The sequence below is a fragment of the Rheinheimera sp. B2H12 genome (assembly GCF_059620065.1).
Genome location: NZ_CM184363.1, coordinates 1,094,113 through 1,324,798 on the forward strand (window position 1 = coordinate 1,094,113; position 230,686 = coordinate 1,324,798).

Here is a 230,686-nt window from a genome sequence, read left to right on the forward strand (position 1 = left end):
AAACCGGCAGGATGCAGTGCGTGAGCTGTCGGCTAAAGTGAATTTATTGCTGGTGGTTGGTGCGAAAAACAGCAGTAATTCCAATCGGCTGCGCGAGCTGGCAGAGAAAATGGGCTGTACTGCTTATTTAATTGATACTGCTGCTGACATTCAGCAAAGCTGGTTGCAGGATATCAAAGCCGTTGGTGTGACCGCTGGTGCCTCAGCACCGGAAGTATTGGTGCAACAGGTGGTACAGCAACTGACCGCCTGGGGTGGCAAACAAGTGATTGAACACCCGGGCCGGGAAGAAAACGTGGTGTTTGCGGTTCCGGCCGAGTTGCGCTGAGTCCATCGATGACTGCTCAGACGATGCCAGAGATGCAGTTTGAGCAGTTATTGCCGGCGTTTTGCCGGACGCATATTGTCCTTCGAGTGATGGTGCTGACCCAGGCGCTGGCAATTCTATTGGCGCTGGCAGCTGATCTGAGTCAGGATTTCTGGCCCAGATTAGGCGCAACTTCTTTGTTTATGCATTGGGTGGCGTTACTGACGATCGCGGTATTATGCCGCTTACAACGCTCTCTGGCACGCTGGTCGCCCTGGCAACTGGCGTGGTTGACCCTGCTGTTATTACTGCATTTCAGTGCTTTGTTAACCTTGTTGACCTTCGCCGTTTTTGCTCAGCAGTTAGCAGCCTTATCGCAGCAGTTTTATCCGTTTTTATGTCGGGTATTACTGATCGCGCTGCTGGTGGGGGTGATCGGTATTCAGTTATCGGCGTTATATCTGCAACACAGTCGTCGGCTGGCGGCGCAATCCCGTTCTGAACTGGATGCATTGCAAGCGAGGATCCAGCCGCATTTTTTATTTAATAGCCTCAATACAGTGGCAGAGCTGACCCAACAAGATCCGGCGGCGGCAGAGACGGCGTTACTGGATTTAGCCAGTTTATTCCGGGCCGCCTTGCACGCCGGTCAGCAAGTGGATTTGGCGCAGGAACTGCAATTAGTTCGCCAGTATCTGGCGCTGGAACAATGGCGGCTCGGTGCTAAACTGCAGCTCGACTGGCAGGTACCTGCGCAGCTACCCAGCTTGAGTTTGCCGGCCCTGACGTTGCAACCCTTGGTTGAAAATGCCGTCCGCTATGGCATTGAACCCAGTGCCGGTGTTGGCGTGATCCGCTTTGAATTATGTTGTAGCCGCAGTCATGTCACTTTGCTGCTGACCAATCCGCTGCCTGCCATAGTGCCTGAGGGGGGCGCCAGCTTTGTGGTGCCAAAAGGTAATGGCATGGCCCTGCAGAATATTCGGCGTCGCTTAGCGCTGCAGTTCGCGGATGCGGCCAGACTGACGCTAAGCCAGACGCCGACAGAATTCAGACTGAAACTGGTGTTGCCACTGCACCGCGAGCAGGAGGGCGGATGAAAATTTTGCTGGTTGATGATGAACCCTTCGCACGTGCCAGATTACGCCGGTTGTTAGCGGCTTTCCCGCAGCACCAGGTGGTAGCAGAGGCGGCTGATGGCCCGTCAGCGTTGGCGCAAGCCCAACTGTTGTCGCCGGATCTGGTATTGCTGGATATTGCCATGCCGGGGCAAAACGGTTTGCAGTTAGCCGCGCAATTATTACAATTCCAGCCGCCGCCTGCGGTGGTGTTTGTGACTGCACATTCACAACATGCGCTGGCGGCCTATCAGGTCGCAGCAGCGGATTATTTGTTAAAACCGGTGTCGGCTGTCGAGCTGGCGGCCATGTTGCAACGGGTCGGTCTGACCACCAAAGCCCATCTGGAAAAACAGCAAAGTCGCGCTTATCTCACCTACCGGCAGGGTACGGCCTTGCAGCGGATTGAACTGCAGCAATTGTGGTATTTACAGGCGGAAGATAAATATGTCCGGCTGGTGTTCGCCGGCGGCGAAGCCTGGTCAGAGTTAGCGCTGAAACATTACGAAGAATTATTCCCGCAGGAGTTGGTCAGGATCCATCGGCAGACGCTGGTCTTGCGAGCACGCCTAAAGGCGATCCATAGCGCTGCGGATGGCCGGCATTTGTTGCAACTGGACTGCGCCGCGCCCTGGCTCGAAATCAGCCGGCGCGAGCTGGCAAAGTTACGACAGTTGTTGGCCAAGGGCTAGCCAAACTTCTTGTTAACAAGCAAATCCCACATTGCGAACCAGGCTTGATTGGCGCTTACACCTGTTTAAAGCACCGTTTATCAGAAAATTTTACCTTTGGTCTGGCTCTGCTGGCAGTTGCTATTTTAACCGCATATATTCATTATCGTTAAATTAGTATCAGTGGTTTATCAGCGTTAACCGGCCATCTGAGTGGAGTCATATGAGTTGTTTCCGACAGTTGCATCGCAGCGTCGCGCTAAAAAATCTGTCTTTGCGCAGTACTGGTTTTAGTTTGTTGGAATTGATGGTGGCTGTAGCCGTGCTGATGGTTGGTTTGACCATAGTCGTCCCAGGCATTGGCCAAATCATCCAATCCAATAAATTGGCTGGTACCAGCAGCGAGTTGCAGTTAGCGCTGACCTATGCCCGGATGGAAGCGATCCGGCAAAACCGTGGCATCTTATTTTGTCATAGCAGCAACGGTAGCAATTGCAGTGTGGTGCCAGCTGAAGGCTGGCAAGGTTTTTTGATCCGCGCCGCCGGAACTTCATTTGGTTCTGAGGTCGGTACCATCTTGCGCAGCAATATCTTGCCGGCCGGGCCTTTGACGATCAGATCCGGCAGTCAGTTAACCAACAGTAAAGATGCCATTTTATTCACCAGTACCGGCCAGTTACAAAATTTCACCACAGCTCAGCCACTCGGCGACTGGTTAGAGTTATGCATGGCTCAGTCCGGCATGAAAAACAATATCCGGCAGATCCAGTTTAAATCCAGTGGCCGGATCTCGGTGGTCACTTTGGATGGAGGTGGCGAATGCGAATAAACCACAATCGTCGCGTTATCGCTTTGTGCCGTCGGCAGCAGGGCTTATCGTTATTGGAAGTCCTGATCGCAGTGCTGGTGTTGTCGATTGGGATGCTTGGCGTGGCGGCAATGCAGACCACTAATATTAAAAACAGTCAGAGTGCCCATTTGCGCAGTGTGGCTGTGGTGCTGGCCGCTGGCATGGCCGAGCGGATCCGGGCGCAACCGCAGCTGGCCAGAGCCGGCAGTTTTAGTCTGACAAAACAATGTGCCAGTCTGAGTGCTGGTAATTCGCTGGCACAGCGGGAGCTGGCCAGTTGGATCAATGATATCCGGCTGAAACTAGGAGAGCTGGATACCACTTGTGGGGCCATTGTACATGATGGCAACAGCCGGACTTATACAGTTCAGGTGATTTGGGATGATTCCAGAGCCCTGGGTGGACTAAGCGCGATGACCATCAGCAACACGGTCAGGTACTAAAGATGATGCTGCTGCCGCGCCGCCTTCGACAACAGGCTTTTAGTCTGATTGAATTGATGGTGGCTATGTTACTGGGCAGTTTTGTCATTGCCGGAGTCGTCACTGTGTATCAGGTCAACCTTAATACCGCGGCGTTAAATCAACAAGTGTCACAATTACAACAAAGTGAACAATTTAGCTTTCAGTTGTTTAGTAAAGATGTACAGCATGCCGGGCTGATTGGTTGTGCCAATATCGACAGTAGCCGGGTGGTCAGTGTGGTGACCCATGCCAATGCCAGTGACCAGCGCTGGACCGACTGGCGTAACGTGCCCGGCATCCGCGGTTATGAGCAAGGTGCTGTGCCACAATTTGCCGGTTCGACGCTGAAAATGGCCAGTGGTTCCGATGCGGTGCAGCTCGCTTTTGCTGGCGGTCCAAGCAGTGCTGTGGTCAGCCATGTCGGCACTGAGATCCGCCTGAACCACAATAAGGCCGCTCTGGCAGCCAAAGATGTGGTGATTGGTTGTGACTCCAGAATGGCAGCTATTTTCCGGCTCAGTAAAGTGGTGGCAGCGACTCAGACCATCAGTCATGAGGCCACCAGCAACAGCAGTGCTCATCTGGGTTTTGGTGCCAATGGCGTGAATGTTGCGCAGCAATTATCAACGGATGCAGGGACTGTGATGCCATTGGAGTCAGTGGCCTGGTTTGTGGCTGAAACCGGCGGTGTGACTTCATTGTATCGCGCCCGCTACCGGGCCGATCAACTGCAAACGGAAGAAATTGTGCCGGATGTCGTGAGTCTGCAACTCAGTTATCTGGTGGCTGGCGCGGAGAATTATGTCAATGGTCAGAGCAGCGATTTTAATACAGTGGCCACGGTAGATTGGGGCCGGGTGGTGGCCGTAAGGGCTACCCTGGTGCTCAAAGCCGATGCAAAACAGCCGTTGGCTCAGAGTAGCCGGACTATCAGCCATGTGATTCACTTGCGTAATCACTGAGCTATGCGCCCAACAGGAGCCAAGATGCAAAGCCGCAGTCAGACCCAGCGTGGTATCGCCTTGATCGTCAGCTTATTATTACTGGTTGCTATTACTTTGTTGGTGGTCAGTGCCATGCGAGGGACCAGCATGCAGGAGCGGATGGCGGTGAATATGAATCAGCGTGAAATTGCCCGTCAGGTGGCTGAAGCAACGGTGTTTTATGTCAGTACCCAGTTACCACCGGCCGGAAATCCTGTCTGGTACAAAGCGACCTTACCGGCACCTGTCGCCGGTGAAACTGAGCTCTGGTTGCAAGCCAACAACTGGGGCAGCACGCAAATCAGTTTGAATAAACAAAATTATCCGGCGGAATTTAAAGTGGAAAACATGGGATCCTGGACCAGTCGGGAAGATCCGACCTGCAAAGTCAAAGAGAATCCATTATGTGAGCGGCAGACTTATCGGATCACGGCCAGGGTCAAACCGCAGGACGGCGAGGCGCAACTAATGTTACAAGCAATCTGGCGGCTATAAAGCCGCCACAGGAGTCAGACATGGGGCAAAGATCCGGGATCTGCAGCGCGCTGGGCAGTTTTTTGCTGGCGCTTGGCTGGACTTCAGCCTCGGCTGTGGCGGCAATTGATATTGCCCAGCAACCGCTGGAAACCGGCAGCACTGTAGAGCCGAATATCATGTTTTTATTGGATGATTCCGGCTCCATGCGCTATGGCTTTATGCCAGATGAGCTAGACAGTGATTTTAATGTCACTTATGTCTATCGCAGAGTCACTTATCTCAGCGATGATTGTGGCGCTCTGATGAATTATGCCGGAGCCGAGGTGCATCCTTGTACTGCCAAAAATCGGCGCTACCTTGCCTCTAATCAGTTGAATAAACTGTATTTTAATCCAACCACCAATTACCCGGTCCCAATGAAGCCAGATGGGATCACTCCATACCCGACACCTGCGTTTAATTCGGCGCCACATAATGGTTATGATGCGGCATCGTCAAAAGTTGATTTAACTAAAAACTATCTGGCCTTGATTGTTGATATTAACTACGGGGTGGATAACGATAACGGTTTTGCCATCAGCCGGTCGGATACCAATCAGAAATTGTCCGGTGCCTTTTATTTTAACTACAACAGCGCCATTGGCTGCAGCATTACTTCGCGCAGCGACAGCTGTTTTAGCCTGGTTGATGTGAATAACGCCAGTGCCGAAATTAAACAAAAATTTGCCAATTGGTTTGCGTTTTACCGCACCCGGCTGATGGTGGCAAAAGCCGGTGTGACCGCCGCTTTTTTGCAGCAGGAAAGCGGCATCCGGGTTGGTTATGGCGCCATTAACCTCAATCCGGTGATTGCGGCCGATGTCGGCAGATTTAGCAAAACCGATCAAAATGGCCAGAAAAAAGCTTTTTTTAGCTGGTTGCATAAAAAAGGCGCCAGCGGCGGCACGCCATTACATGGTGCCTTGCAGGCAGCCGGTGAATATTACAAAACCAGCGACAAGCCCTGGCAAAGTGATACTGGTGATTCCTTACTGGAATGCCGGCAAAGTTATACCATCCTGATGACCGATGGTTATTACACTTCGACGCTGGATGTCGGTAATCAGGACAACAGTGTCGGTAAAACCGTGGTCGGACCTTTGCTGGCTGGCCGCGAGCAAAAAAGTTATACCTATCAGCCTTCCAGCCCATTTAAAGATGAAGCCAGTGCCACATTGGCCGATGTGGCGATGAAATACTGGAAAGAGGATTTAAAACCGGATTTGCCCAATACAGTGCCCACTTCGGATCCAAGCTTTAATCCGGCATTCTGGCAACATATGGTCACTTTTGGCGTCGGCCTTGGGGTGGCTGGTTCGGTGAAACCGGAAACTGCTTTTGCCGCTATTCCAGCAAAAAGCAATATTAGCTGGCCATCGACCAGTAGCAACAGCGGCAAGATTGATGATTTATTGCATGCAGCGGTGAACAGCCGGGGTGGATTTTTCAGTGCTGGGGATACCACAGCTTTTGCCAACGGTCTGGCCAGTACTTTACGCTCGATCACTGGCCGGGTGGCCTCAGCTTCCAACATTGCCGCGACGGCTCTGAATTCGCTGCAAACCGAATCTTATTTATACCAGGCGCGTTTTACTGCGGGCAACTGGACTGGCGATCTTTATGCTTATGATGTCAATAACCTGGCGTTACCGCAGTGGAAGGCCAGTGAAAAATTACCTGCGCCGGCCGCCCGCAATATCTGGGTCGGCAATCCGGATAGCGATACGCTGTCGGTGCGCAGTTTTAGCTGGACTAATTTGAGCAGCAATGAACAACAAGCGCTGGGGAATGACGCCAATATTATTGATTATCTGCGTGGTGTGAAAACATTAGAAAAACCAGCCGGGCCTTATCGCACCCGCCAGACGGTACTGGGGGATTTGGTCAATTCATCGCCGGTGCTGGTCGGTGAGCCGCTGGATTTAAGTTATCACCGCTATAGCTGGGACGGGGCCAGCAGTTACCGCACTTTTATCAGTGGCGCTGTTGCCAGCCGGCGTAAAACTTTATATGTCGGCGGCAATGACGGTATGTTGCATGGGTTCTCGGCTGAGGATGGGGTTGAGACTTTTGCTTATATTCCGCGGGCCGTGATGGCACCGCTGGCAGGGGGTACAGTCAATGTGCTGAAAAAATATGCCGATCCCTTTTATCAACATCAGTTTTCCGTCGATGGCACCCCAGTGGTAGCTGATGTTTATATCAGTCGGGCCGGTGACAGTTCAGCGCAATGGCGTTCGGTGCTGGTCAGTGGCATGGGGAGAGGTGGCGCCGGCATGTTTGCCATCGATGTGACAGATCCAACCTCGCTCAATGCCAGCAGCATTTTGTGGGATAAGAAAAATCAGGCTGATCATGCGCTGATGGCCACTTTTATTGGTAAACCTGTGATTGCCAGGCTTAATAACGGCAAGTGGGGCATCATTGTCGGCTACGGTTATAACAACAGTCGTCATACTTCAGGTTTGCTGGTATTTGATATTGCCAGTGGCGAAACCTTGCTGAATCTGCCAACCTCGGCCGGCACTGCCAGTAATCCAAATGCAATGAGTGAACTCAACGCCATCGATTTGAATGCGGATGGCAATGTTGATTACGTTTACGGCGGGGATTTGCTGGGGAATGTCTGGAAATTTGATTTGTCTGCCAGTCAAAGCAGTAGTTGGGCTATTGCTTATAGTGGCAAAGCTTTGTTTAGCGCCAAAGATAAAAACGGTGCAGCACAGATGATTACCGGTGGGGTGCTGGCGACGCAAGAGCCCAAGACTGGTCAAGTCTGGTTATTTTTTGGCACCGGCCGTTATCTGAATCTGGATGATCCAAGCAGCAATCAACCGCAGAGTTGGTATGGTCTGGTGGATCAGAGCCTGATTAAAGATCGCACCGAGCTGAGTCAGCGGCAATTAACCAATGTGGAAGCTGGGCGGGTGATCAGTAAAGTGACTGCGCTGGAAGATAATAAAAAAGGCTGGTACATCGATTTAATTGATACCAGAGAGCGTATTGTCGATATTCCTGTGATGGTTGGCCATGAGCTGGTGATGAATACCACGATCCCGGATACCAATGTCTGTAATCCAAGTGGCAGTGGTTATGTGATGGCGGTGGAACCTTATACCGGCAGTGGCCTGAAATATAACTATTTTGATATCAATAATGACGGTGTGTTTGATGCCAAAGATCAACTGACCAGCGGCACCACCAAGCTGACCGCTGACGGGGTTAAAGTACAGAGTCTGAACAGTGTGGTGACCTTTGTGCAAAAACCAAAAACCGCCACGCCTGACAATCCGGCTGGCAATATTAAGGCAGTCACCAATTGCGGGGCTGCCGAACTTTGCGCGACTAATGTGCAGCCCAAATTAAATCTGGGTATGCAATCCTGGCGTGAAATTAACTGATGGTGCTGGCAAATGAAACAAGGACAACGGGGTTTTAATCTGATGGAACTGATGGTCGCTGTGGCGATTATTGGCATTATTGTGTCGGTCGCTTTGCCGTCTTATCAGGGGCATATGCAATCGACCCGGCGGGTGACAGTGACATCTTGCCTGACTGAACTGGCACAATTGATGGAGCGCAGCTACCTGACATCGATGGCTTACGCCCAGACACTGCCTGCGACGGCCTGTCAAAATGAACTGGCAGAATTTTATACCCTGACCCTGGAAGACAAAAGTGCCACTACTTATACCCTCAAAGCGACCCCCAAAGGCATTCAGCAAAAAGACAGCAGTTGTGGCACCCTGACGCTGAACCAGGCGGGCAGCAGGACAGCCAAAGGTTCGACTGATCTGGCATTGATCCGGCAGTGCTGGTAAAGGGGGGGATTGGTAAAGAGCTCAGCAGATTCGCCGTTACTGCAGTTATCGTTCTGAGTCCTGCTAGGTAGATCCCCCAATGAAACTAACACCGGTAGTCAAATGCCGGTTTTTTTATTTAAAACCCCTTTAAAAAGTTGATAAAATAAATTTTTAAAGTAAATTTAAAGTTAAATTAAATTTGCGGATACCACAATGGAAAAGGGATTTAGTTTCCTTGAACTGCTATTGTGTTGTTTGTTGTTCAGTATCAGTATGTTAGGAGCCATCAGCTGTCAGCTTTATGCCAGACAGCAAGTGTTGCAGGCGAACCAGCGCTTGCAAGCCACCGCCTTATTGACCGATGTGCTGTCCGCGATGCAGGGCAGTCCGCTGGCTGTTGAACGTTTTCAGGGACAATTTCAGCAGATGTTGCCGCCCCAATCAGCTTGTCTGCAAGCTGGCGACTGTGATGCGTCGGCGGTGGCTGTACACCAGTTAAACCAGCAGTTGGCGTTGTTATTCAATGCGAAAATGTTACCGGATGCGCAGTTATGTGTGGCCGGCAACAGCTTACAACCGGCATTGCACCTCAGTTGGCGCAGCCTGGCATTGCATCAGGTGCCACCATCTGAGACGCTGTGCGACGTCGGTGCCGGCCGGCAATATGTGGAAATCAACAGCGCGGCCGGAGGCTGATATGTGGCAGCGTCAAAGCGGCTGGACTTTACTGGAAGCGATGATCAGCATGTTGGTGGGGTTGCTGTTGATGTTGCTGCTGGTCAGCGGCTGGCAGTTAAGCTATCAGGCATTTCGTCAGACCAGCCAGCTAAGCGAGCTGCAGTATAACGCCCAATTCGTGCATAGCTTTTTACAGCAGGAGTTGGTGAATCAAAACTTCTGGGCTGGGTTTCACAGTCAGGATATTTCGGCTCCAGACTTAATGCCACCTGTCGGTGATTGTCAATCAGCGCTGGACTCCGGTAGCTTACCGGCGCCTGCTCAGCCCTTTTTGCAATTGTACAGCGGTACAGTAGGCAGCGCCGACACCCCGCTTTGTCTGAACCATGCCAAAGCAGATTCTGACTTTTTACAGCTAAAACGTTTAGCCGGCGATCCAGTCACTGTTGCACAGCTCAGGCCCAGCCGGTTGTATTTGCAACAACTTCCCCAGCATGGTCGTTTGATTAACCCGGCAGCTGCCGGCTTAGACGCCAGCGCGACCTATTGGCCTTATCTGCATCAGTTGTTGTATGTCAGTGAACAAAGTTACCAAGGCCAGCAAATTCCGGTGCTGATGCGCAAACGCTTGGTACGGCAGGCCTCAGGTCAGTTAGCGATAGATACCGCTGCTGTGGTGGATGGTATTGAAATGCTGGTTTTTGAATTTGGTATCGATAGTAATTTTGATGGTCAGACCGATTTTTTTGTCCCGGCATCTGCGGTGGCGGCAACGGTTTGGCAGCAAAGCAGTGGAAGGGTGGCCCAGCTCCGATATTTTGTGCTGTTACGCAGTCTGACGCCTGATCCTTCCTACACCAACCTGCAGCGGTACAGTTTGGGCCAACGTGAGTTTTCGGCACCCGGCGATCAGTTCCGCCGTTTATTGTTGTCCAGTGCTGTCACATTTCATCACCCTTAAATAGCTGGAGCTTATGATGGAACAGCGTGGTTATATCCTTATTTTATGTTTGTGTTTTATTGCTTTGGTCAGCGTGATGACGCTGAGTAGTTTAACTATCAGCCAGTTAAGTATCCGTATCAGTCAAAGCAGTCAGCAGCAACTGCAAGCTGCCTTGACAGCCAGAATGCGTCATTGGCAACAACTGGCAGGCCGGCAACTGGCGCTACAACACCGAGTGGCGCTACCGGATTGCCCGCCGCAATATGCCGTCTGGCTCACTGCACAAACGCGTTGTGAACAAGCCAGAGTGACAACTGCAGCAGCGCCTGAATTGGCGACCTTAGCCTGGTCCAGCTTAATTGTGCGGCAACATCTGCAGTTATCACTGCATCGGGGCCAATAATGGCCGCGCATCGGCTGTGGTGGCGGCAGAACCAAATCTGCTTTTTTCTGTTATTCAGTCAAACGCTGCTGCCGTTGTGGTCGCAGGCGGCAGCATTGCCAGCGGCAACTCAAGCACCGGGCTTATGTCTGCCTGTTGCCGCCGATACCCCACCGCTGAGTGTGCAGGTTGGTGACGGCACCAGGCAGTTGCAGCAGTTTGCCAATGACAAGGGGGTATTGCGCTGGTGGCCGCTCAGTGATCGCACTGCTGTGGGTCAACTTGATTTGCTGTCAGGCAGCCCTGTCGTCGCTGCGACAACTGCAGAACCCGCGGCGGCTGCTTTGTCCTGGCTGACGTTAGGCAGTGCTAAGCCGCCGCTGCCAGGCCCGGACGAAGCCAGCATTTCGTCAGGCAATCGGCCAAGGGTTTCGCCACCAGTCCAAGCTGGCAGCGCGGAGAATGTGACCAAGGCAGTGGCCACCACTGTAAGCAAAGCACCTGAGGCCGGACTGTTATTGGCCTGGTTTGATCCCCGCAGCCAGCGTCAGCAAGTGGCGCTGATGCAGGCTGCGACCGGACCGGAATTATTATGGCAAAGCCAGGCTTATCCGCCCTTAGCTGCTGGTGAAGCCCTGCCTGCGGCGCCGGCGTTGTATCATTATCGCCGGCAACAGCAATTGATCCCGGTTGCGCTGCACCATGCCGATCCGGCCAGTCGCAGCCAATTGCAAATGCATGATGCCAGAACTGGTGAGGTGCTGGCCAATTGGCCGCTAGCCACCACCTCAGGCACAGCTCAGATGCTCAATTTACAGCGATTAGTCGCAGCACCGGCAGCACTGGATAAAAATCTGGATGGCGGCATTGACCGTATTTACCTGCTGGATCAGAGTGGCCAACTGGTTCGGGTCGAGCCAGCGATCGGATCGGCGCCAGCCCAAGTCGAGTTGGTGGCTGATTTATCCGGCAGTGGCTGGCAGTTTAGTTTTAATATGCAAGTCAGCCGGGCTCTGTTAACCACAGCTTGGTTAGAGCCAGCCAGCGCAGCTTCGATGACTGCAATGAGCAGTCAGGTTGCAGCGAGAGCAGACAGCGGCCCGGTGAATGTTAGCAATACGCAAGTCAATCACAGCTTACAACAAGCAGGGGATGTGCTGGTGTTGCTCGCCAAACACCAGCAGCAGTATAAATTACTGGTCTTGCTGTTGCCTGATCAAAGGCCGGCCGGCTTGATCCGCTGGCAGGATCTGGCCAATGTCGCCAGCCAGCAGCCGGATAGCGGAACCCTTGCTGCTGCCAGCTCAGCAGCAGGATCTGGTTGGTGGACGGCATTACCCGCAGCCCCGGTCAGCTTACCGGCAATACTGGCGGGTGTGCTCTATCAGCCGCTGTCGCCACCAACGACGGACTGTCAGGCACCCAAACTGGCCACCCAACTGCTGGCGCTGCATTTATATCAGGGCAGCGCTGTGTATCCGCAAGCCCTGATCCCGCTGCCAGCCGCCGCGCCAGCCTGGTTAGAGCTCGTGCTGTTACCGGATGAACGCTTAGCTCTGGCCGGGGCTGCCAACGGACCTTTGCTGCTTGAGGGCTTGCGGGGGATCACTGCTGAGTGTCCGCGTTGTACTGAGTTACTGTCGGCACAACAGTTCCCGGCCTGGCAACGGCTCAGTAGTTTCCAGCATGAACAAGGAGCCTACTAATGGCCAGCCTTCGGTATGCAGCGGCTTTTGTGCTGATTGAAATCGTGCTGGTGCTTGGATTGATTGGTGTGTTGTTGTCGGTGCTACTACCGGGTTATCAGCATTATGTCTGGCAAAGTCACAGGCGTGAAGCCAGTCAGGAACTGTTAAAACTGGCCAATTTACAGCAACTGTTGTTTGCCGAACAGAACCGCTACAGTGACGATCTGACAGAATTTGGTTTTGCCGGCAGTCAGTATCTGCTGCCGTCCGGCCAGTTTCGCATCAGCGCCAGGCTCACAGCCAATGGTTATCTGCTGACGGCCGAGGCGCAGGCTAGTCAGCGGCGCGACGAAGATTGTCTGGAGTTGCGGTTGGATCAGTATGGCCAACAAAGCAGTCAGCCAACGGCTGCATGCTGGGATTAGCCATTGTCGGGGTCCCTCCATTGACAGTGGCGGGCCCCGCAGGTCGATACCTTATGACTAAGGCTTTGAAGGCCAGCGGACGTTGTCAGCAATCGATTCAGCGTGGGCAGGGCTGTGCGACAAAACTCAGCTGGCTGCGGCCAGCTTGACTCAGACTTAGCTTGTAATGCCAGCGGTAATTTTTGGCACAATAAATAAAAGTGCCATTTTGTAGTGCATTCAGGCTGCCATCGGCACGAAACTGCAACTGCTCCCGGTTGTAATACAACCAATGTGAAGTGGTCGGTTGTGGCAACACTCTTAACACCTCAGGCGCTAGCTGCGGCTGTTGCAGCCGGATCTGGATAGGTAACTGCCACCATTGATCCAGACACTGGACGCCGGCCAGTGGACAAACCTGCACTGTCTGACCAGCACTGACGGCACTGACTCTGGCAAAATTCAGCTGTTGCCGCAATTGCCGCACGTAGCTTTCGGCTTGTTGCCGATCCAGCCATTGTTGCATCGCCGGCAGTGCTAACAATAACAATAACGCCAGAATATTCAGCGCCAATAGCAGCTCCAGCAAGCTAAAAGCCCGGCACTGGTCTGGTTTCAATATCACAGCAGCAGAAGACACAGGTGTTGGCATGACAAATCCTTTTGTCGGCAACCTAAGGGGTGGTTATTAAATATTTAGTTAACCATAGTTGTTAAAATTGTTTATTTCAAGCGCGAAGCAGCAAAAGGCGATTGCGACAGCGGCGCAGGCAAATTTGAGAAAACAGTGAAAAATCGCTACCATAGCGCGGAAATTTTTTAACTGAGCAGAGCTTCATGTCGCAGTCCGTATCGATCAGTCTGGTGCAACAGCAATTTCCTATTGGTGCCGTGCGGCAAAACAGTCAGCAAGTGATTGAACTTGCCAAGCAAGCAGGGACAGATCTGGTTATTTTTCCTGAACTTACCCTCACCGGCTATCCGCCGGAAGATTTGTTATACCGCGCTGATTTACTGGCACTGGTGGAGCAGGGACTGGCAGATATTATGGCGGCGGCTTATCCGGGGGTGATTGTGGTCGGTCATCCGTGGCGCGAAGGCGGGCAGCTGTTTAATGCTGCTTCTGTGATCCGGCAAGGCCAGTTACTGGGCCGTTATTACAAACAAGCTTTACCGAATTTTGGCGTATTTGATGAACAACGTTATTTCACGCCGGGCCAACAGAGCTTCACCTTTGAATTAAAACAGCAGACTTTTGCCGTATTGATTTGTGAAGATGTCTGGCAAGGCTATCCGGCGGCGGATGCCAAAGCAGCAGGTGCGGATTGGGCGCTGGTGCTGAATGCATCACCTTATGAAATGGGCAAAATTGCCCAGCGTCAGCAATTACTGAGTACCTTAGCCAGCCGGTTGCAACTTGGCTTTATTTATGTCAACCAGACCCAAGGTCAGGATGAGCTGGTGTTTGATGGCAGCTCAATGCTGGTGCAGCCAACTGGTGATATCGCCTGGCAGGCGCCGGCTTTTAGCCGGGATATTTACCGCGCCAGCCTGAGCCGCCAGCAGCAGCAATTACAGATCAGCCATCAGTTAGCCGCGACGCCTGAGATGTCGCTGGAAGCTGAAGTGTATCAGGCGCTGGTGCTGGCAACCCGTGATTACATCAATCAGAATGGTTTTCCAGGGGCTGTGCTGGGATTATCCGGTGGAATTGATTCGGCGTTAACTTTGGCGATTGCGGTGGATGCCATAGGTGCTGATAAAGTACAGGCCTTGATGTTGCCGTTCCGCTACACCTCGTCGATGAGTGTGGAAGATGCCACAGCCCAGGCCAATACCATGGGCATTGCCTTTGATATAGTGTCGATTGAGCCGATGTATGACAGTTTTATCCAGCAGTTGGCACCCATTTTTGCCGGCAAGGCAGTGGATACCACTGAAGAAAACCTGCAAGCCAGGCTACGTGGGGTGTTATTGATGGCCTTGTCGAACAAAACCGGCAAGATGCTGTTAACCACGGGCAATAAAAGCGAAGTAGCGGTGGGGTACTGCACTTTGTATGGGGATATGTGTGGTGGTTTTGCCGTGATCAAGGATATTCCAAAAACGCTGGTATTCCGGCTGGCGGAATATCGCAACCAGGTATCGCCGGTGATCCCGCAACGGGTCATCGACCGGCCACCTTCAGCCGAGCTGGCGCCAGGTCAGACCGATCAGGACAATTTACCGCCTTATCCGGAGCTGGATGCCATTATTGAAGCTTATGTCGGCCAGGATAAATCACTGTCTGAGATCACCGCCATGGGCTATGCTGAAGCCACTGTGCGGCGCGTATTGAATCTGATTGATTTAAATGAATATAAAAGACGACAGTCGGCGGTTGGGCCTAAAATCACCAGCCGGAACTTTGGTAAAGACAGACGCTACCCGATTACTTCGGCGATGCGCAAACAGCGGTAACAAGGCTTATGAAAAAGATCGAAGCGATTATCAAACCTTTTAAACTGGATGACGTGCGCGAAGCATTGGCTGATATCAATGTGACGGGCATGACGGTCACCGAAGTCAAAGGTTTTGGCCGGCAAAAGGGTCATACCGAGTTGTATCGTGGTGCTGAGTACATGGTCGATTTTTTACCGAAAGTGAAGCTGGACATCGTCGTTGCCGATGATCAGGTTGATCGTTGTGTCGAAGCCATTATGAAAACGGCCCAGACTGGCCGGATTGGCGATGGCAAAATCTTTGTGTTTGATGTCGAGCGGGTGATCCGGATCCGCACCGGCGAAGAAGACGAAGAAGCGATCTGAGCCTGATGCAGCCTGCGCCGACGCTGACTCAGGGCGGCGTTCCAGAGCAAACAGAATCATCCCAGGCACCAGCCGAGCTGGTGCTTTGTCGTTTCTGCGATTTATTACAAACTCTGCCACCCTTGCAAGACGGCGAAGCGGCGGATTGTCAGCGTTGTGGCCATGAACTGGACGCCCGACAGCGTGAATCGGCCTTAAGGCCGATATTGTATGCGCTCAGTGCGCTTTTTATGTTGCTGCTGACCAATTTATTCCCTTTTGTCGGCATGGATGCAGCTGGCAGTCACCGAGACATGAATTTTGTCGATGCTTCGGCGGTGTTGCTGGAAGAAAACTATCCCTGGCTGGCGGTGTTGGTCTGGTTATTTATTCAGGCAATTCCGGCGTTTTGTATGCTGGCGATTATTTATCTGAAACTGGGCATGTTTATTCGTTTGCCGGCGCTGGTGCTGACGGCACGCTTGTTATACATGCTCAAGCCCTGGAGTATGGTCGACATTTTTCTGATGGGGTTAATCGTCAGTTTTGTCAAACTGCTCAGTCACTTTGATATTTCGCTTGGCATGAGTTTCTGGGCTTTTTGTCTGTTTTGCCTGCTGCATCTGCGGACATTTCAGGTGGTTGACCGGCACGAACTCTGGTCGCGCATCGCACCGGCACCACAGCCGGTCAGCGGTAAAGTGGCTGGCGAGACCGGGCTGTCGCAACAGTTGAAAGTCTGCAGTTGCTGCACCGCGCTGGTGCCGCTGGCCCAACCTTTTTGCTCGCGGTGTGGCACCAGGGTAAGGCAACGGATCCCGCATAGTGTGCAGCGCACGCTGGCGCTGTTGATCACTGCCAGTATTTTGTATATCCCGGCTAACTTGTTGCCGATGATGGAAACTGTCTCTCTTGGCGACAGCCTGCATTCGACTATCATCGCCGGTATTATCCTGATGTGGCAGGAGGGGGCTTACCCGGTGGCCATTGTGGTGTTGCTGGCAAGTGTGGTGATCCCGGTGCTGAAGATCGCTGTGATGTTCTGGTTATGTTATTTAACGACATTACCCAAAGCAGCGCGCAGTCAGCATGGCACCTGGGTTTATCCGGTGGTGGACTGGATTGGCCGCTGGTCGATGGTGGATGTGCTGGTGGTGGCTATTCTGGCGGCCCTGGTCAGGTTTGATGCTTTGGTGGGGGTTTATCCCGGCCTTGGTACTTTTATTTTCGCTTGTGTGGTGATCATCACCATGCTGGCAGCAATGAGTTTTGACCCGCGTTTATTATGGGATCCCAACCCGGCGGAACAACTGGAGAAGCAGCGTGACTGAACAAAAGCCCGGCACTCAAGCGGCCACCCCAAACGCGGCGTCGAGCGGTAGCACTCAGGCCAAAGTGCATCGGATCACCCAATGGTCACCGATCTGGATAGTGCCGCTGGTTGCGGTGCTGATTGGGCTTTGGATGCTGGTCTATACCTACCAGAATCAGGGGCCGCAACTGACGTTGCTGGCGTCTAATGCCGAAGGCATTATTTCCGGCAAAACCACCATCAAAAGCCGTAGTGTCGATGTCGGTAAAGTGATGTCGGTCGAGCTGTCGCAGGATTTAAAACAAGTGGTGATCAAAGCACGGATGAATCCGGGCACGGAACCGATGCTGAATGATGAGTCACAGCTCTGGGTGGTGAAGCCGAGTGTCGGACGTGGTGGTGTTACTGGTTTAAATACATTGTTATCAGGCGCTTATATCGAGTTGCAGCCGGGCAAAGCCAGTACAGCCAAGTATTATTACGAACTGCTGGAAAGTCCGCCCATTGCGCCGCCTGATGCCCCTGGCGTGCGGGTATTTTTGACCAGCGCTGATGCCACTTCATTGTCCGTCGGCGATCCGGTGTTATACCGGGGTTATGATGTTGGCACAGTGGAACTGGGCGAATTTGACCCGCAAGCCCGTTCTATGCGTTATCAATTGTTTATCCGTGCACCTTACGACGCTCTGGTGACAGACAATGTCCGGTTCTGGCAAGCCAGCGGTATGGCGCTGGATATGTCCGCCGAAGGGGTGCGGATTGAGATGGCCTCTGTCACCACCTTGTTAAGTGGTGGGGTGACCTTTGATGTGCTGGAAGGCTGGCCACGCGGTCAGCAAGCGAAAAATAACAGTCAGTTTCAGCTATTTCAGAACAAACAAAGTATTCAGGATGGGCTTTATAACGAATATCTGGAATACCTGCTGTTTTTTGATGAATCGGTGCGTGGTTTAACTTCCGGAGCGCCGGTGGAATATCGGGGTGTGCGGATTGGCACCGTGATGACAGTGCCGCATTTTTTTAATATGAAAAAGCCGCTGCAAATTGCCTTTAACCGTGGCATTCCGGTGTTGATCCGGGTCGAAGCTGGCCGTTTGTATGACAGTCTGACGCTGCAGGAGCTGCAACTGGAGTTGGAACAAGCGGTACAACAAGGACTGAGGGCCGTGCTAAAAACCGGTAATTTACTGACCGGGGGTTTGTATGTCGACTTAAATATTGTCAGCCCGGAAACACCGACCACGCCAGTCACAGCGGCCTTAGCGCCCGAGCCCGCGGTGCTGGCTGACCCGGCAGTATCTGCAGCTGTGACGACAGCGACAGTACCCCAGAACCCGGCTGTTGAAGTGTTAGCTTTACCGCCGCTGGAACAGTTTGCTGGCTATAACCTGTTACCGACCGCCCGTTCTGGTTTAGGCCATATCGAACAAAAAGTGCTGCAGGCGCTGGATAAAGTCAATAACCTGCCGGTTGAGCAAGTGTTGGCTGATAGTTCGGCCACGCTGAATCAAACCCGCTTGCTGATGGAACAAAGTCAGCAACTGATCCAAAGCCTGGATGCGCTGGTGGCCAAAGACAGCACCCAGACGATGCCGGCTGAGCTGAATAAGAGTCTGGCTGAAATGCGGCAGACCTTGCAGGGCTTCAGCCCTGGCTCGCCAGTGTACGAGCGGATTAATAGCAATTTACAGGCGATGGATAAAGTGCTGCGCGACTTGCAACCTGTGGTGCAGACACTCAATCAGCAAAGTAATGCACTGGTGATCAGTGCTGATCCAAAAGCCGATCCGGAACCAGAACAAGGAACTCAGCCATGAAGTCGATTTGTCGCAAGTTGTGCTCCGCCAGTGCAGCTTCCCTGCTCGGGTTGAGCTTACTGTTGACTGCCTGCAGCTCGCCAGTTGAGATGTTTTATTATCAATTACCGCAGCTGTCGCAAAATCAGCAGCAATTGGCCGTTAATGCGCCGGTGTTGGTGGTGGAGCCGGTGATGGTGGCGAATTATCTCAATACCAATGCGCTGATTTTGCAAACCTCAGAAGTAGAATTGCATAAAACCGTGCAGCACCAGTGGGCAGAAGCGCTGGATCAACAGCTGACCCGCTTGTTGCTGCAACAACTGGCGCTAGCTTTGCCGGGCTACCGGGTGACAGACAGAGCTCCACAGGGTCCGCACTCACGGGTGTTGGTGCAGGTTGAGCAGTTCCATGGTTCCAGTCAGGGCATGGCGATGGTCGCGGGACGTTTTAGTTTGTCGACGCCTGCTGGCATGTTGCAACAACAATTTTCCTGGCAACTGCCGCAGCCTGCCGCTGGCTATCCGGCACTGGTCAATACATTGGCACAAGGGTGGCAGAAAGTCAGTCAGGATATCAGTCAGCTACTGCGCGCCGATCTGAGTGCAAAGCAGTCGTTGTCAGGCCAATAAGCGTTAATAAGGCAGAAACTCCAGCCCCAGCACCAGGGGTTGGCGGGCGCCGGTCACGGCCGGCACATTGCCCGGAATTCGCAAGTCAAAGGCATAAGCCAGCCAGCCAAAAGCCATGGCTTCGACCCAATCCGGCGCCACCCCAAGCTCGGCTGTGGTGCTGATACGGCACTGCGGTAACAGCCCTTGTAAATCGGCCAACAGCTGTGGATTAAAAGCACCACCGCCACAGACAAAAACCTCTTGCACCGGATAACGGCTGATCGCTAATGCCATAGTGCCGGCGCTAAATTGACTGAGCGTGCGCTGTACATCGGCAGCGCTGTAATGGCTGCCGGTTAAATGCTGTTGCAGCCATTGCAATTGAAAATATTCACGACCAGTGCTTTTCGGGCCGGTTTGCTGGAAATAGCTATCCGACAGCAGTTTTAGCAACAGCTCAGGCTGCAGCTGACCCGAAGCCGCAAAGGCGCCATTGGCGTCATAAGGCAAGCCTTGCTGCTGTTCAATCCAGTTATCCAGCAGACAATTACCTGGCCCGGTATCAAAACCCTGTACCGCCTGATGCGGCACTAACAGGGTAATATTGGCAATACCACCAATATTTAAAATACAGCGACCGCGCTGGCTGTCAGCAAAAATAGCCTGATGAAAAGCCGGCACTAAGGGCGCGCCCTGGCCGCCAAAGGCAATGTCTTTGCGGCGAAAATCCGCAATGACCCGAATACCGGTGCTGGCTGCCAGCCGGTGCATATCGCCAATCTGATAACTAAAGGGCTGCCGGCCATTTGGCCTGTGGCGGATGGTTTGACCATGACAGCCAATCGCCTGAATTTGCGCTGCAGCGTAGCCACTTTGCTGCAGCAGTAGCGTCACCGCGCTGGCATAACAATCGGCCAGATCCGCTTCCAGTAAACCTAATCGTTCAATTTCATTGTCACCAGGCTGACTGATAGCCGCTAAAGCGCTGCGGATGTGCTGAGGGTAGGGGACTAACAGGCTGGACAGCAGGGCCGGGAACGGCTGGCTAAAATCAGTCAGCACTACATCGATACCATCCAGGCTGGTGCCTGACATGATACCGATATAAAGTGCTGAACTCGTCATTCAAGAATTACTGGTTGGCAGCCAGAACCACACGCTCATGTGATTTTAACTGGGCAATCAGCTGTTTGGCATTGTTGGCAAATTTGACCTTCGCCACGCCTTGCAGCGGTTCAGCTTGCGGTAACTTGACGGTTCTTGGGTTACGGTGCACGCCACCAACCACAAATTCATAATGCAAGTGCGCACCAGTGACGCGGCCTGTCGCACCTAACCGACCCACGACGTCACCTTGCTTCACTTTGTCGCCGCGTTTGACATCCCGTTTCGATAAGTGCAGGTATTTGGTCTGAATGTTATTGGCGTGTTGGATCACCACGTAGTTACCGTTGGCGCCTTTCATGTCAGAAATAATCACTTTACCATCACCAGCCGCCATAATTGGCGTGCCAACCGGGGCAACATAATCTACGCCGTTGTGGGCTTTAATTTTACCCAGCACCGGGTGCAGGCGACGTGGATTAAAATTAGAACTGACATAACGGAAGTTCACCGGCGCGCGCAGGAAAGCCTGACGCATGCCGCCGCCATCCGGCTTATAGAAATTACCGTCGCTGTGACGCACCGCTTGATACACCTGGCCCTGGTTCTGGAATTGTGCTGCTAAAATAGCACCGTTACCGATGTATTGACCTTCAGCATAATTACGTTCAAACATCACGCTAAAGGTATCACCGGAATGGATATCTAACGCGAAGTCGATGTCGTAACCAAACACGTTCGCCAAGTCGAGGATTTGGCCTTCACTCAGACCTGCGCGGATGGCTGAACCCCAAAAACTGCCGCTGATCACACCAGCAACCACTTCGGTACGGACTTCAATTTCTTTTTGCAGCTGTTTGCTTTCAAAGCTGCCGTCCGCTTGACGTTGTACCCGCAGTGTTTTTAAGTTGCTGATGGTATAGCGTAATTCTTGTAAGGAGCCATCGTTTGCCAGACCAAACTCAAGTTGTTCGCCCGGGAATAACCGAGTCAGGGTTTTAGCGTCTTTCCCACTGTCGAGGATGGCTTGCATGGTGACAGCATCCACTTTAGCTTTACGGAATACCGCACCTAACACGTCGCCTTTTTTCACTTCCACCGACACCCACTCCAGTGAGTTGTCTTCTTGTGGCAAAGTTACATCAGCGCTTTGCGTTAAGGATTCGGTGACAACAGGTACAGCCAGACTGTAGCGTTTGCCAATTTCCAGACTGTTTTTTTCTGCATCTTTAGAAGCTTCTGCCTTTTCTGACGGCAGTAATAACAGTGCGGACAAAAATGTCGCTAAACCGGCGATTATAAACCGGTGTTTAGTGGGCAAAGATGAAAGCATAGAAGGCGCATCTCTTATTATTATCAGGGAAACCACGTAAAAAATGAGCATATAACGATTTTTTGCAAGATCCAAGAGTTTTGTGCGTTTAATCACAGAGAATGTTGCAGTAGAATGCCCAGTTACAAATTCAGGCGAAAAATTATCCGAAGGAGAAGCGCATGACGCAGTGGCAACAGGCTTTAGCCGAGATCAAGCGTGGTTGTGAAGAAGTGTTATTAGAAGAAGAATTGGTTGCTAAATTAAAGGAAGGCAAACCGTTAAAAGTGAAGGCTGGTTTTGATCCAACCGCACCGGATTTGCACCTGGGGCACACTGTTCTGATCAATAAATTACGAACCTTCCAGCAGCTTGGCCACGAGGTCATTTTCCTGATTGGCGACTTTACCGGCATGATAGGTGACCCGACCGGCAAAAACGTCACCCGCAAACCGCTGACGCGGGAAGATGTGCTGGCTAATGCAAAAACCTATCAGGAACAGGTATTTAAAATTCTGGACCCGGCGAAAACCCGCATTGCTTTTAACTCCGAGTGGATGGAGCAATTAGGCGCTGCCGGTATGATCAAACTGGCAGCGCGCCAGACGGTGGCGCGGATGCTGGAGCGGGATGATTTTAAAAAGCGTTATGCCAATAATCAGTCGATTGCTATCCATGAATTTTTATATCCGCTGGTGCAGGGCTGGGATTCAGTGGCATTGCAGGCTGATATCGAAATGGGCGGTACCGATCAGCGTTTTAACTTGCTGATGGGACGTGAGCTGCAAAAAGACGAAGGTCAGCGGCCACAAACCGTCATGATGGTGCCGTTGCTGGAAGGTCTGGATGGTGTGCAAAAAATGTCCAAATCCCTCGGCAACTACATCGGTATTACTGACAGCCCGACTGAGATGTTTGGCAAAATGATGTCGATCACCGACGATTTGATGTGGCGTTATTATGATTTACTCAGTTTCAGACCGCTGGCTGAGCTTGCCGAGCTGAAGCAACAAGCCGCCGCCGGCCGTAATCCGCGCGATATTAAAATTGAGCTGGCGAAAGAAATTATTGCCCGTTTCCATGACGAAGCGGCAGCTGAAGCGGCGCATGCTGATTTTACCCAACGCTTTAGCAAAAATGCTTTACCGGATGATATTCCGGAGCTGACACTGACGTTAACAACAGACAGCATTGCCATTTCGCAACTGCTCAAAGAAGCCGGTTTAGTGGAAAGTACCTCAGAAGCCATGCGGATGATTAAACAAGGTGCGGTAAAACTGAATGGCGCAGACAAAGTAGAAGACAGCAAGCTGGAATTTGCCAAAGGCTCCAGCACTATTTTCCAGGTCGGTAAACGTAAGTTTGCTAAGGTCACGCTGAATTAATGTTGCGGTATCTTCAAATAAGACACTGAGATCAAAAGCCCGCCAGGCATAACGCCGGCGGGCTTTTTGTTGCTGAGCCCATTCGGCTGGGCAAGCGTCTCGTGAGCGGGGGCGTTCTGTGGTTACATTTCGTTACTGCAATTTGATTGCCGTTGCTTGCTTTTTCGCCAGCCTCGATCTAAGTTGATATCAATTTGATATCACATTGAGGTGGCGTATGAGTAGTCCTGTGGTGGTTCGTGAAATGCCGGTGCGCAGTAAGTCTGGTTTTACCATGTTAGCGGTATTGTTGCTGTCGCAATTGGCGTCTTTGTTTGCTGTGGTGACTTTGCCCGGTGTGTTAAAAATCCTGGCGTTGTTGTGGTTACTCACCACAGTGGTCTGCTGGTTTGGTTTTTATATGGTGCATCCCAATCAGTCGGCAGTACTACAACTGTTCGGCCGTTATGTTGGTACCGATTTTACCAATGGTCTGCGCTGGGCCAATCCGTTTTTTAGTAAGCAGAAAGTCAGTCTGCGGGTGCGCAACTTTGAAAGCAGCAAGCTTAAAGTGAACGATCATGCCGGTAATCCGGTGGATATCGCTGCGGTGGTGGTGTGGAAAGTGGTGGACAGTGCCGAAGCTGTGTTTGAAGTGGAAGATTACGAGAACTTTGTCAGCATTCAAAGTGAAGCGGCGATCCGGCTACTGGCGTCCAGTTATCCTTATGAAGCTGAAATGGATCATCAGGTCAGCTTACGCAGCAGCGGTAATGAAATCACCGACTTACTGCGCGCTGAGATTCAGAATCGGGTGCAAAAAGCTGGTGTGGAAGTGATTGAAGCCCGCATCAGTCATCTGGCTTATGCGCAGGAAATTGCCAGCGCCATGCTGCAACGCCAGCAAGCCAGGGCTGTGGTGATGGCGCGGCAGCAAATTGTCGAAGGTGCGGTTGGCATGGTGGAAATGGCCCTGCAGCGGCTCTCAGAAAAAGGCGTGGTTGAGCTGGATGAAGAGCGTAAAGCCGCCATGGTCAGTAATTTGCTGGTGGTACTCTGTGGCGATCACAATGTGCAACCCGTGATCAATACCGGCACTTTATACTAACTGGCAGCAGCTTCGGAGTGAATCATGGCAAAAAAAGCCTTTGCCCTGCGGCTGGATGAACAAATGTTACTGGCCCTGCAACGCTGGGCCGATGATGAGTTTCGCAGCGTCAATGGCCAGATTGAATTTCTGCTGCGGGAAGCCTTAGTGCAATCTGGCCGGCTGAAAAAAGCCGCGCCGGAGGTGGTGACAGAACAAAGCCCGCCCACTGAGTAGAGTGCTGGGCATTGATTGATGCTGTCGCCATCCAAAGCCAGTTCAGCACTGGCTAAAATCTGCTGGCTGACAATGCCGGCTTGCCAGCTAACACCGCTCAAATTGCATTAAATTAACTGCTCCTTGGCCAAAGCTGGTATTTTCTGGCTTTTCTGGCTGATAAAGCCCGATCTGCCCGCTAGTTGATTAATTTTCTCTGTGGTAATCTTGAGAGGTTATGGTCAGTTGTTTTGTCGACATGCTTAAACAATATAAAAAATAAATGAATCATTCTCAGAGCAATGCCATGCCTTACCCGCAAACAGGGAGGGCGGAGCGGGCTGAAACTTACCGTGAACAAGCAGAGAGCAGTGCCATGCATGAGCCATTAATCATTGAATTTGACTGGACCGAAGCGGGTGAACCGCATTCAGTCCGGTTGCAGCTTGATGGTCAACCGCTGAGTATTGGCCGTTCACCTGATAATTTATTGGTGCTGAGTGATGCCAGTGTGTCGCGCCATCATGCCGAAATTATGGTCACAGCGCAGGGCATTTTCCTGCGCGATATGAATTCGCGCTTTGGCACTCAGGTTAATCAAAAGCAACTGGCACCGGTCAAGCTGGAAGCATTATTGCAAAATGCCGAATTGCAGTTTGGCCGCCAGACGGTGCAGATGCGCCGGGTCACCGATTTACAGCAAGAGCAGGAATTTGCTATCTGGGCCTTGCATGAGCTGCAGCACAGATTCAGCCAGGTGCGGCAACTGACGCTGGATGCGCTACAGCAGGCCAGTCAGCAACCGGCGCTGGTCACAGCGCTCAGCCAGCAACTGGAACAACAATTTCACCAAATTCAGCAGGAAACCGATATCTGGTCGGCGCAAAATACCCTGTTGCAACAACTGAATACCTTACTGAACCAAACCCAGGGCCATCAGGCGCTGCTACAAAATGCCATGCCGCTGCTGGCCGATGTGCTCGGCGCAGCCCGTGGTTTTATGCTGTTGTGGGACAGTCGTGAGCAGTGTTTTGACATCTGCGCCGATCATGCTTATCCGGCCGCCTGCGATATCGAAAGTTTGGATCCGCAGGTGCAGTTCAGTCAGTTGCTGGCACGGCACAGCTTTGAACAGCGTCAGTTATTGTCGCTGGAACACCCATTGCACATTCGGGCTGTCGCAGCGCAGCTGTTGGGGGATGCCACTGCTGAAGCTGCCTGTGCCGAGCAGGGCGATAGCAGCAAAGCCATAGTGCAGAGTTTACTGGCGCTGCCGATTTTTTATGCCGATGATGTGATGGCAGTGTTGTACCTGGACAGCCCTGGGCTTTATTGTTTCAGTCATCTGCAACAAGCCTTTTTGCGTACTTTGCAGTTACAGCTTGGGCTGGCGCTGAAAAGCGCCATTTGTTTAAGCCGGGCGCTGACCGATGATCTGACCGGGGTGTTCAGCCGCAATATGCTGGAAGAACATATCACCCAGGCGATGGATCAGGCCAAGCGCTATGGTCATCCTTGTAGTCTGATTTTCCTCGACATTGATAATTTCAAACAGATTAATGACGTGCACGGCCATTTGGTCGGTGATGAAGTGCTGAAAAAAGTCGCCCGGCTGATGTTAAACGCCGCGCGTAAAACCGATGTGGTTGGCCGGCTTGGCGGCGAAGAATTTGTGTTGTTATTGGCAGGCACAGCGCTACAGGGCGCGGTGCAGCATGCCGAACGGCTGCGACAGGATATCGCAGCATTGCTATTGCCAGTGCGCGGCCAGCCGCAGCCGCTGCAAATTACCGCCAGTCTGGGTGTGGCCGAATACCACACTGCGTTACATAATCTGGCCTATCGTTTTATTGAATGCGCTGATCAGGCGATGTATCAGGCCAAGCGCAGCGGCAAAAACCGCGTTTGTCAGCATAAACCCAGTCAGCAGCAACTGACCGCCACTGAACTGGATTTATTACGCCATCATGCGCCCAGGGCTTAACTGATGTTATGCCCGGTTTGTCAGGCCAGTCATTCGCCACTGGCGGTTCGTTGTCAGCAATGTGGTGCCAGCCTTGCCACTGTATTGCGCGGCCCGGCAGCTGCGCAGCCTTCCACCTTGACCTCAGCCTTGACGCCATCCTTGACGCCAGCCTTGACGCCGCCGCTGCTAAGCGCGCAGACGTCCACAGTGTCAGCCAGTCAAAGTTCGCAGCTTGATCCAAGCCAAAGTTTTGCGCCTTATCAACTGGTGGAAAAAGCCGGTGAAGGTGGCATGGGCGTGGTGTATCGTGCTTATGATCCCAGGTTATGCCGTTTTGTCGCGCTTAAAGTGCTGCGCCAGCAACAGGCGGCCTTTTATCATCTGCAGGCGCAGCTGGAAGAAGCGCGGTTATTATCGTCGTTACAGCATCCGAATATTGTCACTGTATTTGATATCAGCCATAGCGGCAGCCAGCCTTATATTGTCACCGAATGGCTGGAAGGGCAGACCTTACAGCAGTGGTTAAGCCAGACTGCAGAGCCTGCGGCTGATGCAGATGCTGGTACTGATACTGGGACCTCGCCCCAGGCGCTGCTGGTGCAACAACTGCAATTGGCGGTGCAAATGGCGGCTGGCATCAGTGCTGCGCATCAGGCCGGGGTGATCCACCGTGATTTAAAGCCATCTAACGTGATGATTTTGCATGAACAGCAGCAAGTGAAGCTGCTGGATTTTGGCATGGCCAGCCGGCAGCCGGCCACGACTGACAGCAAAACAGCCAGCAGCCAGGCGCTTGCAGCCGGGGTGTCTGCTGAGTTGTCCGCCGTGGCATCAACTGCAGCAGACAGCAGTGCTCAATCGCAGCCGTTGTTATCCTTAGCCAGCGCCAATGACTGGTCACAACATACCACCCAAAGTGTGGTCAAAGGCACCTTGCCTTATCTGGCACCGGAATTACTCAGTGCGGGTGCTCAGGCCAGCGCCGCCAGTGATATTTTTAGTTTTGGCATTTTACTGGCCGAAATTTTTTATCGGCAACACCCGTTTTTACGCGCGGATGCCGCAGCAACTTTGCAGGCCATTGCCGGGCATCAGTTGCGGTTAGCGCCGGTCAGCAGCCAGCAGGTACCCACAGCGCTGCAACAGCTGATCCGGCAATGTCTGGCACCTGACGCCAGCGCCCGGCCGGCCAGTATGGCGCTGGTGTGGCAACAACTGCACAGCCTGTTGCAGCAACAACAGCGCAAACTCAGCCTGGGCCGCTGGTATCAGTTCAGCCGCTGGCAATTCTGGTTACCGCTGGTCTGTCTGGCCCTGCTGCTAATGTTATGGCTCGGCAAAGCCAGTGTCGGCCGTGAGGATATTTTGGGTGGGGGTCAGACGCTGGCCTTATTGCCGTTTGAAAATATTGGCGCCGATCCGGCGCTGGATGGCTTTATTAAAGGGCTGGGCCTGAGTCTGAGCCACGATTTAGCCCTGCTGGGTGAACAAAATCAGGACTACTGGGTGATCCCGGCAGCTGAAATCAGTCAGTTAAAACAACCCAGCGTTGGTGCATTACATCGCCAGTTTGCCGTCGATTTAGTAGTGCAGGGCAGTGTGCAACATCTGGGCGCCACCCGCCGCCTTAGCCTGGCGCTGGTGAATGCCAGCAATAACAGGGTGATCCGCAGCACAGAACTGGATCTGCCACTGAATGGCTGGGACCAGGCGCAACAGCAGATCCGCACAGCGGTGCTGGACTTATTACAATGGCAATTACCGGCACAACTAAACCACCGGCTATCCCGCGGCAGCGCGACTGATGATCGGGCCTATCAGCATTATTTAACCGGGCTGAGTTTGTTGTATCGCTCAGATTACAAAGATAATTTAAAAAAATCAGCTGAAGAATTTAATAAAGCAATAGAAATATCACCAAATTTTACTGATGCTAAGATTGAATTGGCTAATGCTTTTTTAAAAATGGCAACTATTAAAGATTTTTCATCGAACTTAATTTTGGTATCAATGTTGATTGACGATTTAGTTGAAAATATTCCAAATAACTTGAAAGTTAGTATGCTGAATGCAGAGCTTTTAAGGTTGAAATCAAAAGATCCTGAGGCTCTTAAAATTTATAAAAACTTGATAAATGAAAACCCCAAATATTCGCCCGCTTGGTTTGGTTTAGCAAAGGTATATCAACTCCAAGGCAAAAATAATTTAGCTGAACAAAGTTATTTACATAGTGTTAGTATTCAGAGAACTTGGTTTAGTCTTAATGAACTGGCAATTTTTTATTACCAAACGGGTCAGCTAGAAAAGGCAGAAAAAATATACTTGGAGCTTTCTGAAATTGCACCTGAGAATAATGTTGTTTTGCAAACTTTGGGAGCAATTCAATTTTCAAAAAATGATTTTAATAAAGCATTTCAAACATTTAGCCATGCTTTAGAAATATCTCCTACAGCAGTTAATTACTCAAATGTAGCTACAGTTTTATTTTATCGCAAAGACTACATGGGGGCAGTTAAAAATTTTGAAGCTGCAGTTAATTTAAATCCAGGACACGCTGTCTTACTCGGTAACTTGGCTGATAGCTATAGGTGGGCAGGGTTAGAAAAAAAGTCAATAGAATATTATAAAATGGCGATCATAAGAGTTAACCTTCTTTTAAAAAACAAACCTGAAAGCGATAAATTAGTTCTTAGAAAAGCTCTATATCTAGCAAAATTAGGAAACAAAAAGGAAGCGCGAATAAACTTAGATAAAGTAAATAACTTAGCTGACAATAATATGCTTATTATGGCAGCGCAGGTTTCTGAGTTGTGTGGAGAACGTACTTTAGCAGTTAAATATATTAATGCTGCGTTGAATTCTGGCTATGAATTTTCTTCAATTCTAAATGAGCCTGAATTTTCAAAATTACTCCAAGAAAAAAGGGAGAATTTTCTCCCTTAGTATTTGTAGATTAGTTGTTTACATCACCATCAGCTACAATGATCTCTGGATCTCTTTGATAAATATGTTGTTGACCTTCTGGCGTTTCTACTAATACATATATGGCATAAGCATTATACATAGGGACTTTTTCAGTTTCTGTATCTTCATTGACGGTCTGATTAGCACTATATAAGTTACCTTGGTGGGCAGTAGAGCCAAAAGAATAACGTAAACTTTGGTTATAGCTAAATGGGTTATTAAAATATAAACCCCAGTCAAGTACCGGATAACCGCTATTATTTTCCAGTTCAAAGGTCACCACTTCACCTTTTTTCACTGTCACTGAACTTTCGACTGAATCAATATCGCCTGCGGCATCCAGCGTAAATCTTTGTGTAGCCATTTTTTTATTTCCTTATTAAGTAAATACCAGAACAATAACTCCGGCAGCAAGCCAGACTGCCAGCTCGCTGCCGCAAAATCGCAGCGACTATCGTCGCAATGCTCGCCAGTAACGTAGCGCACCAGCGCCGCGCCACCCTACCAAATCCCGCACCACCTCACCAGCAATCTAAGCCTGTTTAGCCTTTGATTGCGCTAAAAACCAGCGTGAAAGCGTTTAGTGCTTATCAACAAGCTTGTAAAATTACTTAACTATTTTGCTATTTAAATGATTTGGTCCCAAGTAATCAGTTTTCTATTTCCCCACCATTTACAATAATCTCCGGCATAATATAAGCCACTGGCCGATCTGCATCTGTTAGTTTTGGTGAATTGTTTTGCGGCTGCGCTGCTAACTGGCGGGCGGTCTCACTGATGGTGACACTGCTTTCGGTCACAGCTGGTGTGCTGCTGGCAACTGCCGGTGTCGCCGGGCTGGTTTTCGCTGGTTGCGCTTGTTGCTGATACAATGCTGCTGCAGTAGAAAGAGCCGAAATGGTCATGTTAAAACTCCTGTTGTAAAAATATCTCTGAAAAGAACCTGATTACAGCACAAAACACCACATAAGTTAATATTTGTTCCTAAAACCTCCTGAAAAACCAACCAAAGTACAGGCTGGACTGGCCAAAACCAGCTGCGGCTGTGATAGGCACTGGCCCGTTAGCCTGACACCCTGCTTATGCTCAGTCAGCATGGCGGCAATCGTCATCGCGCTGTCATATTCACAGTGCTGCTATGCGCATCAAGAAGCAAAACCAGGCTGTCAGCTAAGGCCAGTTGATAAGGACATGATAGCCAGCCGACAAAGCTGTGCCTTGCTGACAAAAGTTGGATATAGCCTTGATTTCTGTCTGGTCTGAGTCATGACTGCCAAAGGTTCAGTTATATTTTTTGCGGCTGTGACGCTGCTGCCAGGCGGCAGCACAGCGGATTATTATCTGGTATCGGGTATCGGGTATCGGGCGGGCAGGGGCCAGCTTGATGCCTGCTACCGCACTCGCACCGCAACAGTTCAACAAGGAGCGTAAAGCAATGAGAGTAAAGAGGCTATGCAAGTGGGTCGGTATGGTCGTTATGTTATGGTTATGCAGTGGCGTGGCTGCTGCGCTGGCGGCAACGTCAGCGACAGATGTGACTGAAAACAACCTTGTTGTCAGCTCTGGGCCTATCAGTCTAGAACAATATCAACTGTTGGCAGAAAGCAGTGCTTTTACTCGTTGCCGCTTTTATGTGTCGTTGCAGGCTTTTAAAAACAGGCTCAGCTATACGGTTGAGCACAATTTCATAACAGCACGTGCTGCCACTTGGGGACTGGAACATCGTTTTGTGCCGGTGCTTGACTTTTATGATAACTATATAGTCGCTGTTTGTCCGGTTATTATCAGCGAATAGCCTGAGGCGGCCGTTTGTTGGGCATCATCCTGCATCAGCAACCAAAGCTGGCTTTGGTTGCTAAACAGCTCAGTGATACGACTGCAACAGTGGTGCTTGCTGCCTTTACACTTCCAGATTATCAATCAGCCGGGTATTGCCCAGCCAGGCGGCAAGCAGGATCACCAGCGGGCTGCTGTTGCTGCTTGTTGTTCCAGCGCACTGTTCCGCAAGGGACTGGCTTAACGCAGCGCGCAGTAAATTGCTGCAATGCTGAGTCCCGCTTAACTGCAGCAACCACAGCTCAGGCTGCCTGTAATTTAGTCTTCACTAAAAAACAATGTCTTAGTCTAGAGTAAAACCCTTAACCCCTTATCGACAGGTTCAAATGTAAGGTATTGACGGCAAAAAATACATTTTGGAAACAACTGATGACTGTATTTGCGACCTCTGGGTGGGCTGTTTTACTGCCGTATGCAGTTTTCTATTGATAAATTACATGTTGTATTTTATGTTATTTTTAAGTGATTTATTTATGATATTTTTTAATCTGGTCTGGTCTGGTCTGGTCTGGTCTGGTCTGTGTTTTTATGTTGTCATCGATACGCCAAATTATGGCAAGTATCATTTGAAGGATCATTTGACAATGCAACTGAAGTTAAAAAAATCACAGCTGGTAAATTTATCACTGGATGAACATGTTTTACCCATGGCACAAACTGCAGATGTGGCAGGAGGCATCTGGCAACGCTGGACTGTCACAGTTGTTACTGTTTTTATGGAAGGTGATCGGGGTGGTGGTAGTGATCGTGGAGGTGGGGGATCACCTTTTATTCCACCTTACCCTGGCGAGGGTCTGCCACCCCCTTAATCCGTTATGTTAATAACTTTGACCTGAGGGCAAACACTGTTGTTTGCCTTTTAAAACTTAACTGGGAAAAAGCAGTGAAATTTCTATGGTCATTAGCGCTGGTGCATTTGTTGTACTGGGGTGTTTTTATTGGCTTTAAAATGGTTGAGCAACCGCAATTGTCGAATCTGTGGTCGTGGGGCGGTATGGCTTTAGCCCTTGGCACTACAGTGCTGGTCTGGCGCCGCTTTAGGGTTTGGCTGGCGATTGTGGCGCTGTTGCCCGGTTTGCTGCTGCAGTACTGTGTGATTTTGTTCCTGCCGGGTTATGTTTTTTCTGGTGCCGAGAGCTTGTCCAATTATCCATCGATTCAACCACAGGATGTGGTGCTTGCCCGAACAGAAGCACTGAAATTTGGCAGGGGTGATATGGTTAGTTTTGTTGATCAGCAAAATAACGAAAAATTACTGCGCAAACGTATTCATGGGGTGCCGGGTGATCGGGTTCATGTGTGTCATGGCGTTGTTTATATCAACAACTACCTTTTTAGCCTGAAAAATAACTGGCAGCCAGTACGATACCAGCCTACTCATGCTTGCGAAGTCAATCAGCAACTGTTCCGGCTGGCTGCCGGAGAGTATTTTGTGTTAGGTGATAACCCAAATGATAGTAGCGATTCCAGAAACTTCGGCCCCATCCGCATCGAACAAATTAGACATGTCGGGCTTTATGCGATCCATGCCGATTCACCCGTGTTTGGTCCACTCAATGTGACTGACTTACGGCAGCAGTTTTTAATCCCGTCAGCAGCTACATCAGCTGGCGATCAATAGCAGAATGCCAGCCAATGTGCTGGCATCCATGCAAAACCTCAAGGCTGCTACACTTCCAGATTATCAATCAGCCGGGTATTGCCCAGCCAGGCGGCAAGCAGGATCACCAGCGGTGTGCTGTTGCTGTCGGCTAGCTTCAGCTGTTGCCGCTCACAAATATGGATATAATCCGGCCGGAAGCCGGCTTGTTGCAAGCTGGCGGCCGCTTGTTGTTCCAGCAGGCGGAAATCGCTGAAACCCTGCGCAATTTGCTGTTGCAGCCAGCCCAGTTGCTGGTAAATCATCGGCGCCAGTTGCCGTTCGGCGGCGGTTAAATAGCCATTGCGGGAACTGAGCGCCAGACCGTCGGCCGCCCGTTCGGTGTCGACGCCGATAATCTCGACTGCAAAGGATAAATCGGCAGTAAAACGTCGGATCACCGCCAGTTGCTGGTAGTCTTTTTTGCCAAACAGCGCCACATCCGGTTGCACCAGATTAAACAGTTTGCTCACCACTGTCGCCACACCACGGAAATGGCCGGGCCGGCTGGCACCACAATGCTGATCGCCAATGGCGGGTACTTCCACCGCGGTTTGTTGTGCCAGTCCATGCGGATACATCAGTTCGGCGCTTGGGGTAAACACCGCATCGGCCTGATGGGCGGTTAAGCCAGCGCAATCATCGGCCAGGGTGCGCGGATATTTGGCTAAATCTTCGGTCGGGCCAAATTGCATTGGATTGACAAAAATACTGACAATGACTTTATCGGCATGTTCGCGCGCTTTAGTCACCAGTTTAAAATGACCGGCATGAAGGTTGCCCATAGTCGGTACAAAGGCCACTTTCAGACCGGCCAGCCGCCAGGCTGCCACTGTGGCACGCAGTTCAGATAATTCAGTGATGATTTGCATACAAAACCTCTGGCAAGCCGGTGCTGGCATCAGCTTGCCAGTCACCGCAGCTTATAAATAGCGGCAGCGGACACTCTGCTGGCTTAGTTAAAACTATGTTCTGGCCCCGGAAAAGAACCTTGTTTCACATCGGTGATATATTTGCTAATCGCTCTTTTGATATCGCCGGTTTCCTGTAAAAAGTTTTTCGAAAACTTTGGAATATAACCGGTGCTGATGCCGAGTAAATCATGCATCACCAGAATTTGACCATCAGTATCGGCGCCAGCGCCAATGCCAATCACCGGAATGGTTAAGGTGTCGCTGATGCGTTTGGCCAGGCTTGACGGAATACATTCGACCACCAGCAACTGCGCCCCGGCCTGTTCCAGGGCCACTGCCTGCGCCAGAATATGCTCAGCAGCGGCGCTGTCGCGGCCCTGTACTTTAAAACCACCAAACAGATGCACCGATTGCGGCGTTAAGCCGAGGTGTCCGCACACTGGCACGCCACGTTCGGTCAGCGCTTTGATGGTGGGCAATAAAAACTCACCGCCTTCGAGTTTCACCATATTGGCTCCGGCCTGCATCAGCGGGGTGGCATTGCTAAAGGCTTGCTCTGTAGTGGCGTAACTCATAAAGGGCATATCGGCAATGACAAAAGCCTGCGGCGCGCCTGCGCGAACACAACGGGTGTGATAAGCAATTTCGGCAGTGGTGACAGGCAGGGTATCACTATGACCCTGTAACACCATACCCAGCGAGTCGCCAATTAAAAATACTTCCACACCGGCATCGGCGAACAGCTTGGCAAAGCTGGCATCATAAGCAGTCAGCGCGGTAATTTTCTCGCCTTGTTGCTTTAATTTCAGCAATTGCGAGGTGGTAATTTTTGCCATAAAGTCCTCATCCGACCATTGGTTTTAAGCGCGCAAGATTACATATCTGACGCCTGAGAGCAACTATTTTGCCAGGGGTACGCGGCCAGCCGTTAATATCCGACCGGCAACTGACTGGCAGCCAGCACTGTCAGGCCATTGCGCGGCACCTGAGTGAGCAGCTCCGCCAGGCTGCTGCCATCCGGCAGTTGCAGCGCTGGCGCAATTTCGGCCAGCGGGTACAACACAAACTCCCGTACTTTCATGCCATAGTGCGGCACTGTCAGCCGAGGGCTGTTGATGACCTGATCACCAAACAACAAGATATCCAGATCCAGACTGCGGGCGCCCCAGCGTTCAGCTTTGCGCTGGCGGCCTTGACTGAGCTCAATCTGCTGTAACAGATCCAGCAACTGCCCGGCACTGCAGCTGGTTTCCAGCGCGGCCACGGCATTGACATAATCCGGCTGATCCTGCGGGCCCATTGGCTTAGAACCATAAAAAGACGAAACCGCCACTAAACGACAGCCCGGCAGTTGCGACAACGCCAGCACCGCCTGCTGTAATTGCTGCAATGGCTCGGCCAGATTGGCACCGAGCCCGAGATAACATAAGGTCATGGCTGGTTATTCCGCTGCGGCTGGTGGCCGGCGTCTGGCTGGCGGTTTACGCCGCCGTTTTGGTTTACTGTCGACGCCTTCACGGCCCAGCGCGGCCACTAAGGCTTCACGACCCGCTTCATCAGCCAACTGGAAGCGTTGCCACCAGAGTGCCAGTTCAGTCAAAGCGCCACCTTCAGCGGCAGCCCGTTGTTGCAGAAAATCAAAAGCGCCGCGGAATTTTGGTAATTCCAGCAATTTAAAGGCTCGGCGACCGGCCCGTTTTGGCAGCCGGGTCTGCAAGGCCCAGATATCGCGGATACTCATGGTAAAACGCTTCGGAATGGCAATGACCCGTTGCACATCGTCCAGTACTTCAGTCATGGCAATATTCAGCGCATCAATATCGTTCAGGCCACTTTCCACCAATAGCGTCTGCATCCGCAGTTCGACCGGATACCACAGCAGCGCGGCGTAAATAAAGGCTGGCGTGACAGGTTTATCCTGCGCCACCCGTTCATCGGTATTTTGCAGCGCGCTGGCAATCATCGAAAAGGCTTTGCCTTCACTGTCTTGCTTTAACACTTTATGCAGTTGCGGCAGCAATTGTTTGATAATGCCAAAGTCGCGCAGCATCACAAAGTTATCAAAGGCTTTGCCCGCCATCAGTAACTTCAGACTTTCGTCAAACAGCCGCGGTGCCGGAATATTTTTCAACAGCACTGCCAGCTCCGGGATTGGGGCGGCGGTGGCTGGGGCTATATCCATATTCAGCTTAGTGGCAAAACGGATGGCTCTGAGCATCCGCACCGGATCTTCCCGGTAACGGGTTTCTGGGTCGCCAATCAGTTCAATACAATGGTTTTCGATGGCGGCGACGCCATTGGCAAAATCGTAAATAGCAAAATCGTTGACGGAATAATACAGCGCATTGATAGTGAAATCGCGCCGCTCAGCGTCTTCTTCAATAGTACCGTAGACGTTATCCCGTAAAATTTGGCCATCATCACTGCGCACGCCGGTCGGAATATTTTCATCCTCTTCGCCGCCACTGTGGTGACCGCGAAAGGTCGCAACTTCAATAATTTCGCGGCCAAACACCACATGGGCCAAGCGGAAACGGCGGCCGATCAGGCGGCAGTTTTTAAATACTTGCCGCACTTGATCCGGATGGGCATTAGTGACCACATCAAAGTCTTTTGGCTGCTGGCCGAGCAATAAATCGCGGATACAACCGCCCACCAGATAAGCTTCATAACCGGCATCATTGAGCCGGTACAATACTTTCAGCGCACTGGGACTGATATCTTTACGCGATACCCCATGTTGATCACGGGTCAGCACCCGCAGTGGGGGTAACACTGTCGATTGATGATCCGGGTTTAACTTCGGGCCTTTACGACTGGTGGGGGAGCGCTCAGTGCGGGGCCGGCGCCTGGTGGCATCATCATGAAACTGTTTGCTGTGCTGGCGCGGTGCCTGCTCAAAGCCGGCCTGTGGCTGATGCGCAGCGCCCGTTGCAGCGCTATTGACGGTGCCGGAGTCCAGCTCGGATCCGGTCTGCGGCGCAAGGTCTTGCTTGGTAATTTTGCGACCAAATTTGCGACGACAAAAATCTAACACTCGGGAAATAATGATGGCTCTCCTGTACACAAGGTCGGCAGCAATAACGGATGGGCTGCCCGGCGAAAAAAAACGTCGCTATCTTACCGCAGACTGGTGAAAAAATGAATGAAATCACCAGAGATTCTCCGGCTTATTCCGTTTTGTCGGCAAGGTTGCCTGGTGTAAGAGGGCATCTACCCAGCGGCAAGCCGCTTTGTGTGATTAATTCATTTGGTCGGCTGGCTCCTCTTGTTGCGCTGCCGCCTTTCATTGAGCGTTACGCATCGAGTCCAACGTATACTTGCCGTAGGGCAACGATGACCTGATTCTATGCCTTGACTGTTCGTTATAGTCGCCAGTTTTAGCGAGCGCTCTGCTGACTTTTTGTAACTTAGCTGGCAAATCTGTATACAATAAGCGCCAAGCTATTACCAGCTACCGCGTTGTCGCTGTATCCAGAGCCATTGCCGAGATTAATATGACAAGATTCAAGCAAAATATTTCTTACCTGACGTTTACCGGAGCGCTGCTTGCCCTGATGTACTGGATTATTCTGCTTGGAACCAGGCATCTGGAATCGGCAGGCGGCAGCAACATAGTGGCGGACAATTCAGCCTGGCTTGGCTTTATCAATGCGCTGGGGCATAACTTTCAGCATCCACTGGCATTACTACTGGCCCAAATCGCCACGATCATCATTGCCGCCAGGGTTTTCGGTTGGCTTTGCAGCAAAATAAAACAACCGGTAGTGATCGGTGAAATGCTCGCCGGAGTGCTACTCGGTCCCTCTTTTTTTGGCATGCACTTTCCTGAATTTTCTGCGGCGTTGTTCCCGCAGCAATCTTTAACAAATCTTCAGTTCTTAAGTCAGATAGGACTGATTTTGTTCATGTTTATTGTTGGGATGGAAGTCAACATCAAAACACTGAAGGATAAAGCCTATGATGCTATGGTCATCAGTCATGCCAGCATTTTTATTCCTTTTACTTTGGGCGTCGGCTTGGCATATTTCCTGTATCAGGAGTTTGCGCCAGAAAATGTTTCTTTTGCTGTTTTTGCGCTGTTCTGTGGAATAGCGATGAGTATCACGGCGTTTCCGGTGCTGGCCAGAATAGTCCAGGAGCGGGGGATCAACAACACTAAACTCGGTACTATTGTCCTTACCTGCGCTGCTGCCGATGATGTCACGGCCTGGTGTATTCTGGCGGCGCTGATCGCTTTTGTAAAAGCAGGCACTTTTATGAATGGCCTTTATACCATCGCTTTTGCGATTGCTTATGTCGCTTTTATGTTTAAGTTGGTGCGGCCTTTATTGCAAAGCATTAGTACACGTTATTCAAGCAATGAAAAAGTTGGTAAACCAGTGGTGGCGGTGTTTTTTCTGGTGCTGATCCTGTCGGCCTATACTGCAGAAATTATCGGTATCCACGCCCTGTTTGGCGCCTTTCTGGTGGGCACTATCATGCCGGATGCACCTCAGTTCAGACGCATTTTTATCGACAAAGTGGAAGATGTTGCCCTGGTCTTACTATTACCGCTGTTTTTTGTTTTTACCGGGCTCAGAACTCAAATCGGCCTGCTGGATGAACCGCATTTATGGTTGATCACGGGTGTTATTATTTTTGTGGCTGTACTTGGCAAATTCGCTGGCAGTGCCATAGCTGCCAAATGTGTCGGGCAGTCCTGGCAAGATAGCCTGTCGATTGGGGCTTTAATGAATACCCGGGGTTTGATGGAATTAGTGGTGTTGAATATTGGTTATGATCTGGGCATTTTGTCGGCGGAGATCTTCACGATGATGGTCATTATGGCTCTTGCTACCACTTGCATGACCGGACCTGCGCTGGATTTGATCAATCGGATATTTAATGCACGTTCTGATAAAAAAGCTGCAATATTAGCAGACCATAGTCCTCGTTAGTTTAGTACTTCACGCAGCCTAAACACTGTGATTAAACAACGGCGGACCCAGCCACAGGCCAGTGTCCGCCGGAGTACGGTCGTAGTGACTGTTATTGCTCGTTTTGCCTCAGTGTCAGCGCATTTTGCACCGAGGCCACTTCGTCGGTTTCCCGCGTCAGACTCAATGCCAGTTCAATTTGCTGCTGATTATCCAGCACCCCGCTCAGAGTGACATTGCCCAACTGGCTTTGCACCTGAATATTAAAGGGACTGAGCGTCATATTTTGCTGCAGCACGGTCTGAACTTTGGCACTAAGTTCTGCATCACTCAGGCCGGTTGGCAATTGTTGTACCGGAATGGCTGCGGTTTTGGCTGGCTGTTCGGCAACTGGGGCCGCTTCTGCGGACTGCATCACTGGAGCCGGGTCCTGACAACCCGCCACAGCGCTCAGCAATAACAACAGGGCCAATGTTCGGTTAGCCAGTGCAGGGCCAGTTCGACTTTGAGCACGGCAATCTGAGGAAACTTGTGCTTGCATATTCATGTGAAAATCCTTCTGCTTGGAATAAAAATGTGCCGCCATGGCCGCTGCCGCTCTGACAAGTCACAACGGCAGCTTGGCTGATTAATCAGCGGGCGGCTATGGCTGGTTCCGTAATAATGACTTCGACCCGGCGGTTTTGCTGGCGACCACTGGCTGAATCATTGCCGGCAATCGGCTGCACTTCACCTTTACCGGAACTACTGAGACGGCTTGAGGCTATTCCTTGATTTTGCAGGAAATTACGCACGCTGTCGGCCCGTCGTTGTGACAATCCCTGGTTGTAATCTTCAGCACCGACATTATCGGTATGACCTTCAATCAAGGCGCCCCGGCCCGGATACTTGCTGAGAAATTGTGCCAGGTTGGTTAAATGCTGGCTGGTGCTGCTTTTCAGGTTGGCTTTGCCGGTATCAAACAACACATCGCCCAGTGTCACCACCCAACCCCGTTCTGTGGCTTTGGCATTAAGTAAATTGATTTGCGCCTGTAGTTCTGCCGCTTGCTGTTCGGCGCTTTGTGTTTCGGCCCGCGCCATATTGGCATCACTGCGCGCCAGTTCGGCCTGTTGCCTGGCCTGACTGGCATCCTGATGTGCCATGTCGGCTTCACGGGTGCGGGAGCTGAGTCTGGCTTCATCTCTGGCTTTGAGCAGCAGTTGCTGTTGATCCTGGGCTTGCCGGCTTTGGGCCAGTGCCCAGGCGATATTCACCTGCCGATCGGCCACGAGAACCAGATGCTGGGATAAAGCGGCATCACGCTGCGGTTGTTCAGCTAACAATACCGCCTGTTCTGCTTGTTTAATCGCCACGGGCGCCAAAACCGCCAGTTCGCCGCTGGCCTGTAATTTGTTCAGTTGATCACGCACGCCAGCCAGGCCAGGGGGTGATTGCGGTGCCGAACTGCAGGCACTGAGAGTCGCCATGACCAGTAGGCTTAGTATGGCCGGACGCAGAGAAAGTAGGCCGCTGTTCATGGTTGAACCCCTTGTTGATTGCGCAGCATTTCCTGCTGCAGGATGCTGATGTTTTCTTTCATCTCATCGTTGGCGGTGTTGGCCTGGACTAAATCCGCCCGGGCTATCGCCAGTTCGGCATCCAGACTGGCCTGATAGGCCAGCCGTTCGGCCTGCACCATCTCTTTTTGCCGGACCGCACTACGCGCCTGTTGTAATTTCAGCCGGGCTTGCGTCAGTTCTGCCGGCGCAAACTGGATCACGCGGCCTTGTTCGGCTCTGGCAATAGTGCGTTCGGCCCGTTCCAGACTGGCCGTTGGCACTGGCGGCGCTGAGCTGCAGGCGCCAAGCGGCAGCAGCACAAAGACGGCAACAGCGGATAACAGGCGATTCAGCCCGGATCCTGGTGAAGTTTTCATGGGTTATTCCTTAGCCGGTTTTCAGGCCGGTGCTTGCTGCGAAACCGCAGTTGGCTGAGCAAAAACACTCAGGTTGATGCAGTGCGGTAGGGGGAGCGCGGCCAGGCCGCGTTCCTGCGAGTTAAAATACCAGTGCTTTGGAAACCACACTTTTGACGCCACGAATATTCTGTGCCGTTTCAATCGCCAACGATTGTTCAGTGCCACTACCAACTTTACCGGTCAGTGTGACAATGCCGTTATTGGTGCTGACATCAATATCGGCACCGGTGATATTGCTCGAATACATAAAACTCGATTTCACTTTGGTGGTGATCCAGCTGTCGGAAATGTTATGGCCTGCCATTGCTTTTTGCTGACTGGCTTTTTCTGCGTCGCTCAGTGGGTTGCTGCGTATTTTCAGTTGATTATTCACTGAAATCACGCCTCTGGTGTTCAGTGCTAACCGGTTGGCAATATCCTTAGCCGCTTGTGTGTCGGCATTGCCGGTCAGTGTCACCCGACCAGATTTGGTGCTGACCGTGGTGCCGACTGAGTCTACATCTTTATTCCACTGTAATTTTGAGCGAATGGCGGCAGAAATACTGGCGTCATCAATTTTAGCGCCGAAACCATCGCCGCCGGCTTTAGGTAAATAATTGGCTTCGACCACAATCTGATTATCGACGTCGGTAATGCCCGCCACACCAAGCGCAATTTCACTGGCCAGTTCTTTGCTGATTTTTTCATCGACTTTGCCTTTAAGGATGGCTTTGCCGTTTTGCACTGAGACTTTTAAATCATTGGCGCGCAGATAAGGATTCAGCGCATAGCTGGTCCAGATCTGGCTTTCCTGCCGCGCATCATCCAGCGCGTTGGTGGCCTGATCTGCCGCCAGAGCAGCCTGGCCCGGGGTCATCGACAATAAAATTGCCGAGGCGAAAAAAAACTTGCGATAGCTGGTTTGCATGATGTGACTCCAGAAAGGACAGAGAAAAGCCGGCAACAATCGACAACCGGCCCTGGGTGCAGTGTGCAGCGCAGCTGTTACCTGCACTGCACTACTTCAGCTGCGGGTTCAGCAATGACACTGATTAATAAAGGTTTTTACCTGTTTGCTGGCAGCATCGTGGCTCAGCGAATACCGCTGCTGCACCAGTTCCGTCAAATTCACTTCATTGCCAGCTGAGGTAATCAGTTCTTTTTCACTGAGTTTCTCCCAGGTGGCTTTGGCCGCCTGGATCTGGCTTGGCCATTTACCGTTAAAAGCATCTTTTTTGGCACCGACTGGCTGGGTACTGTGCAGGTTTTTATCTGCTGCTGCGGTGTTTTTGCTGGCCGCAGTATTTTTATCCGCTGTCGCATTTTTAGCTGGTGCATTGGTTTTGTTGGCCGCTGTGTTTTTATCCGCTGTATTGGATGCGGCTGCCACGGCTTTATTTTGTTCAGAGAACTTATTCATAGAAACCTCGGGCTGAATGGAACAGAGCATAGGTGCCTGAACCTTAAAACCAGTATGGCGTTGCTGTGGCCGTTGGTCGGTGCGCTGGCGCGCATGGCGGCAAATTGCTGCTGTGGTCAGTGGCTGCATCACAACTGGAGCCAGTTTGGCCGGATGGCGACTGAAGCTGTTGCATAACCAGGCCCACCAACTGCGCAGCCTGATGCTGGCTGCAGCTTGACGCTGTTGCAATTGGCCGATCCGCGACAATCGTCGAGGTCTGGCGGGCAGTTGAGGTGATGCAGTGAAGGTGGTTTGATCTTGCAATGGCACCAGACTGTTATAACCGGCTCTGAGCAGTGGGGGGGCAGATGGCGATGAATTCATCACAGTTACCTGAGTAAACCAGCGAAAAAAATCAGACACAAAGTGAGCAAGCTACTTTGTTCCCTTAAAGTTGCCAGGCCCAGGAGCTAGTTGACTCATTGGCCGCACAGTTCAGAGCAATACCCACATTCAACTGCCTTGTCCGTGCGTTGCCGCACAGAGTGCGGGTCTTGTGATGGCCGCTGCACATGGCCGTGCTGGCAGCGTGTGCCAGCGCACAGAAACAACTGACACAGACGGCTAGTTTCAACTGGCAAGCTCAACGTTGCGTTTTCACGTGGCGTTGAGCAGGAGACCGCGACCTGGTGTCGCGACCCCAAAATCTGCCAGCACAGGAGATTCAGATGGCACATTCAGCCTGGTTAAAATCGGTTCGGTCAAAGCATCATCCAGATCCTGTGGCAGCTGCGGCTTCACCCCAGCCCCATGCCGCTGTGGTCAGGTCATTCCTGCAGCCGCTGCCAACTGATTGCTTGTTACTGAAATGTCGTACTTTATTAGGTCAGACTTTGTTGAATCATCATGGTGAAACGATCGGCATGCTGAGCAATATAGTGCTGGATTTACATACTGGCCGCATCAGTTATGCCGTCTTAGCCTTCCCAATCAGTTTAGGTTGCCCGGCCAGATTATTTGCCGTGCCATGGCACGCGCTGGTGCGTTCGGGTGATCAACAACATTTTGTGGTGGAAGTCGAGCGCAGCGAATTGCAGCGTTTATCCGGCTTTGATCCTTTATTGTGGCCAGCCTGTGCCGATCCGGCCTGGCAACGTAAGGTTGATGGTTTTTACAGCAGTAACTGAGTCGGGCTTCGGGCTTGTACAAAAGGAAAATCTCCATGTTAAGAACTCTGGCAATAGTACTGTTGGTGTTGTGGCTGCTGGGACTGTTGTCGCCGTTGGCCATTGGCAATCTGGTGCATACCTTATTGGTGTTTGCGCTGATTTTATTTCTGATTGATTTACTGCAAAACCGGCGCTGACCAGATGGCGCGGCAGGCGTGACTGTCCACCAGTGTGCTGGTGTGACAGGACAAAGAGGGTCGACCCCGTAAGGCGTCAGGGTGAGCGGAACATTGCTGCCCGCCAGATTAGATCACAGAAGGAGTATGTCATGGTCGTTGTAAAGTTTTTAAAACCTGCGGGTTGGTATCTTTCGCTCAGTTGTTTGTGCTGCTGGCAGGGTCAAGTACTGGCGGCAGGCCCAGCGGACTGGCTGGACCGGCCCTGGTATCTTGGGGTCAGTGTCGGAGATAGTCATTTACAACCTGAGCTGATCCCGTTGCAAAATGCCTTGACTCTGCAGGGCGCTACTTTCAGTGACGTCAATTTTAACAGCCATGACACCGGCTATAAAGTGTATCTGGGCACTGTGCTGGGTCAGTATCTGGCGCTGGAAGGCGGTTATTTTAATCTGGGCGAGGTCGATTTTAGCGCCCGCACTCAGTTACCTGCGGCCGGCAGCCCGGATCTGCTGGCCGGCCGATTGAAAAGCCAGGGCCCACTGCTGGATTTACTGGCGATGCTGCCTTTAACCGAGTCCTGGTCACTGTCAGCCCGGCTCGGACTGGCGTATCACAATGTCCGGGCACCGTTATTTTATCCGGCAGCGCTCAATCTGAATGATTTTTCCAGCCAAAAAGATTTTCTGGAATATAAATTTGGCGGTGGTGTGCATTACCAACTGACACCGAGCTGGAGCATGCGGCTGGAACTGGAACATTATCGCCTGGATGACCTGTGGGGCCAGCAAGGGGATTTTAAATTGTTCAGTCTGGGGCTGGCCTATCATTATGGCAACCAGCAAAGTGATTATCAGGTCAGCGCTGCGCCTGAACCTGTGGCGCGCACTGTCAGGACTGAGCCGCCAGCGCCGGTCACAAAAGAGCCTGTGGCGGTGAAAGCCCTGCAACTGGAATTGGCGGATGTGCATTTTAAATTTGACCAGTCCAGTTTAACCGAAAGTGCTAAAAGCATTTTGCAGCAGCATATTGCAGTGCTGAAAAGTCAGCCGGAATTACAGCTGCAAATTGCTGGTTATACCTCCGCCAGCGGTTCGGAGCAGTATAACCAGCAACTCAGTGAGCGCCGGGCTAATGCGGTGCAGCAGTATCTGTTATCCGCCGGTATCAGCGCCAGCCGCCTGACGACTATTGGTTATGGTGAGCAGTCACCGGTCAGTTTTGAAGTCAGCCCGGCGGATCTGCGTTCGGAAGCAGCCAAAGCCAATATGCGGGTGTTGTTCCAGTTTTTATTACAATAAGCAGTTACTCCAGGACAGGGCCGAACAGAGGCTCATTCTGTCTGGTCATTCAGCACCGATGGCGGCAAAGGAAGCAAGCAGATGGTTGAGTCAAAAAAAACGCAGTCTGCAGCGCCTTTGCTGCAGCGTAGCCAGCAACAATTACAGCAGGAAAATGATTCGTTGCAACTGGCGCTGAAGGCGGCGCTGCAGCAAATTGCCACTGAACATCAGCAACTGCTGAAACTGCAGCAAAGCAGTCAGTTTGATCAGCTCACCAATACACCGAACCGGCTGTTATTGCAGGATAGGTTTACCCAGGGATTAAAACAGGCACACCGGCTGGGTCATCAGCTTGGGGTGTTATTTATTGATTTAGACCATTTTAAAGCCATTAACGATACCCTGGGTCATGCTGCTGGCGATGAAGTGCTTAAACAGGTCAGTTTGCGGATGCAACAAAGTATCCGCAGCAGTGATACCGTCTGTCGTTATGGTGGCGATGAATTTGTGTTGTTGTTGCCAGTGCTGGCATCGACGGCGGATGCAGCGGCTATTGCCGCTAAAATTATTCAGGCCGTGGCCCAGCCGATGCAAATTGACGGTCAGTTGTTAACACTAAGCCTGAGCCTGGGAATTGCCTTGTATCCGGCCGATGGTGACAGTATGGCGGCACTGACGGCGGCGGCCGATCAAGCCATGTATCAGGCTAAGGCATTGGGTGGCAGCTGTTTTATTTTTAGTTTCAGCCCGCACAGCGCGCCACCGTTATTGGCGGATGCCCGCACTGCGAAGCAGCGCAATGTGCTGCCTGACTGACGTCGCGACAGGACAACGCCACTGTGGGCGCGTCATTTTGCCAATGGCAGCTCAGTTTAAACCTTACTGGCCGTTCTGCTGCCGGCTGAATTCTGCGTTAAAGTTTTGTGTGGCGGGCTTGGGTGGGCTGTTTTGTCGCGGGCCTGAATGTGCTGATCTGGCATCAATCGTTCTGATTCTTGTTTCACCACGGCGTAACATTCACAACAATGGCTTTCCAGTAAACTGCGATTAGTGACTTCAATATGCCCGCGGCTGTAATTAATCATCCCCATCTTTTGCAGCTTGCCAGCGGCATCAGTGACGCCTTCGCGCCTGACGCCCAGCATATTGGCAATCAGCTCCTGGGTCATGTCCAGATGATCCAGTGGCAGTCGATCGATGGATAATAACAACCAGCGACACAACTGCTGTTCAATGCTGTGATGCCGGTTGCAGACTGCGGTTTGCGCCATCTGGGTCAGCAGCACCTGACTGTAACGTAACAACAGAAACAGCAGGGCGCCATGGCGGTTAAATTCATCTTTTAACCGCTGACCGAATAAGCGGTAGGCAGAGCCTGCGCTTTGCACCACAGCCCGACTGGTGGTGCTTTCGCCGCCCATAAAGAGGGCGACTCCGACCATGCCATCGTTGCCAACTACAGCAATTTCCGCTGAAGCGCCATTTTCCATCACATATAACAATGAAATAATCGAATCGGTCGGAAAATAGACATAACGCAGTTTAGAGCCGGCTTCGCTAATCACCTGGCCCAGTTCCAGTGGCACCAGTTCCAGGTGCGGGAAAATCCGCTGTTTAACTTCATCGGGAAGTTTTCTTAATAAATAATTAGCTTCAGGTTGGTGCGCAGTTGTCATCAGAAAGTCCATGTTCAGTGAAGTAAACCCAGCGTTACAACATCCAGTATAAGGACAAAAATTCCTGACAGTGTGCGCTGGCGCACAAAGGCCCGGATTTGTTGACCATAGCATTATTTTGGCGGCTTAGTTCAGTAATAACGGCAAATAACAGCCACAACTGCGTTGTAATAAACCTGGACGATCGAGGATTTGCAACTGGCCACGCTGATAGCTGATCAGGCCATGCAGTTGCAGATCTCCGGCCGCCACCGTAATACTGCTGCGCCGCACGCCCAGCATATCGGCCAGAAATTGCTGGGTCAGATAGAGTTGCTGCTGTTGATAACGATCCTGACTCATCAGCAACCAGCGCGCCAGTCGTTCCTCGACCTGATGGAAGTGGGCGCAAATGGCATTCTGGCTTTGCTGTGTCAGCAATTGCAGCAGATAACGCTGGATGGCCGGCTGTAGCGGCCCGCCAGATGTGATGCTGCCAGGCTGCAACTCAGGCTGCTGCAGGTGTTGTTCCAGTACAGTCACCGGCATCTGCCAGGCAAGACCGGCGCCTTGCACTATCGCTTGCAGCGGCACCTGCCGGCTTTGCAGTAACAAGGTTGCACCTAACATGCCTTCAAAGCCAATCAGTGCCATTTCCAGCGGCGGATGGCCGGGTAATTTGGCCAGCAATGAAATAAAGCTGGTCAGCGGGAAATAGACAAACTGATAGGCTTGCTCTGGCAGGCACAACTGTTCAGCAAACTGCAAGCTGACCAGCTGGCATTGCGCCAGTAGCTGCTGTTGCACTTCAGGCGTTAAGGTGGCCAACAGTCTGTTGGTCTGAGGTGGCAGGTAGCTGAGTGGAATCGGGGCTGGCATGGCGGATCCTTATCTGGCAAAGCACGGCGAATACCACAAGCGGTTTATTTCACCCGCATATCATTTTTGACGGTACTGACGCCGCTGATAGCGCGGGTCAACCGCATCGCGGTGTCGATATCCTGTTGTGAATTGACAAAACCACTGAGCTGCACTTCACCTTTAAAAGTCTCTACATTTATTTCGGCGACACTGAGGGATTTCTCGCCAAGAATGGCGGCTTTAACGCGGGCTGTCAGCACCGAGTCATCCATATACTCACCTGTACCTTCCCGGTGTGCACCTGAACTGCAACCCAGTTGTGGCAATAAACTAAACGCAAGCAGACAGGCAGTAACGAGTTTGAGGCTAGACATGATCATTTCCTTTTCGGTTAAGTCGTCAGGCCCAGTGTAGTGATCAGAAACTGCAGCAACAGTGCGCTGCCGCACTCAGGGTTGTCAGCGTGCGGGCAGTGACAGCTTTGTGTTATGCCGAACAGATCTGTGCAGATGGATACTGCAGACTGGGTTGTGTCACTCCGACATCAGGCTTGTCGCCATGCTGTGGCCAGAGCCGTTCAACCATTGAGGAACTGTGATGAATTATCATGATCGCGATATTTACGGCATGTACAAAAATCCACAATTTGCCCAGCCTTTGCTGACGCAAGGACCAGGACCGCACCTGATGGGAGCGGAAACCCTGATTGGTAATGCGGTTGTCAATCAGCAAGGCGATGCGCTGGGTGATATCAAGGAAATTATGCTGGAAGTGGAAAACGGCAAAGTTGGTTATGCCGTGTTGTCCTTTAGCACTTATCTTGGCCTGAGTGAGAAATTATTTGCTGTGCCATGGCATGTGTTAAAACTCGATACCATCAATCGCTGCTTTGTGCTGGATGTGGCGCTGGAAAAACTGAAAATGGCACCAGGTTTTGATAAAGGCCATTGGCCAGATATGAAAGATCTGGATTGGGAACGGACAGTGCATAATTACTATGGCAGCAAACTGAACTAACAGGGCTGCTTGCAGCATGAAAGTGGCAGTATAAAAAAGACCCGCGCTGTCCTGATCAGGTGAGCGCGGGTTTTTATTTGACCAGTGGATAATGAGGGCTGGACTCTGGAGTGGCTAGTCAGCCTTTCGTTGCTCAGCCTTTGTGATTGCTGTGACCGGCTGAGGGCTAAAGAGTAATAGTAACTGACTGAATTTAAATAACATCAACAGAGCCGGCCACCAGGGTTTAGTCGCTATCCTGCTGTGCTCTGTGGCTGTGACCTGCGGTTGCACCTTCGGCGGAGATAACGCGCCAGCCGATAGTGGCGGCCGCAGCATCAACCACAGCAAAGTGGTGCCGGCCAGCAGAAAAAATGCCGGCGTCTGCCATTCGGCCCGCAGTTGCTGGCTGCGTTGCCGGCGTTGCCAGCGGATCTGCGTCAGTTGTTGCTGTTGCTGCCGGATCTGGGCCGGCAGTTGGGACTGCATGTTAAACATCAGGTGGACTCCCGTTGGGTGGGGCAGCAGCCAGTTGCTGTAAGCTGGCGACAGTCGCAGGAAAACGTAAATACTGACTTTGCCGGCGGATTGCCCTGAGGCAAAACAGTAACAATGCCAGCTGTAACACCAGTAACAATGCCAGACTTTGCCAGTCAGACCAGCCAAAAAAGTTCAGCAGTTGCCAGCACAGCAGTTGTAATAATAACCAACTGCCAAGCACGGCCGTACTGGCCAGCAGGGTCAGTAGCCAAATGGCCGTCAGACTTTGCGCGGCGAGTTGGGTTTCCAGCGCCAGCAACTGACATTGCTGTTGGCATTGTTGTCGCACTAAGTGTAACCAGTCGCTGGCATCTGCCAATAAGCCCTTGCCAGCGACAGGGGCTGAGCTGGTGGTTGTCGGCTCAGTGGTGCTGTTCATGTTATTCCACTGATTTGTGATGGCGGGATTTCAGCAGCCAGCTCAGCACAAAGCCGGATGCAACCGCAATCCCAAGCACTGTGGCAGGTCGTTGCTGCAATTGCTCACGCAGTGCCGCAGTCATTTTTTGTCCGCTGGCGCTGAGTTGACTCGCTCTGAGATCAAAGTTTTCCACGCCATGGCCAGCGGCGGTCGCTAACCTGTCGACTGTGCTGTGTGCTTTGGCACTGAACTGGTCGATCGCCGGATGGATTGCGTCCGATGCTTTATTAATCGCTTCATTAATACCGGCATGCTCGGCCGGATGCGTAGTATTGCTTTTTGCGCTTTCACTGAATGTAGACATAAAAACCTCAGCTCTGTGGTGACGTCGCTTGATTGCGGTGACAGAACAGCGTCAGTCTGGCAGCTTGCTTTGCTTGCTTCAGTGCGCTGGCGCACGCGATGCCCGGAGCTATGTAGGTTGATGTCGTACCAGCTTTACCAATTTTGCAACTTCGTTGGCAAATATGCCCGGGTTTTGTGGTTGGCCAGCGGATCTATCTGGATAAAGACCGCGCTGTGTACGATGTCGTACAGATGCTGTTCTCCGGGGCCCTGAAGATAAAGCTTCGCTAGATACCGCAGCATTTATCGCTGCTGCGTGCTGTAAAACAGGCCTGACCCGACCGTCGGGAACCATTGCACTATGCATCGCCCTTGTGTTCCTGGAGGTAAATAATAATGACAAAACCTATCGATAGCGCTGCAGGTTTGAGCCAGTTGGAAGCGCAACAACGTCTGAACACGGAGGGGCGTAATTTACTGCCGTCGACCAAAGCGCGTTCCTGGCTGGCTATTGGCTGGACCATCCTGCAAGAGCCGATGTTTATCCTGTTGTTGAGTTGCGGTGGTATCTACCTGCTGCTTGGCAGCCCGCAGGATGCTTATATTTTGCTGGGATCTGTGGTGATCATCATGGGAATGAGTTTGGTTCAGGCGCATAAAAGTGAAACTGCGCTTGAAGCGCTGCGCGATCTGTCCAGTCCACGGGCTTTAGTACTGCGGGATGGTCAACCACAGCAAATTCCGAGCTCTGATGTGGTACACGGTGACGTGATTATGCTGGCTGAAGGCGAGCGGGTTCCGGCGGATGCGGTGCTGGTAACAAGCCAGCATATCACCATGGATGAATCGTTACTCAGTGGTGAATCTGTCCCGGTCAGGAAGGTGGCAAGCCAGCAAATAGCTACGGTCATGCGACCGCCAGGTGGTGAGGATAGCGCTTTTTTATATGCCGGCTCTTTGGTTGTGCAAGGTTCAGGCAAAGCTGTGGTGCTGGCCACAGGTGAAAACACCACCCTGGGTCGGATTGGTCATGCGTTATTGACGCTGGAGGATGAACCCAGCCATTTGCAACTGGAAACCTCCCGCGCAGTCAGAATAGTGGCGATCTGGAGCACAGCGCTGGTGGTGGTGCTGACCCTCTGGTACGGCATGTCACGCGGCGACTGGCTGAACGGCATTCTGGCTGGGCTGACGATGGCGATGTCACTGTTACCGGTCGAGTTACCGCTGATCCTGACGATTTTTCTAGGGCTTGGAGCCTGGCGGATGGCCAAACAACAGGTGCTGACACGGCGTATTGCTGCTATTGAAATGTTGGGCGCTGCAACTGTGCTTTGCGTTGATAAAACAGGGACTTTAACCCAAAACCGTATGGCGGTAGCACAGCTGATTGTTCATGACGAAGTCTATATCTGGCCGGATGCTGCGGCGCAGCCTGCGGATATGCAGACGACGTTGCCGGAAGCTTTTCACCAAACCCTTGAATTTGCCATGTTATCCAGCCACCGCGAGCCCTTTGATCCGATGGAAAAAGCCATTCTGCAAGCTGGGAACACCGCCCTTGCCGGCAGCGAGCATCTGCATCAGAACTGGACATTGCTGGAAGATTATCCACTGTCGCCAGCGTTATTGGCCATGTCCCGTGTCTGGCAGTCGCCCGACCTGACCGATTATGTGATAGCAGCAAAAGGCGCGCCAGAAGCCATTTTCGATTTATGCCATCTGTCGACGGCGCAGATCGCACAGCTGACTGCACAGGTGGATCAGGTGGCTGCGCAGGGATTTCGGCTGCTGGCGGTGGCACAAGCGTCATTCCGGCCGCAAGAGTTACCAAAGATCCAGCATGATTTTGCGTTTAGTCTGCTTGGACTGGTGGCACTGGTTGATCCATTGCGGCCAACAGCAGGCGCAGCTATTGCACAATGCCTGACGGCAGGTGTTCGGGTGATGATGATGACCGGCGATTATCCGGCCACCGCACTCAACATTGCCACTCAAGCCGGGCTTGATACCCAGGGCGGTGTGGTGACAGGCACAGAGATTGAAGCGCTGAATGACCATCAGTTGCAACAACGATTAAGCAGTGCCAATGTGTTTTGCCGGCTACAGCCTGAGCAGAAGTTGCGATTGGTCACTGCACTGAAGCAGAACGGCAATATTGTGGCGATGACCGGCGATGGCGTTAACGATGCTCCAGCCCTGAAAGCTGCCCATATTGGCATCGCGATGGGCGGACGCGGCACCGATGTCGCGCGCGAATCTGCCGCCCTGGTCTTACTCGATGACGACTTCGGCTCCATTGTGACTGCGGTGAAATCAGGCCGGCGTATTGTCGATAACATCCGTAAAGCGGTGGTGTTTGTGGTAGCGGCGCATATCCCCATTGCTGGCATGTCAATGTTGCCGGTGATGCTGGGCTGGCCATTGATTTTGCTGCCGGTGCATATTGTGTTCTTTGAATTGATGATCGACCCAACCTGTTCCATTGTGTTTGAGGCTGAGCCTGCTGAAGCCAATCTGATGCAAAGACCGCCCCGCGGCAGTGATGAAAAAATTTTCAACAAAGCGTTGCTGCTGTTGGGGTTCACGCAGGGGGGAGCGCTGTTGTTGGTGCTATTGGTGGTTTATCTGACCGCGCAATGGGCTGCCTTGCCAGAACCCCAGGTCAGAGCATTAACTTTTAGCGCGATGATTGTGGGTGATATCTGGCTGATTTTTTTGAATAGAGCAGGGGCGTTATCCTTGTCCCGCGCCTTCACCTTGCCCAATCCAGCCTTGTGGTGGGTGCTGCTCAGTGGTCTGTTAATGCTTGGACTGGCGCTATTTTTGCCATTGATGAACAGATTATTCCGCTTTGAGACGCCGGAGCTGGCTCATTTAGCGCTGACGGTGATGGTCGTAAGCGCCAGTTTATGGCTTTTTGCATGGCTGATCAGAAGCAATGCAGCCATCCACTAAGGTAATAATCCGATCGCAACGTTTTGCCAGCCTTGGATCATGGGTGACGATTAAAAAGCTGGTGCCGCTCGATTCATTCACTTGTCTTAATAAATCAAAAATGGTGTCGGCCGATTGGGTATCCAGATTGCCGGTCGGTTCATCGGCAAGCACCAGTGCCGGTTGCATGATTAAAGCTCGGGCAATGGCAACACGTTGTTGTTGGCCGCCTGATAAATCGTTGCTCAGCTGATCCGCCACCTCGGTTAAACCAACCTGGGCAATTAATAATTCGGCCCGTTTGCGCATATCCGGGTTGGGGTAACCTTGTGCCGCTAATAGCTGCAGCATCACGTTTTCGGTAGCAGTAAATTCGGCCAGTAAATGGTGAAATTGAAACACAAAGCCGATGGCACTGGCGCGTAATTGGGTCAGCGCAGTGTCGTCCAGTTGGGTGGTCGCAATGCCGGTGATCTGAAGCTCGCCGGAGCTAGGTTTGTCTAATAAGCCAATCAGGTTGAGCAAGGTACTTTTACCAGAGCCTGACGGACCTATCAGTGCAACAAACTCACCACGAGCCAGGGTTAAATCCACTCCGTGTAACACTTCGGTGTCAGCCGATGCTGCAACATGATAAGACTTGTGAATGTCTTTCAGTTGCAGGGTGATGGCTGCAGTGTGATTCACTTTGTTAGCCACGGATAGCCACCGCCGGATCCAGCCGCGCTGCTTGCAGCGCCGGAAACAGTGCCGCCAGTATCCCGACCAACGTCGCGCCTACTGCTGCATACAGCAATAACATCGGGTCAAAATCAATCACAAACATTGCTGTGCCGTCGGCATTCACCGCGCTGCGACGCCAGGCTTGCAGAAACAACCAGCCGACACCGGCACCCGCGACTGAACCTGCCAATCCCATCAGTGCACCTTGCAGTAAAAACAATCGCAGAATTTGCCGGCGGGAAGTGCCGGTGGCGCGCAAAATCCCGATGACTTTGGTTTTTTGTACCACCGATACCAGCAAGACACTGGCAATTCCTAACGCCGCCGTTAAGCCGACAAAAAAACGAATAATGGTATTGGACATCGACTGCGCCGCCAGCGCACTGAAAAACTGGGCGTTACTGCTGATCCAACTTTGCGCCTCTAAACCGGTTTGAGTTTGCAACTGCTGTGCTATCAGTTCGGCCTGAAAAGGCTCATGTAGATTCAGCTCTAAACTGGTGACGCCACCTGCTAAATTCAGCAAGCTTTGTGCGGTGCGCAGCGCGATAAAGACTACACGCGAATTTTGGCCGCGACTGCCAAAATCGAAAATACCGCGAATGGTTAACATCGCTGCCGCCCCTGAGGCTGTCTGTAAGTGCAGCTTATCGCCGGTCCAGACTGCGAGATCTGTTGCCAACTGTGCGCCGATAACGATCTCGGTACCGGTCAGCTCAACGGAACCCGAAATAAGTTTGCTGCCAAGTGCAATCAGCCGTAAATAATTTTCGGGTTCTATCCCGGTGATGTTGACAGCATTACTGGCATCACCACGAACAACAAAGGCTGAGCCGGCCACTACGGGCGCAACCACAGTGACAGATGACATCTGTGCAAGTTGCCGCCGCACTTTCTGCCATTGATCAATCGATTGTAACCGTTGCGCCCGCGGCTGGATCCGCCTGGCTACGAACCTGCTGCCGTTGTAGCTCTGTGTGCCAGGCAAAACCCTTTGGTCTGGATAGTGCAACACATGTGCCACGGCTTTGGGTGGCAACATCACAATTTGCGCCTGAAAGTCCAGCGTGCGGCGAAACAGATTTGCTTGCAAACCACTGATCAAGGACGAAATAAACACAATCACTGAGACACCAAGTGCAACCCCTGACACAATCAACAGCGTTTGCAGCCGGGCCTGGCGCATAAAACGGATTGCCACAATCCACTCAAACGGCAACAGCGGATTCATCGCTGTGCCACCAGCGTCACCCGCACATGCTGGCCGGCTTGAATGAATGTTTCGGATGGCAGAATCACGGCTTCACCTGGGCTGAGGCCACTGAGGACTTGCAGCATATTATCGCCCCGTAAACCCAGGCTCACCATTTGACGTTGGGTGTGCTGATCACGCACGACTAACACCCAGGGGGTCGGCCCACTGGGATCACGCAGCGCGGCTGTTGGGATCAGCAAGGCGCGGTCGCTGCTGGCGGTGGCGATATCCACGGACACCGTCATATCCTGGCGTAAATAGGGCGGTGGTTGCAGAACCCGCAGCTTGATTTCAACTGAACCGCGTGATGGGTTGATCCCAGGATTGATATAAATCACTTCCGCGCTAAAACGCTCCTCAGCATAAGCATCTGCCGAAGCCAGGGCCAATTGACCAATCGCCAGTTTTGCCAGATTTTTTTCGTCGATTTGCACCACCAGTTGAGTTTCTCCCAGCGCGGCCAGCACCATTAATATTTTGCCTGGTTGCACAATATCGCCCGGCTCCACACTTCGGCTGATCAGAGTACCGGCAGCGACGGCGCGGATGGCTCCCTGTTGCAGTCTGACTTGAGCCAGTTTTAAACTGGCTTGTGCCTGGGCAAGGGTGGTTCGCGCCAGCGTTGCGGCACTGCCATCGGTTTGATTGGTTGCTACCTGGCGTTTGGCGGAGTTTAATTTGCTGTCGGCAATGGCCAGATTGCGAACTGCGGTTTCCAAATCGGCTTGAGTGAGATAATTCTGCCCGGTTAATTGGCGAATTCGCAGCAGTTGTTGGCGAATTTGGCTGGCATCTGCAGCCGCCTGAATCAAGCCCTCCTGCGCCGCAGGTAATGAAACTTCATGTTGCTGGCGAATACTGGCTTGTGCTTGCGCCACCGATGCCTGCGCCAATACCACATTGGCACGTTCGGCTTTATCCTCCAACTGGATTAAAAGTTGGTTTTGCGCCACTTGCTGGCCTTCCCGCACCGGAATACTGCTGACTCGGCCTGTTGTTTCTGCGGCAACATCGACCCGTTGCGGCCAAACCACCCGGCCACTGGCCACCACAGTCTGCTGCAGCGGGCCCGAGATCACGGCATAACCTAGGACAGGCGTTCCCAAAATAACATTTCGCAGCAGATATAAAGTGGCTGCCACCACAGCGATCAGCGCGAACAGCCACTTGAGCGGTCGAGTTGCTGGTTTTATTGGCATGATGATTCCTTGCGGTGAGTCGGTAAGCCTGTCAGCGACTCCGTTATTTTTTACTCCTTTTTAAGCGGGTGAAATCCTTTCAAGCTGTTGTTTTAATCTGTTATTTTCATTTTTCAATTGATCTATCTCCTCCAGCAGATTGAGCACCAGATAAAGATCGGCCCAATCGATGTCTAAATCGCGATAAAGCCTCGCTGCTTTTTGCACTTTTTGTACGCAGCTCTGCTCAAATAGCCACTGTTGTGGTTCGGCACCAGTGATGGGGATGGCAATCTCATGTTGCACCATCGCCAGCATAGTGGGTTGGCTGACATCGGCACAGCGGCAAAACTCGGCAAAATTCAGTTGAACATGGGCCGAATGAATTTCGATAAAAAGTGTCATGACAGATGACTCCATTGGTGCCGTGGGTCGAAGCCTGAGCTGTCAGCAAGTTGGCGCCACAGCGTTAAACTGCTGTCATTCACGGTGGCTGGCATAACAATTTTTAACATTGCTATTAAATCTCCGGCGGTATTGTTCCGTACCAGACCTTTGCCTTTAACCCGCAATCGCTGACCCGCTTGGCTATTGGCTGGGATCTGCAGCTGAATTTTGCCGCCAAGGGTCGGCAGCATTATTTTGCTCCCTAATGCCGCTTCCCAGGGCGCGATCGGCACGGTTAGCAGCAGGTTGTCGGCGTCAAGATCAAACCATGGGTGAGGCAGTAGCCTGATCGTCAAATACAGATCGCCAGCTGCGATATTGCCTTGTGCAGGTACCCCCTGAGCTTTGAGCCGAAGCCGCTCTCCATCACGCATCCCGGCCGGAATTTTTACTTTCAGGGCTTTTTTAAGCACTGGTTGTGCCCGCAGCGAATCCGCGACGGGTAACGCAAATTCAATGTGCTGGGTGCTGTCGGCTAAGGTGTCTTCCAGCATGAGGGGCCATTCGAGTTCAACATCAGCCGCTCTGTGATGATTGATATTGTCATCAGTGGCTTGCTGCTGATGTTGTTGCCGATGCTGCGAGCCTGAGTCACCAAAAATGGCATGAAAAAAGTCGGTGAATGCCTGATTGGATGCAGTCTGTTGGTTGGCAGCAAAACCTTTAGCATGCCTGTTATGACCGGTCTGGCCTTGGCTGTGAAAACCCTGACTGCGCGCTGCGCATAAGGCATCGTATTCAGCCCGTTTTTCTGCGCTGTGTAACACTGCATAAGCTTGGGCAACACGTTTAAATTTTTCGGCGCTATCCGCCAGTTTACTGACATCGGGATGATACTTGCGCCCGAGCTTGCGATAAGCGGTTTTAATCGTTTTGTCATCCGCAGTTGAGTCCACCCCAAGCTCGCGGTAATAATCAATAAACTCCATCGCCGGACCCTAGCTGCAAAAATACCCTGCATGAGCCTAGCAGTGCGACAACCTGGATAGCTGTGCGCTGCCGCACTCAGCCGAACCATGCTTTCGCTAAGCGAATACCAGTGGACAGCTGATGAGTGCTGTCAGCAGAAAGGTTGTTAATGCGCGGAAAATGTATGCCGTCATGCTATCAAGCTGCTGTCGGGCTGATGGGCACTTCACGCTGTTTTGGCACCTGCGCCAGTTGCCAGTGCTGTAAAGCCCAACTGAGTAATTCCTGGCAACCGGCACCGCGTAAGGATTGCGGTGGCGGATGGCCCAGTAAGGTGAGTGCCGCGCAGATGCTGTCGGCACTTGGCTGCTGGCTGATATCGGCGGCGTGATTTTGTTTGCTGAGCTTATGACCAGGCGCAGTCACCGCCAGCGGTAAATGACCGTATTGCGGTGGTTGCCGGCCCAGTAACTGACATAAAGCCTGTTGCCGGGTGGTCATCTCAATTAAATCGGCACCGCGGATCACCTGACCTATCTGCTGATCCAGATCATCCACCACCACCACCAACTGATACGCAAATAAGCCATCACGGCGTTTGATACTGTAATCCTCACGGCAAATGGCCGTCGGGATCTGAATGTCACCAAACACCAGATCGATGAAGTGAGTGGCCACTGCGCCGGTGTGGTTTATTTTTGCAGGATCAGGCCCAAGGCTGCCTGCCGCAATTAAGCGCCAGGCCAGCGGCTCTTGCTGTAACTGGCGGTGACGGCAACAGCCGTCATAACCTGTTGCCAGCTGTTGAATGCGGGCGCGGCTACAATCACAACCATAAATCAGTTGTTGTTGTCTAAGATCGTCAAAAATCTGCTGATAGCGTGCCAGCCGCTGTGTTTGATAAGTTTCGGTTTGATCCCAATACAAGCCAAATTGCTCTAGTGTCCGCAGAATACTATCGGCGGCACCGGGCTGCACTCGAGTGGTATCAATGTCTTCAATGCGCAGCAGCCATTCGCCGCCATGGGATTTCGCCTGCAGATAACTGCCAAGCGCGGCCACTAAGGAGCCGAAATGCAAAGGGCCGGATGGCGATGGCGCAAACCGGCCCCTGTAGCGGGCAACGTCGATGGTCATATTAACCGCCGAGTTGTTTTTCCTTGATCTCCGCCAGGGTTTTACAGTCGATACACATATCGGCTGTCGGGCGTGCTTCTAAGCGTTTGATACCAATTTCGATACCACAAGTGTCGCAGTAGCCAAAATCGTCATCTTCGATTTTCTGCAAGGTTTTCTCGATTTTTTTCAGAAGCTTGCGCTCACGGTCACGGGCGCGTAATTCCAGGCTGAATTCTTCTTCCTGGGCCGCGCGGTCGACTGGATCGGGAAAGTTGGCTGCTTCATCAGCCATATGGTTTTTAGTACGATCCACTTCTTCCCGCAGTTGCTGACGCCAGGCGTCCAGAATTTTGCGGAAATGTTCGCGTTGCTTCGGGTTCATGTATTCTTCGCCCGGAGCTTCCTGATAAGGGGTGACGCCGGCTAAAGCTAACAGACCCAGTGCTTTATTAGTTTTGCCTTCTGGCATGGTAATCTCCTGTAAAACAGTGCCAAGCAAAAAGATGGCGGCTATTGATAGCAGAATATCAGCACCATCGCAATCACTATGAAAAAAGCCGCCGAAGTATACAGACAGCGCTGTACTTCGTCACCTTAATTTATTGCCTGGTGATACGACAAAAAGAAACGATACAATCTAGACCAGTTTGACTGCCTTGTGAATTGAAATATCCGTGAAGTTATGCAGACAATTCGGTGACAACAGTGGGGACGGTCCGTGGTGAGTTCAACAGCCGTCTGACAAATAAACTCTGAGGGTCGGTATTGGCCTGCTTTTTTACTGCAATCAATGTTGGAGAAAATATGGAATTATGGTGGGCGTTTTTAGTCTTAGGTGCCGTGGTTGGTTTTGTCGCTGGTCTGCTTGGCGTGGGGGGCGGCGGTATTATGGTCCCGGTGTTGACGACTTTATTTATGGCGTTGAATTTTTCTGAAGCTGTACATATGGCGCTGGCGACTTCGCTGGCAGCTATTGTCACCACCTCTTTTGCCAGTGCGCGCAGTCATCAGCGGCATCAGGCGGTGTTGTGGCCGGTGGTGTGGCAACTGACGCCGGGTATTTTGCTCGGAACTTTGCTGACTGCCATGGTTGCGGCGCTATTACCGGCGCTGGCGCTGGCGATTTTCTTTAGCTTGTTTATGGCCTATGTCGCGTTGCAAATGCTGCTGAATATCAAACCTGTGGCCAGCCGCACTTTACCTGGCAAAGTGATGATGGCTGGCGTTGGTTTTGGCATCGGTGCAGTGTCGGCACTGGTCGCTATTGGTGGCGGCTCGCTGACAGTGCCATTTTTAACCTGGTGTAATGTGCGCATCCAGCAGGCAATTGGCACCTCAGCGGCGGTTGGTTTACCGATAGCGCTCAGCGGTACCCTTGGTTATGCCATCAGTGGTTATCAATTGACTGACTTGCCGGCCTGGTCGGTTGGTTACATTTATTTACCTGCGGTGCTGCTGATATCCTTAGTCAGTATGCTGACAGCCCCGCTTGGGGTGGCGCTGGCACACAAATTACCTGTTGCTGTGCTGAAGAAAATTTTTGCGCTGTTGTTGGTGAGCTTAAGCGCGAAGATGCTGCATAGTGTGGCGTTTTAACCGGACGGATCTAAGTTTTGCCGCTAGCAGGTCGCTGTGGCTACTATCTGCGCTGTGCTGGTGTTTGCAGGCCGGACGCTGGGGCAGTTTTCGAGACAGCCGCCGGTGCCGTTCCGGCCTTGCTGTGATACACTCCAGCCATCGAGTGAGCAGGGCGGCTCTGTGAAGGTGGCCCTGACGTTGTTGTGCCACAGCACAGTAAACAAAATGTGCCACAGCACAGTAAACAAAATGTGCCACAGCACTTTTAACCATAAAGGTATGTTATGACATTATTGCTGCAAATCAGTCTGACCTCAGCTGCGGCTGATGGCCGTTTTGGCAAAAATCCACTGTTGACACCAAGTGCGGACGGTTATCAAATCCATCTGCCAGTTGCAGATCCGCTGCGGGCCGTGCAAAAGGCCGGTCGCAGTCTGGATGGTTTGGGTTTGCAGCAAGTGCAACTGGCTGGCGAAGGCTGGAGTCTGGACCTGCAGTGGGCGTTTTATCAGGGATTTTGTAACGCCAAAAAACTCGGCGGGGTCAGCTGGGCTGGTTCAGACGCTGAAGTAACACAACTAGTCCAGTTACAACAATGTTTTGCCTGGGCCAAAACTCAGACCAATCAAACGCCGGAAGACTTGTCTCCTGCTACTTTATGCGCCGAAGCCATTAGTTTGATTGAAGCCGTCTCCCCACGTGGCAGTGTCACAGCCCGCACTATTGTCGGTGAGGACTTACTGACCGAAGGCTGGATTGGTTTGCATGCTGTCGGTCGCGGCAGTGACAGACCGCCGGTGATGCTGGTGCTGGATTACAATCCAACCGGGCAGGATGATGCCAAAGTGGCGGCGGCGCTGGTTGGCAAAGGCATTACCTTTGACAGCGGTGGTTATTCGATTAAAGCCTCGGAAGGCATGCTGACGATGAAATGTGATATGGGCGGTGCAGCGACTGTGACTGCAGCGCTGGCTTTAGCTATTTTACAGGGGCTGGCGGTGCGGGTGCAGTTGATCCTGTGCTGCGCGGAGAACTTAATCAACGGCCGGGCTTATAAGCTCGGTGATATCCTCAGATATAAAAATGGCGTCAGCGTTGAAGTGGTCAATACAGACGCTGAAGGCCGGCTGGTGCTGGCTGACGGCTTACAATATGCTGCCAGTACCGGCGCGCCGTTGGTGATTGATGCTGCTACTTTAACAGGAGCCGCCATGATGGCGGTCGGCAGTGAATATAACGCCTTGTTTGCACTTGATAAAGAATTACAAAACCGCGTGCTGGCTTATGCCGGACAAGTGCAGGAGCCGGCCTGGCCACTGCCGTTGGAGCGCTGGCATCAACAACAATGTCCGTCGCCTTATGCCGATACGGCCAACAGCAGACCGGTGAAAGGCGGTGGGGCTGGTGGTGCCAGTAATGCCGCTGGTTTCTTAAGCCGTTTTGTTGGTCATGATGGTAAAGGCTGGTTACATATAGATTTAGCGGCCGCCTTTCATAATACTGCCAATGGCCTTTGGGGCGCTGGTGCCACTGGCACTGGCATCCGACTGGTCGCCCAGACCTTATTACAGGAAACTGCATAACAGCAACGCGGATCTGCCGACCAGATCCGCAGCTTGAATGGACTGAATTTTGACTCTACCCGTCGCTGATATTTGTGCTGATCTGGTCAGCCAACTGCAACAACAGCCGGTGGTGCTGCTGACTGCACCACCAGGTGCTGGTAAATCAACTTATTTACCGCTTTATTTATTGCGTCATCCGGCTTTTGCCAATCAGCGCATCATCATGTTGGAACCCAGGCGGCTGGCGGCGAAAAGTATTGCGGCTTATCTGGCAGCACAACTGGATGAAGCTGTTGGTCAGACCGTGGGTTATCAAATCCGGCTGGAGCAACAACAGTCGGCCAAAACCCGACTGCTGATTGTGACCGAAGGGGTGCTGATCCGTAAAATTCAGCAAGATCCCGCGTTAAGCTCAGTTGATTTACTTATTTTCGATGAGTTTCATCAACGATCTCTGCAGGCCGATCTGGCGCTGGCGCTGGCATTGGAAGTGCGGCAACTGAACGAGCAACTGCGGCTGCTGATTATGTCAGCCACCTTGGCTGGGGCTGAATTATCAGAAAAACTGCAGGCGCCCTTGTTGGTCAGCCAAGGCCGGCAATATCCGGTTGAAGTGCGTTATCTGGCACCCAGTCAGGAAGATGTCTGGCAGCAAAGTGCCAGACTGGCGGCACAGTTGCTGACCGAACATGACGGCAGTTTGTTAGTCTTTTTGCCCGGCCAGCGCGAAATTGAGCGGGCTTATCAGTGGTTGTTACCACAGTTGCCGCCACAAGTGTTGTTGTATCCGTTGCTGGGGACTTTAACTTTGGCAGAGCAACAGCAAGCGATAGCGCCGGCACCTGCGGGCAAACGCAAAATTGTGTTATCAACCAATGTGGCGGAAACCAGTTTAACCATCGATGGAATCACTGTGGTGATTGACTCTGGTTTAGCCCGGCAGGCTAGTTATCAGCCAAGACTGGGTTTTAGCAAGCTGGACACAGTGGCCATCAGTCAGGCGGCGGCTGTGCAGCGCGCCGGCCGGGCCGGTCGGCTGCAGGCTGGTTTTTGTTACCGCATTGACACCGCCGAAAAATGGGCCCGTCGACCCGCCTTTGATAGTGCAGAAATTCAGCGCACTGATTTACTCGGTTTGCGGCTGGAAATCGCCGGTTGGGGTTGTCAGGTGGCGGATTTGTTCTGGTTGGACCCACCACCGGCAGCACAGCTGGCGGCGGCGGAACAATGTCTGACCTGGCTTGGGGCATTGAGCCCAGTTGAAGGCAGTACAAAATTACAACTGACGGCACGGGGCAAAGCCATGTTGCAGCTTGGTACTGATCCAAGGCTTGCTTCAATGTTGCTTGCTGGCAAAGACTTTGAACAACAAGGTTTTGCTGGCGCCCAGGCGCTGGCTGCGTTATTGGTTTGTCATCTGGAGCAAAATAAACGCAGTTTGAGCTGCGATATTTTGCGCCAACTGGCGCAACATCGTACTGCAGCTTTATTACCACAAGCCCGCCAATTGTTGCGGCAGTTGCAGGCCGATCCGCACACATTGCAGGGGCCCTTACCGGAGCAACTGACAGCTGCCTTGTTAGCGCAGGCATTTCCGGATCGCATTGCGCAACAACGTGGCCAGGGTTATCTGCTGGCCAATGGCACCGGCGCTGTGTTACCAGCCAATGACGAGCTGGCGCACAGTCCTTATTTAGTGGTGGCAGACTTGCGGCTACTTGGCAAAGATGCCTGCATCAGTACTGCCATTGCCTATAGCGCGAATGAATTGCAAAATCAATGGCAAGCACAACTCAGTCAGCTGCGTCATTTTGCTTTTGATGAAGACAACGGCCGTTTTATTGCCGAACAGCGTCTGCAACTGGGCGCCTTGGTGCTGAAACGACAAAATATCTCGCAAGCACTGACAGCGGCAGATCGGCAGCAAGCCTGGTTGGAGTGGTTGGCTAAACGTGGTGTCGCTGCTTTACCCTGGTCAGAGGCGGCGCGTAATTTACAGCAACGGTTATTGCTGGCGGCAAAGCTGCAACCGGATGCCGGCTGGCCAGATTATGGTGATGTAGCGCTGCAAGCGACCGCGGCAGACTGGCTGGGGCCAGCACTTGGCGAGATGAGCCAGTTGGCGCAATTACAGAAACTTGATATCAAAACTTTATTATGGCAACGGCTGAACTATCAGCAGCAACAAAAGCTCAATCAATGGCTGCCAGCCAGTTGGCGTTCAGTATTGGGTACTGAAACTGCGCTGCATTACAGCGGTTTTGAACAAGCCAACAGTGGCCAGATCAACCTTGCGATCCGGTTACAGGAAATGTTTGGTCAGTCGGTGACGCCAACAGTGGCTGATGGCCGGATGGCGGTCACTGTCAGTCTGCTGTCGCCGTCGCGGCAACCTTTGCAACTGACACGGGATTTAGCCAGTTTTTGGCAAAATGCTTATCAGGATGTCAAAAAAGAAATGAAAGGCCGTTACCCTAAACATTATTGGCCCGATGATCCGTTGCAGGCGATGCCAACCAATAAAACCAAAAAAGCGATGTTAAAATGACGACTAGAAAACCCAGAGCCAAGAAAGTAAATAAAATCAATCCTTTGTACTATAGCGTTGGTTGGTTTTTGCTTAAAGTGATGCTGGTGCTGGCGTTAACACTGTTTATTTATCTGATTTATCTGGACAGTAAAATCACCACATTATTTTCCGGTCAGAAATGGCAGGTACCAGCTCAGCTCTACGCCAGAGCGCTGGAACTGGCGCCGGGTAAGCATTTATCCCAACCGCAATTGCTGGACGAGTTGCAACGGCTGCAATACAGAGCCGATCCCCGTTTAAACGGCCCTGGTCAATATCAGGTGGAAGGGCAAAAAGTCTGGATCTATCAAAGAGCTTTTGATTTTCCTACTGGTCATCGCAGTGCCGCATTAATCAGTGTCAGTTTTGCCGGTGAATTTATTCAGACAGTGGCCAGTGGTCGTGAACAAAAAGCCATTCGCCAAACCCGGCTGGAACCGCAATTATTGCAACATTTGGTGGCTGCTGAGCAGGAAGACCGTGAATTGTTGGCTCTGCAGCAGTTGCCCCGCAGCATCAAAGACACCTTATTACTGGTCGAAGACCGTGATTTTTATCAGCATCATGGGGTGTCGGCCTGGTCGGTGTTACGCGCGATGTGGGCCAATATGCTGGCCGGTAAAACTGTGCAGGGCGGCTCGACTCTGACCCAGCAACTGGCGAAAAATATGTATACCAATCAGCAACGCTCTTACTTACGCAAAGTGAATGAGGCACTGATTGCGTTGGTGCTGGATTATCGTTATAGCAAGGATCAGATTTTAGAAGCTTATTTAAACGAAATTTTTATCGGCCAGTTTAAAGATAATCCGGTGCATGGGCTTGGTCTTGGCAGTAAATTGTATTTTGGTAAGCCTTTAGCTGAACTCAGGCCGCATGAGTACGCCTTGCTGATTGCGGTGATTAAGGGCCCTTCCTTTTATGATCCGAGACGTTTTCCAGGCCGGGCGCAAGAACGACGTGATTTAGTGCTTGGCATGATGCGTGATGGTGGTGTGCTGGATCGCAGTCAGTGGCAGGCTGCAGTGAGTCAGTCACTGGACGTGATCCCGCTGGGACATCACCTGAAAGGTCGGTTCCCCGCTTATATTGATAAAGTCAGGCAGGAGTTACGCAGCCTGATCGAGGATAAAAGCCAGTTGCAAAACGGTATCCGGGTCTTCACCTATTTTGATCCGATAGCGCAACAAGCGGCAGAAACAGCGCTGCTGAAAAGACTGGAAAAGCTGGACCCTGCCATCGAAGGCGCTGTGGTAGCGACTGATTATCAGCAAGGGGCGTTAATTGCCATTGTAGGTGGCCGCCAGACACAATTTGCCGGTTACAACAGGGCGATTTCGGCCAGGCGCCAGATCGGCAGCATTATTAAACCGGTGATTTATCTGACTGCACTGGCCCAACCGAATCGTTTTCATTTGGGCAGCGTATTACAGGATTCGCCGCTGAGCTTAAAAAGTGGTGGCAAAAATTGGCAGCCACAGAATTATGACAAAAGATTTCGCGGACCTGTCAGTTTGTTACAATCGCTCAGTGAATCATTAAATATTCCAACTGTGCGGTTAGGTTTACAGTTAGGGCTACCTGCGTTGCAACAAAGCCTGCAACAACTGGGTTTAGCGCGGGAAGTGAAATTACGTCCTTCGTCACTGCTCGGAGCAGTAGAAATGAGTCCACTGGAAGTGGCGCAAATGTATCAGACTGTTGCCAATAAGGGCCAATACCGGCAGTTAGCGGCAATCTCTGCCATCACCGGACAGCTTGGCGAAGCTGTGTATCAGCGTAAAAACAAGGCTGAACAGCGGGTCAGCAGTTCTGCCAGCTATTTATTACAGTTTGCCATGCAACAAGCCACTCAATCCGGCACGGCGCAAAGTTTAGCGCAGCAATTCCCAAGGCAGCGTTTTGCTGGTAAAACTGGTACTTCCAGCGATTATCGTGACAGTTGGTTCACTGGTTTTGATCATGAAACTGGTCTGACGATCTGGTTAGGACGTGATGACAACAAAGCGATTGGCTTGACCGGTGGCAGCGGCGCTTTGCCGGTTTTTTCAGCATATTTTCAGCAATCTGGCGCTAATTCGTTGTTCAGAGCGGTGCCGGAGAATGTTTATAAACAATTTATCAGCAAAAGCAGCGGGCGCTTTGTCAAAGATTCGTGCGTTAATGTATTGTTATTGCCGGTAATTTCAGTTGAAATGCCTTTGCATGAAAATTGTGATTGAGATGTGATAAGGTAAACACGTTATCAGGGAAAGTCGGGCGTATTATGTCAACCAAACCAGAACAGCATTTAAAAGTCGGTGATTGGTGGTATCTGCCACAGCAAGACAAATTAGTCAAAATGAATGAAAACGGCGAGGTCACTGAAACCGCCGAATTGGATAACTTATGCCAGAAAGCGATTAATTATTTTATTCTCAATGCCGGCAGGCTAATTACGCGTGACGAAATTCTGCAGGATGTCTGGGGCGTCAGAGATGTATCGGATGGTCGTATCTCCAGAGTGATCCGGGTACTGAGGGTCGCTTTAGGCGATGACAGCCGCGAGCCGACCTATATTGAAACCATTCCTAAACGTGGTTTCAGATTTATTGCACCTATTGCCGAAGTGGTGCTGCCGGAACCCATTGAACTGGAATTACCGGCTGAACCTCAGACCGTCACTGAGCCGAGCAACAGTCGCAACCCCCTCTATCGCCAGCTCGGTATCGCTGCTGCATTAGTGCTGCTGGCAGCTTTCGCCTATCTGCTGCTTACCCCAAGCCAAAAGCCAGACCAGGCCGACACAGTACCATTTGTCAGATATGAAGCCATCACCAGCCTGGTCGGGTTGGAGTTTGAGCCTTCAGTGTCATCAGATGGAAACTATTTAGCTTTCACTTACAAACCTGAAGAGTCACATTTAAGTAAATTAATGCTACAGAATTTAAGATCTAATGAAATCAAGACTTTATTAGAGTTTGATGGCGGCATTTCTGGTCCGGCATGGAGGCCTGATGGTAAGGCTATTGCTTATCAAAAAGTGAAAAAAAGTGAATATTGCCAGATAAGGCTTTTAACTTTTACCCCTGATAAAACGAGTGTAGTTAGTGATGAATTAGTCACTAATTGCGGTCTACAAACATTATCGGGGAGAATGTCTTGGTCGCCTGATGGCAAATTTTTAGTTTATCCCACCTGGCCGGAGGGAGAGAAAAATATGGTGCTCATGCTTCATCCAATTACTGGGGGTCAGCAAGAAAGATTAACCGCACCACCACAAACCAGCCTTGGTGATTATGTTGCTAAGTTTTCAAAAGATGGAAAATATATTGCTTTTTTGAGATATGTCGGGGATTCGGCAGGGCAAATTTGGATTATTGATTTAGAAACTCGTTCTTCTAGAAAACTTGCTCAGTTATCTGGTATCCCACCATTAAACATAGATTTTATAAATGATGATAAAGAAGTTATTTACCCCTCGAGTAATGCGTCTATTATCTCCGTTAATATAAAAACATCTGAGCAGAAGGTGCTAATTAACACAGAAAGTTTAGCACATGAAGTTTATATTACAGATCAAGGGCGATTATTTGTAAGTGTAGGTAGTGTAAGAAAAACAAATATCTCTAAGCAAGATAATCCACTCTTAAGTGATAATCGAAGTTCTCAATTAATTTTTCACTCTAGTCGAAATGATTCATCAGCAATTGCAAATCCCTTACTCAGTGGACCGTTAGCTGTGTATTCAAATCGCTCAGGTTTACCACAGATTTGGTTTTATTTTGATGATGGAAAACAAATTCAAATAAGTAAGTTTACAGAAGCTTATGATATGAAAAATATGGAATTTTCAGCTGACGGAAAAAACTTGCTTGCTAATGTAGGTAATTCAATTTGGGTTTTTTCTTTAGATAAACCGCCTATACAGTTATCGAGTCCGGAGCAGATTGTACTTGAACCTAGCTGGAGTTCTGATGGTAAATTTGTATACTTTATTGTTAGTAAAGAGGGGCGTTGGCAAGTCGTTAGAACTAAGGCTGATTCGAAAAATCAAGAAGTTGTAAGTAATGAATTTGATTTTTATCGTGAAAGTCCAGATGGAAAGTATCTAGTTTTTAGGATGCTTACTGACAAAAATTACAAATTAAGGGTTATAGAAACAAATGAGATTATTGATTTACCTATAACAATTCCTAGTTATTTGCATCCAAATTTTGTATTGCGGGATAACTACATATATTTTACTGAGCAAGTAAGTGATGATAAATTTTCAGTTAGAGGATTTAATCTGATAAATAGAAATGTAAAGGATACTGGTGTAGTTATGGAGAATTCCCTTCGTAATTTTACTGTTAGTCGTGACGAAAAATTTATCTATCTACCAGTAGGAAGCTATGGCGATATAGATATTGCTGAATTAAAGTTCAAATGAATATTTATAACCTAATTATTCCCACTTCGTAAGGTTTTAAAGAATAAATTAATCTATTGTCATGACTTCAATTTAAGCAGGGGATAATCATGAAATTCAAAAATTTAATCACTATCTTGGCTATGTCAATTGTAAGTTTCTCAGTTGCTGCTCACGTTTCAGATGAGAAAGATAATGACCCAGTGCCAAGTCAATATGAAAATGCTGATGCAGCTGAAAGTGTTGTTGAAGGTAATGAAATTAATTCCAATTCTGAGGAATACTTGGAAGAGAAATTTAAGCAATTAGACGAGAGTATTTACAAAACCGAAGCTGCCGACCAGTATATTTGCCAGCCATGGCCTAGATGTTAAGTACGTATTTATATCTATATTTTGAAATGAAACACTTCCCCACTAAATTATCTTAGTTTAGTGGGGGGTGGTAAAAGATATAATTAATATGGACAGTCTAGACAAAAATGCTACGTTATATACCCAAATTGGAAATTGGTGGTTTTTGCCTGAGTTTGGAACTCTTGTAACACAAGAAAAATCTGGTCAAATTGTCAGCACTGCGGCGCTAGACCCGTTTTGTCAGAAAACCATCAACTTTTTTATTTCTCATCCTGGTCGTTTTATCAGCCGGCAAGAGCTGATATTACAGGTTTGGGGACATTCTGACGTTTCTGAGCAACAGTTAATTGCGGTGATTAACACCTTACAACGGTGTTTTTTTAATGAAGGTAGTCCTGAGGTTTATTTACAGACTATCGCTAAAACTGGTTATCGTTTTATTGCTGCTTTGTCACAAAGTCAATTGCCGGATGAAATTGCAACTTGGTTACAGCATTCAGTGACGAATCAATTAAGCAGTGATAAACCAGCTATCTTGCCAAAACGCTGGTTAGCGGCAACTTTAGGTCTGGCCTTCGTCATCTGCAGCCTTGTTAGCTTAAGGTTTTCCTCCTCAGTGGCAAAAAATTCTGCGCGGCCTGACGTCGCAAAATTTCAGCAAGTGACTAATCAATCTGGATTAGAAGTTTATCCGGCCATATCACCTGATGGTCAGTGGTTAACTTATTTGCATATGGATAAAAACGGCCAAAAAGAAAATCTGCAATTGCGAAATTTACAAAATGGTGACACCAGCATTTTATTTGAAAAAGATGGATTTTATGCTGATGCGACCTGGCGCCCGGATAGCAAGGCTATTATCTATATGGTTGGTGCCTATCATCAGGATTACGAATTACGTCTGCTTGAACTGACGCCTGAACGAAAAGACCAATTACTGTTCACCATCCCGGCCGGTACCAAAATGGGCAGAATGAACTGGTCGCCTGATGGAACATCGCTGATTTATCCGCAACAAACGCCAGATAAACTGCAGACCAGTTTATGGTTGTATGACTTAAAAACAGCAAAGCGTGAACAACTGACAGTGTTACCCTCGTCCGGTTGGCTTGATTATGCACCGGTTTTTTCAAAGAATAGCCAGACAGTGGCTTTTTTAAGAAACTACAACGATAACAAAACTGAACTCTGGTTACTTGATTTGCCAAGTCGCGAGACCCGTTTACTTTATACATTAACTGGAGATGCGCCAGGATCAGTAGACTGGATCAATCAGGATACAGAGCTGTTGCTGCCGCATAGTGATCGCAGTTTACTGGTGATTGATGCGGCTACCGGTCAGGAAAACTTGAAGATTTTTACCGAGCAGCAAGCTCTCGGTATTCGTGTGAATGGTCAGCGCGTTTTTGCCGAGGCTGGAGCGTTTCGGCATAGCTGGATTGAGAAGCAGCGCAATCCGCTTGCAAAGCAACAGCCGCTCGATCAGAGCTTAACGACAGAAAAAGAGCTGGCGACCAGCCGAACTATTTTTAATATCGAACTCAATCCAGATCCGGCTGGCCCCATTGCGGTGAATACCAATAGATCCGGCAGTCGCCAGGTGTGGTTGTATTATCCTGATGGCCGGCAAATCCAGCTTAGTCACTTTAAGCTGGATAAAAGAATAACTTCGATGGCGTTTTCGCCGGCAGGTACTGAGTTATTGGTGGCGTTCGATAATCAGTTATGGCTATTGTCAGAACACCAGGCAGCGCGTCAATTGTTAAAACCGGGGCAAAGCGGACAAGTACCAAGTTGGAGCGCTGATGGCCGTTTTATTTATTTTATCGATACAGTGCAAGGACGAAATCAGGTCGCTCAAATCGACATCCACTCTTTGTCTCAACGAACGTTAGCGCTGGATTATTTTCGGCAGAGTCCGGATGGCCAATACCAGATCTTTCGCCAGCACAATGCCCAGCCTTACCAGTTAAAGTTTGCTCATACTGGAGAAGTGCTGGAGCTACCGCTGCCTGTGGATTCCAGTCTTTCTCCCTATATGGTACTAGCCAGGCAACATCTGTATTTCCTGGATTGGCAGGATGATCAGCATATTTTTATCCAGGCTTTTAATTTAACAACAAAAAAACTGATTAAAACCGGCATTAGAATGACCCATTCCAACTATAAGTTTACCCTGAGTGCGGATGAGCAGTACTTTTATCTACCGACCGGCACTTATGGTGAAATGGATATTGTGCAGTTACAGTTCTCTGAGGTGCTGCAGCAACAGTTATTTGATCCTGCCAGCCGATCTGAATCGACGCACTGATAACCCCACTGCATAAAGGCTGCAGGCCTGTCATTTTGTCCTGTCCATTTTCAGGATCAATCATCCACTTTTTCCTGTGTTGAAGGCGGGTTCGGCTGGTTACTCTAGCGACATCTATTTTACTTTGCTCAGCACTCGCTGTTGGTAGTTGAAGTGACCACCTAATTTCTATGGTACTCATGAACCCGAGTTCAGGTTCAATAAGCTTTAAAGTGAAAATAAAGTTAAAAATTGTTCTGAATTTAACCTTTTTATGCTAATTTTTCACCATTCCGGTGAAGGAGCACTTTTGTATGCATAACAGGGATGGCAGGCTTTCGCTCAAGGTTGGTGACTGGTGGTATATTGCCGAACTCGATAAGCTGGCCAGGCTGGATGACAGTGGTAATATTCTGGCCACTGCTGATTTTGACTTTCTTTGTCAGAAAACAATTAACTATTTTATCCGTAATCCTGGCCGTTTAGTGCCGCGGGAAGAGTTATTGCAGCATGTCTGGGGTCGGGCTGATGTGACCGACAGCTGTATTACCAGGGTGATCCGGGTGCTACGCCAGACATTAGGCGATAACCGGACCTCGCCCATTTATTTGCAAACCATTTCAAAAGTGGGTTACCGGCTGATTGCCTCAGTATCAGAACAGATGTTGCCAAGTCCGATAAAACCTGTGGTACAACAGCTGTCTCAGGCAAAAACGCCGGCGGTCAGTCTGCCGCAGAAAAGGCTGCGTTTGCAAGATGGCTGGCTTACGCCTTTGTTACTGCTGTGCAGTATGGTATTGCTGGTGTTGTCGCTGCATTTTTATGGCGCTGGCTGGCAATCACAAAAGGTTGCCACCCCCTTTGCTCGCTACATGCAACTGACTGAATTAGTCGGGGCTGAGTTTGATCCAGCCTTGTCGCCAGATGGCTTATGGCTGGCTTATATTCACTTCGATAAACAGCAACAAAACGCCAGCCTGATGCTCAAACATCTGGCATCTGGAGAAAACAGGCTGTTGTTTCGCCAACAAGCTGCCCTGGCCAGTCCGGTCTGGAGTCCGGATGGACGCACATTGCTGTATCTGGCAGCAACTGAAACCGCCGCCGAACTGCTGCAAATACAATTTGATGCAGCCTTGCAGCCACGCCATACCAAGCGACTCTTTAGTCTGGCTGCCGACTCAACTTTAGGTCATTTGAGCTGGTCCGCAGATGGTCAGTGGCTGGCGTATCCGGAGCGCAGCCGTGATCAGTATGGCAATAGTTTATGGCTGTATAATTTCAACAGCGGCAGTCGTGAACAAATTACCTTGCTGCCACCGACAGCGCTGCGTGACAGTTCGGCAGTATTTTCTGCCAATGGCCGTCAGCTGGCTTTTCTGCGCCATTACCATCATCACAGCGCGGAAATCTGGTTGCTGGATATGGCCACCCGTTCCAGTCAGTATCTGCAAACAATAGAGGGTGAAACACCGCTGAATATCAGTTGGTTACCACAGGATCAACTGTTGCTAATTAACCGCAGTGATCGTAGTTTAATGGCGATTGATGCCAGCAGCGGGCTGGTTCACTCTCAGTTAACCACGGACCAACAAACCCAGGCCGTCAGGATCAGTCCACAAGGGCATGTCATGGCCGTGATTGGCGAACTTTGGCATAGCTGGATTGAGCAGCGACAAAATCCGCTTTTTGCGTCAGCGCAGCCCGCAGTGGCGGCTCCGGTTGAAGCTGTGTTTCATTCCAGCCGCAGCGTTTTGGCAGTCCAACCTAATCCGCAGTCAACCGGGCCTGTTGCCGTCTTTACCGAACGTTCTGGTCGCCGCCAGATCTGGTTTTACTACCCGGATGGCCGCCAGTTACCGGTCAGTGATTTTATGCTGGATCGTCAGGTACAAGTAATGACGTTTTCGCCGGATGGCAAGCAGTTGGTTGCTGCGCTTGGTGATCAAATTTGGTTATTCAGCGCCTCTGCAGCCCCCCAACGGATCTCGCGAGTCAATCAGAGCGGCTGGCAACCGAGCTGGAGCCGGGACGGACAATATATTTATTTTATGACGGTCGAGCGTGGCCGCCACCATGTGATCAAAGCCAATGCCCGTAGTTTGAATCAGACACAGCTCGATGCTTACAATTATTATCAGCACAGTCCGGATGGTGAATATCTGTTGTATCGGCTGCAAGCGACCGAAGCTTTCCGGCTGAAATTTTTAAGCACCGGCCAGGAGCAAAAACTCCCTGTCAGTGTTAAAGCCGGCACTGTGCCCGATTTTGTGCTGGCCAGCGAGCATCTGTATTTCACCGAAATAAAAGATAAACATCATTTATTTATCAAAGCATTGCATCTGAAAAATAATCAGGTGACAGCCACCGGACTGACGATAAAAGCAACACATAAGCGTTTTAGTCTCAGTGCCGATGAACGCCATTTTTATTTATCCGCCGCCACTTTGGGCGAGTTGGATATTGCACAGCTGCTGTTATCAGAATTGAAGCGCGGTCAATTGTTCACCGCAGGCAGTACCGGTATTGGCAATCTGTAATGACGAATTGCATTCTTTTACAGATTTAATCTGATGAAGGTCGGTACAACTCATTAAATAATAAAAGCTTTCATGTATACTCCCCGTTGATATAGTCACGGGGAGGGCATGCATGCATTATGTCGAACCTTTAATTGGTATCGTAAACTGGCGTTATGACAGGGCTACAGGCAGATTGTCGCTGATAGATGACAGCACAGTGATCCATAAGCTCGAACCCAGATTACACCATTTATTAAATTATTTTCTGCAACACCCGAATCAGATCATCTCCAAAGATCAACTGATGGATGATGTCTGGCCAGAGGGGGAAGGAACAGATGCTGCAGTGATGCGGGCAGTTGCCAGCTTGCGTAAAATTCTGCAACCCGGACTGGCTGATCAAGCCTGTATCGAAACTTTATCAAAACGTGGTTATCGCTGGTTATTGCCGTTAACGGAATTGCCACTGCAAAAAATTGAAAAAGTAGCACTGCAATTCACCGCTGAAGAACACTGCGTCACTTTCCCACAGCCAGCCGAGCAAAAAAACTGCAAAGCTATTGCTTTACCCGCGCAACCTGTGGAGCAACAAAGTGCCAGTCAAGCTATACAACACAAATCAGGTTTCTCCCGTTACTGGCTTGCTGGCTTGTCGACACTACTGCTGCTAGGGCTGCTGTTGAGTATCTGGCTGTCGCCGGACACAGAAAAACCGACGGACATTTACAGTCAGCAACTGACCATCAGTGCGTTGGCAGGTAATGAAGTATCGCCATTACTGACTGCTGACCAGCAACATTTATTTTACCATTATCAGTTGCCGCCACAGCAGAAATGGCGCTGGCTGAAACATGATTTGACCAATAATAAGCAGCAAAGCGCCAGCCAGACGTTTGATAAGCTCGGGCAGGCGGTTTGGTTGGACCCGGAGCATTTTGTGTTTCAGGCGCAGGTGCAGCAACAATGTCATTTTTACTTGCAGGTTGCGGCTGAACTCACCATCGCAGCGCGCCAGGTTTTCCCTTGTCAACAGCTGGTCCGGCATGGATTGGTCAAATGGCAGGATAACTTGTTCTGGCTGGCACAGGCTGAGGACCAAAGTATTCAGCTATGGCAGCGTCCGGCCAGCGAATTTAACCAGACAAGTGGCACTGAGGCGAAATTAAGCTATCAGTTTGCGCCAGGTTACCGCCGGGCCTTGCAGTTAGTTGCGCACCAGCAATATTTATATCTGTTGCTGGAAAAAGATTTTGCCCAAACTAGTTTGTTTCGGTTAGATCCTGCCGATGCCGAATTGATCTGGCTGCAAGATTTTAATCTGCACATTACCCACCTCGCCGGTTGGCAACGGCATGCATTGTTACTGGCTACAGCGCAAGGACCTATGCTCTATGATCTGCGGCAGTCTGAGTTAACACGCTTAAATACCGCACAAGGGCTCTATACTGAACTCTATCCGCAACCACAAAATATTCTGGCGATTTCGTTGTTGGATGGCACTGCCGATATCTTACCGGTGAAGACAGCGGCGGCTGAAGTGCCCTCGAGCCTGTCACAATGGTTAAACAGCAATAAAAATGAATACCAGTTGGCGACGATGCCAGCTTCAATTGCAGCGCAACTGCCGGCCAGGCTGGCGTTTGTGTCAGAGCGCAGCGGTATGCCACAAATCTGGTTACAGCAGCAGGACAAATTACAACAATTAACCAGCTTGACCAGGCCAGTGCGGATCAGCCAGTTATTGTGGCATCAGCAAAAATTGTATGCCTTGCTGGACGCCGTGTTGTCCGAAATCAGTCTGACGGACGGCTCTGTGACAGCTTTAGACGTCGGTCAGCCAAGCAGATTAGTGTCATGTCAGCAACAATTGTACTGGACCGCCTGGTCTGCCGATGGCTGGAATTTATTTCGGCTGGATAAGGCGCAGCAAGCAGAGAAAATACGGCCAAACGTGGTGGATGCGCGTTGCGGGCCAGATGGCCAGTTAGTGTTGTTGCCATTTGGGGCTGCTGCTTTAGAGTTGTGGCAACCAGATTCGGACCAGAAGACAACCTTGGCTGTGCAACTGAATTGGCGACAGCAAGCTGCCGATAGCTGGTTAACCACTGAAACTGGCTTATACTGGCTGCAACGGCAGCAGTTATGGTTTTTGGCCTGGGGCCAACAACAACCAGAGCCTGTGCAGACTGAGCCGTCTTTTGATGCCGATGAAATTTATCGCGGCATCGCAGCTGAGCAGATTTATTTTCAGAAAATCAATGAGTTACAAGCAGATGTGATTTGGTTAAACCCACCGGCCTGAGCAAGTGCTGCAGGCCGGTGCGACCCGCAGATTAACGCTGTTTCATCGTGGCAAAAGCCTGATCGGCGGCTGCAATAGTCGCCGCCAGATCGTCCTCACTATGGGCCAGGCTTAAGAAACCCGCTTCATAAGCAGAAGGTGCCAGATAAACGCCTTGTTGTAACATCAGATGGAAGAATTGTTTAAAGGCTTCGATATCGCAGCGGGTAGCTTCGGCATAGCTGCTGACCTTAGGCTGATCGGTAAAGAACAAACCAAACATCGCCCCCACCTGATTGACACAGAAAGGGATCTGATGCTTAGCTGCAACTGCGCTCAGTCCAGCCAGCAATTGACTGGTTTTGGCTGTTAAAGCTTCATACACACCCGGCTGACGGATGGCGGTTAAAGCTGCCAGACCAGCCGCCATGGCAATTGGATTACCAGATAAGGTGCCTGCCTGATACACCGGACCCAGCGGTGCAATATGCTGCATAATGGCTTTTTTACCGCCAAAGGCGCCGACCGGCATGCCGCCACCAATGATCTTGCCCAGGGTGGTTAAATCCGGCGTCACGCCGTAATAAGCCTGAGCACCACCTAAGGCCACCCGGAAACCCGTCATTACTTCGTCAAAAATCAGCACAGCACCATATTGATCACACAGATCACGTAAACCCTGCAGATAACCAGGATTTGGCGGGATACAGTTCATATTGCCAGCGACAGGCTCGACGATCACACAAGCGATATCCTGGCCTTTTTCGGCAAATAATGCTGCCAGTTGTGGCAGATTATTAAATTCACAAGTCAGGGTATATTTGGCAAAGTCAGCCGGCACTCCTGGCGAATTTGGTACGCCCATGGTTAAAGCGCCTGAACCGGCTTTGACCAGTAAAGAATCCGCATGGCCGTGGTAACAACCTTCAAATTTAACAATGGTATCACGGCCAGTGTAACCCCGGGCCAGCCGAATCGCGCTCATGGTTGCTTCAGTGCCTGAACTGACCATCCGCACCATTTCCATCGACGGCACTATCGAGGTCACTAATTCCGCCATGTCAATTTCAGCCGGGCAGGGCGCGCCAAAGCTTAAGCCTTTTTCGGCTGCTTTGATCACCGCTTCGCGAATGGCTGGATGGTTATGCCCCAATAACATCGGCCCCCAGGAACCGATGTAATCAATATAACGGTTGCCATCGACATCATAAATATAAGCGCCATCAGCCCGTTCAATAAATACCGGCGTGCCGCCGACATGTTTAAAAGCCCGTACCGGTGAATTGACACCGCCAGGAATAGTTTGCTGGGCCCGGTTGAAAAGTTGTTCAGATAAAGTGGTCATCATTTAGATTCCTGCAAACTCAGGCGCAGTAAAAAGCACCTGAGGGATAAAAACAAATTCGGCCTGTTAGCCTTTATTCGAATACCAAGGCACTTCACGTTCATATTGACTGAGCTGCTTTTCGACGCCAAGGGTCAGCGCAAACAGTGCCATCCTGACCAGAACGCCATTATCCGCCTGGCGGAAAATGGCCAGATTCGGATTTAAGTTCAGATCATTGTCCAGTTCATTCGCCTCCAGCCGGGAGTCGCGTGGCAGCGGATGCATAATCACCGTATTTGATTTGCAGTGCTGGGTATAAATCTGCTGATTTAACCGAAACTTACCGCGATACTTATTGGCTTCATCCTGCGATGGAAAACGTTCTTCCTGAATACGGGTCTGATACACGATGTCGGCATTAATGTTACCTGCCAGTTGATCAGTGATGGTCACCTGATGACCGGCATTTTCAATGGCTGCGATAATTTCATCTGGCATTGCCAGCTCATTTGGCGCAATCAGGGTAAATTTGATATTTTTGTATAAGGCCAGTAATTTTGACAACGAGTGCACAGTACGGCCAAATTTTAAATCGCCGATCATCGCAATGTGCATGCCATCAATACTCTGCGCCGACGCCGCCAGTTCACGTTCGATGGTAAATAAATCCAGTAACGCCTGAGTAGGATGTTCATTGGCACCGTCACCGCCATTCAGCACCGGTACCCGGCTGCCTTCAGCAAATTCGGCTACTGCACCTGCTTGCGGGTGGCGCATGGCAATCACATCGCTGTAGCTGCTGATCACGCGGGCAGTATCAAACAAAGATTCGCCTTTGGATAAAGCGGAAGACTGCATGCCGGTGGTTTCCCGAACTTCACCACCGAGCAGGTTAAAAGCACAGCCAAAGCTGACACGAGTCCTGGTGCTGGGCTCAAAAAACAAATTACCCAGAATTGCCCCTTCCAGCACAGTGGTGCGTTTTTTGCGGTAAGCATAAGGTTCCATGCTTTGGGCAATCTGGAAAATATGCTGGATACTGTCGCGATCGAATTGTTTCACCGAAAGGATATGTTCGCCTTTGAAGCTCATCATGCGTGCCTATTGCTTGGAGTGACAGAAAGCGGCCGCCGGCCGCTGAACTGGCGCGCAGTATAGCAAAGTCAGCGGCTGAATACGAACTGCATCAGACAGGTTTGAGTACCGCCAGCAGAATGATGGCAAACATAACCAGCACAGGTAACTCGTTAAAAATACGGAAAAACTTCGGGCTTTTCTGGTTTCTGTTGTGTTTAAAATCGGCCAGCAATTTAAAGCAATAGCCGTGGTAGATGTACAACAAAGCGACCAGCAACAACTTATAGTGCAGCCAACTGCTGGCTTTGAACCAGGCTGCGCCGTAACTGTGGATCAACAACAGTCCAAACAACAAGGTTAACAAAGCAAAAGGCGTGACAAAAAACAGCAATCGCCGTTCCATGATTTTAAACTGGGCATCCACCTCGGCCGACTGGTTGGCAGCGTGGTAGACAAAGAGTCTGGGTAAATAAAAAATACCGGCAAACCAGGCCACCATAAAACCGATATGGAAGGCTTTATATAGCAAAATCGAAGTCATCGTGATTCCTGTTTAAAGTAAGTTATTTTGCCGCATCAGCAAGGCCCGCACTTGTTCCCAACTCACCAGTCCCAGAGGCTGATCGGCATGTTCATCGTCATAAATCAGCACAGCGCCTTCGCGTTGGTCACCGAGCTCGGCAAAAACTTCCGCCATAGTGACCTGATGACTAAGCGCTGCCACCGCAGAAAATTTCAGCATGCTTTGTTCCGTCATCGACATTGCCAAATCATAACTGGCCAACTGATAATGCTGATCAACGGCATAACTGCGTTTGATCAGCAGCAGTTGCTGCGGTTTTAAACCATCCAGCGCCTGGATCACCTGCGCGTCAGTCGGGTTTTCCAGCACCTGATAATCCTGTTGTAGCATGGCCAGTACGCCAACTTTTTGCAGCACATCATCAGCCGGCGCCAATTTATAGGGTAATTGCATAAAATCAAGCTGTTGCAGGAAAATTGACTTGGTCTGAAAAAACTGTACCGCTGTGACATAAGACACAGTGATCACCAGCATCGCCGGGACTATTAAATCCGGATTGGCGGCCAGTTCGGTGACAGCCACTAAGGCTGCCAGCGGTGCATGTAATGTTGCCGCCATCATGCCAGCCATGCCTAATACGGCATAAGTACCAGCTGCACTGCTATCGCCCAGCAATAACGACGGAATAAAAGCCAGTAGAGTGCCCATCACAATTCCAATCCCAAACACCGGACCGACAATACCGCCAGGCACGCCGAGCCCAAGCGCGGCGACCGTCAGCAGAATTTTGGCAATAAAAATGGCAAACAGTAGCAGCAATTCATTCGGTACTGTCACCGCATAATGGATCGCGCCTGTTTCAGCGCCAAGCGCTTGTGGCACCAGATAGCCAATACCAGCAGTCAGCACTGCAGCCAGCGTCAGCCGCAACGATAAATGCCAGTTGCGGAAGGTTTTCATTGTTTTCATCAGGCTTTGATTAAAAAAAGTCGCCACCACGCCCATGGCGATGCCACAGAGCACCAGATAAGGTAAATGCCAATTCGACAGCGAGATCATTTGAATGCTGGTCAGTTCGTTCCCGACACCAAACACAGTTCTGGTGGCGACGGCACCGGCCATGGAGGCCAGCATCACCGGCACAAATACATGGATACGGTATTCACGCAGCACCACTTCCATCACAAAAATCACTGCCGCGAGTGGCGTGTTAAAAGAAGCAGAAATACCGGCGGCAATACCACAGCCGGCCAGAATGCGGATACTGTTATAAGGTAAGCGCAAATAACTGCCCAGGGTACTGGCACCAAAGGCGCCTAAATGGACTGAAGGCCCCTCACGTCCTACTGAAAAACCAGCCGCCAGTGCGGCAATACCGCCCAAAAATTGGTGCAATGTATTGCGCCAGGGCATCATGCCGTACTTCACTTTGATGCGATGGATCACAAAAGGGATGCCAAGCCGGTAATGTTTTAAACCTATCACCAATCCGAGCAGCATAATAAAAGCCGCGGCAAAAAGCGGTAGTAACGCACGTTCCGGCGCCGTTAATGTGGTAAAGTCGTCATAGTGTTGCAGGTAAAATGCCTGTAATCCCATGATACTCAGTCGGAACAGAATGATCAGCGCCGCGGCGATCAGGCCACCCGCCAGCCCCAGCAGACATAGTTGTAATGATGTGACAGGCAGTGCCAGTCGACGTCGTAGCGGTGGCAGCCATAAGCGCCAGGATTTCATACTCAGTTACCGGCTTTTCAGATGATGTAACTAACATAACATTTTGAGTCTTTTGATGAAACTTGCACAGATAAAACTTCTGCTTTGGCCGTGGCGCATGCAACTTGGGGTGGTATTGTTGTTGTTGGTACTGGCTGTGCTGGCTGGTTATCGCTTTGGCAACTGGTCTTTGTTCCAGCAACAGCAGCAACTCAGAACCCAATTGCAGCAATTGCAGACTGCGCTGGAACAGTCAGAGCGCTTGTTGGCTGAGCAGCGTAAACAAACAGATTATCTGACTGCGGAGCTGGCGGTGGAAAAAAGTACTGTGACGCTGCAACAACAGGATTTAAAAGCTGAGCAGCAAAAGTTGTTTGATACCCGCAAAGAATTGGCGTTTTATCAGAAAATTATTTCACCGGATCTGCAGGCCAACAGCCTGATTATTGATAGTTTTGTTATAGCGCCAGCGGCTGACGCCGGTCGTTTTCGTTTTAGTCTGGTGTTGATTGAGCAAGATAAACAAAAGAATTTTGCCAAAGGTCAAATCAGTATGACTATCAGTGGCACTCAACAGGGCAAAGCCAAAAGCCATGACTTGTTGCAACTGGCGGGCTACAGTAAAGCGGACCGGCGTTTTAGCTTTAAGCATTTCCAGATTTTTGAGCAGGAATTTGCCTTGCCAGCAGATTTTGTGCCCAAACAAGTCGATGTCACTATTCTGGTACCAGCCAGCCGCGGTAGCAAAGCGGCCAAAGTCAGTAAAACGTTGCTATGGCAGGATGTGGTTGCTGGGGAAATACTTGAATAAATTAGTCAGGTATTAGATAATTCGCGCCAGTTTTTTAGTTGAGGTCACACTATGTCTGAAGTTCAGGTTCCGATTCAGTTTACGGATGCGGCCGCCAATAAAGTGCTTTCGCTGATCCAGGAAGAAGAAAATCCGGCTTTAAAATTACGGGTTTATGTCACAGGCGGTGGCTGCTCAGGTTTTCAATACGGTTTTACCTTTGATGAAAAGGTCAATGACGGCGATCTGACCATTGATAAAAACGGCGTCACTATGGTGGTCGATCCGATGAGTCTGCAGTATCTGTTGGGTGGTATCGTGGATTATACCGAAGGATTGCAGGGTAGTCGTTTTCTGGTACAGAACCCGAATGCCACCACGACTTGTGGCTGTGGTTCGAGCTTTTCTGTCTGATTTTTAGGTCCAGCCCTGGTCAATCTATGATTGCAACTGGTCTGGACTGTGTTTTTTTCTGCAATGTTCCTATTTTCCGTATAGTCAAATCTTCTCATTCGCGTTAAAGTGATTTTTTATAACATAAAAGTAACATAATGTAGCGGTTGCTGGCAATTGTTCCCGTCTTCATGCCTGCGGTTTTGCACTACTTTGAATGTTTAAAATTTTTTATCCAATAAAATCAGTCGGATGCTGCTAAAGTTGTAGATTGAATACAATTTTTAACGGTTGTAACTATACGCTCGTCGCATCCTATGGTTTAATTAACTGATATTTATTGCTTATTGGGACACCAATAAGGTTTGGATTTTGATTTGGCAGGAAGTGTTTGACATAAAAAAAGGCGTTCAACGCTGGGAGAAGAAAACGTTATGAAAGGTACGAAAAGCGTCATCTCTGACGAAAATAAAAGACTGTGTTTATGGTTAAAGCGGCAAAGGCAGGATAAAGGCCACACCATGCGCAGTTTGTCTGAAGTATTGGGAACTCCACATTCATTCATTGGAAAAGTAGAAAACCAGGAACGCAGATTGGATGTTGTTGAGTTTGTTCGGTATTGTCAGGCATTGGAAGTTGACCCAGCGGACGGATTAAAGCAGGTACTGAGCCAATAATGATTTGGTCTTGGTGAATGACAACAAAGCCGCTTGATTGCGGCTTTGTTGTTTTTAGCTCAGTTTATAGCGGCCTGTGCCGGCTTATTGCGGCTGCTGAGTTGCGCTTTGCTGTTTAACTGCCGGACGATAAACCATAACAACAATAATCCAGGGAGCACCATCAAGGAAGTCAGCACAAAAAATAGCGCCCAGTTGCCGTCCAGTGCATCGACCAGACTACCGGCAAAAGAAGCCATCGAGGTTCTGGCAAAATTACCAATAGAGGCCAGTAAGGCATATTGGGTGGCAGAAAACGCCACGCCGGTAAAGCTGGTCAGGAAAGCCACAAAAGCCACAATCGAAAAAGCAGTGGTAAAATTATCTAACAGGATAGTCCAGAGCAGTAATTGTTCATCCGGTCCCGCCAATGCAATCCAGGCGAACATCAGATTACTCGCAGCCATGGTTACGCCCCCTAACACCAGACCTTTGATCACACCAAAACGCACATTCAACAAACTGCCCAATAAAGTGAACACCATAGTGGCGCCCCAGCCAATCAATTTGGAATATTCGGCGATTTGTTCATTGGAAAAACCGACTTCACGGTAAAACTGAATCGACATCCTGCCGAGCAAAGCCTCACCTAATTTAAAGATCAGAATAAAGGCAATCAGTGAGCATGACAGCAGCATACCATTACGCCGGAAAAACTCGGCAAATGGCTCAATGACGGTCACACTGAACCAGAGCAGTGCAGGATGCTGGATTTTTTGCTGATAACGTGCCGCAGCCTTTTGTTGCAGCAGATCGCGATGACTGACAGGTTCAGTGATGAATAAACTGGCCACAGCCAGTGCCAGTAAAATCAGGGCCATGCCAAGATAAACCTGCGGCCAGCCATGGCTGTCGGCGTAGTGAAAAGCGTAAAAACCAGGCAGCGAATAACCAGTCCACCAGCCAGCAACGCTCATCGCGGCGGCAGCTGGCAATCTGGCAGGTTCATCCCCAATGATATCAATGCGGTAGCCATCGATGGCGATATCCATAGTGGCGGCGGCTGCGGCGATTAATAACGCCAGTAATGAAGTCCAAAGCAAACTGTAAGCCGGATTGGTGAAGGCGATGGCGATAGTGGCCAGCACGATAAACAGCTGCATCAGCAAGATCCAACTGCGTCTTTGCCCTAATAATTGATAAAACCAGCCTAACTTGACTCTGTCCACCAAGGGCGCCCATAAAAAATTAATGGCGTAGACCGCGGTGACAGATCCAAAAAAGCCGATGGTGGCTCTGGATAAGTTCGCATCTTTTAGCCAGCCGCTCATGGCAGAACCAATCAGCACCCAGGGAAACCCAGATGAACAACCGAGCAGGAAGATAAATAACAATCTGCGGTCACGGTATTGCGTTAAAGCGGCGAAAAAACCCGGCTGGGCATTAACAGATCCGGACATGCAGTCATCACTCCAGCAGGAAGGCTTATAAAGCTGGCACCTTAACAAAGTGCTGTTGCTGAAGAAAGGGGGCAGCACTGAAATGTCGCATCCGAAGGCAAAAATGCAGTGCTGCAAGTTGGTTGGCTGCCGCTTGGCTAAGGGCGGATGCCAATACATTCAAATGGAATTTCGGCTTTACCCTGCAGAAAACCAACGCAGTATTGCAATCTTTTGCGCAGCAGCCGGTCTTGCTTTAATTCGGTTTCAGACCAGTATTCAAGCTGATGTAATAAATGCCAGAACACCTGCTCCTGCCGGTTGGCCGGGGTGTGATTGAGGATCTGAAACTGTGCCCATTCTTCCAGCGTGTCCCAGATAAACAGATGAATTTCACGGTGCGGTAATTGCCCGCGCAAATAACGCGACACATAAAAAACCAGCTGTTGCGATTTTTCGATAAAAAACAGCTCTAACATAACCGGCCCCAACCAAGGCAAAATGCTTGAGTGATGTCTCATTCTGCCTGGGCAGAATCTGTGGCAGTTGCAGGGTTCACTCACTGAACCCTGCAGGCGTTAAGGAGAAGTATAGCGGGGATTATTTATCCTGAATTCGTCTGCGGCAGTTTCAGGCAAAAATTGCTGCCAAAATGGCTGTCAATCAAAGGGCAGTGCCCATTTATTTAGCGGGTAACAGAATGGCGCGGATCAGCACCAATGGCTGCTTTGGCACATTTTCCCAGCCTAGTTTTTCTTGATAACCCGTTTCTAAAGCTTTGATTTTATCAAAAACTTCCATGCCCTCGACCACAGTGCCAAACACGGCATAACCCCAGTCTTTGCCTGGATCCAAGCTTGGATTGTCATTCAGATTAATAAAAAACTGACTGGTTGCGCTATGTGGATCAGTTTGTCTTGCCATTGAAATGGTATAAAGCCGGTTTTTCAGCCCATTGCCGGATTCATTATGGATCATGGCAAAGCTTTTCAGTGGCTTATAATCGCGATCATAACCACCCCCCTGTAACACAAACTCAGGTTCCAGCCGGTGAAACAGACTGCCGTCATATACTTTTTTATCGACATAGGTCAAAAAATTATTCACTGTCAGCGCAGCTCTGGTTCTGTCCAGCTCGACCACAATATGACCGGCTGTTGTTTCCAGCCGGACCCTTGGGAAAAAGTTATCTTTTTGCAAATACTGACCATTGGCCAAACTGCTGGTCGAGACCAGCAGTAACAACAGGGCATAGATAAATTTCATCAGTTAATTCCTCAGGAAATCTTGCCAGCTCTGATCACGCAATAAGTTGGCGATCACTTGCTCCGTTAATACCCGTAACTCTCGCTCTGCGACGGCAGTATCCAGTTTAAATGGGCCGGAAAAACTGCTTTTACCGCTGTAGCTTTTGTTAAAAGAACCTGAATCCCGCTCAATCTGAATGCTTAATTCAACATTGTTTTTCACAATATGCTCAACAGTACGTAGTTCAGCATTGGCTTCCAGTTGATTAATCTGCACTGTAACCACCACAGGCTCAGCTTCAGCCACACGGGCGCCCTGGCTGGTAAATGCCGAGGCCAGCGCCTGTTGTAATTGCTGTGGTAAGTCATTGCTGGTTGGGTAAGCATTCACTTTATCACCATCGCGCATCACCAGCGTGCCGTTGGTCGGTCTGTTATCCTGTACATTTAACCTAAAAGCGACATTACTCAGCTGATTGGTCTGATTCCAGAATACTTGAGGGGCCACAATAAAAGATGGCACCGGATTGCTGCAAGCTGCCAGAGTCAGCATGGAGGCTAGGAGTAAACGACGCATATTCAGTTCCTTTTTATAGCTTCTAAGATGGTAAATTTTGCATTACTGGCCACATGAATACAACCGCCAAACAACCGTGCCAGTTTTTCACTGTAACCTAAATGCCGGTTGGCGACGATACGCAATCTGCCGTGTTTTTTCAGCACCCGCCTCGCATCGCTGAACATTTGCCAGGCGATATGATCAGTGATGGCATGTTGCTGGTGAAAGGGTGGATTACAAATCACCACATCAGCACTGTTATCGGCCTGGCTGGCCAGGCAGTCATCAATGATAAATTCGGCTTGTTGCACCAGTGCCGGAAAGTTAGCAGCTAATGTCAGTCTGGCTGACTCAATAGCCATATAGGATTCATCGGTGCCGACCAGTTGCAGTTCAGGTTGTTGCTGCAGCATCCGGATGCCCAACACGCCATTACCACAACCCAAATCAATCACGCGCTGACCGGGCGCACATCGCGGCAGGTGTTGTAATAAAAAGCGGGCACCAATATCTAAGCCATCGCGGGAAAATACATTGGCATGGTTGATCATCAACAGTTGTTCTGTGCTGTCTTGCCAGCGCAATGGAAACTCAGGGCTGGTGGCTAGCGCTTGTTGCGGATCGATGTGACAACGAATAATCCGACATTTTCGAACGGTCAGGGATGCTTCAACCGGCCCCAGTTCCTGACGGAATATATTCAGCAGATTCTGGCTGATATCCTTGGCTTTAGCCGCGGCGATGATCTGGCAGTCTGCTGGCAGCTGTTGTTTCAGTTGCCGCAGTTGATAGCGTAAATAACTATGGTTATTGGGTAGTTTCAGCAGCACCAGGGATGCTGCAGGCAAAGGATCCAGGCTGCTCAGTTGGGTTAACTGTGGCAGATCCAACTGGTTCTGCTGGAAATTATACCGGGTTGCCAGTTGGCTGATGTAGGAGTCTGACACCTGAACCGGCTGATAACTGGCCAGAGCAGCTGCAAGGGCACCAAACTGGTCATTGAGCAGTAACAGAGTTGCAGGCCCAGATTGTAGCAGTGGCAATGCGGTTTCTACTAACAACTCGTCAGCAGCATCCCAGGCCTGTAAACTACGATTTTTTTGTTCTGGCGGAAATCGATCGAGTGTCAGTGACTGACCTGCGATCACACATGAAAGGCTCATAGTTTGATGATCATCTGCAAAGAAGGGGGCTATTTTGCCAGATCTGCAGCTTAGCGACAACCAAAGGCAGCAGGCCCGTCACTGCCAACACTTTTTATTGCCGGATGCAGAGTTATGGTTGTGGCGGCAGTGGTTGCCGCCTGCCCAGAGTCAACCGATATTTCAGCAGCTCATGACGACGATGCCATGGCAGCAGCCGCAGATCCGGATGTTTGGTAATGCAGTGCAGATCCCGCGCAAGCAAGTCTGGATGGGGGATCCGCATTGCAGTTATCGTTATTCGGGAGTGTTGTTTCAGCCCGAACCCTGGCAGCCATTGCTGCAGAAGATCACGGCCTGGGTCAATCGGCAACTGAATCGCCAGTTTAATGCTGTGCTGCTGAACTTATACCGGCAGGGTGATGAACATATGGGCTGGCACAGTGATGATGAACCTGAACTTGGCGCCATGCCAGAAATTGCTTCCTTGAGTCTGGGGCAGAGCAGACGCTTTGATTTGCGGCATCGTTCAGAGGGGCATCAGCTAAATTTAACCTTAGCTGACGGCGACTTATTGTTGATGGCTGGGGACTGCCAGCAGCACTGGCAACATCGGCTGCCAAAACAAGCCAAAGCAGATTCAGCCAGAATTAATCTGACTTTTCGTTCTATAGCTAGACCAGTCTAAGCTGCTTTGGCAAGGTTTTTTGGATATCTTTTTTTGCGATAAAACAGTTGCTGACAAGCCAGAGCCACGGCACTACAGTAGAGAATGAATACGAACAGAAGGAACAGGCATTATGTTAATCCATACCTCGATCGAGCAAAAACTGTTAACAGCCTTCGACCCCGTGTTCCTGGATGTGATTGATGAAAGTCACATGCACAGTGTGGCACCAGGGGTTGAATCACATTTTAAAGTGGTTATTGTGACACCAGCTTTTGATGGTATGCGCTTGCTGCAGCGGCACCGTGCTGTGAACGCAATAGTTGCCACTGAGCTGGCGGAGAAAATTCATGCGCTGGCACTCCACACTTACACGCCGGGTGAGTGGTATGAATATTACGCGGAGAAACCACCAGCTTCACCAAAATGTTTTGGCGGTTCTAAACGGGATAAAACGCCAACCGAATAAACGCACTATCTGGCCTGTTGCAGTGTCAGCAACAGGCCATTCTTGTGGCTCAGTGCAATGCTTTTGTTGCTGTCCACTGTTTTCCTATGCTGATCAGACCTGTTTGCTGTGTTAAAGTTTTACACTAACGGCAATTTTAACCAACAACAGGTTCTTATTTATGGTTATTCAACCGAAAATCCGTGGTTTCATCTGTACCAATGCGCATCCGGTCGGCTGCGCTGAACATGTGCAAGAACAAATCCAATACGTGAAAACGCACGGTCAAGTCAACAATGGACCAAAAAATGTACTGGTTATCGGCGCATCCACTGGCTATGGCCTGGCGTCGCGGATCACTGCTGCTTTTGGTTCAGGTGCCAATACCTTAGGTATTTTCTTCGAAAAAGAAGCGACCGAAGGTAAAACCGGCTCGGCTGGCTGGTACAACACTGCAGCTTTTGAACAGGCAGCCAATGCAGCAGGTTTGTGGAATAAGCACCTCAATGGTGATGCCTTTACCGATGAATTAAAAGCGCAGGCGATTGAGCTGATCCAGCAGGAAATGGGCAAAATTGATCTGGTGGTCTACAGCCTGGCAGCGCCACGGCGCAAAGATCCGGTCAGTGGTGAGATTTACAGCTCAGTGTTAAAGCCAATTGGTCAGGCGTACACCGCCAAAACGCTGAACACCAGTAAACGTGAAATTGAAAACGTCTCAGTTGAACCTGCCAATGATGACGAAATTTTTAATACCGTCAAAGTGATGGGTGGGGAAGACTGGGAGCGCTGGCTGGATCAACTGCATGCTGCCGGTGTGCTGGCTGAAAACGTCCAAACAGTTGCCTATACCTATATCGGTAAAGAACTGACCTGGCCAATTTATGGTAAAGCCACTATTGGTCGCGCCAAAGAAGATTTAGACCGCGCTGCGACGGCTATTACCAATAAGCTGCAAAGCCAACAAGGTCATGCTTATGTCGCTTCGTTAAAAGCGTTGGTGACCCAAGCCAGTTCAGCGATTCCTATTATGCCGCTCTATATTTCATTGCTGTACCGGGTGATGAAAGAAGAGGGCAGCCACGAAGGTTGCATCGAACAAATTTATGGTTTGTTTCAACAGTGTCTGTACAACCCGGCGCGTCAGTTAGATGAAGCGGGTCGGCTGCGGATGGATGGCAAAGAGCTTGCCGAGCATATTCAGAGCAAAGTGACCGCCTTATGGCAACAGGTTGAAACGACTAATATTGATGAGCTGACTGATTACAAAGGTTATCATCAGGAGTTTTTGCGGTTATTTGGCTTTGGTTATAGCCATGTTGACTACAATGCAGATGTATCTCCGATGGTCAGTCTGGCAAATTTAGCTTAAGATACTGCGCCGCCGAACAGGCGGCTTTTGTTTGCGCAAGTGGGTAATAACTTAATCAAATAACACTGAATCTGGCGCTGTGACTGGTAGTAAAGAAGAAATCAGACTGATTTTCGGCTTTCTCAGGCAAAAAAATCAATCTTGACTACACTTGGCACAGTCCGTTCGTCAGCGACAGAATTTTGTTATTTATCATAGCTGGCCTGTGGGTTTAATGCTAAAATCCGCCGCTATGTACGTGTATCTGGTGAAATTAGGTTGCGATTCAGCCCGATTTCGCCAGGTGCGCTGCCAGGTGAGCAGCTGAAAAACCAGGCCCTGTTTCTTCCCGTTAAAGTAGTGCAAGTACGTATGATTAAAATCAAAAAAGGATTGGACATTCCCCTGTCGGGCAGTCCTAAACAAGTGATTCATGACGGTCCTGCTGTCAAATCGGTCGCTGTACTGGGTGAAGAGTATGTCGGTATGCGTCCAACCATGTTGGTTGAGGTTGGCGATAAAGTAAAAAAAGGTCAGGGTCTTTTTGAAGACAAAAAAAATCCTGGCGTGAAATTTACGGCGTCGGTCGCGGGTACTGTCAAACTGATTAACCGTGGTGCCAAGCGGGTTCTGCAATCTGTGGTCATCGAAGCTGATGGCAGCAACGACTCTGTAGCTTTTACAGCTGTTGCGGCTGACAAATTAGCTTCGCTGGAAAGCGCAGTGGTGAAACAGCAATTACTGGATTCAGGTTTATGGACTGCGTTCCGCACTCGTCCATTTAGCCAAATTCCAGCCATTGACAGCACGCCAAAAGCGATTTTTGTCACCGCGATTGATACTAATCCGTTAGCAGCTGATCCTGCAGTAGTGATTGCTGCGGCTGGTGATGCATTGCAACATGGTTTGACCGTACTGACTCGTCTGACAGAGGCCAAAGTTTTTCTGTGTAAAGCTCCGGCTACCCAGATTAACGCGCCTGCTAAGGTTCAGGTGGAAGAGTTTGCCGGCCCGCACCCTGCAGGTTTGCCAGGCACTCATATCCATTTCCTGGCTCCGGTGTCGCTGAACAGCGTCGCCTGGCACATCAACTATCAGGACGTGATCGCCATTGGTAAGCTGTTCGTTACAGGCGAACTGGATACCAGCCGAGTGATTTCACTGGCCGGTCCTGTGGTGAAAAATCCACGTTTGATTAAAACCGTACTGGGCGCTGCAGTGGAAGATATAACTGCAGGTGAGCTGAGCGAAGGCCAGAACCGTATCATTTCAGGATCGGTGTTGGCAGGCAAAGCTGCGACTGGTGTGCACGCTTATCTTGGTCGTTTCCATTCCCAGCTTTCTGTGCTGGCTGAAGGTTACGAAAAAGAGTTCCTCGGCTGGATTGTGCCAGGTGCGCAGAAGTTTTCTGTCACTCGCGCTTACCTGTCGCATTTAAGCCCGAAACGCCTGTTCAACATGACCACCACGACCAACGGTTCAGACCGTGCCATGGTGCCAATTGGCAACTATGAGCGTGTGATGCCTCTGGATATTTTACCAACGTTACTGTTGCGTGATTTACTGGTCGGCGATACCGATGGTGCCATTTCGTTAGGTTGTTTGGAACTGGATGAAGAAGATCTGGCATTATGTACCTTTGTCTGCCCTGGCAAATACGACTACGGCGTGGCACTGCGTAATGCTCTGACAACCATCCAGAAGGAAGGCTGAAGATGAGCTTAAAGCATTATTTAGAAAGCATTGAACCGCAATTTGAAAAAGGCGGTAAACATGAAAAGTGGTACGCTTTATATGAAGCCGTTGCCACTATTCTGTATACACCGGGTAAAGTCACTAAGTCTGCCACCCATGTACGTGACAGCATCGACTTAAAACGGATCATGATTTTTGTCTGGTTAATGTTATTCCCTGCCATGTTCTTTGGTATGTTTAACATTGGTCACCAGGCGGCGTCAGTTTTATCTGCAACAGTGACTGTTCCTGATACCTGGCAAGTGGCTTTATTCCACATGTTGGGCGGCGAATTGACAGCTGAATCAGGCTGGGGTAGCAAAATGCTGTACGGCGCTTGCTGGTTCCTGCCTATTTATGCAGTGGTATTTGCCGTCGGTGGTTTCTGGGAAGTGTTATTTGCCTCTGTCCGTAAACACGAGATCAATGAAGGTTTCTTCGTTTCTTCTATTCTGTTTGCGTTGATTCTGCCGGCAACCATCCCACTGTGGCAGGCTGCCTTGGGTATTACTTTTGGTATCGTGATTGCGAAAGAAGTGTTTGGTGGTACTGGCCGTAACTTCTTAAACCCGGCACTGGCTGGCCGTGCTTTCCTGTTCTTTGCTTACCCGGCACAAATTTCTGGTGACAAAGTCTGGACTGTCGCTGACGGTTATGCCGGTGCAACCTGGTTATCAAAAGCGGCCAACGGTGAAGTCACTGACTGGTCAATCAATCAACAGTGGTGGGATGCATTCTATGGTTTCATTCCTGGTTCTATCGGTGAGACTTCAACCTTAGCCCTGATGATTGGTGGTTTGGCACTGATTTACTTCCGCATTGCTTCTTGGCGTATTGTCGCTGGTGTGATGGTCGGTACTGTGGTGTTCTCTACCATGTTTAACCTGATTGGTTCAGACACTAATGCAATGTTTGCTATGCCTTGGTACTGGCACGTTGTACTGGGTGGTTTTGCCATTGGTATGTTCTTTATGGCAACAGATCCGGTCTCTGCGTCTTTCACTGATGCAGGCAAATGGTCCTACGGTATTCTGATTGGTTTTATGGTCGTGATGATTCGTGTGGTGAACCCGGCATATCCGGAAGGCATGATGCTGGCGATTCTGTTCGCTAACCTGTTCGCACCATTGTTTGATTTTATGGTTGCACAAGGCAACATCAAGCGGAGGCTGGCACGTAATGTCTAATAATAACGAAAGCATCGGCAAAACGTTTTTTGTCGTTATTGGCCTGTGCTTGATCTGTGCGATTTTTGTCGCCAGTTCTGCCGTCATGTTGCGTCCGAAACAAGCGGAAAACAAGCTACTGGATGCACAGAAGAACATTCTGGTTGCTACAGGTTTATTATCTGGTGGTAATGTCAAAGAACTGTTTGAAAAACATATTCAGCAGCGTCTGGTTGACTTGGAAACTGGTGAGTTTGTACAGCAGGATCCATTAACTTATGACTACCGTAAAATGATGAAAGATCCTGCTGGCAGCATCAAGCTGACGGATCAGGAAGATTTAGCATCAATCAAAACCCGCGCCAAAATCGCGCCGGTTTATATCGCCTACAATGATGGTATTGCCTCAGGTCAGATTTCTGCCATCGTGCTGCCAGTACATGGCTATGGTCTGTGGTCGACCATGCATGGTTTTCTGGCATTGGACAAAGACGGCGTGACCATTAAGGGGCTGAACTACTACGAGCATGGCGAAACGCCTGGTTTGGGTGGTGAAATTCAGAATCCGAAATGGGTTGCTCAGTTTGTCGGTAAAAAGCTGACGGATGATGCCGGTAATCCAGCGATTAAAATCCTGAAACCTGGTAACGCCCAGGCAGGTTCTGCCACTGAAGTCGACGGTTTATCCGGTGCAACTTTAACCAGTAATGGTGTGCAGAACACGTTCGAGTTCTGGGCAGGTGCCAAAGGCTTTGCCCCATTCCTGGCTAAAGTTCGTCAAGGAGCATTAAATAATGGCTAGTGCAAAAGAAATGAAGGCGCTTGTTTTTGGGCCGGTTTTTGCCAATAACCCTATTGCATTACAGGTGCTCGGTATCTGTTCTGCGCTGGCAGTAACAACAAAACTGGATAAAGCACTGGTGATGGGTGTTGCCCTGACACTGGTCACAGCATTCTCCAGTATGTTTATCTCAATGATCCGTAATCATATTCCGTCAAGTGTGCGGATTATCGTGCAAATGACCATTATCGCTTCCTTGGTTATTGTGGTAGACCAGGTACTGAAAGCTTATGCCTACAACGTAGCGAAAGAGCTGTCAGTCTTTGTTGGTCTGATCATTACCAACTGTATCGTGATGGGGCGTGCTGAAGCTTACGCGATGAAAAGCCCGCCATTGATGTCATTCCTGGATGGCATCGGTAATGGTCTGGGTTATACCGTGCTGTTAGTCATTGTCGCTGTGATCCGTGAACTGTTCGGCTCAGGTACATTGCTAGGTGTGGAAATTCTGCCACTGATCAGTGCTGGCGGCTGGTACCAGCCGATGGGTCTGTTGTTAATGCCACCAAGTGCATTCTTCATTATCGGTATTTTGATTTGGATGCTGCGGACCTGGCGTCCTGAGCAACAAGAGAAGCACTAAGGAGTCATGACATGGAACATTATTTAAGTTTGTTTGTTCGTGCCGTGTTTATCGATAACTTAGCGTTATCCTTTTTCCTCGGTATGTGTACTTTTATCGCGATTTCCAAGCAAATCAAAACTGCTTTCAGTTTAGGTATTGCCGTGACTGTGGTGCTGGGTTTATCAGTACCGCTAAATAACATCGTGTTTAAGCAATTTCTGGCACCTGGTGCATTGGACTGGTTAGGTTTTCCTGATACAGATTTAAGTTTCCTTGGTTTTATTGCTTATATCGGTGTGATTGCCGGCCTGGTACAAGTGCTGGAAATGTTCCTCGATAAATATGTGCCGTCACTGTACAACGCGCTGGGTATCTTCCTGCCTTTGATTACAGTGAACTGCGCTATTTTCGGTGGTGTTGCTTTCATGGTCGAGCGCGACTATACCCTGGCCGAGAGCGCTGTGTTTGGTTTAGGCGGTGGTATCGGCTGGACTCTGGCAATTACGTTAATGGCTGCTGTCAGTGAAAAGCTGAAATATGCTGACGTACCAGTGGCATTACGTGGTTTAGGTTCACGCTTTATTATGGTTGGTCTGATGAGTCTGGGCTTTTTGTCCTTCTCAGGCGTATCCCTGTAAGCATCAGAAGTAAAAGGAAAAGACAATGCAAGAGATTTATCTTGGCGTTGGTATGTTCACCTTACTGGTGGTTGCCCTCGTTGTCATGATTTTGGCAGCTAAAGCAAAACTGGTGTCTTCCGGTGAAATTACCATTGGCATCAACGGTGATCCGTCAAAAGCAATCAAAACAGGTGCCGGCGGTAAACTGTTAAGTGTACTGGCTGACAAGGGTATTTTCCTGTCTTCAGCCTGTGGTGGTGGTGGTTCTTGTGGTCAGTGCCGTGTGCACGTTCATGCCGGTGGCGGTGATGTACTGCCGGTTGAATTTGGTCACTTAACCAAAGGTGAGCGTCGGGAAGGTTGCCGTTTAGCTTGTCAGGTCAGTGTCAAAACTGATATGGAAATTGAAGTCGAGCCAGAAATTTTTGGTATCAAAAAGTGGGCTTGTTCTGTTATTTCAAATGACAACAAAGCCACCTTTATTAAAGAACTGAAACTTCAGATCCCGGATGGCGAATCTGTACCTTTCCGTGCTGGTGGTTATATTCAGATCGAAGCACCTGCGCATCACATCAAATATGCTGATTTTGATATTCCGGCCGAGTACCGTGGTGACTGGGAACGCTTTAAGTTCTTCACCTTAGAATCGAAAGTGGACGAAGAAACCATCCGTGCTTACTCGATGGCGAACTATCCGGAAGAAGAAGGCATCATCATGTTAAACGTGCGGATTGCAACCCCGCCACCAAACAACCTGACACTGCCATGCGGTAAAATGTCTTCATTCATCTGGAGCCTGAAAGCCGGTGATAAAGTGACTATTTCTGGTCCATTTGGTGAGTTCTTCGCCAAAGATACTGAAGCAGAAATGGTCTTTATCGGTGGTGGGGCTGGTATGGCACCAATGCGTTCACACATTTTTGACCAGCTGCGTCGGTTAAAATCTAAACGCAAAATTACCTTCTGGTATGGTGCCCGTTCTAAACGTGAAATGTTCTACGTTGAAGATTTCGATATGTTGCAAGCAGAAAACGAAAACTTTAAGTGGCATGTTGCCTTGTCTGATCCGCAACCGGAAGATAACTGGACTGGCTACACTGGTTTTATCCACAACGTCATTTATGAGAACTACCTGAAAAACCACAAGGCTCCGGAAGATTGTGAATTCTACATGTGTGGTCCGCCAATGATGAACAAAGCTGTCATCAATATGCTGAAAGATTTAGGCGTAGAAGATGAAAACATCCTGTTGGATGACTTTGGTGGTTAACCACTGAAACTTGAAAAAGCCAACCTTCGGGTTGGCTTTTTGTTTTTACAGTCCGGCCTCAGCCAGAGGCTGAGGCGCGTTTTCGGCAAGACCAGCCATGCAAGCTAGTCCCCGTTAAAAAGCGACGGCTAAAAACCATTGCAACACTGGGGTTGTGGCTGATTTATTGTTACAATAGTGTCCTTTGCTGCTGCATATACCGCCTGAATAAAGATCGAGGTAATGATGGAAATCTTTCTGCTGACTTTTGTACTTATGTTAATCGTGTTTGCGGCTATGGCTATCGGTTATATAGTTCAGCGTAAAACCATTGCCGGCAGTTGTGGTGGTTTAAGTGCCGTTGGTATCGAAAAAGCCTGTGATTGTGATAATCCTTGTGAAAAACGCAAAGAGCGGTTACGCAAAGAACAGCAATGGCAACAGAATAAAATTATCTGAAACACTTTGTTGCTTGATGAAGGCCCGATCTGGGCCTTTATTTTATGCCGCAGCCCCGGCGGCAGTTAAAGCTTGTTTTAAAGCGATGAATAACAACCTAATAAACTGTACAGTCCTTTATCGTTCTATTCGCTGTTGTAGCTATTTCCTGACAATAACAACAGGCTGACACAGTGATGACTTGTCTGCAACATTGCTCTGGCTGATAATAGATGACCTCATCACAAGGATATAAAAACTATGGCCTTACCTCTGCCGTTGCCGGTTCCGGCACTTAGTGCCGCGTTGGCGGACGACCGTTTTGATGCGTTGATCCTGATTGCTCAGCAGCTACAGGATGTAACAGAGCCACAACTTGCTCATTTCATTCGGCAAGCTGCGGCTTATGATCAACGGATCGGTAAAGAAACCCTGTTGTTGCTGTCAGATTTGGCACCCGGGCATAGATTAATTCTGGCTCCTACCGGCTTGCTGCAGCGCGATGTGGACGATGTCCGCAGTTTTGCCGATGTGGCAAAACAAGCTATTGTGCAAGCTAAAAATGCTGGTGCCGTTGCCCCACTGGTTTGGGTACTTCCTGCACCGGGCGATGCCTATATGCAGGCGCTGTCCGTGGTTTATCTGGCGATGGCACAAGCGTTGTGGCAACCATTGGAAGGGCGCGAGGCCCGTGGCGAACAGCAACTGGAACCTGTGATGCAGATTGGTCTGGTTGGAGCAACCGCAGCGCAAACTGATTATCTGTGCGCGGTAGAATCAGGTCGGCGACTGGCACGTGATCTCTGTGGTACCGAACCTGAGCGGATGGCTCCACGTCGTTTCGCTGATTATTGTGTTGAGACCTTTGCCGGTAGTCCGGTCAGTGTTGAGGTAGAAACCGATGTCGATACCTTACTGGCTGATTACCCTTTGATGATGGCGGTCGCCCGCAGTTCATTACATGTCGAACGGCATCACCCGGCGTTAATCCGTTTGGAATATCAACCAGAAGGTGAAGTCACCCAGACGTTGTTCTTCGCTGGTAAAGGACTGGTTTATGATACGGGTGGCGCTGATGTAAAAATTAACGGTGGTATGGCGGGAATGAGCCGCGATAAAGGCGGTGCGGCCGCAGTAGCTGGTTTTCTAAAAACAGTCGCACTACTCAAACCAACTGGTTTAAGAGTGGTCGCAGAAATTGGTGCTGTGCGAAATAGCATTGGTTCTGATGCTTTTGTACCGGATGAAATTATTACCAGTCATGCCGGTGTCCGGGTCCGGATTGGTAATACCGATGCCGAAGGTCGCTTGGTGTTAGCTGATTTAATGTCGCATCTGCGGATAGAAGCTGAGACTGCGGTGAACCCTACACTATTCTCGGTCGCGACATTAACCGGCCACGCGGCAAGGGCCGTCGGACCTTACACCGCCCTGGTCGAAAATGGTGCAGCATTCAGCCAGCAGTTATCGGCAACTTTGGCTCAGATCGGCGATATCTGGGGGGACCCGAGTGAAGTTTCCCGCAGTAGGCGGGAAGATTTCAGTTTTATCAAAGCGCGTAGTGCAGCGGATGATGTCCTGAGTTGTAATAATGCCCCTTCATCAGTGACAGCACGTGGTCACCAGTTCCCGATGGCTTTTTTGGTGGTCGCCGCCGGATTGGATCCCTGTTCAGCTAAAGCTGCCAAGCCTTTACCCTATGTACATATTGATATTGCTGGGAGCGGGGTAGACGGTGGCGACTGGCAGCATGGTAAACCATCGGCAGCTCCGGTGGCCGCATTGGCCGCCCGATATTTAGCGAGCTAAGCAACAGCAAAAGTTCCAGGCACTGTTCCAGGCACTGTTCCAGGCACTGTTCCTGGAACTGCTGTCGGCTGACTGAGCATTACCAACCGCAGTCAACGCGGATCCCTGCAACAAGCAAAGGGCCTCGTCAGTGTTACTGCCTTATCACATACTGACAAAGATGTTGTGAGGTACCCGTTTGCTCGGTATGCTAGTGCATAGATAAATAGTTGTTCGGGCACGGAATTAAGCGCTAATGAGACTTCGCGAAACCCTCGTCATCTACATGTTTCCGTTGTTAGTGCTGCCGACAGTATTATTTGGCTTTTTAGCTTACCATTTCAGCGGTTCGGCATTTTCTCAACAAGCATTTTTTAAAGTGTCACGCCATCAGGTGCAGCAGCAACAAGTGCTAGAACAATTTTTCTCCAGCCATCAGCAAGCACTTAAAGTGCTGGCGACCAGTGATATTTTTCAACACTTTTTGCAAGATAACGCTCAGCAACGCGAACTGTTGCAAGGTTTACAGCATTTTTTACAGCAAAACCCTGAACTGCAACAACTCAAGTTATTGAAACTCAATGGTGAACTGGCATTGGCGATGCCGGATGCTGTATTGCACAACCCGGTGCAAAGATTTCGCAGTGATTATTTTTCCTCGTTGCAAGGTATGGTGGAAGACAGCGGAATTTTCATTTCTCGTGAAGCTGAGCAACAAGATCTAAAAGTAATTTTTGCCCGTAAAATTTATCTCAGCTCGGCCGAAAGTGGTCAGATGAATAGATTATGGGGCTATTTGGTGGCGACAGTCGGGGTCGATCCGCTGCATAAAATCACCGAAGATATTTTTGTCGGTTCTCAGGTGAACCTGATTGTCAGTGGCAGTGGCGTGATTGCTTATGCGCAGAAGCCACAACTGATTGGCAGCACCTTTGCACCGACCAACTTTAAACAAATTCAGCAAGCAGTCGCAGCCGCTCAGTTACAATCGATTGTGTTGCTTGGCAAACCCATGCAAGTGCTTGCCACCCCTTTACCTGGTGAGTTTTTACTCGTCACAGCTATTGAAGAAGATGCCTTACTTGGCGATGACAAGCACTTGCCCTTGTTGCTGTTTTGTTCGAGTTTACTCTTTGCGTTAGGGTTGCCACTCCTCTGTTACTGGTTGCTGGTCAGGTATATTTTTGAGCCGATTAAAGTACTGACTGAAGCCAAAACGGCGGTGGGGCGTGGTGATCTCAGCACCTTGTTGACCGTCACCAAGCAAGACGAACTGGGTGAAATGTTTGCCGCATTTAATGTCATGGTACGCCAACTCAGGGTCTACCGGGAACGGGAGCTGGCCAACAAACAATCGCTGGAAGATAAGGTTTCGCAGCGGACTCAAGACTTGGCTCGTGCCAACGATGATCTGGCCAGGGCGAATCAGGAACTGATCCAGGCAAGGGAAACTGCTGAACAAGCCAATAGGCTCAAAAGTGTGTTTCTGGCCAATATGAGTCATGAAATCCGCACGCCATTAACCGCCATTATTGGTTTTAGTGAGCAAGCACTGATCGAACAGCAACCTGAGGTGCTGGCAGATTATCTGCAACGGGTGCTGCGCAGCGGCGATCATTTATTAAAACTCATTAATGATATTCTCGATTTGTCGAAAATCGAAGCTGAAAAACTGGAACTGTCGAAGCAAAAATTTAACCTGCTACATATGCTGGATGATATTTATCAGCAAACAAAAAATCAGGCGCAATCTAAACAATTAAATTGTCTACTGGAGCTACAGTTTCCATTGCCGGAGTTTTTGTTTGCTGACGAGCTGCGCTTTCGGCAGGTTTTACTCAATCTGACCAGTAACGCCTTAAAATTCACCCAGCGCGGTAAAGTGATTATTCATGTCAGTTATCTGGTTGGGGCTGAGCAATTGCTGATCAAAATTAAAGATACTGGTATTGGCATGTCCAGTGACGAGTTAAGTAAATTATTTCAGCCTTTTGTTCAAGCGGATGCCACCGTCACCCGTAATTTTGGCGGCACTGGTTTAGGGCTGGTGATTTCAAAAAAATTGATGCAGCAAATGCAAGGCGATATCCGGGTCGAAAGTGTGAAGGGGATTGGCAGTTGCTTTGAAATAGTGGTCAATTGCGAAACTCAGCATCTGAGCCTAGTCAACAGCTATCAGCAACAAGCATTACCAGTTCAGGCCGACCCGCAATTCAAACCGCAGCAACTGCGGATTTTGTTAGCAGAAGATAATGTCGATAATCAGTTATTAGTGTCGGTGTTGTTGCAAAAAATTCAGGCTGAATTTGTCATAGTCGCCAATGGTCGTGATGCGGTGCAACAACTGCTGGATCGTGAGTTTGATCTGGTATTTATGGACATGCAAATGCCGGAAATGGGCGGGGAAGAAGCGACGCGGTTGCTCCGCCATGCCGGTATTGAGGTACCTGTGATCGCGTTGACGGCCAATGTGATGCGGGAAGATAAACAACGTTATCTGCAGGCCGGTTGTCAGGCTTTGCTGGCTAAACCGATAGTGCAAAAAGATTTTTATGACATGATCCAGCAATACACCCAAAAAGAACGCTCACTGGAGGCGGCACTCGCACTGCGCCTGGAGCAAGATCCGGCAATTATTGCATTAAAACAAGAGTTTGCTCAGCGATTACCGGATTTACTGGCAGAGTTTGCAGGCTATTGGCAACAACAGGATTTGGCCAAGTTACAGTATGAAGCCCATAGCCTGAAAGGTTGTGCTGGCAGTATGGGGTTTCCCGGCATCACGCAGTTGGCGGCAGAATTAGAGCTGGCAGCCCGTAGTCAGGATAGCAAAGTATGTCAGTTGGTCCTGCTGAGGATGCAGCAGGAACTGGTCAGCCGGCCATCAGGTGTCACCACAGAGTCATGATGATGAATACAGAGTTTCAGTTACACCCACAACTAGTCCAGGATTCCATCTGGCTGGCAGATTGGCCATTATGCCAGTTACGTTTAAGCCTGGACGCCAATTATCCTTGGTTCTTGCTGATCCCAAGAAGGAATAATATTCTTGAAATCATTGATTTAACGACTGAAGATCAACAACAACTTTGGCAGGAAAGCGCTTGTCTCAGTCGCTGGCTGCAGCAGCAATTTCAAGGCGACAAACTCAATATCGCCGCACTTGGCAACATGGTGCCGCAACTTCATCTGCATCATATTGTCAGGTTCAGCACCGATCCAGCCTGGCCGGCGCCAGTTTGGGGCAAAGTTGCAGCTATTCGTTATACCGAGGCTCAGTTACAACAGTTGGTGCAGGCGGCCCCTGCATTTGCATAAGGATATCAAATGTCAGCAGAACAAGCGTTATTAACGTTATTGATGGAAAAGCTCAGTAATAACTTACTGGTGTTGCCAACCCTGCCTGAAATTGCCGTACGGGTCAGGCAGGCGGCCGATGATCCGGATATTAACCTTGGCCGCATGTCTGAGGTGATAGCGCTGGATACCGCCCTGGCAGCCCGCATTATTAAAATTGCCAATAGTGCCTTCATCGGCCGGAGCGTTAAAGTCACCACCCTGAATCAGGCGGTGACCCGTATTGGCTTAAGCCAGGTAAAAAATATCGCGACGGCGATGGCGCTGGAGCAGCTTTTTGTTAGTCACAGCCCGGACATAGCCAGCCGGATGAGCCAACTGTGGCGTGAAACTGTCCAGGTCACTGCGGTAGCGATGGCTTGTCTGAAGTTTTATCTGCAAAAACATAAACATGATGGTCTCAATCTGGACACTCTGACCTTGGCTGGACTGGTCCATCAAATTGGCATTTTACCTATTCTGGCCGAAGCGGAAAAATATCCGGATACCTTTGGGGATACTGCATTTTTGCAAAAAGCGCTGCAAGATTACAGCGCGCCAATCGGCACCGCCATCATGAGCTACTGGGATTTTGCGGATACCTTTGCCGATGTAGTCAAACATTGTCGCTCGGGACTACAGCGCGATAGCGTCAGTTACACCGATTTTATCCGGATTGGTCGCATCAGTTGTGGTTTATGGTCCGATCCGCAGTCGGCCGAACTGCTGATGAATGAATGGTTACAACTTGGCTTGATGCCAAAGAAAAATCCATTGCAGGATGCCGCCATTGCCAGTTGGACCGAAGAGGCCAAGGCTTTATTCAGTTAACGGCTGGTTGATTGAGCCGCCTGTCAGAACTGACAGACGGCTTGAACGGTTACTGGTTCTTAGTTAGCCGTTTAGGGTTGGCCAATCGCCTGACGCAGTGACTGCAACAAAATGGCGACTTCATTGGCCATCACCAGTAAATCAGCGTCCAGGCGTAATACCATATCATCCCAGCCTAATTCATCATTCTGATTCGCCAGCATCTCATGGAAACGGAGTTTTTTCAGACTGCCATCATCGCAGACCATAAAATTCACCTGACCTTCCAGTGCAAATTCCAGCTTAGTGACCAGTTTATCTTCCAGATGGCTTTGTACTTCGTCAGCCGTCAGCAGGTGATTGCTGAATTTCACTTTGGCGCCTTCTTCATCAGGGGCTTTTAGCTCGGCTTCATGACCTAAGCTAAATCCGGCAGGCAAGTTTTGATTGGTCAGCCATTGTTGCATCGCCATATTGAGCTGATTGTTATCAATCCATGGCATGGCAGGTAATGAACCCAGGGCTTTACGGACTAAACTCAACACTTCTTCTGCGCGACTGGCTGAACTGGTGTTGACAATAAACCACTGATTTTGCTCATCATAAAGTGCGGTCGTCACAGTTGAACGGCTAAAAGCCCGTGGCAATAACGTCTGGATCAGTTCTTCTTTTAATGCCTGTTTTTCTTTGCGACCCAGTGGCCGGCCTTTTTCGATTTCCAGTGCATCAATTTTCGGTTGCAGCTCTTCATTTATCACGGCTGCTGGCAACACTTTTTCCTGCCGTTTGACGGCAAACAAATGTAAGTGCTGTTGTTGATGATGATATTCTTTAATGCTGTGATGCAGCGGATAAGTAAACCCCATTTTCACAGCGTCCTGACCGGTACATGGACTGAATTTATGTTCCGCTAAGGCACGGCTAAGTGCTTCAGGTGCCAGATCAAGCGGTTCGGTAATTTGGTAAATACGCAGGTTTTTAAACCACATAAAGGCTCACTTTTTCTTGCCGCGGCATGGCTACGGCGGAGTTTCAGAATGACGCCAAGTATACCGGTAAAGCTGGCGGGCACAACCTGCCTGACACTCAGGGTCAGGCAGTTGCAGGTTTTTTCTTCAACGTTTCAGCACTTTCGGAAAACGGATATGGTAGGACAAGCCATGGCCAGGTTCACTTTTCACCTGAATACTGCCGCCCAGCGTTTGCCGCACCAGGTTGTAGGTGATGTGGGTGCCAAGACCACTGCCGCCCTGATCACGTTTAGTGGTGAAAAATGGATGGAACAGTTTTTCCAGTTGTTCTGCAGTTAAACCTTTGCCGTCATCACTGTAATTAATATCCACCACATTGCCTTCATCCACCACTGTGATATGAATATGGCCTTCTTCGATATCTTCAAAACCATGGATCAATGAATTCATCAGTAAGTTGGTAAAAATCTGCGAAATAGCACCAGCCGGACAACTCAGGGTCATATTTTCCGGGCAATTGACTTCAATATGGTGACGGGTCTTTTTAAAGTGCGGCTGCAGGCTACGGATGATCTCATTCAGATATTCATGGAGCTGAATAGTGCGGATCGCTTCGCTGGTCTGATCGACCGCAATTTGTTTAAAGCTGGCAATCAGTTCCGATGCCCGGATCAGATTGGTATTGAGCAGTTCAGTGCCTTGTTTGGCTTCTTCGATGAAATGTTCCAGCGCCTTGGGCGACAGTGTTTTTTCCTGATATGAATGTTCCAGCACCGCCAGTTTTTCGGCCAGAAAACTGGTGGCGGTCACCCCAATCCCGACCGGGGTATTTACTTCATGGGTGATACCGGCCACCAGACCGCCCAGAGCGGCCATTTTCTCCGACTGTACCAGACGATCCTGCGCCTGACGTAAATCACTGACCAGCTTTTCCAGTTCGGTTTGTTTACTGCGCAGTGCATCTTCGGTATGACGCCGGCGTTCAATTTCTTCCCGCAAGGCTTGTTGTTTAACTTCAAGCTCTTGTTTTTGTTGCTGTAAATCCATCATTGCCTGGCTGAGGCCCGAAGTCTTGCGTGCGACTTCCTGCTCCAGAATTAAATTATGCTGATCAAGTTTTTCATTCGATTGCAGCAGCTGGCGCTGGGTATTTTCCAACTGACCTTTGTAATCCTGCACTCTGGCAATTAAGCGGTTAAAGGCATCTGCCATCACGCTGAGCTCGTTAGTATCCCCATGCTGAATTTCGACTTTGGTGTTATCCAGGTTATCCAGTTCTAATTCTTCTATTTGTTGCGTCAGTTCGGCCAGTGGCAAGGTCAGTTGTTTGCGAAAGGCGATTAAAAACAGGATGATCAGAAATGTTGTCTTTAGTAAGGCATTGCCGATCAGAAAATAAATCCCGACTTTAATCCGATCCAGCACTATATTCCGGCTGGAAAACAAGGTGACATCGCCGACCTGAGTGGCGCGACCGGAAAATTCGAAAATCAGTGGAAAGGTATAACCAAATAAACCAGATTGTTGTTCGGTCAGCCGGACGCCTTCTTTGACCAGTTGATTGCTGTAACGCTCATTGATATCAATATATTGGCCAAGCTGAGTGATCACGGCGCCGCTGTCATCCCGCACTATGATGCCTTCAATCGATGGGATCGCCAGCAAGCCATCGGCAATAATCAGCGCCTGCGCTGTGTTCAGCTCCCAGATGGCCCGGGTCAGACTGCCAGAAATTGTTTGTTGTAAAGTTGAAAGCTCGCCATTGATATGGTTCTTGGTATTAAAGTATTCGGCGACTATCTGTCCTAAGGTTACGACAAAGGTCAAAATAAAATAGACTGACAATACTTTGGTCAGCAGTTTTCGGGATAAACTTTTTTGCTGCATCTGACTACCTGTGTTCAGTCTTTTACTGACGGCGAATGGAATAAAATTAGCTAAAAAAAACAATAATTAAAATAGCAAAGCGCGATTAAATTCCAGTAATTACCGCTCGCTGTCAATCCAGACTGATATTTTATTTTTCAACCGTCATCTTGGTGTTGCAACTATAGCTGACAATTGTGTCAGCTGAAAATCTCGGCATCGATGTAAATGTATCTTCAACCATTCTGTGAATTTAAGGTAAGCTGTTGCATTCATTGGGTCAACTGGTTATATTTTGCCCGTAACTTCGCAGAATTATTAGAATTATTGAGGCTGTACCGAATGGCTTTGCCAGTGCTTATTTGTGACGATTCATTGTTGGCGCGAAAACAGGTCAGAAAAAGTTTACCTGACAGTTTTGACGCTGAATTTCAAACGGCCGGAAACGGCTTGGAAGCCCTGTCCATTCTACGACAGCAGGAAATAGGTCTGGTGTTTTTAGATCTGACCATGCCAGAACTGGATGGTATCGGCGTGTTGGAAGCTATTAAGGCCGAACGGATAGATTGTTTTGTTATTGTGATCTCTGCCGATATTCAGCCTGAAATGCAAAAACGGGTGATGGAGCTTGGTGCGCTGGCATTTGTGCAAAAACCCGTTAGTGAGGACAAGCTCAGCGGCATTCTCAAACAATACGGACTGATATGACCAGCATAGGTTTTAATGACGAACAACGCGATTGTTTGCAGGAAATCATCAATGTCGCGATGGGACTGGCCAGTGATAAGCTGGCAAGGTTTCTCAATACTTTTGTTCATTTGCAGGTGCCTTCGATTGCGTTAGTCGGAGCCAGCCATCTGCCGGCAGAATTTGAGCATCGTTATCAGGATGCTGAAGTAGCGCTGGTCAGTCAGGGTTTTTTTGGTGATGAAGGCCTGCGTGGTGAGGCCATAGTGCTGTACCAAATGGAAAATGCCCATAAGATTGCCGCCTTGTTAGGCTATGACATTGGTGATGTTTCAGAAATTGAAATGCTAACCGATATCAGTTCTATTCTGACCACCACCTTTTTAAACGGCCTGGCCAGTCAGATTGAAAACAGTCTGTCTTACAGTGCGCCGCGTATTTTGTCATCGCGCCAGGGTGAAGTGACCAGTATGCTGGAAAACACTTCGTTTCATTGGGAGCATGCGCTGAAAGTAGATATCAGCTACCAGTTGATCGACCATTCTTTTAACTGCGATATGATTTTGCTGATCCCGGGCGAAGCTGTGATGAACATCAAACATATTCTCGATCGGATCCTGGAGGCATACTGATGCCACACGCCTGGTTAAGCAGTCCTATCCTGGCGCAGCTGAATTGCGGGGTCATAGTGGTTGATGACGCCTATCAAATCCATTATTTGAACGCTTTTATTGAACGCCATGCTAACGTGCAACTGTCGGCGGTGCTGGGGCAGTCGTTGTTCCGGGTATTTCAGGATTTGCCTGAAGCCTGGCTAAAACGCAAACTGATGAGTGTGCTGGATCTGAAAACGCCGGCGTTCAGTAGTTGGGAGCAACGGCAATATATTTTTAAATTACCGCATTTAAGACCCGTCACCAGCAGCAGTCAGTACATGGCACAAAATTGCACTATGGTGCCGCTCAGTACCCCGCAATATGAGCAACCCTTGGTGTGTATTCTGATTGAAGATGCCACTGATGCTTTTGTCTATCAGCAACATTTAAGTAAAACCTTGATTGAACTGGAAAGGGCAAACCGGCAGGATGGCCTGACCAAAGTGCTGAACCGGCGCTATTGGGAAGAGCAACTGAAGCAGGAAATTCACCGGGCGCAACGCTATCGCCATCCGTTGTCGCTGATGCTGTTCGATTTGGACAAATTCAAAGATTTAAACGATAAATATGGTCATCTTGGTGGCGATTTTGTGTTGATCGAGTTGGCTTCTTTTATTGGCAGTTTGCTGCGCGATTCAGATTTACTTGGCCGTTATGGTGGCGAAGAATTTGGCATTATTTTACCGGATACTGAACTTGAAGGGGCGGTTGAAGTGGCTGAGCGGATTTGTGCCGCAGTGGCGGAACATCCGATGTTATTTAACCAGCAGACCATCAGAGCCAGTATCAGTATCGGTGTCGCGGCTTTTCACCCGACACAGCATTTGCTGCACGATGATTTAATTCGTTGTGCCGATATGGCGCTTTACAACGCCAAACGCAATGGTCGCAACCGGGTCTGTAGTTTTTTGTCCGGTGAAACCAGTTATCAGAAAAAAACCAACTAATTCCCCTTTAAAGGAAATTGGTAATTTAATTACACATTTAGATTGACAGACGTCTAAAACTTTGAGCATATAGACTGCATGAAAACTATCCATATCAATACCACCACCACGATTATTACCACCAGCCCTGCGGGGTAGGAGGTCGGCGGCGTATTGTCCTGAAAAAGGCCCGTGACCTCACCAGTCACGGGCCTTTTGCGTTTAAAAAGGAGTAAACCTATGAAGGTGCTGAAGTTTGGTGGTTCGTCGTTAGCGTCAGTTGAGCGGTTTTTGGAAGTAGCTGGCATTGTAAAACAACAAGTTAGCGCTGAACCTCTAGGTTTAGTGTTATCGGCGCCGCAAGGCGTGACTAATTTGCTGGTGGAACTGACTGATCTGGCTTATCTCGGTGCAGATTATAGTCTGCTGTTGCAGCAATGGGTCGATCGGCTGGCACAGTTACAGTTGCAAGCCGACAATTGCTTAGCTGGGGCTGATCAGCAGCGACTGACTGAGGTCAGACAGCAGCAGTATCAGCAACTGAGTAATCAACTGTCAGGTGTAGCTTTATTACGATATTGCCCGGATCATATCAAAGCGCAAATTCTGGGCTTGGGCGAACAATTCAGTGTCGTGCTGATGCGTGCTTTACTCAGCAGCCTGCAACTGCAGGTGGTGGCGCTGGATTCAGTGCAATGTGTGAAAAGTCAGGGCGATTATTTAAATGCGGTGGCCGATATTCCAGCCTCGGAACTAGCCTTAGCGGCGGCGTTAGCTGGCCAGAATGCGCAGGTGTATGTGATGGCTGGTTTTGTTTCCAGCAACGCGCAGGGCGAACTCTGTTTACTGGGCCGCAATGGTTCTGATTATTCGGCGGCTATTGTAGCGGCCAGCGTGCGGGCCAGTGTCTGTGAAATCTGGACTGATGTCGATGGCGTCTACAGTGCCGATCCGCGTCAGGTGAAACAGGCACAGCTGATTGATCATTTGTCCTACGACGAAGCCATGGAGCTGTCCTATTTTGGTGCCAAGGTGCTGCATCCAAAAACGATTGGGCCGCTGGCGCGTTATCAAATCCCTTGTTATATCAAAAATACCCTCAATCCGGCAGCGCCAGGCACTTGTATTGATGCCAATAACAACGGTGATAGCCTGGTGAAAGGTATTTCCAGTCTGGAACATCTGGCCTTGATCACGGTGTCGGGCCCTGGCTTAAAAGGGGTGGTTGGCATGGCATCGCGGGTGTTTGCCACTATGGCGCGCGAACAAGTGTCGGTCAGTTTAATCACGCAGTCATCCAGTGAGTTCAGCATCAGTTTTTGTGTTGGCCAACTGGATTTAGCGGTGGCGAAAAAAGCGCTGGAAACCGAGTTTGAACTGGAGTTACACGGCAAGTTGTTGCGGCCGCTGGTGATCCAGCCCGACATGGCGATTGTCAGTTTAGTCGGGGATGGCATGCGCCAGCATCGTGGTGTGGCGGCGAAGTTCTTTGCTTCTTTATCGCAGGCCCGGGTCAATGTGGTCGCGATTGCGCAAGACTCGTCCGAGCGGTCGATTTCAGCGGTGGTTGAACAAAAAGCCTGCCGTAATGCGGTCAAAGTCTGCCATGAGAACTTTTTTAGTCATGTGCCGAGCATTGATGTATTCCTGGTTGGCTGCGGTGTGGTCGGTAGTGAACTGCTGGCGCAATTTCAGCGTCAGCAACAATTTTTACAGCAGCGCAATGTCCGATTAACCGTCTATGGCATTGCCAATTCACGGCAACTGCTGCTGGACGCGCAGGGCGTCGATTTAAGTCAGTGGTCAGCACAGGTCAGCTCAGCCACAGCACAATTTAGCTTAGCGGCGCTCAGCCAGTTTGTGCAGGATAACCATCTGACCAATCCAGTGTTGATTGACTGCACCAGTGCCGAAGCAGTGGCGATGCAATATGCTGACTTTTTAGCGGCTGGCTTTCATATTGTGACACCGAATAAAAAAGCCAATACCGCCAGTCTGGCCTATTACCGCCAGTTGCGGCAGGTTGCGCAGCAACATCGGCGGCGTTTTTTATATGAAACGACGGTCGGTGCCGGTTTACCTGTGATTGATACTTTACAGGGCCTGCTGAATGCCGGTGATGAGCTGATGGCGTTTGAAGGGATTTTATCCGGTTCGTTATCTTACTTGTTTGGTGAGTTAGAGCAGGGCGGTCTGTTGTCAGCGGTCACCGCCAAAGCCAAGGCGCTTGGTTTTACTGAACCGGATCCACGCGATGATTTATCTGGGATGGATGTGGCGCGTAAGCTGTTGATCCTGGCCCGTGAGTCTGGCTTGCAACTGGATTTGTCTGATGTTGTGGTCGAATCGGTATTACCGGCTGATTTTGCGCCTGGCAGCTCGGTGCCTGACTTTATGCAGCAATTGCCTGCGTTGGATGCATGGTTTGCCGACAAAGTCGCTGCCGCCCGCGCTGAGGGTAAAGTGCTGCGTTATATCGGTGAAATTGTCGATGGTCAATGCAAAGTCGCGGTCAAAGCTTTAGCGGCCGATCATCCACTGGCGAAAGTGAAAGATGGTGAAAATGCGCTGGCGATCCATACCCGTTATTATCAGCCGATCCCCTTTGTATTACGGGGTTATGGCGCAGGTGCGGCGGTCACTGCTGCCGGTGTGTTTGGCGATGTGATGCGTACCCTTGGCTGGCAGCAGGAGATGTCATGATGCAGTCGTATTTTGCACCGGCTTCTACCGGTAATTTCTCGGTAGGTTTTGATTTACTGGGTGCCGCTTTTAGTCCGCTCAATGGCACATTGCTCGGGGATGAATTGGTGATCCTGGGTGAAGCGCAAGCATTGTCCTTAGTAGTATCCGGCCGTTATGTGCATCAGTTGCCCGCCGATGCCAATGACAATCTGGTGTTGCAGTGTTTTTATGCCTTTGAAAAAAAGCTTGGGCGACCACTGCCGCGCTTGCAGCTTGAGCTGAAAAAGCATCTGCCGGTTGGCAGTGGGCTTGGCTCCAGTGCTTGCTCTATTGTAGTGGCCTGTTATGCCTTTAACGATTATTTTGGCCGGCCTTTGTCGGACTTTCAGCTGTTGCAACTGACTGCTGAATGTGAAGGCGGTGTCAGTGGCGCTGTGCATTACGACAATGTGGCGCCTTCATTGGTGGGTGGGCTACTGCTGATGTTGCCGCAAAGCCCGTTGCTGTATCGCCCTTTGCCATGGTTTGCGCACTGGCAGGTGGTGTTGAGTTATCCGGGCACAGTGCTATCGACCCGGGCGGCACGAGAGGTGCTACCGCCAACGCTCAGTCTGAAACACAGCATTGCCTTTGCCGGCGCTTTATCGCGTTTTGTCAGTGCGATGTATAGCCAGGACGAAACGGATGCGATTGTGGCATTGCAGGATCTGGTGGCTGAACCGGCACGCTTAGCGCTGATCCCCGAGCTGACCCAGATCCGCGCCGATCTGATGGCACAGGGCATTGCCCATGTCGGTATTTCCGGCGCCGGTCCGACCTTGTTTGCGCTCTGTCAAAGCCCTGAACTGGCTGAGCTAGCCGCCGCTTATTTGCGCACTCATTATGAAAAAAATCAGGATGCGATGACCCAGATCTGTCAGTTGGCGACCACGGGTGCCCGTCGTATTGGTTAATAACAACATTTGCTCAACTCGTTTTTGCAATACAGGATGAATCAACATGCAGTTACGTAATATCAAAGTTCCGACGCAACAGGTGAGTTTTCTGGATGCGGTGCGGATTGGCTTAGGCGAGCAACAGGGATTATTTTTTCCAGCGCAATGGCCAAAACTGGACGTCGACGCCTTACTGGCGTTACCTTTTGTTGAGCGCAGTGCCGCCATTTTACAGGCGCTGATTGGCGATGAAATACCGGCCGCCGAATTGCAGGCGCTGGTGGCGGAAGCTTTTGCTTTTGCAGCTCCCTTGGTCACAGTGACTGAACAGATCGCTTGTCTGGAATTATTCCATGGCCCGACGCTGGCATTTAAAGACTTTGGCGGCCGTTTTATGGCGCGAGCGTTAATGGCATCACAGCAAAGATCCGGGGTGAGTAACACCACTATTGTCACCGCAACTTCCGGCGATACTGGTGCGGCCGTGGCGCATGCCTTTTATCAGCGACCCGGCGTGCAGGTGGTGATTTTATTTCCCCAGGGAAAAATCAGTGTGCTGCAGGAGAAACTTTTTACCACTTTGGGCGGCAATATTCACACGCTGGCGGTTGATGGCGATTTTGATCAGTGTCAGGCGCTGGTGAAAGAGGTGTTTAATGACCGCGACTTAGTGGCTGCGCTGAATATCAACTCAGCGAACTCGATTAATATCAGCCGGTTGTTTGCCCAGATTTGTTATTACTTTGAGGCGGTGGCGCAAGTACCGGCGGAAAAACGTGCCAATATAGTGGTGTCAGTGCCGAGCGGTAACTTTGGTAATTTAACGGCCGGCCTGATTGCCAAAGTGCTGGGACTGCCGATCAAACGGCTGATCGCAGCCACCAATGCCAATGATACCGTACCGCGCTACTGGCAAAGCGGGCAATGGCAGGTGCAACCGACCGTGGCGACCTTATCCAATGCGATGGATGTCAGTGCGCCAAATAACTGGCCACGGGTTGAAGATTTACTGGCGCAAGGAGTCATCAGCCGGGCTGATTTATCCACTGCCATGGTGGATGAAGAAGATACCCAGCTAGCGATGCGGCAACTGGCACAGCTGGGCTATCTGAGCGAACCGCATGCGGCCGTGGCTTACCGGGCGTTAAAGCGTGAATTGCAGCCCGATGAATTTGGTATTTTTTTAGGGACTGCGCATCCGGCCAAGTTTAAAGAGCAGGTGGAAAATATCCTGGGCAATCCAATTGCATTGCCGCCTGCACTGGCGGCGGTGGCTGGCGAGCCAAGTTTAGCTGTTCCGATGGCGGCGGATTTTGTAGAATTACGCAAAGTCCTTTTGTCATTGCCTGCGCAATGACCTCAGTCACAGGAAAACAAGGTGCATTTAAGCTGGCATGAAGTGATAGGGGCTGAGAAAACTCAGCCCTATTTTCAACAGATTATTCAAACTGTAAAACAAGCCCGAGCTGCCGGTGAGGTGATTTACCCGCCGGAAGCCGATATGTTTACCGCTTTTAAACTGACCGATTTTGCCAATTTAAAAGTGGTGTTGATTGGTCAGGATCCATATCATGGGCCGAATCAGGCGCATGGTTTATCTTTTTCGGTCCGGCCTGGTGTCGCTATTCCGCCATCGCTACGCAATATGTACAAGGAGCTGGTACTGGAATATCCGGATTTTCGCCTGCCTGAACATGGTTGTCTGGAAAGCTGGGCTACTCAGGGGGTGTTACTGCTGAATACCTGTCTGACTGTGGTGGCCAATCAGGCCAACTCGCACCGTCATTTAGGTTGGGATCAGTTTACTGATCAAGTGATCCGTGCCATCAGCGATAAAGCAGATCCAGTGGTGTTTTTACTCTGGGGCGCGCATGCTATCAAAAAACAGCAACTGATTAACCCACAAAAACACCATATTTTGACCGCCCCACATCCGTCACCGCTCTCTGCGCATCGCGGCTTTCTCGGCTGCGGTCATTTCGCCGCTGCCAATCAATGGCTGGTGCAGCAGGGCAAAACTCCGATTGATTGGCAGCTTTAGGGTTGCGGTAAGAACGGCTGTTTTGTTTGCTCAAACGGTTTCAAAAAAAGCGACCAACTGCCCGTTGATCAAACCAACTGCTTTTGCGAATGAAATGCCGGATTGCTTCAGCGAGGCGCGTCCGATCTACGGCTGAAGTGGGCGAAAGCGGTCACTGTCAGGCCAAATAGTACTAGCCGTTTTTATGGCCGGCTGCGCCTGGCTAGTTGCCTCAGTGCGTCAACCAGCCGGTCCAGTTCGGCTGGCTGACTAAACAGATAAGGCGTCACCCGGACAATCTGCTGTTGGTACAAGGCCCGGCTGACCGTTAAAATACCAAAGTCCTGCCATAGTGCGGTCACCACCGCTTCAGCCGGCAGTCGGGCCAGTTGAAAGGCCGCAATGGCGCAATAACTGCCTGTTGCCTGTGGCGTGACCAGCCGGACGCCTGGCAGGTCCGCGACTTGCTGCATCCAATAATGGCTGAGATAACTGAGCCTTTGTTGTTTTTGCTGCGCGCCGATGGCCTGATGCAAGGCAATGGCTGTTGGAATGCTGAGAATTTGGGGGACTGCCGGCGTGCCAGGTGCTGCCAGTTTCTCTATCTGCTGCGGTGTATTGTTGGTCAGGCCAAACACCGGCTGCATGCTGTTGATCCGCGGCTGGCGGATATATAACAAACCCAGCCCCAGCGGCGCGCCCAACCACTTATGCAGGTTCATGGCGACAAAATCTGCACCTAAATCAGGCACGTGAAAATCCAGCATGGCGAATGAGTGAGCGGCGTCAACAATCACATCAACGCCATAACGACGCGCCATTGCACTGATTTTAGCCACTGGCAGAATGTGACCATGGCGGTGACAAAGATGACTGAGCACTATCACCTTGGTTTGGCTGGTGATAGCTGCTTCATAACATTGCAACAGTTGTTGTTCAGTCAGCTCTTGCTGTGGTAATGCAATTTGCTGTAATAGCAGCTGTTTTTGTTGTGCGAGCAACTGTAAGCTGCCGAGCACCGTAGTGGCACACCGCATCATAATCCTGTGCGCTGCAGATCACGCCATCGCCGGCAACAAAAGGATAAGCCTGTAACAGAATAAACATCGCTTCGCCTAAATTGCGGGTCAGTAATAATTCTTCCGGCTTTACCCCACAAAGTGCCGCCAACTGGTGTTTGACCTGTGCCAATTCGGCAGGGAACTGCTGACGCAGATAGGCTGAGGTCTGGCTGTTGACGCGTTGCTGCTGTAACTGACAAGCCTCTAACACCAGTTTTGATTGCATGCCGACATAGCCATTTTCCAGTTGCACAAAATCAGCGCTGGTCGGGTATAAATCGGCGATTTGTTGCCAACTGGCGTGGTCATCTGCTGCTGTGGGTCTGGGTATTGCAAGCATAAGATCTCCTTAGAAAATGGATGAAGATAAAGTTTAAGTTTCAGTCCGAACCGGTTGAGTGCCAGCATCGACGCTTTCAACTGCGACAGTGGGGAGCCAGTAGCTAGTGAGCAGGGCCAGACTCAGAAATAGCAACAGCAGCCAAACCAGCCCCTGCCAGCCTGCCAGTCGCCAAAGCTCGCCACTGGCGGTACCAAGTAATGCAGTCCCCAGGTAGTAACAGGTCAGATAGATAGCCGTCAACAGAGCTTTGACGCTCTGTACCAGTCTTGCCAGCCAGGCGCTGCACACCAGATGGGCTGCAAAAAAACCGCCGGTGAAAAGGGCTATGCCAGGCAGTAGCAGCATCAGTTGCTGGCTCAGTGTCAGCAGTAACCCTATCAACATCAGCATCAGTGCCAATTGCAGCAATAAAGCAAGCTTGAACCGTTGTAGCAATAAACCGCCCCAAAGGGCACTGCCAACACCAAACAGATAAAACCACGACAGTTGAGCTATCCCTAGGCGACTAAGCTGAAAATGACTGGCCTGCAAATAAAAAGCGATGTAGTTATACAGACTGGCAAAACTGCCAGCCAGCACAAAAGCAATAAAAAACAGCAGTAATAGTCTGGATTGTATGATTTGTTGGCGCACTTGAGCCAAAACCGAGTTAATTTTGATCCGAGGTTCCTGACTCTTGCCCTGTGCTGCCAAAGTCTGAGTTGGCAGTGCGCAATAGAATAACCAGGCCGCGACCAGAGCGGCCAACCCCAGCAAACCTAAAGTGTGCCGCCAGGTCATCCATTCTGTCAAACTGGCCGCCACCAGCCGGCCTGTCATGCCACCCAACGCGGTGCCGGCAATATAAAGCCCGGCGTTTTTGCCCCGCAGTGCTGGGTCTGTCGATTGGTGCAGGTAAGTGAGTGCCAGTGCAGGTAATCCGCCAAGTGCCAGTCCAAGCAGGGCCCGCATGCCCAGCAACTGGTAAAAACTTTGCGACAAACCACAGCCTAAAGTTGCGACTGCTGTAGCGGTCACGGCAAACATGATCAGCCGTTCTTGCCTGATGATGGTGCTGAGCAGGCTATTGCCAAGCAGAGACAGCACCAGCGTCAGCATTGAAATAGACAACAACCAGCTGGTATTGGCTGCGGACTGCTGAAATTCGGCAGCCAGCTGCGGCAGCAAAGGCTGGATGGCATACAACAGGCTAAAGCCGGCAAAGCCTGCGATAAATAGCGCGAGTGCAACGGGCTGCGCGGGCTCGGTTGTGGTAATCAGGTTGGACTCTGGGTTGGCGAGTTCTGCCAAGTGCACTGGCTGCAATGTCAACGCTGTTGTTTTCATCATGAAGCCAAATGATCGGCAGATGATTGCATCATAAGTCGTGTTATTAATTCAATCTAATACTTATTTGTGGCTTTATTAATACATTAAATAGATAATTTAAAGTGAGATCACAGCTACTGGAGGTGGTTATCGAACTTCGACATTTACACTATTTTGTCGCGGTCGCTGAAGAGTTGCATTTTACCCGGGCTGCTGAACGGCTTTGTATCGGTCAGCCACCGCTTAGTCATGCCATTCAGGTCCTGGAAGCGGATTTGGGAGTGTTATTGTTTGAACGCAATAACCGAAATGTCAGACTGACCGAAGCTGGGAAGCTGCTATTAACGGATGCGCGCCAGTTGTTGGCTCTGGCCGGTACTGCCAGACACAATGTGACAGCTGCCGCCCGTGGGGAAGCGGGGGAATTGCGGATTGGTTTTACTTCATCTACACCGCTGACGCCGTTGTTTTCGTCGCTGATCAATGCGTTTCGTCGGCAATTTCCGCAGATTAGCCTGATATTTCATGAAATGTCGACAGAGCGACAATTAGCCGCATTGCAACTGCAACAACTGGATCTGGCATTTTTACGACCACAATATGGCGATCCTATGCTGGCCACTGTGGCGGAGCAGTTGGAATTCATGCAGTTGCGTACCGATCCTTTGCTGGTGGTGCTGCCGGAACAACACCCGCTGGCGGCACAAGCCACAATTGAGTTAGCCGGCTTGGCGACAGAAAGTTTTATTATGTATCCGGCGACAGCTGGCACCAGTATTTACCGGCAGATCCTCAGTTTATGTTTGCAGGCTGGTTTTACGCCTAAGGTGGTGCAACAAGCGGCGGAAGCGTCAACCATGATAGGTCTGGTGGCGGCAGGCATAGGCCTGACCATCTTGCCGGCGGCATTTGCGCGTATCCAGTTAGACGGCGTTTGTTATCGGCCGCTGGCGGATGAGGCGGCAGTCACTCCTTTGTTGTTAGCCCGTTCACTACGGCCAATGCAACAGCAAAAACAAGCGTTAATTCAGCAGTTTGTCACTATGAGCTGGTCGTTGCAATCTTAACGCTGTGTGAGTGAAAACGAAACAGCACTGTAGTAAAGCCACAGTGCTGGGGACACTAAACCAGTCGCTGCATACAAAAAAGCCCACCGCGGATTGGGGTGGGCTTGTTTGTTACATCAGCTGATCCAGTAAGTCGTCGTCGAAGTTAAAATCAATGTTTTCCAGCTCTTTGCGTAATCTCTGCCGCTCTTTCACGGCTTCAATTTCACGCCATTTCCGCTTCACCGCCCGACTGCTTTTTGCGGCAGGGCGTTCCAACATGTTCAGTAAGTCTTCAAAGCCTTCCATACTGCACCTCGCTGATTGTTGTTATTTTCGCCAAAATTGATACCACACTTTGTGACAAATTAAAATATCTAAATGACAGAAAAATGAATGAATCATGAACAGTTGGCAGCAGTGAGCGATGCAGGATAGTCGTGGTGATAGCAGAGCAGAGCATAAACTTTAGAGCGCAGAAAATTGAACTGCAAAAAAACAGCATTGCAGAACAAGCAGAACCGGCTGGCACCGGTTCTGCTGCTGGCAGTTTATTGCTGGAACAAACGGATTAACCTGCTGGTGGACGCATCAAACTGATGCTGTTGCTGGCCGGATAACACCTGATAAATCGGTGTTGACAGCTGCTTACCCAGTTCGACGCCCCATTGGTCAAAGGAGTTGATGTCCCACAGTACGCCTTGGACAAAGACTTTATGCTCGTACAAGGCGATCAGTGCGCCCAGGTAATAAGGCGATAATTCCGGTAGCAGCAGGGTGTTGCTGGGTTTATTGCCCGGCGATACCTTGTGCGGCGCCAATTCGGCCGCCTGTGCTGCGCTGCCACCAGCGGTCAGCACTTCGGCGGTGGCTTCTGACAGCGTTTTGCCTTGCATCAGGGCCTGAGTCTGGGCAAAACAATGCGCAGCTAACCTGTGATGGTGATCGGTCAACTGATGGGCGGCTTTGATCGGCAGAATAAAATCAGCTGGTACTACTAAGGCACTCTGGTGTAACAACTGATGATAGGCATGCTGACCATTGGTGCCGGCATCGCCCCAAATCACCGGCGCTGTGGCTGCTGTCAGCGCGGCACCATTGATATCGACCCCTTTGCCATTACTTTCCATATCCAGTTGCTGCACATAAGACGGCAACAACCGCAGATAATGGCTGTATGGCAGCAGCGCTTGTGCCTGGCAACCGAGACCATTGATATACCAGACCCCGAGCAATGCCAGGATCACCGGCATATTCTGTTCCAGTGGTGCCTCGGCAAAATGCAGATCCATCGCATGGGCACCGGCCAGCAATTGCTGGAACTGGCTGACACCGAGCATCAGGCAGAGCGGGAAGCCAATGGCAGACCATAATGAATAACGACCACCAACCCAGTCCCACATCGGCAAAATATGGTCACTTTCGATACCAAAATCGGCGGCTGCTTGGATATTGGATGATGTGGCCCAGAAATGGCGGGCAATGGCCGCTTTATCAGCACCATTGTCGATAAACCATTGCCGGACAGCTAACGCATTTTGTTTGGTTTCTTCAGTGCCAAAAGATTTAGAGGCCACAAAAACTAAGGTGGTGGCCGGATCCAGTCCTTGCACCACATCACTGACCACGGCACCATCGATATTGCCAGCAAAATGAATTTGCAGCGGGCTGATATTGTAAGGCGTCAGCGCTTCGACCGCCATTTGCGGTCCCAGCAGCGAACCGCCAATGCCGATCCAAATCAGATCGGTAACAGCTTCACCGGTATAACCCAGATATTGCTGACTGTTCAGTTGCTCCACCAGTGCTTGCATACTGGCGTGGCAGTCAGCAATTTCGGCACTGATGTTAGCACCATCCAGTTGCAGATCGATGCTAGCCGGAGCGCGTAATGCGGTATGCCAGACGCTGCGCTGTTCAGAGGTATTAATTTTGGCACCGGCAAACATCTGTGCTCTTTTTTCTGCCAGCGGGCTGGCCGCTGCCAGTTGCAATAAATGTTGCCAGATGCCCTGATTGATCAAGTTCTTCGAGTAATCCAGCTCAATGCCAGCAGCATTCAGCGCATAACGTTCGGCACGTTGTGGATCGCGGGCAAATTCCTGACGCAAATCCAGGGGTTGTTGGGCGAGTTGCTGTAACTCACGCCAGACTGCAGACGACATAACATACTCCTGTAGGTTTAAATCCAATGAGCCTTGTGGCGTCACCACATAAGGTGACGCCTGGCTTTGCTGGCACTGACGCTAGCGTCGGCACCTGCAAGATGCCAAATTATTGTAAAGCGGCGCTAATGACTTGCTCCAGCTTGCGCTGGTCAATGGCGAATTTACGAATACCTTCAGCCAGTTTTTCGGTCGCCATGGCATCTTCATTCAGCGCCCAGCGGAATTGTTGTTCGGTCAGACTGGCAGGGGCTGTAGTCGTGGCACCGTTGTCCTGCAAATGCACCACCAGTTCACCCTGTTGTTTATCCAGTTCATCGAGCAGCCCCGGAGCTATGGTGAGACGGTCACAACCGGCCAGCGCCAAAACTTCGCCGATGTTGCGAAAGCTGGCCCCCATGACAATTGTCTTGTGGCCGTGTTGTTTGAAATAACGGTAAATTTCCCGCACTGACAACACGCCAGGATCGGTTTCGGCATCATAGCTTTGACCGGTTTGTGCTTTGTACCAATCCAGAATACGGCCAACGAATGGAGAAATCAGGAAGACTCCTGCTTCAGCACAAGCGCGGGCCTGACACATATGGAATAACAAGGTCAGATTGCACTGGATGCCCTGTTGCTCCAGTACTTTAGCGGCCTGAATACCTTCCCAGGTCGAAGCGATTTTGATCAGGATTTTATCTTTGCCAATGCCATTTTCTTGATACAAAGCGACCAGCTGTTGCGCCTTGGCAATAGTGGCGGCGGTATCAAAACTTAATCTGGCATCCACTTCAGTTGACACCCGACCTGGCACCAGCTTGCTAATGGCGGTACCAACATCGACAGCAAATTTATCTGAAGCCAGGCTCAGTTGTGTTTCTGCAGTGCTGGCATGGCTTTTGGCATAGGCGGCAGCCTGCACCAGTAAAGGTTTGGCGAACTCCAACTGACTGGCGTTGAGCAGCAGTGACGGGTTGGTGGTGGCATCTACCGGGCGGAATTGTTCGATAGCTGTCAGATCACCGCTGTCGACAACAACAGTAGTGACGGCTTTTAATTGACTTAACAGTGTACTCATATTGTTTTATTACCATTTTTGATTCAGCTAATTGCTGAGATTGACCAGTAATTTGCTATTAATGTAGGAATATTACAACAAAATTTGCTGTCTTTGTTGAATTCATCCCAGCCTGTTGCTCATTTTTTATCAGGTCATTATAGTGATGTTATTGCCAGTTCTGGCAGCGGTTTTATGCAAAATAACCCTTTCCTTTGATGTTAAGGCAGTAATGACAGTGTCGGCCAAGTTTTATAAAAATAAAAAAGTTCTGGTCGTTGATGACTGTGATCCCGTTCGGGCTTCGATCAAAAGTATGTTACTGAAAATTGGTTTCGATCATATTGCAACTGTGACCGATGCCAATGCCGCCATCGCCAATTGCACTGAAGTGCAATATGACTTTATTTTGTCCGACTTTAATCTCGGTGAGGGCAAAGACGGCTATCAATTATTCGAAGCCCTGAAACATCTGCAACTGCTGAAAAGCAGTTGCTGTTTTTTGCTCATCAGCGCCGAAAGTCATCGCCAGATTGTGCATGGCGTGATCGAATTGCAGCCGGATAGCTATCTGCTGAAACCTTTTTCTTTCATGCAACTGGAAAAACGCTTGCTACGCGCTTTACAAATTAAAACGGCTTTAGCCAGAGTTTACAGTGAAATTCAGCAGGATCAGTTTATTGAAGCAGCCAACTCCTGTGAGTTGGTGATCAAAAACGATGTTGATTTTGCCATTTATGCCATCCGGCTGAAAGGGGAATTATTACTGCAACTGGAACATTTCCAGGCAGCAGAGCAGCTTTATCAGCAAATCTTGTTGCGGCGTGACTATGCCTGGGCCAGGTTGGGATTGGCGATCGCCCGTTTTTGCCAGCATCGCTGGCTGGAGGCCGAGTTTGAGTTACGTGAATTAGCCAAATTGGATGAAACCAAAGTAGAAGCGCTGGATTGGTTGTCGCGGTTGTTTATCAAACGTGAATTACTCAAAGACGCCTTTCAGACCTTGGCTGAAGTGACGAAATTATCGCCGAAAAACTATCAACGGCAAAAAGCACTGGCCAATCTGGCCAGCATTAATAACGATAAAGATGAAACGGTAAAAATTTATGCTCGGCTGTTGTTGGCGGCCCGTTACTCCATCCATGATACGCCGGAAAATTTTTTGAATTATGCCCGCGCCATTATCGAACAGGCCAAAGACGCTAATAAACTGGAACAAAGCCGGCTGCTGACTAAAGTGAACGATATCCTTGGCAATATCGGCAAAAGGTTTTCACAGGAAAGTTATTTGCATCAGGAATTTGTGGTGCGGGCCCGCATCAGTATGCTCAAAGGACAACTGGATGAAGCGCGCGAATGGCTACTGAAAAGTGATAGCTCTGAGCAAAGCCGGGTGTTATCGGTGGAGGCTTGTCTGGATAAAGCCAGGGCTTTTTTTGAGGTCGGCAATTTATCCCGCTCCGATGACTATATGGATAAGCTGGCCACTGTGGTCAGTCATGATGATCTGCTGGCCAACACTCTCAGTGTGCTGATTAAACAGGAACACCAGCAACATGAGAACCTGCGTGAGGAAATCAAGACGCTGAACAATGACGGGCTGGAAGCTTATCAGAGCGGTTATTATGGCCGGGCCCTGGAGTTTTTTAATAAAGCCTTTGATTACATGCCTTATAACCCCAGTCTGGCACTGAATTTATTACAAACCATCGGCAAAATTGGCGGGGTGAATAAAGACACGGCCCGGTTAGCGCGTCGTTGTGTGGCGATTTTAGAACAAAGTGAACTCAGTGATGCCAACAGCCGGCGCTTTGACGTCATTATGAAAGAGCTGGCGGCGGTACTATCGTTGGATTAGCATCCTGTCGCTGGATTAACCATGCGGGTTAGCAGCGCGGGCCGTTTTTTTGGTACACTGCCCGCCCTCTGTATTTGGTTGAGACAAAATTGATGTTGATGGTGGTATCTCCGGCCAAGGATCTGGATTATCAGACCGCAGCCCCGGCAGTTGCAGTAACGCTGCCAGCCTTGTTAGCTGACACTGTGGAATTAATGCAGGTCTGTCGTCCCCTGACGCCGCTGCAACTGGCTGAACTGATGCATATCAGTGACAAGCTGGCCGGGCTGAACGCCGCCCGTTTTGCCCAGTGGCAACTCCCTTTTAATGCGGAAAATGCCAAAGCTGCCTTGTTTGCCTTTAATGGTGATGTGTATCAGGGCTTGGCTGCTGCCACTTTACAACCCGCCGATCTGGCGTATGCGCAGCAACATCTGCGTATTCTCAGTGGTTTGTACGGGGTGTTAAGACCCTTCGACCTGATGCAGCCGTACCGGCTGGAAATGGGCACTAAATTAGCCAACAGTCGCGGTAAAGATTTGTATCAGTTCTGGGGCTCTATTGTGACTGACAATCTGAACCAGCAATTGGAACAGGTACAGGCGAGCCTGTTGTTGAATCTGGCGTCGCAAGAATACTTTAAAGTGGTCAAACCGAAGCTACTGGCCAGGCCGGTGCTGGACGTGCAGTTTAAAGACTTTAAAAACGGCGATTACAAAATTATCAGCTTTTTTGCCAAAAAAGCCCGTGGCCTGATGGCGCGTTATGTCATTGAGCAGCGCATTGATCAGGTCGAAGGCCTGAAAGATTTTGCGCTGGAAGGTTATCAATTTAGTCCGGTCCAATCGAGCAGCACTCAACTGGTATTTTTACGTCACACGCAATAATGTAAAACGTCATCCCAATTTACCACCGCGCTCACTGGCTGTTTACCCCCTGTTGCAGTAATTATCCAGTGAGTGGATCTTCAGCTTTGAGCGCAGGCTGTTTAAAAATAGAACAGATTGACAGAGTTCAGAGCTATTTAGTTGACGGCTCTTCATGAAAAACATAATTATATTAATAACTTACACATTTAATGCTTTTCCAATCCCACTCTTCAGCCCAAGCAATGATTTGCCTGATGGCAGCTTGGATATCCTGCGCTGAGATAGTCAGCCGTGCCAGACGACATAACCGCATGCCTAAATAGTTGCACGACAACACCCGTCGATGTTTGATGCTGTTGGCTTGCAACGACCGATGTTGGCCACTGATTTCCACCGCCAATCCCAGCATGTAATGAAGCCAGTTGGCGAGCGCAGCAAGCATCAACAGCACTTTGAGACGTTCCTTTTTATAGGTCTGGCTTTTCTGGTCGCGGCAGCTCTCTTCAATTTGCATTCTGGCGCTGTAACACTTAGCGATTTTTGAAGCATAATCGGTTGTTTGCGCTAATGAACTTACCAGTAACCACGGCTCTTTGTATGACTTATGTTTATCGCGTTTTCGAAGTTTCCAGTGCGTGCCGACTAACACTGCGGTGGTGACATAATGCTGGCTGCTAGTGAGCTTAATTTTACCCAAACACTGCGGCGTCGTTCTGGCTTTTTTGTAGAGCTGGTCCACACTGATAAATGTTATAGAATCAGATAGTTGCAGCGTCTGATTGCCGCGTACCCGCGCAATATAATGCCAGCCCAACTGACGAATTTGTTGCAGCCACGGCACCTTAAAACCGGCGTCGGTGACGATCATCGGCCGGCAATCCGCTGGCAGGCTTGCCTTGAGGCGCAGTAAAAATGCCTGATGCACGCGTGGGCAGTTGTACTCATCAATCGCTTTCACTTCTTGCAGCAAGGTCAAAGAGCGGCCTTCGAGTGCGAGGCTGGCCCGCAAGATAAAGTGACGCTTTTTATTGTCGGCGTTACGCCAATCAACCAGGATAAGGGGTGGTTTAGTTTGAACTAATGCCTTCGTCAGTGCCGCATAAATCAGCGGAATGTCGTCCTGTAAACCTTCGTTACTCAGCAGCCGGTCGGCTCTTTTAATACAGCTTTTTTCAGTGGCGGCACTTTGAATGCCGCGACCGATGGCAGTGACCGTACATTTGCCGTTGGTGACCAAACTTTGCAACGACGCGCAAAGTGACGCCATTCTGGTTTTATGGATGTTTTTTGGCGTGACAAATGAGAGAACATCGGCGAGCATTCGTTGAACATTCATGGCTTGGTCCTCGGTAGGGTTTAGTTTTGGCGAACGATCAGATCAGGAACTGCCATGAATGTTTCCTTCATCGCCTAAATTATTGTTTTACCTATGCTATTTCTGAAGATACCTCAGAGTAAGCCGTTTCGCTTAGACTGATCTGTTGTCGGCGTGGTTTTGGCATGGTGTCATCCTGACGGCAAAAATAGAAGTTTTAAATTTACTTTAAATTTGGTTGATTTAAAGTAAATTTAAGAGTGTTTGGGTGTCCGGGATTCGTTTCACTGTTTAAATGTGGCCCTAAAAATGTTAATGTAAGGTTTAGATTGGATGGGGAGCCAGCGTTTCCTTAAGCTTTTCTCTTATGAAAATAACTTATTGTTATCAACAGAGTGGTAAATGCATGCTAAAAAAATTATCAAAGATAGTCGGTGTTATGTTGCTATTACTTTCTTCAAATGCAAATGCTTACACATTTAAAGAGTGTCACGTGGAAATAGATAGAATTTATGCTGGTGACGACGGCATTTTTTGGATTTCTTTTAAAAATGGCGGCGGAACCTATATTGAAAAAGATAATGTAAATTTTAAAAATATTTATTCAATGGTTTTAGCTGCTCACCTTGCAAATAAAGGTATTATCGTCAGATTCGCATCCGATACTGTGGTATGTAATTCAGGTGTTCGAAAAGATTTGATAGGGGTCTGGTTATATAATAATTAATAAGCCACCCATGCTTTGGAAGTAGTGCAATCAGCCTGACCCGCTGAAGGAACACCATAAATTGGTGATTGTAAGTGTTTGGTGTCCAATGCAACTTTGTACAGCAGCATATAAGAACGCTCAGCGGGTTTTACGCGGAATAACAGCAACCTTCTGGATCAAACTGGCTAGGATGCGGCTTACATTTATGGTGTTGTGGTTCTCTGGTTTGTTGAGCGATAGTCCGGAGCCAAACACCATCAATATTCCATCTTAGTTCATCTTTTTGTTTTCAATAGATATTTCGTGGGGATACCTCAGGATCTGTCGCTGAGGTACTGGCTGATCCTGACGTCTTGGTGTTTCGGCCATTTTTGTGTGGATGGGATTTAAATCCATTTACCCAAAAATCTGCCCGTACAGCCTGCAGTTTTTCACAGCCATTGATTGAACTTCGATTGCTCAATGAATTAAATGAAGGTGTGTTCCGAAACAACTATTATCACCGTCGTTTACATAAAACCTAACTCGTTTACCGCTCATAAATGCGGCCAATAACGTGGAATACACAGCTTTATTATTCTCAATATCAGCCTTACTCCACTTGAGCTGTTTACCTGCAGGACAAGTACTATTTCCTGTATCCATATGAAACGCAATAGTTCCCGGTAGATAGGTTGGTTCTAGCGCAACAACCTTACCTTCAAAGTATTCCAATGCATAAGCGGGTTGGGACAACATAAAAAAACAAGCAGATAAACATATTTTTCGCATTAAAAAAACGCCCTGAATAACTGTTCCGATGGATAGAAAACTTGCATGTGAGAACTCAATGCGGTTTGAGTACTCTGCTCCGTCGCCAAACAAACCTTTCACGCAATCGCATTGAGCATGGGCAAATGACCATGTTTTACGTCGCAGGGATTATAAGATAAGCCATTCAATTTTTGGAACGTCTGCAATCGACTATTTCTGAAATGTGTTTTGTTGGTGACAATATCTTCAACTGAAGCTTGTCGATGGGAATGTGAAGGTTTTAAATTGCACTAAAATAGTGCGTCAGGCAGAAGAAACCAAATTTTGACCGGCTGGTAGTATTGCTGCTGTGGTTTAATACAGAGTGTGCAGTTAAAAATACCATGCTCAGGCAAAACTTCGGCAGCAGGCGGTTTTGTCATGCAACCAGCGTAGCCCTGGCTTTGAGCAGAATTGTGCAGCGAGCGGGCAATTGTCAGCTATCGCGTGGCCAAACCGAGTGCAGAATGTCACCGCTTTATCAAAGCTGATTCAACTCGGCAAAATACTGCATTTGCAAGCTGGCAAACAATGCCGACTGTTTGACTTCGGCCAGTGCTTTATTAAAACGGACGGCGGCTTCTGGTGTGCGGGCCAGCATATGGTATTGATTGGGTTTGAAAAAATTGAGCACTTTCAGACTGGTATCCGTTGGTGCCGTCTGGCGATAGTAGTGCCAGAAGATATTGCGGTCCATCACCAGCACATCGACCCGGTTTTTCAATAACAAAGCTGGCAGTTGATGTTGGTCAACTACTTCCAGATAACTACTGGTGCTTGGGATAGCGGCGGCATATTCTGCCGGTAAAAACCGACGGGCATTTTGAAAAGCCATCACCCGTAGTCCGGCCAGATCGCTCAGGCTGTGAATAGGTTTGGTTAAATCCTGACGCACAATCAAAATATTCTGATAACTGATATAAGGATCTGTCGGATAAAAACCGGCGGGGGAGCCACGTTGTAACGACACCAAATCGGCCTGGCCAGCAGTAAATAAATCCAGCAGCCGGCCGTTTGGGACATGGATAAACTGGCTGTCAAAGCCCATCCGCTTGACCACGGTCCGCAACAATTCCAGTTCATAGCCGCTTTGGGTTGCCATTTTAATATAAGGTGGTTTTTCTACACCCACTAACAGCTGTAGTTGCTGCGCCTGCAGTGGGACAGCCAGCCAGGCGATACAGAGCATTCCAACATACAGCCATTGTTGCATCAGACTCACCTTTAGCAGCCAGCACATGACAGATTACCAGACAAGCCACAGTATTTTCTAATTTAAGCTGTTAGCTTAGCAGATAATTATTGCATAAAACCAACAGCTTAATCACTTATTACGGCCAGCACCGCAGAAAGTTTCAGCGAGTGGGATTTAAGTACCTTAAAAGGAAAAAATCATGCTTGCTTAAAAAATCGCTTGTTCCACAGTACAACAACTTATAAACTCCGCTTCGCTAATGCAAATCATTATCATTTTGTTTTTGAGTGGTTCAGCCAGAGTGGCACTGTTATGGGGAGTTTTAGGATGAGTGGTCAGGGCAAGCATATCGAGCAATGTCGAGTAAAAGGAAACTGCGGCAGGATGCCATTGAGCTATTTATCAGGCGCTGTAGCGCTGGCGCTGCTGTGCAGTGGCCAAGTGATGGCCAACACAGCGACAGCTAAAAAAACCAGTTCGGCGCAGGATGATATCGAAAAAATTATTGTGCACGCCAAATCGACTGCGGTGGCAACGCCAACCCGGATGCCACTGACGATCAGAGAAACGCCGCAGTCGATCAGTGCTATTTCAGCCGAGTTGATGGCTGCCGCCAGCATGACAGATATCAACGACGTGATGATGAATGTGCCTGGCGTCAATGTCAGTTTGTATGACAGCCAGCGGCCACTGTATTTCGCCCGTGGCTTTCAGATCACCGATTTTCAGGTGGATGGCATCCCAACTTACAGTGGCTCTACCAATCAGGAATATGACACCGCTTTATATGACAGAGTAGAAGTGATCCGTGGTGCCAATGGCTTATTTACCGGGCCTGGTGCGCCTTCAGCTACGGTCAATTTGATCCGCAAAAGACCTGGCAAAGAATTTGCGCTCAGCCTGGCGGGCCGTATTGGCTCCTGGAATTTGCGCCGGGCTGAACTTGATGTCAGTTCACCGCTCAACAGTGATGGCACTGTGCGTAGCCGGCTGGTGGTGGCAGCGCAGGATGCCGACAGTTTCCGTGATCGTTACACTGAAGACAAAACAGCGGCGCTGGCGATAGTGGAAGCGGATTTAACGGCCGATACCACTGCTGCATTTGGCCTGCAGTTGCAAGACAACAACCCGACAGGGACTATCTGGGGCACTATTCCGCTTTATCATGCCGATGGTAGCCTGGCTGACTTTCCCGTTTCCACCAGTTTTGCGCCAAACTGGACCGAATGGCAGCGCGAAACCAGTACCTTATTTGCCGATCTGAAGCATCGGCTGAATGAACGCTGGCAATTGACCGCTGCGCTGAACAGAACTCAGGGCGAAGTGGATAGTCTGCGAGTCTATGCGACAGGTTTTGCCAATCCGAATACAGGGAAAGGTCTCACCTTATTGGCTGGTGTTGGCGCCGGTGAAGATGTCCGCAGCGGGCTGGATCTGTATCTGACCGGCAGTTACAGCGCTTTTGAACTTGAGCATGATGTTATTATTGGCGCCAATATCGCCAAAACAGTGTCGGACACCCTGCTGATGTCCTCCGTGGCTGGTTGGTCTTATCAGGTGCCGGATGCCCGGGCCTATGATGGCACTGCGCCGAAACCTGTGTATCGTAAAACCGGCGCTAACCGGCTGGCGACCACCAAGCAACACGGCGTCTATGCGGTGAATCGTTTCCGGCTGACTGAAGGCCTGTCGCTGATCACTGGTGCCCGCCTGAGCTCCTGGCAAACCGGTACTGACAACTTCAATACCAGCGGTGTTTATGCCAACACCACTGGCACTTATGAAGTGAACAACGAAGTGACGCCATATGCAGGTCTGGTGTATGACCTCAGTGACGATTATTCGCTGTATGCCAGCTACACCGACATTTTTAACCCGCAGAATTACAAAGATAAAGACAATAATTTGTTAGCGCCATTGGTTGGCTCTAATGCCGAAATCGGCATCAAGGCGCAGCTGTTAGAGCAGCAATTATTCGGTACTGTGGCACTGTTTAAAACCCGGCAAGACAATTTTGCCGTGCGGGATCTGTCACAGCCGGAAAATTCACTGCCGGATGGCAGTTCGGCTTATCTGGCGGTGAATGGCACCGAAAGTCAGGGCGTCGAGCTGACATTAAGCGGTAAGCTTGATCAGCAGTTGCTGCTCAATGCCGGCTATAGTTATGTTGATACCAGCAGGCCAGCCAACGAGCGGATCTGGACCAATTTACCCAAACATACGGTGCAGATCTCAGGTCACTATGATGTGTCGTCCCTGCTGAGCGGCGTCACAGTCGGCGCTGGTATCAACTGGCAAAGTGAGACTGTAGGTTATGGCGTGACGCATCCGTTACTCAAACAAGGCGCGACGTTCCGACAGTCGTCTTATACCTTGCTGAACCTGTTTGCCAGTTGGCAAATCAACGAGCAATTGCAAAGCCGTTTTAGCGTCAGCAATACGCTGGATAAGCTGTATTGGGCCAATATTGATTACGCTAACTATGGCGAACCACGCAATGTGTCACTGAGTCTGAGCTGGCAATATTAACCGGATGGGCCAGATGCGAAGCATCTGGCCTGTCGTTGATTGCTAAATTCAGTGGTTGCCTGGCAAAAGCAGTCATTGCCTGGCCAAAGTATGAACTGCAAACGCCCGGCTGCAGTCACTCACCTCAGCAGGTTTGAACTCTGCGGTTAAATCAGGTATGGTGCCTGCCTGGTCCCAAATTTATCAACATGGGAGGTTCATTTTGTTACATCTTGCCCTTCCACTGTGGCATTCCATTACCGTCTTCCATCACTAAGCCGGCTCTGAGTTATTCAGGGCCGGCTGTTTTGCTTGTTGTTTTTTCAGGTTTAACCTTCAGCAGGAAAAGTGATGACACTCCCCACATATCGAACTCTGGCCGCCGCCGGTGCCCAGATTATTTCGGCTTTGGCTCGCCAACAGATCCAACCACTGCCGCCCTGGCAACTGGCGGATGTGCTGGCGCAACTGGCAGAGCAGCGGCCACGCAGCAAACTAAGTCAGTCGGGCATTGCCCCAGGCTGCTCAGTATTTTTATTTGATGTCAGCCTGCAACAAAGTCAGTGGCTGACCTTACTTCGTCCAGAGCAAACAGAGCAACCGGAGCAAGGGCTGATTTCGGTCTTTTCGCCGCTCGGCGCTGCGCTGCTTGGCAAACAAAGTGGCGACCGGATTGAGTTGCAGTTATGTCGCAGCACATTGCAATTTCAGGTGCTGGACGTGTTAAAAGTGCAGTGCCGACCCGCCACAGTCCGGCGCTAGCGCTCAGCAAGAATTCAGATAACCGGTAGTCAGGAGTCGTCTGCCGGTTTGGTTTAACTGGCAAATTGCCACTAGAAAAGGAATAGTTATGACAGAGTCTTTGATGTCAGAGTCTTGGCCTGAGCTGCATATTTCCACGCTGGATTATGACAGGCTCGAACCGTTATTAAGCAGCTTACCGCTGCAACATCCCAGTCGACAATTGTTACAGCAAGAGTTGGATCGGGCCAATTTGCTGGAGCCCGCACAGATGCCGTCTGATGTGGTGACGATGAATTCAACAGTGCGGTTATTGTTTGAAGAGCGCCAGGAAGAGCGGCAGTTTACGCTGTGTTATCCAAAAGATCTGGCTGCTCAAACCCAGGCTGAAGCTGTGTCGGTGCTGGCACCTGTCGGGATGGCCCTGCTGGGCTTACGCCAGGGCGATCGGATCCTGTGGCCGATGCCGGATCAAAGTCAGCAGTGGATCCAAGTGTTAGACATCCTGTACCAACCGGAGCGTAGCGGGGCTTACCACCGCTAATGCGGCCATGTTGCCAGATCAGGGCGCTGATCTGGCGGCAATATCGGCAACCAGCCGCTGTAAAAACATCTGAAAAGCACTGGACTGATGTTTGCGGGAACGGTAAATACCGAAGATGCCCAACTGTCTGGGCTCAGCTTGCGGCAATAACGGCAGCAACAAGCCGTCGGCCAGATAAGGCGCTGCCGCTTGTTGTGGTTGGATGCTGATGCCAAGACCTGCCAGCGTTGCATCCAGTAACAAAGAAGATTCATTGGCCGAAAGATTGCCATGAACTTCCACCGCCACGGGTTCGCCTGCTTCGCGAAAATGCCAGAAGCTTTTCCCAAAATTAGAATAAATCAAGCAGTTATGGCCGCTGAGTTGCTGTAGTTCGGTCGGGGTGCCCGCACGGGCCAGATAAGCCGGACTGGCACATAACACCGAAACACACTGGCCCAGCGGTCTGGCAATCACATTCGGATCCAGTTCGTTGGTGATCCTGACCGCTAAATCTATCCGCTCTTCGACTAAATCCACCGCTTGATTACTGATATGTAAATCAATGCTGGTGCGCGGAAACTCAGCTAAAAACTGCTGAATAAACGGTAGTAATAAATAACGTGCTGTGAACTGAGCACAGGAGATCCGAATATTGCCACTGGGCGGGCTCTGTGTATCCAATGCTGGCTGACTGATTTCCTCGGCAATGCGCAACAATGCATTGGCCTGGATTAAGGCACTTTCGCCGGCGGCAGTCAGACTGAGCTTACGGGTAGAGCGATGCAACAACCTGTTACCCGACCAGTTTTCCATTGCCTGTAAATAACGGCTGACCATAGCGCTGGACATGCCAAGAGCCCTGGCCGCGCTCGCCATACTGCCTTGCTGCGCTATGGTGCTAAACACCAGTGCTGCGGTCATCCGATCCATATTCCTCCTGGGCTGGCAGCCATGTGCCACTGTTGCTGTGATCGCGTTCAGACTGAAACTGTGGCGCAATCAGCGAGATTGACTCGAATTACGCAATAATCTGTTGCCTGTTTTGCGGATTTTATTCTGTTTTATGCAATTTATAATAGCCGCACTGGAAACAAATTGCAGGCCAACGGTGGCCACGAGGAAATCTGATGTCAAAACAAGCAACCTTACATCTGTTGATTGATCCGCTCTGTGGCTGGACTTACGCCGCCGCGCCGCTGTTTCGCCAGGCCATGGCGCAACCAGGCTTACAGCTGGCGGTCCATGCCGGTGGCTTATTTACCGGTGCACAGCGCAAAAAAGTGGATACCAGACTGCGGCAACAACTTTTGCAGTTTGACCGTCAAATCGAAGCATTAACGGGGCAGCCATTTACTGTGGCTTACAGCGACGGCTTGCTTGGCAGCGGTGAGATGGTTCTGGATTCATTACCGCCGATCCGGGCTTTACTGGCTGGCCAACAGCTAGGCGCTGATCCCGTGGTGCTGCTTGAACTTATCCAGCAACATTATTACCAGTTAGGTCGTAATATCACAGAAACAGCGGTACTGGTTGCGGTGGCTGAACAGGCCGGGGTAGCTGCGGCGGACTTCCATCAGGCTTATCTGATGCTGGTGCCGGAGTTAGTCACGGCGCATCTGCAGCGCAGCCGGCAACTGTTGCAGCAGATCGGTGGCCAGGGCTATCCGTCCGCTGCGTTAGAGCAGGCTGCTGGCCAGTATCTGCCATTGGCCTTAAGCAAGTATTACCGGGAGCCGGCCGCCTTTGGCCATTATTTGCAACAGCTCCTGGCGACACCCCGGTATTGAAGCAGTGAACACAACAGCTAAACGCAAGATCAACCCACAATAGCAGTGAGATAAAGATGAACAACTTCGCAAATACCTACTTTGGAAATACCTTAGTGCAACAAATCCGTCGCCTGAAAGTGGCTGGCAGTGTCGCGATGCTGACTTGCAGTCTAATTTACAGTGCTGCCAGTCAGGCAGCGTTGCAGTTTCAGGTTTATAACCCTGGCAGCCAGGGCATTTTTCCGGTCACAGCCACGCTGGTGACGGGGCCGAAATCTGCCATGCTGGTGGATGCGCAATTTGGGGTGAAAGATGCGGCAAAGCTGGTCGAGATGATCAAACAAAGCGGCAAACCACTGAGCCTGGTCTATATCAGCAGCGGTGACCCGGATTTTTATTTTGGTTTATCTGCCATCCGCCAGGCTTTTCCAAAGGTAAAAATAGTTGCAAGTAGCAGTGTGGTTGCGCATATCGAGCAGACCAAAGCGGCCAAGTTAGCCTATTGGGGGCCAATTCTGGCGGACAATGCACCGACTGAACTGGTGGTGCCTGCAGTTTCAGATCAACAAGTGTTTCAACTGGATGGCGAACAGATTGAAGTCAAAAATATCAACACCCATCAAGCTTATCTGTGGGCACCAGCCAGTAAAACGGTATTTGGCGGGGTGGCGGTCTATGCCGGCAGCCATGTCTGGACTGCGGATACGCAGAGCAAAGCAGCCAGAGCCAGTTGGTTAGAAGCGCTTCATCAAATCAGTGCTTTGCAGCCAGCACGGGTGATCCCGGGGCATTTTTATGCTGCTGAGCCACAAGGACTGGCAGCCGTCACTTTTACGGCAGATTATCTGCAAGCTTTTGAAGCAGCTTTGGCCAGTCAGCAGGGATCGGCTGCGGTGATAAATGTCTTAAAACAACAATATCCGACGTTAGCAGGAGAAGACTCGCTGGCGATCAGCGCCAAGGTGAATACCGGCGAGATGCAGTGGTAGACTGCTGCTGTAACTTGTTTACTAAAAATTTATATAAATAGTTTTGTTAGGGACGTATTTCTGCGCTTTACTGTATTGCAGGCGAGCAGAAAGAGAGTGCCGCTGCGGTTGATCCAATTGCGCTGCTCAGTCCGTAAAACTTTACAGGCGGTTCGAACTTTTCGGTTGCCAGTTTTGCACAAAATTGTTGGTTGCTGGTCAAAATCTTCGTAGCTGCCATAGGTATTCAGCTTGTGAAGTCTGGGGAATAGTTGTTTAGCCAGGTTGTCCGTCGATAGCAGCTTGCAGCCAGCCTGCTGTCAGCAGGGCAAGTTCAGCAACAACAGCGGCAGTAGAGCGCTGTTGTGATGCCGAAAAACGAGTGGTATCAAGCCTTTTCGGGGCTGCGTTCACCCTGTTGCACTCTGTCAGGGAGATGTCTGCAACAGGGTTTTGTTTTTTTAAGTGCCACCTAAGTGCCGCAAAAAGTGCGATAAGGCGTGGCTGCGGGCTCTGGAACTGCCGCCCAACGGCTTTCATCAGCGCTTAAGGCAAAAGGCGATGTTAAATCCCGGGCAAACTGTTGAAATAGCCCCAGTTCCTGTTCTACCGTCACCTGATGAATGATCTGTTCTATCTGATGATTCCGCGGAATAAATGCCGGATTGACTGCCAGCATCTGTTGCTGACAGCTGATAGCGTTGTGTTGACTGTCTTGCGCGCGCAATAGCTGCCATTGCTGATAAAAGGCCAGCCAGTCTGCAGTGGCACTATAAAGCTGCGTCGGGCCAGCCGGGTGAGCCGGATCCGCCAGTGCGGCCGCCAGTTGGCGGTGACAAGCGGTAAAATCAGCTTGTTGCTGCTCTAATAACATTAGCCATTGCTGGATCAGTGTAGCGACTGCAGCTGAGTGATTGAGTAACATGTCGGCAGACAACCCCAGCTTGACTGCCATCCGGCTGTTAAATTGTTGCTGATAATACTGCGGAAACTGATTTAATTCAGCAGTGGCGAGCGCAATGGCTGTTTTTTCATCACTGTCCAGCAGGGGTAACACCGCTTCCGCCAGTCGGGCCAGGTTCCACTGCGCAATGGCCGGTTGATTGCGATAGGCATAACGACCCTCCTGATCAATAGAGCTGAACACGGTCGCTGGCTGATAACTATCCAGAAAAGCGCAAGGGCCATAATCAATGGTTTCGCCGCTAATGAGCATATTGTCGGTATTCATCACGCCATGGACAAAACCCAGACTCATCCAGTGCGCCACCAGCGCCGCCTGTGCCTGACTGACCTGTTGCAATAACGCCAGCGCTTTATTGTCGCTGGCCAGTGCCGCCGGATAATGCCGTGCCAGGGCATAATCCAGTAACTGGGTTAATTTGGTGGTGTCATTGAGCATGGCCACATATTGAAAAGTGCCGATGCGGATATGGCTGCTGGCGACCCGGGCTAAAATACCGCCCGGTTGTAATCGCTCCCGCACCACCGGCTCGCCGCTGAGCACCGCAGCCAGAGCCCGGCTGGTCGGGACGCCAAGCGCATGCATGGCTTCACTGACTAAGTACTCCCGGATCACCGGACCCAGCGCGGAGCGGCCATCACCACGGCGCGAAAATGGTGTCGGACCTGCCCCTTTTAACTGCAGATCCACAGTGTTGCCTTGCCGATCGATAATCTCAGCCAGCAATAAAGCCCTGCCATCGCCCAGTCTTGGTGACAAATGGCCAAACTGATGACCGCTGTAGGCTTGCGCCAGTGGACTGGCCCAGTCAGGCAGTTGATTGCCTGCCAGCAGTTGTAGCCCGGCCGCGGTCCCGGCCAGCTCGGCGGGGAAATTCAGTTGCTGAGCCAGTTCGGTATTAAATGCCAGCCAGACAGGTGCAGCCACTGGGGTCGGCGCACAGAGCTGAAAAAAATCTGCGGGTAATTGTTGGTAGCTGTGTTGGGTTTGCATCGGCGGTCTGGCTTAAGTAAAACTGGCTGGCAGTGTAGCCGCTGAGATCACTGCTAGCCAGTGCTTTTAACTGGGGCTCGTTTGTTGTAGCCAGTCGTCACCGAGTAAACCAGCGCCGATAAAACCGGTTTTGACATAAATCAGTGCGCCTGCATCGCGTGTGTAGGGCTGATGCTGACTGTAAGCAGGGCTGCGGATCCAACTGAGCGCCGGATATTCGCCATATTCATCACAAAACAAGCCTTGCAGCACCAGGATCTCTTCGCCACCCACATGCACATGGCGGTTAAAGCGGGTGTGCGGTGCCCATCTGACCAGCGCCGTCTGCACGCCGTTATGCTGATGCAGCGGCAGTACCGTTAAGCCTGGCACCAGTCCGGCGACAAAACTGCTGGTGTTGGTGTCCAGTACCAGTGTTTGCTGGTCACTTGCCTGGAACTGCCAAAGTTTCACTAACAACTCACAACCATGCACAGAAAAAGGGGTATGACTGCTACCCGGTGGGTTACGCAAATAAGTTCCTGCCGGATAGTCGCCATGCTCGTCAGAGAAAATACCGGACAGCACCAGAATTTCTTCGCCGCCACCATGGGTATGTGCATGATAACCGGCACCTGGGGCATAACGGACCAAACTAGTGGCGCGGGCGGTTTCAGCACCAGAGCGCTCCAGCATCATTCGGCTCACGCCAGGCATTGGTGAATCCACCCATTGATGTTGCTCAGGGGTCAGCACAATGCGTTGGCGTAAATCACTATGTAACTGCATGCATTAGCCAAAATGAGTAAAGGCAATTTTATTGCCGTCTAAGTCACGGATATAAGCACCGTAAAACATATCCGGAATGCGTTGACCCGGGGCGCCGTCACAACTGGCTCCCAGGCTGAGTGCTTTATGGTACAGCTCATCAACTGCGGCTTTATTGCCAGGGCTGATCGCAACCATAGTGCCATTACCAGCATGTGCTGGCTCTTTGTTGTATGGGATACAAATCGCCAGCATTGGCTTGCTCATGTTTTTTCCAAAAAAGATGATTCTGTCCATTTCAAGCAGCGGTTTAGCGCCCAGAGCAGCCAGTAATTCGGTATAAAAAGCGCGGGCTTTGGTCAAATCATTGACCCCAATAGTTGCGTAACTAAGCATGTAAATCTGTCCCTTGTCAAAGACTGCTGGTTGCAGCCTCACTAGTATACGAAGCTAAGCTTATTTTGGAGCTAAGGTGGCAAAAAGTTTTTTTTGTCGCTGCTAAGCAAGCGGAAGTGTAAATAATTAAATTTTTTTGCTAGTCAGAGAAAACGGATTTTTCTGCGTTTCAGGCTAGTAGCCAAGCCTTGTTGTAACTGCATCTGTATCATTTAAGTTTGATTGAATTTCAGGCGTTTTTTGCCGTACTTTTCGACTCATACTTGAGTTTTGTTGATTTGACGACTGAATAAATATCACCTACGTTTTGTAAGCGCTTACAAATGGTGGTTCCATGGTATTAGCCCCGACTTAGCGCCAACTGACAAAAAGCTATGCCAAATAGCAGCGGCAAAAAAACAGTCGACAGGGATAACAGCATGAAAGCAAAGCGTTTTACGAAAAGCAGAATCGCCAGTAGTTTATCAGTGGTGCTGGGGATTGGTGGCATCGGCATTTCGTTGCCGGCGACCGCTCAGCAAACCAGCGCCGAACCACAACCGATAGAAGTCATAGCGGTCAGCGGTATCCGCGGCAGCCTGATCAAAGCAATGGATACCAAACGTTCGTCCGATGGCATTGTTGATGCCATTTCGGCGGAGGACATAGGTAAATTTCCGGATACCAACCTGGCTGAATCCTTACAGCGGATTTCCGGCGTGTCCATTGATCGGGTCAATGGTGAAGGTAGCCGCGTTAGCGTGCGTGGTTTTGGCCCTGATTTTAACTTAGTCACCTTAAATGGCCGCCAGATGCCGGTCACGACAGGGTCACGTTCTTTTGATTTTGCCAATATAGCCTCAGATTCAATTAGTGGTGTACAGGTCCATAAAACTGCTTACGCTGCCAATCCTACCGGCGGTATAGGTTCCACCATCAATGTCGAAACCCTGCGGCCGTTAAATTCTCCCGGCATGAAAGCCACCGCCAATTTTTCCATGGTGGATGATCAATCCTCCGACCAAGGGGATATGACACCGGAGTTTTCGGCCTTATATTCCAATACCTTTGCCGACAATCAATTTGGTGTGATGTTGTCGGGCAGTTATCAGGAACGGGAAAGTGGCAACCAACAAGCTAACGTCGGTACTGGCTGGCGCAGTTTCTCCGGCAAGGCCGATGACAATTATGACGCCGGTACCGGCGAGTGGGGCGGCGTGCCACAAACGGGGCAGGTGAACAGGCCTGGTCCGACCGATGTCTATTCTGTTCCTCAAACCACCATTTATAAGTTTGAAGAGCAGCAACGGGTCAGAACCAATGGCCAGTTGGTATTGCAATACAGCCCACATGACCGTATCAAAGCGACCTTAGATTACACCTATATGCGCAATGATATTGACACCCAATACAACGATATTTCGGCCTGGTTTACCTTTGCGCCCTCACAAAACGTCTGGACCGACGGGCCAGTGGCTTCACCGCTGATTTATGCCGAAAATTATGCCACTCCGCAGGATCTATCAATGGGAGCCGGCGATTATGGCGTGCGTAATGAAAGTGGTTCGGCTGGTTTTAATCTGGAATGGGAAGCAAGCGACCAGTTAAAACTGACCTTAGATGCCCATCATTCTGATGCTGAAAATACGCCGAATCATGTGCTGGGCTCTAATAATGGTCTCAGTATGGCGGCTTTTGTCCGCATGTATGCCGCCACCGATTTCAGTGGCGATTTACCAGCACTTGCTGTGGGTGGTGGCAATACCATGACGCCGGCCGATATGCGAGTTACCGGCAGCAACTTTACCAATGCTGAAAACCGTTCTGTGATTGACCAGTATCAGCTCAAAGGCAGTTATGAACTGACAGAACAGAGCAGCATCGATTTTGGTCTGGCGATGACGGATGTCGATAATCATTCCAAATCAGTCAATGTGCAGCGCAATGACTGGGGTGGCGTCGGCAAAGCCGGTGACTTTGATGCCAGTTTATTTCCGGTCGAGACCATTCATGACAAGTTTTCGGCGCCCAAAGGCGATTTCTCCGCCGCCAGTGGCAAAAACTATGAGCTGCTCAATAAAATATTTTTCTGGGATTTTTATGGCATCCGGGAGCGGGCGGAAAAACTCTACACGCCAGCCGGCTATAAAGGCAATGGCGATTGTGGTACCGATTTTTGTCCAAGTACCGATTATGCCCGTGATATCGACCGCTATACACTGGAAGAATCACAAGCGGCTTATCTGCAATACAACTATGCCGCTGACTGGAACGGTAGGCCTTATGATGTGCATCTGGGTATTCGTTATGAATCGACCGATGTGACCTCCACTTCCGCGGTCGCTTCTTATAATGGTGCTAAATGGACAGCTGATACTGAGATCCCGTTAATCGCCACCGGACAACGCGAGTACCAAACCCAGCAAGGGGATTATGATTATGTGCTACCAAACTTCAATTTTAATATTGAAGTGGTGGATGATGTGATGTTACGTGCCGCATATAGCGAGACCATTGGCCGGCCTGATTATGTGTCCATTCAGGGTGGGCGGGTGCTTGGCACTATTGCCAACAGAGCAGGTGGCGGCGGCACCATAGGTGTGCCATCACTATTACCTTTAGAGTCAACAAACTACGACTTTTCGGCTGAGTGGTATTACGCACCATCCAGCTATACTTCGGTCGGTTATTTCCGCAAGGAAACCACCAATTTTATCAGTGCACAAAAAGTGGATACCACCATTGCAGGGATTTATAACCCAGCAGACGGTCAGCGTTATAACCAGGCGCTGGCAGCGGTCGGGGCTGATGCCGGTGCGATCCGCAAATGGATCTTTGAAAACTATCCGAACGATCCTTTTGTCGATGTTGCTGGCAAAGCCATTATTGGCAATGCCGCGCAAGATAAACTGATGGTGTTCAAAATTGATACCCCCACCAATGAACCAGGCAGTAAAACCATTTCCGGTTGGGAATTGACGGTGCAGCATGCCTTTGGTGACACTGGCTTTGGCGTGATTGGCAATTACACTATGGTCGACAGCGACACTGACTATGACAACTTCCTGCTGCGCGATCAGCCGGCGCTGGTTGGTCTCAGTGATACTGCCAATGCCATTTTGTTTTATGAAAACTACGGTTTTCAGGCCCGGATTGCCTACAACTGGCGGGATGAATTCCTCAATTCCCGTGGTCAGGATACGGGCGCCAATCCAAAATATACCGAAGCCTATTCGCAGGTTGATTTGTCCATTAGCTACGAATTGCCGATGGTGCAGGGCATGACCCTCTATGTGGAAGCGCTGAATCTGACGGATGAATATAGCCGGGTACATGGCCGGGCCAAAGAACAGGTGCTGAGCCTGGTTGAAACCGGTTCCAGATACAGTGTTGGTGCGCGTTATAGCTTCTAGCAACGAGGCACACAGGCGCTGTTCCCCCGGCAGCGTCTGTGTTTTTTCTGTCAGCAACAGACAAGTGGCTGACAGATGCGCTAGATTAAAGTTCGACGAGGATTGCCAGAGTTACCACTGAAGCCAGGATTGAAGCAGTGCTGAGTGGTTCCCGGTTGTAGGTCAAAAAATGGATAAAGCGCTCAGGACTATTGTGATTGTGGGTGGCGGAGCTGCCGGCTGGCTCACCGCAGGTTTGCTGGCGGCTGAACATAATGCCGACCAGGGCAAGCTGCTGGCGGCATCGCCGCTGCAGATCAGCTTACTGGAATCGCCGGATGTGCCTATTATTGGTGTCGGCGAAGGCAGCTGGCCGTCGTTACGGCTGACACTGGAAAAAATTGGCCTCAGTGAAACCGATTTCTTACGCTGTTGTGAAGCCAGTTTTAAACAAGGCTCCTGCTTTAACGGCTGGCGTACCGATGTCGGGGCTGGTCCTGCTGTGGGCAGTCACAACAGTTATTTACATCCTTTTAGTTTGCCGGAAGGCTGGCAGGAGCTGGAGTTATGCCGTTACTGGCAGCCGTTTCGCCATGAAGTGGCTTATGCCGATGCGGTGTGTCAGCAATTCCGTTTGTGTCAGTTACAGCTGGCGCCAAAACTAATCAGCACCGCTGAATATAGTTTTATCAATAACTATGGCTATCATTTAAATGCCCATAAATTCAGCGAATTACTGCAACAGCATATCACCACAAAATTAGGTGTGACTTATCTGCGGGACCATGTAACGCAGATCCATCAGCGTTTGGATGGTGAGATTGATCGCCTGACCACTGCAGCACATGGCGACATCAGCGCAGATTTATTTATCGATTGTAGCGGTAGCCGCTCTTTGTTATTGGGTCAGCAGTTGGCCGTGCCTTTTATCAGTGTTGGTCAGCAGCTGTTTAATGACAGTGCGCTGGCGGTACAAATGCCGTATCCGGCGCCAGACAGTGCCATTGCTTCCTGTACCCTATCCACTGCGAAGCCGGCTGGCTGGATTTGGGATATTGCCCTAGCCAGCCGGCGTGGCGTCGGTCATGTTTATTCCTCCGCCCATCAAACGGATGAACAGGCGGCCCGGCAACTTGAGCACTATCTGACTGCTGAATTCGGTGCAGCAGCTGCCCGTCAGGCGCAATTGCGGCAGCTTCAATTTAATCCCGGCTATTACCAGCGCTGCTGGCAAGGCAATTGTGTGGCTGTTGGCATGGCTGCCGGTTTTATCGAACCTTTAGAAGCTTCGGCACTGGCGCTGATTGAGTGGAGTGCCAAATTTATTGCCAGCCAGTTACCGGCAAGGCATAGTCAGATGGCGGCCACGGCCAACAGAATGAATCAGCGTTTTCGTCAGCACTGGCAGCAAATTATCAGCTTTTTGAAACTGCATTATGTGCTGAGTGACAAAACCGAACATCCGTATTGGCTGGATCACCGCGCGAGCAGCAGTGTGCCGGCTGAACTGACTGAACAACTGGCTTACTGGCGCTATCAGCCCCCCACGGCGGCAGATTTTGGTTATAGCGATGCGTTGTTTCCGGCTGCCAGTTATCTGTATGTGCTGTTAGGGATGGGTTTTCACACCGAGTACCGGGCTGATAAAGCTTCAGCTCAACGCCGGGCACAGCAGTTATTTACACAAAATCAGCAGAAATGCCAGCAACTGGTGGCTGTGCTTGACGGCAACCGGCAACTGCTGGAAAAAGTAGCGCGTTATGGTTTTAGTAAAATTTAGCGGTCAAACCGCAGCTTTCGCGGCGCTGCCCAAACCGGCTACCGCAGCATCACAGGGGATTTTATGACGCAACATGTGTTACTGAACAGTGTCGAGCATCAGCATTTACGGGTGATCACCGAGCGGGGCAGCCAGTATGGAGACAATCTGTGGTTTTGTCCGACTTTCCCCCAGGAGTTTCGCAGTGTTCAGGCGCAATACCCAATCTTTTTTGTCAAAGAAGGCGCCAGTGGCCGACTGTTGCCGGTGGCCTTATTTGGCTTTACCCAGCAAGAAAATCTGTTTTTGCAACACAACAACTGGCAGCAGAGTTATATCCCATTGGCGGTATTACGGCAGCCGTTTTTAATTGGTCAGCAACAGATCCGTGAGCATGGTGTGGAGCAGATGCAAAGAGTGCTGCATATCGATAGCCAAAGTCCGCGCTTAAGTGAAAGTGAGGGCGAGGCATTGTTTTTACCTTATGGCGGCAATAGTCCTTATCTGGAGCAAATGGCCGGTGTGCTGGAAACCTTGCATCTGGGTTTACAGGACAGTCAGCAGTTTGTGGATTTGTTGCTGGAACTGAATTTACTGGAATCTTTTACCCTTGAATTGCAACTGGATGATGGCAGTAAACATCAGATGGTTGGCTTTTATACCATTGCCGAAACTGTGTTACAGCAACTTGAAGCAAGTGCCTTAACGCTGTTACATCAGCGCGGTTATTTGCAGGCCATTTATTTGCAAATTGCCTCGCAGTCACGGATCCGCCAGTTATTGCAGCTGAAAAATCAACTGCTGCAGGCTGGGCGCAACTGATGCTTAGCCAGCAGCAGCCACTGGCGCTGTGGCAGCAACAAGCGCGCCGGGTAGAGCAACTGACGCTCGCTGCCGCAGCAGATGGTGTTCAGGCTGATGGCCTGATGCAGGATGACAGCGCTTTGCTGGCCTTGTTGCAACAACGCGAGACCCCGTTGTTGATCAAAGGTTACTGCCAGCATTGGCCACTGGTGCAGGCTGGGTTAGAGTCTGATGCTGCTGCTCTGGCTTATCTGCAGCAATTTGACGCCGGTCAGCCGGTGAATGTGGCGGTGCTGGCGACCGAAACCCAGGGGCGGGTGTTTTATAATGCTGATTTGAGCGGTTTTAATTATCAGGCCGGTAAAGCTGGATTTAGCCAGTTGTTGCAGCAATTGAGTCTGGAGCAACAAGCCGGTTCGCCACTGTTGTATATGGCGTCGACCGACATGCAGCATTTTTTTCCGGGTCTGGTGACAGACAACAGCTTGCGATGGCCAGCCTGGTCGGCGTTGACCAGCTTATGGCTCGGTCATGCCGTCCGGGTGGCAGCCCATGTCGACTTTCCACATAACCTGGCCTGTAACGTGCTTGGCAGGCGCACTTTTACCTTATTTGCTCCTGAGCAGATCCAGCATTTATATCCGGGGCCGATTGAGTTTGCCCCTGGCGGTCAGGAGATCAGTCTGGTGGATTTTAGTGCGGTTGATTTAGAGCGCTTTCCAATGTTTGCCAAAGCGCAGCAAGCGGCTTTAGTCGCCGAGCTGGAGCCTGGCGATCTGTTATTTATTCCGTCGATGTGGTGGCACCATGTGCAGGGCCATCAGCGGTTGAATGGTCTGATCACCCATTGGTGGCGCGATACCCCGGCTTATTTGGGGCGGCCGAACAATGCGTTGTTGCATGCCATGCTGAGCCTGCGCAGCTTGCCCAAAGCGCAGCGACAGGCCTGGCAGGCTTGGTTTGACTATTATATTTTTCAGCATGACAGTGCGGCCGTGGCTGAATTGCCGCCTGCTGCCAGCGGCATGTTGCAACAACCGCTGCCGGAGATACATGCCCGTCAGCTTAGAGCTTTATTGCAAAATAACTTAAAACGCTAAGCAACCAGCCGCGACTGTGCCAGTGGGCCACAATTGCTGCCGATGTTGCGTGATGAAAAGGTGATCTGATGTCTGAACATGTTGCCACTCCTCAGTCTGTAAATCCTCATGCCGCCAATGCTCAGAACGGCGCTGATGGCGGCAACCCGATCCGCAAAGTGGTGATTGCCGGTGGCGGCACTGCTGGCTGGATGACGGCGGCCGCGCTTGGTAAATTACTTGGCAAAAATTTGCAGATTGTGCTGGTCGAATCAGATGAGATCGGTACTGTCGGCGTGGGCGAAGCCACCATTCCAACCTTGCATATTTTCCATCGTCTGCTCGGGCTGAATGAACAGGATCTGATGGTGGCGACCAATGCAACTTTTAAACTCGGTATTTCGTTTGAGAATTGGTACCAGCAAGGTGAGAAATACCTGCATTCGTTTGGTTTTTTGGGCAAAGATTGTTGGGCTTGTGGTTTTCAGCATTTCTGGCGCAAAGGCCGGCAACTTGGATTGGCCACAGAGATTGGCGATTATTGTGTCGAGCATCTGGCTGCGCGGCAGCATCGATTTGCCGTGTTACCACAACAAGATTTAAATCATGCTTATCATATGGATGCCACATTATATGGCCGTTATCTGCGCACACTGGCAGAGCAGCATGGTGTGCAACGGGTGGAAGGTAAAATTGCCAGGGTAGCACAAGCCGACAATGGCGATATCAGCGCACTGCTGCTGGAGTCAGGCGAGCAGATTGCAGGCGATTTGTTTATTGACTGTACTGGTTTTCGGGCTTTATTAATTGAGCAGACGCTGAATGTCGGTTATGAAGACTGGAGCCATTATTTGCCGTGCGACAGTGCCATTGCGGTGCAAACCAAAAGCATAGCCCCGGCCTTGAACTACACCAGAGCCATTGCGCATCAGGCCGGTTGGCAGTGGCAAATTCCGCTGCAAAGCCGGGTCGGCAATGGTTTAGTGTACTGTAGTAAGTTTTTAAGCGACGACGCCGCCGAAGCCTTGTTGCTCAGTCAAATCCAGGGCGAGCGGCTGACCGAGCCCAGGAAGATTAAATTTCGCACCGGCAGCCGGCTGCAACATTGGCAGAAAAACTGTATTGCTATTGGCTTGTCCAGTGGTTTTCTGGAGCCGTTGGAGTCGACCAGCATTCATCTGATCCAGCGCAGCATTATCCGGTTATTGCAGATGTTTCCGGCACAGGGCATCTGCCCGGCAGATGTGGTGGAATTTAATCAGCAGACCCGCACTGAAATGCTGAATATCCGCGACTTTATCATTTTGCATTACAAAGCAACCGCCCGGCAGGACAGTCAGTTCTGGCGTTATTGCCGCGATATGGCAGTGCCGGATCCTTTGGTGCACCGGATGGAATTATTCCGCCAGTCGGGCAAGGTGTATAAATTTGCCCAGGAGTTGTTTGGCGAAAGCTCCTGGATCCAGGTGATGCTGGGGCAAGGTTTGTTGCCGGCGCAATATCATCCGATTGTGGATACGATGTCCGAGACTGAATTAGCAGATTTTCTGGCGACTATTGCTGCCGGCGTGAAAAAAACCGTGCAGCAATATCCACCGACGCCGGATTTTATTCAATATTATTGTCCGGCAACATTGCGCTGAGGCTGATGAACATGAGCAGAGGCTTGCAGCAGGACATCGGCATGGATCCTTATCAACTGGCGAGCACAGCGCAAGTGCAGTTGATCAGTCTGGGTCAGCAACAAACGCCGTTATTGCTGATTGACCATGCGCTGGCTGATCTGTCGTTTTTGCTGCAACAGGCCTATGCCGCTGACTATGCCCAGGATGGTAGTTCTATGTATCCGGGGTTAAGGGCGCCGCTACCCCGCGATTATATCCTGGCGCTGTTAGGGGCCTTGTATCCGTTGTTATATCGGGTTTATCAGATCCCGCAGACACTGAAATTAAGGCCTAAAGAAGGTTATTTTTCCTTATTAACCACGCCACAGGACCAGCTGCAGCCAATGCAGTGCCTGCCGCATTTTGATTCAGCCCAGCCCTACTTTTTTGCCGTGTTGCATTATTTATCGGCTGGTTCTCATGGCGGGACGGGTTTTTTCCGCCATAGACCGACCGGTTTTGAGCGCATTACGCAGCTGCGGCAAGCTGAGTATTTTCAGGCCGCCCAGCAGTTTTTTGATCTGCATGGCGCACCGCCAAAGCGTTATCAGGTGGCTTCAGATCAACAATTTGAGCTGTATCAGCAGCTGAATTTTCAGCAAAACCGCTTATTGATTTATCCGGGTAATGTATTGCATTCCAGCCTGGTGCAAACAGCAACCGATATACAGGCCGATCCTTGTATTGGGCGCTTAACCGCCAATATATTTCTGAATTTCGAAGCCGTATCATCAGATTATTGAAGCAGCAGTCTTTGGCTGCAGATTGACCTGAACGATAAAGCGCGCTAGGCTTCGACAGTGAATTGAAAGCGCTTACAGGTGGCAGGTAATGCTGTAGCCGCAGCCGACCAGGGGTGCAAATACTGGCCAGATCTGAGCAGATCCTGAACGATCGCGGGATCATCCACCCAATACCACCAGTGAAAAAGAGTGAAACACAGTTATGAAGATAGAGTTACCGCAGGATTCGACCCTTATGTCCAGCGACTTTGTGTTTGGCGTGGCAACCGCCTCATTTCAGATTGAAGGCGGCGCTGAGGGCAGGTTACCTTGTATCTGGGATACATTTTGCGCCAAGCCTGGCAATATCCGCGATGGTTCTGATGGCTTGACAGCCTGTGATCATCTGCGGTTATGGCGCGAGGATCTGGCGTTGATCCAATCGCTGGGGGTGGATGCTTATCGTTTTTCTATTTCCTGGCCACGCGTGATGCACCAGGATGGTCGTCTGAACCAGCAGGGGGTGGATTTTTATATCCAGTTGCTGGATGAATTAAAAGCGCGCGGTATCAAAGCCTTTGTCACCTTATATCATTGGGATCTGCCACAGTATCTGGAAGACCAGGGCGGTTGGCTGAATCGCCAGACCGCCTATCTGTTTGCCGATTATGCCGATAAAATCAGCCGGGCTTTTGGCGATCGGGTGTATTCCTATGCCACGCTCAATGAGCCATTCTGCAGTTCTTATCTGGGCTATGAGGCCGGTATTCATGCACCTGGTCATCGCAGTAAAGCCTGGGGCCGGCAGGCGGCGCATCATTTGTTACTGGCACATGGGCTGGCGCTTCGGGTGTTACGGCAAAACTGTCCGCACAGTAAAAACGGACTGGTGCTGAATTTTACCCCTTGTTATCCGCAGACCGATGATCCGGCCGACGCCGCAGCAGCGCAGCTGGCGGATGATTATTTTAACCAGTGGTATCTCAAACCTGTGATGGATGGCTGTTATCCAGCCAGCTTTGCGCTGTTGGCTGAGCAGGACAAACCACAGATTGCCGCCGGTGATTTTGACATTATCAGCACGCCACTGGATTTTCTCGGGGTGAATTTTTATACCCGTACTGTGTATCAGGCTTGTGCTGAGCAAGGTTATGCGCCTGTGGATATGGTGGACGCGCCTAAAACCGATATTGGCTGGGAAATTTACCCGCAGGCACTGACTGATTTACTGCTGTCGTTACATCAGCAGTATCAATTGCCACCGCTGTACATTACTGAAAATGGTGCGGCAGTTGATGATAAGCTGGTTGGTGGTATGGTGGCAGATCCGGACCGGCTGCAATATTATCAGCAACACTTATTGGCGCTGGATCAGGCGATACGTCAGGGCGTGCAGGTGGACGGTTATTTTGCCTGGAGTCTGATGGATAATTTTGAGTGGGCCGAAGGCTATTTAAAACGTTTTGGCATTGTTTATGTCGATTATGCCAGCCAGCAGCGGGTGATTAAACAAAGTGGTCTGGCTTATCGTGATTTACTGCAAAGCCGCCATGGCGCCGCTTGAAGTAAAACGGGTCGACACTGCTATAGCTAAGGCTCAGGACATCAATCAACGGCGGTGTTGCTGGCTGGCAGCACACTGCTGTATGCAAGATAGAGACACTATAAAATACTAATAACAATAAAAGCCAACAATAACAGGGGAAAGGCATGGTCAGCGTCAAAGAGAAAGTTGCTTATGGGTTGGGGGATACTGCCAGCAATATTGTGTTTCAGACCGTGATGTTGTTTTTGACATTTTTTTATACCGATATTTTCGGCTTATCGCCAGCTTTTGTTGGCACGATGTTTTTGGCAGTACGGGTGATTGATGCCATTACCGATCCTTTGATGGGGGCCTGGGCTGACCGGACAGTCAGCCGGCATGGTAAATTCCGGCCTTATTTATTGTGGTTTGCGCTGCCATTTGGTCTGATCAGCGTGCTGGCTTTTACGACGCCAGATTTTTCTGAAACGGGGAAAATGTGGTATGCCTTCCTGACTTATACCTTGTTAATGCTGGTGTATACCGCCATTAACATCCCTTATTGCGCCCTGGGTGGTGTGTTAACCGCCGATCCAGCCGAACGTGTTTCCATTCAGTCATATCGTTTTGTGTTTGCGATGCTCGGCGGCGTGCTGGTATCAGCCTGTACTTTACCGCTGGTCGATTATTTTGGCGCTGGTGACAAAGCCAAAGGTTATCAGTTGACCATTGCCGCGATGAGTGTGCTGGGTGTGGTGATGTTTTTACTCTGTTTTGCCGGTACCAAAGAAAGATTGCAACCCCCTGCAGCAGTGCAGGGCAGTCTGAAACAGGATTTTCGTGCTTTATGGCAAAATGATCAGTGGCGGGTGTTATCAGTGGCCGCTTTGTTTTTGCTGGCTGGTTCTGTGCTGCGCAACACGCTGGCGATTTATTATGTGAAATATTATCTGCAACTGCCGGATAGTATTACCTTGTTTATCACTCTTGGCATGTTTGGCAGTATTGCGGGTTGTATCATCGCGCAGCCACTTTCGAAAAAATATTGTAAGGTCCGGCTTTATATTGCGATTCAATTGATTGCAGCGGCACTTTGTATTGGCAGTTATTTTGTCGCGGCAGAACAGAGCACCCTGGCGTTTAGCCTGTTTATGTTGTGGAACCTGTTTTTTAATGCCGGCACGCCTTTGTTATGGGCGAAAATGGCCGATACCGTCGATTATGGTCAGTGGAAAACCGGTGTGCGGACCACAGGCATGGTGTATTCATCGATTATCTTTTTTATTAAGTTAGGCTTGGCCATTGGTGGCGCTGCGGCTGGTTGGTTATTGGCGGGTTATGGCTATCAGGCCGATGTCGAACAGACTGAAACAGCCAAAGAAGGTATCTTGTTATCCTTTAGTATTTATCCGGCGTTTGGATCATTGCTGGTGGCGCTGGTGATGCGCTGGTACATTCTGACCAATGAAAAAATTGCCGTGATTAGCCGGGATTTGGCAAGAGCTGACAGCGAAAAGCTGATAAGCTAACTGCCATCGTTGAGTAAGTACATCAGATGAAAGGACTTATGGCTACTATATACGACGTTGCCCAAAAAGCAGGCGTATCCCTGGCGACCGTGTCGCGGGTGATGAACAAAAACACCAATGTTGGCGAAAAAACCAGGCAGAAGGTGTTGGCTGCGATGGCTGAATTGGATTACCGGCCCAATACCTTTGCGCAATCGCTGGCATCTAACAGTTCCAACAGTGTGGGTGTGCTGGTCTCGCAACTGGATGGTCCTTATTATGGTCCTATGATGGCGGAGATTGAGTCATCGCTGCGGGCTGCCAATAAACATGTGATTATCGCCGTTGGTCACAGTGATGCGGCGCAGGAAAAAGATAGCGTTGAGTTTTTGCTGGGGCGGGGTTGTGATGCGTTGATCCTGGATGTGGAAGCAGTGTCGGATCAATATCTGATTGAACTCAGCCAGGGCACTACCCCTATTGTGTTGATTAACCGCTATATCGATGCCATCAGTGAGCGTTGTATTTATCTGAACAACGAGCTGGGCGGTTATCTGGCAACCCGTCATGTGCTGGAATTGGGCCATCGCCAGATTGCCTATGTGTCGGGGCCTAAGCGTAAGCATGATGCCAATGAGCGGCTGGAAGGACATAAAAAAGCGCTGGCTGAATTTGGCGTGGTGTTGCAGCCAGCCTTATTGGTTGAAGGCGACTATAAAGAAGATGGTGGTGTGCTGGCGATGCAGCAATTGCTGCGATCCGGCGAAAAATTTACCGCTGTCGTCTGTGCCAACGATCAAATGGTATCAGGGGCTATTTCGGTCTGTCTGGAGCAGGGGATCCGGGTACCACAAGATTTATCTTTTGTCGGTTATGATAATATTCCATTTGCCCGTTATATCTCGCCCAAGCTGACCACAGTCAATAACCCCATCCATGAAATGGGAAAAATGGCGGCTTTGTGGTTACTGCGAAATATCTATAAAAATGATCAGATTGCAGTGGCCAATATTTTTGCGCCTGAACTCGTGGTACGCGAGTCCGCTATAATCTTAGGCTAAACCAACGACAAGGCTGGAACTTCCGGTCTTGTCGTTTCGGCTGAGTGTCTGTTTTTCTGCGACCACTGTGCTGACAACAAGTCTCGCTTGTTTTATCTTGATAAAAATATTTCATTGACATCAGCATCAAGCTGCAGTTTTAGCTGCGGTATGAAAAGGATTTGCCATGCACATCGATTATCTGGCTGCTTACCCTGGGTTGATCCCGGAATTAACCGAATTATTATTTGCCGAATGGCAGGATTTATATCTGGCGGCTGGTCTGAGCCAAGCGGATCTGACGGCAGCATTACAGGAACGAGCAGTGCGCGACAGCTTACCACTGACGTTGGTGGCGGTTGATCAAGCCGGGCAATTGGTTGCGGCTGGTAGTATTAAGCTGAGCGAAGACGGCACCAGAGTCGGCTTGTCGCCCTGGTTGGGTGGGATTTATGTCAAGGCACAGTATCGGGGTCTTGGCCTTGGTGCTCAAATAGTTACCGCGTTGGAACAAAAGGCGCGCGAACAAGGGGTGAGCCGGTTATATTTATCCGCTGACAGCGCAGTGAATTTTTATCAGAAGTTGGGCTGGCAGGTATTGGACCGGGTCGATTCGCTGGATGTGCGCAATGTGGCCTTGATGTGTAAAGATTTAACCAGTTAACCAGTCTCAGGAGACCGCCAACGGGCGTCTGTTTGCTACAGACGCCCGTTGGCGTTGCCAGCTTAAGGTTGTGGACAGTTTAATCGAACCGCATTTGCTGTGGCTGCCGGCAACAAACTCAGTTTGGAGAAACTCAGTTGCAGGGCTCCCTGGCTGCTGATTTCCAGCGGCACAGCCACTTGTGCCAACTCCAGACCTTGCCGGGTGAAACAGTTCAGGTCAATCTGTACGTCTTGCCATTGGCCTGGTGTCAATTGCTGTAACGTGCTGCTGATATCCAATTCCGCGGCGCACTGTTCATTGCAACGCATCGCCACTGATACCGGGGCCGTCGCGGCCTTATCCAGTTTTAGTTGCAGATTGAGCACGGCACCTTTCTGACCAAAGGCCCGCAGATCGCGTGGGAAACTGCTACGTAAAGCCAGCGCTGCACGGCTTTTGCCATCAGTGCTGAATACACGGGCGTCTTCCTGCACCTGACGGTCAAAACTTTGTAAGCGGGCACTGCCAAGCTGTTGCTGGTTGCTACTGACCTGAGCATTTTGCTCGCCACTTTGCAGCACAAAGAACCAAGGTGCTTTCAGATCCCGCTCAAATAACACCAATTCGGTGGGTTGGCCAGCCGTAGAACCCTGTTCAGGTAATGCGTTATTCAGCCAGTCAGGTTGCGCTTGCTGATAAGTCAGGCCATACCCATAGCCGAATAACGGCTGAGTGGCGGCGCCTGTTGGGGCTGCGTCTGCCGCGCTGTGATCATCACCGCGGTTGACCTGGGTTTGCTCAGGCCGCGCTGGCCAGGAAAAGGACAATTTGCCGCTAAAGTCTTGTTGGATTTGCCCTTTGGCATCGCGGAATAACAGCGGCGCAATGGCGTGGCCTTCGCTACCAGGTAACCAAATGGCGACAAAGGCATCTGAGGCATTCAGTTCTGCATTGACCCATAATGGCCGGCCGCTGATAAACAAGGATACCACTTTAATCCCGGCCGCTTGTAACTTACGCAGCATAGTTAAATCAGCTTTGTCGCCGCGCTGATACTCCAGATTATCAATATCGCCATTGCCTTCGGCGTAAGGCTGTTCGCCAAAGACGACAATAGCCACATCCGGTTTTTGCTGGTAACTGCCGTCGACTGACAATTCAACCTGCCCGCCGCCTTGTTTAACTTGCGCTGCAATGCCCTGGTAAATCGAGCTACCGCCCGGGAAATCCGCGTTGTTGTTGCCGGTGCCTTGCCAGGTAATAGTCCAGCCACCGCTTTGCATGCCGATATTGTCAGCACCAGCGCCTGTCACCAGTACTTTTTGCTTGGGTTGCAACGGCAGTAAGTTTTGCTGGTTTTTCAGCAATACCAGCGATTGCTGCACAGCCTGATAGGCCACAGCTCTGTGTTCGGCGGAGCCGATAATGTCAGTTTTGCCAGACAATGGCCGCTTTGCCGGGGTCGCTTTGGTAAATAATCCAGCCCGAACTTTGACCGTTAAGATCCGCCGGACCGCATCATCAATCCGGCTGGCCGGGATCTCGCCGCTACGGGCCTGCGCCAGTAAATTTTCATACAGCGGTTTCCAGGCACCGGTGGGCACCATAAAAATATCCAACCCGGCCTTGGCTGCAGCTGCGCAGTTTTCATTGCTACAACCCTGGATCTGGCCGTGACCATTCCAGTCACCAACCACCAGACCATCAAACCCCAGCCGGTTTTTCAGTACTTCAGTAAGTAAGTACTGACTCCCATGAATTTTTTCGCCATGCCAGCTGTTAAAAGAGGCCATCACCGTTTGGGCGCCAGCTTCCAGGCCACCAACATAGCCCTGCGCATGTAAGCGGAATAAATCTGCTTCACTGGCAGTATTATCGCCCTGATCCACACCGCCTTTGGTACCACCATCACCGAGAAAATGTTTGACGGTACTAATCACACTTTCAGCGCCAAGAAAATCGCCATCCGGCGCGCCTTGTAAACCTTTGACGATAGCTGCGGAGTAAGCCTTCACTATCGCCGGATCTTCTGAATATCCTTCATAACTGCGACCCCAGCGATCATCTCTGACCACTGCGACTGTGGGGGCAAACACCCAATCAATACCAGTGACCATTACTTCGCGGGCGGTGGCACGGGCGATCCGGGTAATGAGTTCAGGATCGTTGGCTGCGCCAAGCCCTATATTGTGTGGAAATAAGGTCGCGCCAATGACATTGTTATGGCCATGCACTGCATCTGTGCCCCACATGGTTGGGATGGTGGAGCCATCTTCACTGGCATCAATGGACGCCTGATACATAGCGTCAGCCAGCGCGATCCAGTCGGCTGGTGTGGCGTGTTTATTGCCCGCCGGGAAAGAGCCGCCGCCATTTAAATAAGAACCAAAGCCATATTTGCGCATATCTGCCACTGTGATATCGCGAATTTCCGGTTGGATCATCTGGGCAATTTTTTGCTCCAGGGTCATCTGTTGCAATAAGTCAGCGACTTGCTGTTGCTGTGCCTGATTGCTCAATTGCGGCAGTTTTAATGCGGGCCAGATGGCCGGATCGGCAGTTTTTCCGGCCACTGCTGTGGCTGGCGCGCTGGCCGCTGTGGTTTTGTGGTCAGATTGGGGCTGACAGGCGCCAAGCAGCACCGGTAATAACAGTGCTGTGGTTAGCAGGCTTAGCTGGCGTGGCTGGGCGGTCTGGCCAGATCGGATCAGGCGTGGAGGCATAGCTCAGGTTCCTTGTAACAAATAAAGATACGGGTTAGCTTTCATCGCCAACCACGATGATTGTTCCGAACTATAGCTGAGATGCCAAAGCCATCAGCCGCCGGATAGAATAAATTGAAAGCGCTTTCATTTATAGCATAAAACTGGCGCAAGGCAATGGTTTTGCTTTGAATTACCCGACTGACAGCACTGAAGTGCCACCAGTCGTGCGGGCAAAGATGGATTAAGTTTCTGCCAGATAAAATCTTTCGCGATATGCTTTTGGCGTCAAACTGGTGTATTGCTGAAACAGTTTGCGAAAAGACGACAGATCCTCGTAGCCGATTTCCGGTAGCAATTGCTCTATTGGTTTTAAACTGCTCTCTAACAATTGCTTGGCTTTTTCAATCCGCAGTTTTTGCAGATATGCCATCGGGGTGTCGCCGGTATGTTGTTTAAAGCGACGCAGCAAAGTGCGGGGGGTTAACGAAAATTGGGCGGCGATATCTGCCAGTTCCAGCTCCCTGGCCAGATTTTTACGTAAAAATTGTTGGATTTGAAACACTTTATCATCCGGATGCGAGGATAGTTGCGGCAACGACAAATAAGGTGTCTGGCTGCTGCACTGTGGATCAGTCAGCATAATTTTGGCCATTTGCTGACTGAATCTGTTGCCATAATGTCGCTGCGTTAACGCCAGGCACAGTTGCACATAGGCATTGGTGGCCCCGGCGGTATAAAGTAAATCCTGCTGACAAACTTTGTCATCGACCAGTAAAGTGACCTTGGGGAATAATTGCCGGAACTGATCAGCTAAAAACCAGCAAGTGGTGGCGCTTTTACCATCCAGCAGACCCGCAGCGGCCAGCGCAAAACTGCCATTACAACTGGCGGCAATCGGAATTGCCAACTGGTGGGCTTGTTGTAATAAAGGTTGTTGCCGGAACAGTTGCAACACGCCAGCCAGTTCGGTCGGGTGATGGGCATAGCTGCCCGGTACCAGCAATAAATCCGCCTGCTCCAATTGCCACGGACTGCACTGAAACAACAAAGCGCCAGCTTGATGACTGCTTTTTTGTTCGATATCAACCAACTGTACCTGATACAGCGGTTCCGTCAGTTCGGGTGACTGAAATCTGGCTAAGTCATTACAAAAACGAAAATAATCCTGCATGCCGCAGACCTGGCCTGCCGCAACGCCGGGATACAACACAATCAGCACTTGTTTCATTTTGTCGTTAATCGCCTTTTATGTGTCATTATTGCCACTGTAGGCGCTTTGCTGCGGTTTGTAAACTAGCACTTCAATCCAGAGCAAGGAGCAAGATGATGAAATTCACCGGTTGGGCCGCACTTGGGCTGATAGTGCAGTGGTTGCTCGTGTTATGGCTGAATTTTCGGGTAGAGCAAGACCCCTTTATTCAGTTCGTGCTGGTGCCCATGCTGCTGCTGTCAGGTTTATATTTATACAGCAGCCGGCAGCGGCAATAAAAAACCACCGTCAGAGACGGTGGTGGAGCAAAATGGCTCAATGCAGGACGAAAATGCCAAAGGGGTGGCCGCCGTTGCAGCTGCAACGGCGGCCAAAAGTTAAAACTGATAAGACAAGCCGATTTTGCCGTAACGGCCAGGTTCGCTGAATCTTTCGATGCCATTGCCCAGCACGCCACCGAGCACGGCGGCCTGGCTTGGGTTGATCATCCGGATCCGTTCCCAGCGGTAATACTGTTTATCCAGCAGATTAAAAATACCTGCTGTCAGTTGCAGATCGTCGGTCAGATCCCATTGCAGCGATAAATCCAGCAGCAAAGCGCTGTTACTCAGATAAGGCCGGCTGATCATGTTGCCCTGGCCATCCTGGTAACGGGCGTCTTTGGCTGCTTTGCCTTGCTGGAATTTATTGTTTAGTAACAGCCGTACCGGCCGATCCGGCACTTGGTAACCGATGCCAATCGCAGCTGTCAGCGGTGCAATACTAAGCATGGGCAAACCGTTGGCCAGCTCACCCTGCTGATAGGCCGCTGACCATTGCAGCCGCCACTCTGGCGCCGGTAACCAGTTGCCTTCCAGCTCCAGTCCTTGCACTGTGGCTTCACCACTGTTGTCAATCTGGGTGTAAATGCTGCCGTTGGTTAACCGACAACCGCTGCGATCACAACTTTGATATTGCACAGTCGGATTCTGCAACTTCTGCACTGTTTCTATAAGATTGCTGTATTTATCCTGGAAGATGGCTACTTTTTGCTGCAAATTATCCAGTTGCAGCTGATAAGACAATTCCAGTGCCAGGCTCTGCTCAGCTTCGAGTGCCGGATTGGCGATATGACTGAGTAAGGTCACGGTTTTTTTACTGACCGCTTCCTGGGCTGTGGTGGTCGAGGTTTGCAGATATAAATCTTCTACCGTTGGGGCACGAAAGCCTCGCCCGGCCTGCAGGCTGATGCTTTGTTGCTGATCGAGCTGTTGTGTCAGTTGGGTCAGCCAGCTTAATGCCGAAAAACTGACATCTTGCACAGTGCCGGTTTTGTCCTGATATTGCGCCGTCAGGCCGGGTTGATAGTCAATTTCATCATAACGCCCGCCCAGTGTCAGCCGGGTGTCGGTCTGATTGAAGGTAAAGACACCACGACCAAACAGTGCCAGCTCCTTCACGTCGCTGTCCGGCACCAGCGCCGGATCAACTTCCAGCAACGAAATGGTCGTGCTGGTACCGACATAACGCCTGTCAATGGCACTAAAATGGACTTGTTTTTGTCGCGAGCTGGCGCCGTACAGCCATTGCTGTTGCCAATGGTCGGTTTGCAGTTCTTTCTCCAGTTCCAGTCTCAGCTGACGGGCTTGCTGGCGGAAGCTGCGATCTTCACTACGCAGACAAGGTGTCACACCTTTCGGGCAGGCGGCAGTCACCAGCATGGTGGTCAGGCCGCTGTTGAATGAATGTTGATGATCGTACTGGAAGTGCAAGACATCATACAGCGCAGTGCTGTTACTGTGGTTATAACTCAGGCTGTAGCGTTTACGGTAAGCTTCATCCTCACCGGTACGGGCCAGATAAGACTGGTCCAGCCGGGATAAATTATTCAACACAGCGTCGCTTTGCTGCAGATCAGCGGTCAGGCCAAATTGATGGAAAGGCGCCGTCTGATAGATCAATTTAGCCAGCAAATTGTCGCTGTGCTGCTCGGATGGATCGGCGCTGGTGCGGCCCGGGCCTGTATTATGATCAGCATCTGACCAGGCGCGTTGTTGTTCGCCATTGCGTTTGGTCAGCACCAGTAAGGCTTCCAGTCCTTGCTCGCGGCCAGCCAGTATCGCGCTTTGCATCCATTCATGATTAGCACCGTTGTATTCGGTTTTCAGGCGGGCGTAGCCGCTACGAGGACCTTGCGGTAACAAATCAGCCGGATCCTTGGTGATAAATTGTACTGCACCGCCGAGTGAGCCTGAACCTGAAGTAATAGCGTCAGCGCCTTTGAGGACATTGATCTGCTTCAGTGCGGCGGGATCCAGACCACCCCGACCGACCCGAAAAAAATCATAGTTCGCGTAACTGGCCGGATCCAAACTTTCGCCTAAGGCCATGCCATCGATGGTCATACCAATTTGATCCCCTTCCAGGCCACGAATATTGATACCAGCCGAGCCAAAACGACCCATATCAGTGACGGTCACTCCTGGTATATCCCGCAACAGGTCGGTCAGGTTACTGGCCTGCTGCAATTCCAGTTGCTGACTGCTCAGTTGTTGCTGGGTCGCCAGTGTGCTTGCGCTCACCTGCAGTGCCGAGGCTCTGACTTCAACCACCGCCAGTTGGGCGTTGGCTGTTTGGCCAGTGGTGGCTTGAGCTGTGGTGGCCTGCGCTGTGCTGATCGGTTTGCTGGCGATTGCCGACCATGACAGCAGTGTCAGACTGACGGCAGTGGCTACCAATGAAGGAGAAAACTGCATAATAAAAACCTTTTAACGGATGAAAACTGCCATTAATTTATTCTAAATAAGAATCATTCGCAACTTTAATTTGCAATTAAATATGTTTGTTTTCAATTATTTATATTTGTGAAGCCAGAAAGGCAGCGGCACGAAGTGGCACTGTACTGGTTGTTTGGGCGCTGTTGCCGGGCATGAGCACCTGTTGTGCTGATGGTGGAAAAAACTGCTTTGCTGTGCTAACGATGCTCCTGCTGGCGGACTAAACCGGCGGACGCCGGCTTGCGTTGGTCTGGGGTCGGCGGGTTGGCCAGGACCTGCCAGCAGATCTGACCCCATTCAGTCCGTCCCTGGACGCAGCCATGCTGGTTAGCATGCCAGCGCAGCGCCAGTTTGATTTTTTCGTGGCCGCCGTCTTCGCGCGCAGCTTCCAGCCACAAAACATACTGACCGGCAGGCAAGGGCTTACCTTGCTGATCGCGGCCATCCCACTGCAATTGATACTGGCCACTTTTGCGGGTGGCGCTGCTGATACTGTCCAGTAACTGAGGTTGCTGCCGTTGCAACTGCCACCAACTCCGTAGTTCTGCTAACCAACGGCTTTGCTCGCCTTGCAAACTGAGTTGCCGTACTAAGGTGAATTGGTCATCAGCCAGCCAAATCGACAGATAAGGCCGTTTGGCGGTTGGCCCATGCTGTGGCAACTGGTAGCTTAACTTTAAGCTTAAAACACTGTGACGCAGGCTAGGCTCGGCCAGTAACTCATACCAGCGACCCGCAGCCAGCAGTGGTCCTTGTTCGGGTTGGATCAAGGCGCTTGCCGTGGTGGCATCGGCTATCGTAGTAACCTGGTCAAACAACGCCTGATGTGCTGCCACCGGCGTTGCTGCCAGGCTTTGCGCCAGTAACCAGGCGCTGCTGGCCGAATTGGCGACGGCAGCAACTTGCGGGGCATAGTCCAGCGGCCAGCCATCTTCCGGACTGAGCAGGGGGCTGAACTGGCGGTGGCTGAGCCGGTAAGGCCGATCGCCACGGCGTGGATGCAGGCTATAAGCCAGTGCTTGTTGCTGCAGCATCAGTTGAGTTAAGGCATGCGGTTGGTTATTGGCGGTGGTGTCGGTGGCTGCCTGCTGAAATTGTACCTTGGCAGGGAATGCCTCGCCCTGGACCAATGTGATGCCAGCCAATTGCAATTGCCATTGGCTGGCCTGTGGCCACAATTGTTGCACCTGAGGTAACAGTTGATCCAACAGCATGGCAGCGCTCAGTCCGGTGCCGTCCAGTTGAAACAAGTGGCCGGCTTGCTGTCTGGTAGCCGCCTGACTTAGCTGCTGCTGACTTGGCAGTGACTGCCTTTGCAGCAAACGACTGTCCAGTTGTCTGAGTTGGCGGACTTGCTGGCGTAAGGCGATGCGATCAGGCAGTTCAGCTTGCTGCTCAGCCTGTTGCCATTGTTGCCTGATCTGGCCCAGCCGGCAGTGATAAGCCCGGGTTTGTCGCCACCAGTGTTCGCACAGTTGCAGCAACTGCAGCACATGGCTATCTGTGGTCTGGCCGCTCTGGTTAAAACGACTAAGCGCTGAGTCCGGCTTGCTGCCATCCAGCGCTTGTTGTAACAACTGCAACTGCTGTAGCAATGCCGGTAATTGTGTTGTCAGTTCAGCCTGACTGACTCCCCTGAGCGTCAGTTGAAATGACTGATCCAGCACAGTGTGTTGCCAGCGCTGAGTTTTTGCGAGCTGCTCAGCTGCCACTGTGTGGTTGCACAGCAACCAGCAGCCCAGAAGGGCGCCGGTTGTCGTAAGCAGCTGTCGGGCGACGCGTTTTTGGCGGGACAAGGCTGACATCGACTTATTTCATGATGGCGTTTTTATCGGCCATGCTGGCAGCAGTCGGGCCGGACGCTTTGCGCATTTCAGCTTCAGCCAAAGTCGTCGCAGTCTGCTCAACTGGCGGCAATGCTTCCTGCAGTGTGACAACCGCATCCTGATCGCTGTCCCAGCGGGCAAAAGTCGCTTGGCCAGCTTGTTGATACTCCTCGGCTGATAACCGCTGGTCCTGATTGCTATCTAATGCTTTGAAGCGCATTGCGGCTTGCTTGAGCTGGGTCGAGCGCACAGTCGCCACCTGACGATCCAGGCGGTCCATAAACTCATCCCGATATTCCTGGGGAGATAGCTTGCCATTGTGATCGGTATCTGTGTTGGCAAAACTTTGTGCGCGCTGCGCCAGATATTCCGCTTGGCTGACAGCGCCATCGTTATTCTGATCATAAATTGCCAGCATACCGCTCAGGTTGTGGCTGGTTGGCATTTGTAAAGTGAGGTTGGTTGCCGGGCGGAGCGGCGCAGCGCCAGCCTGGGTTGGTGCTGACGGGCGAGGCTTGGGCTTTGGATCGGCCTGATTGATCAAGCCATCCTGATTAGTATCTAAAAAGGCAAAACCCCGCTCACCGGTGGCGTCATATTCGGCGCGGCTGATAAGCTTATCTTTATTTTTGTCCAGCGCTGCAAACCGCACAACTGTTTGTTTGAGCTGACCGGCCCGGTCCCCGGCTAATTGACGATCCAAACGATCGGCATATTCCGCCTGATAAGCCTGTTCATCGACGTTGCCAGCACCAGATTGCTGCATGCTGGCAAAACGTTGGGCGCGACTTTGCGCAAATTCAGCGCGGCTGACCCTGTTATCGCCGTTTTGATCAAATTCGGCGATAAAACTAAGTTTGGCGGATTGGCCCTGCGCATGTGCCGGTTGTTGCTGCGACTTTGCTGCTTTGGGTTCAGCGGCTTGCAGGTAAATACTGCTCAGAGTTAAAAATAATGTCAGGGCGATTTTTTGATTTGGCATCAGGCAGGCTCCGGTTAGTCGGTGATTTCGACCACAGCGCTATAGCTGTAGCTATACTCTGGCGCTTTGGCATTGGCTGGGGCTTTGGTTTTATGGCGTACCAGCAGCAGATAAGTGGCTGGCTCCGTCACGCTAAATTGCAGTTCACCCTGGGCATCACTGCGTAACTGCTGGCTTTGTTCCTCATCGGATTGACCCGTCTGATGCAGTTGTAAACTGGTGTTGGTCAGTGGTTTACCGTTAAACAGCAGCCGAGTTTTGATTGGCTGGTTGATATATAAATCGTTTGGGTGACTGATAAATTGAATTTCCAACCCCTGGCCATGCGGTTGCAGCACTCGTTGATCCGGTTTGCCTTTACTGACATAAGTTTCAGCCAGTGTCACTGATTGAAAATGACTGCTTAGTGTTATCCCGGCCGGTGGTTGTTGCTTAGGATCACGGCTATTGACGGTTTTGCCGTCCTGTTGCCAGCTTCTGAACACAGCGCCAAAACGTTGACCTGTGCTAAAGCGGTAAGTGCCAGCAGCCTTCAGTTGATGTTCCAGCACAGTGCGACTGCGGACCATGGCTTGTTCAGCCGGTTGTTCGTGACCACCCGCTGGCGTAAATACCTGAAACTCACTTTGATCAAACTTGGCTTCCGGCAGAAAAAATTTATCAGCAAAAGCCGCTTCAAGACTGACCCAGTCCCGGATCGGCTCAAAGCTTTCCGGTGCCAGATAAGGGACGTGCGCCTGGCTGCTGTTGCTGAGTAACCACAAAGCACAGCTGATAGGCTGTAAGCATAGCCATAGACGGCGGCGGTGTTGAGAATGGGCTGGCATCATCACTCCTATTGAAAATAGTTCTCATTTATTTATATGTTATAGTAAATGAGAATTGTTTTCAATAAGTGACGTGCTGGGTCAATGCCAGCAAAAAATTAATGCAACAACTGCGGGGATTGCTGTGCCGGCGAGGCTTGGACATTGCTGTCAGCTTCGGTCGCTGCCAGTTGGCACAGCTGATATTCGGCTCTTAAACGGGCACTTTGCTGCAAAACGGCGAGACTGGCTGGATGGGTCGCAGCCTGCTGATCCAGCATTTTTTCAAACCAGTGCAAGCCTTGTTTTAACGTACTGCGACACAATCGCCAGCGTTGTTGCTGACTGTAGGTTTGTGCCAGGTTCAGAATGGCAATCGACAGACATAAGGTTGGTAACGACGCTTCTTCAGTAGTCAACTCCGCCGGGCAATCCACAAAAGCACAGTGGTACCAAATCGGCCAGACTTCAAATAACGCTTGCCGGTAACAACGCTGTGCCAAGGCCAATTGTTGGCTGGCATAAGCTTGATTGCCGAGTGTCATCCAGTGTTGCCATTGTTCCATTGCTGCACCTGTATATAATTAAGAATTATTTGCATTTAATCTAGGGCGAGTCTGGCACTGATGCAAGCTTTTTGCTAAATTAAATGAAAATGATTCTCATTAAGTTAGTTGTGGCATGAAGATGAATTACCGCAAGAAGTTGTTACCGTTAGCGATCCTGGCGTTGGTATCGGCATTTTTATATCTGCAGCATCAGCAACAGTGGTTTGTCAGCTAAAACCCACACTTTTGGCCATCAAGGTTCAGCTTTCAATGCCAGCTTGGCTGCTGGGCGGTATGCTCTGTTGTAAGTGGCTGATATGGCGTTGCAAGGCATCCAGCTCATCGACAGCCGATTGTTGTTGCCGCAGGCTGTGTTCAGCGTCTTTGGCTAGTTTGGCCAGTTCGCGAAACTCAAAACAAGCGGCAGTGCCTTTGGTTTTGTGCAGCAACAGTAATAACATCGCTGACTCGGCTTGTTGCCGATAGTCACTGAGTTGCTGCTGGACTGCCGTCAGACTGGCCAGAAAACTGAGTTGCAGATCGTCGTATGCGGTGTCGGCTATCGAAGTGCCAGTTGCATGGTGTTGAAAAGATTGCAAATAAGGGGCGATGGCCTGCATCAGCGCCTCTTCAGATAAGGGTTTGGTTAAAATTTGCTGGCAACCGGCTTGTTGCATTTCCAGATGCTTTTCTTTCAGTACATCAGCCGTCAGCGCCAGTACTGGCTGGCGAAAGCCTGCACTGCGCAGCTCTTTTAATGTACTCAGGCCATCCTTGACCGGCATATGCATATCCAGCAGGATCAGATCGATGGCCTGTCGCTGCAGTATCGTCAGCGCTTCGGCACCATTGTCAGCCTCGAGTACCTGCAAGCCATATTGGGTCAACATACTGCGGAATAATTGGCGCAACTCGGCCACATCATCTGCTAGCAATACTGTTGCCCGATACTGCATATGGTCTGTTTGTTTGCTGGCGATTGGTTGAATAGCGGCACAGAGTGTCGTTACTGGGCAAGGTTGTGGCACAGTCCATTGTAGGGTGAATCTGCTGCCAAGGCCAGCTTCACTTTGCAGGCCAAAACGAATGCCGAGCAATTCAGCCAGTTTTTTACAGATATAAAGCCCAAGCCCCGTTCCGCCATATTGCCGGGTCGTACTGATGTCGGCTTGCTCAAAAGCTTCAAAGATATAACCTTGTTGCGCTGGACTGATACCGATGCCGGAATCGGTCACCGCCAGCAGTAAATGGGGTGGCTGATAGTCAACTTCAAAGCGGATAAAACCTTCGCTGGTAAATTTCAACGCATTACTAAACAGATTCATCAGGATTTGTTTTAATCGAAAGGCATCTGTCTGTAGCTGCGCTGGCAATTGGGCCGTATGGATAAATTCAAATTGCAGACCCTTCTGGCTGATACCAGGTTCAATACTTTGGCATAATTCCTGAAGAAATTCAGCAAAATCAATCAGCTGTATATCCAGCTTTAATTTATCTTCTTCCATTTTGGCACTGTCAAGAATGTCGTTGACAATATGTAGTAAAAATACACAGTTGGATTCAATACTGCGCAACTCATTTTGATAATGCTGCAACTCAGGCACTTTTTGCAGTTGCAGGGTAAAACCTTGAATAATGGCCAGCGGCGTGCGTAATTCATGGCTCATATTGGCCAAAAAACGATTTTTTGCTTCTGCCAGCCGGGTGGCGCGGTCGCGCTCGGCAGATAACTCGGCGGTGCGCTCACTGACCCTTTGTTCCAGTTCTGCGCTGAGGGTGGTTTTTTCGGTCAGTACTTTTTGTAACTGTTGATGGGTGAAGCTGATGCGGCGTTGCATCTGATTGAGACTGAGCGCCAGTTGATCAAACTCCAGTGCCGGCGCCAATTGGCGTGGCGCCACTGCCGGCGGATGTCCCAGTTTAAATTGCTCCAAGTCTTGCACCAAGGTGCTTAAGGTATTGGTATAGCTACTGACAAAACGGGCTGCGCTGGCTCGCATCACCACCATCAGGCCCAGCAACAACAGTAATGCCAGCAGTAAATAACCGTGATAACGCAGCAAATGTGGCAAATTATCCTGATAAATTAATAACTGCCAGCGCGTATCCTGAATTTCTTGCTGGTGTAGCAAATAATGGCTGTCACTGGTCAGCACCACAGCTGTTAATGGGTTAAACCAGGAATGCTGAAAATACTGCTGTTGCTGGTCCAGTCCAAGCCAGGCTAAATCAACCGGCTGTCCTACAGCAAAGGGCTGACTACTCCATAAATTTCGCTGCGCACTGTCATGTAACACAATGTGGCAACCCCTTGGTAAAATCAGACGCTGAAACTGTTCCGTTAACTTCGTCAGTAACACGGATGCTTCAATCACACCGCTAAATTTGCCGGCTTTAAAATAAGGATGACTGACGGCAAATAACCAGTCATTGCCTAATTTTTCGCCTTGAAACACTTCGCTGATATAAGGCAAACCGCTGTGGCTGGGTTGGATAAAATAAGCGCGGTGTGCGACTGATGCGCCGCGAATGTCCTGTTCAATAAATTCTTTATAATAATGTTGTACCTGACCTTGCGCGTCTGTGACCAGCGCGGAAATAAATTCAGGCGTAGTCGTGACCAGATTTTGCAGCAACAAGGGGGGCGGAATGTCGTCCAGATTGTGGCTGCTAAACGCCAGAATGCCCCGAAAATGACTAAGCTTTTGGGTTATTGCGGCTGAAAATTGCTGTTTGAGCTCGCTGAGTCTGGCGTTTTGACTGGATAAATCCTGCACTATGGCTGCATTTAACCCCACGGCGACGACAAAGGACACAGGGATCACCGCATAAGCCGCAATATGGCTGGCCAACTGGTGTTGCAGGCTTTGTTGTTTCAGGGTTTGTTCGTTGGCGGTGATATCCAGTAACATACCGCAACCGTATAAATTTACAGCAAAGTGCAGCAGCAACAGCAAAAATAGCAACCCGCTATACCCAGGTAACATCTGAAGGAAGCCAGGCCAGCCCCACAGACCAACAGCCATCAGCAGGGCGTAAACCGCCAGCCGCCAAAAAAAAGTTCTGTTGCTGACCGTCACAGTGGCAACCACCAACACTTGTAACAGACTGCTTAGCCAATAGCCGGGCTCTGCGACTGGCCACAACAACAATGGCAACGACAACAATCCCCATAGTGGTCCCAGCCGTAAGGCCAGTAACAAGGCACTGATATTTCCTGAGAGCAACGGCATCAGCAACGGTAGTTGCAAAGCCAGCAGATTCAAAAGCCAGCCAGCCGTAGTGACTGTGGCAAAAAAGCCGAGCCGGCGATAGCTCAGCCGAACTGTCATGGCCGGGCCGGTGTCAGCAATTGTTGCCAGCCCTGGCTGATCGCTGCCGGCAGCTCAGTCTGCTGATACTGGCCAGCTAAAAAACACTGGCTGTAAAACAGTAATTGCGCGGTCAGTGATACTTCATCCATGCTTGTCGCTGCGCTTGGCGACTGTAGTAAAATTTCTGACAGCACCGGGTCAAAGCCCCATAACGTCAGTAAATACACACTGACTAACACCGCATCGGATTGTGGCTGTTGCCATTGTTGCTCAGTGGCAAGCAGGCTGCTGTCGCGACCCTGAGCTGCTAATACCAGTTGACCAAGACCACTGAACAGCGCCGCCATAAAAGCTAAATCCTGCATCCTCTGCGGTAAATGACTGCAGTGCGCCAGCTTGCGGGCGCAGGCAGCCCACTGGTAGCTATGTTGACTGATCTGCTGATGCAAGCGGCTATCCAATTGGCTATACAGTTCTTGCTCGCAATACAGGCAAAGGGCAATGCTTTCAATCAGACTAAAGCCTAACCGCAGCACACTTTCGTCCAGCGAAGCCGTTTTGCGGCTGAAGCCCATAAAAGGTGAATTGGCCAGTTGCAAAATTTTACCGGTTAACACAGCATCCTGTGCCAACAGTTTTGCCAGTTGTTGCGCAGTGGTTTGTGGCTGTTTTAACAGTAGCTGTAACTGTCGGAAAATAGCCGGCAGGATCGGTAACTGGTTCAGGTGACCAAGTTCTTGTCGCACTTGGTTATTAAGGGGTAATTTAGCCAGCTGTTCAGCACAGCTGAAGACCAGTGCGACGTCCGCTTCAGTAAAAGGTTTCGCCAGGAAATGATGAATATCGGCACAATCTTCAAGCACGATATCGGCGCTGGTATCCGCTGTCAGCAGTGCCCGCACGGCTGCTGGTGCTAGATAGCGCACCTGAGTCAGTACCTGCTCACCGCTGTAATCCGGCATCACCCGATCACAGATCACTAAATTTGGTTTCGGTTGTTGCTGAAGGGCCTGCAGCATCAGGGCTGGTTGCGCGAACAACTGAATATCCCAAGCCGGGCACAGTCGTTTTAACATCCGATGTAAAGCCCTCAGGATCAGTTCGTCGTCATCAATCAACCAGGCGACCAAGACTGTCATGCGCGGACTCCCGGACGATGAAGGCGGAATGGTTGTTGTTGTAACATCTGTTGCAGCTCCTGGGCTGGTAGTGGCTTACTAAAAACAAAACCTTGCACTTCATCGCAGTGCATCTGGTGCAATAATTCCAACTGGACTTCACTTTCCACGCCTTCAGCCACCACTTGAATATTCAGTTCCTGTGTCATTCTGATGATATGACGGACCATACTTTGGGTTGGTAACGAGTGCTCTAAATCGATAATCAGCGAGCGATCCAGTTTCACCACATCCACGGGGAGCCGGTTTAAATACGACAGTGATGAGTATCCAGATCCAAAATCATCAATCGCAATCCGTAAGCCAGCCTGACGTAACTCGGTTAACACCAGTGCACAATCTTCCAGTTGTTGCACAGCCGTGGTTTCAGTCAGTTCCAGTTCCAGTAAATGTGCCACTGACGGCTTTTGCTCGAGCAGAGCAATCAGTTGCGGCACAAACTGTGGATCTTTGAGCTGAACCGCCGAAACATTCACCGCCAGTTGGATGACCGACTGACCTTGTTGTTGCCATTCTTCCAATTGCCGCAGGCTCTGTTGCAACACCCATAACCCAATCGCATTAATTTGGCCATCGCGTTCGGCGATTGGGATAAATACCGCCGGTGATACTGTCCCCAGCGTCGCATCATGCCAGCGTAGCAGCACTTCAGCGCTGTGGATTTCACCATCTGCCAGCGTCACTTTCGGCTGAAAGCACAGTTGAAAAGACTGCTGGCTGATCGCCTCAAACAGCGCATTGCTAATGGCATAATGGCGCCGTCTGGCTGCCACATAATTTTGATCAAACCGCATGATAAAGGTACCAGCCAGCGCGGTGTGACTGCGCGCAGCCACTTTGGCCTGTTCTAGCAGGCTTTTGGCATCAGTGCTGTCATCTGGCGCCATGCTATAGCCGATGTCGAAGCTGACGTGTAACGCAATGTTATCAATAGCTATCGGTTGTTCGAACCTTTTCAGTGCTTTTTGCAGCAAATTGAGTAAATTGGCTTCATGACCAAAACCTGACAACAGCAGCACAAACTGGTCGGCAAACAGATAAGCCACCTGACCACTGCGGCTTAGTTGCTGGATCAGGGTTTCTGCCACTGTGGAAACCAGTTGATCGGCCCCGGCAAAGCCAATTGCGTGATGAATGTCGTTAAAGTTTTTAATATCGAGGTAAACCAGTGCCAGTGGTCCCTGAGCTGCGGACAACGCCAGATCGGTGGCATGAATAATTTGCTCGCGATTGAGTAACTCTGCGGCAGTGGCTAAGGTTTGTCCGGCGGCGGCCGATGCTGTGCAAGCTTCCAGTCGTAACAATAAATGGCCACTGTCACTGAACTGATGGATCAGTTCCAACGCGCCCCCCTGATAGGTTTCGACCGCCAGACTCAGTTGTTGTTTTTGCAAAAAAGCGATCAGCGCCGGCACACTCAAATCACGAAATAAACTGCTAAGCACCGCCTGCGACAATTCGACAGCAGAAAGTTGCAGCAGTTGCTGTGCGCTGGCATTAAAACGTTTCACCACGCCACTGCGATCAAATTCTATCAGTGCATCTTTACTACCAATCAGCAGTGAGGTGCGCAACTGGGCATTTTTCTGCTGCTCATAATGTAAAAAAGCCTGCTCGATATCGTCCAGCAAGCTGGATTCCAGCCAGGGTTTTTGCAAAAACTTAAAAGCCACCCCAGAATTCAGCGTCGCGACCACTGAACTGAAATCAGCATAAGCACTTAAGATCATCGCCACCGTATCGGCCTGTTGTTGTCTTATTTGCAGCAGCAACTCGGCACCGTTGGTTTGTGGCATCCGAAAATCTGAAATTACCACCGGACAACGTTGTTGTTGTTGCAGGGTTAAAGCTTCGGCGGCAGTGCTGGCACAGAACACATCAAAACCATGCCGGCGTAATAATCTCTCCAGTGCTCGTAAAATATTAACTTCATCGTCGACCAGCAAAATTTTGCGTTTCATGCCAAAGCCCTCAGGGACGATTGGTTAACTCGCGGGCAATGCTCAGTAGTTCAGCATTATCAAAGGGTTTACTGAGGCAGGCGTCGGCTCCCATCGCCTTGGCTCTGGCCAGATCCACGTCAGTCAGACCGGAAATAACAATCACCTTGATGGCAGCGAGTTCCGGATGTTGCCGGATATAACTTAGCACTTCAAATCCGTCCAGCGCTGGCATATTTAAATCCAGCGTGACTAAGTCAGGTTTCAGGCTGAGTAAACTGACGCCGGCAGCAAAACCATCCTGCGCTGTTTGGACTGCAAAACCATTTTTACTAAACAGCCGCTTTAATGCATTCAGATAACCAGTCTCGTCATCAATTGCCAGCACGGCAGGTTGAGTTGGTAATGGTAATCCAACTGGTATAGGCATCTGATATTTCTGTAAAAAAAACAAAAAATCTGCCAGTTGCACCCGGTAATTACCTCGGCCCGGTAATTTATGACCTTTTAACTCTCCTTTGGCAATCCAGCGACTTACCGTTCGTTGGTGGACATCACAATAAGCAGCGATTTCGCTGGGTTTCAGAGTTTTCATCATAGGGAACTGCCTGCTATGGAAAGTTTTTTTGACTATAGCATAAATTTTATTCAAGACAATAGAGACATAAAGGACAGTTGCGTCCTACACTGGAAGTCAGGTTTTATCGTAAACACTGAATTGAATGGAGAACCGCATGACTGAGCCTTGGATTACTTTATTCCCGGAAATGGCTGTCGCAACAGGGCGGGTGTTTTGTGTGGATGATGAACAGAATATCCTGAAATCGCTCAAACGGTTATTGCTTAGTCACAATATTGAGGTCGTGACTGAATCAGATGCCAGAGTGGCGGTGGAACGGCTCAAAAACGAAAAATTTGAGGTCATTATTTCGGATATGCGGATGCCGGAAATCAGTGGCGCCGAAGTCTTAGAGCAAGCCGCTTTACACCAACCGGACTCTTTTCGCATCCTGATGACCGGATACGCCGATATCGCGTCCACCATTGCAGCCGTTAATCTGGGTAAAATTCAGCGTTACATTGCCAAACCCTGGGATAATGATGCGCTGGTCGCGGCGATTCGCGAGGGTTTGCAATTTGCGATGTTACTGCAGCACAATCTGCTGTTACAACAACAGGTTGAGCAGCATAATCAGCAATTAAGCCAGTTAAATCAGCAACTGGAAGCCCAGGTTGAGCGCAGAACTATTCAGCTCAAACAAAGTTTGCAGCAGCTCAAAGCCAGCTTACGGCAAATTGAACATAACCATATGTATTTGCTCAAAGTGCTGTATAACCAGATGAATGTGCATCCGTTGATTGATGGTCGTTTTGCCATCAGTGTCAGTTATCTGGCGGCAGCTTTGAGCCGTCAAATGGGGTTGGCGCCGGCAGAGCAACAACAGATTGCGCTGGCTGGCAAACTGTTAGAAATAGGTCTGACCGGGCTAGCTCCGGCTTTGCTACAAAAAACCTGGTATCAACTGGATGCGAAAGAATGGCAAAGATATCGCGAACACGTGCGTTTTGCGGCGGAAATTTTGTCGCCGGCACCGGCGCTGGCGGGGGTGGCAGAAATGATTGGCAGTCAGTATGAGCACTTTGATGGCAACGGTTATCCGGCGCAAAAACATGCCGAACAAATTGCAATAGGCAGTCGGGTGCTGGCGGTGGCGCGGGATTATCAGGGCTTGTTACAGGGCAGGTTATTGGCGGTAAAACTCAGTTCGGCTACAGCCTTGGCGCATTTACGCGCGCAGCAAGGCACTGTGTATGATCCGCTGGTGATGATGGCGCTGGCGGATGTGCTCAGTCAGCAAACCACCACACCTGAGTTGCAACCGCTGAGTACCGGTGTCAGCTTGCAACAGCTGCAACCAGGGATGCGACTGAAACATAATGTCTATAATCAGAAAAATATGTTGTTATTACCTGAGGGTTACGTGCTGACCAGCGCCAGTCTGGCAAAATTGCAGCAAATTTTGGCCGATCAGGCGGCGGACTTGTATTTTCAGATTGATACTGAGCCACAGCAAGAAGCCCACACCTGAGCGCAGGATCGCACTGGTGCGATAGTTATTTTTCAGGAGAGACCATGCAAAGTGCAGCGCAACTGCGGCAAAAAGTGATAGAGCTGACCTTCGAGAATAAACAGCTGCAGCACTATAAACAAATTAATCAGCTTATCTTGCGTGGTTTGAATACCCTGCTGACGCTGGATAATAAACAAGAGATATTTCTACAGTTTTTTGATTTACTCAAAGATGTCATCCATTTCAGTCAGGCGTCTATTTTGCAACTGACCGACCAACAACAGGTATTGGTGCTCGCCAGTTCTTTGCCTGTCACTGAATTGACTCAGGCAGAACAGCAGCAGCTATTGGCGTTTTTGCCCAAAGACGCCGCCAACTTTTTTGATGTACGCTCGTCATCTGCCTGGCAGCAACATTTTGCCGCCCGCTGGCCTGCCTGTACTTCATTGCTGATTCAGCCGTTTCACACCAGCAGAGCCGCCTATTATTTGTTGTTATCCGATAGCCAGGCCGGTGCTTTTGACGCTCGTCAGCAATTGCTGATTAACCAGTTTGTTGGTTTTGCCGCCAGCACCATGGACCGCATCGAAACCAGACAATTATTGCACCAGACGGAAAAATTACAGCAGCAACACCAGCAAATGCGGCAAAGCCTGATCCAATCGGAAAAGATGGCATCCTTGGGTCAACTGGCGGCTGGGGTCGCACATGAACTGAATAATCCGCTGGGATATTTACTGAGCAATATCAGTACATTTCAGGCGTATCTACAAACCTATCATCAGATGATTGCAGCCTATCAGCAGCTGACCGACCTCGATCCTGCCACTGCTGCATATCCGCAGTTATTACAGCAAATCAGGGCTGAAGCACAACAGCAGGATCTGGCCTATATCCTGACTGATAGTGTTGAACTGATCCATGATTCACTGGAAGGGGCGATGCGGCTGCGGGATATTATCAACAGCTTGCGTCGTTTCTCTCATCCTGATCGGGGGGTGATGGAGCAAGTCTCGGTCAATGATATTTTGCATAGTACGGTGCGGATGATTTTCAGTGAAATCAAAAATAAAACCACAGTGCAATACCAGTTAGCTGAACCGTTACCGCCGGTGCTGGCTAATCCGTCTCAGCTCAGTCAGGTGTTTTTAAATGTGGTGATGAATGCGGCGCAGGCCATGACGCAAAAAATGGGACAGATTGTGATCACCAGTCGTCAGTTTGGCACTCTGGTGCAATTACAAATTAGTGATAACGGTGCCGGCATCGCGCCTGAGCATCTGAGCCGGATTTTTGACCCGTTTTTTACCACCAAAGATGTTGGCAAAGGCACTGGTTTGGGTTTATCGCTGTGTAAAGCTATTGTGGATGAACATGGTGGTCATATTGAAGTACAGAGTGAATTGGGCCGTGGCAGTACTTTTCTGATCAGCTTTCCATGTTATCAGCCTGAGCCTGCGCCAACTGCCAGCCCGGATTAAGTATCGCCTTGTTTATTATGAAGCGTTTTAACGCGTTTATGCGCCGGATCAACTTCTGCTGCCAGCAAGTCCGGCATAATCATCCATAATCTGCTGACCACCGTATAACAGCCTGCAAGACCTGTTACGGCAGTTGCAGTGCCGGTAGTTTGCTGCCGGTACAGTGCAGTAACCACAAAAAGTAACACCAATCTACACAACAAAAGCAATGACGAACTGCATATCACATCGAAAATAACAAATGGAGTGAACAAATGAGTCAACTTGATCGCCGTAATTTTCTGAAATTATCCACCGCCAGTCTGGTTGGTATCACCATGGGCGGTATCAGTCTGCGCGCTATGGCAGATGAACAAATTAAGTTGGATGACCCGCTGGCCGTGGCCATGAAATATGTCAATAAGTCTACTGTAGAAGGCTCCAGTTGCAGTAACTGTGCCCATATCAAGGGGGATGCCAAAGCTGAGTGGCGGCCTTGCAATATCTTCCCGGCCAAGTTAGTCAATAACAATGGTTGGTGTGCAGCCTGGATGAAAGCGCCAGCCTAACTGCCAATTTTAACGGCCAACAAGCGTATTGCCCTGTTACAGGTAGGGCAATACGCAGATCCAATTCCAGTCTTGCTGCGTATAGTCTGAACTTAAAATCATTCGCGCCAGCTGACGTTTTACTTACCATGAACTCTATCAAGACCAAAGATTTTTCTGCGGCAGATCTCAGCCGTATCATCGAAATGGCGTGGGAAGACCGGACGCCGTTTGAAGCCATAGCCCGGCAATACCAGTTAAATTCTTCAGCGCTGGTCAGGTTATTAAGACAACACCTGAGCCGCTCGTCTTTTCAGCTATGGCGCGCCAGAGTCAGCGGCCGTAGTACCAAGCATTTAAAACTGCGCTCACCGGCGGTGAGCCGTGGTTATTGCCCTACGCAATACAAAAGATGATACTGAGCCCCAGAACCTCGATGGAGTCGACAATGCCCACGCCCAACCCTCACACTGCACAAGATGTGATCCTACTGACCGGTGGCGCGCAGCGCGTTGGTTTATATTGCGCCCAGGCGCTGCAGCAGGCCGGTTATCAATTAATTATCACCTATCGCACTGAACACCAAGCCGTCGAGCAATTACGCCAGGCTGGAGTAATTTGTATCGCGGCAGATTTAACCTCGCTGACTGCAACGGCGCAGTTGGTGGCTGATGTTCGCGCCCTGACGCCAAAATTACGGGCGGTCATTCATAACGCGTCTGCCTGGCAGAAGGATTTACCGCTGGCAGCGACCACAGATGGTGAGACCAGCACAGATCCGGCAGTACTCTTGCAACAACTCAAGGCGGATGCAGCGGTCTTTGATGCGATGCAGCACATTCATAGCCGGGCGGCTTATTTGCTCAATCGCGCTTTATTGCCTTTGTTGCAAGCGCAAACGGCGGCAGGCGGTCAGGCCGATATTATTCATCTGACCGATTTTGTCGCCAGTGTCGGCAGTGAAAAACATCAGGCTTACGCCGCCTCTAAAGCCGCACTTGAAAATTTAACCTTGTCGCTGGCCCGGCAATTTGCGCCAGCCATTAAAGTGAATGCGATAGCACCAGCGTTATTGATGTTTAATGATGGCGATAGCCCTGAGTATCAGCAGCAGGCATTGGCTAAATCTTTGCTCGGGGTGGCACCTGGTCCGCAAGAAGTGCTATCGACCCTGTGCTATTTGCTGCAAAGCCATTATATTACGGGTCGGGTATTGGCGCTTGATGGCGGCCGCCAACTGCGGCTTCCCTGAGGCAAGTTGCATGCAACCTGCAATGGGCCGGTTACATCGGCCTTATCATAGAACCGGACCTTCACATCGGGCCGGTGCCGATGTCAGCTTTGGCGACATCGTGAAAATCTTCGGCTTTCAAAGTATTCGCATTGGGCGCTGGGTGACAGCGGCTGAGCAACAACTGGCGGCAAATCTGTTTTTTGATGCCTTGTCGGATTTGCAGTTGTTACTGCAGGTGCCGCTAGCCGTCATTTCTTTGAATGAAACGCTGGCGCTCACTTTTGGCATTGGCGGTAGCGCTGGTAGCTGTGCGCATTATCAGCCGCAAGGACGGATTTTAGCGCTGGCAAAAAATGCTGGTGGCGGCAGTCTGGCGCACGAATGGTTCCACGCTTTTGATCATTATATTGCACCGCGACTGTTCCAATTACCAGCACAGCAGCGGTTAGCTTTTGCCAGCAGTCAATGGCTGCAACAGCCAGCGTGGATCGCCCACCCGTTAAATGAGTTGTTGGCGCAGACTTTTGCCTGCTTGTTTTTGTCCCAGGATGGCCAGCAATCCAGCGATTTTTTTCAGCGTTGTCGCAGCTACGATGCGGCGCAGCGACTATGTTATTACGCCAAACCAGAAGAAATGGCGGCACGTGCTTTTGAACAGATGTTGCAGCGCCAGCCGCTTAAGAATAGTTTTCTGGTGTCAGGTTGCCTGGCAGGCCCAGCGGTGACGGCTGGTTTATATCCTGATGCTGCACAAAGTCAGCAGTTGGCGGCGCTGTGGTTAGGTTATTTTCAGCAGCTTGGTTTGCTGTTGACCAGGCAACAGCGGCCGGTTTAAGACCGCTGTCATAGAGCACATTAACTGACGATTTTAACGCGGATGTTGCGACCTTTAATGCCCTGCCGGAACATATTCAGCGCGACATTGACAATGTCACTGCGCACCGCGACATAAGCCCAGTCATCAAATAGACTTATTTTGCCGATATGGTCACGGCTTAATTGCTGATCGGCGGTTAAGGCGCCCAGCACATCACCGGCCCGCAGTTTTTGCCGTTTACCGGCATCAATCCATAAGCTGGTCATCGGCGGTCTGGCGGGTGCTTTGTCCAGCACCGATAACGCAGGCAAGGCTTCGCCTTCCAGGCTGGTATTGAGCAAATCTTCCAGCAGGCCCATTTTGTAACCGTCTTGCGCGCTGAATAAACTACAGGCAATCCCTGAGCTGCCAGCGCGGCCGGTCCGGCCAATACGGTGGGTGTGGGTGTCGACATCATGGGCCAGTTGATAATTAATCACGGCATCTAAAGCGTCAATATCCAGACCACGGGCTGCGACATCAGTGGCGACCAGCACAGAGACTGTCTTGCTGGCAAAGCGGACTAAGGTCTGATCACGATCGCGCTGTTCCAGATCACCATGTAGTGCCAGCACACTAAAACCGGCATCGGCCAGCGCATCAGCCACTTCCTGGGTTTCTTTACGAGTGTTACAAAACACCACGGAACTGACGGGCTGATGGGCTTTTAATAATAACTGGACCGCCTGTAAGCGCTCGCTGTTGGAACCAATCTGATAAAAATGCTGACTGATGGTGACGCTGGAATGGCTGGTTTCAACTTTGATCAGTTCCGGATTTTTCATCAGCCGGGCCGCCATTTCAGCAATTTGTTTCGGGTAAGTGGCACTGAATAACAGCGTCTGCCGTTCGGTTGGTGCATAACCCATGATGGCATCCAGGGTGGGCTGGAAACCCATCTCCAGCATCCGGTCGGCTTCATCCAGGACGAGCGTGGTTAAATCGTCCAGCTTTAACGAGCCTTTGGCTAAATGCTCTTCGACCCGGCCCGGTGTACCGACGATAATATGGGCGCCATGATCAAGGCTACCCAGCTGCGGGCCAAAAGGCACGCCACCACATAAAGTCAGTACTTTAATGTTGTGGATACTGCGACCCAGTTTACGGATTTCACCGGCGACCTGATCGGCCAGCTCGCGGGTAGGGCATAACACTAAACTTTGTACCCGAAATTTCTTTACCGCTAATTTGGCTAAAATGCCCAGACCAAAAGCGGCGGTTTTACCGGAGCCGGTTTTACCCTGGCCAATAATATCCAAGCCTTGTAATACCTTAGGTAAAGACGCCGCTTGAATAGGCGTCATTTCGGTATAGCCCAGGCCGGTCAGATTTTCGACGAGTGCGGTGGGGAGAGCCAGACTGGCAAATGTTAAATTGCTCACAATTTAATCCTTTGAGACTGCAGCATCAGGCTGCATGGTGAAAAAACGACAGCCCGAAGGCAAAACAAAGCATAAAAAAAGGGCAACATCCGAAGAGTCGCCCTGATTTTAGGTTGGTAAGATAAACTTACCAAATCGGAGTTCTAATTACAGAACAACGATTTTCTCAGCCTGAGGACCTTTCTGGCCCTGAGTTACTGTGAAAGACACGCGTTGGCCTTCCTGCAGAGTTTTGAAGCCAGTGCTGGCGATTGCGCTGAAGTGAGCGAAAACGTCTGGACCTGAAGCTTGTTCAATGAAGCCAAAACCTTTAGTTTCGTTGAACCATTTTACTGTACCGGTAGTTGTATTAGACATGATATGTATCCTGTATATATTTGATAATTAAGCCTGGTATCAGGCGGTGGTGCTGGAAGTGGTGCTATGACTTATGAATACAGGACGTACTAATACAACAGTAACTGTTCGGTGTGCATAAATATGGTACTAACTTTCAAACTGAGGCCATTGTATAGGGTTTAGCCAGCACGTCAAACTTTATTTCAGTTAAATTGTTTAAATGCAGAACTATTTATCATGATTTTCAGTTATTAAGCTGTGCTTTCATCAGCTTAGGTTAAAACTGCCGGGCTGATTTATTTTTCGCAGCCAGTGAGCTGGCTTGCGTTTTGCTGGCAGAGTCACTAGGATCAGCCTGCTGCTGGCTGGGCCTGTTGGCGTGACAACTGTCTTCGTCATTGCTGCCCGGCAGTTGAGGTCAATGAATATCAAAGGTACAAGCGACAATGCTGCAAAAAACTGTGTTATGGCTGCTGATCCTGGTCATGCTGGTGAAAACCAGTGTGTTGCCTTGTGCTGCCATGTCAGTGATGACAGTGTCGCAGCAAACTGTGATGCCGCCAGTTGCCAGCGGGCAGATGGTGATGTCAGGTCCGGTGCATCAGCATTGCGCTGACAATGCTGCCGAGGCTGGCAGTGAGCACTTGGCGCCGACAGCCAGCACAGAGCAGAATCAAACCGGTAAACATTTTTGTTATTCCTGTCACAGCTGCGGTGCTGCTGTGGCGATGATGGTTGCTGCTGAATTCCGGCAAGCCAGCCTGTTCACTGAACATTCCCCCCAATTCATGCTGCCAAAACCACCGCTGGTCTGGCTGGCTTTACCCGAGCGTCCACCAAAACCAGCCGATCAGGTCTGAATTTTCGCAGCTTAGCTGCTGCCAAATGCTCACCATCCAGCACAATGTTGCTGTCGTGGTCTGTGATTCCTGTTTTATTGGTTGGACGACACCATGTCAAAACTTACTTTTTTACTGTTCAGCACAGGTCTGTGCTGGCCTGTGGCTGCGATATCGGCAGCGCCTACTCAAGCGGTGACCGGGGCTGCCGGGCAGCATCATCACACACATCATCAGGCTATGGATCACAGCAAGCACCAGCCGGTGGATCATAGCCAGCATCAAATGCCAGCAAGCCATCCGCGGCTGGCCACGCCTGCGGTACCGGCACCAACGGCGCTGGCGGATTTGATGCCTGCCGCTATGGTACCGCTGCAAGACTGGCGTCAAGCCAATCAACAGGTATTGGACCTGGGCGGTTGGCAATTTTATCTGCAGGAGGCGGCCACTACTCTGGGTACCCCAACATGCACTCCAGCGTGCACTGCCCCGGCCACGCCAGAGCCCGATGCGGCCAAGGAGCAGCATCATGCACACCATTAACCGGCTGATGAGCATAGCACTGGCTGTGGCTGCAACCTTGTTGCTGGCCAGCTGTGCGACTGCACCTGCCAGCCACACTGTGCTGCAGCAACAGCTGCCGGCAGAGATGTTGCCAGCAACACTCACACAATTGCCCTGGCAAGCACCGGCTGAGGCTGAATTATTACAGTTACTGCACTATGAACTCAGCGCCGAAAACGCCGTGAAGCTGGCGCTGTGGAATAACCCGGCTTTACGCGCGCAACTGGCCGCGATCGGGGTGGCAGAGGCTGATTTTAAGCGCCTGAGCCGACCCGCTGATCCTGGCTTGAGTCTCAAACGCAGCCGCACCGAGTCTGGCTACCAAACCGAGCTGGAGTTTTCGTTTGACCTGCTCGGGCTGATTTTTTTACCGACCCAGCGTCAACTGGCCAGTCATGTCTTGCATCAGCAACAGTTACAATTAGCGCGGTCTATAGTGCAGCTGAAGGGAGACACCCAACGCGCCTATTATCAGGCAGTGGCGGCTAGTCAAAGTTATCACTATCAGCTCCAGGTGATCAGCGCCGCCGAAGCCGGTGCCGAACTGGCGGGGCGGCTGAAAGCCATTGGTAATCTCAGTCAACTGGATTTAGCACGGCAACAAAGTTATCTGGCGGATGCCAAACTGCAACTGGCTTTGGCAGAACAACAACAATTTGCCAGCCGGCAACAGTTGTTATTGCAGCTAGGACTGATGGGGCAAAGCTTTCGCGTGGCACAGCAGCAACTGGATAGCCAGCAACTATTAAAGTTACCCAAACGTTTACCTGCCTTACCGCAACAGTTACCAGTGCAGGCCTTGCCGGCGCTGGAAGCTGAGGCTTTGGCGAAGCGGCTGGATTTGCAACTGGCAGCACAACAACTGCAGCAAGTTCAATTACAGCTGGGTCTGGCTCAACAAAACCCGTCCGGTGACGAAGTGGAGCTGATGGCAGGCGGTTCGGTGCAGCATGCTGAAGAGCGTAGTCTGGAGTTAGCGCTAAAACTGCCGATTTTTGATGGTGGCCAGAGTCAGCGCGATAAAGCCCGGGCGCAATTGCTGCAACAACAGGCGTTGCTCCAGGCCAGCAAACAACAGGCGCTATATGAACTGCGGCAAAGTTGGTTCAATTATCAAAGTCAGTATCAAATTGCCCGCCATTATCAACTGCATATTCTTGGCCTGACAGAACAAATTCAGCAAGAAAATCAGTTGCGCTACAACGGCATGCTGCTTGATGTATTTAGCTTATTGCAAGAAGCGCGCAGCCAGGTACAAGCCGTCACGGCAACCATCAGCGCCCAGCGCGATTTTTATCTGGCCGAAGTGGCCCTGCAACAAGCCATGCTGGGCGCTGCGCCAGCGGCACTGCCAATGGGTGGAGCTGCAGTTGCAACCAACAATCCAGCGCAAAGCGCTGCTGCGCATTAAGGAGTCACGATGATTTCAAGACGTAATTTACTCAAAGGCATCGGCGCTATCACGGCAGCTGTTGGCGCCAGTGCTGTCAGCAAAGTGGCGCTGGCAGCTATTCCGGAAGCCGTCAGTCAATCCAGTGCCGCCACTATGCCACCCCTGACGCCAGCTGATGGCCTGCCTTATCATCCGGTCGTCACGCTAAACGGTTGGACTTTGCCCTGGCGGATGGTGCAAGGCGTGAAAGAATTTCATCTGGTGGCAGAACCTGTAGTGCGCGAAATGGCACCTGGTATGACAGCGCATTTATGGGGCTATAACGGACAGTCCCCCGGCCCGACTATTGAAGTGGTGGAAGGTGATCGGGTGCGGATTTTTGTCACCAATAAATTGCCGGAGCATACCTCGGTGCATTGGCATGGCCAACGTTTACCCAATGGTATGGATGGCGTCAGTGGGCTGACCCAGGCTGCCATCGCGCCCGGCAAAACCTATGTCTATGAGTTTGTGGCCCGCCGGCCCGGTACCTTTATGTATCACCCGCATGCGGATGAAATGGTCCAGATGGCAATGGGGATGATGGGGTTCTGGGTGACACATCCGAAGCTACCCTCAGAGCTTTTCAGCGCGGTTGACCGCGATTTTTGCATTTTACTCAATAGCTACGACATTGAGCCCGGCCGTTTTACCCCCAATGTCTCGACCATGACCGAATTTAATCTGTGGACGCTGAACAGCCGGGTCTTTCCTGGTACTGATCCCTTAGTGGTGCGTCAGCATGACAAGGTACGGATCCGGGTGGGAAATCTGACCATGACCAATCATCCCATTCATTTGCATGGCCATGAATTTGTGGTGACAGGCACAGATGGTGGTGCGGTACCCCTGAGTGCACGTTGGCCGGAAGTGACCACTGATATTGCCGTTGGTCAGATGCGTCAGTTAGAGTTTGTGGCGGATGAACCTGGTGACTGGGCTTTTCATTGCCATAAATCTCATCATACGATGAATGCGATGGGGCATCAGATGACCAATTTGATTGGCGCCGATCTGCGGGGACTGACTAAAAAAATCAATAGTTTAGTGCCGGATTATATGGCGATGGGCGAGCGTGGCATGGCGGATATGACCGAGATGCAGATGCCGTTACCGGCCAATACCCTACCGATGATGGCAGGCCAGGGCCCTTATGGTGCTATTGGCATGGGCGGTATGTTTAGCGTGTTAAAAGTACGGCCTGAGCAGGCCGCAGGGGACTATAGTGATCCTGGCTGGTTTTCGCCGCCTGCCGGCACTGTGGCAACTGAGTATCAGGGCCAATTGCCTGCTCCACACAGTGCCGCCGCCGCCAGTCCCGCCACCGTTGATCTGAAAGTGAAGAAGCCGGCTCAGCATCAGCATTAAACGAGTATCCTGCGCAGACGCACTGTGGTCACAGTGCGTCAATTGAGGACAACTTTGCGCCTTTTAACTAAAATATTTACCTTTTGATAGCAATAAATCACCATCTGTCATGTTGTTGCCGGTTTTTTGCTGCCTGTCGTTATGCTGTGACTTCCCTTTATTGCAGCAAGACAGGAGCTTGCCATGTTGCGTCTGAAAGTCATGGTGTGGGTGTTAGGGTGGATTTTATGCCTCAGTGGCTGCAGTGTGGTTGGTCAGGCCAGTAAAGCTTATCTGACGGCTGCCAATGTTACTTTTCAGGCGCAGCCACAGGTGCTGCGCGATGCGCAACCGGTTTGGATCAAGCGCGCTTATTACAGCACAGAATTGTTGCTCGAACCTGTCAGTGCATGGCGGTTGCAGCTTCGAAGTGCACAAGCATTAACCCCAGTCCAATTACAGGCAGTGGTGATGCTGTCGTATCAACACCGGCAGCAACAATTTTTGCAGCAGGTCCGATTGCAATTGCTCAGTCAGCAGTTTGACCAGTCAAGCCAGCGCTGGTTATACCTGTATCAATTGGAAGCTGCGGTTGCTATGCCATTTTGGCAGCAATTTCAGCATTTACTCTGGCAGATAGAAAAACCAAAATTTAATTTCCTGCTGCAGCCAGAATTGACCAGCATCACCGATTACAGCGCGCTGACATTGCACTATCAATATGCGAAAAGCTTTGGTTTGCTGTCGTTAGGGGAGATGGCCAGGTTGAATATGGCGCTCAAAGATGCCGACTGGGAGCAGCTCTGTCACAGCGAAACGTATCGGTATCAAAAAATTTCAGCTTGTGGCCAAAGCCTGATCCGTGACAGCGGCCAAATGTCGGCTCAGACTGCGCAATAACAAAGAAAAAACAGATAAAAAAGCCCCGGTAATTACCGGGGCAAAAGAGCGGATAGGTCACGTCGCTCGGGGTACTATGAAACATTCACCATCAGACAAACATCAACCAGCAGGTTAAATCTTCACTGGCATTGCTACTGACTCAGTCATCGCTGTTCATAAAGCCAAGTAACTGCAACAGGCTGGTAAACAGGTTAAAAATAGATACAAACAAACTGACAGTTGCCATGATGTAATTGGTTTCGCCACCATGCACAATTTCACTGGTTTGCCACAAAATCATGCCAGACATCAGCAACACAAACATGGCAGACACCGCCAGGCTTAACGCCGGAATTTGGAAAAACATCGCGGCCAGACCGCCAAGGAATGCCACCAACACCCCAACGGTGAGGAAACTACCCATGAAACTAAAGTTGGTTTTTTTCACCAGGGCATACGCCGACAAAGCGAAAAATATCGTGGCGGTACCGGCCATTGCCAACATCACAATCTCACCGCCATTGGGCAGTGCCAGATAACGGTTAATCATCGGGCCCAGGGTGTAACCCATAAAACCAGTCAGGCCGAATACCCCGACTAAACCCAAACCACTGTTGCGGAATTTGGTGGTGAAAAACAGCAAACCAAAATAGCCGACCAGGGTGATAATAAGACCTGGGTGCGGTAGATTCAGACTGCTGCTGATCCCTGCCATGACGGCACTGAACGCTAGGGTCATTGCCAATAAGGTATAGGTGTTACGTAACACTTTATTGCTTTCAACAGCCGACAACGCATTGCTGTAACTGTGCTGACGAAGTGTATCCATGATCAACTCCTCGTGATTTAACAAACAGGTTGCATACCGGTGTGGCAACACAACATAAGTGCCGACAGTTATACCTCAGGGCTTTTTTAAGGTAAACTCGAATAAATCTGAATGCAATGTCGAAAAAAACGAATCATAACTTGAGGTGCAGCATGACGCCGGTCAATTTTAATCAGCTATATTATTTTTATCTGGTGGCAAGGGAGGGCAGTATTGCCCGCATCAGCGAGCAATTGCATATCACGCCACAAACTATCAGTGGCCAGATCAGCGCGCTGGAGCATAGCACCGGTAGTGCTTTATTTAATCGCAGTGGCAGAAAATGGTCACTGACTGAAATGGGCAGGCTTAGTTATCGCTATGCCGAAGATATTTTTCAGCTGGGCGATGAACTGCGTTCAGTGCTGAAACATCAGCACGTCAGTCAGTGGCAGACCTTTACCGTTGGCATCACCGACGTACTACCAAAAGCCTTTATTTATCAAATGCTCAAACCTGTATTCTTGTTACCGCAACAGCTGCGGCTGATTTGCCGGGAAGGTGAACAGACGGCGTTGTTGGCTGAGTTGGCGATGAATAAACTGGATTTGGTGCTCAGTGATCAGCCGTTAATGCCTAGTAGTTCAATCAAAGCTTACAACCACGAAATTACCAGTTCGGATACCAGCTTTTTTGCCAGTCCGCTGTTGGTTGAAGCTTTGGCCGGCACTGCATTTCCGGCTTGCCTGCATCAGCAACCGATGTTGTTACAGAGCAAAAGATCGATCATCCGGCAACGATTAGAAGGCTGGTTTGAACAGCAGCAGATAGTGCCGCAAATCGTCGCTGAATTTGATGACAGTGCTTTGATGAAATCCTTTGGTCAACAAGGTCTTGGTATTTTTTCGGCACCAAGTCAAATCGAGCAGAATATTTGCCAGCAATATCAGGTGCAGGTGATAGGGCGAACCGAAGCGGTCCGTGAAGTGTTTTATGCCATCTCACCTGAACGCAAACTCACCCATCCGGCGGTCCTGCAACTGGTGGAGCAAAAAGGGCGAAGTGAATAAAAATTCAGCTCAGGGCCGTTGCCAGCCCCTGAGCTTGTTCTTGCGCTTACTCTTGAACTTAGTTAGCGGTGGCCAAATCTGCTCAGCTGTTGCTGGGTATCTGCCGTGGCCTTGAGCAGGGTCTGGCCAGCCGTCTCAATGGAGGACATTTGCTGATAAGCATCGGTGGTGCCTTGTTCAATGGCGGTTAAATGCTGATGGGTTTGCTGATAACGCTGTTCCAGTTGCAGTACAGACTGGGTGATTTGTGCCACCCCTTGTTGCGCCTGGTCCAGTTGCTGTTGGAGCTGACCAAATTCGTTATTGGTGGCGCCTATGTCCTGTTGTGCCTGGGCAGCCTGTTGATTCAGGCGCTCAGATTCTTGTTTGGTTTCCCGCACCAACCTTTCCATATCATTGAGAAAACCCGAAATTTGCCGGGTGGCATCATTCACTTTTGCCGCCAGCGTTCGGACTTCGTCGGCCACCACGGCAAAACCACGCCCGGCTTCACCAGCGCGGGCGGCTTCAATAGCCGCATTTAACGCCAATAAATTCGTTTGATCAGAGAAGTTTTCTACCATTTGCAGAATTTGCCGCACGTTTTCTGAATTTTGCTGTAAACCCTGCACTGTGGCGCCAAAAGTTTCCAGCAGACTGACAATACCACTCAGTTGTTTAGATAACGTCCCCATACTCTGACTGGCGTTAGATGCACTTTGCACTGTGCTGTGCGCCACCTGATTCATCTGATCGCTGCTGCTGACAATAGTGGCCAGATGCTCCAGCACATGATCACTTTCACTGCGGATCTGTTCGCTGCGCTGCTCGGTATCATGCAGATGATGCCGGGTGGTTTTGACGGCCGAACTGACCTGCTCATTGATCTGATGGGTATGCTGCGACTGCTGATGTAAGCCGGTCAGTAATTGGCCGAGCTGACTGACAAACTGATTGTATTCCTCTGACAAGGTGCGAAACTCATCATAGGTAAAAGCCGGCAACTGATGATTCAGATCTGTGCCTTTGCGGTTGGCCTCGTGCAGCGCTTTTACCAGCGCCTGCACCGGCCGCACAATCAGAAAAATCAGATAAAAAATGGTAAAGAAAAACGCCAGGCTGCCACCGATCAGGGTGATCCACCAGCCACTGCCAGCTGAGCCATCGGCGGGATAAGCAAACAGCAGCGCCAGCCAGAAAATAATCGTCAGAAAACCGATATTGCCGATGATTTTCTTGCTCAGCGTATCGAAAAAAGTGCGTTCTATCGTGGTATAAAGGCTCATCAACCAATCCATCTTTTATCCCCGGCCCAGATCTTGTTCTGCTGCAACACCTTACCATAGCAAAAAAATATCGACTTGCGCTATATCAGGGTTTTTGTTGCAAAAAAATCCCCGGTTGAATGTTGCAAACAAGCATAGTCAGTTGACTCTGGCCAGCCATAAGCGAGGTTTAACCTGATAAAAACGGTTATAACCAGGATAAAATCGTCTGTTTTTGCGCCTCAGATAGCTGCGGATGAGCCGTGATCAGCGAATGATACTGGCTTGGCTGAGCAATGCCATACTGGCGAAACAGGGCAATAAAGTGCGCAGTGCGGCTGAGGTCGTGCTGATGTGACCGTAACAACAGGGTACGGAATGCATCGGCACTGCCAAGCACTGGCTGAGCGCCAGCAGCCAGCAGAAACTCAATCATCTGCGGACCATTCAGTTCGGCGGCATAGACGGCAAGTTGCAGCGCAGTTTCACCCCGCTGATTCTTGGCATTGACATTGGCCCCGCGTTTGAGGAGCAATGCGGCCAATTGCTGCTGGCCGTGGCCGGTTGCCCCAAGCAAAAGATAGTCAGGTAGTGTGCTGTATAAATTAATAAATTGGTTATAAATGTGCAAATCTACTGCGGCTTCCAATAAGGAAAAATAAGCGAGAGAGTAAATTTCAGTATGATCACTGGCTGGGGTTAACGCGGCCAGTTGCTGCAAGACTTGCTGCCATTGTTTGCTGGCAATGGCAGTTTCGAGATCTGTATAGTTGTGGTTGCTTGTTTGCTGAGTTGCTTGCTGAATTGCCTGCCAGCGCTCAAACCACCTTTGTCCGGATCCACCGTGGGCGGTCATCTGTTGATATTGCAGTTGCCTTGCGATGCTGAGGTGACAACCGGCTAATCGTGCCGTGGCCGTGACCACCTGCTGTAATTGCTGTAATAAAGGATCGATCTGCTGCCAGAATGGTTGTTCAGACGCCAACGCATAACCCGGCTCAAATAATGAGAGTTGCTCTGCCGTCAGCCGGCTTGCCAGCCACTGGTAATGAGCGGGGGCGAGTTCGATCGGCGTTGGCAAGGCCGTGGTCAGCAAACTGACAAAAGCATGAATGTCGGCATTTTCAAGCTGCTGCCACGGAATTTGCATGGCAACATTTAACCGGGTCTGAGTGTCAACCAAAGGACTGCCTTGTTGCCACCAAAATCGGGCTATATCAGGCCGATTCAACTGCGCGGCGAAGGACGCCAGTGAAATATTTTGCCCGCCACTGTACCAAATGATGCCAATATCGGACCCAGCCAGGTGGTCTGACAATAGTTGCAGCTTGGCAGGTGCCAGCCCGGCGCTGGTTGCCAGATATAAGGTATCCAGACTGACTTTGAGTTGGGCATTTAACAGCAGTTGCAACGAATCGCTGTCAATCCCAGGGTTTAACTTCAGGATCCAATGCAGCAGTAATTGTTGCTCAATGGTGGCATCTGGTGCTAATTCACCACTGGTCAGCAGAGCGCTGATGTCAGTATAACGCTGGGCTTTGGCTAAATTTAACAAGGGTTGAAACGCTTTCAGCTCTTGCGCAGTCGACAGCGCGTTTTGGGGTTCAGGCGGTATCAGCATTGCCGCCTGAGGAGATATATCAGCGCGCTGCAGTTGGTATCTTTGACTGATTTGCTGAATAAATACGGGCTCTACTGCGAGCAGCATAGGGTGCAACTGTTGTTGCAATTGCTCTTTTTGCTGCAATAAGTGCTGAAATTGTTGCTGTCCTGCCTCCGCCGATGGGCAGGATTGGGGAGACTCATGATGCTGCACGGATGGTGCTAACTGCGGCTGAGACCGGGGCTTTGATGGCGAAGGTCCGGCAGCAGTTGCTGTTGCTTGCTCAGCCGGACTGATCGTTCCGAATAACGATGGCAACTGATGTCCTGCTTCGATACACAGATAGCCTGTGACAGTTGCAGCCAGTAACACCAATGCTATCAGATACTTTGTTTTAGGGTTGTTCATGTTGCTGCCGCCGGATATATTCCGCTAGATAACGGGTATCTGCAGAGGCTGCAAAAGCACCGAATTGAAAGCCGAACAGGCACCAGATGGCCGCAATATCGTGCAGCCAGGCCAGCAGCAAAAAAATAATACTACAACCCAAAAACATCAAAGCTTTGCTCTGGGCATGTTTTACAATAGTTTGAGTTTTGTTGGTAATTTCAGCATCGGTTTTTTGCTTTATGGTGAAACGAAACATAATAAGACTCCTGCAGGCTGAATATGCTTGGATGGCTGTTGCAAAAAGTGAATGCTCAAATGGGGTGCTTTGCCGCCATCCGCTGGCATCAGATAACTGTTAGTTCGCTCAATTTACTGCAGCGTCACCATCGGCTAGTGTTGCGCTATTGCATGACGGAACCAATTGCGGCAAAACAGTCAGTGAAGGTACCGCAACTGAACAACTAAATAACTCCAGCACTATGGCTCCGTTTACCGATCCAATAATGCATCTGAATGATATTTTTGTAGCGTTATTGTTGCGTGGTTGAGGGTATTTAATTGTTTGTTACTTTGCAATTGTTTTTAGTTGTTTATTTTTCAAGCGGGCAACGCATAAATGTTCAATTGTGGTTTTGTTGATGCCAATTGGAATGGCTTAGTTCTGCAGTGGTCTGAGAATTGAGGGAAAAATACAGCAGCTTGTAAGTCAGACACCGGCATTTGCCGGCGTCTGAAAAAAATAGTTATAACCGTTCCAGCATCGCCGCAGTAAAGTCGGTGGTGCCGTGGCTGCCGCCTAAATCGCGGGTGGTGCGATCGCCGCTGGCAATGACATCAGTCAAAGCTGCCAGAATTTTGGCTGACTTGTCTTGCATGCCGAGGTATTCCAGCAGCTGAATTGAGGCCAGGATCACTGAGCTTGGGTTGGCCAGGTTTTTGCCGGCGATATCCGGCGCACTGCCGTGCACGGCTTCAAATACCGCGCAATCTTTGCCGATATTGGCGCCAGGCGCCATGCCGAGGCCACCGACTAAACCAGCACATAAATCGGACAAAATATCGCCAAACAGGTTGGTGGTGACAATCACATCAAATTGTTGCGGGTTCATCACCAGTTGCATACAGGCGTTATCCACAATCATTTCGCTGGCCTGAATATCCGGGTAACGGGCTGCCACTTCACGGGCGGTTTTCAGAAATAAACCAGAAGTCGATTTCAGGATATTGGCTTTGTGCACAATAGTGACTTTTTTGCGGTTTTCCCGCCGCGCCAGTTCAAAGGCAAATTCGACAATGCGCTCTGAACCTTCGCGCGTCACGACGCTCATGGCTTCCGCCAGCTCGCCTTCATTTTTTACCACCTGGCCAGCACCTGAGTACATGCCTTCGGTGTTTTCGCGCACTGTGATGATATCGATGTTGTCATAACGGGCTTTGGTGCCCTTAAACGAAATCACCGGACGAACGTTCGCATACAGGTTAAATTTTTTCCGCAAAGTCACATTGATGGAGGTAAAACCTTCGCCTACCGGGGTTGTCAGTGGACCCTTTAAGGTGATTTTGTTGCGGGCAATAGCATCCAGTGTGGCTTGTGGTAACAAATCACCGGTTTTTTCCAGTGCGGTCAGACCGGCATCGACATATTCATACTGAAAATTACAACCGGCTTTGTCCAGAATGGCAATCGCAGCTTCAACGATGCTTGGACCAATACCATCGCCTTTGATCACGGTAATAGTTTGCGCGCTCATAGGATTCCTTACATTAACTGATTCGGGGGGAGACATATGTCTGACAAGGTGCGCCGCAGGTCTAAGAGCGGCTACAAGAACGGCGTGATCCTAGCATTTTTCGTTATTCGTTTCCAGTTGAGTGCCGACCAGCAGTCATAACGGCAAGAAATAGCGGGAATAATCGAAAGTGATAGCAGGATTGTTGTAAGAAAACTACAAGTCCGGTTGTAGCGGCCAGACGCAGTGCGCTGAAGCGCTCAGACGTTGTAACCAATGCAGCCAGTTGGCGGCAGGTAACTGCAGTGCCTGACACAGCTGTAAATACAGCTGTTCACTTTGTTGTGGCCTGGCGACCACCCCATAAAACAAGGCTTCGGTCAGTTGCAGGGCAAATGCCAGTACCAGCCTGGCTTGCAAGGCCGGACGAAAAGGCGGGGTTAAATCGGTATATTGACGAAAGTTTAATACCGCTTCTTGCCAGAGTGGCGGCAACCCCATACTGGTCGCCAGCATTGCCGTTTGTCTGGGTAATTCAGTGCTTTGCCAGCAATTTTGATAACACTGATGCACCAGTGGTGACAATTTGCTACCAGCGGCCTGCAGCGGTAAATAGCGGCAACGCTCATCCTGCTGTAAGGTCAGACTAAAGCAACTCGCCAGCAATTGTGCCTGGGGCTGGCTTAATTCAAGGGCCGGTTGCTGGGCGGTTAACAGCAGCAACGCTTGCGCCAGACAATGGCTAAACTGAGCAAACCAACTGCGATAAGGTTGGGCCAGCACGCTGATTTGTTGTTGCAGCCAGGCTTGTTTGAGCAGTTGCGGCAGTCGCTCAGTACCAATCAACGCGACTGCATGCTGCAGTTCACAGACCGTTTTTTGCTGCCGATTGAGGATGCTGGCCTGTTGCAGCAGAAAATCGCCATACTGTGGATATTGTTGCAGCCACTGCACTTGTTGCCGGATCGACTGATTAGGATCCAGTTGATGCAGTTGCATTAAGTCCAGCGCTGGCAACAAAGGCAACTCTTCGTGACTGGCGGTACAGAAATAATCCAGCCACTGCACCTCAGGCAACCGGCGCGGAGCGAGCAATTTCAGACTGGATTCTGTGATAGCCTGATGCTGGCTGATTAACTTTTTCGTTGTGATATCAAACAAATGACCACTGAGTTCCGGCTTGATAGCGGTGATCAATTGCAGATTGCCGATACTGTCACTGCAAAAACGACCGCAAAGATATAAGGTCGGACCCACAGCGGCCAGTGGCCACGCTAGCTGATGTAATTGGGAGTGGGCTTTTTGCAAACACAAGGCCCGTAACGCCTGTTCTAACCCGACGGCCGGACGTTGTAAAGTGGGGGTAATGGCAAAGGCCAACTGACAACAGAGCTGGATAGTATGGGCATTGGGTAGCAGTTGCCATGCAGTTTTTTGCCCGTTTGGCAGACTGCTGTCGGTCAGGAGTTGCCGCCACTGCCGGTGGCTAAAGCCAGCACCGGATAACTTTAAGCGGTACAAACCAGCTTTATAGAGTAATTGTTGCTGTTGTTCGGCCACTGCTGCCGGCAGGTTGACCGCAACGGCCGTCAGCCGAAATAAAGCACAGGCCATGAAGTCTTCAGTGTAAGCGGCCGGCCAATGCAACTGTTTAGCCAGCGTCGCTAACAATACCCATTGCTTCATCGCCAACTGGCTGCAGTAACCAAATTCGGCTGGCGTGAGTGACAATTGGCTAAACAACAAGCTCTGGTGATGGCCAGCCTGACAAAACTGCGCCGCCAGTTGTTCGGCGTCACTGATGAGGACTGACTCAGTGCCATCTGCCACAGCTTGCTGGAAATACAACTCCAGTGCCTGATAGGCCTGCCATAATTGCTGGCGTGCTTTACTCATGATGCGGACTGAACCGCTTGTTGATATTGGCTCAGAGCTTGCGCTTCTATTGCAATTAAGCGCTGATTTTTAAACAGCAGCGGGCTGCACTCATCTTTGGTGGTGATGCCATCAGAAATGGCTCTCTTGGTCCGGTAGTACATTAACTGATAAATATCGTTCTGCACTTTCACTGCTTCCGTGATGTCCGGGCCACCGAGCCGGCCAATGACCTGTTGCCGATCCGGTGGTGGTAGCTGCGGTAGTTGGGCAATATATTTGCGGTTAAATGCTTCCCGATCATTCCACTGCATGCGGGATGGCTCATCCGGATAAAAATTTAGTACCAGCCAAGTCAGCAGTGGGTATAAACAAATCGCCGGAATGATCCACCACCAGAACCGCTTTTTCATGCCAATTACTCCACCAGCGTGTGCAGAGCAGTTAGCAAGTCGCCAACTGTGATGTTTTGCCCGCTGTTATCAATTCTGGAAAAGTTATTCAAAAAGCCTGCCAGGGTTGGCAAGATGCAGCTTTATGTTAACTGAGTTCTGTGCCGCTGTCCGGCCGGATCGGATTAATGCCTGCCTGCCGCGATAAAACGGCGTGCAGGCATTGGTTTAGCGGGCGATTTGATAGCAAGGAATATATTTACTGCCCGGCAACTTCATCCGGCCCTGGCTGACAAAAGCTTCCAGCAGTTGGTCCATCAGCGTCATCAACGCTGGTTCGCCGGACAAGACAAAAGGCCCGTGCTGGCTAATCGCCTTGATCCCTTCATCTTTAACATTACCCGCCACAATGCCGGAAAAGGCCCGGCGTAAATTCGCCGCCAGGCTGGCTTTATCTTGCTCCAGATGCAAATCCAGCCCGGCCATATTGGCGTGGGTTGGGGCAAAGGGATGCTGAAAGTCGCTGTCTATTTTGAGGGTCCAGTTAAAGTGGTAGGCATCACCGACCATTTTACGATATTGCCGGACTTCGGCGCAGCCTTGTTTCAACTTTTGAGCCACCAGTTCCGGATCATCAATAATGACTTCAAACAGTTTGAGCGCTTCACTGCCAAGGGTCTGTTCAATAAAGTGTTGTAGTTCAGTAAAATAAGCCGCACTTTGTTGTGGACCTGTCAGGATCACCGGCAGCACTTGTTCGCGGTTTTCTTCATGCAGCATAATCCCCAGCAGATACAGCAACTCCTCGGCGGTACCAGCGCCACCAGGGAAAATAATAATGCCATGGGCAGTGCGGACAAAAGCTTCCAGCCGTTTTTCAATATCCGGCAGGATCACCAGCTCATTCACAATAGGGTTGGGTGGTTCGGCGGCAATAATGCTGGGTTCGGTTAAACCCAGATAACGGCCATGCCGGATCCGTTGTTTGCTGTGACCAATAGTGGCGCCTTTCATCGGGCCTTTCATGGCGCCAGGACCACAACCAGTGCAGATATCCAAGCCACGTAACCCCAACTGATAGCCAACTTCTTTGGTGTATTTGTATTCAGTTTCGTTAATGGAATGACCACCCCAACAGACAATCAGATTGGGTTCTGTGCCGGAATTAATCACTCTGGCGTTGCGCAAAATATCAAATACACCGTGTGTGATATGGTCGCTGTTTTCGCCATGAAGCCGCAGCTGTACAAGATGTTGCTGAGTGTGATAAAACAAAATATCTCTGAGCACCGCAAACAGGTGTTCGTGGATCCCTTTGATAATCTGTCCATCGACAAAAGCATTGGCTGGCGGCTGAAATAACTCGATTTTGATGCCGCGTTCCCGCGCGATCAGCTTTACATTAAAATCATGAAATTGTTGGTAAATTTCAGCCGAACTATCGGTATGGCTACCCACATTCAGCACGGCCAGACAACAGTTGCGAAACAGCCGGAAGATTTCACTGTCAGCGTTTTGCTGTAATTGATCAACTTCCAGCTGAGACAATAAGTCCATGGCTCCGAGCGGGTTTAACTGCACATGCATCGTCTACTCCTTGCGAGCTGAGCCCGTCCTGGCAGACGTTGCGCACCGGGTCTCAGTAATGTTGCGGTTATGACTTGAACATGACCTTATCACGGCCATTGCGTTTAGCATCGTACAAGGCTTCATCAGCCCGATCAAAGGCTTCGCGTTGACTGTCACTGACTTTTTGCTGAGTGGCACCAAATGAAATGGTGATTGGCACACTGGTGTCTTTAAATTTAAATGGGATCCGTTTGATTTTTTCCCGAATTGCGTTCAGTGGCCCGGACAAATCTTCCAAAGGGGTTTCCGGGAATAACAAAATAAATTCTTCCCCACCATAACGGGCAATAAAATCAGTATCGCGCAGACTTTGTTTTAATGCCTTAGCGATGACTTTTAAGGTTTTATCACCAGCGCTGTGGCCATAGCTGTCGTTGATGTTTTTAAAATGATCCACATCGGCCAGCACCACAGACAAAGGTTTACCTGATCTTTTCATCCGTTTGACTTCCAGATCATAACGCTCGTCAAAGGCGGCCCGGTTGGGCAATTCTGTCAGCGCATCCTGTAAACTGCGAAATTTTTGTTCCGCCAGTCGTTTTTTAAACTGATTGGCTTCCTGTTCTAAGCCTTTTAACCGCAGTTCCATATCCTGCACAGCCCGGGCCAGTATCTCGCGTTCCTGTCTTTCCAGTTGCTCTTTGTCTTTGAGCGAAGCACTGATGGTGCCCAATTTTTCCGACACCAGCACCTGCAGTTGTTCGAGCGAGGTCGCAGACTGAGTTTGTTGGCCCAGCATGTCAATTTGCTGCTCAATTTGCTGATTAAGCAGTTGCATTTTATGCTGAATATTATTGCTGGCGGTCAGCGAAGTGGACAGTGCTTGTTGTACTGTGGATAAGGCTTCATTGAGTTTGAGCAGAAAATGCTGGGCCGACTGGCGTTCATCATTAATACTGGAAATGATGATTTCAATGGTACGCAAACAGCTTTCCAGCAGTTTCTCGATGCTGAGTTCTGACAACAGGCTAAGCCGGATCGCTTCAATCGCTTTGGCGTATTGGCCTTCAAATGCCAGCTCACTGAGCAATTGGGTCAATTCAGCGGAAATTTGCCGGCAAATACTCTGGAAATGCTGGTCATCCGCGATACCTTCGATGTCTTCACTTTGCCGGGTACTTAGCGCCAGTTGGTACAACTCGGTCAGATTGGTCAGATGGGGTAAAAAGGCTTGTACACTCGGCGCGGGTTCATCCACCCTCGTCAGTAAATCCCGCAGATCACGCCTTAATTGATTTGGTAAACCCCGTTGTTTTTGCAGTAATTTCCCTGCTTCAACCAGACTAAGTTGGGCTTTTTTTACTTCCTGCTGCTGCCGGGACTCCAGTACTTTTAAATGTTCATTGGTGGCATCAATCAGTGGCAGAATCTTTTCTAAATCTACGCTTTTATTCAGTTCAGTGCGCAGTTTGGCCAGTTTATTATCCAGCTCGATATCAATACCTTTGCATACCAACGTCAGCCGGGCGACAAACTGCGACAGGATTTTAAACTGACTGTCATAGGTATCTTCCAGCTGTTTGCGGGCTTTTAACGCGTTGGCAAGTTGTTGTTTCAGTGCGCTATCTGAGTCCACTACCAAAGTATTCCTGCATCTGATGTCGGTTGCTATGGCGGTAAGTATATCGTTAATAAAGAGAAATGCGCAGATATAGCGCTGAAAAAAAACAGCGGGCCTGTAGCCCGCTGTTTTCAGGTCCTTACCGGACTCTGGATCATTATTTCCTGGTCAGGTAGTAGGGTAACCAGGTTTGTTCTTCTGCAGAGGTAAGATGGTTCATACCAGCATTCCTTACAATTATTGGTTGGGTTGGTGTGTCTGGCACCAACGCTGATAATTTAAACATATTTCGTTTCGAAAGTAAAAGTCATTTTGTAATGTTTCATGCTGGGTTACATGAATTCTGAAAGCATTTCTGTACAGCTTCATCGCAAAACGATAGCAATTGTCAGTTAATTCGCTTAGTTTCCGGAAAATTTTCGCAATAAGAGTCAATATGAAACAATTTTTTTTATCCAGTTTGCTTGGCGTGGGATCCCTGTTGCTAGGATACGCCACTGCTGTGCAGGCTGAGACTGAATATCAGATTTCAATCACGGCGCCAGAGCATCATCTAGCTGATATTGAAATGAAATTTGAAGTTGCAGCTGGTTCACACCAGGTCAGCATGCCAGCCTGGCGCAGCGGTAAATACCAGATCCTTGAGCTGGCAAATGGGGTCCGGCATTTTCAGGTTCAGGATGCCACAGGTAAGCTTTTGGCTTTTGAAAAAACAGAAAAGAGTAGCTGGAAGTTTCAAACTGAAACTGCAGGTGTGGTGAAAATTCGTTACCAACTTTATGCCAATCAGCTAGACCAACGGACCCGGCATATTGATGATACCCATGCTTACCTCAATGCCAGTGCAGTGTTAATGTATCATCCGGCGCAGCGGCTACAACCGGTGAAAGTGCAGTTGCAGGTGCCGGCTGGCTGGCGTAGCACTTCGGGCATGTCGCAGGGTGATAATCCGCACCAATTTATCGCTGCCAATTATGATGTGCTGGCTGATTCACCGATTGAAACCGGCGTGCATCAGGCTTTTACATTTAACGCCGATCAGCGTGATTATGAAGTGGTGATCTGGGGGCAGGGCAATTATGACGCCGCACAGCTGGTGAAGGATTTACAAAAACTGGTGGCGCAGGCGCCATCCATTTGGCAGGGTTATCCTTATCAGCGGTATTTATTTATTATTCATGCCACAGGCGGCGCCAAAGGGGCCACTGAGCATCTAAACTCCACAGTGATCCAACGCGAGCGCTTCAGTTTTGCCAGCCGCGCCGACTATCTGGCCTTTTTGTCAACTGCGGCGCACGAGCTGATCCACACCTGGAATGTCAAAGCATACCGGCCTGCCGAAATGGTGCCTTATGATTATTTGCAACCGAATTACAGCAAACTGTTGTGGATCTCGGAAGGTTCCACCAGCTATTTCCAAAATCAATTGTTGTTACGGGCTGGTTTAATGACCCATGCCGAATTTTATGCTGATTTAGCCAAACGGCTGGACAGATTTGATCGTTTACCTGGGGCGCAAGTGCAGTCAGTTGCCGAAAGTAGCTTTGATAACTGGATCAGTCTGGGTGGTGATCACGCCGACAATTTTAGTGTCAACATTTACAGCGAAGGTTACCTGGTCAGTTGGATGTTGGATCATTTTATCTTGCAGCAGTCGGGGCTAAAAGCCAGTTATGCGACTTTGCATCAGGAACTGTATCGTCGATTCAGTCAAACAACAGCCTTCACTGCCGCAGATGTCCAGCAAATTGCAGCTGAATTGACGGGGCAGTCGCTGCAAAGTTTCTGGCAACACCAGGTCGAATCTCCATTGACTTTGCAAGCTGACGACATACTGACTGCTGCCGGTTTGCAACGGATCAAGGCGAAAAAGCAACAGGCCTGGACCGGCATCAGCAGTAAGTTTGCGCATGGACTGGAACAGATCAGTAAAGTCGAGCGGGGTTCGCCAGCCTGGCAGGCAGGTTTAACAGCAGAGGATCAAATCATTGCCCTGGATGGCCTGCAACTGACTGAACCGCTGGCAAACCGGCTGAAAGTATATAAAACAGAACAAAGCATCCAGTTGACCTTGTTCCGCAGCGGCCGTTTGCTGGAAAAAAAGCTGAAACTGGCACAGTTACCAGCCGAGCCTAGCAAAATTGAGCCAGTCGCTGAGCCAAGCAGGCAGCAAAAAGCTTACCATCAGGCCTGGCTTGGGGTTGCACTGGCAAAACCTGCGCCGGTGCAAGCAAAATAACAGCAGTGCTATCCTGCACTGACGTCAGCGCGGTCACTGAGTACGTCTAGTGACCGCGCAGTCCGCTGATGTGCAGCTGTTATTGCCGGGTCAGGCGGATATTCGGTGGGGTATAAGGTTCACTGCTACGCAGTGGGTTAATGTCTAAACCGCCACGGCGGGTATAACAAGCGTATACCGCAAGGAAATCCGGCTGACAATGCCGCTGCAAATCCAGATAAATCCGCTCGACACATTGTTCGTGAAATTCATTATGATTGCGAAAGCTGATCAGGTAACGCAATAAACTTTCATGGCAGATGGCTGCGCCACGGTAGTGGATAAACACGCTGGCCCAGTCTGGTTGCGAGGTGATCAAACAATTTGATTTCAGCAAATGTGAATGCAGTTTCTCTTCAATCGGCTGCCCGGCCGCGGATAGTTTCAGTAAAGAAGCATCAAACTGATACTGATCCACTGCAATGTCCAGATCATCCAGGCAACGGCCTTGGATCCAGGTCGGTTGAAAGGCAATCAGTTCATTGACATGATGGATAGTCACCGCAACTGTTTCGCCGGCACAAGCTGACAAATCAGTGACTAAGGTTTGATACAACTGGCTGATATCGCGAAAACGGGTTTGATTCAGGCTGTTGAGGTACAACTTAAAAGATTTGGATTCAATCAGATTGGCCGAAGTCACAGGCACCACAAAAGTAGCCAGAGCCACCATAGGTTTGCCTTTATGGTTCAGCCACGACAGTTCATAACCATGCCAGATATCATGGCCATAAAATGGCAATGGCAGCTCAGCTGTTAAGCCAATGGCATCCCTTCCAAGTCGACGGGGCACCGGCTGCAGCAGGCTGGCATCGTACTGGTCGGCATAAGCCGTGACCTTGCCCAAAGTTAAGTGGGACAACAAAGATTCATCAGGTTTTGTCATGTTTAGCTCGGACCGGTTAGAATGCAGCAATTTTATCACAGGATCCCACCCAGTTATGGTCGAAGTTACCCGGCTTTTTGCCGATTTATTGCAAAAAGCGCAGCAACAGGCTGCAAATAACGGTGCAGTGTGGCGCAGTTATGCTGATCCAGAGCGGCAATCACCTTGTCAGTATGGTGAAGTGGACGCTGAGCAGGTTTGTTGGTGGCCAGTCGAAAACACGGATGGCGCTGATTTTTCTGGTCTGGAACAAGCGCTGGAACTGACGCTGAACGCTGAAATCAAAGCCTTTTTCAGCGCTTTTTATGGCGCTGGCTTGCCATTAAAGCACCCACGTGGCCCGGTCGAGTTGCTGATGGTCTGGCACCAGGCTGATTTTGAACGGCTGCAGCAAAATATCATCGCGCACATTCTGATGAAACGGCGGTTAAAACAACGCGAAACCATCTTTTTCGCGGTGACGGATGACGACGATATGATGTTGTCAGTGCTCAATAGCAGTGGTGAAGTCTATCTGGAGCGGGCTGGCACTGAAGTCAAAGAAAAGCTGGCCGATTCGCTCGGCGCATTTTTACAGCAGTTGTCTGTAACGCATGCAGAGCCTTCGGCCGTGCTTTAAGCAAACTGCGCAGCGCCTGTCCAGTCGCGGAATGAACCGTGATTGGACTTTGTTGAGCGCTATAGTTACTGACATTGCCAGGCAATATTGCTGACTATCTGACAAGCAGGGCAGCAAAAATCAAATAATTGATGCCAGGGTTCACTGAGGCGCCACTGACCACCACAGCTAGGGCAACATTTCTCGGCTTCCAGAGTACAATTTTGGCTACTGCCACTGTATAGAGCGTAATACACCGGTTTTTGTAAACGGGTCGCCAGCTTACGGGCAAAACGCCGGCCTTGCTGATTCAGTTGACTGTGTAAACGCTGTAGACTTTGCTCCGGCGTCTTTAACAATACCCGTTGTTCTTGCATCTGAATTTCATCCAGTGCCTGATATTGCAATTGCCAGCGCACTAAGTCTTCATGATCAACACCAGCAGCGGGCGGCAATAAGTACAGTGGCAGGGGAGCAAAATGTTCCGCACAATACAGCACAGAATTGGTAAAACCAAAGCGGCAATACAAAATCAGTGCTGCCGGACTCCGACAGGGGTCGGTATGATTGGACATCAGATCTTGTCCAAGCAGTTGTAATTTTGGAAAAGCCAGGCCTGCCTCGCCAAGAGCCAGCAATTGTTGCTGACCCTTATTGCTGTGATGTTGTGGCAGTAGGGCATCTTCCGCTGGCAGAATGACCCGGCTGATAAATTGATCATCGGCTAAATAAGTCGGAAACTCCCGTCCCAGCACCTGTCCATTAAAAATCAGCGCTTCCAGATAACGGCGCACCGCAACTTCTGCTTGCTGATAACTGGTATCGGCAATAATTTTAAACGCCAGTTCTGCGACCCACATCAGCGCTGGTCCGCAGCTAATAATTGCTGAATAAGCTGAATAAGCTGACTAAGCTGATCAACTTTGTGCTCCAAACGGCGAATATCCTGTTGCAAAGCTGTGATATCGACCACTGCAGGTTCAGGGATTGAGGCCCCAACTGGTGCGGCGATGTGCTCCAGATCAGTCTGCTCCATCTGACTGGGTGGGTTGGCACGCCACTGCTGATAAGCGCTGAATAAAGCCACGGCATCAACACCTTTGCCTGCTCTGGCCCGGATTAAGGCCAGACTCGGGGTTTTGCCTTCGGCCTGCAGTTGTGATGCAAGTCGGCATACTTGCTGGAAGCTGTCATTCATAGGGTGCGTGTTTTTACCAAAAAGTGGTTCAATTTACCATCCAACAAAGTGTTTAAGCGAGGGTGATAATTTAAGATTATGAATTTAAAGGGTTTATATTATGGCATTCAATTTGCTTTAACGCTGGCATGACATCATCAGTTCGAATGATGCATTGATGGATATAAAGGAAACTCTATGCAAAAGTTTATAAAATTCAGCGCTATGGCCTTTGTTGTTACGCTGTTATCTGGTTGTGTGATCGCAATCAATGATGATGACCATGACAGCAGTTCCAGTAAAACCATGCAAATACAGCAGCAAAATCAAAGTTACATCAGTCAATTGCAGCTTGGCGCCAGTCAACAATCCGTCCGTAGTCATTTAGGGGTACCAGACTTTTCGGAATCTTTGCAAAAAGATGGCCAAACCGTTGAGGTGTTGTTTTACCGCACTCATCACACCCATGGCGATGGTGTCACCACCAAAGATGAATGTACCGCGCTGATTTTTAGCGCCGGTGTGTTAACCGCCTGGGGTGAAAAAGCTTATCTGCAGTTATAACTGTGACAAAGTGGTGAGTGGGGTTTTACCGCTCACCACTGGCGCCTTTGGCAAAGCCTGCTATGTTGGTTGTAGACTTGATGCACTGCAGGACTTTTTGATGACTCTCGCCGATCCTCCACTTGTTGCGGCTGAAATGATTGCTGAGCAGCCGCTTCGGGTAGAATTACTCAATGCCGAGCAACTGAAACTGGCAGCTTCCATTTTGTATACTGCCTATCATGATGACCCCTTGTTGATGCAGATTTTTCGCTCGCAATTGCCGGATTATGAAAAACGCTTGCGCTCTGCCATTCGGGAAGATTTGGCAGCATTTTGGCAAGCCGGGCAGCCGATTTTGGGTTTAATGCAAGCTGATACTCTGTTGGGGGTGGCCTGTATCACGACACCAGCGTCAGTTCTCAGCGGTGACAGATTTTGGCATTGGCGGCTGAAAATGTTGTTAACTGCCGGTGTGTTATCGACCCGTCAAATGCTGGAGAAGGAGCAAAAAATTCATGCGGCTATGCCGGCAGAACATTACCATATGTTAGCCTTTCTGGCACGTAACCCCAGTTATCATCACAGCGGCGCCATGCGGCAGTTTTTGCAGGCGATTGACCATTGGGTCGATCAGGACGCCGCATCTGAAGGAATTGGTGTGTTTGTGACGCTGGAAAAAAATTTGGCGTTGTTTCATCAGGATGATTATCAAAAAGTGGCAGACTTGGTGTTTAATACCGTCAGTGGCAGCTTATTATTCAGAGCGAAACGTCTTGAACGCTAAAGAAAAAGATCTGATCATGCAATTTGCCGGTTTTGCCGAATTTTACCCATTTTATCTAAGCCAGCATCGGCATGCTGGTTGCCGCGCCTGTCACTATGCCGGCTCCGGTCTGGTACTGGTGGTCCTTGGCTGGCTGTTTCTCAGTCAACAATGGCACTGGGCTTGGTTATTACCTCTGGTTGGCTATGGTTTTGCATGGATTGGTCATTTTTTTATTGAACACAACAAGCCCGCCACTTTTCAGCACCCCTGGTACAGCCTGGCTGCTGACTGGGTGATGCTGAAAGATTGGCTGACTGGGCAACTGCCAGCAAAACTTGCGGCCTGCGCTGATTGAGATTGCCCTCTGGCGAGTCAGCCACAGTTTCGCTGTGACATCGGGCCAAAGCCAGACTCAGATTTTAAAGGCCGGTAATACAAAATCGGCTAACCGCAAGCCCTTGAGCCACAGTTGTGCCTGATATCGACTTTCACCATCACCACTAAAATCAACCAGATACAAAGTACGTAAACCGCGTTTGCCTTGCAGCTGAATAAATTGATGGCTATCCCGAGCGCAATCCAGATATTGAACTTGCTGTTGCTGACATAACTGTCGGGCCAAAGCAATGGCTCTTTCATCTTGCCGGCGCTGTATCAGAAATAGATAAGCGATAAGCATCAACACGATAAGTACAGCGACAGAACTCATGTTTTCTCCTGGATCTGATTTTATCAGTAGCAGACAATAGGGTTTCGTACGCCATGTTACAATGACGGCTTTGCAAAAGTTGGGAATTTTAACATGTATCAGCAAACCGCCTTGTTGCTCAATCAAATAGAAGCTGAACTTCGTCAGTTGCAGTTGTGGAGTCCTGTGCCACCTGACAGTGCAGCCCTGGCCAGCACACTGCCGTTTTGCTGTGACACCCTGCCGTTTGAGCAGTGGTTACAGTTTGTTTTTTTGCCAAGAATGCGCGCTTTGGTGGAGGGCAGGCTGCCTTTACCTACCAACAGCGCTATCAGCGTCATGGCTGAACAAAGTCTGGCCCCGATCTCTGCCGAAAAATTGCTGCTGATGCAGCATCTCGTCGATTTGGACCAATTGCTGTGCAGTACAAAAGGACGACAAAGTGCAGGCTGCTGATGTTGAATTCGCAGCAATTGCGATCCCGGCGGTGCCGTTACTGACCATTCTGTACCAGGATGAGTATCTGGTGGCGATTGATAAACCAGCCGGTATGTTGGTGCATCGTTCATTTCTGGATAAACATGAAACTGTGTTTGTCCTGCAAACATTACGCAATCAACTGGGCCAGCATGTGTTTCCGGTGCACCGGTTAGACAGGCCGACTTCAGGTGTGTTGGTGTTTGCGTTGTCGGCTGAAATAGCACGTTTGCTGACCGAACAGCAGCAGCAGCAGGGATGGCAAAAAATGTATCTGGCGGTGGTACGTGGTTATCTGAAGGAGGCGCTGTTATTAGATTACCCATTAAAAGAACAGCTGGATGCGATTGCTGACAAAAAAGCGCGGCAGGACAAAGTTGCTCAGCCCGCCCAAACCCGGATCTGGCCTTTGGCGCATGCTGAGCTACCGGTTGCCGTTGGCCGATATTCCACTGCCAGATTTAGCTTAGTCGCACTACAACCGCTGACTGGGCGCAAACACCAACTGCGTCGTCATCTGGCGCATCTACGTCACCCCATTATCGGTGATACCACCCATGGTGATGGAAAACAAAATGCTGGTTGTCGTCAGCATCTGGGCATCAGCAGGTTGTTACTGATTGCCAAACAGTTGCAATTTCGTCACCCGGTGACGGCTGAATTGGTCCAACTGAATGCCGGGTTAAATGAACTGAAGGTATTATTTCAGCAGCTAAACTGGCCGGTAGCTGAAATTGAATATCAACAGCTTTGGCAAAATTGTCAACATTCGTTGCCAACTGTCACTGCGCAATCTGGTGCCGAGCCTGCGGCACCTGCGATCTGGTCGTTACTCGGCGATCAACACGTCTGATATAACCGGCGTTTCATCGAAAATAGTGCTGGGCTGCGCCGCGACGCAGTCTAGCGAATCTGAACTCGACTTCAGGTTAGCTAACTTCATGCCACAACAGCGGTTTTTTGTACTGTCAGTTGCTGATAGTGATTTGTCGCTCTGGCCACTTGCAAAATACAACTGCCATTAAAGTAAAGTCGCAGGCTGTGAAGATTAATTTGTGTCTAAATGCCATTTGTCGGTTGGCTTATTTCGTCCTGTTGCGGCCAAACCTGGATATTTCGCTGGAAAAATACGCGGCATCGAGTAGATTTTTCGACCGAGAGCGGAAGATAAAAAGTGGAAATTTAGCATGAGCATTGCTTAAGTTGATGAATATAAACATATATTTCTAGAGTTTGCTACAGCTGTAGCAAGTGCCATCAAACCTGGCTGCAAATTTTGCTGACCAGATACAGTTGAATTAGTTCTGCATCTCAGAAAAAAAGTTCGCAAATTAAAAATAATTGGTTGCATTTTTTTTTTTTTGGCGTCAGATTGAAAGGCGATTCGCGAAGTTTGTCTTCAGTCCAGAAACAAACTGCGTGTCGGGTTCGCCATCCCAGTATGCGCTCAATACCCAATAAGAATCATTATAATTTGCAAAAAAGTAAGACGGTCTGCTCGATATGATCACTTGGTTTTAAAGCAAAATAACTAAAAGAAAGGGAACAAAAATGTCCAAAAATAAATTTTTTACTCGAAGCCTTACAACCCTAGCTGTTATCACAGCATTAGGCGGAAGTTTCGTTGCGCAAGCAAGTAACACCGACGGTGGTTTACGTGTTCTGGTTGTTGACTCCGCTTCTAAGCCTGTCGTTGGCGCTACTGTCACAGTGCGCAACCTGGCAACTGGTGCAGTCAAAAATGCAACTGTGACTGAAGGCGGCGTGGTTCGCGTCAGCAACCTTCCTGTTGGTGAATATGAACTGATTGCGGAAAAACCAGGTTTTGAGCCAGCTAAACTGGGTCAGGTCCGGGTCCGGATCGGTGATGATACTGGTGTTACTTTAGGTATGAACCAGGCCGGTGTTGAGCGTATTGCTGTAACAGGACAGGCCATTTCAGCTATTGATGTTTCTTCTTCAGAATCTGCACTGAACATCAGTGCAGTTGAATTAGCGCGTATTCCTGTACCACGTGACGTAACCAGCGTTGCTTTGTTAGCACCGGGCGTCACTAAAGGTGACAGCCGTTTCGGTAACGGTAATACCGCGTCTTTTGGTGGTGCATCAGCTGCAGAAAACAGTATGTTTATCAACGGTCTGAACGTAACCAACTTCCGTAACGGTTTAGGTTTCTCTTCAGTTCCATATGAATTCTACAAAGAGTTCCAAGTTAAAACTGGTGGTTATTCAGCTGAATTCGGTCGTTCTACCGGTGGTGTGATCAACGCGGTAACTAAAAGCGGTTCAAACGAATTTGAAGCTGGTGCTTCTGTTTACTGGAAACCAAAATCTCTGCGTGAAACATCACCAAACGTATTCAAGCAAAACGGTGAAATGTACCGTTACAACTCTGAGCGCGAAGTGGATGAGAAAAACTACAACATCTACGTCGGCGGCGCAGCGATTCAAGATAAATTATTCTATTACCTGATGTTCAACCCGCGTAAAATTAACGACACTTACAACGGCACTGTCGGTGAAACTCAGCATCAGGAAAGCTCTGATGATGCATTCTGGGGTGGTAAAATTGACTGGCAGATCAACGATGGCCATTTAGTTGAGCTGTTAGCATTCTCTGACTCGAATGATATCGTCACTGATAACTACGGTTACAATTTCAGAACTGGTCAACTGGGTGCCTATACAGCAACTGAAACCCAGGAAACTGGTGGTGATAACTGGTCTGTAACTTATACTGGCCACATCACAGACAATTTCACTTCACGTGTTATGTACGGTGAAAACGAATACGCATTAACTACCCTGAACAACGTGTTACAGGACTGTGCGCTGGTTATCGATAACCGTAAAGACAAACAAGGTGGTAAGTCTCAGCCAGGTTGTACCACGTCTTCTGCTTATCAATCAGAAGAAGGTGCTGATAAACGTGAAGCTTTACGTTTAGACTTTGACTGGACTCTGGACGAGCACGTACTGCGCTTCGGTCTGGATAACGAAGTAAACTCTTCTTACAGTAAGCAGGCTTATTCAGGCCCAGCTGGCCGTTACTACCAGATCTATGACACTTCAGCTGGTACTAAACTGTCAAATGGTGCTGTGGTTCCTGCCGGTGTAAATGCTTATGTCCGTAGCCGTTTCAGAACTGTATCAGGTAACTTCGAAACTGAAGCCAATGCATTCTATATCGAAGATACCTGGTCAGTGACAGACGACGTCACTCTGACTTTAGGTCTGCGCAATGAATCTTTTGAGAACAAAAACTCAGAAGGTAATACTTTCGTTAAAGTCGACAATATGTGGGCACCACGTTTAGGTATCGCTTGGGATCCAACAGGCACTGGTGAATCTAAAGTCTACGCGAACGTTGGCCGTTACCATTTACCGGTAGCAAACAACACCAACGTACGTTTATCTGGTAACGAGCTGGATTACTACACCTTTAACGTATTTGGTGGCTTCGAAGATAAAACCTTCAACGGTAACCCATACAAAACGCCAATCGAAGGCGCTCAAATCGGCGACCTGCAATACAACGCCGATGGTGATGTGCCTGACGTAAGCAGCATTGTTGACCAGGATCTGGATGCAATGTACCAGGACGAATTACTGATCGGTTACCAGTCTTCTATCGATGACAACTGGAACTGGGGTGTTCGTGGTATCCAGCGCAAAATGAACGGCGCTATTGATGACTTAATCATCGACCACTGGTTAAAAGCCAACTATGGTTGTGAGCCGCACCAGTATGTGCTGGGTAACCCAGGTGAAGATATGACTGTTGCTGTTGACAGCAACTGTGATGGTGACGTTGATAAGACTGTGACTATCCCTGGTTCAGAACTGGTTTATCCAAAAGCAGTCCGTACCTACTACTCTATCCAGATGAACCTGGATCGTACTTGGGACGCGACCTGGATGGCTTCATTCTCTTATACCTGGGCACATAGCTACGGTAACAGCGAAGGTCTGGTTAAATCAGATAACGCGCAAGATGATGCTGGTATCACTCAGGACTTCGACTTCCCTGCTCTGATGGATGGTGCTTACGGTAATCTGCCGAACGACCGTCGCCATGCGTTCAAGATCTATGGTGCTTACGCTCTGAATGATATGGTACGTTTGGGTGCAAACTTCCGCTTAGAGTCTGGTCGTCCGACGAATGCCTTTGGTATCAGTCACCCTGGTGGTCGTCCTGACTACGGCGATACTTACTATGTATGTACCTCTGCTTGTGAAAGTGCTAAACCGGTATTCCAACAGTTTACTCGTGGTTCATACGGCAGCACACCATGGACAGCGCAGTTAGATTTATCTGCCACGCTGACCACAACTATCGCGAATTCAGAAGTTGAATTCCGTGCTGATATCTTCAACGTGCTGGACGCTTCTGGCGTAACCCGTGTTGATGAATATGCAGAGTTGGGTGACCAAGGTAAACCAAGTCCAACCTTCAACCTGACTCAGTCGTTCCAAGCTCCACGCTCTGTTCAGTTGAGTGCTTCAGTGAAGTTCTAATATTGAAGCTGGCTTGACGTTAGTTTGTGAAAAACCCCGCTGAAAATGCGGGGTTTTTTTATGGTGCGCCGGGCACGGCGCGTTGCGCGCAAGCGCAACTGGTTTGACTGCGGTCAGGTCAATCGCTGTGAAGCTCAACCAGTTCCGTTTTAATACTGATTTTATTCCCCAGTAACACCCGGTGCTGATCTGCATCGTTGAGCCAACTGCCCGCCGGCAGAGGCACTGCAACTTGGCTTGGCTTTAAACTCTGTTGTTCAAATTGCAGCAACTGGCCATCTTTGCTACTGAGTAACAATTGCCCTGCATACAGCATAAAGGCGCTAATCTCCAGGTCGGTCAATACTGGCTCGGCCTGCTCTGAGGCAGTCAGTGCAAACTTTTGGCGGAATAAGCGAAATTGGGCGTTGGTAAACCATAAGCTGCCCTCATCATCCAGTCTGGCATCGTCAAAGTGGCCGGCTCGCAATGGCTGCAGCTCGTGATTGCGAAGCTCAAACAGCGCCAGCATCTCAGAGAATTCATGTTGGTATTCAATCAGGAGGTAACCCTGACTGGTCAGTTGATGTAAGTACTTTAGCCGAACCGGCACTGCAATTTTGTCTAACTGCCCATCCAGACTCAGTTTAAACAGTTGATCATTGATATTGAGCAACAATGCATTGCCATCAGCTTGCCAGACCATGCCATTGATTTGGACCTGACCACTGAAATGGCTGAGCTGACGTAATTGCTCTGCTTCTGCTAACCATATTTCATTTTGGCCACTGCGGTCAGAAACAAAAGCAATCTGTACCGCTCCATTGCCATGATCCGGCGCAATTCTGGCTTGTGATTCAAAGGCATGTGAACGAAAAATGATCTCCAGCCGTTGCTGCTTGCGTTGCCAGAGCAATAAGTCTAAATCGCTACCGCCTGCGCTCGCGACCACGCTAGTCTGGCTTGGATGCGTCTGTAATTGAGTTAATCGTATCCCTGCAGGTAAGGGTTGTGGACTCAGCTCACCGTCAGCCTGGATCTGAAATAACAAACCTGCTGCTGCCAGCAGTAACTGGTCCCGGCTGGCCAGATAAAGCAAAGTGGGTGGATTAAATGCCGACCGTTGCCGGTATCGAAGTGCTGTAACGTGAAGCTGCTTGCCTTGTGGATTTAACCTGACAAGGGCGGTCTCGGCACTGCCCTGATGCACCAGCAATGCAATATCGCCGCTTGGCAGGGATTGAAAACTTAATACATCCGCCGCGCCGAACACTTCTTCCGTCTGACCTGTTGCCAGTTTGAAGCGGACTAAGCTGCGTAGACCTGTTAGTGCGGAGCGGCGTAGCATCAGCAAGTGCTGCTGATCCTGCCACTGTAACTGGCTAAGCTCACGCTGTTCACAGTCGCCCACTTGTTGCTGTTGCACTTTAGCTAATTCGACAAACTGATAGAGCTGCAATTGCCAGCAGAGTGGCTGCTGCGGCACCTGACAGTCGGCCACGCTGAGGGTGGCCAGACGTTGACTGTCCGGCGCAAATGCCAGGGTTTCAAAGCGCTGGGGCTGCTTGCTCAGTTGCCATTCGGTTTTAGTCGAGACTTGTTGCAGCCAGATTTGACTATGACAGAAACTTTCAAAGCGGCTAAACGCTATCCAATTGCCATCTGCGGAATAAGTCGGTAGCTGTTCATGCGCGTCTGTCGCGGTCAGCCGGCTGTGTACATTCAATTGTAGCGGCGCTTTGCTGTGATCTAGGCTCTTAGCCGTCTGCGCAGTCTGATACCAGGCACCGGCAACTCCGGCAAAGAGCAATAAAGCCAATGGTGTCAGATAGCTGCGATAGGAAAGACCTGTGCGGATGGAGCGGGTCTGTGCAGCAGCGAACACCAAATCAGGCTGCCTGCGCTGATCAATAGAGTGCTGCAGAGCAATGTGCTGGCTGGCATCAACCGCGGCACAAGGCTCAGGTTTAAGCACCAATTCATAACCGCGTCTGGGGTAGGTTTTAATCAACCGCTGGGTCTGACTATTGTCGTCAAAGGCTTTGCGCAGCTGTGCAATACAGCGCTGCAGGGTATTGGGCGAAACGATAGTGTTGCCCCAGACCTGACTCATCAGTTGTTCAATAGTGACCAGTTGGCCTTGGGCGGCAATCAGGCAGGCCAGAACCTGCAGTATTTTGCTCTGTAACTGGACAACATGGCCATTGCGGCTGACGGTTTGTTTTTGAAAATCAACAATGTAACCGTCAAGCCTAATACGCTGTAACTGCAGTTCCAATCCATTTGTCCTGTTCAAAGTAGCCGGAGCAGCTGGCGTTAAGGTTGCCAGAATCGCTGCGTGAAAATCAATAAATCAGCCTGAAATCAGCAAAAAATCAGCGTTAACCCCAGTATTGCTGCTGCGGTTTTGTTATTGATAGTCAAGGCAGTATCAATGTCGAGCTGCTCTTAGCTGAGGAAATATCATGAAATACCTGTTGGCGCTGCTGCTCAGTGTGTTATCCATGCCGTTACTGGCAAATCCGATGACCACAAATGAAATTCTGACGCTGGTACATCAAGTGAACCGGTTACAAAACCAGGCGATGCTGAGGCAATCGACCCAGGCTGATGTGGACGCCTTGTTCGCGCTTTATAGTGCTGACTTTAGTTATGTACATGACAAGCATGGCGGTGTCTATAGCCGGGAGCATTTGTACCGCAATATCAACAAAGCCATCAGTAACAAGCTGTTTAAAGATGCTGAAGCTCGTTATGTCATTGAAAGCATTCTGCCAGGCGAAAATGCTGCTGCGGTGCGGCGTTTTGAGCAGACCGGGGCCAGAGGTCAGCATTTATCCTTGTTTGAGTTTGCCGATGGCAAGGTCAAACGTATCACTGAATATTGGTAGTCAATTTGTTGCAGGCCGCAATGCATAAAACAACAGTGTTCAGTATCAAAAGGATGAACCATGAAATTTATCTGCTTATTGGTCGCGATGTTCTACCCAACCATCAGTTGGGCAAGTACCGAAAACATTACTGTCACACAACTTAACGAAGGAGCATTTATTTTAAAATCAATTGATTATGGAACAAATATTGGGTTGTTTAAAACGACTGCGGGAATAGTGCTGATTGATCCCATGCCTGGGGACATCAACCTAGACGCGCTGAATGCGCTACTCCATCAGCTTGTTGGTGGTACTGCAAAATTTATCTTCAATACCCATGCGCATGCTGATCACTCAGGTGGTAATGCATATTTTATCGCAAAAGGTGCGGTGCTGATGAAGGATGCTGTTCAGTTCACTGAGATAGCAAATGTGGTGGCCACATCTCACTCACCAATGGATAAGGTGTTCTTTCACAAAAAAAGTAATAGCATTTTTGTCGGTGATATTTATGACACCAGTTGGCATCCAACCTTTTATGCTGGCGGGCTCGCTGGTTTTAATCATGCGATTGAAGCTGTGTTAAAGCTGGGAAATGATGACAGTCTGATAGTTCCCGGACATGGCAAAGCAACGGGAAAAACCGAACTGCGATTGTATCAGCAACATACTTTAGCCTGGGTGGCACGGGTGCGGCAGTTGAAAAATGAAGGGATGACGGCTCACGACATAAAAAATGATGCACAAATAAAATTGATTTTGGCACGCTTCAATCTGGAAAATAAAGCCGATTTTATCCCAGAAAAAGCCTTAGTTCGTTTTATCGAAAGGACATTCGCAATGATTGAGCAGGGAGAGTCATAAAGTGCAGTAGCAGCAGTGCGAAAAACAGCCGCAACAGCGGCTGTTTGATATTTAAATAGCCAGCGCCAAGGTGTTAATCGATGCTACGCAGTAGAGCGTTAATGCCAACTTTGGCCCGGGTTTGGGCATCCACTTTTTTCACGATAATAGCAGCATATAAACTGTGGCTGCCGTCTTTGCTTGGGATTGAACCCGGTACTACCACGGCACCGGCCGGTACGCGGCCGTAACTGATCTCACCAGTCTCGCGGTCATAAATGCGGGTGGATTGGCTGATATACACGCCCATCGACAGCACTGCGCCTTCTTCGACAATCACACCTTCCACCACTTCAGAACGGGCGCCGATAAAGCAGTTGTCTTCGATAATAGTTGGGTTGGCCTGTAACGGCTCTAACACGCCACCGATGCCAACACCGCCGGATAAATGCACGTTTTTACCAATCTGGGCACAAGAACCCACAGTAGCCCAGGTATCCACCATAGTGCCTTCACCAACATAAGCGCCGATGTTGACATAACTTGGCATCAACACCACGTTTTTACCGATAAAGCTGCCTTGGCGTACTGCGGCAGGTGGTACCACACGCATGCCTTCAGCGACAAAACGCTCATGGGTGTAATCGGCAAATTTCATCGGCACTTTATCGAAGAAACGGTTTTCGGCGCCATCCATCACCTGGTTGTCATTGATGCGGAACGACAGTAACACGGCTTTTTTCAGCCACTGATGCGTGACCCATTCACCAGCAATTTTTTCGGCAACCCGGGCCTGACCGCTGTCCAGTAACGCAATAGCCGCAGTGACAGCAGCTTTCACCTCACTGCTGACGGTGGCTGGGGTGATATTCATCCGGTCTTCAAACGCGGTTTCGATAATACTTTTTAAATCAGCCATGGTATTGCTTTAGCCCTCTGTTGCATGGGTGAGTTGTTCCACCAGCACGCGGCGCAGCTGACTTTGTTCGTCAGCGCTCAGCGCTTCGTCCTGGCGGGTTGAAATCATAAAAAAGTCTTCAGCCCGCTCACCAATCGTAGTGATTTTGGCGGCATGGATATTAATTTCGCAGCGGGCAAACACCTGACCAATGTCTGCCAACAAGCCTGGCGTATCCAGTGCTGCCAGTTCTAACATGGTGCGGTGTTTATTTTTGCCAGGCAAAAACACCACTTTGGGTGGGACATGAAAGGCCTGTAATTGTTTGTTCGGTCTGGCTTTTTGCCGCTCTGCGCTTGGCGGCGAACTAATATAGCTTTCCAGCGCTTTTTTGATGCTGCTAATGCGCGACACTGAGGTCACGGCCGAACCATTTTGTTCCAGTACCACAAAGGTATCCATGGCATAACCATCTTTATTGGTCATGATCTGGGCATCAAAGATACTGACTTTTTTGCTGTCCAGTGCCGCGACCATCCGGGCGAATAAGTTGGGTTGGTCGGCAGTGTAGACAAAAATCTGGGTACCGCCGCGCATGGCGGTGGGGCTTATCAGCACTAAAGGTTTACTGAAATCAGCATGTTGCAGCAGATGCTCTGTATGCCAGGCAATTAACCGCGGATTGTAACGGGCAAAATAATCGGCTTTAAATTTGTTCCACAGCGGCGTGATTTGCGCCTCCTGCATTCCCTGTTCCGCCAGTAAGCGCAGCGCTTCGGTCTGGTGTTCGCGAATTTGATCACGCAGGTCCATTGGTTTTTCCAGGCCGCGACGAAACGCTTTTTGCGTGCCCAAGTAGAGTTCGCGTAACAACGAGCCTTTCCAATCGTTCCACAGGTTATCGTTGGTAGCGCGAATATCGGCCAGGGTTAAACAATATAGATAATTCAGCCGGGTTTCGTCGCGAACTTTCTCAGCAAATTCGGCGATCACGCTGGGATCGTGAATATCTCGCCGCTGCGCTGTCACCGACATCAGCAGATGCTGTTCGACCAGCCAGACAATCAGCTTAGTGTCGAATTCACTGAGTTTATGTAATTTACCAAATTCACGCGCATCCATAGCGCCAAGATCGGAGTGATCACCGCCGCGGCCTTTGGCAATATCATGAAAAATGCCGGCCAGATACAAGAGTTCAGGTTTTTCCAGCCGTTTGACAAGATCAGTGCAGAGCGGGAATTCACTGGCAAACTCGGGTTGGCTGTAACGATGCAGGTTTTTTAGTACTCTATGGGTGTGCTCATCGACTGTGTAGGCATGGAACAGGTCGAACTGCATTTGGCCAACAATATTACGCCACTGCGGCAAATAGGCGGCCAAAATACCATGACGGTGCATCAGGGTGATGGCTCGATCCATGCCATGCGGATGGCGAATGATCGCCATAAACAGCAAGCGGCAGCCTTCATAATCCTGCAAATCGCCCATCAGACGGCGACGCACCTGCCGTAACAACCGAATGGTTTCGGAGTGGATGCCATCAATCTGTGGGTGATTGGCGATATGCCAGAACAACCGCAGGATATTTTCCCGCCTGGCAAATACCGCTTTATCAGTGGCGGAAATTAAATGGCCCTGCACCTCAAAAAAATCATCCAGTTGCACAGTTTTAAATTTGCTGTGGCTTTTTAAAATGCTGCCTTCAAAGTGCTGCAACAACATTTCGTTCAGTTCGCTGACACGCTGCACTGTGCGGAAAAAGCGTTTCATCATCCGCTCAACTGACGCCTTGCCATCATTGCCAAAACCAAGCCGTTGCGCGACTGCCGGTTGATAATCAAACAAGATGCGGTTTTCGTTACGGCCAGCTTCCAGATGCAGTGCAAAGCGCATTTGCCACAGATAAGCTTCGCATTCCATCAGTTCCTGATACTCGTCTTCGGTCAGATACTGATAAGCCACCAGTTCGCGCATGGTGCGGGTCTGGAAGTGTTTTTTCGCCACCCAGCCAATGGTCTGAATGTCACGCAAACCACCAGGGTTGGCTTTTAAATTCGGTTCAAGATTGTAAGCTGTACCATGGTACTGCGCGTGCCGGCCTTGTTGCTCATGGCGTTTGGCCTGAAAAAAGTCTTTGCTTGGCCAGAAGTTACTTTTACTGACTTCCTGTTGCAGACTGGCAAATAACTGGGCATTACCGCAGAGAAAACGCATTTCCATCAGGTTGGTAGCGATGGTGATATCGTCTTTACCCAGGCTGACGGATTCTTTAATAGTACGGACACTGTGGCCGACTTCAAGGCGTAAATCCCACAGCAAAGTGACAAAATGCGCGATTTGCTCCTGCAACGCCGGACTGAGCCGTGCTTCGGTCAGGATCAATAAATCTATATCGGAATAGGGGTGGAGTTCGGCCCGGCCATAGCCGCCGACCGCAATTAAAGTCAGCTGCTTTTGTTTTGATAAATCAAAATGTTGCCACAAGGATTGCAACACTTCATCAATAAAACGGGCGCGGGCACGGACCAGACTTGCCACAGGTTGGCTCAGTGATGCCAGCTTCAGCCAATCGAGAAAATCGCTGAAGTATTTTTTATAACTGTCGAGGGTAAATTGGCTCGGGACCGTCTTATCAAAAATGAGCGCCGTTGACATTGCTTGTTACCCTTTAGCTGCTCTGCAGTGTTACCACTGCAGAAGTCTGGAAAAGTGGATCCGGAGTCGGCGGCAAGTCCTTCGCAGCAAAACTGGCCGTTATTCTGCGGTCAGTATCCGCTCGATGGTATCATCGCTGCGTAACGTCAGGATTTCACAGCCAGTATCCGTGACCAGAATGGTATGTTCGAACTGAGCTGATAAACTACGATCTTTCGTCACAACCGTCCAGCCGTCTTTTAACAATTTGCTGTGGCGCTCGCCGGCATTGATCATCGGCTCAATGGTCAGACACATGCCGGTTTTCAGCACTTCGCCGGTACCAGGTTTACCATAATGCAGTACCTGTGGATCTTCATGGAACACGGCGCCAATGCCGTGACCACAATATTCGCGCACAATCGAGTAGTTATGCTTTTCGGCATGTACCTGAATGACATGGCCAATATCGCCGAGGCGACAGCCGTTTTTGACTTTTTTCAGTCCCAGATACAAAGCTTCCTGCGTCACCCGGATCAGGCGCTCAGCCAGAATGCTCGGTTTACCGATGACAAACATTTTCGACGTGTCACCATGGAAACCATCTTTGATCACCGTGATATCAATATTGATGATATCGCCTTCTTTGAGCTGTTTGTCATCTGCCGGAATGCCATGACAAATCACATGATTGACCGAGGTACAGATTGATTTTGGGAAACCGTGGTAATTCAGCGGCGCCGGGATGGCTTGTTGTACATTGACGATATAGTCATGACAAATCCGGTCCAGTTCACCAGTGCTGATACCAGCCTTGAGATGAGGCTGAATCATTTCAAGCACTTCGGCAGCCAACCGACCTGCAACGCGCATTTTTTCAATCTGTTCAGGAGTCTTAATTGTTGCTGCCATGGTCTCTCTCTTTGCTGTAAAACTACACAATACATTGTGTTTCAGGGGCGCATATGGTATAAAGCGCGCCGCAATTTGGCAAATAGCTTGTTGGTTTTTTCCAAAAAACTTACTGCAAACTGTCAGTTTAGCGAACTCACTTATATTAAATAACACACATACATCGTCACATAGACCGGGGTGCCTGTGAAAACAGGTCGGATTTATGGGATGTATGGAGGCCTAACCCCCATTAAGGAATCATTCTGATGGCAAAAGTTTCTATGCGCGATATGCTCCAAGCGGGCGTACATTTTGGTCACCAAACCCGTTACTGGAACCCAAAAATGAAGCCATTCATTTTCGGCGCCCGTAACCGCGTTCATATCATCAACCTGGAAAAAACTGTTCCAATGATGAACGACGCGCTGACTTTCATCCAGTCAGTGGCTGCCAAAAAAGGTAAAATCCTGTTTGTTGGTACTAAACGCGCTGCTTCAGAAGCAATCAAAGAAGCCGCTCTGCAATCTGATCAGTATTACGTCAACCACCGCTGGTTAGGCGGCATGCTGACTAACTGGAAAACAGTTCGTCAGTCAATCAAGCGCCTGAAAGACCTGGAATCACAAAGCCAGGACGGTACTTTCGACAAGCTGACCAAAAAAGAAGCTTTAGACCGTACCCGCGAGATGGAAAAACTGGAAAAGAGCTTAGGCGGTATTAAAGATATGGGCGGTTTACCAGACGCTCTGTTCGTGATCGATGCCGACCATGAACATATCGCTATCAAAGAAGCTAACAATCTGGGTATTCCAGTTGTTTCTATCGTTGATACCAACTCTGATCCAAAAGGTGTTGATTTTGTTGTTCCAGGTAACGATGACGCGATCCGCGCTATCCAGCTGTACCTGAGCGCCGTCAATGCAGCTATTGCTGAAGGCCGTGACAAAAACATCGAAGTTCAGGCTGAAGCCGACAACTTCGTTGCAGCTGAGTAATACAGCTGTGTGCAGACTGTCTTAAATAGTCTGCATTCACCTTTTAATCTGGACAGGGGCTTTTCCCCAACATCATTGGAGATTCGGGTAGGCGGCAATTGAACGAATCTACAGGAGCATAGTTGACTATGTGACTGTAGTGAGTGAAGGCAGCCAACAACCCCGAATGTTCAATGAATAAGGGGAGCTGCCCCTGTTTCTGTAACCTGATTGAATGAGGAATCTCCCATGGCTGTAACTGCCGGTATGGTAAAAGAATTACGCGAGCGCACTGGCGCTGGCATGATGGATTGCAAAAAAGCTTTAGAAGAAACCAATGGTGACATCGAAGGCGCAATCGAATTAATGCGGAAAAATGGTCAGGCTAAAGCTGCCAAGAAAGCTGGCCGTATTGCCGCTGAAGGTACAGTACTGACTCGCGTTGGTCACGGTTATGCTGTTGCTATCGAATTCAACTGTGAAACTGACTTCGTTGCCCGTGATGCCAGCTTCCTGGCGTTCGCTAACGCTGCAGCTGACCTGGCGCATGCCAACAAGCTGTTCACTGTTGAAGAGCTGTCAGCTGCTTCATTAGGCGAAGCGACTGTTGAAGAAGCTCGTGCGACTTTAGTTGCTAAAATTGGCGAAAACATCAACGTACGTCGTATCTCTGTTGCCCAGGGCGATGTGATCGGTCAGTACACGCACTCAGGCCGTATCGGCGTGTTAGTGGTACTGGAAGGCGGTAACGAAGATATCGCCAAAGACGTTGCTATGCACGTTGCTGCCAACAACCCATCTTTCCTGACGCCAGAGTCAGTACCAGCTGAAGTTGTTGCGAAAGAACAAGAAATCCAGATCGAAATCGCTATCAACAGCGGCAAGCCAAAAGAAATCGCTGAGAAGATGGTTGCTGGCCGGATGACGAAGTTCACTGGCGAAGTGTCTTTAACTGGCCAAGCCTTCGTGAAAGATCCTAACATCACCACCGGTGACTTCCTGAAGCAACACGGCGCTAAAGCTGTGAGCTTCATTCGCTTAGAAGTAGGCGAAGGTATCGAGAAAGCAGAAACTGACTTCGCTGCTGAAGTTGCTGCTCAAATCGCTGCTGCTAAAAAATAATGCGAGCTTTAGCTAATGGCTAAAACCCGCTAAAATAACCGCGACTTTGGTGTTTACCAGTCGCGGTTTTTTTATATATGAAGACTGTCAATACAGATAAATCAGGCCAGCGTCCCGCGCTTTGTCCGGGTTTATTTTTGCTGACAGGGCAGTGATCCGCACAGGTGACTGCCATTTGTTGCCAAAGCTATCGGCAACAACAGACCAAAACAGTGCATGATGGTATTGCAGCAATGCACCATCATCCATGCAGGGCGGACTGCACAGGCAGTGGCCACAACGGCTTTGCTACCGACAAGGAAACCGCAACGATGAATACAGATTTAACTTCAATCCGGCCAGATGGGGATCTCATGAGCACAAGTCCAAAACCAACCTACAGAAGAATTCTTTTAAAACTGAGTGGCGAAGCCCTGATGGGGGATGAAGGCTTTGGTATTGATCCAAAAGTGCTGGATCGGATGGCACAGGAAATCAAAGAGTTAGTCGAGCTTGGCGTTCAGGTCGGTATCGTGATCGGTGGTGGCAACATTTTCCGCGGTGAAGGCCTGGCTAAAGCCGGTATGAACCGTGTTGTTGGTGACCATATGGGTATGCTGGCCACTGTGATGAACGGTCTGGCGATGCGGGATGCGCTGCATCGTGCTTTTGTCAATGCCCGTCTGATGAGCGCCTTCCCACTGAATGGTGTTTGTGACAATTACAGCTGGGCTGAAGCGATTAGCTTGTTAAAGTCAGGTCGGGTGGTGATTTTCTCTGCCGGTACTGGTAACCCATTTTTCACAACAGATTCAGCAGCTTGCCTGCGCGGTATCGAAATTGAAGCAGACTGTGTATTAAAAGCCACCAAAGTGGATGGCGTGTTCTCGGCCGATCCAGTAAAAGATCCAACCGCGACGCTGTACAGTCAGCTGACTTATGCTGAGGTGTTGGATAAAGAACTGAAAGTGATGGATTTAGCCGCATTTACGCTGGCGCGTGATCACAATATGCAAATCCGGGTGTTTAATATGAACAAACCTGGTGCGTTAAAACGTGTCATTATGGGCGAGACTGAAGGCACAGTGATCGACCACGCGGAAAATTTGCAGTAAACTATCCGCCATCGTGAACAAGCACAGCTTCTGTGCGATACAACACAAAGGAACAACCAGGTGATTAACGATATTCTGAAAGACAGTAAAACCCGGATGGAAAAAAGCGTTGAAGCGCTGAAAAACCAGTTATCTAAAATTCGTACCGGTCGGGCCCATCCAAGCCTGCTCGACAGCATTCAGGTGTCTTATTACGGTTCGGACACGCCATTACGGCAGGTTGCCAACGTATCAGCTGAAGACGCCCGCACCCTGATGATCACGGTGTTTGACCGCTCGATGATCCAGGCGGTAGAAAAAGCCATTATGCAATCTGATTTGGGTTTAAACCCAATTGGTGCCGGTACCTCGATTCGGGTGCCGCTGCCTGCGTTGACTGAAGAGCGTCGTCGTGATCTGGTTAAAGTGGTCCGTGGCGAAGCTGAAGGTGCCCGGGTTGCGGTGCGTAACATCCGTCGTGATGCCAATGCCGACTTTAAAGCTTTGTTAAAAGACAAAGAAATCAGTGAAGACGATGAACGTCGCGCCGCTGACGAAATCCAGAAAATTACTGATGTCTGGGTGAAGAAGGTTGACGAAGTATTAGCAGCAAAAGAAAAGGAACTGATGGAAGTTTAATTCCGTCCGTGGCTTTGTAAACAAAGCGCCGTGCAGCTCACTTCGCGGCGCTTTTTTGTTCGGGTAAATTTTACCGGTGGCTGACACCGTGTTTTTGCAGGCAGGCAGTGATGACAGAAGAGACAAAGGCGTTTGATAACGCTTTGCCACAACATGTCGGAATAATAATGGATGGTAATGGCCGTTGGGCCGAGCGCCAGGGGCGCCCGCGTGTCTGGGGTCATAAAAAAGGTGTGGATGCGGTCAGACGTGCCGTCAGTTTATGCCGCAAACTGGGGATCCCTTCCCTGACATTATTTGCCTTCAGCAGTGAGAACTGGCGCCGGCCGGAAGATGAAGTCAGTAGCCTGATGCAGCTATTTTTGTTTGTGCTGGAAAAAGAAGTTAAAGCACTGCATAAAAATCAGGTCCGATTGAAAATTATTGGTGATTTGTCACGCTTCAGTGACAAACTACAACAAAATATCCGTCAGGCAGAAGCGCTGACGGCAGGTAATACCGGGCTGACGTTGAATGTTGCAGCCAATTATGGCGGCCGCTGGGATATTACCAACGCGGCGCAGCAACTGGCGACAGCCGTTGCCGCCGGAACTTTAGCGCCAGCTGACATTACTGAGCAGTTACTGGCGCAACATATCCAGATGCATGAACAACCTGAGCTGGATTTACTTATTCGCACGGGCGGCGACATTCGCATCAGTAATTTTTTATTATGGCAGGCGGCCTACGCTGAACTCTGTTTTCTGGATACCTTGTGGCCAGACTTTGATGACCAGGTGTTTGCGGATGCCATCGCCAGTTTCGTCAGCCGCGAGCGGCGTTTTGGTTGTACTGGCGCGCAAATCAGACAACTGGCTGCCGGTTCGACAGAAGGATAATAAGATTGTTTAAACAACGACTGCTTACCGCACTGTTGCTGGCGCCGTTAGCGCTGGCCGCAGTATTTTTTCTGCCGCCCGCTGGCTTTGCATTATTTTTGGCAACAGCATTTGTTATCGCAGCCTGGGAATGGGCCGGATTTTGTGGCTGGCAAGGCATCACGCAACGCAGTAGTTTTGTCATCGGCACGACCGCCTGGTATGGGCTTTGTTACCAGTTGTTGCCTGCGTCATTACACTGGCCAGTCCAAACCAATGCTGCGGCTGAAACTGTGATCTGGACCGGTATCGGCTGGTGGTTGCTGGCGGTGCTGTTGGTATTGAGTTTTGGGCGCAGTCAGAAATTCTGGTCTGAGCTTCGTCTGCTCAAAGTGCTGATGGGCTGGCTGACGCTGGTGCCAAGCTTCGCCGCGCTGCTGCTACTGAGAAATGTGAATTACTCTGCTTCAGAATATACCGGTGCCTGGCTGATTTGCGCTTTATTAGGTTTGGTCTGGGCTGCTGATATCGGCGGTTATGTGGTGGGTAAACCTTTTGGCAAGCATAAGTTATTGCCACAGGTGAGTCCGGGCAAAACGCTGGAAGGATTGGTCGGCGGCCTGTTGTTTGTGTTGTTATTTGTCACTGCGGTGGCGGCAGCCTGCCAGTGGCCGGCTGAGCTGCTGTTATGGTATCTGGCTGCCGTGTTGCTGACCCTGTTATCGGTGTTCGGTGATTTATCTGAAAGTATGTTTAAGAGGGTCGCCGGCTTAAAAGACAGTGGCAGTATTTTTCCTGGCCACGGCGGCATCTTGGATCGGATTGACAGTCTGACGGCCACAGCGCCGTTATTTGCGTTATTTGTTGCGCTGTTTGGTGGCTTTTAATGATGCGCCAACTGGTCATTCTGGGCTCAACCGGCTCCATTGGCGGCAGTACGCTGGATGTGGTACGGCAACATCCAGACCGATTTGCCGTGCTGGCACTGACGGCGGGCCGGCAAATCGATAAACTTTTGGCGCAGTGTCTGGAATTCAGACCGCGTTTTGCTGCAGTGCTGATTGAGGCCGACGCCAGGCTGTTGCGGCAACAACTGGCGAGTGCTGGTTGTCCGACGCAAGTGCTGTCTGGTGAAACGGCTTTTGCCGAGCTGGCAGCGCATCCGGATGCTGATGTAGTGATGGCAGCAATTGTCGGCGCAGCTGGCTTATTACCGACGCTGGCCGCTGTGAAACAAGGCAAAACCGTACTGCTGGCCAATAAAGAAGCGCTGGTGATGACAGGTGAGTTGTTTATCAATGCCGTGATTGAACATCAAGCCACTTTATTGCCAATTGATAGCGAACATAATGCTATTTTTCAGTGTTTACCATCAGCTTTACAGCAACACAGCTATCAGGGCCATTTAGCCAAGGCTGGTATTGCGAAGATTTTGCTGACCGGCAGTGGTGGACCTTTCCGTCAGACCGAGTTGTCGTTGTTTGACCAGATCACACCGGCACAAGCGGTGGCGCATCCGAACTGGAGCATGGGGCAGAAAATTTCGGTCGATAGTGCCACTATGATGAATAAAGGGCTGGAATTTATTGAAGCCCGCTGGTTGTTTAACTGTCAGCCGGAAGATATTGAAGTGGTGTTGCATCCGCAAAGTATTATCCATTCGATGGTGCAATACACCGATGGTTCTGTGCTGGCGCAACTGGGCAATCCGGACATGCGGACCCCAATCGCTCATGCCATGGCGTTCCCGGAGCGGATTGCCAGTCCAGCCAAGCCACTGGATTTTTTTCAGATTGCCAATTTTACCTTCGAAAAACCTGATCCGGCCCGTTACCCTTGTCTGCAACTGGCGATTGAGGCCTGTCGTTACGGCCAGGGGGCGACGACGGCACTTAACGCAGCCAATGAAATCGCCGTGGCGGCATTTTTACAGCAACAAATTAGGTTTACCGCTATAGCGCAGTTGAATGCCTTGTGCTTGGCCCAGTTTGCGCACAGTAAAGCGGTCTCGCTGGAGGATATTCTGCAGTTGGATCAACAAAGCCGGCATTTTGCCCGGGATTTATTAAGGACTTTTGCCCTATGACGGCATTGTTGTGGAATTTGTTGTCTTTTGTCGTTGCGCTGGGCATTTTGGTCACTGTGCATGAATTTGGTCATTTTTGGGTGGCGCGCAAAAATGGCATTCTGGTGAAAAAGTTCTCGATTGGCTTTGGCAAAACCTTATTTAGCTGGCGAGATCGCCAAGGCACTGAGTTTGTGATTGCTGCGATCCCACTGGGTGGTTATGTCCGGATGTTGGATGAACGGGTGGACCCGGTGGTGCCGGAGTTTGCCGATTTGGCTTTTAACAATAAAACCGTGTTACAGCGGATGGCAGTGATTGCAGCTGGCCCGATGGCAAACTTCTTGTTTGCCATTCTGGTATTGATGCTGATGTATCTGCTGGGGGTGCCTTCGTTGCGTCCTGTGGTGGGTGAAGTTGCGCCTCAATCTATTGCCGGTACTGCACAATTGCCAGCTGGCCAGCAAATTATCGCCATTAACGGCGAAGAAGTACGGGACTGGCAAGCGGTCAGCCTGATGCTGGTCGGACAGATTGGTCATCGCGAATTGACCCTGACGCTGGCACCGGATGCGCAGCAAACCGGCACCGATTATCAGTTGGATATTTCCGACTGGTCCTTTGATCCGGATAAAGATTCCATTTTTGCCAGCCTTGGTATCACACCATTGCAACCGACAGCGCTATTGGAAGTTGGCCAGTTAGTGCCTGCTGGCGCCGCCGAAAAAGCCGGTTTGCAAATTGATGACAAATTATTAGTCGCCGCTGGGGTGGCCTTAACCAACTGGCCGCAGTTGGTTAGTATTATTCAGAATAATCCAGGCAAACCAGTGCCGCTGCTGATTTCCCGTAATGGCGTGGAACAACTGCTGACAGTGACCCCGGACAGCCGCGAAATGCCGGATGGTTTTCATCAGGGCTATCTGGGATTGGCACCAAAAATCAAAGCCTTACCGGATGATATGTACGTGGTGCAGCAATATGGTCCGGTTGAGGCCGTCTGGCAGGGCATGATCCGCACCTGGCAACTGGTCAAACTCAGCTTCTCAATGGTGGAGAAATTGCTGTTTGGCGATGTTTCAGTGAAACATCTGAGCGGTCCAATTTCGATTGCACAAGGGGCTGGTAACAGCGCCGATTTAGGCTTGATCGCGTTTTTATCTTTCCTGGCGCTGATCAGTGTCAACCTCGGTGTGGTAAATTTACTGCCGTTGCCTATTTTGGATGGCGGCCATTTAATGTATCTTGTGGTGGAACTTCTCACCGGCAAACCGGTCTCTGAGAAAGCGCAGGAGACAGGTTTTAAGATCGGAGCCTTCGTTCTGCTGATGTTAATGGGAATTGCGCTGCTCAACGATATTTCTCGTTTGTAATAAACTAATCATAAGTAGTCCAAAACAATGACAATTAAACGATTAGTAGCTGCGATGTTGCTGGCCTCTGCCAGCAACTCGGTGCTCGCTGAACAATCTTTTACTGTGCAAGACATTCAGGTGGAAGGCTTACAACGCGTCGCCCTTGGTGCAGCATTGAATAACCTGCCATTTAATATTGGCGATACTGTGACAACTTTTACCTTGTCCAAAAGTATCAAGACTTTATATGCCGCTGGCCACTTTGACGAAATCACTGTGTACCGTGACGGCAATACCATTATCTACCGGGTGAAAGAACGTCCGACGATTAACGCTATTGAATTTGATGGCAATAAAGACATCAAAGAAGAGCAGTTATCGGAAAGTCTGACCAACCAGAAGATTATTATCGGCGAACAGCTGGATAAGACGCTGATCCGTGAAATTGAAAACGGTCTGACCGAGTTCTATCATGGTGTAGGTAAATATAACGCCAAAGTTGAAGTCAAACTGACGTACTTACCACGCAACAGAGTCAATCTGAAGCTGGAATTTGTTGAAGGCGACGCGGCGTCAGTCCGGCAGATCAATATCGTCGGCAATAAATTATTCAGCGATGAACAGATCCTGAAAAATACCGAATCACTGGTGGATTTACCCTGGTGGCGTTTTATGTCATCCGATCGTTACCAGAAAGACACCCTAAAAGGCGATTTGGAAAAGGTTCGTAGTTATTATCTGGACCGCGGTTATCTGCGGTTTGATATCGAAGCCAATACTGTGGCTGTTAGTCCGGATAAAACCTCGGTTTATGTCACTTTAGAAGTGAAAGAAGGCGAGCAATACACCATCACTGGTATTGATTTTGTCGGCGATATGGTCGGTCAGGAGGCCATTATCAAAGCCATGCTGCCGCTAAAAAGTGGCCAGTTGTATAACGGTGCCTTAGTCACTTATACCGAAGAAAGTATTGCTAAGTTTTTAGCCAGCTTCGGTTATGCCAATTCCAAAGTGCGGACCAGTACCAATATCAACGACGACAAAAAAGAAGTCGCGCTGACGCTGAGCATTGATCCAGGTAAACGGGTGTACGTGAACCGGATTAAAGTGGCTGGCAATGCGGTCACCAAAGACGAAGTCATTCGTCGTGAATTACGGCAGATGGAAGGTGCCTGGTTATCCAACGACAGCCTGGAATTATCCAAGTTGCGGGTGCAGCGACTGCCATACATCGAAAAAGTGGATTTCAGCACCACGCCAGTGCCTGGCGTTGAAGACAAAGTTGATATCGACTTTAAAATTAAAGAACGTTCCTCAGGTAGTTTTAACGCCGGTGTGTCCTTTGGTAGCTACCAGGGCTTATCGTTCCAGTTTGGTATCGAGCAACAAAGCTTCCTGGGTTCAGGCAATTCTGCGGGGATTAGCCTTAATACCAACAAATACCAGAAATCAATCAACCTGAACTATAACGATCCGTATTTCACCCTGGATGCGATCGGGCTTGGTGGATCGATTTTTTATTCAGATTTTGATGGCAGTAAAGCCGGTCTGGAAGCCTACAACCAGAAGAGTTATGGTACAGGCCTTAGCTTCGGCTTCCCGATTAACGAATATACCCGGTTAAATTTTGGGACTAATATCGTTGTCAGCGAGCTGAGTTATATTCAGGAGTTTGACCAGTTACGGCATTTCCGCGCAGTGCTGGTTGACCCGAACTCACCGGATTCGAAATATAATTTTACTAACTATGAGTTAACCGCTGGCTGGATCCGCAGTACGCTGAACCGTGGTACTTTCCCGACTGATGGTTTGTATATTGGTTTGAATGGTAAAATTACCACGCCAAATTCCGATCTGACTTATTTCAAAACCAACTTTGAAATCCGCAATTATATTCCATTGAGTAACGATCATAGCTGGTCTTTCCTCAGCAAGCTGGAACTGGGTTATGGTAACGGTTATGGCAGCGTTGACGGTTATGATCATACTCTGCCGTTTAACGATAATTTCTACGCCGGTGGCCAAAACTTCCGTGGTTTTGAAAACCGCGTGATTGGTCCACGTGCGGTATACCGGTATGTTTCTTCCATTCCGGGCATCCCGGATCCATTCGGCGGCTCGACAGGTGCATTGCCTGCATCACCGGCTTATGACAGCTATAACGTGTCACAACGCTCGTTTGGTGGTAATGCGCTGGCTATTACAACGCTGGAACTGATTACGCCAACGCCTTTGGTCAAAGAAGATTATGCCAACTCCATCCGGACCAGTCTGTTCGTTGATGCGGGTAACGTATGGGATACCGAATTTGATATCAACAGGTACGCTGGATTAACCCAGTATCAGGGTTCTAATTATCTGCAAACAGGTTTGCTGGATTATTCAGATGCAGGTATGATTCGGGTCTCTGCTGGTGTGACTGTGCAATGGATATCACCGATGGGACCATTAACGTTCAGCCTTGCCAAAATCATCAGAAAGTATGATGGTGATGAACAGGAAAACTTCAGCTTTAATATCGGCACAACATTTTAAGCATTATTTTGAGGTAAAAGGACATCATGTTTAAGTCAAGTTTGACCAAATCAGCAGTGTTGCTGGCCAGCGTTCTGATGGCTGGTGCGGTTTCTGCAAAAGAGATGAAAGTAGGTTTTGTCGATGTACAAGCTATTGTTGCCCAGTTGCCACAAACAGCGAAAGTGCAGGAGTCATTAAAAACTGAATTCAGTACCAAGATTGCTGATGTACAAAAACTGGAAAAAGACCTCAGTTTTAACATTGAAAAATTCAAGCGTGATGGTTCTACTATGAGCGCGCAGCAGAAAAAAGATCTGGAAGCTGAGATTGCCAAGCAACAACAACAGTATGAACCAATGGCTCGTGCTTTAGATGAAGCTTACCGTACTCGTCAGAACGAAGAACGGAATAAACTGATGGCACTGATCAAAACTGCCATTGATGCCGTTGCAGCAAAAGAACAATACGACGTTATCTATAATGCCGGTGCTGCCGTGTATGCCAAGCCAGAGTACGACATCTCTTCAGCTGTTGTTGCTCAGGTTAGTAAAGCCAAATAATGACAGGTTACCATCTGGCATTTTTAGCTGAGTACTTAGGTGCTCAGCTGCATGGAGACGGCGCTGCACATATCAGCGCCGTTGCCACACTGGAGGCTGCCACTTCCGGTGCCATCACGTTTTTATCCAACAGTAAATACCGGCGATTTTTACAGCAAACCAGCGCTTCTGCAGTGTTGATCAAAGCAGAAGAACTCGAATTCTGTCCTGTTGCCGCCTTAGTGGTTGCTGATCCCTACGTTGCTTTTGCTAAAGTTGCCCAGTTGCTGGATACCACGCCCGGCAGTGCCAAAGCAGGTATTCATCCAACAGCCAGTATTGACCCCAGTGCCCGTATTGACCCCAGTGCCGCTATTGGCGCTTACGTGGTGATTGAAAAAGATGCCGTCATAGCTGCTGATGTGCAAATTGGTGCCGGTTGTGTCATTGGCGAAGCTGTGACTATTGGTGCAGGCAGTAAGTTGTGGCCTCGGGTGACTTTGTATCACCAGGTCCAGATTGGCGCAGCTTGTATTATTCACAGCGGTGCTGTGATTGGGGCGGACGGTTTTGGTTTTGCCAATGAACGTGGCCAGTGGCTGAAAATCCCTCAGTTGGGCCGGGTGCTGGTGGGCGACCAATGTGAAATAGGTGCCAACACCACCATAGACCGCGGCGCACTGGAAGATACCATTATTGGCCGTAACGTCATTCTGGATAATCAGGTCCAAATTGCTCATAACGCCCAGATCGGTGATCATACCGCGATTGCTGGCTGTACTGTGGTGGCTGGTAGCAGTAAAATTGGCCGCTATTGTGTGATTGGCGGTGCAGTTGCTATTACCGGGCACATTGAAATTTGTGATGGCGTCCATATTACCGGGATGTCGATGATCACCAAAGCGATCAGTGAGAAAGGCGTCTACTCGTCCGGCGTACCGGCGTCGACCAATCTTGAATGGCGGAAAAACAGTGTCCGCTACCGCCAACTGGATCAGATGTATCACAGGCTCCGTGAGCTTGAACAGCAAGTCGCAGCTTTGCGCCCAGCCACGCCAGAACAGTCCTGAGACTCATAGGCGTCGGCTGTTTCAGTTTTAAATTGTCAGAGGATCTATTTTGACCAATTCATTAAATACATTGCAAATTCAGGAAATTATGGCGTTATTGCCACATCGCTATCCATTTCTGTTGATTGACCGGGTGTTGGATTTCACCCCGGGCGAATCACTGACGGCGATCAAAAACGTCACAATTAATGAACCGATTTTTACCGGTCATTTTCCTGGGATGCCAATTTTCCCTGGTGTTTTAATTCTGGAAGCGATGGCGCAGGCAACTGGTATTCTTGGCTTTAAAACCGTGACAGAACGGGCTGACAATGAATTGTATTTATTTGCTGCTATCGATGAAGCGCGTTTTAAACGCCCGGTGGTGCCTGGTGATACCATGGTGATCGAAGTGAAGTTTCTGAAAGAACGTCGCAATATGTGGAAATTCTATTGCGAAGCTAAAGTGGATGGGCAAATCGTCTGTACTGCTGAACTGATGTGTGCCAGAAGAGAACTCTGATATGATCCATTCCTCTGCTGTGATTGAACCCGGTGCCCAAATTGGCAACAATGTCCGGATTGGACCTTTTTGTTATGTCGCGGCCAACGTCAGTCTGGGTGATGATTGTGTACTGGAATCCCATGTGGTGATCAAAGGTCCGACTCAGGTTGGACGCGGTAATCACTTTTTCCAGTTTTGCAGTATTGGTGAGGCCTGCCAGGATAAAAAGTACCGCAACGAACCAACCGAGCTGCATATCGGTGATTTTAATGTGTTTCGTGAGGGCTGTACTGTGCATCGCGGTACCATTCAGGATCAAGGTCTGACCAAAATTGGCAGTCATAACCTGTTTATGAATCACACCCATGTTGCGCATGATTGTGTGATTGGTGATCATGTGATTTTTGCCAGTGCGGCTTCCACCGCCGGCCATGTCCATGTTGGTGACTGGGTGATCCTGGGTGGGATGAGTGGTGTTCATCAGTTCTGCCATATCGGGGCCCATAGCTTTATTGGCGGTGGTTCCATCGTGGTCAAAGATGTACCGCCTTATGTGATGGCGCATGGCTCTCATGCCGAGCCCCATGGCATTAACAGTGAAGGTTTAAAACGCCGTGGTTTCAGCCCTGAACTGATTCTGGAAATTCGCCGCGCTTATAAAGTGTTATACCGGCAGGGTTTGACAGTGCCAGAGGCGGTCGACCAACTGGCCGAAAAATCAGCCACTACTGCAGAAATTGCCATTTTTACTGATTTTATCGCCAATTCAGCTCGCGGTATTATTCGCTGATTTGAGTTGTGTTTACCACCGGCAGCAGCAAGCCCTGACTGCCGGTGTTGTTTCGTTTTAGTCATCAATCTTACTTTTCCTTCCTTTGGTCACATCTGCATTGTGCCTGCGACTTTGCTTAAGTACTCTTTTTGTACCTGCTGGTACTAAACAACCTGCCGTTTAAGATCAGAAGGTTGGTCAGCCATTTTGGTTGTCCATTTCTCTCTGGGCCCTGTGCCCCTTCGTCAGCAGTACTAAACTGATCTGTCAGCCGGTGGTTCACGCCACCGGTTTTTTTCCACAGCAAATTCGTGCTTGTCTGCGCAAAGCAGGGTAAGATCGCCGCAATTATTCTGGACTGAATTTCTGACTGGTTGTTGCATGCAAACGACAAATGCTCTCAAAATTGCCCTGATTGCCGGTGAACACTCGGGTGATATTCTGGGTGCGGATCTGATCCGGGCTCTGAAACAACAACATCCGAATGCAATCTTTTACGGTATCGGCGGTGAACGGATGCGCGCTGAAGGCTTTCGTGCGGTGTTTGATATGGAAGAACTGGCGGTGATGGGCATTGTTGAAGTGCTGGGCCGGCTTCCCAGGTTGCTGCAGGTTCGCCGTGACATCCTTGCGCATTTTCAGCAGCAAAAACCCGATGTATTTATTGGGATTGATGCCCCTGATTTTAATTTGCCGGTCGAACTCAAGCTCAAACAACAAGGCATCAAGACGGTCCATTATGTCAGTCCGTCGGTCTGGGCCTGGCGGCAAAAACGTATTGTTAAAATTGCTGCGGCCACCGATCTGGTATTGGCGTTGTTGCCGTTTGAAAAAGCTTTTTATGATCAACATCAGGTTCCTTGTCGTTTTGTCGGCCATACGCTGGCCGATCAGATGCCGCTTGAGCCTGCCAAAACTGCTGCCAAAACTGCGCTCGGTTTTGTGGCTGTTCGTCCATTGCTGGCATTGATGCCTGGCAGTCGTACCAACGAAATTAAGTTATTAGCGCCACAGTTTTTACTGGCGGCGGTTGAGTTACAACGTCAGCAGCCGCAATTGCAACTGGTCTGTAATATGGTCACAGCAGAAAAAGCCGCTCTGTTTCGCCAGATTTGGCAACAACAGGCACCCGGGCTGCAATTGACGTTATTGATTGGCCAAGCCCGGCAAACCTTGACCGCAGCTGATGCCGTGTTAATCGCCTCCGGCACTGCCACGCTGGAAGCCATGCTGGCGAAAACACCGATGGTGGTGGCCTATAAAACTAATTGGTTGACCTATCAAATTGCCAAGCGACTGGTCAATATCGATTTTTTCAGTTTGCCAAATTTACTGGCCAAACAAGCTCTAGTGACTGAGTTATTGCAACAGCAAGTGACAGTGCCTGCGCTAGTGGCTGCAATGCAGCCACTACTGAATGCCTCAGGTTCGGCCATGCAACAACAGTTCGCGACCTTGCATCAACAAATTCGCTGCGACGCCAGTACCCAAGCAGCGACAGCAATACTGGAACTCACTCATGACTGATTTTCAACGACCTGCAGTGGCCTTGCTGGCTGGTGTAGATGAAGTAGGGCGCGGACCTTTGGTCGGTGCCGTGGTTACAGCTGCGGTAATTCTGGATCCAGGCAAGCCTATCGCCGGGCTGGCTGATTCGAAAAAACTCAGTGAAAAGAAAAGACTGCTGTTGGCTGATGAAATCCGAGCCAAAGCGCTGAGCTGGAGTTTAGGCCGGGCCGAAGTGGCAGAAATTGACCAGTTGAATATTCTGCACGCCACCATGCTGGCGATGCAACGGGCGGTGGATGGCTTGCATATTCAGCCGCAGTGGGTGTTGGTGGATGGTAACCGGGTACCGGATGGTTTAAAACATCAGGCCAGTGCCGTGGTCAAAGGCGATAGTTTGGTGGCGGAAATCAGCGCTGCCTCTATCCTGGCCAAGGTGGCGCGTGATGCTGAAATGACAGCTCTGCATCAGCATTACCCGGAATATAACTTTGCCAGTCATAAAGGCTATCCGACGGCAGAACATTTAGCAGCTATTGCCAAATATGGCATTTTAGCCGAGCACAGACGCAGTTATAAACCGGTCCGAGATGCCATAGCGCGCAGCGAACAAACGGATGAGCTGTGACGATGGAACCGGCTTTTATTCACCTGAGAGTCCATAGCGATTTCTCCATGATCGATGGTTTGAGTAAGATCAAACCGATCGTCGGCGCGGCAAAAAAACTGGCGATGCCAGCCTTAGCACTGACCGATCAGATGAACATGTGTGGTTTGGTGCGTTTTTACAGCACCGCGCATGATGCTGGCATCAAGCCGATTGTCGGGGCTGATGTCTGGGCACAACATCCGTTATTTCCAGGCGAAGCTTGCCGTTTGTTGATCCTGGCGGCGGATAACGAAGGTTATCAGAACCTGACCATGTTGTTGTCTAAAGCTTATTTACGTGGTCATGTAGCGGATAAACCACAAATTGAACACGACTGGCTGTCTGAGCACAGCCAGGGCTTAATCCTGTTGTCCGGTGGCAAAGATGGCCCTTTAGGTAAAGCCCTGATTAAAGGCAATCAGCCCAGCACTGAGTCGTTGGTACAGTTTTATCAGCAACATTTTCCGAGCAGGTTTTTCCTTGAACTGATCCGTACCGGCCGGGTGGATGAAGAAATTTATCTGCAACAGGCTGTCAGCCTGGCTGAACAGACTGGCATCCCGGTGGTTGCGACCAATGAAGTGGTGTTTTTAACGCCGGATGATTTTTCCGCCCATGAAATCCGGGTCGCCATTCACGATGGTTATACGCTGGAAGATAAACGCCGGCCGAAAAATTACAGTGAGCAACAATACTTACGTTCTGCCGAGGAGATGCAAACGCTGTTTGCTGATCTGCCTGAAGCACTGGCGAACTCAGTCGAAATTGCCAAACGTTGTAATGTCACCATCCGGCTTGGCGAGTATTTCTTACCGGCTTTCCCGACTGGCGGCATGACCGATGGCGATTTTTTAGTGCTGAAATCGCGCGAAGGTCTGGAAGAGCGGTTACAGATCTTGTTTCCGGACGAAGCCGAGCGTGCCGTGAAACGGCTTGAATACGATGAGCGTCTGCAGATCGAACTGGATGTGATCAACCAGATGGGCTTCCCTGGTTACTTCCTGGTGGTGATGGAGTTTATCCAGTGGTCAAAAGATAACGATATTCCGGTTGGGCCTGGCCGCGGCTCTGGTGCAGGGTCCCTGGTGGCTTATGCCTTAAAAATCACTGATTTGGATCCGTTAGAGTTTGACCTGCTGTTTGAGCGGTTCTTAAACCCGGAACGGGTGTCAATGCCGGATTTTGACGTTGACTTCTGTATGGACCGCCGCGATGAAGTGATAGAACACGTGTCCGATATGTACGGTCGGGAAGCTGTGTCGCAGATTATCACCTTTGGTACTATGGCGGCGAAAGCTGTTATCCGTGACGTTGGCCGGGTATTGGGCCATCCTTACGGTTTTGTTGACCGTATCTCTAAGCTGATCCCGCCAACGCCGGGCATGACGCTGGAGCAGGCTTTTATCGAAGAGCCGCGCTTGCCAGAGCTGTATGCTGCTGATCAGGAAGTGAAAGATCTGATTGATATGGCGCGCCGGTTAGAAGGTGTGACGCGTAATGCCGGTAAACACGCCGGTGGTGTGGTGATTGCACCCACCAAAATCACCGATTTTGCCCCGGTCTATTGCGATAGTGAAGGCAACAACCCGGTCACACAGTTTGATAAAAATGACGTTGAATATGCCGGTTTAGTGAAGTTCGACTTCCTCGGGCTACGCACCCTGACCATCTTGCAATGGGCCGTCAATATGGTGAACGAGCGGCACCTCAAAGAAGGCAAAGCGCCGGTCGACATCACGCAAATTCCGCTGGTGGATAAAAAAAGCTACGACATGCTGATGAAGGCGGAGACCACGGCTGTGTTCCAGCTGGAATCCCGCGGTATGAAAGACTTGATCCGCCGGCTGCAGCCTGACTGCTTTGAGGATATGATTGCACTGGTGGCGCTGTTCCGGCCTGGTCCGCTGCAATCGGGCATGGTGGATAACTTTATCGATCGCAAACGTGGTCGCGAAGCGATTTCATACCCTGACGCCACCTGGCAACACGAATCACTGCAACCCATTCTGGAACCGACCTACGGCATCATCCTGTATCAAGAGCAAGTGATGCAGATTGCCCAGGTCCTGTCCGGTTATTCGCTCGGCGGCGCTGACTTATTACGCCGGGCTATGGGTAAGAAAAAACCGGAAGAGATGGCCAAGCAGCGGGATACCTTCCAGAACGGTGCCGCGGCGAACGGGGTTGATCCGGAACTGGCGATGAAAATCTTCGATTTGGTGGAGAAGTTCGCGGGTTACGGCTTTAACAAATCGCACTCCGCCGCCTATGCGCTGGTGTCTTATCAAACTTTATGGATGAAAGCGCATTTTCCGGCTGAATTTATGGCGGCGGTGATGTCGGCGGATATGGATAACACCGATAAAATCGTGACCTTGGTCGATGAATGTGAGCAAATGAAGCTCAAATTAATCCCACCGGACGTGAATTCTGGCTTGTATAAGTTTACTGTTAACGAACAAGGCCATATTGTTTACGGCATAGGTGCGATAAAAGGTGTCGGTGAGGGCCCAATTGAGGCTATTATCGAAGCCCGGACGCAAAAAGGCTTGTTTGTTGATTTATTTGATTTTTGCGCCAAGGTCGATTTAAAAAAACTCAACCGGCGGGTGATTGAAAAGCTGATTTTATCCGGCGCTATGGATAAACTAGGCCCGCATCGTGCGGCGATAATGGCCAGTCTGGAAGAAGCGATGAAAGCCGCTGAACAGCATGCCAAAGCGGAAGCCGTCGGGCAAAGTGATTTATTTGGTTTGTTGGCGCCAGAACCACAAATGTCGAGCAAAGCGTTTAAACAGGTACCTGTGTGGCCAGATGAAGTCTGGCTGGAAGGCGAGCGGGAAACCCTGGGTTTGTATCTGACCGGGCATCCGATCAACCGTTATCTGGCGGAGTTATCGCATTATGCCAGTTGCCGCTTAGTTGAGATGCAACCTGGCCGGCGCGATCAAACCGCCCATGC

The 230,686-nt window shown here is 50.0% G+C and carries 208 protein-coding genes (2 of these 208 running past the window's edge); 125 read left to right on the plus strand and 83 right to left on the minus strand.

Going from position 1 to position 230,686, the window contains the following annotated elements; all coding sequences use genetic code 11:
* The 14 genes from ispH to AC53GJ_RS04930 form a co-directional block, all read left to right on the plus strand.
* A protein-coding gene (ispH, locus tag AC53GJ_RS04865; RefSeq protein WP_496731410.1) for a 4-hydroxy-3-methylbut-2-enyl diphosphate reductase crosses the window boundary here: on the plus strand, positions 1-328 show its 3' end. Its footprint begins 602 nt before the window's first position; only the last 328 of its 930 coding nucleotides appear in the window; the start codon falls outside the window, past its left edge; the stop codon is at positions 326-328.
* Positions 329-336: 8 nt separating this feature from the next.
* Positions 337-1,407: a sensor histidine kinase gene (locus tag AC53GJ_RS04870; RefSeq protein WP_496731411.1), complete on the plus strand. Its 1,071-nt coding sequence runs from the start codon at positions 337-339 to the stop codon at positions 1,405-1,407.
* On the plus strand, positions 1,404-2,117 hold the full coding sequence (locus tag AC53GJ_RS04875) for a LytR/AlgR family response regulator transcription factor (RefSeq protein WP_496731412.1): 714 nt from the start codon (positions 1,404-1,406) through the stop codon (positions 2,115-2,117). Before AC53GJ_RS04870 ends, AC53GJ_RS04875 begins: the two co-directional genes overlap by 4 nt.
* A gap of 202 nt (positions 2,118-2,319) precedes the next feature.
* The gene (locus AC53GJ_RS04880) at positions 2,320-2,925 is read left to right on the plus strand and encodes a GspH/FimT family pseudopilin (protein WP_496731413.1); all 606 of its coding nucleotides are present in this window, start codon (positions 2,320-2,322) and stop codon (positions 2,923-2,925) included.
* A complete protein-coding gene (pilV, locus tag AC53GJ_RS04885) occupies positions 2,916-3,389 on the plus strand; it encodes a type IV pilus modification protein PilV (protein ID WP_496731414.1) in 474 nt (157 codons plus the stop codon). Before AC53GJ_RS04880 ends, pilV begins: the two co-directional genes overlap by 10 nt.
* Positions 3,390-3,391: 2 nt before the next feature.
* On the plus strand, positions 3,392-4,372 hold the full coding sequence (locus AC53GJ_RS04890; protein WP_496731415.1) for a PilW family protein: 981 nt from the start codon (positions 3,392-3,394) through the stop codon (positions 4,370-4,372).
* 24 nt (positions 4,373-4,396) lie between these two features.
* A complete protein-coding gene (locus AC53GJ_RS04895; RefSeq protein ID WP_496731416.1) occupies positions 4,397-4,888 on the plus strand; it encodes a pilus assembly PilX family protein in 492 nt (163 codons plus the stop codon).
* Positions 4,889-4,908: 20 nt separating this feature from the next.
* The gene (locus tag AC53GJ_RS04900; protein ID WP_496731417.1) at positions 4,909-8,310 is read left to right on the plus strand and encodes a pilus assembly protein; all 3,402 of its coding nucleotides are present in this window, start codon (positions 4,909-4,911) and stop codon (positions 8,308-8,310) included.
* Between the two features lie 12 nt (positions 8,311-8,322).
* Positions 8,323-8,730: a type IV pilin protein gene (locus tag AC53GJ_RS04905; protein ID WP_496731418.1), complete on the plus strand. Its 408-nt coding sequence runs from the start codon at positions 8,323-8,325 to the stop codon at positions 8,728-8,730.
* A gap of 195 nt (positions 8,731-8,925) precedes the next feature.
* Positions 8,926-9,408: a hypothetical protein gene (locus tag AC53GJ_RS04910; RefSeq protein WP_496731419.1), complete on the plus strand. Its 483-nt coding sequence runs from the start codon at positions 8,926-8,928 to the stop codon at positions 9,406-9,408.
* Position 9,409: 1 nt separating this feature from the next.
* On the plus strand, positions 9,410-10,351 hold the full coding sequence (locus tag AC53GJ_RS04915; RefSeq protein WP_496731420.1) for a PilW family protein: 942 nt from the start codon (positions 9,410-9,412) through the stop codon (positions 10,349-10,351).
* Between the two features lie 13 nt (positions 10,352-10,364).
* Positions 10,365-10,736, plus strand: coding sequence for a hypothetical protein (locus AC53GJ_RS04920; protein WP_496731421.1), 372 nt, complete (start codon positions 10,365-10,367; stop codon positions 10,734-10,736).
* Positions 10,736-12,421, plus strand: a complete 1,686-nt coding sequence (locus AC53GJ_RS04925) for a hypothetical protein (protein ID WP_496731422.1) — start codon at positions 10,736-10,738, stop codon at positions 12,419-12,421. Before AC53GJ_RS04920 ends, AC53GJ_RS04925 begins: the two co-directional genes overlap by 1 nt.
* Positions 12,421-12,828, plus strand: coding sequence for a type IV pilin protein (locus AC53GJ_RS04930; RefSeq protein WP_496731423.1), 408 nt, complete (start codon positions 12,421-12,423; stop codon positions 12,826-12,828). The genes AC53GJ_RS04925 and AC53GJ_RS04930 overlap by 1 nt, the downstream gene beginning before the upstream one ends.
* A gap of 97 nt (positions 12,829-12,925) precedes the next feature.
* Here AC53GJ_RS04930 and AC53GJ_RS04935 read toward each other — a convergent pair whose 3' ends face one another.
* Positions 12,926-13,459: a GspH/FimT family protein gene (locus tag AC53GJ_RS04935; RefSeq protein WP_496731424.1), complete on the minus strand. Its 534-nt coding sequence runs from the start codon at positions 13,457-13,459 to the stop codon at positions 12,926-12,928.
* Between the two features lie 185 nt (positions 13,460-13,644).
* On the opposite strand from AC53GJ_RS04935, the gene AC53GJ_RS04940 reads away from it, so the two are divergent.
* The 5 genes from AC53GJ_RS04940 to AC53GJ_RS04960 are packed head-to-tail and all read left to right on the plus strand — an operon-like array spanning position 13,645 to position 19,333.
* On the plus strand, positions 13,645-15,267 hold the full coding sequence (locus tag AC53GJ_RS04940; RefSeq protein WP_496731425.1) for an NAD+ synthase: 1,623 nt from the start codon (positions 13,645-13,647) through the stop codon (positions 15,265-15,267).
* A gap of 8 nt (positions 15,268-15,275) precedes the next feature.
* Positions 15,276-15,614, plus strand: a complete 339-nt coding sequence (glnB, locus tag AC53GJ_RS04945; protein ID WP_031567605.1) for a nitrogen regulatory protein P-II — start codon at positions 15,276-15,278, stop codon at positions 15,612-15,614.
* 5 nt (positions 15,615-15,619) lie between these two features.
* A complete protein-coding gene (locus AC53GJ_RS04950) occupies positions 15,620-16,924 on the plus strand; it encodes a PqiA/YebS family transporter subunit (protein WP_496731426.1) in 1,305 nt (434 codons plus the stop codon).
* Positions 16,917-18,722: an intermembrane transport protein PqiB gene (gene pqiB, locus AC53GJ_RS04955; RefSeq protein ID WP_496731427.1), complete on the plus strand. Its 1,806-nt coding sequence runs from the start codon at positions 16,917-16,919 to the stop codon at positions 18,720-18,722. The genes AC53GJ_RS04950 and pqiB overlap by 8 nt, the downstream gene beginning before the upstream one ends.
* Positions 18,719-19,333 carry a PqiC family protein gene (locus AC53GJ_RS04960; protein WP_496731428.1) on the plus strand — a complete coding sequence of 205 codons (615 nt, stop codon included), beginning with the start codon at positions 18,719-18,721 and terminating at the stop codon, positions 19,331-19,333. Before pqiB ends, AC53GJ_RS04960 begins: the two co-directional genes overlap by 4 nt.
* A 3-nt stretch (positions 19,334-19,336) precedes the next feature.
* On the opposite strand, the gene AC53GJ_RS04965 is transcribed toward AC53GJ_RS04960, so the two are convergent.
* Positions 19,337-20,440, minus strand: coding sequence for an anhydro-N-acetylmuramic acid kinase (locus AC53GJ_RS04965; RefSeq protein WP_496731429.1), 1,104 nt, complete (start codon positions 20,438-20,440; stop codon positions 19,337-19,339).
* Between the two features lie 7 nt (positions 20,441-20,447).
* Positions 20,448-21,695, minus strand: coding sequence for a peptidoglycan DD-metalloendopeptidase family protein (locus AC53GJ_RS04970; protein WP_496731430.1), 1,248 nt, complete (start codon positions 21,693-21,695; stop codon positions 20,448-20,450).
* Positions 21,696-21,913: 218 nt separating this feature from the next.
* On the opposite strand from AC53GJ_RS04970, the gene tyrS reads away from it, so the two are divergent.
* The 5 genes from tyrS (at position 21,914) to AC53GJ_RS04995 (ending at position 29,307) form a co-directional block, all read left to right on the plus strand.
* A complete protein-coding gene (tyrS, locus tag AC53GJ_RS04975) occupies positions 21,914-23,116 on the plus strand; it encodes a tyrosine--tRNA ligase (protein WP_496731431.1) in 1,203 nt (400 codons plus the stop codon).
* 217 nt (positions 23,117-23,333) lie between these two features.
* Complete coding sequence (locus AC53GJ_RS04980; RefSeq protein WP_496731432.1) at positions 23,334-24,203, plus strand: SPFH domain-containing protein; 870 nt, start codon at positions 23,334-23,336, stop codon at positions 24,201-24,203.
* Between the two features lie 24 nt (positions 24,204-24,227).
* Positions 24,228-24,419 carry a type II toxin-antitoxin system antitoxin gene (locus AC53GJ_RS04985; RefSeq protein WP_496731433.1) on the plus strand — a complete coding sequence of 64 codons (192 nt, stop codon included), beginning with the start codon at positions 24,228-24,230 and terminating at the stop codon, positions 24,417-24,419.
* Positions 24,420-24,681: 262 nt separating this feature from the next.
* Positions 24,682-26,382, plus strand: a complete 1,701-nt coding sequence (locus AC53GJ_RS04990) for a diguanylate cyclase (RefSeq protein ID WP_496731434.1) — start codon at positions 24,682-24,684, stop codon at positions 26,380-26,382.
* A 273-nt stretch (positions 26,383-26,655) separates the two neighbouring features.
* Entirely contained in the window at positions 26,656-29,307 is a 2,652-nt protein-coding gene (locus AC53GJ_RS04995) for a protein kinase domain-containing protein (RefSeq protein ID WP_496732768.1), read from the plus strand.
* A 10-nt stretch (positions 29,308-29,317) separates the two neighbouring features.
* Here the strand turns inward: AC53GJ_RS04995 and AC53GJ_RS05000 are convergent, their stop codons facing one another.
* Entirely contained in the window at positions 29,318-29,692 is a 375-nt protein-coding gene (locus AC53GJ_RS05000) for a hypothetical protein (protein WP_496731435.1), read from the minus strand.
* Between the two features lie 286 nt (positions 29,693-29,978).
* Complete coding sequence (locus tag AC53GJ_RS05005; RefSeq protein ID WP_496731436.1) at positions 29,979-30,233, minus strand: hypothetical protein; 255 nt, start codon at positions 30,231-30,233, stop codon at positions 29,979-29,981.
* Positions 30,234-30,712: 479 nt separating this feature from the next.
* On the opposite strand from AC53GJ_RS05005, the gene AC53GJ_RS05010 reads away from it, so the two are divergent.
* Positions 30,713-31,123, plus strand: coding sequence for a hypothetical protein (locus AC53GJ_RS05010; protein WP_496731437.1), 411 nt, complete (start codon positions 30,713-30,715; stop codon positions 31,121-31,123).
* 105 nt (positions 31,124-31,228) lie between these two features.
* Here the strand turns inward: AC53GJ_RS05010 and AC53GJ_RS05015 are convergent, their stop codons facing one another.
* On the minus strand, positions 31,229-31,399 hold the full coding sequence (locus AC53GJ_RS05015; protein ID WP_496731438.1) for a hypothetical protein: 171 nt from the start codon (positions 31,397-31,399) through the stop codon (positions 31,229-31,231).
* A 214-nt stretch (positions 31,400-31,613) separates the two neighbouring features.
* Between AC53GJ_RS05015 and AC53GJ_RS05020 the strand changes: the two genes are divergently transcribed.
* Together AC53GJ_RS05020 and lepB are read left to right on the plus strand one after the other, a co-directional pair.
* On the plus strand, positions 31,614-31,973 hold the full coding sequence (locus AC53GJ_RS05020) for a hypothetical protein (RefSeq protein WP_496731439.1): 360 nt from the start codon (positions 31,614-31,616) through the stop codon (positions 31,971-31,973).
* Between the two features lie 74 nt (positions 31,974-32,047).
* Positions 32,048-32,785: a signal peptidase I gene (gene lepB, locus AC53GJ_RS05025; RefSeq protein ID WP_496731440.1), complete on the plus strand. Its 738-nt coding sequence runs from the start codon at positions 32,048-32,050 to the stop codon at positions 32,783-32,785.
* A 47-nt stretch (positions 32,786-32,832) separates the two neighbouring features.
* Here the strand turns inward: lepB and panC are convergent, their stop codons facing one another.
* The 4 genes from panC to pcnB form a co-directional block, all read right to left on the minus strand.
* Positions 32,833-33,675 carry a pantoate--beta-alanine ligase gene (gene panC, locus AC53GJ_RS05030; protein ID WP_496731441.1) on the minus strand — a complete coding sequence of 281 codons (843 nt, stop codon included), beginning with the start codon at positions 33,673-33,675 and terminating at the stop codon, positions 32,833-32,835.
* A gap of 83 nt (positions 33,676-33,758) precedes the next feature.
* Positions 33,759-34,553: a 3-methyl-2-oxobutanoate hydroxymethyltransferase gene (gene panB / locus AC53GJ_RS05035; protein WP_496731442.1), complete on the minus strand. Its 795-nt coding sequence runs from the start codon at positions 34,551-34,553 to the stop codon at positions 33,759-33,761.
* A 92-nt stretch (positions 34,554-34,645) separates the two neighbouring features.
* Positions 34,646-35,152, minus strand: a complete 507-nt coding sequence (gene folK / locus AC53GJ_RS05040) for a 2-amino-4-hydroxy-6-hydroxymethyldihydropteridine diphosphokinase (RefSeq protein ID WP_496731443.1) — start codon at positions 35,150-35,152, stop codon at positions 34,646-34,648.
* A 6-nt stretch (positions 35,153-35,158) separates the two neighbouring features.
* The gene (gene pcnB / locus AC53GJ_RS05045; protein ID WP_496731444.1) at positions 35,159-36,784 is read right to left on the minus strand and encodes a polynucleotide adenylyltransferase PcnB; all 1,626 of its coding nucleotides are present in this window, start codon (positions 36,782-36,784) and stop codon (positions 35,159-35,161) included.
* Between the two features lie 430 nt (positions 36,785-37,214).
* Between pcnB and AC53GJ_RS05050 the strand changes: the two genes are divergently transcribed.
* The gene (locus AC53GJ_RS05050; RefSeq protein WP_496731445.1) at positions 37,215-38,657 is read left to right on the plus strand and encodes a cation:proton antiporter domain-containing protein; all 1,443 of its coding nucleotides are present in this window, start codon (positions 37,215-37,217) and stop codon (positions 38,655-38,657) included.
* Positions 38,658-38,748: 91 nt separating this feature from the next.
* Here AC53GJ_RS05050 and AC53GJ_RS05055 read toward each other — a convergent pair whose 3' ends face one another.
* From AC53GJ_RS05055 to AC53GJ_RS05075, 5 genes are all read right to left on the minus strand, one after another.
* Positions 38,749-39,183 carry a BON domain-containing protein gene (locus tag AC53GJ_RS05055; protein WP_496731446.1) on the minus strand — a complete coding sequence of 145 codons (435 nt, stop codon included), beginning with the start codon at positions 39,181-39,183 and terminating at the stop codon, positions 38,749-38,751.
* An 85-nt stretch (positions 39,184-39,268) separates the two neighbouring features.
* Complete coding sequence (locus AC53GJ_RS05060; RefSeq protein ID WP_496731447.1) at positions 39,269-40,105, minus strand: OmpA family protein; 837 nt, start codon at positions 40,103-40,105, stop codon at positions 39,269-39,271.
* Positions 40,106-40,152: 47 nt separating this feature from the next.
* The gene (locus AC53GJ_RS05065) at positions 40,153-40,554 is read right to left on the minus strand and encodes a DUF4398 domain-containing protein (protein ID WP_496731448.1); all 402 of its coding nucleotides are present in this window, start codon (positions 40,552-40,554) and stop codon (positions 40,153-40,155) included.
* 121 nt (positions 40,555-40,675) lie between these two features.
* The gene (locus AC53GJ_RS05070; protein ID WP_496731449.1) at positions 40,676-41,503 is read right to left on the minus strand and encodes a BON domain-containing protein; all 828 of its coding nucleotides are present in this window, start codon (positions 41,501-41,503) and stop codon (positions 40,676-40,678) included.
* A 108-nt stretch (positions 41,504-41,611) separates the two neighbouring features.
* Complete coding sequence (locus tag AC53GJ_RS05075; protein ID WP_496731450.1) at positions 41,612-42,361, minus strand: CsbD family protein; 750 nt, start codon at positions 42,359-42,361, stop codon at positions 41,612-41,614.
* Positions 42,362-42,705: 344 nt separating this feature from the next.
* On the opposite strand from AC53GJ_RS05075, the gene AC53GJ_RS05080 reads away from it, so the two are divergent.
* The 4 genes from AC53GJ_RS05080 to AC53GJ_RS05095 all read left to right on the plus strand — a co-directional run bounded on the left by AC53GJ_RS05080 (position 42,706) and on the right by AC53GJ_RS05095 (position 45,421).
* Complete coding sequence (locus AC53GJ_RS05080) at positions 42,706-43,164, plus strand: PRC-barrel domain-containing protein (RefSeq protein WP_496731451.1); 459 nt, start codon at positions 42,706-42,708, stop codon at positions 43,162-43,164.
* A gap of 35 nt (positions 43,165-43,199) precedes the next feature.
* Entirely contained in the window at positions 43,200-43,343 is a 144-nt protein-coding gene (locus AC53GJ_RS05085) for a lmo0937 family membrane protein (protein WP_496731452.1), read from the plus strand.
* Positions 43,344-43,474: 131 nt separating this feature from the next.
* Complete coding sequence (locus tag AC53GJ_RS05090; protein ID WP_496731453.1) at positions 43,475-44,623, plus strand: OmpA family protein; 1,149 nt, start codon at positions 43,475-43,477, stop codon at positions 44,621-44,623.
* 81 nt (positions 44,624-44,704) lie between these two features.
* Positions 44,705-45,421, plus strand: a complete 717-nt coding sequence (locus AC53GJ_RS05095) for a diguanylate cyclase domain-containing protein (protein ID WP_496731454.1) — start codon at positions 44,705-44,707, stop codon at positions 45,419-45,421.
* 56 nt (positions 45,422-45,477) lie between these two features.
* Here AC53GJ_RS05095 and AC53GJ_RS05100 read toward each other — a convergent pair whose 3' ends face one another.
* The 3 genes from AC53GJ_RS05100 to AC53GJ_RS05110 form a co-directional block, all read right to left on the minus strand.
* The gene (locus AC53GJ_RS05100; protein ID WP_496731455.1) at positions 45,478-46,281 is read right to left on the minus strand and encodes a Crp/Fnr family transcriptional regulator; all 804 of its coding nucleotides are present in this window, start codon (positions 46,279-46,281) and stop codon (positions 45,478-45,480) included.
* Between the two features lie 126 nt (positions 46,282-46,407).
* Positions 46,408-47,139, minus strand: a complete 732-nt coding sequence (locus tag AC53GJ_RS05105; protein WP_496731456.1) for a Crp/Fnr family transcriptional regulator — start codon at positions 47,137-47,139, stop codon at positions 46,408-46,410.
* 44 nt (positions 47,140-47,183) lie between these two features.
* Positions 47,184-47,495 carry a BON domain-containing protein gene (locus AC53GJ_RS05110; RefSeq protein WP_496731457.1) on the minus strand — a complete coding sequence of 104 codons (312 nt, stop codon included), beginning with the start codon at positions 47,493-47,495 and terminating at the stop codon, positions 47,184-47,186.
* Positions 47,496-47,718: 223 nt separating this feature from the next.
* Here AC53GJ_RS05110 and AC53GJ_RS05115 point away from each other — a divergent pair, with 223 nt between their 5' ends.
* The gene (locus tag AC53GJ_RS05115) at positions 47,719-48,138 is read left to right on the plus strand and encodes a PRC-barrel domain-containing protein (RefSeq protein ID WP_496731458.1); all 420 of its coding nucleotides are present in this window, start codon (positions 47,719-47,721) and stop codon (positions 48,136-48,138) included.
* A gap of 114 nt (positions 48,139-48,252) precedes the next feature.
* On the opposite strand, the gene AC53GJ_RS05120 is transcribed toward AC53GJ_RS05115, so the two are convergent.
* Genes AC53GJ_RS05120 through AC53GJ_RS05130 form a run of 3 tightly spaced genes read right to left on the minus strand, consistent with a single transcriptional unit; the run spans position 48,253 to position 49,382 of the window.
* Complete coding sequence (locus AC53GJ_RS05120; RefSeq protein WP_496731459.1) at positions 48,253-48,615, minus strand: hypothetical protein; 363 nt, start codon at positions 48,613-48,615, stop codon at positions 48,253-48,255.
* Positions 48,608-49,036: a hypothetical protein gene (locus tag AC53GJ_RS05125; RefSeq protein WP_496731460.1), complete on the minus strand. Its 429-nt coding sequence runs from the start codon at positions 49,034-49,036 to the stop codon at positions 48,608-48,610. The genes AC53GJ_RS05120 and AC53GJ_RS05125 overlap by 8 nt, the downstream gene beginning before the upstream one ends.
* Position 49,037: 1 nt before the next feature.
* On the minus strand, positions 49,038-49,382 hold the full coding sequence (locus AC53GJ_RS05130; protein ID WP_496731461.1) for a hypothetical protein: 345 nt from the start codon (positions 49,380-49,382) through the stop codon (positions 49,038-49,040).
* 377 nt (positions 49,383-49,759) lie between these two features.
* Between AC53GJ_RS05130 and AC53GJ_RS05135 the strand changes: the two genes are divergently transcribed.
* On the plus strand, positions 49,760-52,321 hold the full coding sequence (locus AC53GJ_RS05135) for a cation-translocating P-type ATPase (protein WP_496731462.1): 2,562 nt from the start codon (positions 49,760-49,762) through the stop codon (positions 52,319-52,321).
* Here AC53GJ_RS05135 and AC53GJ_RS05140 read toward each other — a convergent pair.
* The 7 genes from AC53GJ_RS05140 to dksA all read right to left on the minus strand — a co-directional run bounded on the left by AC53GJ_RS05140 (position 52,274) and on the right by dksA (position 58,400).
* A complete protein-coding gene (locus AC53GJ_RS05140; RefSeq protein ID WP_496731463.1) occupies positions 52,274-52,999 on the minus strand; it encodes an ABC transporter ATP-binding protein in 726 nt (241 codons plus the stop codon). The two genes, AC53GJ_RS05135 and AC53GJ_RS05140, sit on opposite strands and share 48 nt — an antisense overlap.
* A complete protein-coding gene (locus AC53GJ_RS05145) occupies positions 52,992-54,254 on the minus strand; it encodes an ABC transporter permease (RefSeq protein WP_496731464.1) in 1,263 nt (420 codons plus the stop codon). Before AC53GJ_RS05145 ends, AC53GJ_RS05140 begins: the two co-directional genes overlap by 8 nt.
* The gene (locus AC53GJ_RS05150; RefSeq protein ID WP_496731465.1) at positions 54,251-55,477 is read right to left on the minus strand and encodes an efflux RND transporter periplasmic adaptor subunit; all 1,227 of its coding nucleotides are present in this window, start codon (positions 55,475-55,477) and stop codon (positions 54,251-54,253) included. Before AC53GJ_RS05150 ends, AC53GJ_RS05145 begins: the two co-directional genes overlap by 4 nt.
* A 60-nt stretch (positions 55,478-55,537) precedes the next feature.
* The gene (locus tag AC53GJ_RS05155; RefSeq protein WP_496731466.1) at positions 55,538-55,861 is read right to left on the minus strand and encodes a chaperone modulator CbpM; all 324 of its coding nucleotides are present in this window, start codon (positions 55,859-55,861) and stop codon (positions 55,538-55,540) included.
* Positions 55,858-56,832 (minus strand): DnaJ C-terminal domain-containing protein, encoded by a 975-nt coding sequence (locus AC53GJ_RS05160; RefSeq protein ID WP_496731467.1) that lies wholly within the window; start codon positions 56,830-56,832, stop codon positions 55,858-55,860. The genes AC53GJ_RS05155 and AC53GJ_RS05160 overlap by 4 nt, the downstream gene beginning before the upstream one ends.
* A 178-nt stretch (positions 56,833-57,010) precedes the next feature.
* Positions 57,011-57,949, minus strand: coding sequence for a tRNA glutamyl-Q(34) synthetase GluQRS (gene gluQRS / locus AC53GJ_RS05165; RefSeq protein WP_496731468.1), 939 nt, complete (start codon positions 57,947-57,949; stop codon positions 57,011-57,013).
* A gap of 1 nt (position 57,950) precedes the next feature.
* Positions 57,951-58,400 carry an RNA polymerase-binding protein DksA gene (gene dksA / locus AC53GJ_RS05170; RefSeq protein WP_068067292.1) on the minus strand — a complete coding sequence of 150 codons (450 nt, stop codon included), beginning with the start codon at positions 58,398-58,400 and terminating at the stop codon, positions 57,951-57,953.
* Between the two features lie 335 nt (positions 58,401-58,735).
* On the opposite strand from dksA, the gene AC53GJ_RS05175 reads away from it, so the two are divergent.
* From AC53GJ_RS05175 to AC53GJ_RS05215, 9 genes are all read left to right on the plus strand, one after another.
* Positions 58,736-59,527: a sulfite exporter TauE/SafE family protein gene (locus tag AC53GJ_RS05175; protein WP_496731469.1), complete on the plus strand. Its 792-nt coding sequence runs from the start codon at positions 58,736-58,738 to the stop codon at positions 59,525-59,527.
* 266 nt (positions 59,528-59,793) lie between these two features.
* On the plus strand, positions 59,794-61,092 hold the full coding sequence (gene pepB / locus AC53GJ_RS05180; protein ID WP_496731470.1) for an aminopeptidase PepB: 1,299 nt from the start codon (positions 59,794-59,796) through the stop codon (positions 61,090-61,092).
* Between the two features lie 49 nt (positions 61,093-61,141).
* Positions 61,142-63,622 carry an ATP-dependent helicase HrpB gene (gene hrpB / locus AC53GJ_RS05185; RefSeq protein ID WP_496731471.1) on the plus strand — a complete coding sequence of 827 codons (2,481 nt, stop codon included), beginning with the start codon at positions 61,142-61,144 and terminating at the stop codon, positions 63,620-63,622.
* The gene (mrcB, locus tag AC53GJ_RS05190; RefSeq protein ID WP_496731472.1) at positions 63,619-65,865 is read left to right on the plus strand and encodes a penicillin-binding protein 1B; all 2,247 of its coding nucleotides are present in this window, start codon (positions 63,619-63,621) and stop codon (positions 65,863-65,865) included. Before hrpB ends, mrcB begins: the two co-directional genes overlap by 4 nt.
* Positions 65,866-65,909: 44 nt before the next feature.
* Complete coding sequence (locus AC53GJ_RS05195; RefSeq protein WP_496731473.1) at positions 65,910-68,057, plus strand: winged helix-turn-helix domain-containing protein; 2,148 nt, start codon at positions 65,910-65,912, stop codon at positions 68,055-68,057.
* 89 nt (positions 68,058-68,146) lie between these two features.
* On the plus strand, positions 68,147-68,410 hold the full coding sequence (locus AC53GJ_RS05200; protein ID WP_496731474.1) for a hypothetical protein: 264 nt from the start codon (positions 68,147-68,149) through the stop codon (positions 68,408-68,410).
* Positions 68,411-68,498: 88 nt separating this feature from the next.
* Entirely contained in the window at positions 68,499-70,703 is a 2,205-nt protein-coding gene (locus AC53GJ_RS05205) for a winged helix-turn-helix domain-containing protein (RefSeq protein ID WP_496731475.1), read from the plus strand.
* A gap of 293 nt (positions 70,704-70,996) precedes the next feature.
* Entirely contained in the window at positions 70,997-73,222 is a 2,226-nt protein-coding gene (locus AC53GJ_RS05210; RefSeq protein WP_496731476.1) for a winged helix-turn-helix domain-containing protein, read from the plus strand.
* 112 nt (positions 73,223-73,334) lie between these two features.
* Complete coding sequence (locus AC53GJ_RS05215) at positions 73,335-75,506, plus strand: winged helix-turn-helix domain-containing protein (RefSeq protein WP_496731477.1); 2,172 nt, start codon at positions 73,335-73,337, stop codon at positions 75,504-75,506.
* 31 nt (positions 75,507-75,537) lie between these two features.
* Here the strand turns inward: AC53GJ_RS05215 and hemL are convergent, their stop codons facing one another.
* The 4 genes from hemL to AC53GJ_RS05235 all read right to left on the minus strand — a co-directional run bounded on the left by hemL (position 75,538) and on the right by AC53GJ_RS05235 (position 80,149).
* The gene (gene hemL, locus AC53GJ_RS05220) at positions 75,538-76,833 is read right to left on the minus strand and encodes a glutamate-1-semialdehyde 2,1-aminomutase (protein ID WP_496731478.1); all 1,296 of its coding nucleotides are present in this window, start codon (positions 76,831-76,833) and stop codon (positions 75,538-75,540) included.
* A 63-nt stretch (positions 76,834-76,896) separates the two neighbouring features.
* Positions 76,897-77,907 (minus strand): aspartate carbamoyltransferase, encoded by a 1,011-nt coding sequence (locus AC53GJ_RS05225; protein WP_496731479.1) that lies wholly within the window; start codon positions 77,905-77,907, stop codon positions 76,897-76,899.
* Between the two features lie 91 nt (positions 77,908-77,998).
* Positions 77,999-78,430: a CopD family protein gene (locus AC53GJ_RS05230; RefSeq protein ID WP_496731480.1), complete on the minus strand. Its 432-nt coding sequence runs from the start codon at positions 78,428-78,430 to the stop codon at positions 77,999-78,001.
* Between the two features lie 12 nt (positions 78,431-78,442).
* The gene (locus tag AC53GJ_RS05235) at positions 78,443-80,149 is read right to left on the minus strand and encodes a chloride channel protein (RefSeq protein WP_496731481.1); all 1,707 of its coding nucleotides are present in this window, start codon (positions 80,147-80,149) and stop codon (positions 78,443-78,445) included.
* A gap of 55 nt (positions 80,150-80,204) precedes the next feature.
* Between AC53GJ_RS05235 and AC53GJ_RS05240 the strand changes: the two genes are divergently transcribed.
* From AC53GJ_RS05240 to AC53GJ_RS05250, 3 genes are all read left to right on the plus strand, one after another.
* Positions 80,205-80,939 (plus strand): DUF6776 family protein, encoded by a 735-nt coding sequence (locus AC53GJ_RS05240; RefSeq protein ID WP_496731482.1) that lies wholly within the window; start codon positions 80,205-80,207, stop codon positions 80,937-80,939.
* Positions 80,940-80,990: 51 nt separating this feature from the next.
* Entirely contained in the window at positions 80,991-81,332 is a 342-nt protein-coding gene (gene erpA, locus AC53GJ_RS05245) for an iron-sulfur cluster insertion protein ErpA (RefSeq protein WP_496731483.1), read from the plus strand.
* 413 nt (positions 81,333-81,745) lie between these two features.
* Positions 81,746-81,988, plus strand: a complete 243-nt coding sequence (locus AC53GJ_RS05250) for a helix-turn-helix domain-containing protein (protein ID WP_496731484.1) — start codon at positions 81,746-81,748, stop codon at positions 81,986-81,988.
* Positions 81,989-82,047: 59 nt separating this feature from the next.
* Here the strand turns inward: AC53GJ_RS05250 and AC53GJ_RS05255 are convergent, their stop codons facing one another.
* From AC53GJ_RS05255 to AC53GJ_RS05275, 5 genes are all read right to left on the minus strand, one after another.
* Positions 82,048-83,427, minus strand: a complete 1,380-nt coding sequence (locus tag AC53GJ_RS05255) for an AmpG family muropeptide MFS transporter (RefSeq protein ID WP_496731485.1) — start codon at positions 83,425-83,427, stop codon at positions 82,048-82,050.
* A gap of 137 nt (positions 83,428-83,564) precedes the next feature.
* Positions 83,565-83,885, minus strand: a complete 321-nt coding sequence (locus tag AC53GJ_RS05260) for a hypothetical protein (RefSeq protein WP_496731486.1) — start codon at positions 83,883-83,885, stop codon at positions 83,565-83,567.
* A 202-nt stretch (positions 83,886-84,087) separates the two neighbouring features.
* Positions 84,088-84,672, minus strand: coding sequence for a peptidylprolyl isomerase (locus AC53GJ_RS05265; protein ID WP_496731487.1), 585 nt, complete (start codon positions 84,670-84,672; stop codon positions 84,088-84,090).
* A gap of 3 nt (positions 84,673-84,675) precedes the next feature.
* A complete protein-coding gene (locus AC53GJ_RS05270; RefSeq protein ID WP_496731488.1) occupies positions 84,676-85,230 on the minus strand; it encodes a YajG family lipoprotein in 555 nt (184 codons plus the stop codon).
* Between the two features lie 2 nt (positions 85,231-85,232).
* The gene (locus AC53GJ_RS05275) at positions 85,233-86,375 is read right to left on the minus strand and encodes a methyltransferase (RefSeq protein ID WP_496731489.1); all 1,143 of its coding nucleotides are present in this window, start codon (positions 86,373-86,375) and stop codon (positions 85,233-85,235) included.
* Positions 86,376-86,409: 34 nt separating this feature from the next.
* Between AC53GJ_RS05275 and AC53GJ_RS05280 the strand changes: the two genes are divergently transcribed.
* From AC53GJ_RS05280 to AC53GJ_RS05345, 14 genes are all read left to right on the plus strand, one after another.
* On the plus strand, positions 86,410-87,042 hold the full coding sequence (locus AC53GJ_RS05280) for an alpha-ketoglutarate-dependent dioxygenase AlkB family protein (RefSeq protein ID WP_496731490.1): 633 nt from the start codon (positions 86,410-86,412) through the stop codon (positions 87,040-87,042).
* Positions 87,043-87,154: 112 nt separating this feature from the next.
* Positions 87,155-87,490, plus strand: coding sequence for a BolA family protein (locus AC53GJ_RS05285; protein ID WP_496731491.1), 336 nt, complete (start codon positions 87,155-87,157; stop codon positions 87,488-87,490).
* A 160-nt stretch (positions 87,491-87,650) separates the two neighbouring features.
* The gene (fabV, locus tag AC53GJ_RS05290; RefSeq protein WP_496731492.1) at positions 87,651-88,841 is read left to right on the plus strand and encodes an enoyl-ACP reductase FabV; all 1,191 of its coding nucleotides are present in this window, start codon (positions 87,651-87,653) and stop codon (positions 88,839-88,841) included.
* Between the two features lie 351 nt (positions 88,842-89,192).
* The gene (locus tag AC53GJ_RS05295) at positions 89,193-90,533 is read left to right on the plus strand and encodes a Na(+)-translocating NADH-quinone reductase subunit A (RefSeq protein WP_496731493.1); all 1,341 of its coding nucleotides are present in this window, start codon (positions 89,193-89,195) and stop codon (positions 90,531-90,533) included.
* A 2-nt stretch (positions 90,534-90,535) separates the two neighbouring features.
* Positions 90,536-91,741 carry an NADH:ubiquinone reductase (Na(+)-transporting) subunit B gene (locus tag AC53GJ_RS05300; protein ID WP_496731494.1) on the plus strand — a complete coding sequence of 402 codons (1,206 nt, stop codon included), beginning with the start codon at positions 90,536-90,538 and terminating at the stop codon, positions 91,739-91,741.
* Positions 91,734-92,522, plus strand: a complete 789-nt coding sequence (locus AC53GJ_RS05305; protein WP_496731495.1) for a Na(+)-translocating NADH-quinone reductase subunit C — start codon at positions 91,734-91,736, stop codon at positions 92,520-92,522. The genes AC53GJ_RS05300 and AC53GJ_RS05305 overlap by 8 nt, the downstream gene beginning before the upstream one ends.
* Positions 92,515-93,144 carry an NADH:ubiquinone reductase (Na(+)-transporting) subunit D gene (locus tag AC53GJ_RS05310; RefSeq protein ID WP_496731496.1) on the plus strand — a complete coding sequence of 210 codons (630 nt, stop codon included), beginning with the start codon at positions 92,515-92,517 and terminating at the stop codon, positions 93,142-93,144. The genes AC53GJ_RS05305 and AC53GJ_RS05310 overlap by 8 nt, the downstream gene beginning before the upstream one ends.
* A gap of 11 nt (positions 93,145-93,155) precedes the next feature.
* Entirely contained in the window at positions 93,156-93,764 is a 609-nt protein-coding gene (nqrE, locus tag AC53GJ_RS05315; protein ID WP_496731497.1) for an NADH:ubiquinone reductase (Na(+)-transporting) subunit E, read from the plus strand.
* A 25-nt stretch (positions 93,765-93,789) separates the two neighbouring features.
* Complete coding sequence (gene nqrF / locus AC53GJ_RS05320) at positions 93,790-95,016, plus strand: NADH:ubiquinone reductase (Na(+)-transporting) subunit F (RefSeq protein WP_496731498.1); 1,227 nt, start codon at positions 93,790-93,792, stop codon at positions 95,014-95,016.
* Positions 95,017-95,238: 222 nt separating this feature from the next.
* Complete coding sequence (nqrM, locus tag AC53GJ_RS05325) at positions 95,239-95,454, plus strand: (Na+)-NQR maturation NqrM (protein WP_496731499.1); 216 nt, start codon at positions 95,239-95,241, stop codon at positions 95,452-95,454.
* Positions 95,455-95,694: 240 nt separating this feature from the next.
* Complete coding sequence (locus tag AC53GJ_RS05330) at positions 95,695-97,242, plus strand: M17 family metallopeptidase (protein WP_496731500.1); 1,548 nt, start codon at positions 95,695-95,697, stop codon at positions 97,240-97,242.
* A gap of 235 nt (positions 97,243-97,477) precedes the next feature.
* Positions 97,478-100,129: an ATP-binding protein gene (locus tag AC53GJ_RS05335; RefSeq protein WP_496731501.1), complete on the plus strand. Its 2,652-nt coding sequence runs from the start codon at positions 97,478-97,480 to the stop codon at positions 100,127-100,129.
* Positions 100,126-100,539 carry an HIT domain-containing protein gene (locus AC53GJ_RS05340; protein ID WP_496731502.1) on the plus strand — a complete coding sequence of 138 codons (414 nt, stop codon included), beginning with the start codon at positions 100,126-100,128 and terminating at the stop codon, positions 100,537-100,539. The genes AC53GJ_RS05335 and AC53GJ_RS05340 overlap by 4 nt, the downstream gene beginning before the upstream one ends.
* Before the next feature lie 9 nt (positions 100,540-100,548).
* The gene (locus AC53GJ_RS05345) at positions 100,549-101,388 is read left to right on the plus strand and encodes an HDOD domain-containing protein (protein WP_496731503.1); all 840 of its coding nucleotides are present in this window, start codon (positions 100,549-100,551) and stop codon (positions 101,386-101,388) included.
* Positions 101,389-101,459: 71 nt separating this feature from the next.
* On the opposite strand, the gene rdgC is transcribed toward AC53GJ_RS05345, so the two are convergent.
* Entirely contained in the window at positions 101,460-102,356 is an 897-nt protein-coding gene (gene rdgC, locus AC53GJ_RS05350; protein ID WP_496731504.1) for a recombination-associated protein RdgC, read from the minus strand.
* Between the two features lie 126 nt (positions 102,357-102,482).
* Entirely contained in the window at positions 102,483-104,225 is a 1,743-nt protein-coding gene (locus AC53GJ_RS05355) for a sensor histidine kinase (RefSeq protein WP_496731505.1), read from the minus strand.
* Positions 104,226-104,546: 321 nt separating this feature from the next.
* On the opposite strand from AC53GJ_RS05355, the gene AC53GJ_RS05360 reads away from it, so the two are divergent.
* From AC53GJ_RS05360 to ung, 7 genes are all read left to right on the plus strand, one after another.
* Positions 104,547-104,912 (plus strand): response regulator, encoded by a 366-nt coding sequence (locus AC53GJ_RS05360; RefSeq protein WP_496731506.1) that lies wholly within the window; start codon positions 104,547-104,549, stop codon positions 104,910-104,912.
* Positions 104,909-105,523 carry a chemotaxis protein gene (locus AC53GJ_RS05365; RefSeq protein WP_496731507.1) on the plus strand — a complete coding sequence of 205 codons (615 nt, stop codon included), beginning with the start codon at positions 104,909-104,911 and terminating at the stop codon, positions 105,521-105,523. Before AC53GJ_RS05360 ends, AC53GJ_RS05365 begins: the two co-directional genes overlap by 4 nt.
* Positions 105,523-106,494, plus strand: coding sequence for a GGDEF domain-containing protein (locus tag AC53GJ_RS05370; protein ID WP_496731508.1), 972 nt, complete (start codon positions 105,523-105,525; stop codon positions 106,492-106,494). The genes AC53GJ_RS05365 and AC53GJ_RS05370 overlap by 1 nt, the downstream gene beginning before the upstream one ends.
* A 219-nt stretch (positions 106,495-106,713) precedes the next feature.
* Positions 106,714-109,176: a bifunctional aspartate kinase/homoserine dehydrogenase I gene (thrA, locus tag AC53GJ_RS05375; RefSeq protein ID WP_496731509.1), complete on the plus strand. Its 2,463-nt coding sequence runs from the start codon at positions 106,714-106,716 to the stop codon at positions 109,174-109,176.
* Positions 109,173-110,111, plus strand: coding sequence for a homoserine kinase (thrB, locus tag AC53GJ_RS05380; protein WP_496731510.1), 939 nt, complete (start codon positions 109,173-109,175; stop codon positions 110,109-110,111). Before thrA ends, thrB begins: the two co-directional genes overlap by 4 nt.
* 46 nt (positions 110,112-110,157) lie before the next feature.
* Complete coding sequence (gene thrC / locus AC53GJ_RS05385) at positions 110,158-111,450, plus strand: threonine synthase (protein ID WP_496731511.1); 1,293 nt, start codon at positions 110,158-110,160, stop codon at positions 111,448-111,450.
* 21 nt (positions 111,451-111,471) lie between these two features.
* Positions 111,472-112,134 (plus strand): uracil-DNA glycosylase, encoded by a 663-nt coding sequence (ung, locus tag AC53GJ_RS05390; RefSeq protein ID WP_496731512.1) that lies wholly within the window; start codon positions 111,472-111,474, stop codon positions 112,132-112,134.
* Between the two features lie 182 nt (positions 112,135-112,316).
* Here the strand turns inward: ung and AC53GJ_RS05395 are convergent, their stop codons facing one another.
* Genes AC53GJ_RS05395 through AC53GJ_RS05405 form a run of 3 tightly spaced genes read right to left on the minus strand, consistent with a single transcriptional unit; the run spans position 112,317 to position 114,846 of the window.
* Positions 112,317-113,114, minus strand: coding sequence for an aminotransferase class V-fold PLP-dependent enzyme (locus AC53GJ_RS05395; protein ID WP_496731513.1), 798 nt, complete (start codon positions 113,112-113,114; stop codon positions 112,317-112,319).
* Positions 113,050-113,514: a hypothetical protein gene (locus AC53GJ_RS05400; RefSeq protein ID WP_496731514.1), complete on the minus strand. Its 465-nt coding sequence runs from the start codon at positions 113,512-113,514 to the stop codon at positions 113,050-113,052. Before AC53GJ_RS05400 ends, AC53GJ_RS05395 begins: the two co-directional genes overlap by 65 nt.
* A 33-nt stretch (positions 113,515-113,547) precedes the next feature.
* On the minus strand, positions 113,548-114,846 hold the full coding sequence (locus AC53GJ_RS05405; protein WP_496731515.1) for an MFS transporter: 1,299 nt from the start codon (positions 114,844-114,846) through the stop codon (positions 113,548-113,550).
* Between the two features lie 122 nt (positions 114,847-114,968).
* On the opposite strand from AC53GJ_RS05405, the gene AC53GJ_RS05410 reads away from it, so the two are divergent.
* Positions 114,969-115,892 carry a LysR substrate-binding domain-containing protein gene (locus tag AC53GJ_RS05410; protein WP_496731516.1) on the plus strand — a complete coding sequence of 308 codons (924 nt, stop codon included), beginning with the start codon at positions 114,969-114,971 and terminating at the stop codon, positions 115,890-115,892.
* Between the two features lie 111 nt (positions 115,893-116,003).
* On the opposite strand, the gene AC53GJ_RS05415 is transcribed toward AC53GJ_RS05410, so the two are convergent.
* The 3 genes from AC53GJ_RS05415 to tal form a co-directional block, all read right to left on the minus strand.
* Entirely contained in the window at positions 116,004-116,180 is a 177-nt protein-coding gene (locus tag AC53GJ_RS05415; RefSeq protein WP_496731517.1) for a DUF3545 family protein, read from the minus strand.
* Between the two features lie 242 nt (positions 116,181-116,422).
* Positions 116,423-118,036, minus strand: coding sequence for a glucose-6-phosphate isomerase (pgi, locus tag AC53GJ_RS05420; protein ID WP_496731518.1), 1,614 nt, complete (start codon positions 118,034-118,036; stop codon positions 116,423-116,425).
* A gap of 109 nt (positions 118,037-118,145) precedes the next feature.
* Positions 118,146-119,099, minus strand: a complete 954-nt coding sequence (gene tal, locus AC53GJ_RS05425) for a transaldolase (RefSeq protein ID WP_496731519.1) — start codon at positions 119,097-119,099, stop codon at positions 118,146-118,148.
* 211 nt (positions 119,100-119,310) lie between these two features.
* Between tal and AC53GJ_RS05430 the strand changes: the two genes are divergently transcribed.
* Positions 119,311-120,936, plus strand: a complete 1,626-nt coding sequence (locus tag AC53GJ_RS05430; RefSeq protein WP_496731520.1) for a response regulator — start codon at positions 119,311-119,313, stop codon at positions 120,934-120,936.
* Between the two features lie 92 nt (positions 120,937-121,028).
* Positions 121,029-121,802, plus strand: coding sequence for a peroxide stress protein YaaA (yaaA, locus tag AC53GJ_RS05435; RefSeq protein ID WP_496731521.1), 774 nt, complete (start codon positions 121,029-121,031; stop codon positions 121,800-121,802).
* Positions 121,803-121,974: 172 nt separating this feature from the next.
* On the opposite strand, the gene AC53GJ_RS05440 is transcribed toward yaaA, so the two are convergent.
* Positions 121,975-123,120: an IS4 family transposase gene (locus AC53GJ_RS05440; protein ID WP_496731522.1), complete on the minus strand. Its 1,146-nt coding sequence runs from the start codon at positions 123,118-123,120 to the stop codon at positions 121,975-121,977.
* Between the two features lie 385 nt (positions 123,121-123,505).
* Between AC53GJ_RS05440 and AC53GJ_RS05445 the strand changes: the two genes are divergently transcribed.
* The gene (locus AC53GJ_RS05445) at positions 123,506-123,826 is read left to right on the plus strand and encodes a hypothetical protein (RefSeq protein ID WP_496731523.1); all 321 of its coding nucleotides are present in this window, start codon (positions 123,506-123,508) and stop codon (positions 123,824-123,826) included.
* A 441-nt stretch (positions 123,827-124,267) separates the two neighbouring features.
* Here the strand turns inward: AC53GJ_RS05445 and AC53GJ_RS05450 are convergent, their stop codons facing one another.
* Together AC53GJ_RS05450 and AC53GJ_RS05455 are read right to left on the minus strand one after the other, a co-directional pair.
* A complete protein-coding gene (locus AC53GJ_RS05450) occupies positions 124,268-124,681 on the minus strand; it encodes a hypothetical protein (protein ID WP_496731524.1) in 414 nt (137 codons plus the stop codon).
* A 400-nt stretch (positions 124,682-125,081) separates the two neighbouring features.
* Positions 125,082-125,813, minus strand: a complete 732-nt coding sequence (locus tag AC53GJ_RS05455; protein WP_496731525.1) for a substrate-binding periplasmic protein — start codon at positions 125,811-125,813, stop codon at positions 125,082-125,084.
* Positions 125,814-126,185: 372 nt separating this feature from the next.
* On the opposite strand from AC53GJ_RS05455, the gene AC53GJ_RS05460 reads away from it, so the two are divergent.
* The 3 genes from AC53GJ_RS05460 to rnk all read left to right on the plus strand — a co-directional run bounded on the left by AC53GJ_RS05460 (position 126,186) and on the right by rnk (position 129,588).
* Positions 126,186-128,324, plus strand: coding sequence for a TonB-dependent siderophore receptor (locus AC53GJ_RS05460; protein ID WP_496731526.1), 2,139 nt, complete (start codon positions 126,186-126,188; stop codon positions 128,322-128,324).
* A 330-nt stretch (positions 128,325-128,654) separates the two neighbouring features.
* Positions 128,655-129,065 carry a GreA/GreB family elongation factor gene (locus tag AC53GJ_RS05465; protein WP_496731527.1) on the plus strand — a complete coding sequence of 137 codons (411 nt, stop codon included), beginning with the start codon at positions 128,655-128,657 and terminating at the stop codon, positions 129,063-129,065.
* Positions 129,066-129,153: 88 nt separating this feature from the next.
* Positions 129,154-129,588 (plus strand): nucleoside diphosphate kinase regulator, encoded by a 435-nt coding sequence (gene rnk, locus AC53GJ_RS05470; RefSeq protein WP_496731528.1) that lies wholly within the window; start codon positions 129,154-129,156, stop codon positions 129,586-129,588.
* An 18-nt stretch (positions 129,589-129,606) separates the two neighbouring features.
* On the opposite strand, the gene AC53GJ_RS05475 is transcribed toward rnk, so the two are convergent.
* Positions 129,607-130,500, minus strand: a complete 894-nt coding sequence (locus AC53GJ_RS05475) for a LysR family transcriptional regulator (protein ID WP_496731529.1) — start codon at positions 130,498-130,500, stop codon at positions 129,607-129,609.
* A gap of 197 nt (positions 130,501-130,697) precedes the next feature.
* On the opposite strand from AC53GJ_RS05475, the gene AC53GJ_RS05480 reads away from it, so the two are divergent.
* Together AC53GJ_RS05480 and AC53GJ_RS05485 are read left to right on the plus strand one after the other, a co-directional pair.
* Positions 130,698-131,357 (plus strand): DsbA family protein, encoded by a 660-nt coding sequence (locus AC53GJ_RS05480; protein ID WP_496731530.1) that lies wholly within the window; start codon positions 130,698-130,700, stop codon positions 131,355-131,357.
* Positions 131,358-131,413: 56 nt separating this feature from the next.
* Positions 131,414-132,328 carry an MBL fold metallo-hydrolase gene (locus AC53GJ_RS05485; RefSeq protein WP_496731531.1) on the plus strand — a complete coding sequence of 305 codons (915 nt, stop codon included), beginning with the start codon at positions 131,414-131,416 and terminating at the stop codon, positions 132,326-132,328.
* Positions 132,329-132,779: 451 nt separating this feature from the next.
* Here the strand turns inward: AC53GJ_RS05485 and AC53GJ_RS05490 are convergent, their stop codons facing one another.
* The 3 genes from AC53GJ_RS05490 to AC53GJ_RS05500 form a co-directional block, all read right to left on the minus strand.
* Positions 132,780-134,264 carry a protein adenylyltransferase SelO gene (locus AC53GJ_RS05490; RefSeq protein ID WP_496731532.1) on the minus strand — a complete coding sequence of 495 codons (1,485 nt, stop codon included), beginning with the start codon at positions 134,262-134,264 and terminating at the stop codon, positions 132,780-132,782.
* 66 nt (positions 134,265-134,330) lie between these two features.
* Complete coding sequence (locus tag AC53GJ_RS05495) at positions 134,331-135,032, minus strand: cupin domain-containing protein (RefSeq protein ID WP_496731533.1); 702 nt, start codon at positions 135,030-135,032, stop codon at positions 134,331-134,333.
* A 3-nt stretch (positions 135,033-135,035) separates the two neighbouring features.
* Positions 135,036-135,407: a VOC family protein gene (locus AC53GJ_RS05500; protein WP_496731534.1), complete on the minus strand. Its 372-nt coding sequence runs from the start codon at positions 135,405-135,407 to the stop codon at positions 135,036-135,038.
* 419 nt (positions 135,408-135,826) lie between these two features.
* Here AC53GJ_RS05500 and AC53GJ_RS05505 point away from each other — a divergent pair, with 419 nt between their 5' ends.
* From AC53GJ_RS05505 to AC53GJ_RS05550, 10 genes are all read left to right on the plus strand, one after another.
* Positions 135,827-138,799: a TonB-dependent receptor gene (locus AC53GJ_RS05505; protein ID WP_496731535.1), complete on the plus strand. Its 2,973-nt coding sequence runs from the start codon at positions 135,827-135,829 to the stop codon at positions 138,797-138,799.
* Between the two features lie 169 nt (positions 138,800-138,968).
* Complete coding sequence (locus AC53GJ_RS05510; protein WP_496731536.1) at positions 138,969-140,558, plus strand: tryptophan 7-halogenase; 1,590 nt, start codon at positions 138,969-138,971, stop codon at positions 140,556-140,558.
* A 63-nt stretch (positions 140,559-140,621) separates the two neighbouring features.
* Positions 140,622-141,359, plus strand: a complete 738-nt coding sequence (locus AC53GJ_RS05515; protein ID WP_496731537.1) for a SapC family protein — start codon at positions 140,622-140,624, stop codon at positions 141,357-141,359.
* Entirely contained in the window at positions 141,359-142,441 is a 1,083-nt protein-coding gene (locus AC53GJ_RS05520; RefSeq protein WP_496731538.1) for a cupin-like domain-containing protein, read from the plus strand. Before AC53GJ_RS05515 ends, AC53GJ_RS05520 begins: the two co-directional genes overlap by 1 nt.
* Positions 142,442-142,509: 68 nt before the next feature.
* Positions 142,510-144,063 carry a tryptophan halogenase family protein gene (locus tag AC53GJ_RS05525; protein WP_496731539.1) on the plus strand — a complete coding sequence of 518 codons (1,554 nt, stop codon included), beginning with the start codon at positions 142,510-142,512 and terminating at the stop codon, positions 144,061-144,063.
* Between the two features lie 5 nt (positions 144,064-144,068).
* A complete protein-coding gene (locus tag AC53GJ_RS05530) occupies positions 144,069-144,827 on the plus strand; it encodes a DUF6445 family protein (protein ID WP_496731540.1) in 759 nt (252 codons plus the stop codon).
* A gap of 235 nt (positions 144,828-145,062) precedes the next feature.
* Positions 145,063-146,370 (plus strand): GH1 family beta-glucosidase, encoded by a 1,308-nt coding sequence (locus AC53GJ_RS05535; RefSeq protein ID WP_496731541.1) that lies wholly within the window; start codon positions 145,063-145,065, stop codon positions 146,368-146,370.
* A 146-nt stretch (positions 146,371-146,516) separates the two neighbouring features.
* The gene (locus AC53GJ_RS05540; protein WP_496731542.1) at positions 146,517-147,860 is read left to right on the plus strand and encodes a glycoside-pentoside-hexuronide (GPH):cation symporter; all 1,344 of its coding nucleotides are present in this window, start codon (positions 146,517-146,519) and stop codon (positions 147,858-147,860) included.
* A gap of 38 nt (positions 147,861-147,898) precedes the next feature.
* The gene (locus AC53GJ_RS05545) at positions 147,899-148,900 is read left to right on the plus strand and encodes a LacI family DNA-binding transcriptional regulator (protein ID WP_496731543.1); all 1,002 of its coding nucleotides are present in this window, start codon (positions 147,899-147,901) and stop codon (positions 148,898-148,900) included.
* Positions 148,901-149,066: 166 nt separating this feature from the next.
* Entirely contained in the window at positions 149,067-149,543 is a 477-nt protein-coding gene (locus tag AC53GJ_RS05550) for a GNAT family N-acetyltransferase (RefSeq protein WP_496731544.1), read from the plus strand.
* Between the two features lie 62 nt (positions 149,544-149,605).
* Here AC53GJ_RS05550 and AC53GJ_RS05555 read toward each other — a convergent pair whose 3' ends face one another.
* Positions 149,606-152,248 carry a glycoside hydrolase family 3 protein gene (locus AC53GJ_RS05555; protein ID WP_496731545.1) on the minus strand — a complete coding sequence of 881 codons (2,643 nt, stop codon included), beginning with the start codon at positions 152,246-152,248 and terminating at the stop codon, positions 149,606-149,608.
* 223 nt (positions 152,249-152,471) lie between these two features.
* Positions 152,472-153,458, minus strand: coding sequence for a GlxA family transcriptional regulator (locus tag AC53GJ_RS05560; protein WP_496731546.1), 987 nt, complete (start codon positions 153,456-153,458; stop codon positions 152,472-152,474).
* 95 nt (positions 153,459-153,553) lie between these two features.
* Between AC53GJ_RS05560 and AC53GJ_RS05565 the strand changes: the two genes are divergently transcribed.
* A complete protein-coding gene (locus tag AC53GJ_RS05565) occupies positions 153,554-153,718 on the plus strand; it encodes a hypothetical protein (RefSeq protein ID WP_496731547.1) in 165 nt (54 codons plus the stop codon).
* Positions 153,719-153,817: 99 nt separating this feature from the next.
* Here the strand turns inward: AC53GJ_RS05565 and AC53GJ_RS05570 are convergent, their stop codons facing one another.
* The 9 genes from AC53GJ_RS05570 to AC53GJ_RS05610 all read right to left on the minus strand — a co-directional run bounded on the left by AC53GJ_RS05570 (position 153,818) and on the right by AC53GJ_RS05610 (position 167,388).
* Positions 153,818-156,175 (minus strand): TonB-dependent hemoglobin/transferrin/lactoferrin family receptor, encoded by a 2,358-nt coding sequence (locus tag AC53GJ_RS05570; RefSeq protein WP_496731548.1) that lies wholly within the window; start codon positions 156,173-156,175, stop codon positions 153,818-153,820.
* A 218-nt stretch (positions 156,176-156,393) separates the two neighbouring features.
* Positions 156,394-157,908, minus strand: coding sequence for a DUF2271 domain-containing protein (locus tag AC53GJ_RS05575; RefSeq protein ID WP_496731549.1), 1,515 nt, complete (start codon positions 157,906-157,908; stop codon positions 156,394-156,396).
* A gap of 97 nt (positions 157,909-158,005) precedes the next feature.
* The gene (locus AC53GJ_RS05580) at positions 158,006-159,004 is read right to left on the minus strand and encodes a hypothetical protein (RefSeq protein ID WP_496731550.1); all 999 of its coding nucleotides are present in this window, start codon (positions 159,002-159,004) and stop codon (positions 158,006-158,008) included.
* A gap of 14 nt (positions 159,005-159,018) precedes the next feature.
* Positions 159,019-159,834: a DUF4198 domain-containing protein gene (locus AC53GJ_RS05585; RefSeq protein ID WP_496731551.1), complete on the minus strand. Its 816-nt coding sequence runs from the start codon at positions 159,832-159,834 to the stop codon at positions 159,019-159,021.
* Positions 159,835-159,929: 95 nt separating this feature from the next.
* Positions 159,930-160,376: a hypothetical protein gene (locus AC53GJ_RS05590; protein WP_496731552.1), complete on the minus strand. Its 447-nt coding sequence runs from the start codon at positions 160,374-160,376 to the stop codon at positions 159,930-159,932.
* A 242-nt stretch (positions 160,377-160,618) separates the two neighbouring features.
* The gene (locus AC53GJ_RS05595) at positions 160,619-163,690 is read right to left on the minus strand and encodes a response regulator (RefSeq protein WP_496731553.1); all 3,072 of its coding nucleotides are present in this window, start codon (positions 163,688-163,690) and stop codon (positions 160,619-160,621) included.
* Entirely contained in the window at positions 163,687-164,811 is a 1,125-nt protein-coding gene (locus AC53GJ_RS05600) for an HDOD domain-containing protein (protein ID WP_496731554.1), read from the minus strand. The genes AC53GJ_RS05595 and AC53GJ_RS05600 overlap by 4 nt, the downstream gene beginning before the upstream one ends.
* Positions 164,808-166,811, minus strand: a complete 2,004-nt coding sequence (locus tag AC53GJ_RS05605; protein WP_496731555.1) for a GGDEF/EAL domain-containing response regulator — start codon at positions 166,809-166,811, stop codon at positions 164,808-164,810. The genes AC53GJ_RS05600 and AC53GJ_RS05605 overlap by 4 nt, the downstream gene beginning before the upstream one ends.
* A 10-nt stretch (positions 166,812-166,821) precedes the next feature.
* A complete protein-coding gene (locus AC53GJ_RS05610; protein ID WP_496731556.1) occupies positions 166,822-167,388 on the minus strand; it encodes a response regulator in 567 nt (188 codons plus the stop codon).
* A 136-nt stretch (positions 167,389-167,524) separates the two neighbouring features.
* Here AC53GJ_RS05610 and nosR point away from each other — a divergent pair, with 136 nt between their 5' ends.
* Both nosR and AC53GJ_RS05620 read left to right on the plus strand, forming a co-directional pair.
* Positions 167,525-168,880, plus strand: coding sequence for a response regulator c-di-GMP phosphodiesterase, NosR family (gene nosR / locus AC53GJ_RS05615; protein WP_496731557.1), 1,356 nt, complete (start codon positions 167,525-167,527; stop codon positions 168,878-168,880).
* Between the two features lie 44 nt (positions 168,881-168,924).
* Positions 168,925-170,343: a sensor histidine kinase gene (locus tag AC53GJ_RS05620; protein WP_496731558.1), complete on the plus strand. Its 1,419-nt coding sequence runs from the start codon at positions 168,925-168,927 to the stop codon at positions 170,341-170,343.
* Here AC53GJ_RS05620 and AC53GJ_RS05625 read toward each other — a convergent pair.
* On the minus strand, positions 170,340-170,606 hold the full coding sequence (locus AC53GJ_RS05625; protein WP_496731559.1) for a hypothetical protein: 267 nt from the start codon (positions 170,604-170,606) through the stop codon (positions 170,340-170,342). The two genes, AC53GJ_RS05620 and AC53GJ_RS05625, sit on opposite strands and share 4 nt — an antisense overlap.
* Here AC53GJ_RS05625 and AC53GJ_RS05630 point away from each other — a divergent pair.
* From AC53GJ_RS05630 to AC53GJ_RS05645, 4 genes are all read left to right on the plus strand, one after another.
* Positions 170,598-170,891: a high-potential iron-sulfur protein gene (locus AC53GJ_RS05630; protein ID WP_496731560.1), complete on the plus strand. Its 294-nt coding sequence runs from the start codon at positions 170,598-170,600 to the stop codon at positions 170,889-170,891. The genes AC53GJ_RS05625 and AC53GJ_RS05630 overlap by 9 nt on opposite strands.
* Positions 170,892-171,019: 128 nt before the next feature.
* Positions 171,020-171,286, plus strand: coding sequence for a TIGR03643 family protein (locus AC53GJ_RS05635; protein WP_496731561.1), 267 nt, complete (start codon positions 171,020-171,022; stop codon positions 171,284-171,286).
* 32 nt (positions 171,287-171,318) lie between these two features.
* Complete coding sequence (folM, locus tag AC53GJ_RS05640; protein WP_496731562.1) at positions 171,319-172,122, plus strand: dihydromonapterin reductase; 804 nt, start codon at positions 171,319-171,321, stop codon at positions 172,120-172,122.
* Positions 172,123-172,132: 10 nt separating this feature from the next.
* Complete coding sequence (locus AC53GJ_RS05645; RefSeq protein WP_496731563.1) at positions 172,133-172,939, plus strand: CLCA_X family protein; 807 nt, start codon at positions 172,133-172,135, stop codon at positions 172,937-172,939.
* 20 nt (positions 172,940-172,959) lie between these two features.
* On the opposite strand, the gene dbpA is transcribed toward AC53GJ_RS05645, so the two are convergent.
* Together dbpA and AC53GJ_RS05655 are read right to left on the minus strand one after the other, a co-directional pair.
* Positions 172,960-174,342 (minus strand): ATP-dependent RNA helicase DbpA, encoded by a 1,383-nt coding sequence (gene dbpA, locus AC53GJ_RS05650; protein ID WP_496731564.1) that lies wholly within the window; start codon positions 174,340-174,342, stop codon positions 172,960-172,962.
* A 147-nt stretch (positions 174,343-174,489) separates the two neighbouring features.
* On the minus strand, positions 174,490-174,699 hold the full coding sequence (locus AC53GJ_RS05655; RefSeq protein ID WP_068064442.1) for a cold-shock protein: 210 nt from the start codon (positions 174,697-174,699) through the stop codon (positions 174,490-174,492).
* A gap of 428 nt (positions 174,700-175,127) precedes the next feature.
* On the opposite strand from AC53GJ_RS05655, the gene AC53GJ_RS05660 reads away from it, so the two are divergent.
* The 5 genes from AC53GJ_RS05660 to AC53GJ_RS05680 all read left to right on the plus strand — a co-directional run bounded on the left by AC53GJ_RS05660 (position 175,128) and on the right by AC53GJ_RS05680 (position 179,763).
* On the plus strand, positions 175,128-175,541 hold the full coding sequence (locus AC53GJ_RS05660; RefSeq protein WP_496731565.1) for a hypothetical protein: 414 nt from the start codon (positions 175,128-175,130) through the stop codon (positions 175,539-175,541).
* Positions 175,542-175,634: 93 nt separating this feature from the next.
* On the plus strand, positions 175,635-176,063 hold the full coding sequence (locus tag AC53GJ_RS05665) for a hypothetical protein (RefSeq protein ID WP_496731566.1): 429 nt from the start codon (positions 175,635-175,637) through the stop codon (positions 176,061-176,063).
* On the plus strand, positions 176,050-177,495 hold the full coding sequence (locus AC53GJ_RS05670) for a TolC family protein (RefSeq protein ID WP_496731567.1): 1,446 nt from the start codon (positions 176,050-176,052) through the stop codon (positions 177,493-177,495). Before AC53GJ_RS05665 ends, AC53GJ_RS05670 begins: the two co-directional genes overlap by 14 nt.
* A 9-nt stretch (positions 177,496-177,504) precedes the next feature.
* A complete protein-coding gene (locus AC53GJ_RS05675) occupies positions 177,505-178,884 on the plus strand; it encodes a multicopper oxidase family protein (RefSeq protein ID WP_496731568.1) in 1,380 nt (459 codons plus the stop codon).
* A 183-nt stretch (positions 178,885-179,067) separates the two neighbouring features.
* A complete protein-coding gene (locus AC53GJ_RS05680; protein WP_496731569.1) occupies positions 179,068-179,763 on the plus strand; it encodes a hypothetical protein in 696 nt (231 codons plus the stop codon).
* 142 nt (positions 179,764-179,905) lie between these two features.
* Here AC53GJ_RS05680 and AC53GJ_RS05685 read toward each other — a convergent pair whose 3' ends face one another.
* Positions 179,906-180,574: a Bax inhibitor-1/YccA family protein gene (locus AC53GJ_RS05685; RefSeq protein WP_496731570.1), complete on the minus strand. Its 669-nt coding sequence runs from the start codon at positions 180,572-180,574 to the stop codon at positions 179,906-179,908.
* Between the two features lie 152 nt (positions 180,575-180,726).
* On the opposite strand from AC53GJ_RS05685, the gene nhaR reads away from it, so the two are divergent.
* A complete protein-coding gene (gene nhaR, locus AC53GJ_RS05690; protein WP_496731571.1) occupies positions 180,727-181,623 on the plus strand; it encodes a transcriptional activator NhaR in 897 nt (298 codons plus the stop codon).
* Between the two features lie 62 nt (positions 181,624-181,685).
* Here nhaR and AC53GJ_RS05695 read toward each other — a convergent pair whose 3' ends face one another.
* The 8 genes from AC53GJ_RS05695 to AC53GJ_RS05730 all read right to left on the minus strand — a co-directional run bounded on the left by AC53GJ_RS05695 (position 181,686) and on the right by AC53GJ_RS05730 (position 192,062).
* Positions 181,686-182,888 carry a methyl-accepting chemotaxis protein gene (locus AC53GJ_RS05695; RefSeq protein ID WP_496731572.1) on the minus strand — a complete coding sequence of 401 codons (1,203 nt, stop codon included), beginning with the start codon at positions 182,886-182,888 and terminating at the stop codon, positions 181,686-181,688.
* A 187-nt stretch (positions 182,889-183,075) separates the two neighbouring features.
* Positions 183,076-184,878, minus strand: a complete 1,803-nt coding sequence (locus AC53GJ_RS05700) for a hypothetical protein (protein ID WP_496731573.1) — start codon at positions 184,876-184,878, stop codon at positions 183,076-183,078.
* Entirely contained in the window at positions 184,865-185,116 is a 252-nt protein-coding gene (locus tag AC53GJ_RS05705; protein ID WP_496731574.1) for a hypothetical protein, read from the minus strand. Before AC53GJ_RS05705 ends, AC53GJ_RS05700 begins: the two co-directional genes overlap by 14 nt.
* Before the next feature lie 487 nt (positions 185,117-185,603).
* Positions 185,604-186,611, minus strand: coding sequence for an isocitrate dehydrogenase (locus tag AC53GJ_RS05710; protein WP_496731575.1), 1,008 nt, complete (start codon positions 186,609-186,611; stop codon positions 185,604-185,606).
* Between the two features lie 195 nt (positions 186,612-186,806).
* A complete protein-coding gene (locus AC53GJ_RS05715) occupies positions 186,807-188,486 on the minus strand; it encodes a hypothetical protein (RefSeq protein WP_496731576.1) in 1,680 nt (559 codons plus the stop codon).
* Positions 188,483-188,878 carry a DUF3192 domain-containing protein gene (locus AC53GJ_RS05720; protein ID WP_496731577.1) on the minus strand — a complete coding sequence of 132 codons (396 nt, stop codon included), beginning with the start codon at positions 188,876-188,878 and terminating at the stop codon, positions 188,483-188,485. Before AC53GJ_RS05720 ends, AC53GJ_RS05715 begins: the two co-directional genes overlap by 4 nt.
* A gap of 207 nt (positions 188,879-189,085) precedes the next feature.
* Complete coding sequence (gene ppnN, locus AC53GJ_RS05725; protein ID WP_496731578.1) at positions 189,086-190,444, minus strand: nucleotide 5'-monophosphate nucleosidase PpnN; 1,359 nt, start codon at positions 190,442-190,444, stop codon at positions 189,086-189,088.
* Between the two features lie 67 nt (positions 190,445-190,511).
* Positions 190,512-192,062: a GGDEF domain-containing protein gene (locus AC53GJ_RS05730; RefSeq protein ID WP_496732769.1), complete on the minus strand. Its 1,551-nt coding sequence runs from the start codon at positions 192,060-192,062 to the stop codon at positions 190,512-190,514.
* Between the two features lie 421 nt (positions 192,063-192,483).
* On the opposite strand from AC53GJ_RS05730, the gene AC53GJ_RS05735 reads away from it, so the two are divergent.
* Positions 192,484-194,286 carry a M61 family metallopeptidase gene (locus AC53GJ_RS05735; RefSeq protein ID WP_496731579.1) on the plus strand — a complete coding sequence of 601 codons (1,803 nt, stop codon included), beginning with the start codon at positions 192,484-192,486 and terminating at the stop codon, positions 194,284-194,286.
* 79 nt (positions 194,287-194,365) lie between these two features.
* On the opposite strand, the gene queF is transcribed toward AC53GJ_RS05735, so the two are convergent.
* Positions 194,366-195,211: an NADPH-dependent 7-cyano-7-deazaguanine reductase QueF gene (gene queF / locus AC53GJ_RS05740; RefSeq protein ID WP_496731580.1), complete on the minus strand. Its 846-nt coding sequence runs from the start codon at positions 195,209-195,211 to the stop codon at positions 194,366-194,368.
* Between the two features lie 55 nt (positions 195,212-195,266).
* Here queF and syd point away from each other — a divergent pair, with 55 nt between their 5' ends.
* A complete protein-coding gene (syd, locus tag AC53GJ_RS05745) occupies positions 195,267-195,830 on the plus strand; it encodes a SecY-interacting protein (RefSeq protein ID WP_496731581.1) in 564 nt (187 codons plus the stop codon).
* 65 nt (positions 195,831-195,895) lie between these two features.
* Here the strand turns inward: syd and AC53GJ_RS05750 are convergent, their stop codons facing one another.
* Both AC53GJ_RS05750 and AC53GJ_RS05755 read right to left on the minus strand, forming a co-directional pair.
* Positions 195,896-196,669: a DUF2310 family Zn-ribbon-containing protein gene (locus AC53GJ_RS05750; RefSeq protein WP_496731582.1), complete on the minus strand. Its 774-nt coding sequence runs from the start codon at positions 196,667-196,669 to the stop codon at positions 195,896-195,898.
* Positions 196,669-197,007, minus strand: a complete 339-nt coding sequence (locus tag AC53GJ_RS05755) for a hypothetical protein (protein ID WP_496731583.1) — start codon at positions 197,005-197,007, stop codon at positions 196,669-196,671. The genes AC53GJ_RS05750 and AC53GJ_RS05755 overlap by 1 nt, the downstream gene beginning before the upstream one ends.
* A gap of 177 nt (positions 197,008-197,184) precedes the next feature.
* On the opposite strand from AC53GJ_RS05755, the gene AC53GJ_RS05760 reads away from it, so the two are divergent.
* The 3 genes from AC53GJ_RS05760 to AC53GJ_RS05770 all read left to right on the plus strand — a co-directional run bounded on the left by AC53GJ_RS05760 (position 197,185) and on the right by AC53GJ_RS05770 (position 198,653).
* Positions 197,185-197,550 (plus strand): DUF3192 domain-containing protein, encoded by a 366-nt coding sequence (locus AC53GJ_RS05760; protein ID WP_496731584.1) that lies wholly within the window; start codon positions 197,185-197,187, stop codon positions 197,548-197,550.
* Positions 197,551-197,650: 100 nt separating this feature from the next.
* Positions 197,651-198,316: a GNAT family N-acetyltransferase gene (locus AC53GJ_RS05765; protein WP_496731585.1), complete on the plus strand. Its 666-nt coding sequence runs from the start codon at positions 197,651-197,653 to the stop codon at positions 198,314-198,316.
* A complete protein-coding gene (locus AC53GJ_RS05770; protein WP_496731586.1) occupies positions 198,306-198,653 on the plus strand; it encodes an Mpo1-like protein in 348 nt (115 codons plus the stop codon). Before AC53GJ_RS05765 ends, AC53GJ_RS05770 begins: the two co-directional genes overlap by 11 nt.
* Before the next feature lie 57 nt (positions 198,654-198,710).
* Here AC53GJ_RS05770 and AC53GJ_RS05775 read toward each other — a convergent pair whose 3' ends face one another.
* A complete protein-coding gene (locus tag AC53GJ_RS05775; RefSeq protein ID WP_496731587.1) occupies positions 198,711-199,007 on the minus strand; it encodes a DUF3301 domain-containing protein in 297 nt (98 codons plus the stop codon).
* A gap of 93 nt (positions 199,008-199,100) precedes the next feature.
* Here AC53GJ_RS05775 and AC53GJ_RS05780 point away from each other — a divergent pair, with 93 nt between their 5' ends.
* The 3 genes from AC53GJ_RS05780 to AC53GJ_RS05790 all read left to right on the plus strand — a co-directional run bounded on the left by AC53GJ_RS05780 (position 199,101) and on the right by AC53GJ_RS05790 (position 203,981).
* Positions 199,101-199,442 carry a YqcC family protein gene (locus tag AC53GJ_RS05780; protein ID WP_496731588.1) on the plus strand — a complete coding sequence of 114 codons (342 nt, stop codon included), beginning with the start codon at positions 199,101-199,103 and terminating at the stop codon, positions 199,440-199,442.
* Positions 199,429-200,316 carry a tRNA pseudouridine(65) synthase TruC gene (truC, locus tag AC53GJ_RS05785; RefSeq protein WP_496731589.1) on the plus strand — a complete coding sequence of 296 codons (888 nt, stop codon included), beginning with the start codon at positions 199,429-199,431 and terminating at the stop codon, positions 200,314-200,316. Before AC53GJ_RS05780 ends, truC begins: the two co-directional genes overlap by 14 nt.
* Positions 200,317-201,014: 698 nt before the next feature.
* A complete protein-coding gene (locus tag AC53GJ_RS05790) occupies positions 201,015-203,981 on the plus strand; it encodes a TonB-dependent receptor (RefSeq protein WP_496731590.1) in 2,967 nt (988 codons plus the stop codon).
* A 118-nt stretch (positions 203,982-204,099) separates the two neighbouring features.
* On the opposite strand, the gene AC53GJ_RS05795 is transcribed toward AC53GJ_RS05790, so the two are convergent.
* Positions 204,100-206,238 carry a winged helix-turn-helix domain-containing protein gene (locus AC53GJ_RS05795; RefSeq protein ID WP_496731591.1) on the minus strand — a complete coding sequence of 713 codons (2,139 nt, stop codon included), beginning with the start codon at positions 206,236-206,238 and terminating at the stop codon, positions 204,100-204,102.
* Between the two features lie 187 nt (positions 206,239-206,425).
* On the opposite strand from AC53GJ_RS05795, the gene AC53GJ_RS05800 reads away from it, so the two are divergent.
* Complete coding sequence (locus AC53GJ_RS05800; protein ID WP_496731592.1) at positions 206,426-206,851, plus strand: nuclear transport factor 2-like protein; 426 nt, start codon at positions 206,426-206,428, stop codon at positions 206,849-206,851.
* Between the two features lie 60 nt (positions 206,852-206,911).
* On the plus strand, positions 206,912-207,697 hold the full coding sequence (locus AC53GJ_RS05805) for an MBL fold metallo-hydrolase (protein WP_496731593.1): 786 nt from the start codon (positions 206,912-206,914) through the stop codon (positions 207,695-207,697).
* Positions 207,698-207,770: 73 nt separating this feature from the next.
* On the opposite strand, the gene dapD is transcribed toward AC53GJ_RS05805, so the two are convergent.
* The 3 genes from dapD to map form a co-directional block, all read right to left on the minus strand.
* Positions 207,771-208,595: a 2,3,4,5-tetrahydropyridine-2,6-dicarboxylate N-succinyltransferase gene (gene dapD, locus AC53GJ_RS05810; RefSeq protein WP_496731594.1), complete on the minus strand. Its 825-nt coding sequence runs from the start codon at positions 208,593-208,595 to the stop codon at positions 207,771-207,773.
* 9 nt (positions 208,596-208,604) lie between these two features.
* Positions 208,605-211,229 carry a [protein-PII] uridylyltransferase gene (glnD, locus tag AC53GJ_RS05815; protein WP_496731595.1) on the minus strand — a complete coding sequence of 875 codons (2,625 nt, stop codon included), beginning with the start codon at positions 211,227-211,229 and terminating at the stop codon, positions 208,605-208,607.
* A 99-nt stretch (positions 211,230-211,328) separates the two neighbouring features.
* On the minus strand, positions 211,329-212,120 hold the full coding sequence (gene map / locus AC53GJ_RS05820) for a type I methionyl aminopeptidase (protein ID WP_496731596.1): 792 nt from the start codon (positions 212,118-212,120) through the stop codon (positions 211,329-211,331).
* A gap of 248 nt (positions 212,121-212,368) precedes the next feature.
* On the opposite strand from map, the gene rpsB reads away from it, so the two are divergent.
* The 16 genes from rpsB to dnaE form a co-directional block, all read left to right on the plus strand.
* Positions 212,369-213,097, plus strand: a complete 729-nt coding sequence (rpsB, locus tag AC53GJ_RS05825) for a 30S ribosomal protein S2 (RefSeq protein WP_496731597.1) — start codon at positions 212,369-212,371, stop codon at positions 213,095-213,097.
* Between the two features lie 228 nt (positions 213,098-213,325).
* A complete protein-coding gene (gene tsf / locus AC53GJ_RS05830; protein ID WP_496731598.1) occupies positions 213,326-214,198 on the plus strand; it encodes a translation elongation factor Ts in 873 nt (290 codons plus the stop codon).
* A 353-nt stretch (positions 214,199-214,551) separates the two neighbouring features.
* Entirely contained in the window at positions 214,552-215,292 is a 741-nt protein-coding gene (gene pyrH / locus AC53GJ_RS05835; RefSeq protein WP_496731599.1) for a UMP kinase, read from the plus strand.
* 60 nt (positions 215,293-215,352) lie between these two features.
* Positions 215,353-215,910 carry a ribosome recycling factor gene (frr, locus tag AC53GJ_RS05840; RefSeq protein ID WP_496731600.1) on the plus strand — a complete coding sequence of 186 codons (558 nt, stop codon included), beginning with the start codon at positions 215,353-215,355 and terminating at the stop codon, positions 215,908-215,910.
* A 110-nt stretch (positions 215,911-216,020) separates the two neighbouring features.
* Positions 216,021-216,788: a polyprenyl diphosphate synthase gene (gene uppS, locus AC53GJ_RS05845; protein ID WP_496731601.1), complete on the plus strand. Its 768-nt coding sequence runs from the start codon at positions 216,021-216,023 to the stop codon at positions 216,786-216,788.
* A 5-nt stretch (positions 216,789-216,793) separates the two neighbouring features.
* Positions 216,794-217,654, plus strand: coding sequence for a phosphatidate cytidylyltransferase (locus tag AC53GJ_RS05850; protein WP_496731602.1), 861 nt, complete (start codon positions 216,794-216,796; stop codon positions 217,652-217,654).
* Positions 217,655-217,656: 2 nt separating this feature from the next.
* Positions 217,657-218,853: a 1-deoxy-D-xylulose-5-phosphate reductoisomerase gene (gene ispC, locus AC53GJ_RS05855; RefSeq protein ID WP_496732770.1), complete on the plus strand. Its 1,197-nt coding sequence runs from the start codon at positions 217,657-217,659 to the stop codon at positions 218,851-218,853.
* A complete protein-coding gene (gene rseP, locus AC53GJ_RS05860) occupies positions 218,850-220,205 on the plus strand; it encodes a sigma E protease regulator RseP (RefSeq protein WP_496731603.1) in 1,356 nt (451 codons plus the stop codon). The genes ispC and rseP overlap by 4 nt, the downstream gene beginning before the upstream one ends.
* A 27-nt stretch (positions 220,206-220,232) precedes the next feature.
* Positions 220,233-222,722: an outer membrane protein assembly factor BamA gene (gene bamA, locus AC53GJ_RS05865; protein ID WP_496731604.1), complete on the plus strand. Its 2,490-nt coding sequence runs from the start codon at positions 220,233-220,235 to the stop codon at positions 222,720-222,722.
* Positions 222,723-222,748: 26 nt separating this feature from the next.
* Complete coding sequence (locus tag AC53GJ_RS05870) at positions 222,749-223,264, plus strand: OmpH/Skp family outer membrane protein (protein ID WP_496731605.1); 516 nt, start codon at positions 222,749-222,751, stop codon at positions 223,262-223,264.
* Positions 223,264-224,313: a UDP-3-O-(3-hydroxymyristoyl)glucosamine N-acyltransferase gene (gene lpxD, locus AC53GJ_RS05875; protein ID WP_496731606.1), complete on the plus strand. Its 1,050-nt coding sequence runs from the start codon at positions 223,264-223,266 to the stop codon at positions 224,311-224,313. The genes AC53GJ_RS05870 and lpxD overlap by 1 nt, the downstream gene beginning before the upstream one ends.
* A 49-nt stretch (positions 224,314-224,362) precedes the next feature.
* On the plus strand, positions 224,363-224,815 hold the full coding sequence (fabZ, locus tag AC53GJ_RS05880; RefSeq protein WP_496731607.1) for a 3-hydroxyacyl-ACP dehydratase FabZ: 453 nt from the start codon (positions 224,363-224,365) through the stop codon (positions 224,813-224,815).
* Position 224,816: 1 nt separating this feature from the next.
* A complete protein-coding gene (gene lpxA, locus AC53GJ_RS05885; RefSeq protein ID WP_496731608.1) occupies positions 224,817-225,587 on the plus strand; it encodes an acyl-ACP--UDP-N-acetylglucosamine O-acyltransferase in 771 nt (256 codons plus the stop codon).
* Between the two features lie 363 nt (positions 225,588-225,950).
* Positions 225,951-227,096 (plus strand): lipid-A-disaccharide synthase, encoded by a 1,146-nt coding sequence (gene lpxB, locus AC53GJ_RS05890; RefSeq protein ID WP_496731609.1) that lies wholly within the window; start codon positions 225,951-225,953, stop codon positions 227,094-227,096.
* On the plus strand, positions 227,089-227,703 hold the full coding sequence (gene rnhB, locus AC53GJ_RS05895; RefSeq protein ID WP_496731610.1) for a ribonuclease HII: 615 nt from the start codon (positions 227,089-227,091) through the stop codon (positions 227,701-227,703). The genes lpxB and rnhB overlap by 8 nt, the downstream gene beginning before the upstream one ends.
* Before the next feature lie 2 nt (positions 227,704-227,705).
* A protein-coding gene (gene dnaE, locus AC53GJ_RS05900; RefSeq protein ID WP_496732771.1) for a DNA polymerase III subunit alpha crosses the window boundary here: on the plus strand, positions 227,706-230,686 show its 5' portion. It continues 487 nt past the right edge of the window; 2,981 of the gene's 3,468 nt are visible here — the first part of the coding sequence; its start codon is at positions 227,706-227,708; its stop codon lies off the right edge, out of view.

What these genes read in the sequence shown, in the direction of transcription:
- AC53GJ_RS04870 (WP_496731411.1), top strand. Translation starts at nt 337, where the DNA reads ATGACTGCTCAGACGATGCCAGAGATGCAGTTTGAGCAGTTATTGCCG.
- AC53GJ_RS04875 (WP_496731412.1), top strand. Translation starts at nt 1,404, where the DNA reads ATGAAAATTTTGCTGGTTGATGATGAACCCTTCGCACGTGCCAGATTA.
- AC53GJ_RS04880 (WP_496731413.1), top strand. Translation starts at nt 2,320, where the DNA reads ATGAGTTGTTTCCGACAGTTGCATCGCAGCGTCGCGCTAAAAAATCTG.
- pilV (WP_496731414.1), top strand. Translation starts at nt 2,916, where the DNA reads ATGCGAATAAACCACAATCGTCGCGTTATCGCTTTGTGCCGTCGGCAG.
- AC53GJ_RS04890 (WP_496731415.1), top strand. Translation starts at nt 3,392, where the DNA reads ATGATGCTGCTGCCGCGCCGCCTTCGACAACAGGCTTTTAGTCTGATT.
- AC53GJ_RS04895 (WP_496731416.1), top strand. Translation starts at nt 4,397, where the DNA reads ATGCAAAGCCGCAGTCAGACCCAGCGTGGTATCGCCTTGATCGTCAGC.
- AC53GJ_RS04900 (WP_496731417.1), top strand. Translation starts at nt 4,909, where the DNA reads ATGGGGCAAAGATCCGGGATCTGCAGCGCGCTGGGCAGTTTTTTGCTG.
- AC53GJ_RS04905 (WP_496731418.1), top strand. Translation starts at nt 8,323, where the DNA reads ATGAAACAAGGACAACGGGGTTTTAATCTGATGGAACTGATGGTCGCT.
- AC53GJ_RS04910 (WP_496731419.1), top strand. Translation starts at nt 8,926, where the DNA reads ATGGAAAAGGGATTTAGTTTCCTTGAACTGCTATTGTGTTGTTTGTTG.
- AC53GJ_RS04915 (WP_496731420.1), top strand. Translation starts at nt 9,410, where the DNA reads ATGTGGCAGCGTCAAAGCGGCTGGACTTTACTGGAAGCGATGATCAGC.
- AC53GJ_RS04920 (WP_496731421.1), top strand. Translation starts at nt 10,365, where the DNA reads ATGATGGAACAGCGTGGTTATATCCTTATTTTATGTTTGTGTTTTATT.
- AC53GJ_RS04925 (WP_496731422.1), top strand. Translation starts at nt 10,736, where the DNA reads ATGGCCGCGCATCGGCTGTGGTGGCGGCAGAACCAAATCTGCTTTTTT.
- AC53GJ_RS04930 (WP_496731423.1), top strand. Translation starts at nt 12,421, where the DNA reads ATGGCCAGCCTTCGGTATGCAGCGGCTTTTGTGCTGATTGAAATCGTG.
- AC53GJ_RS04935 (WP_496731424.1), bottom strand. Translation starts at nt 13,459, where the DNA reads ATGCCAACACCTGTGTCTTCTGCTGCTGTGATATTGAAACCAGACCAG.
- AC53GJ_RS04940 (WP_496731425.1), top strand. Translation starts at nt 13,645, where the DNA reads ATGTCGCAGTCCGTATCGATCAGTCTGGTGCAACAGCAATTTCCTATT.
- glnB (WP_031567605.1), top strand. Translation starts at nt 15,276, where the DNA reads ATGAAAAAGATCGAAGCGATTATCAAACCTTTTAAACTGGATGACGTG.
- AC53GJ_RS04950 (WP_496731426.1), top strand. Translation starts at nt 15,620, where the DNA reads ATGCAGCCTGCGCCGACGCTGACTCAGGGCGGCGTTCCAGAGCAAACA.
- AC53GJ_RS04960 (WP_496731428.1), top strand. Translation starts at nt 18,719, where the DNA reads ATGAAGTCGATTTGTCGCAAGTTGTGCTCCGCCAGTGCAGCTTCCCTG.
- AC53GJ_RS04965 (WP_496731429.1), bottom strand. Translation starts at nt 20,440, where the DNA reads ATGACGAGTTCAGCACTTTATATCGGTATCATGTCAGGCACCAGCCTG.
- tyrS (WP_496731431.1), top strand. Translation starts at nt 21,914, where the DNA reads ATGACGCAGTGGCAACAGGCTTTAGCCGAGATCAAGCGTGGTTGTGAA.
- AC53GJ_RS04980 (WP_496731432.1), top strand. Translation starts at nt 23,334, where the DNA reads ATGAGTAGTCCTGTGGTGGTTCGTGAAATGCCGGTGCGCAGTAAGTCT.
- AC53GJ_RS04985 (WP_496731433.1), top strand. Translation starts at nt 24,228, where the DNA reads ATGGCAAAAAAAGCCTTTGCCCTGCGGCTGGATGAACAAATGTTACTG.
- AC53GJ_RS04990 (WP_496731434.1), top strand. Translation starts at nt 24,682, where the DNA reads ATGAATCATTCTCAGAGCAATGCCATGCCTTACCCGCAAACAGGGAGG.
- AC53GJ_RS04995 (WP_496732768.1), top strand. Translation starts at nt 26,656, where the DNA reads ATGGGCGTGGTGTATCGTGCTTATGATCCCAGGTTATGCCGTTTTGTC.
- AC53GJ_RS05000 (WP_496731435.1), bottom strand. Translation starts at nt 29,692, where the DNA reads ATGGCTACACAAAGATTTACGCTGGATGCCGCAGGCGATATTGATTCA.
- AC53GJ_RS05005 (WP_496731436.1), bottom strand. Translation starts at nt 30,233, where the DNA reads ATGACCATTTCGGCTCTTTCTACTGCAGCAGCATTGTATCAGCAACAA.
- AC53GJ_RS05010 (WP_496731437.1), top strand. Translation starts at nt 30,713, where the DNA reads ATGCCTGCTACCGCACTCGCACCGCAACAGTTCAACAAGGAGCGTAAA.
- AC53GJ_RS05020 (WP_496731439.1), top strand. Translation starts at nt 31,614, where the DNA reads ATGTTATTTTTAAGTGATTTATTTATGATATTTTTTAATCTGGTCTGG.
- panC (WP_496731441.1), bottom strand. Translation starts at nt 33,675, where the DNA reads ATGCAAATCATCACTGAATTATCTGAACTGCGTGCCACAGTGGCAGCC.
- panB (WP_496731442.1), bottom strand. Translation starts at nt 34,553, where the DNA reads ATGGCAAAAATTACCACCTCGCAATTGCTGAAATTAAAGCAACAAGGC.
- folK (WP_496731443.1), bottom strand. Translation starts at nt 35,152, where the DNA reads ATGACCTTATGTTATCTCGGGCTCGGTGCCAATCTGGCCGAGCCATTG.
- AC53GJ_RS05050 (WP_496731445.1), top strand. Translation starts at nt 37,215, where the DNA reads ATGACAAGATTCAAGCAAAATATTTCTTACCTGACGTTTACCGGAGCG.
- AC53GJ_RS05055 (WP_496731446.1), bottom strand. Translation starts at nt 39,183, where the DNA reads ATGAATATGCAAGCACAAGTTTCCTCAGATTGCCGTGCTCAAAGTCGA.
- AC53GJ_RS05060 (WP_496731447.1), bottom strand. Translation starts at nt 40,105, where the DNA reads ATGGCGACTCTCAGTGCCTGCAGTTCGGCACCGCAATCACCCCCTGGC.
- AC53GJ_RS05065 (WP_496731448.1), bottom strand. Translation starts at nt 40,554, where the DNA reads ATGAAAACTTCACCAGGATCCGGGCTGAATCGCCTGTTATCCGCTGTT.
- AC53GJ_RS05070 (WP_496731449.1), bottom strand. Translation starts at nt 41,503, where the DNA reads ATGCAAACCAGCTATCGCAAGTTTTTTTTCGCCTCGGCAATTTTATTG.
- AC53GJ_RS05075 (WP_496731450.1), bottom strand. Translation starts at nt 42,361, where the DNA reads ATGAATTCATCGCCATCTGCCCCCCCACTGCTCAGAGCCGGTTATAAC.
- AC53GJ_RS05080 (WP_496731451.1), top strand. Translation starts at nt 42,706, where the DNA reads ATGGCACATTCAGCCTGGTTAAAATCGGTTCGGTCAAAGCATCATCCA.
- AC53GJ_RS05085 (WP_496731452.1), top strand. Translation starts at nt 43,200, where the DNA reads ATGTTAAGAACTCTGGCAATAGTACTGTTGGTGTTGTGGCTGCTGGGA.
- AC53GJ_RS05090 (WP_496731453.1), top strand. Translation starts at nt 43,475, where the DNA reads ATGGTCGTTGTAAAGTTTTTAAAACCTGCGGGTTGGTATCTTTCGCTC.
- AC53GJ_RS05095 (WP_496731454.1), top strand. Translation starts at nt 44,705, where the DNA reads ATGGTTGAGTCAAAAAAAACGCAGTCTGCAGCGCCTTTGCTGCAGCGT.
- AC53GJ_RS05100 (WP_496731455.1), bottom strand. Translation starts at nt 46,281, where the DNA reads ATGACAACTGCGCACCAACCTGAAGCTAATTATTTATTAAGAAAACTT.
- AC53GJ_RS05105 (WP_496731456.1), bottom strand. Translation starts at nt 47,139, where the DNA reads ATGCCAGCCCCGATTCCACTCAGCTACCTGCCACCTCAGACCAACAGA.
- AC53GJ_RS05110 (WP_496731457.1), bottom strand. Translation starts at nt 47,495, where the DNA reads ATGTCTAGCCTCAAACTCGTTACTGCCTGTCTGCTTGCGTTTAGTTTA.
- AC53GJ_RS05115 (WP_496731458.1), top strand. Translation starts at nt 47,719, where the DNA reads ATGAATTATCATGATCGCGATATTTACGGCATGTACAAAAATCCACAA.
- AC53GJ_RS05120 (WP_496731459.1), bottom strand. Translation starts at nt 48,615, where the DNA reads ATGTTTAACATGCAGTCCCAACTGCCGGCCCAGATCCGGCAGCAACAG.
- AC53GJ_RS05125 (WP_496731460.1), bottom strand. Translation starts at nt 49,036, where the DNA reads ATGAACAGCACCACTGAGCCGACAACCACCAGCTCAGCCCCTGTCGCT.
- AC53GJ_RS05130 (WP_496731461.1), bottom strand. Translation starts at nt 49,382, where the DNA reads ATGTCTACATTCAGTGAAAGCGCAAAAAGCAATACTACGCATCCGGCC.
- AC53GJ_RS05135 (WP_496731462.1), top strand. Translation starts at nt 49,760, where the DNA reads ATGACAAAACCTATCGATAGCGCTGCAGGTTTGAGCCAGTTGGAAGCG.
- AC53GJ_RS05145 (WP_496731464.1), bottom strand. Translation starts at nt 54,254, where the DNA reads ATGAATCCGCTGTTGCCGTTTGAGTGGATTGTGGCAATCCGTTTTATG.
- AC53GJ_RS05150 (WP_496731465.1), bottom strand. Translation starts at nt 55,477, where the DNA reads ATGCCAATAAAACCAGCAACTCGACCGCTCAAGTGGCTGTTCGCGCTG.
- AC53GJ_RS05155 (WP_496731466.1), bottom strand. Translation starts at nt 55,861, where the DNA reads ATGACACTTTTTATCGAAATTCATTCGGCCCATGTTCAACTGAATTTT.
- AC53GJ_RS05160 (WP_496731467.1), bottom strand. Translation starts at nt 56,832, where the DNA reads ATGGAGTTTATTGATTATTACCGCGAGCTTGGGGTGGACTCAACTGCG.
- gluQRS (WP_496731468.1), bottom strand. Translation starts at nt 57,949, where the DNA reads ATGACCATCGACGTTGCCCGCTACAGGGGCCGGTTTGCGCCATCGCCA.
- dksA (WP_068067292.1), bottom strand. Translation starts at nt 58,400, where the DNA reads ATGCCAGAAGGCAAAACTAATAAAGCACTGGGTCTGTTAGCTTTAGCC.
- AC53GJ_RS05175 (WP_496731469.1), top strand. Translation starts at nt 58,736, where the DNA reads ATGGAATTATGGTGGGCGTTTTTAGTCTTAGGTGCCGTGGTTGGTTTT.
- pepB (WP_496731470.1), top strand. Translation starts at nt 59,794, where the DNA reads ATGACATTATTGCTGCAAATCAGTCTGACCTCAGCTGCGGCTGATGGC.
- mrcB (WP_496731472.1), top strand. Translation starts at nt 63,619, where the DNA reads ATGACGACTAGAAAACCCAGAGCCAAGAAAGTAAATAAAATCAATCCT.
- AC53GJ_RS05195 (WP_496731473.1), top strand. Translation starts at nt 65,910, where the DNA reads ATGTCAACCAAACCAGAACAGCATTTAAAAGTCGGTGATTGGTGGTAT.
- AC53GJ_RS05200 (WP_496731474.1), top strand. Translation starts at nt 68,147, where the DNA reads ATGAAATTCAAAAATTTAATCACTATCTTGGCTATGTCAATTGTAAGT.
- AC53GJ_RS05205 (WP_496731475.1), top strand. Translation starts at nt 68,499, where the DNA reads ATGGACAGTCTAGACAAAAATGCTACGTTATATACCCAAATTGGAAAT.
- AC53GJ_RS05210 (WP_496731476.1), top strand. Translation starts at nt 70,997, where the DNA reads ATGCATAACAGGGATGGCAGGCTTTCGCTCAAGGTTGGTGACTGGTGG.
- AC53GJ_RS05215 (WP_496731477.1), top strand. Translation starts at nt 73,335, where the DNA reads ATGCATTATGTCGAACCTTTAATTGGTATCGTAAACTGGCGTTATGAC.
- hemL (WP_496731478.1), bottom strand. Translation starts at nt 76,833, where the DNA reads ATGATGACCACTTTATCTGAACAACTTTTCAACCGGGCCCAGCAAACT.
- AC53GJ_RS05225 (WP_496731479.1), bottom strand. Translation starts at nt 77,907, where the DNA reads ATGATGAGCTTCAAAGGCGAACATATCCTTTCGGTGAAACAATTCGAT.
- AC53GJ_RS05230 (WP_496731480.1), bottom strand. Translation starts at nt 78,430, where the DNA reads ATGACTTCGATTTTGCTATATAAAGCCTTCCATATCGGTTTTATGGTG.
- AC53GJ_RS05235 (WP_496731481.1), bottom strand. Translation starts at nt 80,149, where the DNA reads ATGAAATCCTGGCGCTTATGGCTGCCACCGCTACGACGTCGACTGGCA.
- AC53GJ_RS05240 (WP_496731482.1), top strand. Translation starts at nt 80,205, where the DNA reads ATGAAACTTGCACAGATAAAACTTCTGCTTTGGCCGTGGCGCATGCAA.
- erpA (WP_496731483.1), top strand. Translation starts at nt 80,991, where the DNA reads ATGTCTGAAGTTCAGGTTCCGATTCAGTTTACGGATGCGGCCGCCAAT.
- AC53GJ_RS05250 (WP_496731484.1), top strand. Translation starts at nt 81,746, where the DNA reads ATGAAAGGTACGAAAAGCGTCATCTCTGACGAAAATAAAAGACTGTGT.
- AC53GJ_RS05255 (WP_496731485.1), bottom strand. Translation starts at nt 83,427, where the DNA reads ATGTCCGGATCTGTTAATGCCCAGCCGGGTTTTTTCGCCGCTTTAACG.
- AC53GJ_RS05260 (WP_496731486.1), bottom strand. Translation starts at nt 83,885, where the DNA reads ATGTTAGAGCTGTTTTTTATCGAAAAATCGCAACAGCTGGTTTTTTAT.
- AC53GJ_RS05265 (WP_496731487.1), bottom strand. Translation starts at nt 84,672, where the DNA reads ATGAAATTTATCTATGCCCTGTTGTTACTGCTGGTCTCGACCAGCAGT.
- AC53GJ_RS05270 (WP_496731488.1), bottom strand. Translation starts at nt 85,230, where the DNA reads ATGCGTCGTTTACTCCTAGCCTCCATGCTGACTCTGGCAGCTTGCAGC.
- AC53GJ_RS05275 (WP_496731489.1), bottom strand. Translation starts at nt 86,375, where the DNA reads ATGAGCCTTTCATGTGTGATCGCAGGTCAGTCACTGACACTCGATCGA.
- AC53GJ_RS05285 (WP_496731491.1), top strand. Translation starts at nt 87,155, where the DNA reads ATGTTAATCCATACCTCGATCGAGCAAAAACTGTTAACAGCCTTCGAC.
- fabV (WP_496731492.1), top strand. Translation starts at nt 87,651, where the DNA reads ATGGTTATTCAACCGAAAATCCGTGGTTTCATCTGTACCAATGCGCAT.
- AC53GJ_RS05295 (WP_496731493.1), top strand. Translation starts at nt 89,193, where the DNA reads ATGATTAAAATCAAAAAAGGATTGGACATTCCCCTGTCGGGCAGTCCT.
- AC53GJ_RS05300 (WP_496731494.1), top strand. Translation starts at nt 90,536, where the DNA reads ATGAGCTTAAAGCATTATTTAGAAAGCATTGAACCGCAATTTGAAAAA.
- AC53GJ_RS05305 (WP_496731495.1), top strand. Translation starts at nt 91,734, where the DNA reads ATGTCTAATAATAACGAAAGCATCGGCAAAACGTTTTTTGTCGTTATT.
- AC53GJ_RS05310 (WP_496731496.1), top strand. Translation starts at nt 92,515, where the DNA reads ATGGCTAGTGCAAAAGAAATGAAGGCGCTTGTTTTTGGGCCGGTTTTT.
- nqrE (WP_496731497.1), top strand. Translation starts at nt 93,156, where the DNA reads ATGGAACATTATTTAAGTTTGTTTGTTCGTGCCGTGTTTATCGATAAC.
- nqrF (WP_496731498.1), top strand. Translation starts at nt 93,790, where the DNA reads ATGCAAGAGATTTATCTTGGCGTTGGTATGTTCACCTTACTGGTGGTT.
- nqrM (WP_496731499.1), top strand. Translation starts at nt 95,239, where the DNA reads ATGATGGAAATCTTTCTGCTGACTTTTGTACTTATGTTAATCGTGTTT.
- AC53GJ_RS05330 (WP_496731500.1), top strand. Translation starts at nt 95,695, where the DNA reads ATGGCCTTACCTCTGCCGTTGCCGGTTCCGGCACTTAGTGCCGCGTTG.
- AC53GJ_RS05335 (WP_496731501.1), top strand. Translation starts at nt 97,478, where the DNA reads ATGAGACTTCGCGAAACCCTCGTCATCTACATGTTTCCGTTGTTAGTG.
- AC53GJ_RS05340 (WP_496731502.1), top strand. Translation starts at nt 100,126, where the DNA reads ATGATGATGAATACAGAGTTTCAGTTACACCCACAACTAGTCCAGGAT.
- AC53GJ_RS05345 (WP_496731503.1), top strand. Translation starts at nt 100,549, where the DNA reads ATGTCAGCAGAACAAGCGTTATTAACGTTATTGATGGAAAAGCTCAGT.
- rdgC (WP_496731504.1), bottom strand. Translation starts at nt 102,356, where the DNA reads ATGTGGTTTAAAAACCTGCGTATTTACCAAATTACCGAACCGCTTGAT.
- AC53GJ_RS05355 (WP_496731505.1), bottom strand. Translation starts at nt 104,225, where the DNA reads ATGCAGCAAAAAAGTTTATCCCGAAAACTGCTGACCAAAGTATTGTCA.
- AC53GJ_RS05360 (WP_496731506.1), top strand. Translation starts at nt 104,547, where the DNA reads ATGGCTTTGCCAGTGCTTATTTGTGACGATTCATTGTTGGCGCGAAAA.
- AC53GJ_RS05365 (WP_496731507.1), top strand. Translation starts at nt 104,909, where the DNA reads ATGACCAGCATAGGTTTTAATGACGAACAACGCGATTGTTTGCAGGAA.
- AC53GJ_RS05370 (WP_496731508.1), top strand. Translation starts at nt 105,523, where the DNA reads ATGCCACACGCCTGGTTAAGCAGTCCTATCCTGGCGCAGCTGAATTGC.
- thrA (WP_496731509.1), top strand. Translation starts at nt 106,714, where the DNA reads ATGAAGGTGCTGAAGTTTGGTGGTTCGTCGTTAGCGTCAGTTGAGCGG.
- thrB (WP_496731510.1), top strand. Translation starts at nt 109,173, where the DNA reads ATGATGCAGTCGTATTTTGCACCGGCTTCTACCGGTAATTTCTCGGTA.
- thrC (WP_496731511.1), top strand. Translation starts at nt 110,158, where the DNA reads ATGCAGTTACGTAATATCAAAGTTCCGACGCAACAGGTGAGTTTTCTG.
- AC53GJ_RS05400 (WP_496731514.1), bottom strand. Translation starts at nt 113,514, where the DNA reads ATGCTTGCAATACCCAGACCCACAGCAGCAGATGACCACGCCAGTTGG.
- AC53GJ_RS05405 (WP_496731515.1), bottom strand. Translation starts at nt 114,846, where the DNA reads ATGATGAAAACAACAGCGTTGACATTGCAGCCAGTGCACTTGGCAGAA.
- AC53GJ_RS05415 (WP_496731517.1), bottom strand. Translation starts at nt 116,180, where the DNA reads ATGGAAGGCTTTGAAGACTTACTGAACATGTTGGAACGCCCTGCCGCA.
- pgi (WP_496731518.1), bottom strand. Translation starts at nt 118,036, where the DNA reads ATGTCGTCTGCAGTCTGGCGTGAGTTACAGCAACTCGCCCAACAACCC.
- tal (WP_496731519.1), bottom strand. Translation starts at nt 119,099, where the DNA reads ATGAGTACACTGTTAAGTCAATTAAAAGCCGTCACTACTGTTGTTGTC.
- AC53GJ_RS05430 (WP_496731520.1), top strand. Translation starts at nt 119,311, where the DNA reads ATGACAGTGTCGGCCAAGTTTTATAAAAATAAAAAAGTTCTGGTCGTT.
- yaaA (WP_496731521.1), top strand. Translation starts at nt 121,029, where the DNA reads ATGTTGATGGTGGTATCTCCGGCCAAGGATCTGGATTATCAGACCGCA.
- AC53GJ_RS05440 (WP_496731522.1), bottom strand. Translation starts at nt 123,120, where the DNA reads ATGAATGTTCAACGAATGCTCGCCGATGTTCTCTCATTTGTCACGCCA.
- AC53GJ_RS05445 (WP_496731523.1), top strand. Translation starts at nt 123,506, where the DNA reads ATGCTAAAAAAATTATCAAAGATAGTCGGTGTTATGTTGCTATTACTT.
- AC53GJ_RS05455 (WP_496731525.1), bottom strand. Translation starts at nt 125,813, where the DNA reads ATGCAACAATGGCTGTATGTTGGAATGCTCTGTATCGCCTGGCTGGCT.
- AC53GJ_RS05465 (WP_496731527.1), top strand. Translation starts at nt 128,655, where the DNA reads ATGACACTCCCCACATATCGAACTCTGGCCGCCGCCGGTGCCCAGATT.
- rnk (WP_496731528.1), top strand. Translation starts at nt 129,154, where the DNA reads ATGACAGAGTCTTTGATGTCAGAGTCTTGGCCTGAGCTGCATATTTCC.
- AC53GJ_RS05475 (WP_496731529.1), bottom strand. Translation starts at nt 130,500, where the DNA reads ATGGATCGGATGACCGCAGCACTGGTGTTTAGCACCATAGCGCAGCAA.
- AC53GJ_RS05480 (WP_496731530.1), top strand. Translation starts at nt 130,698, where the DNA reads ATGTCAAAACAAGCAACCTTACATCTGTTGATTGATCCGCTCTGTGGC.
- AC53GJ_RS05485 (WP_496731531.1), top strand. Translation starts at nt 131,414, where the DNA reads ATGAACAACTTCGCAAATACCTACTTTGGAAATACCTTAGTGCAACAA.
- AC53GJ_RS05490 (WP_496731532.1), bottom strand. Translation starts at nt 134,264, where the DNA reads ATGCAAACCCAACACAGCTACCAACAATTACCCGCAGATTTTTTTCAG.
- AC53GJ_RS05495 (WP_496731533.1), bottom strand. Translation starts at nt 135,032, where the DNA reads ATGCAGTTACATAGTGATTTACGCCAACGCATTGTGCTGACCCCTGAG.
- AC53GJ_RS05500 (WP_496731534.1), bottom strand. Translation starts at nt 135,407, where the DNA reads ATGCTTAGTTACGCAACTATTGGGGTCAATGATTTGACCAAAGCCCGC.
- AC53GJ_RS05505 (WP_496731535.1), top strand. Translation starts at nt 135,827, where the DNA reads ATGAAAGCAAAGCGTTTTACGAAAAGCAGAATCGCCAGTAGTTTATCA.
- AC53GJ_RS05510 (WP_496731536.1), top strand. Translation starts at nt 138,969, where the DNA reads ATGGATAAAGCGCTCAGGACTATTGTGATTGTGGGTGGCGGAGCTGCC.
- AC53GJ_RS05515 (WP_496731537.1), top strand. Translation starts at nt 140,622, where the DNA reads ATGACGCAACATGTGTTACTGAACAGTGTCGAGCATCAGCATTTACGG.
- AC53GJ_RS05520 (WP_496731538.1), top strand. Translation starts at nt 141,359, where the DNA reads ATGCTTAGCCAGCAGCAGCCACTGGCGCTGTGGCAGCAACAAGCGCGC.
- AC53GJ_RS05525 (WP_496731539.1), top strand. Translation starts at nt 142,510, where the DNA reads ATGTCTGAACATGTTGCCACTCCTCAGTCTGTAAATCCTCATGCCGCC.
- AC53GJ_RS05530 (WP_496731540.1), top strand. Translation starts at nt 144,069, where the DNA reads ATGAACATGAGCAGAGGCTTGCAGCAGGACATCGGCATGGATCCTTAT.
- AC53GJ_RS05535 (WP_496731541.1), top strand. Translation starts at nt 145,063, where the DNA reads ATGTCCAGCGACTTTGTGTTTGGCGTGGCAACCGCCTCATTTCAGATT.
- AC53GJ_RS05540 (WP_496731542.1), top strand. Translation starts at nt 146,517, where the DNA reads ATGGTCAGCGTCAAAGAGAAAGTTGCTTATGGGTTGGGGGATACTGCC.
- AC53GJ_RS05545 (WP_496731543.1), top strand. Translation starts at nt 147,899, where the DNA reads ATGGCTACTATATACGACGTTGCCCAAAAAGCAGGCGTATCCCTGGCG.
- AC53GJ_RS05550 (WP_496731544.1), top strand. Translation starts at nt 149,067, where the DNA reads ATGCACATCGATTATCTGGCTGCTTACCCTGGGTTGATCCCGGAATTA.
- AC53GJ_RS05555 (WP_496731545.1), bottom strand. Translation starts at nt 152,248, where the DNA reads ATGCCTCCACGCCTGATCCGATCTGGCCAGACCGCCCAGCCACGCCAG.
- AC53GJ_RS05560 (WP_496731546.1), bottom strand. Translation starts at nt 153,458, where the DNA reads ATGAAACAAGTGCTGATTGTGTTGTATCCCGGCGTTGCGGCAGGCCAG.
- AC53GJ_RS05565 (WP_496731547.1), top strand. Translation starts at nt 153,554, where the DNA reads ATGATGAAATTCACCGGTTGGGCCGCACTTGGGCTGATAGTGCAGTGG.
- AC53GJ_RS05570 (WP_496731548.1), bottom strand. Translation starts at nt 156,175, where the DNA reads ATGCAGTTTTCTCCTTCATTGGTAGCCACTGCCGTCAGTCTGACACTG.
- AC53GJ_RS05580 (WP_496731550.1), bottom strand. Translation starts at nt 159,004, where the DNA reads ATGCCAAATCAAAAAATCGCCCTGACATTATTTTTAACTCTGAGCAGT.
- AC53GJ_RS05585 (WP_496731551.1), bottom strand. Translation starts at nt 159,834, where the DNA reads ATGATGCCAGCCCATTCTCAACACCGCCGCCGTCTATGGCTATGCTTA.
- AC53GJ_RS05590 (WP_496731552.1), bottom strand. Translation starts at nt 160,376, where the DNA reads ATGGAACAATGGCAACACTGGATGACACTCGGCAATCAAGCTTATGCC.
- AC53GJ_RS05595 (WP_496731553.1), bottom strand. Translation starts at nt 163,690, where the DNA reads ATGACAGTTCGGCTGAGCTATCGCCGGCTCGGCTTTTTTGCCACAGTC.
- AC53GJ_RS05600 (WP_496731554.1), bottom strand. Translation starts at nt 164,811, where the DNA reads ATGACAGTCTTGGTCGCCTGGTTGATTGATGACGACGAACTGATCCTG.
- AC53GJ_RS05605 (WP_496731555.1), bottom strand. Translation starts at nt 166,811, where the DNA reads ATGAAACGCAAAATTTTGCTGGTCGACGATGAAGTTAATATTTTACGA.
- AC53GJ_RS05610 (WP_496731556.1), bottom strand. Translation starts at nt 167,388, where the DNA reads ATGATGAAAACTCTGAAACCCAGCGAAATCGCTGCTTATTGTGATGTC.
- nosR (WP_496731557.1), top strand. Translation starts at nt 167,525, where the DNA reads ATGACTGAGCCTTGGATTACTTTATTCCCGGAAATGGCTGTCGCAACA.
- AC53GJ_RS05620 (WP_496731558.1), top strand. Translation starts at nt 168,925, where the DNA reads ATGCAAAGTGCAGCGCAACTGCGGCAAAAAGTGATAGAGCTGACCTTC.
- AC53GJ_RS05630 (WP_496731560.1), top strand. Translation starts at nt 170,598, where the DNA reads ATGAGTCAACTTGATCGCCGTAATTTTCTGAAATTATCCACCGCCAGT.
- AC53GJ_RS05635 (WP_496731561.1), top strand. Translation starts at nt 171,020, where the DNA reads ATGAACTCTATCAAGACCAAAGATTTTTCTGCGGCAGATCTCAGCCGT.
- folM (WP_496731562.1), top strand. Translation starts at nt 171,319, where the DNA reads ATGCCCACGCCCAACCCTCACACTGCACAAGATGTGATCCTACTGACC.
- AC53GJ_RS05645 (WP_496731563.1), top strand. Translation starts at nt 172,133, where the DNA reads ATGCAACCTGCAATGGGCCGGTTACATCGGCCTTATCATAGAACCGGA.
- AC53GJ_RS05655 (WP_068064442.1), bottom strand. Translation starts at nt 174,699, where the DNA reads ATGTCTAATACAACTACCGGTACAGTAAAATGGTTCAACGAAACTAAA.
- AC53GJ_RS05660 (WP_496731565.1), top strand. Translation starts at nt 175,128, where the DNA reads ATGCTGCAAAAAACTGTGTTATGGCTGCTGATCCTGGTCATGCTGGTG.
- AC53GJ_RS05665 (WP_496731566.1), top strand. Translation starts at nt 175,635, where the DNA reads ATGTCAAAACTTACTTTTTTACTGTTCAGCACAGGTCTGTGCTGGCCT.
- AC53GJ_RS05670 (WP_496731567.1), top strand. Translation starts at nt 176,050, where the DNA reads ATGCACACCATTAACCGGCTGATGAGCATAGCACTGGCTGTGGCTGCA.
- AC53GJ_RS05675 (WP_496731568.1), top strand. Translation starts at nt 177,505, where the DNA reads ATGATTTCAAGACGTAATTTACTCAAAGGCATCGGCGCTATCACGGCA.
- AC53GJ_RS05680 (WP_496731569.1), top strand. Translation starts at nt 179,068, where the DNA reads ATGTTGCGTCTGAAAGTCATGGTGTGGGTGTTAGGGTGGATTTTATGC.
- AC53GJ_RS05685 (WP_496731570.1), bottom strand. Translation starts at nt 180,574, where the DNA reads ATGGATACACTTCGTCAGCACAGTTACAGCAATGCGTTGTCGGCTGTT.
- nhaR (WP_496731571.1), top strand. Translation starts at nt 180,727, where the DNA reads ATGACGCCGGTCAATTTTAATCAGCTATATTATTTTTATCTGGTGGCA.
- AC53GJ_RS05695 (WP_496731572.1), bottom strand. Translation starts at nt 182,888, where the DNA reads ATGAGCCTTTATACCACGATAGAACGCACTTTTTTCGATACGCTGAGC.
- AC53GJ_RS05700 (WP_496731573.1), bottom strand. Translation starts at nt 184,878, where the DNA reads ATGAACAACCCTAAAACAAAGTATCTGATAGCATTGGTGTTACTGGCT.
- AC53GJ_RS05705 (WP_496731574.1), bottom strand. Translation starts at nt 185,116, where the DNA reads ATGTTTCGTTTCACCATAAAGCAAAAAACCGATGCTGAAATTACCAAC.
- AC53GJ_RS05710 (WP_496731575.1), bottom strand. Translation starts at nt 186,611, where the DNA reads ATGAGCGCGCAAACTATTACCGTGATCAAAGGCGATGGTATTGGTCCA.
- AC53GJ_RS05715 (WP_496731576.1), bottom strand. Translation starts at nt 188,486, where the DNA reads ATGAGTAAAGCACGCCAGCAATTATGGCAGGCCTATCAGGCACTGGAG.
- AC53GJ_RS05720 (WP_496731577.1), bottom strand. Translation starts at nt 188,878, where the DNA reads ATGAAAAAGCGGTTCTGGTGGTGGATCATTCCGGCGATTTGTTTATAC.
- ppnN (WP_496731578.1), bottom strand. Translation starts at nt 190,444, where the DNA reads ATGCATGTGCAGTTAAACCCGCTCGGAGCCATGGACTTATTGTCTCAG.
- AC53GJ_RS05735 (WP_496731579.1), top strand. Translation starts at nt 192,484, where the DNA reads ATGAAACAATTTTTTTTATCCAGTTTGCTTGGCGTGGGATCCCTGTTG.
- queF (WP_496731580.1), bottom strand. Translation starts at nt 195,211, where the DNA reads ATGACAAAACCTGATGAATCTTTGTTGTCCCACTTAACTTTGGGCAAG.
- syd (WP_496731581.1), top strand. Translation starts at nt 195,267, where the DNA reads ATGGTCGAAGTTACCCGGCTTTTTGCCGATTTATTGCAAAAAGCGCAG.
- AC53GJ_RS05750 (WP_496731582.1), bottom strand. Translation starts at nt 196,669, where the DNA reads ATGTGGGTCGCAGAACTGGCGTTTAAAATTATTGCCGATACCAGTTAT.
- AC53GJ_RS05755 (WP_496731583.1), bottom strand. Translation starts at nt 197,007, where the DNA reads ATGAATGACAGCTTCCAGCAAGTATGCCGACTTGCATCACAACTGCAG.
- AC53GJ_RS05760 (WP_496731584.1), top strand. Translation starts at nt 197,185, where the DNA reads ATGCAAAAGTTTATAAAATTCAGCGCTATGGCCTTTGTTGTTACGCTG.
- AC53GJ_RS05765 (WP_496731585.1), top strand. Translation starts at nt 197,651, where the DNA reads ATGACTCTCGCCGATCCTCCACTTGTTGCGGCTGAAATGATTGCTGAG.
- AC53GJ_RS05775 (WP_496731587.1), bottom strand. Translation starts at nt 199,007, where the DNA reads ATGAGTTCTGTCGCTGTACTTATCGTGTTGATGCTTATCGCTTATCTA.
- AC53GJ_RS05780 (WP_496731588.1), top strand. Translation starts at nt 199,101, where the DNA reads ATGTATCAGCAAACCGCCTTGTTGCTCAATCAAATAGAAGCTGAACTT.
- AC53GJ_RS05790 (WP_496731590.1), top strand. Translation starts at nt 201,015, where the DNA reads ATGTCCAAAAATAAATTTTTTACTCGAAGCCTTACAACCCTAGCTGTT.
- AC53GJ_RS05800 (WP_496731592.1), top strand. Translation starts at nt 206,426, where the DNA reads ATGAAATACCTGTTGGCGCTGCTGCTCAGTGTGTTATCCATGCCGTTA.
- AC53GJ_RS05805 (WP_496731593.1), top strand. Translation starts at nt 206,912, where the DNA reads ATGAAATTTATCTGCTTATTGGTCGCGATGTTCTACCCAACCATCAGT.
- dapD (WP_496731594.1), bottom strand. Translation starts at nt 208,595, where the DNA reads ATGGCTGATTTAAAAAGTATTATCGAAACCGCGTTTGAAGACCGGATG.
- glnD (WP_496731595.1), bottom strand. Translation starts at nt 211,229, where the DNA reads ATGTCAACGGCGCTCATTTTTGATAAGACGGTCCCGAGCCAATTTACC.
- map (WP_496731596.1), bottom strand. Translation starts at nt 212,120, where the DNA reads ATGGCAGCAACAATTAAGACTCCTGAACAGATTGAAAAAATGCGCGTT.
- rpsB (WP_496731597.1), top strand. Translation starts at nt 212,369, where the DNA reads ATGGCAAAAGTTTCTATGCGCGATATGCTCCAAGCGGGCGTACATTTT.
- tsf (WP_496731598.1), top strand. Translation starts at nt 213,326, where the DNA reads ATGGCTGTAACTGCCGGTATGGTAAAAGAATTACGCGAGCGCACTGGC.
- pyrH (WP_496731599.1), top strand. Translation starts at nt 214,552, where the DNA reads ATGAGCACAAGTCCAAAACCAACCTACAGAAGAATTCTTTTAAAACTG.
- uppS (WP_496731601.1), top strand. Translation starts at nt 216,021, where the DNA reads ATGACAGAAGAGACAAAGGCGTTTGATAACGCTTTGCCACAACATGTC.
- ispC (WP_496732770.1), top strand. Translation starts at nt 217,657, where the DNA reads ATGCGCCAACTGGTCATTCTGGGCTCAACCGGCTCCATTGGCGGCAGT.
- rseP (WP_496731603.1), top strand. Translation starts at nt 218,850, where the DNA reads ATGACGGCATTGTTGTGGAATTTGTTGTCTTTTGTCGTTGCGCTGGGC.
- bamA (WP_496731604.1), top strand. Translation starts at nt 220,233, where the DNA reads ATGACAATTAAACGATTAGTAGCTGCGATGTTGCTGGCCTCTGCCAGC.
- AC53GJ_RS05870 (WP_496731605.1), top strand. Translation starts at nt 222,749, where the DNA reads ATGTTTAAGTCAAGTTTGACCAAATCAGCAGTGTTGCTGGCCAGCGTT.
- lpxD (WP_496731606.1), top strand. Translation starts at nt 223,264, where the DNA reads ATGACAGGTTACCATCTGGCATTTTTAGCTGAGTACTTAGGTGCTCAG.
- lpxA (WP_496731608.1), top strand. Translation starts at nt 224,817, where the DNA reads ATGATCCATTCCTCTGCTGTGATTGAACCCGGTGCCCAAATTGGCAAC.
- lpxB (WP_496731609.1), top strand. Translation starts at nt 225,951, where the DNA reads ATGCAAACGACAAATGCTCTCAAAATTGCCCTGATTGCCGGTGAACAC.
- rnhB (WP_496731610.1), top strand. Translation starts at nt 227,089, where the DNA reads ATGACTGATTTTCAACGACCTGCAGTGGCCTTGCTGGCTGGTGTAGAT.